Here is a 230,686-nt window from a genome sequence, read left to right as displayed (position 1 = left end):
CTCATTGATTAATGCTGGTGGCCTAAGCTCATTGCAGATCATCCGCAGTTCATAGATAACATCGAGTAAACCTTCTGTGATCTGTTCTAGCTGTTCCTTTAGTTCCCCCGTAACGGATTTATCACTTAAAAAATTATCAAGCTTACGATACCAGATGATCTGTTCTTGAAGTGCTGAATCATGTAAATCTTGAGCCAGCCGTTTGCGTTCATTCTCGGATAAATTAAACATAAAGCGCAGCAACCATGTCGGAGCTTGCTCGGAAGCCGCTAACTCAAGGTCCTTAGTTAGATCTTCTATGAGCAAAAAATTATCAAATAACACACTAACATAACGGGTAATCGTCTTCAGCCACACTCGAACAGAACTTATTTCTAATAAAATAGACTTCTCATTAATGGATAGAATATAGCTTTTTCTTCGGAACTCTCCGATCTTCAGTGAATAGCCCCGCTCGGTCTCAATAATCTCGCATATTTTATCATGGTTATCTTCAACTTCAACCATACAAATATTGGTAACCCGCAAGACCTCTCTAACTTCTTTCAGTAATCGTTGTTCCATGTGACTGATCTTCATCGCACCAAACAAATCTTGCGAGAATTGATCAAGACTCATCTGTAAGTTGAAATACCTTTCCTCGCTGTTCCGAATGATCTGCTCTGTAAGCTGTCTTTCCACCTCAATTTTTTTCCGATCACTGATATCCCTAAAGATAGAGATACATGCAACCTTACCCTTGTATAGAATTGAGCTAGCTGTTACTTCTACATCGATAATAGATCCATCTGACCGCACGACCTTTTGTTCAACAGGAGCTAATATCCGATTGGGTCCATAATAGATTTCACGCATCCGATCTCTAGCCAGCGTTATATAGTCCGGGTGGGCCCAATTAAAAATAGAGGTGCCAATCAATTGATCCTCACTACAAACTCCAAACAATCCTAAACAGGAAAAATTCACATAAAGGAATTTATATTCACTATGGAGTACTACCGCTTCAGGTGACATATCAATAAGCAGCCGATTGAGTTCCTCGCTTTCTCTAAGTTCACTCTCCATCTGGACCCTTTTTGTAATGTCTCTCGCTACGATCACAATACTAACTACTTCTCCATCCTCACCAAGAACAGGTGTACCCAAGCATTCCAGGTCTATAATGTGACCTTTGATGTGAATAAACCGATTGTAAAACATCTTACATACTTTTGTCCGAAAAATATCCAAGATCTGTTCCCGCAACACTTCTTGTTCATCAGGATGAATATACTCCAAAATAGTTGTGTTCTTTATTGAACCTACAGGAAGACCAATAATTTTCTCACAAGAGGACGAAGCAATAATGAAGTTCCCTTGCTGATCCAGAACCCCAATCATATCCTCCATATTCTCTGTAATAAGCCTGTACTCCGCCTCCCGCTGAGCCAGCCGCTTTTCTACCTCCACAGATGCAGTGGTATCTCTTGCGATAACAAAGGTACCCACAATTTGATTGTTTTCATGTACAGGGATGTTTTTCATCGACCAATGGTTAACTAATCCATTCTCGCGGACAGAAGTAACCGTATAATGCTGCAGAACTCCGCCAACCGTTTTATCAAAATAATCAGACATCATATGCGAATTCTCTGCGCCAAATAAATTCACAATGGATAAGTTCTCTCCGAATCTATTAAAAGCTTCTCCAGTAATTTGCTCTGCCGCTGGATTGATAGCCACAATGCTGCCCTGCAGATCCAATTCACACACGATATCTGGATTATGGTCAAACAGGGATTTGTAGCGCTGCTCACTTTTTAATAGAACCTCTTGCATCTGCTTTTTTTCCGTATGATCGATTAAGATCCCATTGAGCCGTACCACTGCCCCTGTCTCATCCATACTGGGAATGATCCTGACTTGGACCCATCGGAATTCACCGCTGGCATGGATGATCCGATATTCACTGAGATTGCTTATTCCTTGCCCCACTGTAGTTATAATCTCTTGAATTAAAGGCCGCTCTTCTTTAGGAGCAATTCTTAGCCAAAAGTCATCTTCCTTCGCCTGTTCTGGTGAATATCCCGTGATATTGAAAATGGCATCCGATATGAATAACATTTTCCGTGATACGTAATCGTAAGACCAAATCGCCACATCGATCGCAGCAAACATCTGCTGATACAGAGAAAAGCTACTCTCTAACTGCGCTTGAGCATTTTTTTGTTCCGTGATATCTATGATGACGCCATCTATTCGACAAACCTTATGCTCTTGATTAAAAACGGGCGTGCCTATACTTTGAACCCACTTCAGCGCTTTTGCAGGTAACTGCATACGATACTCAAGATTACATAGGTGACCAGAGTATAATTTATCTATATACGCATCAAAGCGTTCAAGATCCTCACCGTACACATATTCACGTAAAAAATTGGGGTTATGCGTTAAAGCATGATCTGAACAGTCCACCCATTTCTCCAAAACATTCGACATTGTCAGCAAATTCGCTTCCATGTCAATAGACCATGAGGTCATATCCTTGTCGCCAAGTGAATGCATATTGAGATTCCCTCCACATAAAAAGCCCCCCCTTTTCGGGGCGGCTTTTTCTTCCTATTCGCTATTTCGCAAGCGTCTTTACATTTTAGCCATTATCTACTGAGCAATCTGCTCGCGGATATTCTGCAATATTTTCTTCTCCAGCCGGGATACCTGCACTTGAGAAATCCCAAGGCGACTGGCAACCTCTGACTGCGTTTGGTCACGGTAATACCGAAGATAAACAATCAGCCGTTCACGCTCGCTGAGACCTCCGATAGCCTCATTCAGTGCCAGCTTATCAAACCAGCGTTCCTGTGATTCGTCAGCGATTTGATCAATCAGTGTGATCGGATCGCCATCATTCTCGAACACCGTCTCATGAATCGAGGTCGGTGGCTTGTTAGCTTCCTGAGCAAATACCACTTCTTCAGGGGTAACCCCCAGTGCCTCAGCAACTTCACCGATGGTAGGCAGACGGTCCAGCGTCTTAGACATTTCATCCTTCATCTTGCGGACCTTATTAGCCATCTCCTTAAGAGAACGGCTAACTTTCAAGGTTCCATCGTCGCGAAGGAAACGCTGAATCTCGCCAATGATCATCGGCACGGCATAAGTGGAGAATTTGACCTCATAGCTGAGGTCGAACTTATCAACGGACTTCAAGAGCCCGATGCAACCGATCTGGAACAAATCGTCAGGTTCATACCCGCGGTTCATAAACCGCTGCACTACCGACCAGACCAACCGGATATTGCAGCTAACTAGTGTGTCTCGGGCAAGATTATCTCCGGCCTGACTGAGCGCGATAAGACGTTTGACCTCCGCATCGTCCAAATAGGTCGGCGGAGCTTTTTTTGACTCTGCATCCATGGCTCCAACCCCTAATTGTATAAAGCTTTTTTCGAAACGATGGTTTTCTTCATTGAGATCGAAGTGCCGTGTCCCGGTTCACTAGTGACTTCAAATTCATCCATGAAATTCTCCATAATGGTAAAGCCCATGCCCGACCGCTCCAGCTCTGGCTTTGAGGTATATAGCGGCTGTTGTGCCAGCTCCAAATCCTCAATGCCCCGTCCCTGATCCTCAATGGTTAAATGTACCGTTTCGTTGTCCAGCGAAGCTGAAATAGTCACAATACCTTCCGGATCACTATCATACCCATGAATAATACAATTGGTGACCGCCTCCGACACGACTGTCTTCAGATCATTCAGCTCTTCCATTGTAGGATCAAGCCTAGAAACGAACGCCGCTACAACTACACGCGCGAATGATTCGTTCTCCGAGAGTGCAGCGAACTGCACGTTCATGAAGTTACCAGCCTTACCATTTGTCATAACGCAACCTCCAAATCCGAGAGTGCAGTGCTCTCGTCGTCATATAGGGGCATGATCTTGAACAGGCCTGACATTTCCAGAAGTCGCTTCACAGGTGCCGTTGCATCACACACCACCATTTTGCCGCCTTTACTATGGATCAGTTTATACCTTCCCAGAATTACGCCGAGACCCGAACTGTCCATAAACTGCAGATGCTTAAGACTAAGGATCAAATGCGATACCTGACCCCGCATAATCGCTTCATCCATATCCATTCTTACAAAATCGGCGGCATGATGATCGAGTTCCCCAGATAAACGGACAATCAGCACACCCCTGTGATGCTCCATTTCCACATTAGAATTCATGCTTGCCACTCTCCTCTTCGTTGCTTTGAAAACTTGGCCTTAAGAGACAGTACCCATTCTCTTCAAGGACAAGGTTTCTACGTGGCAAATCAGGAATCCTGCCTCACGACAAAACTAGAAGAAAACCCCTATGAATCTACAAAGCACATGGGCGCAATCTACAAAAAAGCTCTTTTTAATCCATGCCGAACATCGAGCCTGTTGTACGTTTAAAGAGCTTCCACCAGCCTGCTTTTGCCACAGCTTCCCCTGCTTTAAGTTCATACTCTTTAATCACTTGGGTTCCTTGGTAGACAACCAGCTTGCCTATGGACTGGCCTTCAGCCACTGGTGCCTTCACGCTTTCTGGAAGTACTAGTTCGTGACGAATGCCTTCTTGCGTCACACCTTTTTTCAAAAGAACACTATACGTCTCTTTCGCCGTAATCGGAAGCTCGGACTTCACACCCTTCTCAATCTTAAGGGTACCGATAGCGTCCCCTTCTTTGTGAATAGTGTGGATCTTATATTGCGAAAAGAGATAGTCAAACATGCCCGACACTTCACTGTTCCGTGTCTTCGTGTTCGGCTCACCCAGCACAACAGCAACAGCACGCAGACCGTCTCTTGCAGCCGTAGCGGATAAGCAGAATTTTGCTTCAGCGGTATATCCTGTTTTCAGTCCATCAGCGCCTGTATAGAAACGTACAAGCTTGTTCGTGTTTACCAACCAGAATGGTTTGGTGGAATCCTTACGCAGATAATCCTGATAGGAACCGGTATATTTGATAATTCTATCATGCTTTAAAAGCTCCCGGCTAATTACCGCAATATCGTAGGCTGAGGAATAGTGATTAGCAGCTGGAAGACCGTTGCAATTGGCAAAGTGGGTATCTTTCAGACCCAGCTCTTCCGCTCTTTTATTCATCAGATCGACAAAAGCGCTCTCCGAACCCGCTATTTTCTCTGCCATTGCCACAGATGCATCATTACCGGAGGCCATAGCGATGCCTTTGAGCATCTCATCCACCGACATTTCTTCACCAGGCTCCAGGAAAATTTGCGATCCGCCCATCGATGCGGCATATTCACTCGTGCGCACCTTATCCGTCAGTTGCAGTCTTCCTTCATCCAGTGCTTCCACCGTAAGCAGCATCGTCATAATCTTCGTAATACTTGCGGGAGGCAGCTTATCATGGCTGTTCTTTTCATAAATAATAGTGCCGGTGCCTGCATCCATCAAAATCGCTGAACGCGCACCAGGCGCAAGATCTACAGCGGCAGCATTACTGCCAGAATCCTTGCTTTTTTCCTCAGCATAAGCACCTGACATCGGTCCTAGAACCGACACAACGATACAGAGCACAAGCACAGCAAAACGCATTTTTCTCACAATGGTTCCCCTCCTGAACGTTAACCTTCATATCACAGGTACTGTGTTCCAGTTTCGTCAGAAAGGGTGGAAATTATTCCATTTCCAAGTAAATAACTATAATAATTTATCGCAAGAAGTAATGATGTTGTCAATAAAAAAAGCCCAGCAGCAGTTGCAGAGCATTTTTATTATAGGGGAGATCAAAAGTTAATTCAAATTTTAAGTATTTCCAATTTTTCCGTACTCATTTAACCCCCCTTTAAAGGAAAATGTAATATTTTAACGAATGGTATTTAAGAACTTAACTGCTTATAGAGGAGTGAATATACAGATGAACCACCTTGCAGATTGTATTGAAGCAGAAGCTAAACAGAACAATTTCTCTGGTGTAGTGCGGGTACAACAACCTGATAAAAAAGTCATCAGCAGTTGTTACGGTTATGCCAATAAGTCGGATAAGCGCGAAAACAATATTCATACTCGGTTCGGCATTGCTTCCGGGTGTAAAATATTTACCGCGATCGCTGTCTGCCAGCTGGTTGATCAGGGATTGATTTCTTTTGAAAGTAGACTAATAGATTATCTTAAAAAAGTAGATTTTCCTCTCTTTAGTCCCGACATCACCATACATCAGCTGCTAACGCATAGCTCTGGTATTCCGGATTATTTTGATGAAACAATTATGGATGATTTCGAGGATCTGTGGAAGGCACGGCCTATGTACACCTTGCGACAGCTTGAGAATTTTGTGCCGATGTTCCGAACCCTTCCCATGATGTGGACTCCTGGCGAACGTTTTCACTACAACAATGCCGGCTATATCGTGCTAGGCCTTCTGGTGGAGGAATTGAGTGGAATGACTTTTTCCGAGTATGTAGAGCAGCACATCTTTAAGCCTTGCGGAATGGAGCAATCCGGTTACTTTACGTTAGATGCCTTACCTGCCAACTGTGCACTAGGATACATAGAGGAAGAGAACGGAAACTGGAGAACCAACATCTACTCAATCCCGGTAAAAGGAGGCGCTGACGGTGGAGCTTTCGTCACTGCCCCCGACATGCAGCTATTCTGGAGCGGGTTAATCAACCATACATTATTGAGTCCAGTACTCACTTCATTATTGCTTACTCCCCATGTACATGTGGATGGCGAAGGCTATTATGGTTATGGTGTATGGATTACCCTCCGCGAAGAAAAAGTGTTCAAATTTCACATTATGGGCTATGATCCCGGTGTTTCCTTCCGGTCGGCTATCTATCCAGCTAGTGGCGAGACTGTGGTCGTATTATGTAATACAAGCAGCGGGGCTTCGCTGATATTCAATAAGATTAATAATCAGTTATAAATATTGCACCATTGAGCAAAACGCAAAGAAGCGACCTTCCCGTTATGGGAGGATCGCTGCTTTGTTGTTTGTTTAAGGCCATAGCCATGACAATATTTATATTGCCTAGGCTAGTACCGTGTTACCCCATCTTTAGTAACAAGTGCAAATACCAAAGGTTGGGCAGGAACAGGTTCAGAAGTGATACGGTAGGCTTCTAACACCTTACCTTCAGCTTCCTCTACTTTCTTCTCACTGGCATCATTGATATGCAAGACTGCAAGCGTCTCGCCGATCTCTACAGCATCTCCAACCTTTTTAGAAAGTTGAATCCCCACAGCCAGATCGATTACGGATTCCTTAGTTTCACGTCCAGCTCCAAGCAGCATAGCCGCAACGCCAATTTCCTCGGCCTGAATCCCTTCTATGAACCCTTTGGTTTTTGCTTTCACTTCAATGAATCGCTTAGCCGTAGGGAGCTTCTCCGGAGAATCAATTTGCGATACATCTCCACCTTGTGCCTTCACGATTTGTTTGAACTTCTCTAGCGCACTGCCATCTTCAATATGCGTCATAAGAATCGAACGTGCCTCCGCTTCATCCTTGGCTTTGCCGCCAAGAACAAGCATCTGGCTGCCCAGAATAAGACAGACCTCCTGCAGATCCTTCGGACCGTGACCCTTCAAGGTCTCGATTCCTTCCTTAATTTCCAACGCATTTCCGATCCCGTAACCAAGCGGCTGGTCCATATCACTGATAATCGCAACGGTATTGCGACCCAGATGCGTTCCAATGTCAACCATCGCCTGAGCGAGTGCTATAGAATCATCCAGCGTCTTCATAAAAGCACCGCTGCCTGTTTTGACATCCAACACGATCGCATCCGCACCTGCTGCAATCTTTTTGCTCATCACAGAGCTTGCAATAAGGGGGATGGATTCAACTGTTGCAGTTACATCCCGAAGGGCGTACAGCTTTTTGTCTGCGGGTGTAATGTTACCCGACTGGCCGATCACGGCAGCCCCGATCTCCCCTACTTGGTCAAAGAAACGCTCACGAGCCATCTCGATAGAGAAACCACTGATGGACTCCAGCTTATCGAGCGTGCCTCCAGTGTGCCCAAGTCCGCGGCCGGACATCTTCGCTACCGGTACTCCAGCAGAAGCTACCAAGGGTGCCAGTACTACAGTTGTTTTATCGCCCACTCCGCCTGTGGAGTGTTTATCAACCTTAATGCCTGCAATTGGGCTAAGATCTACTTGATCGCCGGACATCGCCATTTCCATCGTTAGATCGCCGGTTTCCCGCGCGTTCATGCCTTGGAAATAAACAGCCATTGCCCATGCAGAGAGCTGATAATCAGGCACTTGACCTTTACTGTAGCCCTGAATTAAAAAGGAAATTTCCTCACGACTCAGCTCTCCACCATCTCTTTTTTTCTGAATAATATCTACAGCTCTCATATTACACCTGCACTTCACGGACAATTGCGCGAGCAAGTCCGATAAATTTTGGTCTAGTCAAATTAGTTACCTTCATTATCTGTTCAAACGTCAATGGCTCAAGCTCATTCACTTGTGTCATAGATTGGACCTCCCAAAAATTCAAAATGCAGTATCCGAAATTACATTTTCGGAATAAAGCCCAACACCAGCTTCAGGAAACGCTCACGCACACGATCTGCAGTTTCCATAACCTCTTCATGGTTGAGCGGTTGATCCAGGATTCCCGCAGCCATGTTAGTAATACAGGAGATACCCAATACCTCGATACCTGCATGCCGGGCAACAATGGTTTCCGACACAGTAGACATGCCCACAGCGTCAGCCCCCAGATGACGAAGCATTACGATTTCAGCAGGTGTTTCGTAGCAAGGTCCCAGCAGACCTGCATATACACCTTCTTTGAATTCGAAATTCTGCTGCGCTGCCGTTTCCTTCGCTACCTTGATCAGGCGGCGGCTATAAGCGGTTGACATATCCGGGAAGCGCACGCCCAGTGCAGGATCATTAGGTCCTATTAACGGGTTCCGTCCCGTCATATTCAGATGATCCGTAAGGAGCATAAGATCGCCCGGCGTGAAATCTGTGTTCACTCCACCAGCAGCATTAGTTACTAATAGGCTGGCTATACCAAGTTCTTTCATAACCCGAACAGGGAATGCCGTAACCTCCGGTCCATAACCCTCATACATATGAAAGCGGCCCTTCATCATCACGACACGGCGTCCTTCAATCATACCGATCAGCAGTTCTCCCTCATGCCCTTCTACAGTGGACACAGGGAAGTGAGGAATCTCATCATATGGAATGCTGATTCCATCGGTGATCAGGTCTGCCAGCACACCGAGTCCTGAACCAAGGATCAATCCAATTTCCGGAGCCACCGGACATTTGTCTTTTATATAAATGGCTGCTTCTTGAATTTCTTTTTGAGTTAACATGCTATGGATGATCCTCCTTAATGAATGTTGTGGCGCAACCCACATTCTTTTATTGCAGTTTCGCTAAAAAGCTTGTCCCATACTGCGGCGCCTTCGCACCGAAATTATCAGCAATGGTTGCAGCAACATCCGAGAAGGTCTCACGAATACCCAAGCTATCTGGATGCTTAAGGCGTGGGCTGTAAATAAGCAGCGGCACATATTCACGAGTATGATCTGTTCCACTATGGATTGGATCATTCCCATGATCTGCTGAAATAATCAACAGGTCATCTTCACCAAGCGTGGATAGAATTTCAGGCAACGCCTGATCGAATACTTCCAGTGCATGACCGTATCCTTCCGGATCGCGACGGTGTCCATATAAAGAGTCAAAATCCACCAGATTCGTGAACAGCAACCCGTTGAACGGTTGGCGAAGCTGCTCAATGGTAACTTCGATACCATGTTCATTGCTCTTCGTAGGGTAAGAAGCTGTAACCCCTTCACCTGTGAAAATATCGTTGATCTTTCCTACCGCGATAACATCTTTTCCGATATCAGCCAGCGAATTCATTACCGTTGGTTCCGGTGGTTTCACGGCATAATCATGGCGATTCGAGGTCCGTACGAACTTTCCTGGTTCGCCAACATATGGACGAGCAATAACGCGCCCTACGGAGAATTCAGGAGCCATAGTTAGCTCACGGGCGATTTTACACGCGCTGTATAGCTCTTCCAGTGGAATGATATCTTCATGTGCCGCAAGCTGGAATACACTGTCCGCAGAGGTGTACACAATCCAAGCTCCGGTCTTCATCTGCTCTTCGCCATATTCAACTAAAATTTCCGTACCGGAAGCCGGTTTATTACCGATCACTTTCCGGCCAGTTGCTGCTTCGAATTTCTCAATCAATTCTGCCGGAAATCCATCCGGATACGTATTAAATGGAACCTCAATTTTCAGCCCCATCAGCTCCCAGTGCCCGGTCATCGTATCCTTACCTACAGATACTTCCTGCATCTTGCCATAATATCCAGTTGGTGAAGCTACAGGTTCAAGCGGCGGCAGCGGAGCAATATTAGCTAATCCTAACTGCTGAAGGTTAGGCAGTTTTAATCCGGGAACACGGTTCAAAATATGGCCAAGCGTATGTGACCCTGCATCACCAAAATTCGCAGCATCTGGAGCTTCTCCGATACCTACACTATCCAAAACAATAAAACCAATTCGTTTAAATGAGGACATATTGTCTTCACTCCTTTTTTAATATAGATCGTTCGTTCATTCGTTTGCACCAACAAGAAGAAACGGCTGTACCTTCTCCCGGAAGTCAGACGCTTCCGTAGCTAGCGATACAATGTATCGCCTGTCAGGTATCCGTTTCTGCCAAAGGATAACCTGTGGAAAATTACCCATTCCCCAGTCTATCCTATAAGTATGATTCCATCATAACTATCTTACTCACAAAAAGCATCTTTGAAGCATGATCAGCGAGCTCTGGGATGATGGCTCTCATATACTTCCTTCATATTCTTACGCGCGATACCGTTATAAATCTGAGTCGTCGAAATATCAGCATGACCCAGCATTTGTTGTACGGAACGCAAATCCGCTCCACCTTCCAGTAAATGGGCGGCAAAGGAATGCCTAAGCGTATGCGGTGTAATATCCTGCTCAATGTTTGCTTCCCGAGCGTATTTTTTTATGATTTTCCAGAACCCCTGGCGGGTTAAACGCCCACCTAGGCTATTCAGGAATATAGCCGGCTCCTCCTGATGATCACGAAGCAGCTTGTCCCGCATAAGAGAAGTGTAAGCTGCTACACTCTCTGCAGCAATGGTTCCAATGGGAACCACTCGTTCCTTGCCCGAAGTCCCTGTACAACGCGCAAACTTCATGTCTGTATGCACATCGTCTACGTTAAGAGAAATTAATTCAGAAACCTTTATCCCCGTTGCGTAGAGCAATTCCAGCATAGCCTTATCGCGCATCCCTTGTGCTGTACTCACATCTGGAGCAGCTAGCAGCCGCTCAACCTCCGAAACCGCAAGCACCATAGGTGGCTTCTTATCGGGCTTCATGGTTTCCATGTCCAGTGTTGGATCCTGCTCAATTAAACGTTCCTTCAGCAAATAATGAAAAAAGGCCCGCAGGGACACCGCGTTTCTGTTGAGCGTTGCAGTGGCTCTTCCCGCTCCGCGTAAGGAGCCAAGATATAACATCACATGAGATCTTCGGATTTCTTCAGGCTGCTCAACCCCCCGCTCTTCAGCAAACTCTAGAAACTGCGATACATCCCTACCGTAAGATTCCAGTGTATTCGGGGACAAGCCTTTATCTCCGGACAAATAATGTAAAAAAGGCTGCAAGTGTGACTTCATTATTTCACGCTCCTGTCCTGGCGCAGCTACTCTTAGTGTCTTCCTGCAGCACATTCAGCATGAGGCTTTAGCAGATGTGTACACAACGCTTACTCTGCATAAATCCACCCTAGCTTTCTTCGACATTCTTCTCGCTTGTTCCTGCTTCCTGCGGAGCTTTCATTCTCCGAACCAGTAATAGAAACGCAAGCGCTGCCGAGCATCCAGACCATCATCACCAACCTCGGCGTGATCAAATGCCCGAACAGCGGTGCCTTCAGGAATTCCATAGTTCTCTATCGGACTGAGCCATTCCCCTAGCCAGCTCATAGCATAGTAGAGTAAATAGCTTAGAGCCACAAACATGATCATAAAATACAGCTTACGCACTGTTTTGGGCACAGAAACAATCATAAGGACGCCTCCTATTACATATAAATGAATTCTGCTCGTCCTTCATTTTATGCTCCAAAAAAGGCTGATATGTATGGCTCTAATAGACTAATCATTTAAAAAGCCCCCTCCGGTATAGGAACCGGGGAGGACTTGTGAAGTTAATTCTTAATATAAGATAACTTTAGGATGGATTTCCGTCTGTATTGTTCTTATCAGTACAGCGGTAGCAAATCCCATGGAAATCAAGTCTATGATCAAGCACTGTGAAATTAAACTCTTTCTCCAGTCGCTCTTCCAGCGGACCGAGCCAATCCTCGCGAATCTCATCCATACTGCCGCATTGCACACAAATTAAGTGATGATGATGATGCTTCGCAGTATCTGTTCGCAAATCATACCGGGCTACACCGTCGCCGAAATTGATCTTTTCTACGACATGAAGCTCACTGAGAAGTTCGAGGGTACGATACACAGTCGCAAGACCGATCTCGGGAGCTTTCTCCTTCACGAGCATAAATACGTCTTCCGCGCTAAGATGATCTTCCTCATTCTCCAGCAGCACTCTTAAGGTCGCTTCCCGTTGGGGTGTAAGCTTGTATCCTTGGGATTGTAACTGTTGCTTAATCTTGTCTATCCGTGCTTCCACCTGTCTCCCTCCCCCTTGGATAATTACCGCACCGGTCTTCAAACCACTTCTTCCATTATAGGGGGTGTCGCTTTCAGAAGTCAAACGCTTTTACTGCACAGTCAAGGTCGTCACCGCTTGTACAAGTGAAGGCGTGACCCAACGCATCATGGTTGGTGTAACCCAGGTCTCAAAACATGAAATACCCAGGATCAAAAGCGCCATCACAAATGACAATATAGTGTACATGGTAAAAGGACGAGTCACTGGCGTCCGGCGCTGTCCCATCACCCGGCTGCGGATCATCTGCAAGGAAAAAGCTATCGCAGCTGCACTGCTAACCAGCAGCACAGGGATCAGCACCAGATTATGTGGAGCCACAGAGACTAACGCGAACAACATCCCATGCCAAGAATATTGACTGACCAGACAGCCAACCGTAAAACCAATCAGTACCCCTTTTAAAAAATCAAGAATCAAAATTCCCGGCAGCCCAATGACCGACAACCCAAGAATCCAGATCAGTCCGATCCATTTCAGATTCAAGGCCGCTATACTCCAGTACGAATCAGGTGCGGCTGGCAGACCTTGCTGATCAACCGTAACAAAGAAATTCCCCAGATAATCCCCCAGCTCCTGCTGCTGATCCATCGTAAGCGCACTAACGATAAGAGCTCCAAATACAACACCTACCAGAAATAATACGCCGACAAAAATATACAGAGGCGTCTGTTCCTTCATCATCAGCCGTAAATTACGCATATGGGACGTTCCCCTTTCCGGTTACATGTTACACCATATGAGAAAACGTCCCGCGATATGACTTGTCCTTCAGGTAATGCCTCTACTTTCTGGGCTGAACCACTTTACCGTACGTCCCGCCACCGCCTGCTGATAGCTCCAAAATTCCAGAGCGGGCCTGGACGATCATCGACGCCAGATCCGCACCTACAACGCTGGCAATTTCCGCTTCACCACAACCATGTAAAATGTTCATCTCAGTTCCAAACGCTTGCAGTAACGCGTTCATCTTCGCCTTCCCTAACCCCGGGATAAATTCAAGCGGAACCTGATAATGATAGGGTGGACGGTCAGCAGGCACTAACGGGGTCTTGCGGTCTGTAATATCTAGGATCCGGTCGAAGACACCTCTAACCAGCTTAAGACTGCCGCAATATTGGCAACGGTCCGAGTTGACATAAGCCTCATCAATAATACTGCCACAGCCCCCGCAATAGCTCCGGTGGTATTTGCCAAGCCGCGGATTAAGTCCGAAATTAGCACTTACCTTCCGCCCATCTTTACGTTCCAGTGCAAGCCGCAATTCAGCGAACGAAGGCCGTGCCAGCTCCATCACATTATACTCACGCCCTAACTTACCCAGTGAATGCGCATCTGAGTTGGTTAGAAACGTGAAATTATCCAGCTCAGAGAGATATCCAGCCATTTCGGAATCTGCACTCAGCCCAAGTTCAACCGCAGCTATGCGGTCCAGATCAAAGATGTCCGCCATACGCTCGGCAGCACAGCCGTACAAGCCCTTGTGAGGCGTGAAAATATGTGCAGGGATAAGAATGCCTCCCCGGCCGTAAATCTCATCCTGAAGCTCCCTAGCCGGAGCATACAGGCGTTGGGAACTTAGATTCACGTTCCGCATATAGCGGCTCATCCACGTACTAAAGTCGGTCATGCGTTCCACGTCCGGCATGTAAGCGAGCACATGGCACTCTTTTCGCCCTGGCTCGCGGATTTCAATCTCTGTTCCCAGAATGATCGTAGTCCCTCGGTAAGCAATGCCTCCACCTTCAGCTAATGTCATCTCTCCAGATTCCAAAGAGCGCTGAATATCCCGCAGTACGCCAGGTGAATGACTATCTATAATACCGATCATTTCTAGTCCCTTGCGCTCTGCAGCTTCTTTGGCAATGCCCGCAAAGGTAAGCTCGCGGCTGCCGCTAATTTTGACAGCCTGACCTTCCGACGTTCGCCCAATATGAACATGCAAATCGCAATAGAAACTCTTCAGTTCAGTTGTTAATTCCATTGGCCTGTCAGCGTGTATAGATGCCAAGCGTACACTGCCATCATCGTTTTTGCATCCGCGATGCGCCCGTCAGCCATATATTGATACGCTTCCTCCAGGGTAAGCTCCGAAACCTCTAGAAATTCATCCTCGTCCAGTGACATGTCCCCTGGTTGAGCGTTAGTAGTCACATACAAATGAATAATCTCATCGGCGAAGCCGGGAGAAGTATAGAAGGATTTAAGCAATTTCAGATCTCCACTGTGAAATCCAGTCTCTTCCTGAAGTTCACGACCAGCCGCAACTAATGGATCTTCACCTTTATCCAGCTTCCCAGCAGGAATTTCCACCTCAGTGCGTTGCATGGGCTGACGGTATTGCTCTACAACAAGCATTTTATTGTTATTTAAAGCAAGCACCGCTACAGCGCCGGGATGCTTCACAACTTCACGTGTCGCAGTATTTCCATCAGGCAGTCTCACTGTGTCCACCTGCAAAGATATAATCTTCCCATCAAAAACAGGCTGTGTAGACAATGTCACTTCATCAAGCTCGGGTTTGCTGTGCAAATGTTGTTCTCCCATAAAGTTTCTGGTCTCCTTTTTCTCTATTGTGCATACGGTGTATTATAGCAAACTTAAAGGGAAAGAAGGAATTTCAGATGAATGAAATCTTCAGCCGTACAAGCTCATCCGCAGTTATGATGGTAGGTAAGCCGGAGGAAATAAAGGCCATCTTGGCTGGATGGATCCAGCAGTATGGGCGCGATATGCCCTTGGCATACATTCTTTCCCTGCACGATCAATCCGCAATCCTTCCGTCCAAGGCAGGATGAATTCATCCTCTCCTTTGGGACTTAGCCATACATGTTCACACAACTATAGGGGGTGTCTCAAAAGCCATGAAATGGCTGCTGGGGCACCCCAGTCTTTTTGCGTCGCCCCGATTAGGGGGAATTGCCCTTAGGCCGCTGGTATTGGACACAGGTTGATTGATTAAGCAACTAATGGGCTTACGATGCTGGCATGTGACACAACTTGTTGATCGCGCACCATGCTGGCGTCAGACACAACTTGTTGATCGCTCACGATGCTGATATCTAGCACAAGTTGTTTGATTAGGTTGCTATTGCGCCTACCTTTGTACGCTATCGGACTCAGTTGACCTTAAACACACCTTTTCCGCACTTTTGCTATGCTATCGGACCCCAGTGACGCTATCGGCACGAAAAACACACTATATGCTCTTCTTTATAAGGAATAGCTGCACGGGTGTCCGAAACTCTGCTCAAATGGCGATAATTTTGCTTATAGCGTCATCTGGGTCCTTTAGCCTCAAGAGAGGGGGCGGACTTAGCATTATCGCTCTCTGACATCGGAAGTGACTCGCGCTTTCGGACTCAGTTGACCTTAAACACACCTTTCCCGCACTTTTGCTATGCTATCGGACCCCAGTGACGCTATCGGTACAAAAAACACACTATATGCTCCTCTTCTTATGGAATAGCTGCGCTGGTGTCCGAAACTCTCCTCAAATGGCGATAATTTTGCTTATAGCGTCATCTGGGTCCTTTAGCCTCAAGAGAGGGGCGGACTTAGCATTATCGCTCTCTGACATCGGAAGTGACTCGCGCTATCGGACACAGTTGCACTTAAACACACCTTTTCCCCACTTTTACGATGCTATCGGACCCCAGTGACGCTATCGGCACGAAAAACACACTATATGCTCCTCTTATTAAGGAATAGCTGCGCTCGTGTCCGAAACTCTGCTCAATTGGCGATAATTTTGCTTTTAGCGTCATCTGGGTCCTTTAGCCTCAAGAGAGGGGGCGGACTTGGCGCTATCGGACACAGCTTCCCTTAAACACACCTTTTCCCTACTTTTGCGATTCTATCGGACCCCATTGCAGCTATCGGCACGAAAAACACACTATATGCTCCTCTTCTTATGGAATAGCTGCGCTGGTGTCCGAAACTCTTCTCAAATGGCGATAATTTTGCTTTTAGCGTCATCTGGGTCTTTTAGCCTCAAGAGAGGGGTGGCATCCGGGCATTCCGGAAATTTCTACTTCGAGACTCGCCAAAAGCGGCATTAGAGGTCGCATGACTTTTTTGGGATTACCCTAAATATAGCTGCACTAAACTCCCCATAAAAAAAATACAGAGCAGCAATCCTCCGTTACGGTAGAATCGCTGCTCTGCTGTTTTATAAGGTGGTTAGCCCTTTACGCTCTCTTTTACAATATTCACAACGAGTTCAGCCACTTTAACGATATCTTCGGCTTTAATCCGTTCCTTGGTAGTATGGATATGTTCATAACCCACTGCAAGGTTAACAGTCGAAACATCTAGACCGTTGAACACGTTAGCGTCACTACCTCCGCCAGAGTGGAACAGACGTGGAGTAAGCCCCATAGAAGTAATGGCCCGCTGTGCAAGCTGCACTACCGGATCATGTTCATTAAAGCTAAAAGCAGGGTAGATGATTTCACTGCGGAATTCGCATTCTGCGCCGTATTCCCGCACAGTTGTCTCGAGCGCTTCGCGCATCGAAGCGATTTGATCGCCAACCTTCTCCTGCACAATACTGCGTGCTTCTGCATCCAGCTGGACGTGATCGCACACTACATTCGTTGGGCCGCCGCCAGCGAACTTTCCAATATTCGCTGTGGTTTCGTTATCAATACGACCCAGCTTCATGGCTGCAATCGCTTTGCTAGCGACTTGAATTGCGCTGATGCCGTCCTCTGGGTTCACGCCAGCATGAGCCGATTTTCCAAAGATTTGCATCGTGATTTTAGCCTGTGTCGGTGCTGCGACCGCAATCGCACCAACTTCACCATTGGAATCAAGTGCAAAGCCGAAGTCTGCATCCAAGTTGCTTGGATCCATCGAACGTGCGCCCAGCAATCCAGATTCTTCACCCGCTGTGATCACGAATTGAATCTGACCATGCGGAAGCTTTTGCTCTTGGATCACACGAATGGCTTCGAACAATGCAGCAAGTCCTGCTTTATCATCAGCTCCAAGAATCGTAGTGCCATCACTTGTAATCCATCCATCTGAACCAAGTGTAGGCTTGATATTTTGTCCGGGAACAACCGTATCCATATGGCAAGTGAACAGAAGCTTTGGAGCAGCTCCTCCATTCTCAGCTGGCCAGGTAATGAATAGATTACCTGCTCCATGTCCGGTTCTTTCCTGGGAATCGTCTTCGAGCACTTCTAAACCCAGTTCGTTAAACTTACTCTTAAGGACATCGGCAATCTGCCGTTCATTTCTTGTTTCGCTATCAACTTGGACAAGTTCCATAAACTCCTGAATCAATCGGTCTTGTGAAATCACTGGACTTCCCTCTCTTTCGTGAATACGGTACAATGGTTGTACGGATTACCATCTTCATGTTAATAACTTAAACTAAATCTAAAGGAGTTACCCATGCAACGTAATAAATGGTTCAAGATCTTCATCTACGTCATGTTGTTTGCCATGATTGCCTCTACGCTATTTATGGTTATCGAGCCGTTCCTTGCAGGTTAAACATTGCTCAGGGAGCATTAATAATAGCGGCTAGGAACACCTTGCCGCTATTTGGCCTGCACGTTTGTTCTTAATCAACCTTTGCCATATCACAGAAAGTATCCATCAGCTCTTCATATGGGAAATGTTTCAAGAAGTATGGAACCAGCTCTCTAGCCACCTCTTGAAGCTCAAATCGACGACCTGCACATTCCTCTAGAGAAGTTATCCCAAAATCGGTGATCCCGCATGGAATAATCCCTTGAAACCCGCGCGCCGCAATCCCCTCAGAAATGTTAAAAGCAAAACCATGACTGGTAATAAAACCTCTTCTAAATTTACTCTTATTAAACTTCACACCAATAGCACAGATCTTCTCATCGCCAACCCATACTCCGGTGTACTCCGGTTTACGATCTCCGGCAATACCATAGGATGCCAAATAATCAATAATAACAGCCTCCAGACTGCGCAAGTACCCATGCAAATCCACTTTGCCATCTTCTCCGAGCTTAAGGATCGGATAACCTACAAGCTGACCGGGTCCGTGATATGTAATATCTCCTCCGCGATCGATTTCAAACAGCGCGATTCCTTTTTCTTCGAGCTGCTTTTGATCCAAGAGAAGATGTTCAGGATGATTTTGTGAACCAATAGTATAGGTAGGCGGATGCTGCAAAAGAATAAGTCTCTCCGGCTGCTCGCCAGAATCAATGGCATGCACACTTTCTTTTTGCAGCTCCCAGGCCGTCCCATACTCCATAATAGGGTCATATGAAATCTGCAGCTTACGAATATCCGAATTATTCATACCGTCAGGTCCCCTTTTTCAGTCTCATGCCTGCACAGTTTGGCTCGTTATTATTTTAGTAAAGTTTCGTATCCGGGGTATATCCTTCAATATTATCCTTGACGCGTTGCAAGAAACGACCACAAATGACTCCGTCCAGAATCCGATGATCGAGCGACAGACAAATATTAGCCATTGATCGCACACCTATCATATCGTTAATGACCACAGGTCTTTTTACAATCGATTCAAATGTTAAAATCGCTGCCTGTGGATAGTTAATGATTGGATAAGAAAGAATGGAGCCAAACGAGCCTGTATTATTTACAGTGAAAGTCCCTCCCTGCAAATCTTCCAGGCTCAGTTTGCCTTCGCGTGTTTTTTGTGCCAATTCATCAATCTCACGAGCCAACCCAGCGACATTTTTCTGATCAGCCTTCTTAATCACAGGAGTGATAACCGAATCTTCTGTACCTACCGCTAACGAGATATTGATATCACGTTTGACAATAATTTTGTCTACAGCCCAGACAGAGTTCATAATCGGGTAATCCTTAATCGCACTCACAACAGCCTTCATCATGAAAGCCAGATAGGTTAGATTGATACCTTCTTTACGCTTGAACTCATCCTTATGTTTATTGCGCAGTGCGACCAGATTAGTCACGTCTACCTCAATCATTGTCCAAGCATGCGGAATCTCAGAGACACTTTGACGCATTCTTGTAGCAATTGTATTCCGGATTGGCGTTACATCAATCAGGTATTCAGAACTGCTGCCTCTGCCACCCTCAACTTCAATTGTTGGAATACGAGGAGATTCGCTCAAGTGTAGACCCGAATGGCGAAGTGGCTCTTCTGCCTTCTTCTCTTGGGCTTGAACGAACTGTGGAGCAGGCGGTTGTGACGCCATTGGGGCAGGCTGGCTAGCAGAAATCGAAGCAGCAGATCTAGCTCCGCCGCTTTCGAGGAAGGTCAGCACATCCTTACGGGTAATCCGACCACCCATACCAGTACCAGCAACTAAAGTCAGATCGATGTTATGTTCAGCAGCCAAAGTCTGTACCGCAGGAGAATAGCGTGCACGCATCATATCGCCAGCAGTTGAAGTCGCACTTTGTCCTGCAGCATTATTAGAGGAATTAGCTGCAACTGTGTTAGTGTTAGTCACGTTTGCAGCAGCAGATGCAGTCACAGGCACGGCTATACGACAAATGACTTCGCCGACATTGACAACCTGGCCTTCTTCCGCCAATAGTTCACCCATAACTCCATCTATCGTTGAAGGTAATTCAGCATTTACTTTATCTGTAATAAGCTCACATATTGGTTCGTATTGCTCTACCGGATCGCCCGGTTTCTTCAGCCATTTGCCGATCGTCGCCGATACTAGCGATTCCGCCAGCTGCGGCATGATCACGTCAGTCAACTTTTGGTTGTCAGACATCTTTTCACTCCTTAAAAGTTTTACGAAGCATTGACTCTTAGAAAGACTACATAGTAAAACTTGCTTCGTAAGCATATTCTTAAAGTTTTACGAAGCTTCGTCAGCATCACCTGAGTTTTAGGAAGCTTCGCATCTACTCAACAAATTAATATTGTGCCAGCCGGAGCATTTCCGCCTTCACTTTTTCTTTACTTAGCATGAAAAACTTCTCCATTGGCGGGCTGATTGGCATCGCCGGAACATCGGGACCACAAAGACGAAAGATTGGTGCATCCAGCTCGAACAGACAATGCTCAGCGATAATGGCCGCCACTTCGCCGCCAATTCCGCCTGTTTTATTATCTTCATGCACAATCAATACCTTACCGGTCTGACGGGCAGCAGCAATAATCGCATCACGATCCAGCGGTTGCAAGGTACGCAGATCAAGAATATGTGCTGTAATTCCTTCCTCGCGTTCCAATTCTTCCGCAGCCTGCATAGCAAAATGCAGCGGGAGACTGTAGCCAATCACCGTAATATCCGTTCCCTCACGCAGCAGATTAGCTTCGCCAATTGGAACAGTGTAATCCCCTTCCGGTACTTCTTCCTTGATCAGCTTGTAACACTTTTTGTTCTCAAAGAAAAGCACCGGATCAGGATCACGTACAGCTGCCTTCAGCAATCCTTTAGCATCATAAGCGGAGTAAGGCGCTACAATCTTCAATCCAGGTGTACCAAAGAAAATCGATTCTGGACACTGTGAATGATACAAACCGCCGAACACCCCGCCGCCAATAGGAGCACGAATGACAACCGGGCAACTCCAATCGTTATTTGAACGATAGCGGATTTTAGCCGCTTCACTGATAATTTGATTCGTCGCCGGAAGCATAAAGTCGGAGTATTGCATTTCAGCTATTGGTTTCATTCCGTACATAGCTGCTCCGATGGCTACACCAGCAATCGCTGATTCAGCGAGGGGTGTATCCATAACCCGCTCTTCGCCAAACTGTTCCTGTAGACCTTTAGTTGTGGTAAATACGCCGCCTTTGAGACCAACGTCCTCACCAAGCACGAACACGGAATCATCGCGCTCCATTTCTTCCTTCATCGCGAGCCTGATGGCATCGATATATTCCATTATAGCCATGGTTTATGCCCCTCCTTTGAGGTCGGAATCACTGTATACATGCAGCAGTGTGTCTTCCGGTTTCGGGAACGGAGCATTATCGGCATACTCGATAGCCGCTTTAAGCTCAAGATTGCATTCAGCAGCAAGATCTTGTTCTTGCTCGTCACTCCACAATCCCAGACCGATCAAGTAATTACGGAATCCTGCTACGCCGTCCTTCTTCCAGTTCTCATCAACCTCTTCTTTGGTCCGGTAAGCCAGATCATTATCTGAGGTGGAGTGTGGAGACAAACGGTACATCATCGCTTCAATCAGCGTAGGACCTTCACCCGCGAGGGCTCTTTCCCGCGCTTCCTTAACGACACGATAAACCTCAAGCGGATCGTTTCCGTCTACACGCACACCAGGAAATCCATAACCCAGTGCACGGTCGCTAACCTTGCCGCCTAACTGTTTATGAACAGGAACAGAGATTGCGTACTGATTGTTCTGGCACATGATAATAACCGGCAGCTTATTCACTCCGGCAAAGTTACAAGCTTCATGAAAATCCCCCTGATTGCTGGAACCTTCACCGAAGGTTACAAAGGAGACGAATTTCTTCTTCTGCATTTTGGCCGCCAGAGCAAAGCCAACCGCATGAGGGACCTGAGTGGTTACAGGGCTTGACCCTGTCACAATACGCAGACGTTTGCTGCCAAAGTGACCCGGCATTTGCCGCCCACCACTGTTTGGATCTTCTGCCTTAGCGAATACGGACAACATAAGTTCGCGTGTAGTCATACCCACTGAGAGCACGAAAGCATAATCGCGGTAATAAGGTAAAAAATAATCATTTTGCCGGTCCAGCGCGAACGCCGCCGCCACCTGACCCGCCTCCTGGCCTATACCGGAGACATGAAAGTTGATCTTGCCAGCGCGCTGAAGCAGCAGACTGCGCTCATCGTATTTACGAGCGAGCGACATATATCTGTACATATCGATGACCTGGCCGTCACTAAGTCCAAGCTGCTTATGTCTGTTAATCGTTTCTACAGTACCTTGGGATTCCATAAAGAGATACCTCCTTATTCATAAAGCCTGAAGTCTTACAGGAATTAAGACCAATTGTGCCCTGATCTTAAAACCTGGTACTAAGACTTGACTTGAGTATATTATAATCCCTTTCTACCCAAAAAGAAAAGCTAAGAAAAACTAAAATCCAATAGATCTTCCATCCACAGCTAACATTGCTTCTCCGATAATCTCCGAAAGGGTAGGGTGAGCATGTATAGCTTCACCAATCTCCCAAGGTGTTGCATCCAGTAGCTGTGCCAAGGCCGCTTCTCCAATTAGATCCGTCACATGAGGACCAATCATCTGCACACCAAGAATATCTCCACTGCTACGATCCGCTACAACTTTGACAAATCCATCCTTCTGGCCATATACAATCGCCTTACCAATGGCCGAGAATGGGAACTTGCCAATCACTACATCATGTCCAAGCTCTTTAGCTTCCTTCTCGGTGTAGCCCACACTTGCTACCTCAGGCCGAGTATAGACACAACGTGGTACTAAATGTGTATGATAAGGATGTAGCTTCTCACCAGATAGATGGTTAACCGCCATTATCCCTTCATGACTGGCTGCATGAGCCAATTGAAGCCCACCGATGCAGTCGCCAATGGCATAAATATGCGGCTCTGCCGTCTGCATACTAGCGTTTACAGCAATAATCCCTTTGTCAAAGCGAATGTCTGTGTTTTCCAGACCAATATTCTCGATGTTGGCCACTCTGCCTACGGATACAAGCAATTTTTCTGCCATTAGGCTTTGACTTTGCTCTCCCTTACGGGCTTCGATCGAAATTCCATCCTCCGTTACCTGGCAGGTTGCAGCATCCACTGTAGTTTCAGTCAGTACCTTAACCCCACGCTTTTTCAACAACCGTTGCAGTTCCTTAGCTATCTCTTCATCCTCTTGAGGCAATAACTGACCTGCAGCTTCAACCACAGTTACCTGCACTCCAAAATCAGCCAGCATTGAAGCCCATTCGACCCCAATTACACCGCCGCCCACAATAATGATAGAGGATGGGAGCTCTTCGAGTGTGAGAGCTTCATCACTGCTAAGAATCACTTTCCCGTCTGGTTCGAGACCAGGCAATACTCGGGGGCGTGAGCCCGTAGCGATAATAAGATGGCTGGAAACTACTGTTTCCATCTCCCCATCTTCCAGTTCCACAGCTACAGCACCGCTGCGCGGAGAAAAAATAGAAGGACCCGTTACGCGCCCTTTACCTTTGACAACTTGTATTTTATTTTTGCGCATCAAATATTGTACGCCTTGATGAAGTTGCTCAACTACAGCTTCTTTGCGTTTCTGTACCTTTGGGAATACCAGCTGTACACCGCTTGTCTCAATGCCATAGCTCTCGCTCTCATTGATTTCAGCATATACCTCTGCACTACGGAGCAGCGATTTACTAGGAATGCAGCCCCGATGCAGACAGGTTCCTCCCAGTTTGTCCATTTCGATGACGACAACGGACTTTCCAAGCTGTGCAGCGCGAATAGCCGCCACATACCCTCCAGTACCTCCGCCAAGTATGGCCACGTCACATGAAATTGTCATGATATGTATCCTCCAGTCATTACACGTAAGTTCATTTTACTTAGTATATTGTACTCTCTTTTTGCTCTATTACAAAACTTATAAACGTCATATGCAAATGGACTTTTTCTTGCTAAAGCGTTATCATATGGGTGAATCTAAAGGGCTAAGAGGGGTAGGAGACACTTATGAAACTGTTAATTTCACGCTTCATTGCCATCCTTATTCTTGTGTTTCCGGGCTTAATAGCAATGAAGGGCTTCCTCATGATGAAGGATGATATTTTTGATTACATATCCATGCATGGTGATGATTCTGTAGTGCCCCACTTTGCTTGGCTGCATTTCGGTGGTGGATTGCTGCTCTTCGCAGCTGGCATGACTTTCCTTGGTGGCTGGATTCTGGCTAGGGACCGTAAGAAGAATTACGTAGGTCCAAGGTTCAAGGAGAAGCAAAAGGCGAAACAAGCCGGAACGCAGGAAACGATCTCTTAAGAGGCTATGCTAAACTTAGGATCAGCTTTTTCATCTCATCATTTATTCACCTGATCATCTGAATCTCGAATCGCACACAATCAAGCCTTAATACCCTGCTGATTGTAATTTGTACAATAGATTCCCCCATATTTCAAACCCTCCCAGTTCACCCGATCTGGTGCTCGTTATCTATCACAAATAACATAAAGGCGAGAACTTCATGGACGCAATCTGCGCTCCCTGAAAATTCCCGCCTTTTTCTTAAATACCCGCCTTATCAAGCGCCTCTTTCCGCCGCCCCTGTACCAACTCGCTGTACAGTCCGCCTTGCTTCAGCAGCTCTTCATGAGAGCCTTGCTGCAATAATCTGCCGCCCTGAAGCACAAGAATTCGATCAGCTGCACGTATCGTGCCAAGTCTATGAGCAATGACGAAGCTCGTTCGCCCTTTCATCAGCGCCTGCAGCCCTTCCTGAATCTTGATCTCGGTCACTGTATCAATACTGCTGGTTGCTTCATCAAGCACAAGCATAGAGGGGTTAGCAAGAATCGCTCTCGCAATGGAGAGCAGCTGCTTCTGCCCTTGGCTTATACCGCTGCCATCCGCCGAGAGCATCCGTTCATAACCTTCGGGCATTCGCATAATAAAAGAATGGGCATTGGCCAGCTTAGCCGCCTCTTCAACCTCTTCATCGGACGCATCCAGCCTCCCGTATCGGATGTTATCGCGGATACTCCCTTTGAACAAAAAGGAATCCTGCAATACAAAGGCCATATGACTTCTCAAGCTTTCCCGCCGAATCGAAGTGATATCTAAGCCATCCAGCGTGATTTTCCCCTGATTAGGATCATAGAAACGGGATAACAGCCCAATTAGCGTTGTTTTGCCAGCACCGGTAGGTCCAACTAAAGCGATCATCTCGCCAGGCTTCGCTACAAAGCTGATATCCTGCAGCGTGTTAGAACCTCCATCATAAGAAAAGGCTACATTTTCAAACTTCACCGCACCCTGTACAGTTTCAAGTGATTTGGCTGCACCTTCATCTTTAGCCTCGGTCTCTTCGTCCAGCACTTCAAACACCCGCTCGGCCCCTGCCACCGCTGAGAGCAAGGTATTCCACTGATTCGCTAAATCATTAAGCGGACGAGTAAACTGGCGGGTATATTCCACGAATACGATGATCACACCCACTGTAATCGACCCACGGATCGCAAGCAGACCACCAATTCCTGCAACTATGGCGAAGCTGAGATTATTAAGACCATTCATAAGCTTGGGGATGAAACCAGAAATGGACTGCGCCCAGTAGCCTGACAGCATAATTCGCTTGTTGCGTTCATGAAAACCAGAGATGACGCGTTCCTCTTGTGAAAAAGCCTTGATAATCCGTTGTCCGGATAAGGTCTCCTCAATATAACCGTTAAGCTCCCCTACATTGCGCTGACGTTCTTTAAATAGTGGGCCTGTACGGCGTGTAATCCAGCGCATGCCTAACAACATCAAAGGCACTACGAGGAATGTGAGCAGCGTCAACAAGGGACTAAGCCACAGCATAACCCCTACGGTTCCTAGCAAGGTTAAGACACTTGAAAATATCTGAATAGCCGAGCTATTCAACGTAGAGCTGACGTTCTCGATATCATTGGTAAGACGGCTCATAATTTCTCCCTGCTGTCTCCGATTAAAAAAGGAAATAGGCAGACGGTGTAAATGGGAGAATAGCTCCGTACGCATCCGTAATACAGTTTCTTGAGCAATTTCGATCATCCATATGTTTTGCAGCCAAGAAGTCAGAGAATAAAAAATGTACACACAAGCAAGGCTTGTCAGAAAAACAACCCATGATCGCCCGCCGGTACCTTCCAGATAATTATCCACCGCTCTGCCAATCATGTATGGCCCCAGCAGCGCTAGCGCTGAGCTGAAGACAACCATGATCAGTACAAGAATAAGCTTGGCTTTACGCTCAGCTAGATAACTCCAGATCCGGATCAGCGTCCCTGACCAATCCTTCGCCTTTGCTTTGGGTTTGCCGCCAGATGCTGTCCCTAGACTTCGTCCCACGCCAAGTTCAAAATTCGGTTTAGGATGACGAAAAGGTTCAATTAATGCTTTGAACATGCTGCTTCGCCTCCTCTACCTGTGATTCATAAATCTTGCGGTACAGCTCGGAGCTTGCCATAAGCTCCTTATGCGAGCCTTTGCCAATTAATCGTCCCTCATCCAGCAACAGGATCAAATCGGCTGATGCCGTTGAACTGATTTTCTGAGTAATCAAAAAGGTTGTACAGGAGATATCCTTTAGCGCCTCCAGCAAAAGCCCTTCCGTAACCGCATCAAGGGCACTGGTGCTGTCATCAAGGATCAACATAGCCGGTTTTCTAACAAGTGCACGGGCAATCGTTAACCGCTGCTTTTGTCCGCCGGAGAGATTAACCCCTCGTTGACCAAGCATCGTGTCATAACCATCTGGCAACCCTTTTACCGTCTCGTGAATTTGTGCAGCTCCCGCTGCTTGTTGGATTTGTTCCAGTGTGGCGTGTTCATTGCCCCATGCAATATTATCGCGAATTGATCCGCTGAAAAGCTGCAATTCCTGAGGCACATAACCTATCGATTTCCGCAGTCTGGAAATATCGATATCAGCACTTTTTTCACCGTCAATCCAAATGGTGCCGTCTGTCTCTTCATACAAGCGCGGAATCAAACTCACGAGTGAGGATTTTCCTGATCCGGTCGCCCCCATAATCGCTACTCGCTCACCAGCAGCTACTTCAAAATGAATGTCCTCCAGGACAGAGATATCACTATTAGGATACTTAAAGCAAACGCCTTCAAATTTAACGTGGCCCTGAATCGGCTCACCTTGCAAAGTCCCGCCTTCACGAACTCCAGCTCCCGCTTCCATAACTTCTGAAACACGTTGAGAGGAGGCACGAGCGCGGGAAAACGTTACAACAAGACCAGAGATAGCTGTTAACGCTCCAATTGTTCGCAAGGAGTAATTAATAACAGCAACAGTCTGACCCAAAGTAGCATCCCCGCTGGAAATGGCTATCCGTCCAAACCATAAAATCGCCAAAATCGCCGCATTCACAATAAGCATAACAAAAGGCATCGTCGTCTCAGTCAAACGCAAGGCAGACACTGTTGATCTCATCAAATTCCCGCTAAATACCGTGAAACGTTCAATCTCATACCCCATACGCACAAATACGCGGATCAAGCGAATACCCGTAAGGTTCTCCTGAATCACGCCATTAACTCCGTCTAAACGCTGCTGGACCGTACGAAATAACAAGGAAGCTTTTCTCATAATCCAATAGAGGAAAAAAATCAACAAAGGTAACGCCACCGTCAGCAGTAATCCCAGCTTCACATGAACAACTAACGCCATAATCACACTGCCTACCACAACAAGTGGCACCCGTGTCATAAAGCGCAAGCTCATAAAAATAGTATCCTGCAGCTGTGATACATCGCCAGTCAGACGGGTAATCAGTGACGAAGTAGCAAAACGATTAAATACTTCATACGTAAAAGACTGTACCTTTTCGTACAATTTGTCCCTAAGATCGAACGCAAAGCTCTGACTTGCATGGGCAGCAAAAAAAGAACTGAGTACCCCGGCTGTAAACGCAACTACCGCGCTGCCGATCAATACACTGCCCCACAGCCATACTACAGAGGTATCTTTTTCTCGGATCCCCAAGTCAATGATTTTGGAAATGATCAAAGGCTGTGATAATTCTACCGTCAATTCAATGAGCATCATTACAAGGGCAGCTATTGCAGCTACCTTATATTTTTTGAGAAAAGAGAAAATCAAAGCCATTCGCATACCCTCTTTTTCTATTCGTACAGTGCATCCCTTAACCGAGTTGACATCGTGGAAGCCTGTCCAGTTTTCAGTATTGCTCGACGCAGTGCTTTATTACTCCGATTCAATTCCACCAAATCCGCCATCATTTCTTCCAGCAAGCTTTCAGTGTCACTGGATAAATCTCCATTCTGCTGCAAAAGAGCTAACCGTTCCTTATATTCGTCTAATCTTTCAGTCACACTTATTACTTCCTTTCCCATCTCTTATTACCTCTTATCATACCACATCCAATCAATCGCAATGTTTTCACTGGATACATCTGATCCGAATATGATACTCTAATATGGTCGCATTTTTAAGATATAATCAATGTTTTTTACGAAAGGATAGATGGAAGTGGCACAATTGTTTTTCAAATACGGAGCAATGAACAGTGGTAAATCTATTGAGATACTCAAGGTTGCACATAATTATGAAGAGCAGGGGAAATCGGTGCTCATTTTCACTCCATCCATAGACGACCGGGACGAGGTTGGTTTTATTTCTTCTCGTATTGGGCTTCGGAAACAAGCAATCCCCATCGATGAGAACACAGATATTTATAATATCGTCAGCAGTAACCAACCTAAACCACACTGTGTACTTATTGATGAATGTCAATTTCTAAGCAAGGAATGTATTCTCCAGCTAGTGCGTATCGTTGATGAGCTGGGCATTCCGGTAATGGCCTTCGGACTTAAAAATGATTTTCAGAATCAGTTATTTGAAGGCAGCAAATATATGCTGATCTACGCTGATAAAATTGAGGAAATGAAGACGATCTGCTGGTTCTGCGAGCGCAAAGCTACTATGGCTCTACGAGTAGAAAACGGCAAGCCCGTATATAGCGGCAAGCAAATCCAGATTGGTGGCAATGAAGCTTACTATCCGGTATGCCGCAAATGTCACAAGAATCCACCGCTATAGCCGTGTATAAAAAGCATCCCAAAGCCATAAAGGCTATTGGAATGCTTTTTTGATTAAGAAGATATTACCCTAAATATCTTTCTTTAAGAATATTCAAATGATGATGGTCATGTCCAATCATAATGCAGGCCTGAGCTCTCGCAGAAAGAGTAGCCTCGTTAACTATTCCCTTCCGGATCCATGCTTCCTCCGGCAGAGTTTCCATTAGGAGTAATGTCGATTCTCGAACAAGCTTGTAGTGGGCCAGCAATGCTTTTAAAGTGTGCGCTTCGAAATTGGCGGTAAGTACATAGTCTTTCTCTTCAAAACCCGGTAGTGGAGTCGTATCCCCTCTGGCGATGCACAATAAACGGTAGGACATGATTCTTCCGGTATCAGCCAGATGTCCGACCATTTCCTTGATACTCCATTTCTCCGGAGCGTAACGATAGTCCCCTTGTTCTTCCGTAAGATTCGAAATAAAAGTGCAAATCTCATCCGTCTGCTCTCTAAAAATAGTAATCATGTCTCCTTCAGCTGGCACTAAATCGACATATTTTGATAATTCTTTGAGATACTCACTGCTTTCTGGACGTCGACCCATGTCTAAACCCCTCTCATTTTGAATTTTTTTGAAAAAATAGGAGGAAAATTATACTGTAGTTGTTGTATTTTAGCTCATTTTATACGATACTTGCAATAATAGGGTTGGTTAAACTAGAAGTCATCGGGAGTGTCGGCATGCTAGATTTTATTCTTTTTATGATATTTTCAATACTAGAGACTTATGCAATGTTTTTTCTGGCTTTCAAAATCTTCAAAATTGATCTATATCATAAAGAGATGGTGTTTGCTAGTTTTATTATGGGCTTTTGTTCTTATACAATTAGGATCAACTATGGGATTTTTCCATTAGATATTTTCTCACAATTTGCACTAATGTTTTGTTTTATGTGGATGTTATTCCGGATTCATCCCTTCTACGCTTCAATATTAACCGGGATGGCCTATCAAGCTTACTCGGTGATTCAAGCCAGTATTGTGTATCTATTAAACTCTGTAATCTCCATGCCTCTAAATACTTCGGACCCGATTACAAAAAACATAATGACAATGCAGATTTTATCAGCATTAGCCGCGATTCTCATTGGTATGTATGTGGGCTATAAACGTATTGGATTTGACTTTGTACCTGATAAACCCGATGTAAAAGTCAAACCAACAACTAGTGAAAAAATATTATTCGCTCTTAATCTTCCTACAGTAATTGTCGTTACTTTATTCACCTACTTTATTGAATCTAATTTCTTTTTCTTGATCCCAATTTTCTATGGGGTAATATTATGGGGATATCTATATTTCTCATACAAAAAGGACAGAAATAACTATGAGTCATTTAGCACTTAAAATTGTTGAGGTCATTAAGAAAAGTAATCCAGAGCAATCGCATTCAATTGAAATGATGCATTATGCCCTTAGCATTATTCTGAATACTTTATTCATTATTATGACTTCTTTATGCATTGGCGGGCTCACTGGACAGCTAAAGGAAACATTCTTAGCCTTATTCAGCTTCATGCTCCTAAGAATGTCATCTGGTGGTGTGCATTTAAAATCCGCAAGAGCCTGCAATATTGTATCTATCTTTATCTGTTCACTGATCCCTCATATAACTTATCTAATACATAACCATTTGATTTGGATTAATCTTTTTTCTTTACTTGTAATGATCTTATGTGCTCCGAATCCTGATGCTAATGCCCAAATCCCCAAAGAATGGTATTTGGGTTTAAAGCTACTTTCCATAATTCTGGTTTTTTTAAATTTTCGGCTCCATTCGCCTGTCATTGGATTGGCATTTTTAGTTCAATCCTTTACAGTCATAATCCCATTACAAAGGAGGACAATCAGATGAAAAAAAACTTAGCTCGTTATGCTTCTAACATTTTAGGTACTTCTGCTACTGTTTTTGCAACAATTCTGAAACCATTTGCTCACAGCCCTGAGATTCCAAAAGAACTGCGCAAGTAATTAAACAAGGATGGGGAAACGATGCGTGTCTTACAGAAAGACGGTTCCTCTAGTGATATTCTAGAGGAAGATATATTGTATTTCTCGAATTATAAGAATACAATATTCGTCCATACGAAAGAAGGCGAATTTATTCTCCCCACCACGCTTTCCGATCTTTCCGTAGCGTATGAGGGTAAGGGATTCGAACGCCTTGACCGCAGCAATGTCGTCAATATCAACAACATAGAAGGCTATGATCCCGGGCGGAAGATTGTATGCTTTAATCAAGGTACGCAGTTCACTACTGTTTCGGAATCCAATGAACCTCGCCTTAAGAAGTATCTTGCTTCACAAAAGAAAAAACCGTCAGAATAAAATTCAGTTTTTTAATAATCCCGGCATGTTCACGCATGCCGGGATTATTTTATTAAAAATTGAAACTTTTTAGCAATTTCCTCAAAATCGCACATTATGCCATAATAATCCTCAAATGTAAAGATAAATTCGTAGGATGAATGACAGGAGACGGATCCTATTCCAAATGATACCATATAGATAAACCTATAATAAAAACAATTAATGATGGAGGATCATAATGAATTACTATTTTCATCCCTCTCCACGGCCCTCATCTCTGGAATCTATATCTGACGAGGATTTACTAAGAATCTATGAGCTAGCGGTTGATGCCCATGCGTTACCGGATTTCATTGAAATTATTAAAGAGATCATGAGAAGTAGAAATCTCATAGATTCTGAAAGTATATAACATCCCCTTCCCCATTAAATTCACACTGACGCATGGTACACATTTTTCTTCAGCTTCAACCAACAATAAACTCCTTAGGTCGCCTTAAGTCAACTACATTAACATAAAAAAGGTAGAGCCTCCGCGGCCCTACCTTTTTTATATGCACATATGATGGTTAATCTGAGATAAAAATAATGCTCTATTCTGTAATTTCTGTTTTGAAAACATTTTCCAATTTGCCGCCGAGTCTTTTCTTCAAGGGAACTTTAATATCTCTGCCCAATTCTTTAAAGAAAGTTTCAACATCACATTTCACATTTTTTGCAGTTGCGATTACCGCACCATCACCAACGATGTTTTGATTCGCTTCAAGAGGAACATCAACTTCGATGTCATACTTTTTGGATAATGTCTTGATGTAACGTGCGAAGATCTCCAGCAATTCCTCGTTATTAAAATTCTCTATAGCGACTTTGCCCTTGCTGGTAAACTTCATGTTAATTTTCATTATTAATATCCCCTTTTCTGTCAAACCATTTTTAGTTGTTAGTTTATGGATCAAGATGAATAGATGGCTGCAAGAAAGGGCAACATTCATTCATTTTTGAGATCATTAGCAAAAGGCATACATTATTTATAAGCACCCTTTATTTGTTGTACTTTAAACTGAGTAAATTCTTTAAGTGCTTGTATGACCTGATCCTGTTCCTCTTCCTTCAGTTCATAAACGCACTCCCGTAGCCACTCGCCAAATAGAAAGGCTTGACGCCCTTTACGGGGGCTCTTTCTTAAGGAGTCGAGGTTACCCTCAAACTTATCGTTCAGGACATCGGTCAGATTGTATTTCTCAATCTTCTCTATTACCATTCCTGCCCCATATTCCGTTTCGTAAACTATAACTTCATTCGAATCAAAGGAAACGTACGATGTTTCTTTCCCTTCCTTCGCTCTGAATTCCTTAAGCTTGTTAAAGGCTGTCTCGTAGATGTAATCTTGAGACTGTTTGAGCTGTGGCAGCTCATATCCTTGCTTCAAGGTCTTGATATATTCAATATCTGGCATATAATCTGCCAAATGGTACATCCGATTCTTCAGATCCGTTCCAAGCGCTTCAATGATCTTGTCCAGATTGTCTTTAAGCGGAATGCTCTCTCCACGTTCGATTTTGCTAAGCTGTGAGTAACTTATACCGCTCTTTTCTTCCAGTCCTCTTAAGGTTAACCCTCTCGTCTTTCTGATGTGCCGAATGAAATTACCCAGCTCATCGGGATAGTTCTCAAAATCATTCATGGGAGTCACCTCCCTACTATCATAACACAACATAACAATTTGTGTTGGCTAATAACAATTATTCCTTGTTTTTACTTGCCTCTGAAGAGTAATTCCCAGTATTCCACGCCCAATATAACCCTATCTTTACAAAATACCGGAAAAAGACTCGGCGCCCGTCTGTAAGGATTTGGAATATGCTCGTTACTCGCCTCAGTTTTACTTTCTGCTTAAGCCCCATCCATCTTTTTGGTCTTACCTTCCGCTTTCTGCTCGCTTTACTCACCTGGCTCACTTGGCTCAACTAGCTCACCTTACTCACCTTACTCACCTTACTCACCTTACTCACCTAGCTCCACTTGGCTCACCTGACTCAACTAACTCACCTTGCTCACTCAATTCTACCTCATCGGACCGAGGAGACCTTATTAAGCTGATTTCAGCCATTCTGCTCATCTATCGGACTCAGATGCAGCTATTCATTAAAATATATTACGATTCCGGGCAAAAGTATGACAATAAGAGCTATGGAGTCCGAAAAGTTGGAAAAATGGACCAAAAACTTAAAATAGCGGCAATACAGTCCGTTACGATCCCAAACCATCGAGGCTATCTGTTAAAACAAACTTTCTTGATAAAAGTAGCTCGTCCGAGCCGAACTTACCAAGTGTGCATCGCTGTTGGCGTACTTTAGCTTTAGCGTTCCTCAGCGAGCGTGTCTTAGGTTTAGCCGTACCTCAGCGAGCGTACTTTAGCTTTAGCGTACCTCAGCAAGCGTACTTTAGCCTGCCTCAGCGAGCGTGCCTTAACTTTCCGTTCTCCATTTTCCCTTCTCCAATCCTTTGTGTCTCACTACCTGTTTTTACTTTTAATTCGCTTTCCCCCTCTGTGTACATGCGTGCGTACCCTGCACATATCCAACTAATCGAATTATCAAAAAAAACAGCCAGTCCCCATCAACCTGAGACTGGCCACAATCATTACTCCATAACACTCAGCAGGTTGAGGATCGTCTGTGCACTTTCAGCACGTGTTCCGTTTTGGTTCGGTGCAAATTGTCCCTCAGCCCGTCCTTGCATCAAACCAAGTCTGTACACTTCGCTGATTGCCTCTTGAGCCCACTGTGGAGCATAACCAATATCGTTGAATGCCGAAATGTTACGGCTAGCTACAGATACATTACTCTTCGCGTAAGCATATGCACGAGCCAGCATTGCAGCCATCTCCTGGCGGGAGATCTTCGCCTCCGGTTCAAACTGTGAAGCAGTCTGGCCGTTAATCACTCCAGCTTGTTTGGCTAACCCTACTGCTTCTGCATACCATTTATCTGCAGGTACATCAGCGAAAGCAGGTTCCGCTCGACCTTTCAAGCCAAGCGCACGAACTAACATCGCTGTGAACTCCGCCCGTGTAACCGCACGGTTCGGATCAAATTGGTCCGCAGCAACACCTTGTACAAGTTGTTTTGCCGCAAGCTGCTTCACAGCAAGGTAAGCCCAGTGATCGGACTTCAAATCTTTGAATGTTTTATCAACTTCTAAAACAATGTATTTACTAAAATGACTGACGGCAGCAGATAGATAACCATTCGTCCATGTACTGCTCATATATTCTAATTTACCCACGTCTTCGATAAAATAAATTCCTAATAAGCTTCGATCTACATCTGCACCGACCTTATAAGAAATCATAATCGGCTCTGCAAACTGTCTTAACGAGAAGGACTGATCATTTTGTGTGAATATGCTAAGCGACCATTCCCGCAGATCACTTTTCGCCCGCAATTGTGCACCCGCAAGTGTACTTGCACGAGTCAACAGGCCCACTGCTGTATTATCAGCTACAGGTTTCAGCCGTAGCGAAATCGTACTCTTGGCAAGAGCCTCAGCTGAGATTAGCTTACTTAGTTCTGCCAGTACTGTAGCAGGAATCGTAACGGATAAATCCTGCATAACCACTCTAAGCGGTGCGTGTCCAAGCAGCTCTGCTGCATTGCCTGGCAAAAGTAATTCCGTAACCGCCCCATTAACAGAAACCACAACTTCACCTTGAGCATTCTTGCTCTCTGACAGTTGAGAAGCCGTTATGGTGACTACGCCCGTTTGTGCTGATGCCGACGGAGTTGGTGTAGCGGTTGGCGTTGGTGTCACCGCAGGTCCCGGCACCCAAGCACCCGGCGTTGATGTTGGCTCTGGACGTGGTGTTGGTGTCGGTGTCGGCGTTGGTGTCGGCTCTGGGCTTGGTGTCGTACCCGGCGAGCCCTCAGTCACTATCAGAATATATTCAGTGCTCAAACCGTTATAAACAGCGCTGACTTTTGTTGTACCAGCACTCAGAGCATGAAGTTCTCCAGCCTCACTAATCATTGCAATGGAATGATCAGATGTATCAAAGATTACTCCCTCGAACAATTCTTTCTTGCTGCCGTCACTGTATACCGCCTGAACAACAACGGAGCCAATACTTCCTTGTTCCAGCGAATCCGGCCCATCCATCGTTATTTCTGTAAGAATAGGTGCTTCATCATTTGTTACTACAAGGTTATACTCCGAGGCGAACTCCCTATAGGTTACTGAAATCACAGTGGAGCCTTCCTGATGAGCCTGAACTAAACCCTGATCATTGATCGTAGCAATATGTTCATTCAAGCTGGAATAATGAAGTCCATCTAATATTGCGGTACGTTTCCCAGATGCGTAGACAGCTTCTGTTACAGATTGGTCGACTTCTTCCGGTTTAAGCTGTCTCTTTCCCTGAAGCTTAATTGCTTGCAGCGCATCTACAGTTATCGTACTTTCGGCAAAAATATTCGGGTAACCTGCCACTGTGACTCTTATCTTAGCTGTCCCTGGCTTCAATGCTGTAACCAAGCCATATTCATTTACAGTAACAACTGATTCTGCCGTATCAGGAACGATGGACCAAAGCTTTGTCAGATGATTAGCCTCTTCCGGCCCCACCTTAGCTTGCAATTGCAGGCTAGCCCCAGGCTCAAGCTCTACAGCAGTTTGATCCAGCGTAATGGATTCCGGAACCAATTTGCCGATTACTAAACGGTCAATCTCAACTCCGTCTACTGTTCTTGCGGTAACCGTAATCTCGTTCTTCTCAATCTCAACAGCCGTATAGATTTGCTCATCTTCGTCATATATTTTTTCCTGCCAAAAACGTGGTGTCAGCGCATAGAACTTAGGACCCGAGGAACCGCCGATAACATACCGAGTGCCTTCGCCTTCTGCAACCTGTTTACCCTCCTTCATTGGAAAAGTTCGCAAATAGATATGATCATGACCGTTCATCACCAAATCTACGTTGTGCTTATCAAAGACCGGAACCCACTTCGCTTGTACCTGCTCATTCGAATAGATGCTGCCGTACGGTCCTTGATGGAAAAAAATCACCTTCCACTTTTTATCTGTAGCGGAAAGATCCTGATCCAACCACTCGGCCTGTTCAGTGAACGGACTACCTGAATGCTCTGTATTCATAACCACAAAGTGCGTATCCTTAATATCAAAAGAATAATTCGTACCTTTTACGCTCGCCGCACCGTTTTGCGGGTTATTGAATTGCGCCAGATAATCCCCATCTCCATTGGTTCCCATCACTTCATGGTTCCCGATAATCGGAACAAGTGTGGTATTCATCAGCTGCTTTTGAGCTGCATCAAACCACCAGTTCCACTGCTCTTGTTCAAAGCCCTTATCCACCATATCTCCAGCATGAACCAGCATTTCCGCATCCGGCATATACGCGTAAGCCGCTTCAATCGTATCTCCCCAAAGACCAAAACCAGCCTTAGAATCTGCTTGGGAATCTCCGATAAACAGGAATTTTGTAGAAGTGTCCTCACCACCACTTGTAACAAAAGCTCCTTGCTCACTTACATTTGACTCGCCATCACCCACACGATATACATATTCCGTTCCGGGGGTAAGCGCAGTGGCCTCCGCTTTATGAACTCGCATCGTTCCGTCATTGTTGGTGTTGTAAATTGAACTGCTGCCGGTAATTTTTATTACATTCGCAGCTTGAAAGCTTGTAAACTCCGCTTTTTTCACAAGTTCTACTACAGTATCCATAGTCAACGGTTCTGTCTGCCAAGTGAACTGGCGAGAAGTTGCTGCATCTTGGCCCATCGTAACATTAACATTACGCGGAGCTGCAGTAGCGTCATATGGAGCAACCTTGAACGTCATTACAGGACTATAGGTATTTCCTTTTACCGCCTGCAATTTAAAAATTCCTTCTGCTGAAGTGACAAAGTCAGTAGTTAGTGTTCCACTTGCCCCTGAAGCAACACCTTGTACCTCCACTCCATCGAACAGCAGCTTTGCTCCTTCAACGACACTTCCATTCAGATCTTTTACCGCAAAAGATGCATCAAAGCCCTTCGCAAGATCATAATGGTTCCAAGTGAGCATCAACTGTGTCTTCACAACAGATTCAACAGCTGCTCCAATAAAAGAAATAGGAACCCCAGTACCCTCTGTAGAAGTTACCGATCCGGATGTATTTTCAATTACAAAAGCTTTGCTAATATCTCCAGCCAACTGCTCCTGAGTGTAGAGACCCACAAAATCATTTCGAACTGTATATTGAATTTGCCCGATGAGATCCGTATCTCCCAGATTGGAAGAATTGATATTCGTTAAGTTAAGACGCACAGTGCCCAATACCGGATCAATGATGGACTCCACTTGTGTTTCTGATAACTTATTCCCCCGAATTACCTGCAAATCTTTAACTGCAGCCGGATTAAAAGCAAACGTAAGATTTCCTTCCTGCAGCTTGCTCGCTTTCTCTGCCGTTACGTCCAAAGTGTAAGTGTTGCCGGCATATACTACTTCTGGTGTTTGGTACACATAGAACGGAGAGCCCAAATTTACTGTAAAATACCATTCTTTTATCGTCTGGTTACCGCTTAAATCGCGAATGGCAACTTTTACTTTATGACGGCCTTCTGTCAGTGGAACCTTTGGTTTATAAGTGATCTGACCTTTTGGAGGATAAAAGCCATGCTCCACTAATTGATCGTCCACATATACTCGTGTTTTGTCAGGATCGATTAAGGTCGTTCCCGGATGCACCACTGGATCATAACCATCATCCTCACCATTGACGGAAAGGGTCGGTGTAGCTGTTTTGACAATTTCGTTCACGCCGGGATATGCATCTTTAAGAATAGGAGGTGTTCTGTCCTCCTCTAGCGGGCCATAAATGGCACGAATATCATCAACGTAAATAGCTCCCGCACTCTTATTAAGATTGCTTGTCTCCATATAGCGGACAGGCATATCCATCGTTAACGGGGTGGTTTTCCCCTTAGGAACGGATACTTCGACGTATTTCCACCCCGTCCAGTTCACACCATTTACCTGATCAGTAAAATCCACAGGCACTGCCGCATTATTGCCATCCCGAATCTGTCCCCGCAGCCAGTGCTTTTTGCCATCTCCGTAGATCCACATACTGATCTTTTCAGGATACCCCGGAATCTGAATCCGATTGGCGGTTGAGCTTGCGGCTAAATAAGCACCAGATGTGCCTGTTTTATTAACAAAATCATATTCCAGCTTCAAGGCTTTGTCCCCGTTGCGGACAAAATCCAGATCCGACACTTCCTGAATCGCCACGCTGTTAGCTGCTGCACTAGAGGCTATATATTTATCAATGCCATTCTCAAAATCCTCCAGCATTACAGGCGGTAACCCCACATTTACTTCAAAAGAGGTCTCAACGTCCCTGTATTTAGCATAAATCTTTCCGTTTTTCCCGTTCTCACTCGTCGCCTGAAACAGACCCTTCTCGTCCACGGTTCCGATCTCGCCCTCAACCCGCCATTCGAAGCTAGGGTTGTCAGCTTGAATCACTTGTCCATTACGTAGCGCCTTCACAGTTAATTGTGCAGCAGCACCTGAAGAATAAGTTTTGATCTCATCAGGAAACCTAAGCTCTGTAAGCTTATCTACAACCTCAATTTCAGCACTGCCTTTGACTGCCCCAGCCTCTACAATTACAGTTCCTGTGCCGGCAGTGATTCCTCCGGTGAAGACTCCGTTCGCATCGACAGTACCAAGGTTAGCGTCCACCTGCCAATTCAGCGTACCCGAATAAGGCGCCGGATGGCCGTTCTCGTCCACTCCTGCCGCTTTGAATATAAAGCTGGAGCCTTGCAAAATACGTTCCGTATTCGGCTGCACAACCAGCTTAGAAGCCGAAGGTTGCTCAGGGGCTGTATTGACAAGCAATAAACCGTTACCGGTTTTACGCTCGTAACCATCTGAGCCCTGATTCATCATTCGGACACCAGAAGTACCCGGCATTCTGGCCACAAAAGTAGAAGAACCGCCACCATCCAGATTCATGGCGTTCACTACGCCCATATCCTTCAGAATGTTGCCAAGCTCATCGGTATCTACGCCCTCACTAAAACCTGGCGATCTTCCATCCACTTCGAATAAAACGAGACTTCCATCCGCTTTTGTCCCAATGGCTGTCCGCGGATGAATTCCTAAAGGCCCTACACCTTGTTGAACTACTCCGTCTTTTACCAGCGGCCCCTCGCCGCCAATAGCTACCTTCACATCATTCCATTCTCCGCTGAGCGCAAAGCTGGCAGTAACGTTATCGCCAACAGATAACCCTTGCAGAACAGCACGGGACGTACCCTGGGCAGATAAAACCACTTTTCCTTGGGAAAGCGGCGTATTGCCTTGATTGTTGCGGATTTCAGATACCTTCAGCTTCAAGGTCTGGCCGCTTTTCACTTCTCCCTCGACAATATCTAGAACAACCTCGTCACCCTCATTGGTTGACTTTGTAGTTGTATTATAATCTTCCGTATAAAGAACCAGCTCATTCGTATTTCGATAACGGTTGATGCTGGTCAGATTGGTTGTTTTTCCATTAATCGTTACGTTTTTGGTCAGCTTCGGCACCCCATAAATCGAGCTGCCATCTTCTTTTAAACCGAAAGTAAAAGCTGAAATCGAGCTGTTCAGGATTACACCCTCATCCATAAATAACCCATTAGGAACACCCGTAGCAAAACCGGAGATTTCATAGAAATCACCATTGATTCCTGCGATCACTCGGTTTTCAGGTGAATCCGCATACGTGGCCATTTCTGTAACGCCTTTCATACCGTATACCTTTCCATCCTTCGTACCTGCCCGCAGCTCCAAATTTCCTTGTTGCGGGTTGAACTCCACTGCATGTATCTTTTGTAAACCACGATCATTCTGGAGATCCATCCAGGTATACATCGCCCCAGGTGCAAGCTCCGTTTGGCGAACATCAATAACGGTTCCGTAGTCTGTTGCTGGTAAATCAGAGATGGAAGCGCGAACAATTGCCCCCGGTTGTAACAACGAAATCAACAAAACAAAGATAACAACAACATTAATTTGCCTTAGATACCTTCTCACTGTGTTGACATCCTCCCCACTTGGCTGTCCTAATATCGATCTGAGCTTGGACAACATCATAGGGTTAATATTAACTAGGAAGCGTAAAGGTTAGATAAAATTTACCAAGGCATACTGTTAACTTCGTCTAATCATTTCATCAAATTCATGCTTTAGCCTGTTGATAAATCTTCGGGCGGTCTGGGAGGTCTGTTTGGAAGCAGAGACAATAGCTCCTGAATATTTCGCACGGGTATCTGGTGATCGTAACTCGATGGTTTTCATGAAGGCAGAAGTCATCTCTGATATTTTAAGAAACGAATAATCCAGACCAATTGTGATGGCCAGTCCTTCTGCAACTGCATTCTCAATCGCCCGTGTGTTGTTACTTACAAAAAGCAAATTGATCGGCCCATAGCCAGATAAATATCGCTCTACATAGTCCTTAATGTAAGGATCATCGTATAAAACCAACGTCTGCCCCACTAACTGATCCGGTGTAAGGATTGAATTCAGGGCTAGCGGTGAGTGTGGATGTACACCCACTACAATCTTTCCTTCCATTAACCTTTCAAACTTAACCCCCTTATATGTGTCAGGCATTCCCTCCGGTGAGACCATAAGTCCAATGTCCATTTCATCCTGAAGTACATTATCCAGAATTTCTTTGGGTCCTTTTTCAAAAATCTCTATTTTCACATTTGGAAAATCTGCCTTAAAACTAGAGATTACCTTCACCATCAGATGCATGGGTCCAGGTATCGTAGCAATTTTCAAATGACCACTTAACGTATCGCTGTAAATCTGTGCTTCTTCTTTTAATTCATTTACTTTCATCAGGACTTCATTTGCTTTGCTAATAATGGCATTTCCTTCTGCTGTGGGAACCGCCTTTTGCCCGCGCGAACGGATGAACAAAGTAACTCCCAGCTCAGCCTCCAGCATGGTAATGGACTGACTCATTGCGGATAGAGTGATATGACGATTCTGAGCTGCTTTGGTTAAAGAACCAATCTTTGCGACTTCTACAATATTCTCGCATTGCTCCAAATTCATTTGAATCACCCCTTAAGTTAATCTTTACTTAATAACTATTAAATTTACTTAAATTTTAATTAATTTAGACAAGTGTTACAATGTAAATAAGTTAGTAAGTAACCATTTTTACTATATCAACTTTCATTTCTAGTATAACTATATTTCTTGAGGAGGAAACTCAAATGACAGACAAAAGAGTAGCCGTAATAACAGGTGGAGCCAGTGGAATCGGGAAACAAACCGCCATTAAATTTGCAAGTAAAGGTGATCAAGTTGTCGTTGCCGATTTCAATCAACAATTAGGTGAAGAAACGGTAGCACAAATTATTAAAGATGGTGGCGAAGCAATTTTCGTCAAAACAGATGTTTCCAAATATGAAGATGTCGAAGCGCTGGTTCAAAAAACTGTAGATACTTATGGAAGAATTGACGTTATGTTCAACAATGCCGGGATCGGCCGCGTCACTCCTGTACTAGACCAAGACCTTAAGGATTATCACAGTGTCATTAATGTCAATCAGCATGGTGTAGCCCATGGGATTATCGCTGCTGGTAAAAAAATGCGTGAGCTCGGCATCAAAGGTGTGATCATCAATACAGCTTCTGTATTTGGATTCCTAGCTTCCCCAGGTACATTCGCATATCACGCTTCCAAAGGTGCGGTCATTATGATGACTAAATCCGCAGCACTTGAACTTTCGGTTCATGGCATCCGCGTGCTTGCCGTTGCTCCAGGCGCTGTAGATACGCCAATTATCCAAGGATATAAAGATCAAGGAATGGTTGACCAAATGAAGAGCAAAGTAATGGGTAACAAACTAACATTACCTGAACAAGTTGCAGACACTGTATACTTGCTCTCCTTACCAGAAGCTAGTGCAATTAACGGTAGTGTTGTAATGGCTGATGAAGGTTATGCTTCATTTAAATAAAGTTTAGGGTGAAAAAAATCCAAGGCTTCCCTCGAGGGAGGTCCTTGGATTTTTTTAAAAGTATTCAATAGATACACCCTACTCCCAAGTCCTCTGTTCATTAATCTCCAGCTTACGTTTAAACGCCTGCTCCAGATCAATACCAAGTTTATTGGCCAGATCAAAAATATTCCACACCACATCGTACATCTCGTATCCCAAGTTTTCTTTCCGCTCCGCATCTGGATGAAAAGATACCGACAAAACCTCTTTGGACAACTCCCCAACCTCAGTCATTAAGTACAGCATTCTCTGCTCAATGGTGCTGGTATCAAACCCTTTGATTTCACTGAACTCCTTAACATACTGTTGAAACTCTGCTGCATTCATTTCCTTACGCCTCGCTTTTTGGTATAAAGTTATGTAAAGTAATTATTCCTGCGTATTTACCAATTATCATCCTTTTGATCTAAGAATACAAACTCTCCAAGACTTTGCTGTTTATTAGACAAGAACGCTCTCACAATGCGATAAAAAAGAAGCGATTCCTCATTTATCGAAGAATCGCTTCTTTGCATTTTGCTCACTATAGTGATACCCCAATAGCCAACTCGTTACAATCTGAATAAAGCCACTCCGATGATCACCTTATTTACCAGCCCCTACTTCAGCCACTCTACGATTCTGGAAATGACGAATATCCGGACGCTCCAATCCTAGATGTTCACGAAGGGTACTCCCCGTATACTCAGTGCGGAACAAGCCGCGTGCTTGCAAGATGGGCACAACATGATCCACGAATTCATCCAAGTTGCCCGGCAGTACTGGTGGCATAATATTAAATCCATCGCAGCCGTACTCTTCGAACCACAATTGCATTAAATCTGCTAATTGTTCATAGGTTCCAACAAACTGCATATGTCCTCGTGCACCAAGCAAACGGCGGCCTAATTCTAATATCGATAATTTGTCCTTACGAGCCATATCCATAATCAGCTGAACCCGGCTTTTCATTCCATTTGATGCTTCTACTGGATCAGGAATCTCAGGCAGCTGTCCATCTACTGGGTATTCGGACAGGTCAAACCTCAACATGCCAGACAACATACCAACAACAGCGGCAGGAGGAATCAACTCCTGCAGTTCTTTATATTTACTTTGGGCTTCCTCTTCGGTCGCTCCAATGATCGGAGACAAGCCCGGCATAATTTTTAAGCTACCACGTTCACGGCCATAATCTGCTAATTTGGAATTGACGCTTTCATAGAAGGCCTTAGCCGCTTCAAGCGACTGCTGTGCCGTAAAGATCACCTCTCCAAAACTAGCTGCAAAATCTTGTCCTGGACCAGAAGATCCGGCTTGAATAAGTACAGGATACCCTTGAGGTGAGCGAGGAACATTGAGGGTTCCTTTTGTAGAATACCACTCCCCTTTGTATTCCACTTCTTTGATCTTCTTCGCGTCAGCAAATTGTCCCTCTTCGCGGTTGACGATTAAAGAGTCATCCTCCCAGCTGTCCCAGAGAAGCGTTGCCACCTCAACAAATTCACGTGCCATTTTATACCGAAGTCCGTGCTCTGGATGCTCCGGCTTCCCATAGTTATAAGCTTCCACATCAAGCTGGGAGGTGACAATATTCCAACCCGCTCGGCCTTCACTAATATGATCTAAAGAAGCAAATTTGCGAGCCACATTATAAGGTTCGTTATACGTGGTCGATACGGTAGCCGTTAATCCGAGTTTTTCTGTTTCTGTCGAAAGGGCTGACAACAGCGTCAATGGGTCCAGCATACCCGAAGCTGCTTGATCCGCACCCATCACATACAACAAATCCGCCAAAAACATCATATCGAACTTCCCACGCTCGGCGGTTTTTGCCAATTCGCGATAAAATTTATAATTGAAGATCTTATCCGCTCCCGATTCCGGATGACGCCAGCCATAATGATGATGTCCTGAATAATAAATAAATGCACCTAAATGTAGCTGATCTTTTCTGGTTTCCATAATGACCCTGCCTTTCGAATTCTAGAGTTCGTTAACCTTTGAATGTATCACGCCAATGCAGCCATCTTCTCTCCAGCAATCGAATTGCGGAATCCGAAAGTTTTCCTATCACTGCAAAGATTGAAATTCCAACGAATACTATATCTGTTTGCGAATAAGCTCTGGCATCCTGAATCATATAGCCTATCCCCGCACTTGTTCCCATCATCTCCGCTACGACGAGTACAAGCCACGATGCACCAAGTGATAGGCGAATACCAAGTAGAATATTAGGCATTGCAGCCGGAATAATCATTTTGCTAAGCAGCTGCCATCTTGTATATTGGAAAATACGGGATACTTCAACAAGCTTGATATCAACATTACGAATTCCTAGGAAAGTGTTCAGATAAACTGGAAAAAAAGCACCTAATGAAATCATTAGTATTTTAGAAAATTCACCTACACCAAACCACAAAATGAATAACGGAATAAGGGCAAGTAATGGAATCGTTCGAAGCATCTGTAAAGATGGATCCAGTGTACGCTCTACCAACTTCCCAAGTCCTGTAGATAAGCCAAGCAGCAGTCCAGTAGCAGATCCCAATAAAAAGCCAAGCCCTGCCCGATAGGCGCTAATCCCCAGATGTCGAAACAGCTCACCGCTAGCTATTAAAGAAAAGAACTGCGCAATAATGGTAGATGGAGCAGGCAATGTCGTCGCAGAGACTAGATGGAGCGCAGCTGCCACTTCCCAAATCACCACTAGAGCTAGAGGTACAATCCAACCATGCAGTTTTTTTGGAATCCAGCTTAAACCATCGTCGTGACGCTCTATTTTATTACTGGATAGGTGATTGCTCATGATCCTTTATCTCCTCTATAACTGTCCTGCCATCTTAGCAATCTCGATTCCAACAGCTTCACTAATGAATCTGACAGTTTACCTACTACAGCAAACACGATGATCCCAACAAATACCACTGTGGTCAAAGAAAACGATCGCGCGTCATTGATTAGATAGCCAACACCTGAGCTAGAGCCCATCATCTCCGCTACGACAAGTCCAAGCCAAGCTATGCCCACAGACAAACGGATACCTAAAAAGATGTTGGGCAGTGAGGCTGGAATAATTAACTTACTCACCATCTGCCATTTACTGAATTGCAGTACTCTCCCAACATCAAACAACTTGTTGTCCACCGAACGGATCCCTAGAAATGTGTTCACGTATAATGGGAAAAATGAACCTTTGGCAATCAACAATATTTTTGAGGTTTCACCGAATCCGAACCACAAAATAAATAGTGGAGCGATTGCTAAATGGGGTAGCGTGCGCAGCATTTGCAGCGACGGATCCAGCAAACGTTCTGTTTTGTATGAAAAGCCTACCCACAAACCAGCCGCTAAGCCAAGCCCTCCCCCAATTAAGAAACCTAGCAGTGCCCGCCAAGCGGATATGCCTAAATGTTTCGCCAGCTCACCGGACGCGGTCAAGCTAACCAGTTCCCGCCATATTTCACTTGGCCTTGGCAGCAATATAGGATTTAACTTTCCCATCGCTCCGGCTATCTCCCAAATCAGGAGTAAAGCAATTGGTAAGATAAGTCCAAGCAATATATTCGTCGTTTGGATGGAAAGTCCGCGCTTCTTTACTGGATTCTTCTTATGAATTAGTGGCGAGATCACAGCTTTTTCAGCACTGAATTGCATGTAAACAACCTCTTTTCTACATCTGTGGTTTCATCCGTTACTTCAAAGGTTCCTTCAGTGCTGCTTCAATATATTGATTGTCTGTTATTTTAGAAACTTCAATCTCTTTACGAATGTTCTTAATATCAAATTGAAAATCGGCTGTCTTCTGCAATTCTTCAACAACAGCATCACTAATTGGAATGTTGATCATCTGGGAACGTTCAAACGTACCCTCGATTACCGCTGCCGGAATGTTCCGCTCAGCTGCATATCTTTCAGTCGCTTCAGCGCGGTTATCTGTCTCCCAAGCTATAGCTTTGTTGGTTACTTTTAAATAAAGCGTAACTAGTTCTGGATATTTCTCTGCGAACGCTGAACGGGAGATCACAAAAGAAGGAGATAAGACACCCAATTGCTCACCATCCGTCAAAACCTTCCCTTTACCGGTCAATGCGTTTAGAGTAATATACGGATCCCATGTAGCCCATGCATCAACGCCACCGGTTTCAAATGCAGGTTGTGCTTCATCAGGCTGTAGCTGGATAATCTCAAAATCTGCTTCTTTAAGACCTGATTCCTCAATACCGCGATAAAGGAAGTTGTAAGCATTGCTGCCTTTTGTAACAGCTATCTTCTTGCCTTTCAGATCCTCCAGTTTCTGAGCAGTACTACTACCAGGTACAAGAAGAGCAACGTTATTCGTACCTTCTAATACTTGTGAGATAATCTTAATAGGAATACCCGCAGCTTGGGCTGCGATCACCGGCATGTTACCAAGAGTCGCTATGTCCAACTTATTAGAAGCGATCGCCTCTGTCATTGGGGGTCCACTTTGAAATTCCGTCCATTCTACTTTTACGCCCAGCTTATCAAATTCTTGCTCATACCATTTTTCCTCACGGGCTTTACCAAACATCCCCCCGCTGCCCTGCACGCCAATCTTAATGGTCACACCTTCATATTTGTTGGCGTCGTTCTTTCCCGCACTCTTTTCATTCGAAGCGCAGCCTGTTGCAAATACAGTCAAAACAAACATAAGAAGTAGTGAATTACGAAATAATTTCATGGATCATTTCTCCCCTTTTTATAAAAAATGGACTCTCTTTATCTAGATACCAGCACCAACATCGATTGCCGGTTCTTCAACCTTCTCAAACTCACTCAGCACCAGTCGACGTAGCTCTTGGAATGAAGTACTGGATCTTTTTCGCGGAAACGGTAAATCGATGGGAAGAATATTGCGAATATGCCCAGGTCGGGGATTCATAATGACTACCCGCTCACCCAGGAATACAGCTTCATCCAGATCATGAGTCACAAATAACATAGTCGTCTTATTGCTCTGCCAAATATCAAGAAGTACCTCTTGCAGATGTGATCTAGTAAAAGCGTCTAGTGCGCCAAAAGGTTCATCGAGCAATAATACATCCGGATTACGGAGCAACGCCCTAGCAATAGATACTCGTTGGGCCATCCCGCCTGACAGCTCACGTGGATAGGATTTCTCAAAACCCTTTAATCGTACAAGTTCAATCAATTCATCTACTTTTTTGCGAACCTCTGGATTTTTAAGCGATAAATTTGCTGCAATATTATGCTCCACCGTCAACCACGGAAAAAGTCTTGGTTCTTGAAAAATAAATCCCTTCTCAATACTCGGACCGTCGATCTGTTTGCCATTCAGTAGAACCGTGCCGCTATAGCTCGTATCCAATCCTGCCACAATTTTTAGCAAGGTACTTTTTCCGCAGCCGCTGGGACCTATAATCGTAATCAACTCGCCTTTTTTCACCTTCAGCTGAATATTGCTTAATGCGATAACATCACCGGCAGGCGCGGCGAATACTTTATTCAAATGTTCGATAACCAGTGTTTCCTCCGTCACTCCATTCACCCTTTCCGATAAATTTAAACTAAACTATACTTATGTATTTAATTGGTATTAAGAGCAAAAAAATAATGAGAGCTTCTAAAGAACCTTATCCGATTATTCAACTAGGTTTAATTTACATCATCTTATCAGTGACATTCCTCACATGTCAAACATTATTTGCCAAATGGTTGTATGTCTTGTGAAGTGGGTAGGTTTTGCGAATGGCAAGGACATAGTATTAGTTATAGTCGATAGGGATTTATCTAATTGGAGTTCAAAACTGCACAAAAAAATACCGCATATTTATTGGTTTTGGACCAATGAATAAGCAGTATTTTGGGGGCTGTTCACAAACCCCATTGCTTAGGGAACCTCATGCTAAATTCTGAAAGTATCAGCATTGATAATAATTCCAGCTATTACTTTCTAAACGTTCTTTCATAATCTTCAAACCGTATTTTTCTAACTTGTTTACGATCCGTTGTTCTAGCAATGATTCCTTCTGATTTGCCTGATGCGTCGATGCCTACTTGCGTGTTTTCGAATCTTTTTAAATAAGAATATGTACTCTCAAGAGAAGTTGGAAACTCGGAACCCTTTGTGGTTTCAAGAAGTGGTGCAGACTGCAAATCAATACTTTCAATAAATCTCTTCTTCTCAATTTCATCATAAAATGGTTGATTTCCGTGATCACGCCACATCGCAATTTTCTCCTGCGATAACTCAAGAAGTCTATATAATTCATCCTTATTCAAGGAGAACACATCAAATACACGATACCCTTGAGTTTTTCTGTCAGAATAGTTCTTGGATGCTTTTGTTTTCCCTCCATAAGATTCCTGATAAATTACGGTTAATGCCCAGTCACCCTCAAGAAGGATATCTGCAATTACTTTTTCTGCTAACGGCTTAAGAAATTCCGCAATGTTCCCATAAGGATTACCGATTCTATCTCCTTTTGCATATAACAATTCTTCTCTGGAACCAATTAGATAATCAACTTCGTTATTATCATTTTTTAATAAAATGATCCTTGAATTTTCACCATCTACTTTTTCGTAAACAAAAACATCGTCTAATTCTGCGAAGCCTCTTGACTCCGTTAAAACATCATTTAACCGACCTCGTTCACCTAATTGATGATATGTAAGAATGCTTGGGTACTTTGTTAAAGAATTAATTTTCTTTAAATCCATAAACTATTCTCCCACTTTCAAATTCACTTTATATGACTCTTGTTCTTATAAATGATTACGTGTTCACGTGTTATTCCTGATGGGATTGTCATAAAGAGTTCTCCTTATTTGTTTACCAATTTAACTTTGAAGATAAGTATCATCATAATCTACGTAATTACTTTGTTGATTACGCATGAAGGTTATACGCAAAGAAGGTTCTTATATGTATTTTCAAGTGATACTCATGTAATAGAAAATCAGCAAAATAAGAATATCTAAATAGTAGTAAACACCAATAAATCTTCTTTAATAATCTGATTCAAATATTGTTTCGTTTTTATCATTTGAGAAAATAATTTTTAATTGAGCAGTCGGATTCCAAATCCTACTATCTTTTATAATTAGATATTTTCCACCTGTATATTCATACTCACGAGTCTTACTGTCAATCACCACTGAAAATGTTTTAGCATCTTTTAAAACTTGCGTATTATTAATTACAAGGCCAATTGAACCTTTCTCTAAACCACCAATAGCTATCTCATCTCGTATCATAGCCGTAGATTTAGTATAGTCAGAAGCACTACGATAAATATAAATATAGGGCAAGCCTTAATAAATTCAAGCATGTACGTATCTAAAATAACAAAGGATTTACCCTACTAACTCCACTATAACATTAAATGGAATATTTTCCGCAGCTTATCTTCTACCAAGGCAATCAATTCCGAGTTGTAGCCATTAGGTATTTATAGGTTTTATGACCATGATTTATCAGTCTGTAAGATTGTATTATCAGATGATTTTGATACCTTTAATGCGAAATGATTGAAGTTGCTTGTAAACAATGTTACTCTATCAACGGTAAACTCAAAATCTGTACTCTTCAATACATCTTATAATAGTCACTATTTTTAGTTAAGAAAGGTAACACTATGATAAAAGTTGATAACTTATCCTTCGCATTCCCGCAAAAAGAACTATATAAAAACATTTCATTTACGCTTGAAGAAGCACAACATTGCGCTTTTATAGGAACAAGCGGCAGTGGTAAAAGTACACTGATCGATATACTGATGGATCCAGAAAAATATTTGTTCGAAGGCAAGCTAGAGATGGACCCCACCTGCAAAATTGGATATGTAAGTCAGTTTTCGCAACTAGACAAATCTAAAGAAACAACCGTTTTTGAATATATAGGAGAAGAATTTATTAAGATACAAAATGAAATAACAGCGATTCTCACTGAAATGGAAACATCATCAGATATTGATTCATTACTCGAAAAGTATCAATTAGCTCTAGATGCCTTTGATTTAATGGATGGAAATGATTTTGAAAGCAATATTAATAAGAAACTAAATTTAGCCAACCTCTTGAAGCTAAAAGATGTTAGGGTATCCGACCTAAGTGGTGGGGAATTCAAGCTTATTCAAGTGATGAAGGAAATGCTGACTAGCCCAGACTTAATGATTATGGATGAGCCCGATGTATTTTTAGATTTTGAAAACCTAAATGCACTTAAAAATCTGATTAATGCTCACAAAGGAATATTGCTAGTTGTTACGCATAACCGTTATCTATTGAATCATTGTTTTAACAAAATTATACACCTTGAAAACATGGAGATCCAAGAGTTCGATGGGCGATATATTGAGTATAACTTCTCATTACTTCAGACGAAAATTGAGTTACAAGAAATCGCAGTCGCTGAACAAGAAGAAATAGAGAGATACGATAACATTATTGATAATCTTAGAGCGATCGCAACCTATAATTCAGAAGCATCTAGAGGGAGAGCGTTAAAAGCTAGGGTTAAGTTTCAAGAAAGATTGGAAGCGCGAAAAATTAAAGCGCCATTCGTTGATATTAAGCAACCAAAAATCAGTTTTGGTGTGGACAATGAATTTGAAGAAGACATCACTGTTTTAAATGTGAATAATTATAGTGTTTCCTTTGATGAGTTGATTTTAGAAAATGTTAACTTTGAGATGAAACCTACAGATAAAGTAGCCCTTATCGGTCCAAACGGTACCGGGAAAACGACTTTACTCCGAGATATCTTTAAAAATAATCATGATTCAATTGAAATAAATGCTGATATTAAAGTGGCTTATCTTTCTCAGCTTCAAGACGAAGTGCTAAAGGATTCTAATACCATACTAGAAGACTTCATCGATGCTGGGTTTGCAACTTATGACGAGATTAGAGCACATCTTTCAAACTATGGCTTTGAAGGAGAAATTCTTACTCAAAAGATAGAATCTTTATCTGGTGGCGAAAAAAATATACTGCAATTGGCGAAAGTTTCTGCTAGCAAAGCAAACTTATTGCTTCTTGATGAACCGACAAGCCATTTAGACACCTATACACAAATCGCACTGGAGAAAGCCATTGAAGATTATAAAGGTGCAATTCTCATGATTTCTCATGATTTCTATTCTGTAGTAAATGGTATGGATTATGTACTAATCATTGACGAGAAGACGATTAGAAAAATGAGTATGCGAAAATTCAGAAAGATGATTTATGCCAGTCATTTTGATAAAGATTATTTAGAAAATGAACAAAATAAAAAAGCAGTTGAAATGAAAATAGAATTAGCTTTAAAAGACAATAATTTTGAACTTGCAAAAGGTATGGTTGACGAGCTAGAAGAGCTGATTAAGTTACTTTAAATTCCAACCTTCTGAATGAAATGATTACAAGAACGATGAAATAAAATGTTGGTGGAAAAGTATCCACATTAAAGACACTGATGAATAGATCTCAGTGTCTTTTTACTGCATTGATTTTATTGATAGCTCATGCCGGGACAGTGGTTCACTTATCATTAAAAATCTTTCCCAACACATTTTTTGCCAAACTCCTCTTCACCTCTCTGGTTGATATAACTATAATGAAGTATCATGAGAAATTTTTATCAAAACAGTCTTTGGTCTCGCATTTAATTTTATACCATTGATAACCATAATCCGATAAGTTTGGTAGGATCAATAATTTGTTACCACAGCGGATACAATTATTTTCTGATAAATTTCCGTTCTTATAGTCCGCTAAGTAACCTTCTGCTAGTTCTACTTCCTTAATTATATTTTCTAGAGCAACATCGCTTATATCAAAAGGGGTCATATCTCCTCTATTTGCATAAATAGAGCGTGAAAAAGCTCCAAATCCACCAACCAGTTCGTGGTGATGGGTATTAATCCGTCCCCCACCTCTCTCAAATAATTTGATCATCGGTTCATATATATCTGGAAACTGTAATGCGATATTGTCGCGCGCATCAAGCAAAGAGCACCAGCGTAAATAATGTATACTTATTAATTTCATAAGCATAATATCAATTTTATTAAAATTCGGACACGTTTCTAAGAAAATGTCCCACTCATTTTCCTCCATTTTAAAACCTAATAACATATCCATACCTATGTATATACTTGCTGCTTCCTTAGAGATAAACTGCAAAAACACGCCGACTCTACGGTAATACTCTGCAATCAAATTAGCATCTGCTTCATATTCACCTCTAGATCTTACTTCTTCGTATCTTTTTTTTGAAATTCCAATGTATAAATTCGCATTAATATTCTTAATTCTTTCAACACCTGATTCGTAATAATTCATGAAGATTCCTCCGACTTAACTCACAAATGTAGTTCCCTATATCTGATAGAAGATTGGTTTATTTAACCAGCTCGCCCGATTGTATCAGATTCAATTTTCTCGTTATTTATCGGTTTGGAATTAAAAAGTTAGTTGGTAAAAATTATTTCATTCAAACTGTATTATTTTGATTGATTATTGTCAATGCTGTTCGAAATAGTTTATTACAGAAAACAACAATTATGTAATCCTAAATGAGCACTAAACTTATTGCACTCAATTCATATTACTATAAAAAACAGTATATTAGTGGTTTAATCTATTATGCACTACAGCTTCAGTTGTAAGAACATAGCTGCAACGGATGGTGCGTTTTGAAGAGCTGAACGGCGCATCTATTGATAGTATCTATCATAAAAAAAAGACTACTTCTTGTATTGATGTTAATTTTTTAAGTGTAAAATGGTGATTAGTTAATGTAAAGTATTCATAAGTAAATAGTTCTTAATCCTATTGCGCTTCTAGTAAGGCTGCGGCTTGGATACGAGGAAACGTCTATAGTAGCAGGTGCGATAGTAATAAGATTAGGCATTTTTGAAACCTCCTATATATTTTTGCGTACAAAATGTTTAACTTTTTGTACATATAGTATGCTATTAAAAAACACAATTTCAACACTTAACAAACAAAATGTTTGCGTTATTGTACTTTTGTTCAAGAAATATAAAATTGAGGTATAGATATTTAGGAGGAATACATATGAAACTTCGTCCAAGCTACAAGCCGATAGAGATCACACTAATACGACGAGACAAGACGAAAACGTATCTTCGGAATACATTAGGTAGGTTTGTCTCCTGCAACTATTGCTAAGATGTCCAACGGAGAGTTTGTTGCGCTCAGTGTAATCGCGCGTATTTGTGAGGATTTGGATTGTAAGATCGAGGAGTTGTTGAGTTTGTAGATGACACGAACATGGTCAATGTCGAATAGCGTTAAGATCACCGTCAAATTAGCCGCTCTGTACCATGTCCTAACGCTAATACTCCCGAAGGGCTAGGCGCGCTAATTCAAGGGCTTACGCAGGCAGATAGGACGATACGAACAAATAAAGGTGCAGCCCTAACGGATACTCTCCGCTAAGACTGCGCTTTAACTACGTTAACAACTTAGCACATCAAAGGTGCTAAAGCTCCGAAAAATCCCTTTGTTTATGCGGCTTCCCAGCGCAAGTCCTTAAAGGAGAACGCCAAGATTAACGTCATAATCAATCGCCTGCAGCACTCCGCTTACACCGTAACGCATTCCCCTCCGCGAGCCCCTCCGTATATGCATCGTAAAACAGACCCACCGGAGAATATACGCTCTCCTTCGGCAATCCTGTCCGCATGTTTACCGCCTTCGCGAAATACCTATCCACAGCCAGTACGATTTTGTCCGGCTCTAGTCGGGAAATAAAACTTCTCATCAATGTTTCGCGTTAATACTATACGAAATTACAATGCCCTCACCTGAGTGGCGTACACATCCACACACAACTCAATCAGCGACAGATGCATTAAAATTACAACATATCCCCGAAAGGAAGTAGCGCTAATTTGTCGAATATTACTTTTATTGCGGAAGAAATTTGGAAACATTCGAAACTATGCGGATATTACAGATGGACGACGAATTATTCATGGCAGCGTTAGCACAAGTACACGTTACGGTACGAGAAAAAGAAGACGTCAGAATTAAAGAGCACAGTGGACCAATCCAAAAGTATACGCCGGTTAGCGTGAAGAACTCCGGTGCTTATTATATGCGGATTAATTATAACTTTCCGGTTACGAAGGAGGGCGAGCGATAAAATGGGAGATAATAATTTAAGTCTCAGCCTCTCTGTCCTGAGCTATCCGGCCGAGATGTTTAACGACGCGTTATTCAATAAAGATGAAGGAAATAAAGCAATTGACGAATTTCAAAAACGACGATATTATCGGCAGGCTATCCTGAATTTTTGCGCATCAGTTGAAGCAGCACTGACTCAGCTTGTTCATAAAAAGCTAAAATTAATGGCTGAAGATTTATCTCCGAATAATACTATTCTTCTTAAATTACTGCAAAATGGAAGCAAGGTACCCTCCGAATTCGAGAATATCTCAGCAAAAATAAAGAAGTTTGAAGAACTGTTTAGCTGCAATATCGACCAACTCACTCTTAGTAACTATATGAGATTAACGTCTCAGAGGAATAAAATCACCCACTTCAACGAGTCTAACAAATCTTTACTTTACGCGACGAGCACTTTAAGGAATATTGCAGTAAGCGCCCCGTCAAAAGTAGAGGCTTTGTTGTCTGAGTTGTATAACCATTCAGGGTTCACTAGGAGTGCAAGCCCTTTCTATAAACAGCGTAAAGCAAGGTATTAAACGATAAAATCCATAAATATCGGACTCTGTAAAAAAACGTGATAGTGCAATTTTTTTATGTTCTCACGCGTTCTAACCCTCGGCTCCACATATATAAAATAAACGTCCTCGCCGATAATCAACGGTTTCACGACTGCATAGAAGTTTTCTCCTACGTAGGCGACGGATCAGACACTACTACAAGTAACGGGTTGGAGTAGAGAAACGAGAAAATAAAACAAGTATCGAGCAAATCATGAGCAAGCACTTATAGCTATAAGGGAGATGGAATTTATGTCAAAAAAACTGCAGGTTTTTATTTCCTCAACATTCACTGACCTTCAGGATGAAAGACAGGCAGCCGTTGAGTCGGTTCTTAAGTCCGGTCATATTCCTGCAGGAATGGAATTGTTTCGCTCTGGCGATCAATCTCAAAAAGACACAATAACAAAATGGATAGAAGAGTCCGATGTGTACCTGCTGATATTAGGCGGCAGATATGGTTCTATAGAAGAAACGACTGGCAAGAGTTATACACATTGGGAATACGACCTAGCAGGAGAATTAAAAAAACCCAGATTCGCAGTTGTAATCTCTTCAGATGCTCTTCAAAAAAAAATTAAGAAATTGGGGAAAGCTGTTATTGAACTTGATAATGCACAAAAATATGAAGACTTCAAATCAAATGTACTATCTAAAGTATCGCGATTCTTTGAGGATACTAAGGACATACAGATAACAGTGATGCAGACTTTAAATGAACTTGTTAAAGACAAAAACCTATACGGTTGGATCTCAGGTAGGGCTGTTCAAAATAGCGAAGAATACGCAACATCGGTGCTGCACTATAAAAAGGAGATGGATCAGCTTGGTCGGGAAAACGAAAAGCTAAAGCAGGCACTCCAACAAGCAACGGTTAAAGAGCGACAGATACAAAACAGCCCTCCAGAAATAACTGACAGACTAGAAAAAGTTTTAAAACTATTGAGCGCTTCATACATCAGTTCGTATCCCGGAATTAGTTGGGAGATAATATTAGAAAAAAATGAGGAAGACGGTGAGTCATCTACAATTATTCTCCAGTACCCAGAATCAGATTACTCGCCATACTATATTTTCAGTCCCGATCAACAATATTATCAAAAACTACTCATTGTGAAAGAAATTACTCTCGAAGAGTTCAATGAAACTTTAGCTGAAATACGAGTTTTTGTACACAACTACAAGCATGCAGAAGGAGTTCCTATACACTTCATCATCGCTATTCCCGGAGATCACGGTAATCTGCAAGATATTTCGGAAAAGTTCCTAAAGAAAGCAGTAAAGCTTGAAAAAGTTACCTCCGAAGTTGAATTTAAAATTGAAGTATGGGATGAAAATGTAATATCGCATTTCGAGGATGAATTAGGATTATCAATTAACCCATTAGTTAAAAAGCGATAACGGGCAGCCGTGTCAAGAAATACCTGGATGTACATGGTCTGCAGCACCGATCGCAGCTTTGACACGGAACATACACGACCAAACTGAGGGTTACATAAGCCTGCGAAAAGGCACGCACAACAAGCAAAAACCGGTCGACCCTATGTGGGCTTTCCGGCTTGACTTCATTATTTATAGATTGTATTAACCGTCGAAAACATATCATGTTGCTTCGATATGTCCAGCTCTCACCATGTTAGCATTGTGTCCTAGTAACAATCTACGAAACTACAATGCCTCACCTGAGAAATGAACACACCCTCATAAGATCCCCTTTTCGTAAATAAAAACGCCTCCTCCTCGGAAGAAACTGGCGCTGTTTTGTCGAATGTTATTCATCAACACCCCCAGAAAGGCGCTGATTGTTACGGAGGTATACACGGACATCGAATTATTTACCGCGGCACTGGCGTAAGGTCGTGTAACCGCACGTGAAAAGGACGGGCGAATAGCGGAATACGGAGGCCAGGTCGAAAAATACACGCAAAATACCGTCAAGATTGGTGGAGTGTACTAAGTTAGATCCGCACATGAATTTCACGTAAAGGAGGCGACAAAATGACGGACCCACAAGCGCAAGCACTGCGCGATGCTATCGAAAAAATGTCCGAGACACAGGCAAAAAACACGCTCTATCGCATCTTTGCGAAACTAGAGCGTGTTGGTCGTAACAACTATACAAAAGAGGACGCCCAGCGCGACATAGAAGAAATACATGCAGCAGAAATAGGACGCCCTCAAATATTTAACAGTAAGAAATAAAGATCAACCTTATACAATAAACTCCGTAAATACCGGACTCCGCAACATACCTGCGCGAGTCCAATTTCGTATTTTCACACGTATTCAGCATCTGTAAGGATTGTTAAAAGAGCGCCATCTCTCCGTTTTCCTGGCGCTCCCTGTTGTGTCCGACGAGAAATAAGCGTACAATGGCGTTAAGTATTAAATAGCGGAGGGGTAACCGGATTCTTTGGTCGGATGATCGGTTATTTTAACTCCGCTTTTTTCTGTCAATAACTAATACCAATGAAGCAAATGATATCATTAACGTTAATGCCTCGTTTATAGTCAACATCTTCCTCACCTCCTTCAACTGACGCGAATCCTCGTTGTTTATTGAAACGAGGCATCAATTCTACTCTTGTTTCATCGAACATAATTCAACCAAACCGCAGTAGTCAATGTTAGGATCTTACAGAAGTTGGGAGGTCGAGGGCGTAATGGAGATTGCGCCAAGGGTAGCGTTCGACGGCCGCGAAAAAGATTTCGTGATTAATAGAGTTCATATATCTCCAAGTACTCACTCGATCGTTAAATTTTTTCTTGTGACAGGACGCCGTGGTGAAGTCTTAGCCGCAGGTTTATCTCTCGAGCCATCATCCTCGTATGCCTCATCTCCAATCACTCTACCATTGATATACTCCCCATATTTTGTCAGCACTCCTGTCGGCTCACCTTGTGAGTCTTCAAGCTCAACATACTCACTCAATCCAAAAACTTCTTCAGCACTGAGTAGGGCGTTAATTATCATATTCTTTGCTATAGTACTTCTTTTAAGACTTGATAGTTTTGCAATATAAGCAAGACGATTATAATCATACTCACTTAACACCACCGTAATTCGTTTCTCCTCACCTCTATCTCGCTTCTCTCTCATGCGCTGATCTTGGGCAAGCCTCTTAAAATATTCTGTATTTGCATCCATTTCATTACCTCCCTTGGTATATTCTGATTATACACACACCAATGGTTGGAGTAAATACTTAAAATAAACTTTTTACATATAAAAATAAACTTTTATAAACCCACTAAAATCAAGGCCACAAACTGCGCAGCCTCATCCGCTAAATCCGTCTCCTGCACGATGCCCCAATTCGGTAGATATACGATCTCAACGCGCGTATCCTCGCCGCTATTACGCCCTTTGCCGAGTTCGATTACGCCGTGCCCTTCGTGTGCCAGCGTATCAGTTCCGAACAGGTACGTTGAATCTGCGAGTATCGTCTTCGTTCTCATGACGAATTACCGTAATCCGTACGTTAAATGCCGAGTCGCATTATCGCCTGGACATCGCCCGTCTCACCTCAGATTATATGAAACAAGCAGTATTGTTGCAAAGTTGAATTTAAGCTATCTTACTAAAACCTCTCTTATTATACTTTGTATACAAAACAACCACTTTTGTATACATAATAGTTACTTTTGTATACAAAAGTATCCATTTAGGGTACATTTTTCTGTCTACATGAGATATGTTAAGTTAAACGATCTCTCATTTTCTCTTAAATACTCATGCTGACGCCGTTTTTCGAAAATGTCTTTATTCTCGCTATGAAATCCACTTCACCATGCATATCACGTATACGATCCGCTAAACTCGCGTCGAATACCTCCGCTAAATCTTCGATCGCTATATTCGATGGCATATAGCCGGCATGGTGTTCGTCACACGATAACTAATTCCGCTATGTGGAATCTGTCCGAAGCTACGCGTACTCCGATCTCATCAAGAACCGCGATGGTACGGTTTTGGTAGGATAACTCTGTATATAACTCCAGGAGCGCATTCACATCGAAAAAGTAAGCCGAACGTTCCAACGGTTGCCCCTTTTCATTGGTGAGATCCGATATATGCGGATAATATACGAGTTAATTACTGCGGCGGTATCCGCAACGTACACTGTACGGATAATATGCAGTTTTTAGCGTGCGTCAATTGCGTTCCTCCTTCTATATTTACTTTATCTCAGATATAAACAACTGTCATTCAACAAATATGGTTTGAAATTGTAGCTTGACAAGCCCATATTTAAGCTATGTTTAGCGCTTTTGGACCAAAATCGAATAAAACCAGCTCTATCACAACCATATTTACCAAATAATGTGTCAGAGGATCAACTTCCTATTACGTTTTTTCTTACAAAAACTCCGCCGACTCCTGCGCTGCCTTTACCCGTTCCTTACGTTGCCCGTTCGCAAGGACTTGCGGCATTATACGCGGCAAGAGATACGTTATCAAAAAAACCGCCGTTAACTGCGTATATTTCGTTGTTACGCGATGTTCTGCGAAGGCACGTTCGATCGTTTCGCGTAAAGGACCCGCACCGTACAGCTTGAGCGCACGTTTGATTACGCCTTGTTCGAAGCGATAACCGCCCGCAGCCGGAATGTACGTTTCGACTCCGTAACGGTCGCAATTTAGCTCCGTAATCATCACCTAGACGGTCAGCGTATTCCAATCCGCGAGAGGTAGATTGCGCCAGTCTTTACGTTGGTCGGCGGTGATCTGAGCTATGGCACAAGTATACCTCCTCATATATAAAAGTTTCCAATTAGAGATTCTGCGATATATCGAGTATTTAAGAGAAAAACCCCATGGTAGTCTAGACCATCTGTGTGAATTTTGGACCGAAATCGGATTTTCTTGTATTATTTTATACTGGCCTTACTGACTCTACACCACCGATTATAGAATGATAGATAGCAAATCGTAAAACTCCAAATCCGGTGATTGAGTAAACTATCGTAGTGTCAGTCGATTCTTCGGAAAAATCAGTTAATGTTAACAATCGTTAATAACCTGTTGAAATACTGTTAACAATTTTTCAGTTAATGTTAACGATAATTCGGTAAATGTTAACATATATCCGCCTGGCTCTTCCCCTCTTTCCTTACATCTATCTCGATCATCTCCCGTTTACTCCCGAATACTACGCCGCACGCACGTTTTCTTTTTTCTACCGTTCTTGAAATACTGCGACCGCATCTCGCCAGCTTAACGCTACATTACTCGGTTTATCATGTAAATACAGATTAAACCCACGGATATATCGTTAGTTAACTGCGCCATTAACTACACTCTCGCTTCGTATAATGCTCGATAATATCGGCAAAAACGCTGACCTCCAAAGAGACCAGCGCTCATCCTACTCGGGACTCGCCTTTGCGTGCTCTATCACAAATCATCGTCTACTAATGCTACATATCGTTTAGTCATTGTAATATCAACATGCCCGAGCGTTCTTTGTAGCGAAAAGGCTAACGCACCATTACGAATGAACTCTAGTGAAAATGCATGTCTTAAGTCATAAGGGCGGGATATGAACACCAAGACTCTTACTATGATGTTCAAGATGATCACCCCACACGTGACGGTTAAGCTTGTTTCCTGACTCGGTGCAAAATATGGGTACTTTATTTGCCCAAAACCTCGGACGTAATTGAACGAGTCTTATTAGTGCATTTTTTGTTACTTCGGAAATGCTTAATGTGCGCGCTACCCTCATTTAGCTTTTGCTGCAGGTATATAAATACTCCCCGTCATTAAATTAAGGTTGTCTGGTAACAATCCGAGTGCTTCAGAAGGCCTTATTCCCGTATCCAAAGTTAACAATATAAGAGTGTAGTCTCTCATACCTACAAAAGTAGATTGATCAGGCACACTCAGAAGTTCCTGAACACCTCTAAATCGATAGCTACAATTCGAGAGCATTCTTTACGCTTTTTTTAAAGTACCTAAAGGGTTTTCTTTAAGGTACCCTTCACTAACACACTACTTAAAGAATGTCCTTAAATAGACAAGTCGGTTATTAAATGTTGAGGGGGCAATTCCTTCTTGAGAAAGGTGTTCTATTAAAGACGCCTTAAGAGCGATGTGAGAACTCCATGCGCTGGGGTATCGTTTAATAAACAAATTAACATTACGTACGTAGTCGTCGTATGTATGTGGACTAATTCCTTGTAACTTCTTTGTCTCCATAAACTCATCGAGAAGCTCAAACAACGGACGATTACTTTTTGGATTTGAACGTTTTATAGGTGACATTATTAGTATCCCCACCTCCGCCTCCTGATATTTATAAATGTCGTTAAATTTGACGACAACCCCTAACATAAATACAGCGCCAATCTCCGGAGAGATTGACGCATGTTTGTATATACCGTGAACTTACGTTAAGATTTACTTTAGCTAAACGTCCGATAAATTAGCGCTACTACATTAGGCGAATACGGAAAGTTTAACGGAGTCGCACACCGATAGTTTATCGGAATCTCCGTTCAACGAACGTACAAGTTGACGTGAACAAATGTTCTATCAAACGTCCTTATTCCGCGTAACACCAGCGTTTCAACTAACCTTATGCTCAATCCGCAGCTTGTCGGCTACCATGGCAATAAATTCCGAGTTAGTAGGCTTAGATTTGGAGATATTAATGGTGTAGCCGAATAAATGGCTAATGGAGTCAATGTTGCCACGTGTCCAAGCCACTTCAATCGCATGGCGGATCGCGCGTTCTACGCGTGAAGGCGTGGTTTTGAACTTCTCAGCGATTGCTGGGTAGAGTGTCTTCGTAATCGCACCAAGGATCTCGATATTGTTATATACCATGGTGATCGCTTCACGCAGGTACTGATAGCCCTTGATATGCGCTGGGACACCGATTTCATGGATGATCGAGGTAATGTTAGCGTCGAGGTTCTTGCCCTTAGAGAGCGGCACTACATTCGATCTGGACGTCGACGAATAATTGTACATGTTGGAGGAGGAGCTCATGCTGCCTTGAGAGCCGACAAGCTGACGTACACGATTTGCCAGGACCTCCATATCGAACGGTTTCAAAATATAATAGGATGCACCAAGCTGTACAGCTCTTTGAGTGATGTTCTCCTGACCAAAAGCAGTCAGCATGATGATCTTCGGTTGAGGATTCAGATCCATATCACGTAGACGTTCCAATACACCTAGGCCGTCTAAATGCGGCATAATGATATCAAGAATAAGAACATCGGGAATTTTACGCGCTTCGCTAAGCATTTGAAGCACTTCTTCACCATTGTAGGCGATACCCGTTACGGTCATATCTTCTTGCTCAGAAATGTACTCGGAAAGCAAATTCGTAAATTCCCTGTTATCATCGGCCAACAACACTTCAATATTCTGCACTGGCTGCTTCCTCCTTAATTATATCTGCTATTCGAAAATAACATTTTTTTCTTGTCTCTTACGTTTTCGACATGGAGATCGAATTCCCTTCTGTCGAAAATTATTTTTCTTTATTTTTTTTCTGCGTTGGATTATAATTAAATATTTTATCTCAATGTTCGAGGTTCTTCGTAATCGTTCGACAAAAAATCTTAAGGCTAAACCGCCTTAAGATTTAATGAATACCTATTCTCCTGTTTGGTCACACCTGAATCTTGAAGCATCCATTCGATGAAGCATCCATAACCGGACTTAGGATCATTTACAAATACATGAGTTACGGCTCCGATGAGACGGCCATCCTGTACGATAGGACTTCCGCTCATGCCTTGAACGATACCGCCTGTCTTATCGATAAGACGTGGATCGGTGATCCGCAGCACCATTCCTTTAGTGGCTGGCGTTTGCTGATGTGCTACATGAATGATCTCAACCTTAAACCGCTCCACCTGCTGTCCGTCAACTACAGTTAGGATCTCAGCAGGACCTTCCTTGACTTGATCGCTCATCGCCACGGGGATAGGTTCTTTGTAAAGACTGTGCTCGGGATTGGAGCTCATTTTACCGAAGATGCCGAAGTCAGTATTGCTCTCCACATTTCCAAGCACTTGGCTTTCTTTCAAAAAATGCGCTCGTTTCTCGCCCGGATCGCCATCCTGGCTTTTGGATATGGAGGTGACACTGGACTGAACGATATGACCACTGCCTACAACAATTGGAGTACCGGTATTCATGTCTGTAATCACATGTCCCAAAGCTCCATATACACCTTGCTCTGGAGCATAAAAAGTTAATGTGCCAACACCCGCTGCTGAATCACGAATGTACAGGCCTAACCGCCACACTTTGTCATGAATGTCATACGCGGGCTTTAACTTAGCTGTATGCTCTTTACCTCCGCGTTTGAAGACAATGGTCAAGGGGTTATTCGCTTTACCAGCACGATCCACCAGCTTGGCCACCTTGGACAACTCGTCCAATTTCTCACCATTCATGGAGATCATCAGATCACCCGGCACTAAACCGCTGACCTCTCCTGGGGAAAGCTTAGTTTTCTCGGATACTTCAATCAGATGATGACCAACAACCAAAACACCTGCTGATTTCACTTTCACACCGATCGTTTGACCTCCCGGGATCACCTTAAGCTCGGAATGAATTCCTTGTGCAGTCACCTTGGCTGGTTCACCTTGCAGTGGTGCAGCAGAACTTAGGTTTGTTCCCGTTATGCCCGATAAACTAAGAAAGAAGGCAAATAAAAGGCCTGGCATTAACTTCCTGAGGTTAGGCTTCAATGGCTGTCACGCTCCCTTTTGCTTCTTTCGCTTGACGAAAAAGGTGGTCGCCAATTGCGTACCTATAAGATAACCTTGCCCCCAGGCTTTTATTACTGTCAATCATTGCTCCGCTTAGCTTGTTGCAGCCTTACTTGCCTCGGCCAGATTAAGCATTTCCTGCGAGTGGTGCAATGTTTTTTCGGTAATTTCTACGCCACCCAGCATCCTGGCCAGCTCCATTACACGTCCATCGTTCGTTAGGGATTCCACTTCAGTCATGGTTCTTCCATCCTCAACCTTTTTGCGGATTAAGTACTGATGGTCAGCCATACAAGCCACCTGCGGCAAGTGAGTAATGGAGAACACCTGACAGGTAGAGGACAGCTTAAACAGCTTATCTGCGATGGACTGAGCAGCTCTGCCGCTGACACCAGTATCCACTTCGTCAAAAATTAGAACTGGAATTGCATCATGGCGCGCAAAAATACTTTTCATTGCCAGCATAATACGCGACAGCTCACCACCAGAGGCAATTTTGCCAAGAGGTCTCAGGGGTTCGCCCGGGTTAGGGGATATCATAAATTCTGCGCTGTCTATCCCTTGTCTTGTGAGGCGAATACGCCGACCATTGTATTCGACTCCACGCGGGTCCTCCAGCCTGTCCAATTTGACCTGCAACGAGGTTCTTTCCATTTGAAGGTCTTTGAGCTCACCCTCCACTTGGGTGGCCAGATCAGCAGCACAAAGCTTTCGTGCTTCACTTAATTCCGTAGCTGCTTCCATTAATACAGACAGCAACGAATCGCGCTTCGCCGTCAGTTTCTCCAGATATTCATCTTTATTCTCAAGCAAATCAGTTTCCCGGTGAATTTGTTCATAATAAGCCAAAATCTGTTCTACACTTTCTCCATATTTACGTCGGAGTCCAGTGATCAAATCCAAACGATTCTCTATTTCTTCAAGTCGCATCGGATTGAACTCGATATTTTCCCGGTAATCACGAAGCTGAAAAGCAGCATCCTCTAGCTGGTAATATGAGGACTGCAGCTGTTCGAGCACTGTTCGCAGACCCTTCTCATCGTAACGAACTGCATCCTCAAGTCTGGAAATAACATTACCGATCGATTCCAAGCCTTGTCTGTCGTAAAGTAGCTCATATGCACCCGATACGGAATCCATCATTTTCTCACTGTGGGATAGTTTGACCCGTTCTTCGGTAAGTAATTCATCTTCTCCCGGTTTTAATCCGGCGGATGAAATTTCTTCAAGCTGAAAACGATATAAGTCAAGCATTTGGTATGCCTTCTGGCTGGATTCCTGCAGCTCTCGCAGCTCTTTCTCCACCTTCGCGAAGGCAGAATACCTTTCCTGAAAAACTGCCTTTAGCGGACCAATAATCGGTTCTCCGTATGTATCCAGCAGTCCCAGATGCCGTTCCGCCTTCAGCAAGTTCTGGTGCTCATGCTGGCCGTGTATATTAACCAGCTGCTCGCCGATCTCGCGAAGCATGGTAAGATTGACCATCTGCCCATTTACACGTGATGTACTTTTACCTTGAGAGGTAAGCTCGCGTCGTATAATAAGATGCTCCTCGCGCTGGGCCTCAATGCCAAGACGCTCCAAAGTCTCCCAAACGGGATGACCGCTGGGAAGACTGAAGAGCGCCTCCATCTCCGCTTTTTCACAACCATAACGAATGGAATCCGCAGAACCGCGGCCTCCAACAATCAATCCAAGCGCATCAATAATAATGGATTTACCTGCCCCGGTCTCCCCCGTAAGCACGTGGAAGCCAGGATAAAAATGCACATCTACCGCCTCAACGACGGCAAGATTGCGTATAGACAAGGTTTCTAACACTAATAGAGCACCTCCGAGAAGATGACAGGCATCTGATTAATTATAATTAAGAAATATAACCCATGATTTGTGAAATTACGGTCTTGCTGTCCTCAGGTAAACGGCAAATGATAAGGATTGTATCATCACCAGAAAGGGTTCCCATAATTTGCGGCCAGTCAATATTATCAATTAAAGCAGCGACAGAGTTAGCCGTACCTGGTAAACATTTCATCACCACAAGATTAGCCGAGGAATCGATCTGCACAAAATTATCCACAAGAACGCGCTTAAGCTTCTGAATGGGATTGTACCGTTGATCCGTTGGAAGTGAATATTTATATCTTCCATCATCCATGGGTACCTTGATGAGCAACAGCTCTTTTATATCTCGAGATACTGTGGCTTGAGTAACTTGAAAACCTGATTCCCGCAAGGCTTCCACAAGCTCGTCCTGTGTCTCGATATCCTTTTGTGTAATAATTTCACGAATCTTAATATGTCGTTGTCCCTTCATTGTTGCCTCCTGGTATATAAAAAATATGGACTCAGTTTGATTCTCCGTCGTCTTTGCCAAGCTTAATGACATGGATCGATGCTGTTGCTACATTAACATATAGAACGCCGCTGCATTCCGGATAGATCAGCAGGTAGGGAAGCAAGGTATCACGTAAGCCACTGCCAGTGAAATCCAAAGGCTTGCGTGGTCTGGAAAGGATAACTAAATATAAAGATCCTTCCTCTTTTGTCGCCACATAATCTATAAATAACCGGCTATACATCTGCGCCCCATTTACGTTGAAAGACAAGGGGATTTTTAATTTCCCTCCAACGACCTCATATCCTTCATCCTCAAGTATATCAATAGAGGGATGTGGAATAATCACTTTATTGAACGGAATTTGATCCTTCATAAAAGAACGCGGAGAACTCTGCAGCCATACATATATCCGATATATTATAAAAATCGATAATGCTACCCCAATAAACGCCATAACGACCTTGTCAGAGCTACCCGCCACTATCAATCACCTCGGTGATTTATTCGCGTGAAGCCCTGGTAAATCCTGCTTCTAAGCTGTCTTTTTATAAGCTTTCCGCATAATTGATATTATTCGCTAATTCAGCAATTTACAATTACAACGAGCACAGTAAATCCAAAAAAGATTCAAAATATAAAGACCCGGATTTTATACCGGGTCTTTATTTTAATAAATTCAATCCCTTTGAGCAAATCTGCTCCCTCAATCTTAACAGATGAAGAGGAATTTTCAAGGTTGAACTCTTCAGACTTCCCACTCAAAAAAAACACCCCGCTGACCATTTGAGGTTGACGGGGTGTTCATAAAGCTCTAACGGCGCGCGGAGTTTCCATGAGTAGAACTCACATTAAAAGTACCCGTAGCCTGCTTAATCACTTCATCAGCAAGGGATGGAAAGTCCTCCACTGGAATGACTGCTGCAACAGCAGCTGCCGGCTGTACGGATGATTCTTCGCCTTCCGCCACTTCTGGCGTCAGTCTCCAATGAGCAAGAAACTCAATATTGCCTTCCCCGCCTGTAATTGGCGAAAAAGTCAATCCATGGAGACCGAATCCTAACTCAGCAGCCATAGTCAGTACATTAATCAAAACCTCTTTATGGACAGCGGAATCACGAATCACACCTGATTTTCCAACCTTCTCACGTCCAGCCTCAAATTGCGGCTTGATGAGTGCAGCGATATCTGCTGGACGTTGCAGCAAGGCTTTGAGGGGTGGGAGAATTATTTTTAAGGATATAAAAGATACATCAATACTGGCAAAGTCCGGAACAGGACCCTGCAAATCTGTAGGTGTCATATACCGGAAGTTCGTACGCTCCATAACGCTCACTCGCTCATCATTCCGCAGTGACCAATCCAGCTGGTTATAGCCAACATCAATGGCGTACACATGGCTTACACCATTCTGAAGCGCACAATCTGTGAAGCCGCCAGTGGAAGCACCAATGTCCAGCATGTTCCGACCGGTAAGATCAATATTAAATTGGCGAAGAGCCTTCTCCAGCTTTAGGCCTCCACGACTGACATACGGATGCACAGAGCCTTTAACCTTAAGGGTAGACTCCCGCGAGACCTTCATGCCAGCTTTTTCAATACGTTCCTCATCCGCGAGCACCAACCCTGCCATAATAGCAGCTTTAGCTTTCTCCCGACTTTCATAAAAACCTTGCTCCACAAGCAGTACATCAATCCGTTCTTTACGGTGTTCCATGGTCATCTCCCGATCGTTCAAGGGTTACTAATTTCCGGCTTCCACTTAGGAAGACGAAGTCGTTTTGTAATTATAAGCACTTAGAGCCATCATGGACTTGATACGTGCACATAACGCTTCTACGGTAAGACCTGTTTGCTGACGTTGTTCTTTAATGGAGCCATGCTCCACGAAGATGTCGGGCACACCCATCAGATGTACACGAGCGTCATAAATTTCATGCTCCGCGTAGAACTCCAATACCGCACTGCCGAGACTTCCCGCTTGGCAAGCCTCTTCAATAACAACCATATTGGTTCCAGCATGAGCCAAATCCAGAAGCATGGAATTATCAAGCGGCTTCAGGAAACGCGCATTCACAACGCCCACCTGAATCCCTTCCCGCTTCAGCAAATCAGCGGCTTCTTCAGCCACTTGAACCATAGGACCACATGCCACTACAGCATATCCTTCTCCTGTACGCAGTCGTTCCCATGATCCTATAGGAAGGGTATGCAGTTCAGCGTCCAATGCCACACCTGTTCCGTTAATACGCGGATAGCGGTAAGCAATTGGACCGTCATTATATTCAAGTGCCGTCTTCATCATATGACGCAGCTCATTTTCGTCTTTTGGCATCATCATAACCATATTAGGGATATGGCGCATAAAAGCAACATCGTACACACCCTGATGAGTCTCACCATCCGCACCCACAAATCCAGCACGGTCAATGGCGAACATAACATTGGCATTATGGCGGCAAATATCATGGACGATCTGATCATAGGCACGCTGCATGAAGGTAGAATACACGGCGTATACCGGCTTCATCCCTTCCATAGCCAAAGCTGCACACAAGGTTGCTGCATGCTGCTCTGCAATCCCCACGTCAATCATACGATCCGGGAATTCCTTCGCAAAAGGAAACAAACCTGAACCGCCTGGCATCGCAGGGGTAACTGCAATCAGACGCGAATCTTCACGTCCTAGCTCAATCAGTGTACTACCAAATACTTCGGTGTACATTGGAGGACCTACAGCTTTAAGTGCCTGACCTGACTCAATTTTGTAAGGGGAAATAGCATGCGATTTATAAAAATCAGTCTCAGCCGGTTTATAGCCCTTGCCTTTGGTCGTCAGCACATGCACAAGCACAGGACCCGCCACGTTATCTGCTTGATGGAAGGTGTCGATCATTTTCTCCAGATCATGTCCATCCACTGGCCCAAGATACGTAAAGCCAAGCTCTTCAAACAATACTCCAGGAACCATCATATATTTAAGACTGTTTTTTAATTGTTCAGCGGTTTTCGCTAATCGTCCACCGATGGCCGGAATCTTCTTAAGCAGCCCTTCAACCTCGTCTTTGGCACGCAAATAATGACGGTCCGAACGAATTTTGCTTAAATAATTGTGCATCGCCCCTACATTCGGAGCAATCGACATTTCATTATCGTTCAAAATGACCATCAGCTTGCGCTTCTCATGACCAATGTGGTTAAGCGCTTCAAAAGCCATCCCGCCGGTAAGCGCACCGTCACCAATCACGGCAATCACCTTGTTGTCTTCGCCTTTTAGATCACGAGCCATAGCCATCCCCATAGCTGCCGACAAAGAGGTGCTGCTATGTCCAGCCTCCCACACATCATGTTCGCTTTCAGAGCGCTTAACAAAGCCGCACAATCCCTGATATTTGCGTAGGGTATCAAAGCGATCTTGACGGCCGGTCAGTATTTTGTGGACATAGGCTTGGTGGCCAACGTCGTAGATCATTTTGTCACGAGGACTGTTGTAGCAATAATGTAAGGCCAGCGTGAGCTCCACCACCCCCAGATTAGAACCGAGGTGCCCGCCGGTTGCTGTAAGCTTCTCAATCAGAAATCGTCGAATTTCCTCTGCAAGAGTAGTTAATTCTTCGACTGACAGTGATTTCAGTTGTTGTGGATCATTTATTTGTGGAAGCAGCACGAATAGTTCCCCGCTTTCCTAGATGTTGTAAAATATATAAAAACCATTATAACACAAACGAAACGGCTGTCGAAATACAGCCGCTTCGAAAGTTCATACTTAGTGATCACGTGCCATTAAATAATCTGCAATTTCCAGCAGGCGCTGGTTGTCGTAAAAACCGCCATTCAGCACAGCATTTTGCGCTGCTTCTGTAAGCCGCTTCACCTCAGCACGTGATTCCTCCAACCCAATAAAATAAGGGTAGGTTACCTTCTGCTGCTTGATATCGCTGCCTGTTTTTTTACCAAGCTTGCCTTCATCACCAACCAAATCAAGAATATCATCCTGAATTTGAAAAGCGAGTCCGATGCTAGTGCCAAAATCACGCAGAGCTTCAAGCTGCTTCTCTGTTGCCCCTGCAATACGTCCGCCGGCTAACAGCGAAAAAATAATTAAATCTCCGGTTTTATGCAGATGAATATATTTCAGCTGCGCTAGATCTGTTAGTCCTTGCTCGCCTTCCATATCTGCAATCTGACCGCCGACCATGCCGCGTGGACCTGCCATTTCCGCCAGATCCTCTACTATGGATAAAACATTTTCAGCAGGAATGCCAAATTTACGCGAGGCTTGTACCACACTGTAAAAAGCATGGGTCAAAAGCGCATCACCCGCAAGAATAGCCGATGCTTCACCAAAGACTTTATGATTCGTCAGCTTGCCGCGCCGATAATCATCATTATCCATGGCAGGCAGATCATCATGAATCAACGAGTAGGTATGTACCATCTCAATCGCAGCAGCAACAGGCAAGGCTGCTTCACGGCTGCCTCCCAGTGATTCACAAGCAGCGATCACAAGCAGCGGCCGGAGGCGTTTGCCTCCTGCCATTAGCGAATACTTCATCGCTTGCTGTAAATTTTCTGGTACCGTCCACGCTGCGGGAAGAATAGTCTCAAGCTCATGTGAGAGCAAATCACTTATCGATGCGATGTAATCCTCCAGCGGCTGCCGCATGCTTTCACTTGCAGAGCTTCCCTCCAGATCATTCTCAAAGCGATTCATCAGCGTCCCCTTCCAGACGTGCACCAAACGGCTTTTTGCGCAGTTCTCCGTCCTCTTGGGTAATCATTTCGATCTTACGCTCTACTTGTTCCAGCTTGCTGCCGCAAAGCTGCGACAGCTTCATGCCCTGCTGAAATAAATCGATGGCCTTCTCCAGAGGAACGTCGCCGTGTTCAAGCTCACGAACGATTTCCTCCAGTCGGTCCATAGCGCCTTCAAAATCAAGTTCCGCTTCCTTCGTCATCGTCTTTGCCATCCTCCTTCATCCCCCATACTTGGCAGTTCAGCTGTCCGTCATTCATCTTTATCACCACAAGATCGCCAAGCTGCACTTCAGTCAGCGATTTGATTAAATGTTCTTCCGCCTCGTCATACACTAAGCTGTAGCCTCGTGACATTACTTTAAGCGGGCTAAGCGCATCTAGGTGACGAATCTCTGCCACATAGCGAGATCGCTTCTCCTGCAAACGAGCCTGCATAGCGCCCATTAACTCACGGCGCAGACTGTCTGTGAGCTGACGTGCTGCGGCAACACTGTCGCGCGGATGGAACCGCTGCAGACTGTGATGCAGCACCGCCTTGCGCTCGCGGGAACGGCTGAGCCGTGCATCCGCCGAGCGCTGGAGCCGCACACGCAGCATGTCCAGCCGCTGCGTGTGCTGAATCAGCGTGCGGCGCGGGCCTGCCAGCGCCAGCGAGCGCTGCAGCACCGAGTGGCGCTCGCGTCCACGCTGGGCGCGTTGTTGCAGCGCCTGACGCAGCCGCTGCTGCAGTTGGCGAAGCTGCGCAGCTAGCTCGCCGGCATGAGGCACGGCCAGCTCAGCGGCCGCTGTGGGCGTAGCCGCGCGGAGGTCGGCGGCGAAATCGGCAATCGTGAAATCGGTCTCGTGGCCGACGGCCGAGATGACCGGAATCCTTGATGCCGATATCGCTCTCGCGACTTCCTCCTCGTTGAACGCCCACAGCTCCTCCAGCGAACCGCCGCCGCGGCCGACGATAAGCACGTCGGCTTCACCCATGGCGTTCAGCGCACCAATCGCCTTCACTATCGAAGGCGCAGCGCCTTTGCCTTGCACCAGTACGGGATAGATTACAATAGCTACCTGCGGAAACCGCCGCTGAAGCGTAATCACAATATCTCGTACAGCTGCTCCTGTTGGGGAAGTAATCACACCAATACACTTCGGAAACCGCGGCAACGAACGCTTGCGAGCTTCTGCAAAAAGGCCTTCTTTTTCAAGCTTGCTCTTCAGCTGCTCATAGGCTAGATATAAACTGCCAATCCCATCAGGCTGCATATGTGTGGCGTAGAATTGATATTGCCCATCCCGTTCATAAACGGTCACATTACCTCTGGCAATTACCCGAGCGCCTTCTTTCGGAATAAAGGGCAGCCGCTGGTTATGAGAAGCGAACATAATCGCTTTAATGCGGCTGCTCTCGTCCTTAAGTGTGAAATACATATGCCCGCTGCCATGATGTGTAAAGTTGGAAATCTCTCCGCGAATCCACACATCCGAAAGTAAATTATCCGAGTCTAGCTTCATGCGGATATAACGGTTGAGTTCTTTGATCGAATAAACCTGCCGCTCTGCCGCCATGAATCTTACCCCTATTCCAGGCCGTGACGGCGTTTAGCCGCAATCAGCGTGTTGCTCATCAGCATTGTAATAGTCATCGGACCAACCCCGCCTGGAACAGGCGTGATGTATCCGGCAACTTCTTTTGCACTTTCATAATCAACATCACCTGCGAGTTTACCGTTATCCAGACGGTTCATGCCCACATCGATGACAACAGCACCCGGCTTCACATAGGAAGCATCAATGAAATTAGCTCGTCCGATCGCTACAACCAAAATATCCGCTTGACGGCTAATCTCTTGCATATTAGCTGTACGGGAATGGCACATAGTTACGGTAGCATTTTCGCGTTGCAACAAGAGGGAAACTGGCTTTCCTACAATATTGCTACGACCAATTACAACGGCATGTTTACCTGCCATACCTGTTCCTGTACGTTTGATCAGTTCGATTACTCCTGCAGGAGTACATGGAAGAAGACTGTCGGCACCGATGACCAGGTTGCCTACATTGACAGGGTGAAAGCCGTCTACATCCTTTTCCACAGAGATTGCATCAATAACAGCCTTCTCCTCGATATGCTTAGGCAATGGGAGTTGAACCAGAATTCCGTCGATATCATCGCGTCCGTTTAGCTCTGCTACCAGTGCCAGAAGTTCTTCTTGAGAAGTGGATTCATCCAATTTATGCACTTCCGAATGGAATCCTAAGCTGATACAAGATTTCTCCTTATTGCGAACATAAACCTGAGATCCCGGGTCTTCACCTACTAGAATAACAGCCAAACCGGGCTTTACGCCGCGTTTCGCCAGTTCAGCAACCTCTTGGGCAATGCTAATACGAATTTCCTCGGATACTTGTTTACCACTGATGATTGCTGCTGTCATGTTAGTCTCTCCCCTTTTATATACTTTACTATGGTTTATAAATTAAGAATGGTCAGCTTTAATACTATCTATCTCTTGGATCATCTTGCCGAGTACTCCGTTAACAAACTTCCCGGAATCATCCGTTCCAAAATGCTTGGCCAAATCGATCGCTTCATTCACCGCAACCTTCGCAGGCACATCATTGGCGAACACCATTTCATACGCTGCTAAACGTAGAATCTGACGATCCACACGTGACAGACGGCTCATTTGCCAGCCCTTCAGGTAATGTTCAAGTATATCGTCGATCGCTACCTTGTGCTCCCATACCCCATTCACATGCTCTACCACATAGTGTTTAAGCTGAATCTCGTCCGTGATTACACGTTCGGTTTCATTCTCTTCTGAAGCTTCCTCGAGCAGCATTTCTACAGCTTCCGCGCTTTCCACATCGTTCATTTCCATCTGATACAGGCTTTGGACAATAATCTCTCTAGCTATACGTCTTTTCATGTGTTCCTCCTAAAATCTTATATCGCATTAAAATATTCACTTGTACTGCATCAACGTCTACGACCCAAATATCGCTTTCACACTTATTCATTCTTTCCCTATTCCTGTGAGGATTATTGCACAAAGCGAAGATACCTTCAGAGGAAGCTCGCAAATATACCGATCCCTTGTCGCAAAAAAACCGCAAAGCCTTTCTTCCGGGGGCAACGGACAACACAAACTTACGGTTTCCTGCTCCGGGAAAAAGACTATCGCGGTTCACTTAAAGGGACGCCAGCGTCCGGATAATCGCGAAACCAACTCCTGCCATTGAAACAGGGGCGCTTGCGCGGTATCCTTTCTTTTGCCGAGCGTATATCCGATGAACACTACCAGTGCAAAGAACAGCATATCCCAAAAACCGCAAATTAAATAAATCAAACCCAGACCAATGCCGAAAGTCACTCCGGCGATTCTACCCCCGTGACTTTCCCATACTTCTTTCCAAGACATAAGGGAAACTCACCTCTATTCCACTCGACTTTTGAAGCTTGGAGACTGCGTGAGGTTAGCAATATATACAGACACATCAGCAACCGGAATGCCGGTTGTCTCCTGCACAAAATCATGCACCTGACGTTGTACTTCTGTCGTAAGCAACGGTAATGAATGCTCACCGTCCACTACTGCACGAATTGTAATTTCAAGGCCAGCCTGCGAGACACGAATACGTGACTTGAGATCTCTGATTCCCTTCACTTTACCGGCAGCCTTAAGACTCAGATTCTCAATAGTTTCCATTGAAATCTGGATATCCCCATACTCTGTACGCTGATCGACCGAAGGCAATGAAGCGCGATCACGGCGCAGAGAGATGTAGAAAAATCGGATGCTCAGAAGGAACAAGACAACTGCTACTATTATTGCTGTAATATAAGCTGCTGGTCCATTCTCAATCTCCAAAGTTCTAGGAATCGCACCGCTTAAGAGGAGGATGGCAATAACAGATAGTATTCCGATACTTAAGCTGTAGACAAACAGCAAAAGTCTGTCCAAAATTTTTGCCACGAGTCTCATAACCTCCTTAAATTAGAGTAAACCCTCGACTTTGCTGTCGGGGGTTTATGGAAGAACGATGACTGCTATTTCACACGAAGAATCGTTTCAGTTTCTTCGTTCTTGTCTACAGTGTTGTTGTTCTTGAATTGCACATCATGAATATGCACATTCACTTCCACAACAGTCAGACCAGTCATAGTCTCGATGGAGCGCTTAACATTACGTTGAATTTCAGCAGCCACTTCAGGAAGGCGATTGCCATATTCAATAATTACAGAAACATCCACCGCAGCTTCACGTTGTCCAACCTCTACTTTAACTCCTTTGGACAGATTCTTACGTCCAAGAAGTTCAACAATACCACCGGCGAATCCGCCGCTCATACCTGCTACACCTTTAACCTCAACGGTCGCCAGACCTGCAATAACCTCGATTACTTCAGGAGCAATCTGGATTTCACCGATTTCCGTCCGTTCGTATTCTGTCGGCAATGTACTCATTTTAGACTTCACACCTTTCAAGAAAGATTGTTCATGATTTCAAGCGTAAAGCACGTCTCTTATTAAACATACTATATCATTTGACGAACTTTATGACAAACAAACCGAAGTCGTCCTAAATTTCATACTCTTCAAGAAACTTAATGTCAAAGTTACCATCCAAAAATACAGGATGCTCCAACAGTTTCTGATGGAAAGGGATGGTGGTATGAATGCCTTCCACGGCGAATTCAGCCAAGGCGCGCTTCATCTTCGCAACCGCTTCCTGACGTGTAGGAGCCCAGACAATCAGTTTTGCAATCATAGAATCATAGAAAGGGGAAATCGTATATCCTGGGTACGCCGCACTATCTACACGAACGCCAAGGCCTCCTGGTGGCAAATAAAAGCCGATTTTTCCTGGTGAAGGCATGAAATTACGCTCAGGATCTTCAGCATTTATACGGCATTCAATGGACCAGCCATTAATCACGATATCTTCCTGAGTGAATGACAACGGATTGCCTTCTGCTACAGAGATCATTTCCTTAATCAAATCCACACCTGTAACCATTTCTGTTACTGGATGTTCAACCTGAATACGGGTATTCATCTCCATGAAGTAGAACTGTCCATCCGGTCCAAGCAGGAATTCAAGTGTTCCGGCTCCCGAATAATTCACGGCAAGTGCTGCTCGAACTGCTGCATTACCCATCGCTTCCCGAATTTCCGGTGTGAGCACTGAACAAGGTGCCTCTTCAATCAGCTTTTGGCGACGACGCTGCACGGAGCAGTCCCGTTCACCTAAATGCACTACATTGCCATGTTTATCTGCAATAATCTGAATCTCCACATGCTTCATGCCTGTTAGGAATTTCTCCAGATATACACCAGCGTTACCAAACGCCTTTTGTGCTTCCTGTTGTGCAGCAGTAATCTGCTTCACTAAAGATTCCTCGTCCTCAGCAATCCGTATTCCCTTACCTCCGCCACCTGCAGTCGCCTTAACGATGATTGGGTACCCAATATCGCGGCCCAGCATGACAGCTTCCTCTACATCGCCTACAAGACCATCTGAGCCCGGGATAATCGGAACTCCAGCCAGTTTCATGGTTTCCTTCGCCACAGCCTTATCACCCATACGGTTTATGGCATCTGGAGAAGGTCCTATGAAGATAATATTGCAAGATTCACAAATCTCTGCAAAATCCGCATTTTCAGCTAAAAATCCATAGCCAGGATGGATGGCATCACATTCCGTTAAGGTGGCTACACTCATAATATTTGTAAAGTTCAGATAGCTGTCCTTGGCCGGCATCGGACCGATGCAGTAAGCTTCATCAGCCAACCGGACATGCAGTGAATCCCGGTCGGGTTCCGAATAGACCGCGACGGTGGAAATGCCCAGCTCACGGCAGGCCCTAATAATGCGGACCGCGATTTCGCCGCGGTTGGCAATCAACACTTTTTGAATGTTCATGCGTTTCCTCCCAAAGTTTTGCGAAGCTTCCGCTCCTTAAGTAGTCTGCGGTATTTATTCCGGTTTAACCAAGAATAGTGGTTGACCGTATTCTACAAGCTGACCGTTCTCAGCAAGCACAGACACGATTTCACCTTTGATCTCCGCTTCCAGCTCATTCATCAGTTTCATCGCCTCAATAATGCAAACCGTTGATTTTTCACTTACACGGTCTCCAACATTAACAAACGAAGGCGTTTCCGGAGAAGCGGCACTATAAAAGGTCCCCACCATTGGAGACACAATTTTATGTAGTTTGCCTTCTGCAGCTGCTTGTGGCTGCTGCGCTGGAGGAACTTCACCTACTACCGGATAGGATACTTGCGGTACGCTCTGCGGCTGCGGGGCAGGCGTAAAGGGATAGGCAGCATAAGGAGTCGCCTGTACTGCTGTTCCATCAGCTTCAGGGCGATCCGGTTTGCGAATTGCAAGCTTCATTCCTTCGCTTTCGATCTCCAACTCATGTACAGAGGAGGTCTGGTCCAGCAATTTAATCAATTCCTTAATTTCGCTCAACTTGAACATATATCAGTTCACTCCTTCAGCTTTCTCTCGAAGCCACTTCTTAAGCGGACAAGATAACTTTATGTATTATATCACAATCGGTAAAAATGGAAAGAGCCCGGGGCAACCCGAGCTCTTTCGTCATTTTTCTTTTAATTATACAGCTTATTATTGCTCAGAAACGTATTGTACACTAATTTTATCTTGAGATACACTCAGTTCCTTCATTACGAGATCCACGATGCTGACCGCTTGCTTTACATCCAGTTTGTCGCTGAGAACGACTACTTTATAGCTGTCTCCAGCTTCTTCCTTTACAATCGCTTCGCCATATTTTTGTTGAAGCTGTTCTTCGATACCGGTAATTTTGGATTCTTTTTCTTCAAGATTAAGAAGTTGTTCTTGAGCGACTGCGTTATCAGCAGGTGTTTTGTCCATGTCATTAATCAAAGCAAGCAAGTCTTGTTGGTTCTTAAGATTCTTTTGCTCACGTTCATAAAGGTAGTTAGTGAACATACTGCTCGCCGATACACTTTGAGAAGCTACTTCATCGAGAATTTCTTTGTCATTTTTGGCTGGAGTCTTGGTTGTTGTATTTGCGGCTGTATCTTTAGCAGATGTATCTGTTTTGGCGGCATCTTTAGCAGCAGTGTCGGTTGTTGCCTTCTCTGAGTCACTGCTATTTGCGGCAGCTTTACTGCTATCGTCCTTAGCAGCTGTAGTTGTACTGTCGTCCGTTTTAGCAGTAGTAGTGCTATCATCCGTTTTAGCGGTAGCAGCACTGTCATCCGTTTTGGCGGCAGTAGCGCTGTCGTCCGTAGTAGCGGCGCCAGTAGTGCTATCTACAACGCCTTCATCGGCAACAACATCGCCTTGACTAACAACTTCGTTCACAACAACACCTTTGTCACCAACCGTTGGCAACGCTGCACCTGCTGTGTCTTTCAGGGAATCAACCTGCATTGTGCCAGCCGTGTCTTTTGGAATCGAAGCACCTGAGTCTTCAGTGAATAAATAATATGCAGAGAGGACCACCATCAAGCTGAGCATAGAAACCAACCATATCGTTTGTCTTTTGCCGTTCATTCCTAATTCCTCCTAAAATTTAATCTAGTGGCTGCTTCGGAAGCACTCACTTATTGACTTTCTCCTGCTACTCTTGTTTGCGTGGTACTACTGAAATGCGCTGGATCGGGACATTCAAGCCTTTTTCTATAGCCTGCTCGACGAGTCCACGAACCACCTTGTTCTCTGCCCCTTTGGCAACTACCAGTACGCCGCGTACCTGAGGTTTGATCCGCTTCGTCACAATGGGTGTCTCGTCCCCTGATTGCGAGTAGGTTACGATTTCGCCATCCCTCGTATATTGTGTCGTATGACGTTTCCCCCCACTGGCATCCGTCTCTTCACTAAGCTGTTGGGAGTCATTCATATTACGCACCACGACAATTTCTTCTGTAGACTCCACTGTAACCATGATATCGACTGTACCGACGCCAACGATTTTCTCCAAAATTTCCTTCATCCGGTTCTCCATCGCTAGTTCGATGCTGTCGAACGAATTGGTCGTTGTGGTTGGATCACTCTGCACCAGCGCCGTTTGAGAGGACTGATTCACCGGCGGCTCACGCCCTGTATTCTCGTTATCAATCCTCTTCACATTGACGAAGGAATTGAATAGCATGATCGCTGCGCCCAGCAGACCCAGAATGATCAGCCAGCGAAAGGTATGGCTTCTCTTCGGACTGCCGGCCCCACCCCCAGCCCACTGCTCAAGCTTTTTCAGCCAATTGCTCACTCCCATCCCTCCTAAAAATTATAGTTTCTTAGAAACATCAAGCTCATGATTTGACGTTACTAGCCACGCTGCCATCCACCTGAATGACTTTGGGATCCAAATCCCACTTCAGTTCCAGCAGCTTTACAATGGACTCCATTTCACTCGAGGACGCGCTGTCTTCAGCTACAGTTCCGTTCACTGCTTTATTAGGTTCAGCTGATGATGTTGCTTCACTCCCTACGTTATCTGCCGGATTAGCGCCAATTTTAACTTCTACAGGTGCTACAGGAGAGATTGTAATGGGTGCTGTAGTCGCTGTGCTGGAAGCTCCGGAAGTACCCGGGGAGTTAGCCGTTGTCTGAGGCATAGAGACCCTTACATTGGAAATGACAGGAACGTCTTCGTTACCAGTGCCGCCAGACTTCCCCATGCCCAGCGTTACGGTGACATTAACCCCGCGTTTGCCGGTCTCACTGATAATCTGCTCTTTCATCTGACCCGCCACCTCTTCGGCAGCGAGCTGCAGACTCTGTTCCTGACGGCCTTGTGCAAGCTTTTGCCCATCTGCCAGAATCTGTTCCAAGGATGGGTCTCCCTTCCCTCCGCCAGTGAACAAACCGCCCTCTTTCTCTTGCTGTCCCATAGCGACACTCAGTTCGGAGATTGCATCACCTTTCAGGAGAGAGACGATAGGGCTGAGCATCGTGAGCAGGATTAGGAGACTTAGCACCAATCTTGCATAACGCTCCATGGATTTGCTTGGGAGCAGCAATTCAACAAATGACGCCAACAGCACAACCAGGATGATCTCCCGCAGCCAACCGCCTAACCAGCTCATGGTTTCCCTCCTAAAGGTTTTGTTGCTTCACCTCATCATTACGGTCAAATTGCCCGCAGTCAGCATGATCGTAACCGCCATAAAAAACATTAAGGAAACAGCAGCCAAAGCAGCGAATACGTACACCATGCTTTTTCCAATCGTCTGGAGACAGACTACAATCGGTGTCTCTCCCAGCGGCTGCATCACAGCGGCGGCTATGTTGTAGATAAGGGCAAGCACCAGGATTTTGATTGCCGGAAAAGCACACAGGAACAATATGATAATGACACCCGATAACCCGATCGCATTCTTCACCAGCAGTGAAGCTGAGATTACTGTGTCTGTGGCATCCGCGAACATTTTGCCGATGACCGGAACAAAATTCCCTGTAATATATTTAGCGGCCCTAATGGTGACCCCATCCGTTACTGAGCTTGTTATCCCTCGAACGGAAATTACACCTAGAAACACAGTTAGCAGTACACCTAACAGTCCAGCACCGATGTTTCGTAGCAGGTTAGCCAGCTGGGTTAGTTTATATTTCTCTGACAATGCGCTGACCAGATGCAGCACTGCCGAGAAGAAAAGAAGCGGAAAAACAAGGGTGTGGATCATGGTGCCAACCGTATGAATCATAAAAACAATTAACGGATGGGTGACGGAGACCGTAACGATATTCCCCATCGAAGCCAGCAGCGCGAACAGCAGTGGAATCATCGCCATCATGAAATCGATCATCCGATCGATAGCATCCTTTGCATAACCAATAGCGATATTGAAGCTGTTCACGGCAATTACCAGCACCACCATATAACAGAGCGTATAAGCGACCTTACTGACCGTTTTTCGCTCAAAAGCGGTTTGCAGCGTCTCCAGAATCATGCTGAGCACACTGATCATCACAATCGTCACGAGCAGCTTTCCGTTGTACAGCACCTCATGCCACATAAAGCCTAGAAGCCCAGATAACACACCCTTCAAGCTGAGCCCCTTATCTCCTGGAAGCAGCATGTCCATTAGCGTGGGTGTGGCCCCGTCCGGGAAAAAACCACCATAATCCTTCATCAGCTGATCCCAGTACGACTCGACTTTATCTTTTGGCAAATTATTCACCTGGCTCTTGACCCACTGGTCTACCGGGGAGGAACTGCCGGATTCTGGTGTTGAGGAAGCTTGCACACTCTGAGCTGTACCTGCAAACCATAGAATGAAAAAGAATGGAAGCAGCAGCAGTATTATTTTTAGTTTTGGAGGACGGAAAACACTGCGCTCTTGCATAATTTCTCCTCCCGATTCGTTGCTCAGCTCTCTTTACGATTGCTTTAAGCAGGCAGTAGTTTCATGACGGTTTCGATAATGATGCTGATGATGGGTACGGCTAGTACCATAATTAGCACTTTGCCGGCGAGTTCTATTTTGGAAGCAATCGATTCCTGACCGGCATCTCGTACAATCTGTGCACCGAACTCCGCGATATAGGAAATGCCGATGATTTTGAAAACAGTCTTCAAATAAATCATTTCCATCCCCGATGACTCAGCCACCCGCTCCAGTGTAGAGAGGATCATTCCGATCTTGCCGATGAGAAACATAAAAATTAGAATTCCTGTTGTAGTAGCAAGAAGGAAGGCGAACATCGGTTTTTGTTCCTTCAGTACGAGAATCAATATGGTCGATATCAGCCCAATCCCAACAACTTGAATAATCTCCATGGCACGCCTATTGAAAAAGAAAGATCGTTTTTATTTCCTGCAGCAACCCGTCCAGCATACGAATCACCATGAACAGCACGACTACGAACCCGATCACGGTGACCCAATGTGCGAAATCCTCTTTTCCCATCTGTTTGAGCACCGTGTGTATCATGGCGATAATTATGCCAATGCCGGCAATTTGAAAAATCGCATTGACTTCAATATTCATTCCTGGCACCTCGCTAAAAGATCAAAATGACGATCAGTACTCCAAGCAGCAGACCCAGGCTTTTACTTAACTTTTCATATTTGCCTTGATCCTCTCTGGCCACCGACTCCTCCTGCTTCAATTGCTGCAATGCTAACGCGATATGAGTGCTCTGATTCGACCTATCGCTTGTGCCGAGAGTACAGCTGAGCTGGCGAAGAATCTCTCTTTCTGTCCCCTTCATAGCGGTAGACTTCCAATATGCTTCCATCGCCCGCTGGATGGCATCCTGGGCGCTTCTGTCATAGGGAGGGCTCATCTCCTCCGCTGTTTTGACAAACAACGATTTCAGCGGGTCCTTCGACTGATTCCCAATCCGCCGCATGGCTTCCGGCAGTGGGGTGAAGCCGTACATGATCTCTGTTTCCAACCGCTGTAGTGCTGCTATTAAACCTCTGATATGTCTGGGCCTGTCTGCATATTGACGAGCAAACTGGAGACCTGCAAGCGTACCAGCCACCACAATGAGCACAGCACCGAACAGCTTAAGCATGCAAATCACCACCTAGTCGATCCCCGGGAGAGATAAGCAGCATTCCTCTTTTCTGGCCATCCAGAATACGAAACGTGAGGCCTGCTTCTGAACGATGGAGTATGACATATCTCTCGAACATCTTTTGTTCCAGCAGTCCTCCAAGACCCGGCCTACGAGCCAACTCTGTTACATCTTTTCCGTGAGCGGAAGCAATGACAGATATTCCGGCATGCAGGGCCTCGGTAACTGCTTCGGCATCTTCAGGACGCCCAATCTCATCCGCGATTAATACATCTGGCGATAGCGACCGGATCATCATCATCATGCCTTCTGCCTTGGGACAGCCATCAAGAACATCAGTCCGCGGACCCACGTCAAAAGCGGGAACACCACGCCGGCTGCCAGCAATTTCAGACCGTTCGTCAACAATTCCCACCTTCAGCCCCGGTCTAATCCCTTCGCGCTTGCCCAATTCCCCTAAGGAGATTTGTCTTGCAAGATCGCGGAGCAGGGTAGTCTTGCCATGTTGTGGAGGGGAGAGAATCAAGGTGTGCATCATTCGCTGCCGCCCCTTGTCCAGTAAATAAGGCAGCACTCCATCTGCGATTCCAGGTACTTCTCGAGCAATACGGACATTAAAGCCAGTGATATCACGAAGATGCTCTACACCTCCGCCACTCAGTACTGTCCGGCCAGCAAGTCCTATCCGATGACCGCCGGGAATCGTAATAAATCCTTTTCTCAGCTCTTCTTCCATCGTATATAGCGAATGGTTGCTGATCAGGTCTAGCAGTCGATGAGTGTCTTCCCGATCCGGCTTGTAAGCTTCTTCAGGCCTCTGCGTCAAACTGCCATTCACTCTTAGAAAGTGATATTTACCAGAGTAGTTAATTTCCAGCGGACGACCTTCACGGACACGAATCTCCTCCACCATTCCTAGCAGCGGAAGGGGAAGGCACTTTAACAGCGCTCTTACTTTTTCAGGAAACAATTGCAGCCAATCATCTGCCATACAAAGTACCCCCAAGCTGTCCTCTACTTAATTGCTTTATTCCATATTTATGCTTGTACGCGCCCAATATGCCTATCATCTATCATTTTTTCAAAATCCCGATTAAGAGAAAGGCTACACCGCAGCCCACCCAGCCTAATTTGCTCCATGACAGCTGCTGTGCCATCCCAGTCAGACCAATAGCTGTCGTCAATATCAATATGGTCGGGCCTACCAAAGCCAGTCCAGAATTGACAGCCAGCGCCTTATCGACCTGATTTAATCTGAGCATTATCAGCGCAGCTATAATCTCTGCACTGCCCGAGAACAACCGCAGAGTCGCCATCCAGCTTACATACTTGTCCAATCTACTCCACTCCTTTTACTAATTCATTCATACCAAAAGAGATCTGAGGCTTGTTTAGCTTTCTATTATTCATGGATATGCGTGGCTTTTTCACTTTAGACAATGAGAAATGACAGATTTGCAGATCAGACTGTGAAAGAATTCATAGTGAGTGGGTTCATAAATAAATATAATCAGTACGATAAAATAATTTTTACGAACGCCTTCATCTGTGGTATCCTTTTTAATTGGAAATATAGTGAGTTTATATTTTCAAAAAAAGGCAAACTAAAAAGACATAAGAAAAAGAGGGGATTTGTGTCATGCACGTACGAAATTACGGGCTACCGCTCAGCATGCGGTCCGTAGTCAGACCAGTAAGAGAAGCGGCAATCATTATTTTTTCAGCTTTTTTAGTCGCCGCAGGGATGAGATTATTTCTAATTCCTCATCAACTGCTAAGCGGCGGGGTAGCAGGGGTGGCTTCAGTCATCGGGTATGTAACTAATCCGAAGTACATCTCAATCATTTATTTTGCGATAAACCTTCCTGTTCTGATCTGGGGATTTATTGCAGTGGGGAAAAAGTACATCTTACTAAGCATGCTTTCCGTTTTAGCTACCACCTGGTTCATGACAATTATTCCTGCGGTGAAAGTGACCAAAGACCCGATTTTGGCTAGTATTTTTGGCGGCGTAATTATTGCTGGCGGGGTTGGATTTTCTCTCCGTGCCGGGGGTTCATCTGGAGGATTTGATATATTAGGCTCGATTATTACACGTAAGCGGGATATTCCTATTGGGAATGTACTCTTCGTAATGGATGGGATCGTTATTCTGAGTTTAGGCTTCTTTAAAAGCTGGGACTCAGCCTTATACGCTATGCTCTGTATTTTTGTGAAAAGCAGAGTGGTTGATATGATTCATATTCGTCATGTTAAGCTAACCTGCTTCATTGTTACCAAGGAACGGGATAAAATGCTGAATCGTCTTAGAGAGCTGCCTCATGGCATCACAGTAGTCAACGCAGAGGGCGGTTACAGTCACGAGGGCAATACAATGCTGATGACCGTAACGACCCGCTATGAGCTGTCAGAGCTGCGTAAGACTATCCTTGAGACGGATCCAAGCTCTTTCGTCAATGTACTTGAGACTGTTGAAATTCTAGGCCGGTTTAGACGTTTAGGATAAATACCCATATAGATGTAAAAAGGAACGCTGCATTCAAACCTGCAGCGTTCCTTTTCATTTATTGCTGATGCCCAAAAAGGAGACCCCGTAGCTAAATAGCTGTAGGATCTCCCTTTTTATTGATTGAACGGCTCTTAACGACGATCCTTAGGACCACCAACAAAGGCCTGCTCAGTTGTATCCAGATTATAAGCGGTGTGAAGCGCCTGAATGATCGATGGCAAATTGCCGGATTCGATTACACAAGAAACCTTAATCTCAGACGTGCTGACCATCTTAATGCTTACGCCCTCTTGGGAGAGCACATCAAACATTTGAGCCGCAACACCAGGATGGCTAACCATACCCGCGCCAACAATAGAAACCTTAACGAGGTTATCCTCGGACGTTACTTCACGGTAAGGTAAAGTTTTATGGATTTCTTTAATGACTTCCTTCGCACGGTCCAGTTCATCAAGTGAAACTGTAAATGAGAAGTCAGCCTGCTCATTCTGCACACCACTTTGTACAATGATATCTACGTTTACGCCTTCTTCAGCCAGCTTGCCGAAGACTTGAGCGAGTACACCCGGTACATCAGGTACTCCTAGAATACTGACACGTGCTACATTCTTATCATAAGCAATCCCACTAACTACGACTCCTTGCTCCATGCTTGCTTCCTCCTTCACAACAGTACCTTCATTATGATTAAAGCTCGATCTAACGACCAGCTTAACTTGATGACGCTTAGCATACTCCACTGCACGCGGATGTAGTACCGCCGCTCCCAGATTGGCAAGCTCTAGCATCTCATCGTATGAGATTTCGTTCAGCTTGCGGGCTGTTTTCACAATGCGTGGATCTGTAGAATAGATACCATCAACGTCGGTATAAATCTCACATACATCTGCTTGAATAGCAGCCGCAAGGGCTACAGCTGTCGTGTCCGATCCTCCGCGGCCCAGGGTAGTGATCTCACCATCCAAAGTCATCCCTTGGAAACCGGCAACGATAACGATCTGTTCGCGTTCCAAAGACGCTACTACACGGTGTGGATCAATATCATTGATACGAGCTCTACCGTGGGTTTCGTCTGTACGGAACCCGGCCTGCCATCCTGTATAAGATACTGCATTCCGCCCGATCCCATGAAGAGCTATGGACAAAAGAGCAACGGAAATCTGCTCTCCTGTTGTCATCAGCATATCCATTTCACGTGCAGGCGGCTGCCCGTTTAATTGCTTCGCCGTATCGATCAAATCATCTGTTGTATCCCCCATAGCAGATACAACTACAACGCAGCGATGTCCCTCATCCTGCTTGTCTGCGATGCGCTTGGCAACACGTTGCATGCGTTCTGTGTCGCCGACGGAGCTGCCTCCGAATTTCATAACATAAAGTGACAAAGTCCCACTCACTCCCCATATCGGTCTATGTAGTTGCTTCTAATCGGTTTCCCGCTTTAAACCAGTATAATACGAAAATAGCGTAATGCGTTAATGATTTCATTAAAAAATTATTGATTTTCCAGAAGCTAACAAAAAGATAAGGTCAGCTTCAAGACACTAGCTGACCTCATTTCACTCGTCTTCCAGTTTTTTATTGAGAAGCTGGTCGATAAGTCAGGGCCATCACTCCAGAACTGAATCTTTTGGAGTCCACTAGCTCCAACGTCTTCTCTTCACCAACGTTATCGAACAGGCGCTGACCGCTACCCAGCAGAATCGGGAAGACCAGAAGCTGATATTCATCGACAAGGCCAAGCTGCATCAGGCTCTGCGCAAGCGTACGACTGCCAAAAACGAGAATATCTCTCCCCGGCTGCTCCTTCAGCTTGGACACCTCCTGAGCAAGATCGCCCTTGATCAAGCTTGAATTGCTCCATGTTGTTTCTTCGAGAGTTGTGGAGACTACGTACTTAGCGTATCCATTCATCATTTCACCGTACTCACCTGTCTGCTCAACCATATTTGGCCAAGCCTCTGCAAAACCTTCGTAGGTTGTCCGTCCTAACATTAGAGCGTCAGCAGCTTTCAGTTCAGCAAACTTGAAATGCTCCTGTTCTTCACTTCCGAATGAGAAGGTCCATTGTGGATTTTCCATAACACCATCAAGGGATATGAACTCAGATATAATTAATTTTCTCATATGCGCCTCCTTCTGATCCTTTAATTCGTAAGTATAACATTCTCACCCATACTGTTCCTCATGCATCCTCGTTTATATACCAAAAACCCCCCACCGTAATAACGGGGGAGGCTGATTGGTTATAAGTTCGGCAAGTATGATGCTTCCTACGCGCGGGAGATATATTTACCTTCGCGAGTATCAATAAGCAGCACATCTCCTTCATTGATGAACAGAGGAACTTGTACAGAATGACCTGTTTCAAGCTTGGCCGATTTAGTAGCGCCTTGAGCAGTATTACCCTTCACACCTGGCTCAGTTTCAACAACCTTCAGCTCTACGCTGGTAGGCAGGTTAATCCCAAGGATTTCACCTTGGTAACTGATGATGTTTACAGTCATGTTCTCTTTAAGGAAGTTCAATTCCCATTCAAGCTGCTTGCTGGACAATTCGAATTGGTCATAAGTTTCGTTGTCCATGAAAGCATGCTCCGATCCGCTTGCATACAAATATTGCACGCCACGGTTCTCAATAATAGCACGGCCAATAGTTTCACCAGCACGGAAAGTACGCTCAACAGTGTTACCATTGCGCAGGTTTTTCAGCTTAGAGCGAACGAACGCTGCACCTTTACCTGGTTTAACGTGCTGGAAATCAAGAACGGTAAAAATATCACCGTCCACCTCTACGGTCAAGCCTGTCTTAAAATCGTTTACTGAAATCACTAAAAATCCCTCCTGAATTCGATAATTAAACTACTACTTTTCTTACTTACAGTACTGTATATTCTTTGGACGAATGGGTCAGCAGCGATATTCCGCTCTCGGTGATCACAATATCGTCTTCAATACGTACTCCGCCAATCCCCGGCAAATAGATACCTGGTTCTACAGTAACGACCATTCCCGGCTGCATGATATCGTCACTCAGCTTGGACAAACGCGGCCATTCATGAACTTCCATTCCAAGTCCATGACCCGTGCTATGTCCAAATTGATCACCATATCCGTAGCTAGCGATGATATCACGTGCCAGTGCATCACATTCCCGTCCAGTCATACCCGGTTTGATATGTGCCAACGTATGTAGCTGAGCTTCCAGCACAATATCATAGATTTCTTTCAGCTTCGGATCTGGAGCTCCGAGTGCAATGGTACGAGTCACATCTGAGCAGTATCCATCGAGTAATGCACCGAAATCAAGCGTAATAAATTCATTACCTTGAATTACACGGCTGCTTGCTACGCCATGCGGCATGGACGAACGTTCACCTGAAGCAACAATCGTATCAAACGATGACGCAGTTGCCCCGTGGGTACGCATATAGAATTCCATTTCCAAATCGACGTCTCTTTCAGTCATGCCTGGTTTGATCACATTCAGAATATGATTGAATGTAGCATCAGCCAGATCAGCTGCACGTTGCATAACAGCAAGCTCTTCAGCATCCTTGAACATACGGAGGTCTTCCACGGCTTTGGAAACTGGAACTAACACTGCCGGCTTAAGGGCTTCCGCATATGAGGTATAAGCGCTGAATGAGACATCATCCTGTTCGAAACCAACACGTACCTCACTGCCTGTTGGCAGCAACTCGCGTACTGTATCAATAAATTTAGGACCATGCTCTACAACCTTAACTCCTACCGCTTGATCCGCAGCCTGTGTCATGTACCTGAAGTCAGTTAGCAGATAACAATCATCGCTTGTCACCAATACATAACCGGACGATCCGGTAAATCCACTTAAATAGCGGCGGTTATAACCGCTGGTTATCAACATTGCTTCCAATCCTTTATCCTGCAAAACCTTACGCAGCTTGGAGACGCGCTCGTTACCCATTTTCATTCTCCTCTCGAAATAGCCACATTGTATTTTAACATAGGGATATCCCCTTGAGAAGTTTTTTCGAGCCGTTAGGCAAGTGCAGTCGCTTGCTCACGCTTTCGTTCGTCGGTATACTCAATCGCCGCTGTGTATCCAATGAACATCCCCCAAAGTAAAAAAAGGCAGAACTCACTAATCACAGTGTTCCACGGCAGCTTAAAAGGCGGCTGCATAAGAAACATTTGCGAGCCGGGAATAAATATAACTACCCACCACAAAACACCATAAACCAATCCTGGCCAAGGTCCCTTCAGCTTGCGCAGAATAAGCACATATAGCAGTGAGGCTATCACTGAAAATAAGATGAAAAACAAATAACCCACGAGATGTCCATACATTGTTGTCAGAAAAGTATGTTTAAAAAACGGCTCTGCTAAATAACCAGGACTAACCTTGGTAAAGCTGAACCAGTAGATTAACCAGTGCAGCCCTCCCCAAATCAAACCTGCGAAAAAACCTAATTCGAGCGCAAAAAACCAAATATTAGTATGATCTGATTGTTGTTGATGTGATTTGCTCATAGAATTGCCTCTCTTTCCGTATTTTTAATAACGATTTGTCTCTCCTTGTCCATATAAGGTAGTATGTGCAGCAAAAGGCGATCCAACTAGTAATGTCTTCAAAAATTAGTTACAATGTATTATATAAATCATATTAATTACGGGAAGGTGAATTGGTTGTCCCAGGAAACTCCCAGCTATGGCGGCCAAGCCGTCATTGAAGGCGTCATGTTCGGCGGCAAGCATATTAATGTAACAGCCGTGCGACGAAAGAATCAGGAGATTACATTTTTGGAGGTGCCAAGAAGCGATAAGAGCTGGGTCACTAAACTGCGCAAGATTCCGCTGCTTCGCGGCCTTGTCAGTATTATAGATGCCAGCGCCAAAGGCTCTAAGCACTTGAACTATTCGGCTGAATCCTATGCCGAAGATGAATTGGAACCCGAAGAACTGGCGAAAGAGAAAGCTAAGCCGAAGAAAAAGGACGAAGGCTGGAGCCTCGGAATGATTTTTGGCGTTGCTGTAATGGGTATTCTCTCCTTCTTATTCGGAAAGCTCATTTTTACGCTTGTACCAGTATTTGTCGAAGATTTTTTATTCAAGAATGCATTTGATAACTATGTACTGCACAACCTCATAGAAGGCGGCATTAAAATGGTTCTCTTGCTGGTCTATTTATGGGCGATTTCGCAAACACCTGTGATCAAGCGGCTATTCCAGTATCACGGTGCGGAACACAAAGTCATCAGCGCCTTTGAAGCAGGCGAAGAGCTGACTGTCCAGAACGTTCAGAAATACAGCCGACTGCATTACCGCTGCGGAAGCAGTTTTATGATGCTGACGATTATCCTCGGCGTTATTATTTACTCCGTAGTCCCCTGGGATAATCTTTGGGAACGTGTGATCCAACGGATTATTCTGCTGCCTGTCGTAATCGGTGTTTCGTTTGAGGTTCTGAAGGGTACCAACGCAGTAAGAGAAATTCCAGGTCTCAAATACTTGGGATACCCTGGACTATGGCTGCAGCTGCTCACTACCAAAGAACCAAAGGATGATCAGGTAGAAGTATCCATCGCCTCTTTCAATCGTATGCGTGAGCTTGATGCAGAGATTGAAGCCAGAGGATATACGGAGGCAAGTGTGTCAGGCGGCATATTGGATCCTGCGAAAGGATGAGTGTCCTATGATCAGGCATGCTTTAATTTTTTGGATTTCAGTAATTCTTGCAACATTCGGTTTTGTGATTGGAGTCTTGACTGAGCCTTTCTATACGCTGTCGAAGCTGATTCTCCCCTTAGTACTGTTAGCGATTATCTATTATGCTTACAAAATGGGACCAGGGAAATACGCTCGCAGCAGTAATGGATCTAGAATCAAAGTCAAACCTTCGCAGAAAACCATGACCAAGGTTGCTGGGATTCGCAAGACTCAAGCAGTACCAGGCAAACGTAAAAGTTATCCCTTCCAAGTCATCGAAGGAAATAAAGGGAAAAACGATGATCAGCTTCCGAAGTACCATTAACTAAATAAAAACAAACACCAAAAAGCATCTCCACGTTTCAAAATAACGTGCGGGATGCTTTTTTTCTGATATTATAAAGCTTGCTTGTTATCTGGGGCGCCACTCCTTAAAGAAGTCTTCCCCTGCCTTCAGTCCGGCGGCATACAATTCGTCGCTTTGCATCTTCGTAATATTAAATTGGGTCGTGCCGATACCAAGCGTTGGGATGGTTACCGTGCGGACATATTTATCATCTTCAATATATTTCTCATCATGAGCAGACAGCATGGTGCTTACCATAGCTTGCAGCATACTGAACGGCCCCCTAATCCTGTGGGGCTGCGGGTCGGTTTTACCTACTGTTTGATACCCTACCGTAGGGATTCTTTTCCCCGTCACTTTACTATTCTCATTCATCCCGTCAAATAGCCATAAAGGAAAATTGCTTAATAACCCTCCGTCCACAACGTATACAAATTGCTCAATAAAAGACTTCCCTCTCGCGGACTGTCCATTTAACCTGAGCATCACTGGATCAAAAAAATAAGGAATACTGCAGCTCATTCGCACAGCCTTAGCCACCTCAAAATGTTCAGGAGAGATTCCATACTGTTCCAACCCATCTGGTAAGACCAATATCCGGCCATTGGTAATGTCAGAAGCAATTATAGATAGTTTGCCTGGAGGCAGATCACGAAAAGTGATAATTCCCTTTTTTAGCAAAAGCGATCTCATCCACGATTCCAAGGCTTCACCCGAATACAATCCCTTCTTCAATAACACTCGCAGTGCAGGACCTACCCAAGCCGTATTATAGATGGGAGCTCGCTTCATAAACGATGAAAAAGAAGTTCCTTGGATCATCCGACTCATTTCCTCACCTTCATAACCCGCAGCCAGTAAAGTCGCTACAATTGCGCCTGAGGAGGTTCCAGCGACCTTTTTAAAGGTTCGCCCCGCCCTTTCCGTGGCTTCAACTGCTCCAGCGAGAGAAATCCCTTTTACTCCCCCTCCTTCAAACACAGCGTTAATCTCCATACACAAAAATCCCCCGTTTCCCATAGATTCTATTGCTTATCTATGAGCACGGGGGAGCATTCATGACTCCTTATCTAGAACAGTTATCTTATTTAGACTGAAAATAAAAGGTCAGCAAATTTGATAATCCAAACGGATTGCGGACAACAATGTCATTTGCTCTGAACATAATACTGCCTGCAACCTCTTTATATTTCTCATTATACTTAAGCTGGTTGATGATTTGGTCGCCACTTTGCCATTCTGCTTTCTGGTCACTTGCTCCAACCTTATAAGCAGCTTGTCCAATATAGAGCTTAACATTCGTATTCTCTACCTCTTTAACCCACCAATCTACTAGCTTATCGTAACGGGCAGTGCTAAAGGACAGACTCCAATAAATTTGCGGTGCTACATAGTCAATCCAGCCTTGCTTGATCCATGTCCGAACATCGGCATACATATCGTCATAAGCGGTAACTCCAGCTGTGGTATCCGAACCTGTGCTGTCTTTTTTGATATTACGCCATACACCAAACGGACTAATTCCATAAGAAACCTTCGGTTTCACCTTATGAATCTGTTCTCCCAATTGACGGACGAATTCATTAATATTATCGCGGCGCCAATCCGCCTTAGAGGACAGGTTCTTCGTGTTATAAGTCTTATAAGCAGTATCATCGGCAAAAGATACACCTGAAGGATAGAAATAATCATCCAAATGGACACCATCTACATCATAGCCTTTGACGACCTCCAACACTGTATCGATAATGTGCTGGCGGGCTGCTGGGATCCCTGGATTGATGTATTTTTTACCTCCGGCGTCTACAATCCATTCCGGATTTGACTTAGCCACATGATTACTTGCTAATGCGGATGTAGAAGCATCTGTTGTCGCGCGGAATGGGTTGAACCATGCATGGAACTGCATACCGCGTGAATGTGCAGCGCTGACCATATAGCTCAACGGGTCATAACCCGGATTTTTTCCTTGGGTGCCGGTCAGCACCTTAGACCAAGGAACTAGAACAGAAGGGTACAGACTGTCTGCTGAGGTTCTAACCTGTACAAAAACAGCATTAAAACCAACAGCTTTTAGCTTGTCCAGCAGATTATCAAATTCTTGTTTTTGTTTCGCTTCGTTACCTGCAGAAGCTACTGAAGGCCAGTCCAGATTAAATACTGTAGAGATCCAGGCTCCCTTCATCTCCTTGTTAGCCGACGCACCAGGAATACTTGGAACTGTTGGCGAGGTCGGTTTTGGAGTCGCTGTAGGGGTTGGGGTCGGTGTAACGACTGGAGTCGCTGTAGGTACCGCTGGTGTTTCCGGATCAGCAGCCTGCGGCGGCTCTGTATTAGAGTACAAAGAAATATGTTTGGTAGCCTGATCCCAGATAACCTGTAACCCCAATTGCTCACTTACAAAACGAAGCGGCACCATAACCCGTCCCTGCTTAATCTGTACTGAGGTGTCGAGGGCTACAGAAGCATTATTAACTAATGCACTTTTCTGGCCACTGGTCAGCTTGATCTCTGTATCTCCTTGCGTGATTGTTACTGTCTTACTGCTTTGATTCCAAACTACTCCAGCATTCAACCCTTTACTAATGACGCTAATTGGCACCATCGTTACATTCGAAGCTGTGATATACGGCGGCACATCGCTTGCCAGCGCCTCGCCATCCAGTTCAATGGTAATCTGCACAGCTGCCGCACGTGCCCCAGGAGACCATAAAGGCAGAAACAATACTAATACTAGCAATCCCAACATCCATTTACGATAATTCATAATTCCTCCCCAAATCTAAATAATATGTATCCTATAAAAAAAGAAAAAACGGATCAATCCTCCAAGTTGATGTACCGATTCCACCCTTCAAAAGAGCGGTATCAGTCTCAGCCAGAAAAAGGACTTATCCGTTTTGACGCTAAAAACTGGGAAAGGTTGCACTAAACAAAATAGAAACGGCTATACCATCAAGTAGTTTATGCTCACCAAAGCCTTGCTGGGCATAACTTTAAGGACGGTATCCGTTTCGGGAAAAAACATTTCAAGAATCGCTTGCCAGTTCATTGTGAATAGCATATAAAGTCTGCAGACGTTCTTCATCGCGGCGGAAATATTCCACCAACGTTTCGATACGTGTAATCGAATCCCAACTCAGGTGGTGCTCGATCCCTTCAACATCATTATAGATAAATTCCTGCTGTACTCCGATCAAACCGAGGAATTCTTCCAATAGTTGATGACGATCAACAAGACGTTTCCCTACTTTTTTCCCTTTGTTGGTTAGGACAAGCCCACGATATTTCTCATAGATGAGATATTCGTCCTTATCCAGTTTTTGGATCATCTTGGTCACAGAGGAGGGGTGTACTTCCAGTCCCTCGGCAATATCCGAGACCCGCGCATAACCTTTCTCATCAATGAGCTTATATATGCGCTCCAAATAATCCTCCATGCTGGGTGTTGGCATTAAAATTTACCTCTTTTCTATAATGAACCTGGCGCCGAGCCAAACCTTGCTCTAACAATGATACATGTTTCTAACGCCCCTTGGCAAGTCCTTCAAGAGAACATGGGGAGGAGTTACCCATGATTGCCATGCTTCTAATGAGACTCAGTTAGGCATAATAAACGTACTCATCTTTCAGAAGGAGCGTGAATTCATGACTATAGTGACACCTGAGACCCCTCCCGTAAAGAGAACCAGAAAAGCTACAGCCCTTTTTGTCCCCGAGCTTGTTTTCTTCGAGCCGGATGCTTTAAATTACCCGAAAGGTGAACGAATCATGGAATGGGTGAAGGCTAACAATATTCCCTATCGCATGACTACATCGCATAACCGTATAATGAATTTCCCGGGTGACACAGAGGTCGAGCAATATAAAATTGCCAAAAGAACACTTGTAGTCGGCCTGCGCAAAACCTTAAAGTTTGACCAATCCAAACCCTCCGCAGATTATGCAATTCCGATCGCAACTGGCTGCATGGGCCACTGCCATTATTGTTATTTGCAGACTACTTTAGGGGCAAAGCCTTACATTCGTGTATATGTAAACACCGATGACATCATTGACGCCGCAAAAAAATATATCGAGGAGCGCAGCCCTGAAATCACGACATTTGAAGCAGCCTGTACCTCAGATCCGTTAGGACTGGAGCATATTACCGGGTCTCTTTCAGAACTCATCACATTCATGGCAGCGGAGCCCCTTGGCCGCCTGCGCTTTGTGACCAAATACCAACATGTTGAACCCCTACTCGATTTGCAGCATAACGGACATACCAGAATTCGTTTTAGCGTGAATGCTGACTATGTGATCAAAAATTTCGAGCCTGCTACCTCGCGGTTTGAAGAGCGAATTGAAGCGGCTGGAAAGGTTGCCCGCGCCGGCTATCCACTGGGCTTCATCATTGCCCCAATTATTTGGTATGACGGCTGGCAGGAAGGCTATACGGAGCTACTGGCCAAATTAGCCAAGACCCTTCCGCCAGAAATCGGAAAAGGTCTAACCTTTGAAATGATTCAGCACCGATTCACCAAAACAGCCAAGACTGTAATTGAGAAACGTTACCCGAAATCCAAACTAGAAATGGACATGGAGAAACGCAAAAAGAAATGGGGCCGCTGGGGACAGAACAAATATGTCTATCCGGATGAACAGCAAACCGCCCTGCGAGAATTTATCACAGAGCGGATTTTCGAGCATTTTCCGGAAGCAGGTATTGATTACTTCACCTAAAAAATCAGCCAATCCGGCGTTATTCCTTGTAGCCACACTGTGATCCGGAACATTTGATCCGTGAACAGCAAAATACCCATAAATACCATAAGGACGCCGCCAATCTTCATCAGCAGATTCGAGTACTTGAGGATACGCTTCACTCCGCCTAGGAAAAAGGCTAAAAGAAAAAATGGCAAAGCAAATCCGATGCTATACGCGGTAATCAATGTAAACCAAGTGCCCGGGTCGCTTGCCGAAAGAGCAATAATTGCCGTCAAAATCGGCCCGATACAGGGTGACCAACCCGCAGAAAAACCAATTCCGAAAATAAAGGAGCCCACATAACCCGCCGGTTTCCATTTTAAATCAAGCTTACGTTCACGAAGTAAAAACTGCGGCTGAAAAATCCCAAGCAAAAACAAACCCATTACAATAATTAGAATCGCCGACAATTGCCGGATCAGATCACGCTGGCCATTAAAGAATTGCCCGAATAACCCAGCCCCAAAACCAAGTGTGTAAAAAACTGCAGAAAAACCTAATATAAATGCCAATGTATGAGTCAGGGTGCGTACACGAACCTCTTTAGAGTTGCTGCCTGATTTTAATTGTTGAACGGATAACCCGGTAATGTACGATAAATAAGAGGGGTACAGCGGTAAACAGCATGGCGATATAAACGATGCCACCCCTGCGGCTAAAGCAATTCCTGCATTGATATTAGACAAAATAGCGGCTCTCCTTCCGGCATTCGAGTCACTTCATGGAGCTGCTTATGGCTCCTTTTTTTCGCTTATCGTCCTTACAAGGACACCGAAGGCGTTTATGCTTGCCTAATGCGATACCGATTACTTAATTCGCTGTTTATGCTGGCAAACCCTTTTTACCGATCAAGGTTAATACCAATAATGATATGAGCAAAAGCACAATAGTTGCACCGGGAGCCAAATTCCAGACTCCAGCTACCACTAGTCCGCCTACAACGGCAATCTCCGAAATAATAACCGCCAGGATGACCGAGGATTTAAAGCTACGGGATAGCAATAAGCTGATTGCAACCGGAATAGTCAACAAAGCAGATACCAACAGCGAGCCTACGATCTTGATGGCTGTGCTAATCACAAGTGCTGTCAGAATGGTGATCAGCATGTTAAGCAGTTTCACCGGAAGCCCGCTTACACTTGCTGCATCCTCTTCAAAGCTAAGCAAAAAGAACTCTTTAAAGAACATAGAAACTACCACTACAACAGCTATAGTCACTATGCCTACAACGATCAAATCGGTATTATCGAGCGTATAAATGCTGCCGAACAAATAACTCATTACGTCCGCATTATACCCTTTTCCTAAGGTGAAAAAGAGTGAAGCCAACGCCACTCCGCCCGACATTATAATGGCAATCGACAGCTCCGCATAACTCTTATAAGCCTTGCGAAGCTTTTCAATCGCGAAGGACGCTACCACTGCAAAGATAAGGCCTGCGCCCAGCGGATAAAATCCTGTTAGAAAACCGAGTGCCACCCCCGCTATAGTAACATGAGCCAGCGTATCACCAATCATGGATAATCGTCTAAGCACAAGAAAAACGCCTATAAGCGGCGCTGTTATACCAATCAGCAGTCCGCCCGCAAGCGCCCGCTGAAAAAAATCGCTAAATAGTATTTCCAACTTAAACTCTCCTTCATACAAAACTCAAACCATTTTAAAGCCTTTTTCAAACCTTTTTCGATCCCTCCCAAACCCTCCCTTCCAAGGGAGGGCCCCAAGGGCTCTGCCCTCTGGACACCCGTTAAGTGCAACTAGCGTAGGAGTTAGTGTTACTGAACATAGTTAGGTTGGGGAAAGATCGCTTTCGTCCCTAAAGGGACACGCTTGCAGACTGGCGGTGCTTAGATAAGAGAAAACAAGAAATAGGAACAAGGTCGAAATACTCCTAGTAAAAACCCTGTCTACTGACTAACTTCCACACGCAAGTTATGTATGCACTGAGAACAGAGGCAAACCTCTGCTCAGAGTTTAATTATGACTTAAGAGAGCGTGTGCTGCAGATTCTCTTCTGTGCAATTCTGGAGATCATGTGAGTGGCGGGAGTAAAAGTTGATTTTACCATTTGTCTGCACGGGCTCATGACCTAAATAATTTTTGATCATGTCGATATCATGCGACACCATCAGGAAGGTCATATGATGATGAGCATGCATATGGGTAATTAATTCAAAGAATCCCGCTTGCGATTCGGCATCAATACCCACAGTAGGTTCGTCCAAAATCAGCAGGTCAGGATGGTTAATCAGCGCCCGAGCCAGAAAAACACGCTGCTGCTGACCGCCTGACAGCTGGCCTACTCTTTTCTCCGCGATATCTTGTATCCGCATGACTTCAAGTGCATCCTCACATTGACGATGCTGAGCCTTAGATACTCTGCGGATCAGATTCTTGTTATTATATAGACCTGACAGAACTACTTCACGCACCGTTGCTGGAAACAATGGGTTGAAGGCATTCTTTTGCGGAACATACCCGATCCGTTCCCAGTCTTTAAACTTGCGGACAGGCGTTCCGAATAATTTAATTTCACCACTGCTCGCTGGAAGCAAGCCGACGATCATTTTCATCAATGTTGTTTTACCAGCACCATTAGAACCAATGATACCAAGGAAATCTCGTTCTCTTACACTATAGTTAAGATTCGATATCACCTTCTGTTCCCCATATGAAAAAGAAAGATCCTGTATATCGATGATATGCTGATGGCAGTCCAAGGATACCGATTGCATGCTTAAGTACCGCCTTTCCCTTATACTTTCCTTATTATTGTAAGGCCATAATCAGATTTTGCAAATTTTTCTCCATCAGAGTGAAGTAATTATCGCCGTTCTTCTCTTGCTCCGCAGTAAGTCCCTCTACCGGATTAAGCACCATAGTGGAAACGCCCGCTTCGGCGGCCAGAGTCTTAGCCAGTTTATCGGAGACAAGCTCTTCAAAAAAGATATACTTAATCCCTTCATCTTTTACCATTTTCGCAAGCTTCACTAAATCCTGTCCGCGCGGCTCAGCGTCTGGCGAAAGTCCCATAATCGCATGCTGATCCAATCCATAGTCACGGGCAAGGTAAGAAAAAGCCTGATGCGATACTACGATCTTATGGTTGGGCAGCTTAGCAAGCTCCTCTTTGAATTTACTGTCTAACGCCTGCAAACGTTCCGCAAGCTTATTGTAACGCTCTTCATAACCTTCTTTATGCTCAGGATCCACGGACTGAAGGCTTTCTTTAATATTCTGAGCCATGACAATGGCTGATTTTGGACTTACCCAAGTATGCGGGTCTGTATGCAGGCTGTCTCCTGAGGCATTACTGTTATGATCCGTGTCCTCATTTTGATGAGACTCTTCCTCACTTGCCCCATGATCATGCCCGTCATCTTCATCGGTCATGATATAATCAATACCTTGACTTACTTCAACCGCCTTAACTTTACTGCTGCTATCAAGGCCTTTTAAAAAGTTAGGAACCCAGCCTTCTAAGCCTGCACCGTTATATAGAAATAGCTGTGCCTTAGAAGTGTTGATAATGTCTTGACTGCGCGGTGTCCAATCATGTGGCTCCACACCCACTGGAAGCAGGTTAATAGCATTGATATCTTCCCCGCCAATCTCCTTAGCAAACTCGTAAATAGGATAAAAGGTTGTAACTACATTTACTTTCCCTTCAACTATACTTCCACTGCTCTTAGGTCCGCATGCACTTAGTGTAAATACAAGTACCAGTGCAAGGACGAGCAAACTTATACGCGATTTCATTGCCGCCATTATATTGATCTACCCCTCAAATCGTAAATTTTACTATTAGTAGTATAATAGTAATCGTTACGATAAGTCAACAAAGAAACCTCACTCAGAAGAAAGACGGTATCGTCTTTATAAAAAAGGAATGCTCCCACAACCAACCCGGCTGAAGGAGCATTCCCTTGTTCAAGCAACCTCATTAAAAAATTTCTACAACAGTATTGTCTTATTTCACTACTGCTCCGTTTGGCATGCTGTCCGGCACGGTAGCGATCGTTAGCTGGTCACCTTTAGAAGCCGCCAAAATCATCCCTTGGGACAACTCCCCACGCAGCTTCACCGGTTTAAGGTTTACGATACAAATCACTTTACGTCCCACCAGCTCTTCCGGTGTATAGAATTTCGCGATACCAGAAACCACTTGACGTTGTTCATAACCCAGATCCAGTTGCAGCTTCAGCAGCTTGTCAGCTTTTTTCACTGGCTCTGCAGCAATAACCTGAGCTACCCGCAGCTCTGCTTTAGCGAAATCGTCAATGCCGATTTCCCCTTTATGCTCTTCCACTGGCTCGGAGTCCGCAGCAGCAGGAGCAGCCGCTTCCGCCACTTCAGCCGCAGCTTTGCCAGCGCCCATAGCCTCGGCAATATAAGCTACCTCTTGCTCCACATCTAGACGTGGGAAGATTGGATTGCCTTTCACCAGCTTTGTTCCTGCCGGAATCAGGCCAAAGGTCTTACCGCTATCCCAAGTCGTTAACTCACCAGGCTCAATACCCAGCTGTTCCCAGATCTTCGCTGGTGTTTGTGTCAGGAACGGCTGCAGCAGGATTGAAGCGGTACGCAGACCTTCCACCAGATGTCTCATCACAGAAGCCAACTCGGCAGTTCTATTCTCATCTTTGGCAAGTACCCAAGGTTGTGTCTCATCGATATATTTGTTGGTGCGGCTAATGAATATTCCGATAGCTGTCAGCGCCACGGAAAACTCCATTTTTTCCATAGCTTCTTCTACTTTGGCATAAGTATTCTCAGCCGCAGCTTGAAGCTCACCATCAAATGCTGTTACATTCCCGTCATATGCCGGAATCTCGCCTGCAAAATACTTTTCAACCATAGCCCCTGTACGGTTCAACAGGTTACCAAGGTCGTTGGCAAGGTCATAGTTAACCCGGTCTACAAAGCTTTCCGGTGTGAATGTGCCATCAGAACCAAACGGTACTTCGCGCAGCAGGTAATAACGTAATGCATCCAAGCCATAACGATCAATCAGTGTCACAGGATCAACTACGTTACCTTTAGATTTCGACATTTTTCCATCTTTCATGAGCAACCAGCCATGGGCAAATACCTTTTTCGGAAGGGGTTCCCCAAGCGCCATCAGAATGATCGGCCAGTAAATCGTATGGAAACGAACGATTTCTTTACCAACGATGTGTACATCCGCAGGCCAGAACTTGTCATACAAGCTGCGATCCTCGGAACCGTACCCCAGAGCTGTAATATAGTTAGTCAACGCATCAATCCACACGTACACGACATGCTTCTCGTCGCCCTTAACTTTTACGCCCCAATCAAAGGTTGTGCGGGAAACTGCAAGGTCTTCCAGTCCGGGTTTGATGAAATTGTTAATCATTTCGTTCTTACGGGATTCCGGCAAAATAAACTCTGGATTCTCCTCGTAAAATTGCAGCAAACGATCCGCATATTTACTCATCCGGAAGAAATAACTTGCTTCCTTCACCAGCTCAACCGGGTGGCCGCTATCTGGGCTTTTTGCACCAGTAATCACACCGTTGTCATCACGCACTATATCAACTAATTGCGTTTCTGTGTAAAAGGTTTCATCTGGGATACTATACCAGCCTTCATATTCACCTTTATAGATGTCTCCTTGCTGCAGCAACCGATCAAAAATATCCTGTACCACTTTTTTATGACGCTCTTCCGTAGTACGGATGAAGTCATCGTTCGAAATGTCCAGCTTACGCCATAGCTCCTTAATACCAACAACAATGTCGTCTACGAACTGCTGAGGGGTCTTTCCTGCTTCCTCTGCCTTCCGCTCGATCTTTTGTCCATGTTCGTCTGTACCGGTTAGATAACGCACTTCGTAGCCGCGCAGACGTTTGTAACGGGCCATTGCGTCTCCTGCCACGGTTGAATAAGCATGTCCGATATGTAGCTTGTCACTTGGATAATAAATTGGTGTCGTTAGGTAAAACGTTTTTTTCTCACTCATTCAGTAATCATCCTTTCTTATTAAAAAACAAAAAACTCCCGCCCCCATAATGGGGCGAGAGTATAACTCACGCGATACCACCCAAATTTCCTGTCTCTTCACAGAGCGCAGGCTTCGCCAGTTCCCTCGCGGGAACTGTCCATTAACGCTGGATCACGCTGATATCTTACGTGAACCACAATTGCAGTTCCCGCTCGAACACAGTTCCTCCCGGACCATATTCAATCTAACGCTCCATACCGGATTTCAGCATATTCCGGCTCTCTGTAATGGACGTAACGATTTACTTATCCGTTCTTCGGAATTCATACTATTACTTGTGAATATACCCAATGGTAAGGCCCCATGTCAAGTCGCAGGGGCAGAATCCTTCTCAGCAGATTCATCTTGAAGAGGCGGCACAGGATCAAGTCCTCCAGGATGAAAGGGATGACATCTGGCAATCCGCTTAGCTGCAAGCCATGAGCCTTTCAATGGACCATGGACTTCAATGGCTTCCAGGGCATAGGCAGAGCAGGTTGGATAGAAGCGGCAGGTTGCAGGTTTAATAGGGGAAATGTACCTGCGGTACACCCGAATAGGCGCCTGAATCGTTCTGCGTAGGGTCACCATTTCTAAAGTCCCTTTTGTTTATCTGATGCTGCAACTAATTCTTCTTCCCGGTTCTCTTCACATTCTTTGCAATAACCGAACACCTCAAATTTATGCTTGACTACCCGGAATTGATCGGGTGTATCCGTTAAATTCATCGGGCAGAAATTAATCGGGTAGGTCTTTTGGCATTGAAGGCAGATCATATGATGGTGATGATCCTGATGATTGCAGCTTCCCTTGAACTTCACTCCGTCTTCAAAGACAATCTGTTCAAGCACACCAAGCTCTTCCATTACACGAAGATTGCGGTACACCGTATCAAAGCTAAGTCCGCTATACTTACGGCCCATATGCTCATATACATCCTTCGCTGACAAATATCCCTTATTCTCGCCGAATAACTGGGCAAGCGTTTTGCGTTGGTCGGTGATTCGCAGTCCTTGCCCCGACATGACTTCTAATATTTGTTCTGTCGACAGCATACGCTCATCTCCCATAAGATCAGTTCATTTATATTTCACTCTCTTAATAATGCCCCAAAATAAATGCCCCGTCAATGAAGCACCATGAAGCGCCCCTACGCAACCTCTGAATTATTATATTTAAACAAAAGCCCGGCTGCGTATTCCCTTACGGAATATTCAGCCGGGCCTTTATTGTAGATAATTCCCCAATAGAGCTTATAGGGATATTCCTATTTGTTATTTCTTTGCTGGAAGTGGAGTGATGAGGAAATTGACCGGCAAGTTACTGCCTGAAGCTGCTGTGAACAAAATCTCCACAGAACCTCCATACTCACCACTACGATAAACCACACTGTTCATGTCAGCGTTCGAGAGACTTCCCACGCTTGGCATATGCACGATTTGGTTATTAACCATAACCGGCCCCATATAGTTACCGCCACGTGGATTAAACGTAATCAATGAGTTTGGTGCAACATTTTCGAATCTGATCTTGTATAATACCCCGAAATTACCGGCATTGGATGCTTCCGTACCTGCCATGGGGTCTACGCCAGCCAGGTTCTTATCACTGGAATTATCGCCTAGCAGAAGTTTTGCAGGAGTTTTCCCTACCTCATCGGTAACCGTGATAATACGAGTAGAATCTTCGTAAGTTCCCCGATTATGCACTCCGTCTCGATCCAGAACTGGAAGTGTTGGAAGTGTAGTCAGTGGATCTTTATTCGCATCAATCAACATGACATTATAATCGATTGGATAATCACTAAATAAGTCCGCTTGAAGTGAAACAATTTCACTTGGTTTCATAGCAATTTGGTTTAGATCGGTCAGAATTGAGACACTTTCCCCTGGTTGCAGAACAATCGTTTTATAATGCTCATTTGTAAGCATAGATTTCCAATAACGTTCTACAGACATTTTACCAGTACCTTCAGGATATGTGCTTGGGCCTGCAAAGCCCACATATTCGGTTGTAAGCGTCGTTGGGTACAAATTGTTATTCGTAGCAATCACATACACTTTAGCTTTAATATTCAGGTTATTCTTGTGGTGAATCAAGAAGCGGGTTTTACCCAAAGAAGTCTCACGGTAAGTAACACCTTCTGTATACACCGTTTCTGGGCTGTTGCTGCGAATTAGTTTATAAGGCTCGGAAGAAAGATTATAAGCTACTTGCTGCCAAGTAGGAACCATCGATCCATCGATGCTAAACACACTGCCCGGAGATGCAAATAATCTGTTGAAATCTTCTTTACTGTACAAGATTTCATCCGAAATATTAACGGTTTTCTCAAACGTGCTGATCGCGCCATGTGAATCTTTTACTTGGACAGCAATTGTCGCTGGACCCGGAGTAAAGAAAGCCTCGGCCTTGTTCGTCCAAGTTACGGTAATTTCATCACCATCAGGATCGCTACTTAGATCGGTATAAGTAATCATTTCACCCATCTTGTATGAATCCTTGTCTGTAGTGAAATTAGCAACTGGAGGTGTATTAGGTTTAAGCACTGTGATGGTCATGGTGTAAGGATCACTCCACTGTTGATTCGCATCCATTACGGAATAGGTTACTACATAATATCCTGGTTGATCATAGATATCCTGCTTGTTACCTCCCCAGCTTTCATCCACAATAGCTACACCATTTGGTGACGAGCTGGAGGTTACGAAGGTCACTGGTTCACCGGCGTAAATTTCAGTTGGCACTGTGAAGGAAGCTTTAGGCTTGTTGTTTAATGTAAGGATTACTCGTTTTTGCACATTATCAACGGTATATGGAATGCCCAGTGCCCCAGTTATGGATGTCAATGGAACCATGAAAGTCCCCTTGTATTGGTAAGCTGGACCTTTCATCGTCTTCTTCTCACCATTAACTGTATAGACCTTGCTGTCGGTCTTAAAGCGCATAACGTCGCTTCCCTTGGTAACAATGGTTTCTTTCGTTTTATAATCATAAACGTATTTCACGCCTACACGTTCTACCATAGCCCGGATCGAAACGTAGGATACGCCGTTTTTCACTGCCATAGGCTGATTAGCTAAATATTCCTGGCCGTTCTGATACATTTTGTTGCTGTTCATCATAAGAATAAGCTGATTGCTAGCCGCAGCACGAGCACCATCTGTTGTTGTAGGTTCTGTAGTAACTCCAGGAGTTGCAGTCGGAAGCGGTGTTGCAGTAGGTGCAATTGTTGCTGTAGGTTCAACAGTAGCCGTAGGATCAACTGTCTCTGCAGGAATTGGAGTTGGTGTTGGTGTCGGTGACACTACTCCTCCTGGCGTCTCCGTCGGCAACGGCGGCAATGGATCAGTAGATTCTGGCATTACCTCCGGCGCAGCTGAAACAACTGTCCCAACTACAGTAGTATTACTTGGGGTATTATTGACAGCTTCAGCAAAAGCCGGCACTGCCGCGGCGGCCTGAGATACGGCCAAAACAGCAACTAACGTTAACTTTTTCAAATCCATGATATAACTCCTCTGCTCCTATTTGTAAATATAAGTAGGTCTCTGTCTTTTTCATACTCCTCTTATATTCCCCGCAAAATGCTGCCACCCACGGTAGGGCGGCAAAAAGCTTTTGCCACGATCGTCATAACAAACATATTATTAGACGCATGCCACCATAAAAAGTTTCATTATTAAGTAAAGAAAGATTAACGCTGTATTAAATATTGTTGGACAACCACGCTGTTTCCCCTGAAAAAAATGAGATTTTTTCTATAAATATGTTTATTTTTCGTCTGACTATATTCGCTTTCATTTGCTTTTGTTACAATGTATGGAAGAATATCTTTTACATGCGAGGGATAACATGTCCAAAAAAATCTCCATCCTCGTTCAATTAATCATGGGCTTCTCTCTAATCATCTTCACCATCGTAGGATTCACCATTTTTTTGTCCTACCGCTCTTCCTCTCAAGCTGTTCTAAACCGCTCCAACCAATATATCCTGGAATCCGTCAAGCAACTTCAAGGTAAAATGGACGCAATTCTTCAGGATAACGATAAGCTTTCTTCTACGATCATGTTCAGTCCCTTGATTCAAGAAACCTTGGGAGACTTAGCGTTGTCACGTTCACCTCGTACAGACGCCATGGAAATTACTCGTTACATAGATCAACAGACACGTTCCATAAACTCTGACATCCAGTTCAAGCTGCTCGGGCTGTCCGATGATCAGGTGTATACCAACAGCAGTTCCTTAAAGGTCATATGGGACAGCGAAAAGGAAATCCGCGATGCTTATTGGTTTCCGGCTATAGCACAGAATAAAGGCCGAATGGTCTGGTTCGGTGTAGATGTATGGCAGAACGGTAATATCCCTGTGGTGATGGGAGCCAGACAAATTAATGATTGGAATGATCTAAACCGGTTAGGAACCCTGTTTCTTGTCCTCCCTGTCGAGGTTATCCATAACGCTGTCAGCCAATTTCACCTCGGCAAAAATGAGAAAATCCAAGTCGTTGATTCATTTAATACCATTGTCTATTCCACAGATCCAAAAGAAATTGGACTCTATATGAACGACGGGCTTCTAAAACAATTCAGCAATCATAAAGCCAGAATCATTCCACAAAAAATAAACTCACGCAATCTGTTCGTATCCTATGCCTATTCCGACTATAGCGAGTGGAGCGTTTTTGCTTACATTGATTCTAAAGACGCTGTTAAAGATTTAAATACGATCCGCCGGAATATAATTTTAATTGGCCTGCTGGGGATGGGTGCTGCCCTACTATTCACTTTCTTTTTCTCTTGGACCCTATCCAAGCCCCTTCGTAATCTGGCAACCAAGCTGAGCAATGTCGAACGGGGAACTACTTTACCTTTTGTAAAAACAACCATGAACAAAGAAATGGCTATCCTTTATTCAAGCTATAATTCGATGCTCCAAAACCTGGATCATACTATCGCTGACCTATCCAGCAAACAAATCAGTGAAAAGCAAGCTCAGATCGTAGCACTCAAAGCGCAATTCCGCCCGCATTTTCTTTATAACACTTTGAATACAATCTATTGGTCGCTCGCCAACAAACGCATGCAGGAAGAGTCCCAAATGGTACTCGCTCTAAGTGACCTGCTCCGCTATAGTATTGACCGCGGATCCGAATTCGTTACTGTTGAGGAGGATTTAAAGCAATTAGAACGGTTCATTTTTCTCCAGAAGCTACGCTACGAGGACAAATTGCAGATTGATCTTTTTGTAAATCCTGAGGTTATGAATGGCCAGCTAATGAAATTAACCCTTCAGCCACTTGTCGAAAATGCCATTACTCATGGACTTGAACCCACACTTCGGGAAGTATGGCTAATTCGCATACGCGCCTATAGTGAAGGAACATCTCTGGTGTTAACTGTAGAAGACAACGGGGACGGCATGAGCGAGGAAAGTATGGCAGACGCATTAGTCGGCGGTGAGGTTAATCCGGAGAAGCTGCTTCATACCGGAATTGGACTATCCAATCTAAATCATCGCATAGAGCTAATCTACGGACAGGAATTTGGTCTACAGCTATCAACAAGCGAGCTTGGTGGCTTATTTGTGAAGGTCACTGTTCCATTACAGTATGATCAAAGTTAAGGGGGCACAACGATGAATGTGTTAATCGTGGACGACGAAAGTTTTGTTCGCCGTTCTCTGTCAGAAATGCTGGGAAGTGCGAATCACAACTTTAGCATTATTGGCTCGGCAGAGAACGGTTTGGAGGCTGTGCAATTGTTAAAAGAGCATATGGTTGATCTGGTGATATCCGATATCCGAATGCCCGGCATGGATGGGCTGGAACTCGCAAAGCATATCCATGAATGTTATCCAGACACTGAAACCGTGCTGCTCACAGGTTATCAGGACTTCACCTATGCCAGTCAAGCCATCCGTTATGGTGTAAAGGAATATTTGGTTAAACCAAATTCAGTAGAACATATTCTTGAAGTCGCAACAGGCGTATATGAACGTCTTCAATTGAAGAAACAGCAGAGGCAATTAACGCAGCTAAGAGAAAAAAACCTTCGGGAGAAACGCTTATCTGATCTTCTTTACGGCATCCCGTTACCCTATTTTGAAGAACAACTTATTCCTCCTTTTCATTCCTTTGTAGTCGTAACCGTAAACCATCTTGGAGTGGGCATGCCACAGAACTGGTCGGAACAAGCCATGTATGCAGCGGTTATAAATATATTAGAAGAATGTTTTGCGCTGTATGCCAACGTTGTTGGCATTCAAGAGGAGCAGGAAGCCATCATGCTATTATTCTATCCTCTTGAGCAGCCTAACCGCGTTGATGAGGTATTGACACAAGAGCTGCTGCATAAGCTATCTGGCATTCTGAAATCGCCATTCTGTGCAGGGGTCTCTAACCCTCACTATCAATTGGGGGCACTCGCAACCGCCTATCATGAGAGTCTGGAAGCTTGTCAGCAGGTCAAAAAAGAGAGTACGCCATCCGTTATCTTTTTCAGAGACCTCTCCATGCATTCGGCTTCTCCACAGCTCACTGAACAACTACAAGTAAAGGCAACGCGCAGGGTAATCTCTATGATGATTGAGGTTATGAATTCCCGGCTCCAAGAAAATCTCTCCCTCAAGATGATCGCAGACGAACTGTATATGAATCCTACCTATCTCGGCCGATTGTTTAAAGATGATGTAGGGGAACCATTCTCTAGCTTTCTTACCAAACTTCGTATTCAAAAAGCTACTGAATTATTAGAGAATGTTACTCTCAAGGTATATGAGGTTAGCGAATTAGTAGGCTTTAAGGGTCCTGCGTATTTCAGCCTCATTTTTAAGAAATACATGGGGATGACTCCTCAGGAATTTCAGAAGCACAACAAATAAAGCAGAGGTGTGTTTCTCTTGAATGTAAATGGTAAGTTGATTACTGTCCTATTAACATTTGGCTTGTTACTTAATACAAGTGGTTGTCAGCTCTCCCCTTCCAAGGAAGATACCGCTTTACAAGACCCGATACAGCTGAACATCTGGCTCACTGCTGGATCAGGTCTTGAGTCGCTCATTGACCAGTATCAATCCCAGCATCCCGAGCTAGAGATTCATATTCAGACCTCCACCTCCACGCAGCTTCCAGCCAAGCTACAGACCTCATTCGCAGCTGGATACAGTTCGCCGGATGTGGCTGCCATTGATATTAGCTATTTGGATCGCTTCAAACAGTTTCCTGATTATTTTTATAATCTAAACACTTTTGATGCTGACAATCTGAAGGACCAATTTCTGAATTGGAAGTGGCAGGAGGTGCTGGGTAATGATTTTATTTTTGGATTACCAACGGAAATTGGTCCCTATGCCATGTTATATCGAACGGATATATTCGCATTATCAGGCCTCCCTACTAAACCAGAAGAAGTGGCTAAAGAAATCCAAACTTGGGATCAATTCCTTGAAGCGGGCACCAAAGTACAGGAGAGAACAGGAAAAGCTTTTGTAAATGACTTGGAGAACCTCTATCTCACCCTTCTACGTCAGTCCAAGCTTCAATATTACAGTCCCACAACACAAGAATTGATCCTCGACAATAATCCAGCGGTCAAACGAGCCTGGGACTTCTCAATTCAAGCCCTTAAGCTAAATCTGTCCGCCAGTATTGCAGTGGATACCCAACGCTGGGGTGCAGGCCTGCTCAACGGAGATTTTGCAGTCATGCTCTGTCCGGCTTGGATGATTGGTCATATCAAGAGCAGTGCTCCAACTGCCAGCGGTTTATGGAATGTAACACAAATCCCAGAAAACAGCGCTAATCGCGGAGGCTCCGTTCTGACCTTACCAAAGACAGGTAATCATCCTGATGAATCCTTTGCTCTTATTAAATGGCTAACCGAACCAACGCAGCAATTGGTTTCTTTCAAGGTACAAGGGGCTTTCCCTTCCACCCCCGAAATCTATGATGACCCAGAGATCCACGATCTGCACGATCCCTATTTTCCTAATTCAGAGCTTGGTCTGACCCTTTCGTCAGCAGCAAAAGCAGTAATTCCGACCTACTACGGCCCTCATCACGCTGACGTGGAGACAAGCATGCTCGAATACTTGACCAAAGCTGAAAAAGGCGAGCTAACTCCTGAACTGGCTTGGACCCTTGCTGTTCAAGCCGCAAAGCGAATAGACAGCTCCTTCCGCTAAGTACTATCATAAAAAGGCTCTCCCCGGCTAAATCAGCCTGCCGGGGAGAGCCTTTTTTGAATTCATTTTCGCTTTATTTTTGCGCAGCCAGGAAAGCATCCAGCTGTTTTTGTTTCTCTGCAATAATCTTATCGAGCCCTGCCTTTTTCAGCTTATCAGCATACTTAGTCAGTACGGTATCAGGATCAACAGAACCCGTATCCAAGCTGATGTCGTATTCATCCATTACAGCTTTACAAGCAGCCATTTCAGTCTTCATTGAGGAGGCATCGAAGTTGAAACCAAGCGCTACAGAGGCTTTACCTTTAGAGTTAAAGGCTTTGAATTGTTCCCATTTGTCTGGAGCTTCACTTTCCCACACGGGGTTCAGGAATTGACTTCCAAGCATCCAAGCTGCAGCCGTATTATAATCAGCTGTTTTATCTGTAGCTTTGATCGTATCACCACTTACGACTTCATAGTGCACACCTTTTATACCGAAAACAAGCAGATTGTTGATATCTTTATCTGTGTGCAGAATATCTAGCACCATCATGGCCCGGGCCGGATCACCAGAGGAAGCGGAGATCGCAAGCATAGATCCAGCAGCATCACTTGTAGAAATCGTTGGATCATTGAATGCAATTTGTTTCAGCTTGCCAATCAAGCCGGTAGCATTCGCCAGCTCACTATCTTTACCTGGTTTAAGCGATTGCACTGTCATAAAGACATTGCCAGCCTTCATTGCATCCTGAGTCGAATTTGTAGCAACAGCTGCGTCTTTGTTAATGTAACCTTTTTTCATATACTCACGAGTAAGTTTAATGATTTCTTTATAACGATCCATCTCAATCATCGATTGAATCTTAGTATCTGAGGAATCTTTAAGCAGAACACCAGGAATGGCAGCATCACCAAGTGTATCGTATTGTGCCATGTACTGTGAGTTAAAGGTCTCACCTTGTTTGAAATACAATGGAGTCAGGTCAGGTCTTTTCTCCTTCACTACTTTGAGAACTGCATCCAGATCTTGGATGGATTTCACATTTGACATATCGATGCCCAGTTCATCCGCAATATCGGAGCGATAGACAACCCCACCTTGTGCAGCCAGCTCCTTGTTTGTAGGAACAGCATAATTCACACCATTGATCGCTGAACCTTTTAAGAATTGTGGATCCAGATTTTTTAGAATTCCTTGGCCGTATTCATTTAGGAGATTACCATATTTGCCGCTATCGTCATTAATCGGGAGATAAGCGCCTTTAGCTGCATTCGTTACGTAGTTCTTCCATTGAGCTGTAAAGATGATATCGAATTTTTCCTGACTCGCAATTTTCAGATTGACATCATTGTCCCATGGACCCCAATCGATCGGTGCGATATCCAATTTGGCGTTGATTTTAGGTTCCAATAACTTATTGATTTCATCTTCTACAGCTTTTTCATCCTTTTGCACGGCACCGACATAAATTAACTTGACGGTATAAGGCTCCAATTCTTTTGCCGGTTCGGCAGTAGGATCCGCGGCTGGCTCATCCGTAGCAGCAGCATTGGTAGCGGTTGCATTTTCGCTTGGAGCAGGTGAAGCTGCTTCATTATTCCCGTTATTCCCACCGCAGCCTGCTAAACTAAGACTCAGTACCATCGTTAGCAATAGTGTCATTAGTGCGCTTTTTCTAACAGCTTTCATATACACCATAACCTCCCTCAAAATATTTATATATGCTGAATCGGCCGTTCACACCTTAGCATAAAGCGGCCGAATTAAGCCATTACAATCGTCCTTAACCTTTGACAGCACCCACGGTAAGCCCTTTAATAAAATACTTCTGGAAGAAGGAATATACAAACACGATAGGTCCGATACCAATAACAGCCATCGCCATTCTTACCGTTTCTGTTGGAATATTGATTTCTACACCCTGTGCAGCCAAGGCAGCCATCGCCTGAGGACTTGCTGTCAGGAATTGAACATTCAGCATCGTCTTATACATTAGGTATTGTAAATTGACATGACCTTCGGGTGAGATAAAGATCAAACTAAGGTACCAATCATTCCAATAGGCCAGGGTCTGAAACAAACCTACTGTAGCTAACACTGGCATAGACAAAGGCAAAATAATTTGAACGAAGATCCGGAATTCTGGTGCCCCATCGATCTTAGCAGATTCGATTAAAGCTGGCGGTATGGTATTGGCAAAAAAGGTCCGTAAGATGATAACAAAGAAAGCAGAAACCAGCAGCGGCATAATTAGAATCCATAACGTATCCTTCATATGCATCATGCGCGTGTAGACCAGATACCAAGGCACAAGGCCCCCATTAAACAACATTGTAAAAAACATAAAAAATGAGAAGAAATTACGATGTGGAAAATCTCCACGTGAGATAGGGTAAGCGTACATAGCCATAATGATAAGACTCAGAATCGTGCCCACCACAGTCACAAATAACGAAACGGAAGCTGCATCGATAATTTGCCAATAATCTTTTAACAGAAATTCATAAGAAGAAATATCCCACTTGTTAGGAAAAAAGCTGTAGCCGTTCTGGATAACGGAATTCTCGTCCGAAAACGATACAATAACTACGAGGATCAGCGGCACCACACAAATCGCTGTGTATATCCAAAAGAATATATTAATTAGCAAATTAGATATATTAGATATTTCATTGGGTTGTCTTTGCCGTTTTGTGCGCTTTCCTGTACGCCGTGACGACCCTAATGCTGTTTCTGTCTGGCTCAACACTCCCACCTCCCTTTAAAATAAAGCATCATCTTTACTGATTCGCCGCACTGCAAGATTCGCTAAGAAAATCAATAGAAATCCTACAACAGATTGAACGAGACCCGCGGCTGAAGACATTCCTATATCACCGATTGCGAGGAAGGTTTGATATACATATGTGTCGATAACCTGCGTCGTCGAGTATAACGCTCCTGCATTTCTCGTAACCTGAAAGAATAATCCGAAGTCTGCGTTAAAAATCCTACCTATCTGCAGCAGCGTCATTACTATAATAACTGGGCTGATTAGCGGCAGTGTGATTTTTCGAATCTGCTTCCATTTAGAAGCTCCATCAATTAGTGCAGCCTCATAATATTCATTATCTATTCCAATAATAGCGGCCATATAAATAACCGTTGTATACCCAATCTCTTTCCATATCTTCACAATTACTAGAATCCCAGGCCAATATTTGGACTGTGAATACCATTCGATAGGATCTACCCCAAAGAACGGGAGTAATGTCTTGTTCATGAACCCATGCTCTGCACTCAGAAAGCCGTATACTAAGTAACTTACGACGACCCAAGAGAGAAAATAAGGGAGAAACATAGCGCTTTGATGGAATTTCGATAGCCATCTGCTGCGCATTTCGTTAAACATAATTGCGAAAGCCAGCGAAAAAAATAGCGTCAGTATAATAAACGCTGTATTATACAATAACGTATTCCTCGTAATGATCCAGGCCGTCTCCGTCGAGATTAAATATTTAAAGTTCGCTAACCCGACCCAATCACTACCCAGAATCCCTTTTTGGTAATTGATATCCTTAAATGCAATTACCGTCCCTAACATCGGTATGTAATTATTGATGATTAGAATCACTATCGCAGGTAACATCATCAAATAGAACACCCAATATTTCTTCATTACTCTAAGAAAATTCGGCGTTCTTCCCCTGCCTGGTTTCTTTACTTCTGACAAGCTGACGGAAGGATTCGTCACACTCATTTTTGGTTCCCCCATTCTCCATCATCCCATTCTTAAGCCCCAATTACTCTTGCTTGCCTAACGTTTTGTGTATCCTCCTTACACTCTAATTAAAACATATGATAATTTATGGGAGTATAGGGAACATATTATATTTCTATAAAAAAAGAGACGATTATCCTCGAAAATCGAGGAAAACCATCTCTTCAGCCTCTAATAGAGGCAAAAAATTTAATTAATCATAGCTTATGTACCTTAATCGCATTTATCACAGCCAAAGGCTGGTTGATAATCTTTGCTCTTTATCACAGCCAAAGGCTGGGCGATAATCTTTTCTCTTCATCACAGCCAAGGGCTGATTGATAATCTTTTCTCTTCATCACAGCTAAGGCTGGTTGATAATCTTTTCTCTTCATCACAGCTAAGGGCTGGTTGATAATCTTCGTACTTTATCACAGCCAAGGGCTGGTTGATAATCTTTTCTCTTCATCACAGCTAAGGACTGATCGATAATTCCTGCCTTAAATTAACTAGGCAATCGGTCCTTGTGTTCCCAGAGAGGCCCACATCCGTAGGTGTGGGACGGCCCCTATACTACGAAGAGGGGTGAGGGAGAAGGAACGGAGAGGAAGTTTGGAACTGTAGGAGCGTAGCGTTCGCCTTTATCCTCGGATTTCAACCGCTAATAGCGGTTTCTAATCAAGAAATCTGAGGATAACAGCGACCGGAAGTCCAAACATTCCTTGGAGCGACGCTAACCTCACCACTCAGCAGCTAACCTCACTGCACTTCGGTCCGGCATCGGTCGCGATACTCCTTAGGCGACATCCCTGTCTGCTTCTGAAATACCTTGGTAAAATAACGCCGCTCCTGATAGCCAACTCCCGAGCCAATCATCGTAATACTCTTATCGCTGTTAGTTAGCATAAACTTAGCAGCTTCAATTCGTTGTAGGGTCACGTATTCCACGAAAGTCATAGCAAAACGATTCTTAAACAAGAGACAGAAATAACTGCCACTAATCCCGATCTTATTCGCCACTTCCTCAATCCCAATATCAGAATGGAGATGTTCTGTGATGTACTTAGCTGCTTGGTTCATCAGCTGATCCGGTGTTTTTTTGCCAGAATCATCTTCACCTTCAGGGATTTCCTGAAAAATTGGAATGCTATTATACAGTTTATTCTTAAACTGCTTACTACGGATCTTAGCCCCAATCTCCCGTACCTTATTGCCAAGCTCTTCATAATGTATCGGCTTACAAATATACTCTTTAACACCTAGCCGAATCGCTTCCCGTGCATAATCAAACTCCTGATATCCGGTAAGAAGCAGCACCTCGCTATCCAATCCCATCTCCCGCAACTTACCGATAAAAGTTAACCCGTCCATCACTGGCATACGGATGTCACATAACACAAGATCAGGCTGTTTCTCCTCGGCAATACGCAAAGCATCCATTCCGCTTCGCGCCATACCGACAACCTCCATCCCCATCTCCTGCCAAGGCAACACCCTGTTCAGATTATTCAGAATTGGGGCTTCGTCATCAACCAATAATACTTTTAGCATAATGATCTTCCCCCTGCTCGTATTTAGGTATGACACATTGGATAATAGTACCATGACCTGGACTAGAACAGATAAATATTCCGTACCTGTCACCGTATTCAATGCGGATGCGATCTGCTACACTGCGAATACCAAGACCTCTGCGTTCAAGATTCATCCGGTTATCCCGTTCAGCCTTAACTTCTTGCTCCACAGGATCATTCACAATATATTGAAAAATAGCCAACTGAGAAGGTGTAATACCAATACCATTATCTTCAATACGTAAAATCAAATCCCCCTGCTTCTCCCAAACTTTCACAGAAACATGACCTTTGTAATCAATGCCCTCAAATCCATGTTGAATGCTGTTCTCTACAAGCGGTTGTAACGTGAGTTTAAGGATACCGCAACTCATCAATTCATTCGGAATATCGATCTCGTATTCGAACAAATCTTCAAAGCGGAATTTTTGTATATCCAAATAATTGCGTAAATGTTTAACTTCTTCATCCAGCGTAATCTCTTCCCGATCCTGAATGCTGATTCGCAAAATACTAGCCAGCCTGTAGACCATCTCACTAACTTTTTTGCCTTCATTCTGAATAGCGAGAACATTGATTGATTCTAATGTATTGAATAAAAAATGTGGTTTAATCTGTGCCTGCAGAACACGCATCTCAGCTTGATTCTTGCGACGCTGCTCCACATGAATTCTGTTAAACAATCCATTGATTTTATCCATAAGATCATTAAAACCCTTAGCAAGCAGCGTTAGCTCATCATTCCCTTTAACTTCTACCCTAGTGGTCAGATCTCCGTCTTCAACCCGGCGCATAAAACGAACAATGACAGCGATGCCGCCGGTAATCCGGTTCATAAAAAATAAATTGAAGATCACAGCTGCCAATAAGCAAAGGAAAATCACAGCGACGAACCAGCGAGCAAATACTGTAACTTCATGAGACAACGTATCCCAAGAAGTCACAGATACCAGACTCCATGGATAGTCCTTCAAATGATACATGGAAAGAATGCTTTTCTCCCCGTTGTACTCTGTTTTGAAACTCTGAAACCCTTTTTTAAAGGTAATCTCTTTATCCGCGAAAGACTGGAAGTCCTGTCCATCCAGCTTTTGATCTGGGTCAAAAAGAATCATTCCATCATCATTTACAAGCATAAAGGAAACATCCTGATTGCTATCCCCAATTTTTAAATTGCGAAATATGGATTCGAACTCCCAATTCTTGATCTGCACAACTAGGATACCTATGTTCTGAAAGAAGCTCAATTCCTTCACTAGCCGAATTTGTGTAAACACAGGTTCAGTACCCGTAAGCTCGGGATACTCGTGAGGAGCCAGCCATTTCGGCACACCATTTAAGTCCATAACTTCCTGGTACAGATCACTTTTTTTGAATGTATCATAGGGTAGCGTTCGGAAATTTTCCTTGTTAAAAAGCGACACGATTTCAGAGTTACCTCTACCGTTAAAATTGTACAAAAATGCATAACTGATCGATGGATGATTAAACAACAGACTACGGAAATTGCGCTGGCTCGCATTCAGATTCAGTTGCTCAGCATCAGTCAAATCCTGGTTGTTAGGATCATCTGCACTAAGAGCCATATGAAACACCGAGGTAGCAATTCCGTTGTCTGTAACGTTATCCATATCTTTTAATACATTAGAAATACTGTAACTAATCGCTTTAAGTGAGTATTCCGACTGCTGGCTGTACTTTTTCTCAATAGAATTATAAGTCACAAAAAACATAAGCATGCCTAGAATAAATAAAGGAATGATAATCAGGCCCAAAAATGCCGTAAATAATTTATAGCGCAAATTCATCGGCTAGTGCTCCTGACTGAGAATAAAGTTATCCTTTTACGCCGCCCGCTGTTACACCTTCAATAATCTTCTCCTGAAGAATTGCATAAATGATAATTACCGGCAGTACGCTGAAGACGATACCGGCTGACATTTGTGCATAGTTCATCTGGTATTGATCCCGGAATTGGACCATACCTACTGGAAGCGTTCGCAGCTCGTCATTCGACAGGAAGTAGTTAGCTAGCAAGAACTCGTTCCAATTTCCCAGGAAATTAACAATGAATACAGTAACCATAGCCGGAACCGTTAGAGGTACAATAATTCTAGCAAAGATACCCGGTGCCTTCAAGCCATCCATGACCGCAGCTTCTTCTATTTCTCTAGGTAAATTTCGCATAAATGCTGCTAAAATAATGATGGTAAATGGAATCGCATTGGCGATATAAGGAATGATCAACGCCCAGTGGGTGTTCAGTATTCCTAACTTACGTACAATCGTATAAATCGGCAGCATTAAAGCATTATTCGGGATGAGCATTCCTACTAAAACCAGTGAGAACAAAATAGTATTCCATTTCCCCTGACGCATCCGCGTAACCGCAAAAGCAAACATAGACGCAAGCAGAATGGACACTACAGAGGCAAGGATCGAAATGTACAAACTGTTGAAAAAGTAAGTACTAATCTTGGCATTTACCCAAGCCTCCACGTAGTTATTGAAGACGAATTCCTTGGGGATGCCAAAAGGATTAAGCGCAATCTCATTATTATCCTTTTTCACAGATGAGAATAATACGAATAGGAAAGGAAACAGGATCACTAACAAATAGAATAAAAGGGCAATATGTGGCAGACTCTTTTTCAGGGCGCGTGGCATCAGTATTCAATCCTTTCTGTACGACGTGCAATCAGCAGCTGATAAAGGACTGTAACCACCAGTGTAAATGCAAAGATCAGGACAGCGATGGCATTTCCGTATCCATACTTAAAGTTCGTGATCGCATATTTAATCATGTATGTTGCCATTACATCGGTTGAACCTGCAGGTCCCCCCTTAGTCATAACGATGACGATATCCGCAGCTTTCATTGCTCCAGCAATGGATAGCATAATTACAACCGAGATGATCGGTACGATTAGTGGGAGCGTGATACGAGTAGCGCGTTGAAATCCAGTTGCGCCGTCAATGGCTGCAGCTTCATCCAATTCACCAGGAATAGCTAGAATCGCCGCTAGGACCATAACGATATAAAATCCAGTCCACTGCCAAGCATTCGTCAACAAAATAGAAAGCATTGCAAATCTTTCATCTGACAGCCAGTAAATAGGATTAATTCCTACTAGACTAAGGAGCTTATTAAAAAGTCCAATGTTGGGCTCATAGATAAACCCCCAGAGAATACCGATAACCGCTGTAGACATAATGGAAGGCATAAAGACTGCTGTCTTATATAAGCCCTTTAACTTCTTCACATTAGAAATTAATAATGAGAAGAATACGATCAACGGTACCTGTATACATACGGAGAAAAGAATAAACCAACCGTTGTTTTTAACGGATATCCAGAATCGTTCATCTCCTAGTGCTTTCTCATAATTACTTAATCCGGCTGATTTAACCGTCTCCGATACACCGTTCCAACTAGTAAAGCTGTAATAAATAGAACTAAAAATGGGGTAAATGAAAAACATCGTGAACAATATCAATGCTGGAAGAACGAAAAGGAAAAATACCACTGGATTTCTTAATGCTTTATTCATGACTACCTCCGGTTGCTTTGACATCTGGCGAATAGTGAATGCTTCAGATCAAGTGCAAACACATATTTTCTTTGATTTTAAAAATGTACCCTGGATTTAGCACCAGGGTACATTCAGTTTGCAGCTATTTATTCAACTGCTGCGTTTGCTTCTTCTTGTACCTTTTGCAAAGCTTCGCCCATTTTCTCAGGAGTCGTCTGATCGCCAATCAGTTTTTGAATTTGAATGTTACTGATTTCTGTAGTTACATCAGCTTGAACAAGAGAGTCAAATGCTGGGAACGAAGATTGTGAGTTGTTAAGTACACCTACGATTTCGCTCATCAGATCATCAGTAATATTCTCATTCAATACGTTTTGGTCAATCTTCATTGCTGGCAATACACCATCTTCAACAAGTCCGCGCAATTGCATTTCTTCATTAAATAAGTTTTTAATAAAAGATTTCACAGCAGCCAATTGACGTGGATCTTTCTCAGCAGATGCAGAGAAACCATAACCATTGTTCACATCGCGCATCAATGCAGTTTGGTCACCCGCTCCGCCTTCAACTGCTGGGATGTTGAAGAATCCAACTTTACCGATCAAACCTTCGCCAGATTGGCCCGTTTTAAATACGGAAGATTTCCAAGTACCATCATACAGCAGGATCGCTTCACCACTAGTGAATTGTGTTGTGTATTCAGCATATTCAAAGCCAAGTTCGCCTTTTTTGAAGTAGCCTTTATCAACCCATTCTTTGTATTTCGCAAATCCTTTTACTACATTTGGATCAGACCATTTAGCTTCGCCTGTTGCAAATTTAGCAGTTACATCCGGACCTGCATAACGTGACCACAGGTGGTTAGCTAACATAAGTGGTACCCAACCAGCTTTGGATGCACCAGCCAAAGGTACTTTTCCATCAGCCTTGATATCAGCCAATTGTTGTTCCAATTCAGCAAATGTTGTTGGAGCCTTCCAGCCCTTGCTTGTATAGTATTCTTTGTTATAGAAGAAACCTTCACCAGAACCACCGATTGGCAATCCATAGATTTTTCCTTCATAAGTGAAAGGATCAAGATTTGAGAATTTATCCTTAATTCCAAGTTCCTCAAGGATTGGAGTCAGGTCAAGTAATTTACCTTCTTTAGCATAGATCTTGGAGTCAGGGCTGCCGAACAGATCGAAGATTTCCGGTGGATTACCCGCAGCCATTTCACCACGCAATTTTTCTTTACGGTTTACATCTGAATCTACCCCATCGAGTTTAAAGGTCAGACCCGGTACATCCTCTTGTACTTTGTTAACTACTTCTTCGAGAATAGCCAGACGTTTCTGCTTGTCTGCACCGATTTGAGTGTGACGAATCGTCATTTCAAATGGCTCGTTATTTACCGGTTCTTCTGTTGCTGGAGCATTTGTAGCGGCTGAGTTAGTCGCGGTAGCGTTTCCATCTCCTTTGTTAGAAGACGCATTGTTGTTGCCTCCGCAACCAGTCAGTAAAGCTGATGATACGAAAATCAGGGACAATAGCAAAGTCATACTTTTTTTCATTTCTTGTGACCCTCCCTATATATTGATGTGCTTTACACTTCTTATTATAGAAAACAGACTTCATTATCGTAAGGTTAAGATTCATCCACTATAGGGATAAAAATCTCTAATGTAAGCGGAATCAACTACACGATAAGTTATATTTTATAACATTAAAATGTTAAAACGCTTTATTCATTTGTTTTTCTCATCACAAAAGTTTGTTTCTCTTTAAAAACATTTAATTAAAATATAAAATTAGTCATATTACCTGACATATTCATTTATTATCTACCCCATAAACCACGTGTAACTATAGCATGTCTTTATTAGGAATAATATAAAATTCCCCCTCAGAGGAGCTTTAACCCCTCCCTTTTTACTTCCTCATAACAAAAAACCGCACCTTCAGTGATGATCAACCACTGAGGGTACGGTCTCTCTTAAAAATAGATTTCTATTATACCAATGCCGTTTGCTTACGACCTTCTTCGACCAAGCGGTATGCCCGTTGCACTTCTTCTTCTGTTGGAGAAGGTACTCCATCCAGTTCATAAGCTTTGCCGAGCATTTCCCATTTATAGATACCCATCTGATGATAAGGTAAGATTTCGAATTTCTCGACGCCATTTAAGGTTCCAATATAACGACCTAAGTTAATGAGATCCTCTTCACGATCATGAATACCAGGAACATATACATGTCGGATCCACATCTTACGATTATGGTCTGAGAGCCAGCGTGCAAGCTTCAAAGTTCGATCATTGGATTTACCGGTTAATTTGATATGCGCTTCTTCATCAATATGCTTCAGATCAAGCATAACCAAATCTGTTACATCCAATAAGTCATTAATCTTGTCACCTTCGTTGTAACCATTACTGTCTAATGTGGTGTGCAAATTCCAACGCTTCTTCACTTCCGTAAATAACTGCTTTACAAATTGCGCCTGCAAGGTTGGTTCTCCACCGGATACAGTTAACCCGCCACCGGATGAACGATAGTAGTTTATATATGGCTCGATTTCCGAAAGCACTTCTTCTAGAGTCATTTCTTTACCTTCATCTAAAGCCCAGGTATCAGGGTTATGGCAATACTGACATTTCAGCAAGCAGCCTTGCATAAATAAGACAAATCGAATACCAGGTCCATCAACGGTTCCAAAGGTTTCCAAAGAATGTATGCGACCTTTAATCATAGGATGTCATCCTTTCGCCACGCCAGACTAACAGTCCCTTTTTCAACGATGAAGATCCCTGTCCTTGAGACTGTCATATCCCTATATCGCGGCAATAAAATTTAAAATTTTAACAATTCTCAAACAAGATATTACCGCCCTTGAGACAAGGGCGGTATCTTCCTTGCAATTATTTCAATAGTAGTACTAATTCAAAGATCTTCATGACAGGAACAAATTACATCGAACCGTGGAATGTACGGTTGATTACATCCATTTGTTGTTCACGAGTCAGCTTGATGAAGTTAACTGCATAACCGGATACACGGATAGTCAATTGTGGATAGTTCTCTGGGTGCTCCATAGCGTCCATCAGCTGTTCACGGTTAAATACGTTAACATTCAAATGCTGAGCGTTGTTATGGAAGTATCCATCCATCATGTGTACCAGGTTAGACTTACGGGAATCCTCGTCTTTACCAAGTGCCTTAGGTACGATGGAGAACGTATTAGAGATACCATCTTGTGCATCGGAGTAAGGCAGTTTAGCTACAGAGTTCAGGGAAGCCAAGGCGCCTTTCTTGTCACGTCCGTGCATTGGGTTAGCACCTGGTGCGAAAGGTTCACCTTTCTTACGTCCGTCAGGTGTAGTACCTGTCTTCTTACCGTACACTACATTCGAAGTAATGGTCAGTACCGATTGAGTCGGCACAGAATCACGATATGTTTTGTTTTTACGGATCATAGTCATGAAGGTTTCAACCAATTCTACTGCGATGCTGTCAACAGCATCGTCATTGTTACCGTAGCAAGGGAATTCGCCTTCGGTTTCGAAATCGATCGCAATACCTTGTTCGTTACGAATAGGTTTTACTTTGGCGTATTTAATTGCGCTTAGTGAGTCAGCTGCAACGGACAGCCCAGCAATACCACAAGCCATCGTACGCAGAATGTCACGGTCATGCAGCGCCATTTCGATACGTTCGTAAGAATATTTGTCATGCATATAGTGAATGATGTTCAAAGTGTTAACATAAGTCTTAGCCAACCACTCCATCATCGGTTTGAAACGTTTCATTACTTCGTCATAATCCAGATATTCAGAAGTGATCGCTGGGAATTCCGGTCCAACTTGTGCTCCGGATTTTTCATCTACACCACCATTGATAGCATACAGTAATGCTTTTGCCAGGTTGGCACGAGCACCGAAGAACTGCATTTGTTTACCGATACGCATTGGAGATACGCAGCAAGCAATCGCATAATCTTCACCCCAGTATGGACGCATTACATCGTCATTTTCATACTGAATTGCACTAGTTTCGATGGAAACCTTAGCACAATATTTTTTGAAGGCTTCAGGCAATTTTTCGGACCACAGTACAGTTAAGTTTGGTTCCGGAGCTGGACCCAAGTTGTACAGGGTGTTCAAGAAACGGAAGCTGTTCTTAGTAACACGAGTTGTTCCGTCTTCAGCCATACCACCGATGGATTCAGTTACCCATGTTGGGTCGCCGGAGAACAGATCATTATAGTCAGGTGTACGCAAGAATTTCACGATACGCAGTTTCATTACGAAATGATCGACGATTTCTTGTACTTGTTCTTCAGTCAAAGTACCTTCAGCAATATCGCGTTCTGCATAGATGTCCAGGAAAGAGGACACACGGCCCAGGGACATCGCCGCACCATTTTGCTCTTTAACTGCTGCCAGATATCCGAAGTATACCCATTGAGTAGCTTCTTTGAAGTTGGTCGCCGGTCTGGAAATATCCATACCATGAGCAGCTGCCATTTCTTTTAATTCGCCAAGTGCACGAATTTGCTCGGACAGCTCTTCACGCAAACGAATGATATCTTCAGTCATGGAATCTACTTCAAGCTCAGTTTGTTGTTGTTTTTTGTCTTTAATGAGGAAATCAATACCGTACAGAGCAATGCGGCGGTAGTCGCCGATGATGCGTCCGCGGCCGTAAGCATCAGGAAGACCTGTAATTACGCCGGATTTACGCACAGCTCTCATGTCTGGTGTATATGCATCAAATACGCCTTGGTTATGCGTTTTGCGAATGTTCGTAAACATGTCAACGATGTTTTGTGGAAGCTCGAAGCCATAAGCCTTCGTAGCATCAACCATCATCTTGATCCCGCCGAATGGCTGGATGGAACGTTTAAAAGGAGCATCAGTCTGTACGCCTACAATTTGTTCCTTGTCCTTGTCAATGTAGCCTGGAGCATGTGAAGTGATTGTGGAGACAGTATCTAGGGAAACATCCCATACGCCGCCTCTTTCTCTTTCTTCCTTGCTCAATTGGGAAATAATCTTCCACAGTTCAGTTGTGTTACTAGTAGGTCCTACGAGGAATTCTTCGCTTCCTTCATAAGGCTTAATGTTGCTTGCGATAAAGTTGTTAACGTCAACTTTTCTGGACCATTTACCTTTTGCAAAACTTCTCCAACCGGATTTCACTTCTTGTACATCTTTTTCAATCACCGACATGCTAAATCCCTCCATCTATATTTATATTATATTTGTAGAGATCGCGGGCTTGAAGGTTGATCCCGTGTCTCGTGATCCCAAGAAAAATATGGTTGTTCGAAAATTCACAATCATTGTTCCATATATGGGACCGTTGTTTATATAAACATTTTAGTTTATTTTCTATAAATAGACTGTGACAAATATCACCTTTCCGGTGATATTTGTCACTTATATCTAATCCACAACCATCCTATTATCTACTTAACCAAATATTAATTATCAAATCTTCCGTAGAAAGCATTACGATATACATCTGCGAGTTCAGATACCAGCGGCAGCTTAGGATTGGCAGTTGTACATTGATCTTCAAATGCACGGTCAGCCAAGTAATCTACATGGGATTCAAAATCCTTAGGATCAAAGCCCAATTGTTGGAAGGATTCTTCGATACCCAGTTTTTTGTTCATGTCGCGAATAGCATTGATCAGGCTAGTTACACCTTCTTCAGTTGTGCGAGCTGGCAATCCCAGAATACGGGCGATTTCTGCATAACGCTCGTCAGCTACGAAGTGTGAATATTTAGGGAACGAAGCGAACTTCGTAGGTTTCTTAGCATTGTAACGAATAACGTGTGGCATAAGGATCGCATTAGTACGACCGTGAGCAGTGTGATATTGACCGCCCCATTTATGCGCCAAGCTGTGGTTAATACCCAGGAAAGCATTAGCAAAGGCCATACCAGCAAGTGTTGATGCGTTATGCATTTTTTCACGGGCAACTCTGTCGCCTTCAAGAGCCGATTTTTCAAGGTATTGGAATACCAATTGGATTGCTTTAATTGCCAGACCATCCGTGTAGTCACTCGCCATAACAGATACATAAGCTTCGATGGCATGTGTCAATACGTCCATACCTGTATCAGCTACAGCAGTTTTTGGCAAGCTATATACGAACTCTGGATCAATGATAGCTACGTCTGGAGTTAGCTCGTAGTCAGCCAAAGGATATTTAGTGTGTTGTTCAGTTGTTTTATCGGTAATAACTGCGAAAGATGTTACTTCCGAACCTGTACCCGAAGTAGTTGGAATCGCTACAAACTTAGCTTTGTTTCCAAGTTTAGGGAATTTGTAAACCCGTTTACGGATATCCATGAATTTTTGTTTCAGACCATTAAAGTCTGCGTCTGGATGTTCATAGAATAACCACATTCCTTTTGCAGCATCCATTGGGGAACCACCACCAAGTGCGATGATGCAGTCCGGTTGGAATCTGTTCATCATTGCTGTACCTTTTTCAACTGTAGTTGTCGATGGATCTGGTTCAACTTCCGAGAACACTTCGATCGCTACAGGAGTTTGGCGTTGACGCAGGTAATGTTCAACTCTCTCAACATATCCAAGCTTAACCATCATTGGGTCAGTGATAATTGCGACACGTGTGATATCAGGCATTTTGGTCAGGTACTGAGTAGCGCCTTTTTCGAAATAGATCTTGTCAGGTACTTTAAACCATTGCATATTCACGGTACGACGATTCACCCTTTTCACGTTGATCAAATTGATTGCTGTAACGTTTTGCGACACGGAGTTACGACCATAAGATCCGCAGCCCAGCGTCAACGAAGGGATGTTAGTGTTATAGATATCGCCGATCGCACCATGAGTGGAAGGCGAGTTAACGAGAATACGTCCTGTTTGCAGACGGTTAGAGAACTTCATGATTACTTCTTCGTTGTTGGAGTGAATAGCCGAACTATGGCCCATACCACCAAATTCAACAACTTGTGCTGCGCGTTCAATACCTTGATCTGCGTTTTTAACTTTGTAGCAAGCAAGCACAGGACTCAATTTTTCAGCGGACAATGGATATTTAGTGCCTACACCTTCAAGTTCTGCTACCAGAATCTTAGTGCCGGCAGGAACTTGAATGCCGCACATTTCAGCAATTTTCACTGCGGATTGTCCAACGATTGCTGGATTAACCGCACATTTATCAACGTTCATAGCGCCGCTAGTAAGTTTGGCAGCTTCTTCTTTGTTAACAAAGTAGCAGCCATTAGCGATCATTTTCTTTTTCACTTGATCGAAGATTGGTTCTTCGATAATAACAGCTTGCTCGGAAGCACAGATCATACCATTATCAAATGTTTTGGAAAGAATGATGTCCGTTACGGCTTGATCGATATCCGCGCTCTTTTCGATGAATGCAGGTACGTTACCAGGACCTACGCCAAGAGCTGGTTTACCACAGCTATAAGCTGCTTTTACCATTGCAGAACCGCCTGTTGCGAGAATAAGTGCAACGTCAGGGTTGTTCATCAAAGCATTTGTTTTGTCCATCGTTGGCATTTCAATCCATTGGATACAGTTCTCAGGTGCGCCAGCTTTTACAGCCGCATCATGAAGAATTCTAGCAGCTGCTGCACTACACTCTTGCGCAGATGGGTGGAAACCGAATATAATAGGGTTCCGTGTCTTAATCGAAATCAACGCTTTAAACATCGTGGTGGATGTAGGGTTGGTTACCGGTGTGATACCCATTACAATTCCGACGGGCTCAGCAATTTTTTGGAAGCTTTCATAAGCATTGTCTTCAATAACGCCTACTGTTTTATCGTATTTAATTCCGTGCCAGATATATTCTGTCGAGAAGATGTTTTTAGTAATTTTGTCTTCGTAAACCCCGCGGCCAGTTTCTTCTACAGCCAATTTAGCGAGGTACATATGTTTGTCGAGTCCAGCCAACGCCATTGCATGAACGATTGTGTCAACTTGCTCTTGATCCAGCGCCATGAATGCCTCATGTGCTTTTTTCGCTTTATCCACCAAAGTCTGAATATACTCTTCAGCGGTAGTTTGTTTAACTTGGGCGGCGACTTCGTTCTTAACTGCCATCTCCCTCGTCCTCCTGTCAATTTTTAGGTTGTTTTTCTCTACACATTTATCTTATCACATCATTTCCACCTTGTATAGTGAAATCTTTCACAAAGTATAAAGTTTTTTTGATTTGTTTTCAAAGCGCTTTCATTCGATCATTTTATAGGTTTTTTACCATTATTTATGCTGTAATATCCCTTAAATCTAAAGTTTATGTTTAAAAAGACAAGAACCAATACCCATTTTCTACCTTTCCGCTCGCAAAAATATTTTAAAAATGCAAATCTATTTTTGTTGACACTCTATTTTTCCCATGACCCTCTAAAAAATAGTCGGAAACCATCCGTCGTGTTGATTTATAAAAATATCAATAATATAAACATAAAAAAACCGACTCCTAAAGGAGCCGGTTCTGTCCTTCCTTGCCTATTCTACTTTAATTGTATCGAAGAATTTCTCTTGCACTGTTTTTGCAGCAGCTTCAAGCTGTGTCTTGGAATCTGTTCCCTTTTTGGAGAACAGCTCTTGAATTACATTGGACATGGTTGCGTAGTAGTCCTGTGTATTGTATTGCGCTTCCGGTTTACCGTCCAGCAAGCCTAAAATATCAGGGCTGTATTGATATACATTTGTATATTTATCATACACAGCTTTTGTTTTCTTGCCGAAGTCAGAATCTGCAGAATAGTAATCTAAGAGCGGCGGAATAAAGTATTTGCCATCCGTTGTACGTTGTTGCAGAACCGCATCCAGTGCTTCTAGACCTTTATCGGAGAAGTAATCAAATGTAATATAACGGAATGCCATTTCTTGCTCGTCTGGTGTTGCATTTGGATTGATTACAAGGTAGTCACCACCAAGTACCCCAGTGTGTTTTCCGCCTTTTTCCATCGCAGGCATTGGATACGTAAGTACATCTTCTGGTTTCAGACCGCCTTGATTCAACGCTTGCTCAATAACACCGTCAGATCCAGCCATTACCATTGCTGTACGACTTTGTTGGAATGCGCCTACAGCATCACCCCAGCCCAGTGCCCAATCCTGAGGAATCGCGTTTGCTTCCCATCTAAGTTTCTTGTAGAAATCCAGCGCTTTAATCCCAGCCTCAGAATTAAAAGTAGCTACAACCTTACCGCCTTCAATCTTCTGAATTTCACCGCCAGCTTCGAACAGGAAGTTGGTCCAGTTCCAGCCTGCTTCATTCCCTTTACCCATTGGAGCAATACCGGAAATCCCTTTTTTGGTATCAGCTACGCCTTTCGCGGTATTCAGCATATCATCCCAAGTCCAATCCATAGATGGAACAGCAACGCCTTTTTCATCCAGCATTTTTTTGTTGATCATTGTGGTTGTTACATAACCCTTTTGAGTTACGCCGAATACTTTTCCGTCAATGATAAATTGGTTTTGGAGAACCGGGTTAATTTGATCCTTAAATTCGTATTTATTCCACAGATCCGTAATGTCAGCTACCCAGCCTTTTTCAACTAGGAATTTTGCTTCTGTAGCGTAAGTGTTAAAGAAGGTTGGAGCTTCATTCGCTGCCATTTTGATGCCGATTTCACTTACATTGTACTGCCAATCGTCTTTGACGATTTCAACATTCGGATACTCCTCTTGGAAACGTTTGATCTTGTCATCTTCCTGTGCTCTAACTTCGGTTAGGTCAGGGGTTGGATAGTGAATTTTGATGGTCACTTTTCTTTGTGTGATATCATCAGTTGGCGCTGCTGTAGCACTGCCAGCATTATCTGTTGCAGCATTCGTTGGCGCAGTAGTCGCTTCCCCTTCCTTGTTTCCTGTTGTGTTTCCGTTATTGTTGTTACCGCCGCATGCGGTTAACAATGATCCGGCCACAAGGAGGCTTAGTAGCACGCTAGAGTACTTACGCATTGAAACTCCCCTTTTCAATTCATAGTTATCTTACATATCGATCATAAAAGAGAAATCGTTTACAAACGAGGTGCATTTATATTCCTTTCATGTGCATGTTTACGATCCGTGACTAAATTCGTCGATCCGCGCTTATCCCTTAACTGCTGATAATGCAACGCCACGCATAATGAACTTTTGGAAGATCAGGAAGACAAGGATCGGCGGCAACGATACGATAAATAGGATAGCGAATTTAATATTCGTATTAAGTGCCTTTACATTAATAACGTATTTATAGATTGCTGTCGCGAGCGTATATTTCTCTTCACTGTGCATAACCAGAGATGGCCAGAACCAGTCATTCCATGCAGTAGAAAAGATAAAGATCGCCAGCGTAGCAAATATCGGAACCGACAATGGCACTGCAATGGAGAAAAAGCTTCTCGGCTCAGAGGAACCGTCGATCCGCGCGGCTTCAAAAATTTCAGGATGTATCCCATCAAAAAAGTTCTTTAGAAGTAGAAAATAGAATGTATTCGCACCAGCCGGCAGCCAAAAGGCAGCGTACTGATTCAGTAATCCGAGCTCTTTTAGATTGACAAAGTTGGGAATCATGTAGCTGGTCGCCGGAATAAACAATGTCATCAGGAAAAAGAAATAAATTGCCTTTCTGTAAGGAACATTCATACGAGAAATGCTGAAAGCAGACATTCCCAATACGACTAGTGTCACGACCATATTCCCCACAAAAATATAAATAGTGTTCTTAAGGAACATCAGCAGATCAATGTAGTTCATCGCTTCTTTAAGGTTGCTGAAGTGCCATTCCTGCGGGAAAAAATGCGGTGGGAATGAGTTCACCTCTTGATTCGATTTCAGTCCGTTAAATAACGTCATACAGATCGGATACAGCATGCTAAACACCATAATCAAAATAACCACGCACATCAAGCCATAAACGATCTTATTGCTTGTTTTTTTCAAATCATGTTCTGAGAGAATCCCTCTATCTGCGCTCTTCATCTTAGTTGTCCTCCTTGTTAAGCTTGAACTGTAAAATGCCCAAACCACCTAGGACTATGAACATTAGCATGCCAAGCGCAGTCGCTGTTCCATAATCGAGTCGCGTAAAAGCATATTTTACGATCAGCAGCGCATAGGTAAGCGTAGTATTATTCGGTCCACCATCAAGCAGCGCCATTTGTGACTGATACCCTTGTGAAGTCCCGATAATCTGTAATATAAACATCAAAATGATCAAATTACGTAGCGAAGGCAATGTGATGTACTTTATACGTGCCCACACACCCGCCCCATCAATCTCAGCTGCTTCATACCAATCCCGCGGAATGCTGAGTACAGCAGCCAAGTATATTAACATCCCTGATCCAAACTGCTGCCACGTCTCCATAAAAACAAGGGAAATCATCGACCACCTTGTATCTGTCAGGAAGGCAACCTGGTCCACACCAAGCGAGCTTAATACTGCATTGATTGGGCCCACAGGATCATAAAGCCATCTCCAGAGTCCATATAGCACCACACCAGGCATTACAAAAGGTAGGTAAGCCGCTACCCGTACAAAGCCCCCGAACCTTCTCAGCTCCGAGATCATAATAGCAAAAGCAATCGGAACCCAGAACCCGATAATAAGACATAGAAGCATGTAATACCCTGTATTTTTTAACGCGGTCAAAACATCCGGATCACTAAGGGCTCTAGCATAGTTCTCAAAACCAACAAAGCTATTCCCTTTTACAAAATCAACATGGTAGAAGCTGTACAACAAGCCTTTAAAAATTGGCACCCACAAGAACATTACAAAAATAATCACAGCAGGTACGAGGAACATATATCCCCAAAAGTTTTTCTTCCAGCGGTTTTGCTTGTAAGGTGTACCCTTCAGCGCCGGCGGATTTTCGGATACAACTGCGGTTTGATTCATCAGGCTCCCTCATTCCATTTTTCTTTCAGCATTTTTCGCAAAATGCTTCCTACCTTAAATTGTAGAAAATGAGGGTTGTACTGAACATGTCTAAATCTACCGAAGTAGTATGTGTTTTTACTTCTTCAATTCACTGGGGCTAATCCCATAATATTTTTTGAAAATTTTACTAAAATGCTCCGGTGATTCATAACCTACACGCTCGGCGATTTCGTATCTGCGAAGATCTGTGTTCAAAATCATCTCCCGGCTTTCTTCCATCCGCAGCTTAATTACATATTCCCACAGGTTGTAACCTGTATTTTTCTTAAACAGATAGCTCAAATAATTGGGGCTGACATGGTTTTTCTTAGCCACTTCATGGATGGTTAATCCTTTTTGCGCATAGTTCTCGTCAATATACTCTCTCGCTTTCTCTACAATCAGATTGCTGCGTGTATGAAGCTCTTCTACTGAAGGATCGGTTGTGTAGCTGTTCCAATTAAAATCCCCGTAGTAAAACACATAATGGTCATTGTGTTCATTATTCCAGAGAATGGCTTTGGAGGCTTGACGGTTCAATACAGCCATAAAAGAAAGACCCTTGAGAATCTGGCTGATGCCGATAACTGCATTTAAGTGCAGATATTTTTGAATATTAAAATGAAGACTACGGCCAAGGATATCTAGCCTATTAATTTGGCTGGCAGACGAATCTTCATAGCTTTTTTCATCCCACTGAATAATGATCGTAATCTCTTCATCCTCTGCGTAAAAGGCTGTCGAGTTCCACTCCTGATCCATCAGCTCTTTGGCGATATTCAGCGCGGCATAACAAAGAAGCCGTCTGTCCCGCAGGGTGTAGTGCTTCTCCTGATTCATTCCAGCCAGAGGCACCTTAATTTTTAAGACGGAAAAATACGGCCCTTGCAGCTTCAGGTTATCCAGCTTTTGCAAGCGTTCTGCATCACACAGTACACCTTCAGGCTCAATGAGCAGCTCATTCAATAACTTGCTGTATTCCGGAAGCGGCTCTTCCAGCCGAAAGCTTTCGTTAATTCCTGACATGAAAATATCCAATTCTGGTGATGGTTTCCCCATCTTAAGCAGCACATTTCGCACCGAATCCAGAAATTGCTCACTGTTCAAAGGTTTGATCAAATAATCCTTCGCTCCAAGCCTAACGGCCATTTGCGCATATTGAAACGTCTCGTGTGCAGAAATCACGATGGTCTGTACCCAGGGTTTGGCCAATTTTGCATGCTGCATTAGATCAATCCCGCTCATTGCGCCCATCTGAATATCAGTAACGAGCAGGTCTATTTCCTCCATCCGAATACAGTCCAGCGCTTCAAAACCACTGTTTGCTGTATAAATATGGTCTATGTTTAACCCCGAAGAAGCTAATAAATTGCTCAGCCCTTTACAAATCAAGGGTTCGTCATCCACAACTAATATATTGAACATATCTGTATGCTCCCCTTCCTTAGTCCTGATTCTCTGATTTCGGAAGCTTAACCGTCACCAATGTACCGCCCTCTTTACGAGGGGTATAGCTGATGCCATAATCAGAGCCGAAGTGTAAATGAATACGCTGGTTAATGTTGCGAATCCCGTAACCGCTGGCCGGATTTGGACTGTCGTCATTCAGCACAGCTTCAATGGCCTGATAATCAACAGACTTATAGCCGTTATCTTCAATAGTGATCTCGACGGTATCGTCCACACAAACTGCGCTAATGATGATTTCCCCATCCTCGCCCATATTTTTGACACCATGAATAATAGCATTCTCAATTAACGGCTGCAGGGTAATTTTAGGAATTAGATTTCTTTTCGTATCTGGATGAATCTTCATTACTACACGAAATATATAATCATACCGGTGCTGCTGCAGCTTGATGTAGGCCGTTGCATGCTCCAGCTCTTCTTCAAGGCTAATCAGCTCCCTTCCCCGACTGAGGCTAATCTTCATAAGCTTGGATAATTCCTTGATCATCTCGGCGGATTCAACGTTACCTTCCAGCGAGCTTTTCCAGTAAATACTCTCCAAAGTGTTGTAGAGCAAATGCGGATTGATCTGCTGATAGAGCAGTTGAAGCTGTGATTCCTTCTGTTTTAGCTCCATCTGGTATTTATAAGTAATTAGTCCATTTAGCCTGCGGGCCATGTCATAGGTAGATCCAATCAGCACACTGACCTCATCGTTACTCCCTCTTTTTGGCGTCTCAGGGACACGATTGCCTGGCTCAAACTTCCGGACGAAAAAAGCTAACTTTTGCAAAGGCGTCATTAATGAACGCCAGAAATAAGTAATCATGATTAATCCAAAAACAGCATAGGCCACAGTTATGTATTGAATCACACTTTTCATTTCGTTTTGTTGCTGCAGCAGCGCTTTTACGGCGATTTTGTAGACTAGCTTCTGTCCTAAGGCATGGTTATTATTGACCACATAAATAAAATCCGAGGTAATAACATCCACGGTTCCTTCCAAATCCTCAGCAACGACCGTCTCCGGCAGCGTAATGATCTCACCAGTATTATTCGTAGTAGAAGCGAGTACACGATTATCCAGATCTGTTAAGTAAATATCACCATCAGGCAACGATATGGATTTAAGGGATTCTCCGATTTTTGCGTCCATTTTGGTAATGACTAAAACCCCAATGGTCTCAGCTTTTCTGGAGATGTTATTGACAGCTCTCATATAGGTAAGAGTCTTCAAGTTTTCTGCTTGTGCACTTAGCTTCCCTGTAAATTTTAGAGATCCGCGACCCTTTTTCTGGACAACCTCCTCGAACCAATAGGGCTCTTCCGCTTTAGAAAAGAAATATACCCCCGCCTTCTTAACCTGCGGGAAATTGGGTGCAAAAAAATAATAATCCTCGGGATCGTATATATAAAGGGAATAATAGATGCCGTCCCCACGCTCAGCTCCCTGCGAGTAACTGACCAACAGCTTCTCTATCGTCTCATATCGTTTAACCCGCTCCAGGATGGTATCCGAACCCGTCATATTAATCTGCTGAATCAGAGGGTTTTGAATTACAGTGGTAGTAATTTTATTTACGGTATCGATATCTCGGTTAATGATGGTGAAGTTTTGCTTGTTCAGCTCTACATAAGCATTCGTCACATGGCGCTTCAGAATTTGCTCAGCCTTCATATTCCCGTAAATGTTCAAAAACAGAATGGGCGAGATCATAATCAGAAACAGCAGGATAAGCTGTTGTTTGACGTTTAGCTTCAAAATCGGCCTAATCAGCCTAGACAACATCGAGATACACCTCCGGGTTCAATAACTATATCAAAGTGATAAACGCTTACATATGTTTATTTTAAAGTTTTTTATGTTCATTTGTATGTAGTTTTTTCTGTTGGGCGGATAAAAAGAGCACGATGATATGTTCGCCACTACGTAGAGCGTTTGGGCTTACGATCGCTGTTATCCTCAGATTTCCTGATTTTATACCGCTGAGCGGTAGAAATCCGAGGATAAAGGCGACCACTGGCGTTTCTCCAGCTCCAAACCTCCACTTCGCAACTCCATCAACGGAACTCTTAAAAACCGCAAACAGAAAAAGTGGGAGGCCGACGTAAAGGACACTGCGTGGGGCTAGGAGGAATGCTCCCACAATGAAGAAGCGCCATGTATCTCCTTGAACACTTGAACACTTGAACACTTGAACACTCAAGTACTTCAATACTTGAATGTGCTTTGTCTGTTGGGCGTCTGGATTACTTGATGTGCGATGGTGGTATTGTAGGGCGTTGGATTGCTTAATGTGCGATGGTTGCGTTGTAGGGCGTTGTGGGCGTTGGGTTTCTTGATGTGCGACTTACTACTTATTCGGCATTTTGCATTCCCACACACACTCTTTTCACGATGAGCGATCGGACTCAGATGCAGCTATTTGAACAAATTCCTGCTTTTACGGGGAGGTTCGGACTCCAGAGGCGTTATTCGTTCCAAACATGCGCGATACGCGGGCTTTTCGAGCCAATAGCGGCTATGGAGTCCGATAGGTTCACAAATGAGCCGTATTATTACTTATAGAGACTATGAGGTCCGATACACTGTCCGAGCTTTTGACTAACGTTCTGAATGACTTAATATACGGCTAATAGCGACTATGGGGTCCGATCACCGTCTGAGCTTAAGACTAACTATCTGAATTACTTAATGTGCAGCTCAGCTACTTATTCGGCGTTTTGCATTCCCACACACACTCTTTTCACGATGAGCGATCGGACTCAGATGCAGCTATTTGAACAAATTCCTGCTTTTACGGGGAGTTTCGGACTCCAGAGGCGTTATTCGTTCCAAACATGCGTGATACGAGGGCTTTTCGCGCCAATAGCGACTATGGGGTCCGATAGGATCGCAAATGAGCCGGATTATTACTTATAGAGACTATGAGGTCCGATACACTGTCCGAGCTTTTGACTAACGTTCTCAATTACTTAATGTGCAGCTCAGCTACTTATTCGACGTTTTGCATTCCAACACACACTATTTTCATGATAAGCTATCGGACTCAGATGCAGCTATTTGAACAAATTCCTGCTTTTACGGGGAGGTTCGGACTCCAGAGGCGTTATTCGTTCCAAACATGCGCGATACGGGCTTTTCGAGCCAATAGCGACTATGGGGTCCGATAGGATCGCAAATGAGCCGGATTATGGCTAATAGTGACTATGAGGTCCGATAGCAGTCTGAGCTAGCTAAATACAGAGACTTTGCACAAAAAAAGACCGCCCCCAAAGTCATCCGCTACTTTGGAGTCGGTCCCTTGTTCATTTAGAGCTTTAGTCTGTCAGCAGCTCATACAACCCTTTAACGACCAGATCAGCTTCCTTCAGCACCTCAGGTTTGCCGATACCTACAACCTTCATCCCAGCAGCTTTACCTGCTTGAACGCCTGCCTCAGCATCTTCAAACACAACACATTCATCCGGCTGCAAGCCTATCTCCTGAGCCGCGATCAGGAACACCTCTGGGTCAGGTTTGGCTAGTGACACTTTGTTGCCGTCAACAACTGCATCAAATAAGTCTGTAATGTTCAGCTTATTCAAAATAAACTCAGCGTTCTTACTGGCTGAACCTAACGCAATACCAATCCCACGTGATCTCAATCCTGTTAGGTATTCTTTCACTCCAGGCAGCAGCTCCGATTCCTCGAGTCGAGAAATGTATTCTACGTACAGGCGGTTTTTCTTTTCCGCCATTGCCTGCTTCTCTGCTTCCTCAAATTCCAGGCCACCCACTTCCAGTAGGATATCAAGTGATCTCATCCGGCTCACACCTTTAAGCCGTTCGTTATCCTCCTCCGTGAATTTAAAGCCAAGCTCATCTGCAAGACTCGCCCACGCCAAATAATGATATTTGGCTGTATCTACGATCACGCCATCCAGATCAAAGATGGCGCCTTTCATATTTTCCAACATTGATTTGCTTCCTCTCCGTTGTGTATTAATATTTATAATCCCGTTTCGTCAAAGGCCAGTCGAAGGATCTCACCTGCAGAGCAGGACTTGCCTTCTCCGCCTTGCACCGAGAATACCAAGTCTCCACTGTAATCAGCAGCTGTGATCACAGTGACTTCATCCTTACTGATCCGCAGTTGGATGGTGTCGCCGCGCAGGGTAACCGGAAGCTGAACGGACTGCCAATGTTGCGGCAGAGATGGATTGATGTGCACAACCCCTCCATCGTAGTCCAACCCAGCGAAGCCAAGAACCGCAGCCATCCAAGCACCACCATTCGCAGCCGGATGAGTCCCTCCGATGTAGAGATCCCCTACATATTGCTTAGATTCGCCGGTGAGATCGACGGTAGCCGTACGCATAAAATACGGATAGCCCCAATCCGGTGAACCAATATCAGCAGCTACCAAAGCATAGATACAAGGGCTTAAGCTTGATCCGTGTTCCGTACGCGGTTCGTAAAATTCCCAGTTCGCTTGTTTCACTTCCTTGCTAAAGGAGTGCTTGAACAAATTCAGCATCAACACAACGTCTGCTTGTTTAAGTATGGTTGTGGTGGTAGCTAAGCCATTGCCGCCGCCAAAATACTCATTTTTATTAAGCACACGTGATTTCAGCTCTGTTAGCTCTACGTCCTCCAAGGTGAGGTACCGGTCGAATTGTTCAATAACAAGACTGGCAGGATCAGGCTGTGGAACGTAAAAGCTATCCAGCATCGTTTTGAACTCCTTCAGGAATGGCCCTGAGCTAAACTGAGCGGACAATTGACTGTAGTCCTCAGGATACTTCTCTTGCAGCAAGGCTGCCGTATGCAAGGCAATCTCAAGCGTCTCTTTAACCAGTGCATTCGTAAAAGCATTATTGTTCACACGCTCATGATATTCATCCGGACCTGTAACATCCAGAATCTCAAACCGCTGTTTAACCGAATTATAGTAAGCGTAAGAGTAGAAAAAGCGAGCGCATTCCCAGATCACCTCTGCTCCTCCACTAGTAAGCAGACTTTCATCCCCTGTGAATTGAACATATTTCCAGATCCCATGCACAACGTCACCACTGATATGAACCTGCTTATCGCGGAAATAGGTGCGCATCGGCCGGCCTGTAAATACATCATTCACATTAAACAAAGTACAGGCATCGTCTCCCGTATCCTGACTTTCCCAAGCATAAAATGCGCCCAAAAATCCATATTCCGCGGCCTTACGGCGAGCACCATCCAATGTATGAATCCGGTACATCATCAAGTTCCGCGCTACCTTAGGATCACTGTGCAGGAAAAACGGCAACATAAACATTTCCGTATCCCAGAATACAGCTCCCTTATATACCTGACCCGATAATCCCCGGGCTGGAATAGACACCTTCTCCGAAACTGTAGGCGCAATGATTAACAGCTGATAGATACTATATCTCAAGGCAAATTGGGCAGCTTCATCACCTTCGATGATTACATCACTGTGTGACCATCTCTCATCCCATATCAGACGGTGAGACTTAAATAACGCCTCGTAACCCAGCGCCTCAGCAGCATGGACAGATTTAACAGCTTCCGTCTCCGGCTGATCAGCATCAAGTCCAGTATAGACTGCTACATACTTAAACCATTCATACGTCTCACCCGCACGGGCATCAAAAGAAATCCGGCGAACAGCAGCACCATCTTCCAGTAGCTCCTCACCAAAACTGAATACCGCCCTCTCCGCCACAACCACCGGGATCTTCAATTCTCCGCTAACCGATGAAGAGATCAGTACCTCGTCCTTCAATTGCACCGTTTGTCCGTAGAGATGAGGCCCATTGATATCCCACACATCTACGTCAATTCCCGTCTCAATGGCTACACGGCAGTCATGTGTGCTGCGAATAGAGTATTTACTAACGAGCAAGTGAAGATTATCCAGGCTTACGAAACGATCTGCGGTAAACGTCAACGTCCCGCCGTCAGATACAGCAAATTCAGTGCTCCGATGATGAATGGCATTTCGGATATTTAGCTCCTGAGTATGAGCGACCGGTTCACGGTCAAGCACACTTAAGAGCTGATCATTACAGAAAATTTTGGTCAACAATCCATTAGGGGCATTAACGGGTTCTCTCCATTTGTCTCCTGCTCTGTCATATAGACCTGCGAGGGTGACAGCTACTAGCTCGGTTTTGCTGAATTCCTCCAGTGTGCCACGATATCCCATGTAGCCATTGCCTAGCATATATTTGTTACCGTTTGTCGTCACCAGCTGTTTATCAAAACAACTATCCTTTACGGTCCAATTCATCCTGCCAGCATCCCTTCGCCTAGCGGAAGCGTCTTCCCGGAAGCATCCACTGTAATCGACTGTCCGTACACTATAATTTCGGTACTTCCACCATTAACCGCAGTGATTGTTACTGAATTTTTGTCGACCACAATTCTCAGAAGCACTCCTTCATACAACACTTGGAAGCTATATTCATCCCAGCGTTCTGGCAGGGTTGGCTGAAAGGACAGACGCGCTCCATCCGAACGCATTCCGCCAAAGCCGTAAACAATATTCATCCAAGCAGCAGCAATTGAGGTAGTATGCAGCCCTTCACGGGTATTGCGGTTATAGTTGTCTAAATCCAGTCGAGTAGCAAATTCAAAAAACGAATATGCTTCCTCGGGTTTGCCAATTTCACTTGCCAAAATGGAGTGGATCGAAGGTGACAGCGAAGACTCATGAATACATCTAGGCTCGTAGTATTCATAGTTCGCCAGCTTCGCTTCTTTAGAGAATTGTCCGCTGTACAAGAACATAAACATAAGTACATCCGGCTGCTTAATCATGTCATAGCGATACAAACGATCATATGACCAGTTCGAATATAATGGGAATTCTGTTACCGGAATCGAATGAATATCAATATGTGGCATATCGAAGAACCCATCATGCTCTTCATAAACTCCTGTCACTTCGTCAACCGGAATCCGCATATGCTGCGCCTTATTTTCCCAATCGGTGAGTTCCTCGTCATGAAGTTCTGTTTTCTCTACCACAGCTGCAAAAGCAGCAGGAGCTTGTTCTTTCATCTCCCGAAGAGTCTCTAGTGTGTATTCAAAAGATTGTTGAGCCATCAGATTAATGTAACAGTTGTTATTGACCATCAATTGGAACTCATCAGGACCCATTACGCCAAAATAACCATATTCCCCGCTGCGTTGCCCCCATTGACCACGTGTAGCATAGAATCTGCTGATCTGAATCAGCATCTCAGCCCCTTTACTAAGCAGGAAGCTTTTATCACCGGTATTTTTGACATAATGCCAAATGCCATAAGAAACAGCAGTCCCTACATGAAGCTGAAGATTAGAGTGCTGCCAGAGATCACAGCTTTCTGTTCCATCTATAGTAGCAATAGGATAGCAGGCTCCCTCACAATCCACTTCTTTAGCGCGCTGCATAGCCTGTGGCAATGTTTTATATCTGAATTCCAATAAGCTCCGGGCAGCTTTTGGATTATTGAACATATAGAACGGTAAGCAATAGGATTCTGTATCCCAAAAAGCCAACCCACGATATACTTCCCCCGTCAGCCCTTTGGCGCCAATATTAAAACCGGGATGGTCGCCATGATAGGTCTGATAAAGCTGAAAGATACAGAAACGAATACCCTGTTGATTCTCAGGATCGCCCTCAATTCGGATATCACTTGTCTCCCAGATGCCCTTCCAATAAGCTGTCTGATCAGCGATTATTTGAGTATCCGTCAATTGGCTTGCGGTTTCAGCAAGAGACAGACCTTTGCTCCACAGCTCTTCAGCTGTATGGGCAGAATCACTATCCGAATAGTTCATAACCAGTTTGGTAAAATAGGAGACTTCTCCTTTCGTAAGGTTGAGGGTGAAATTTTGTCCAATAAACTTATCACTCTCAGTAGCAGTGAGCTGTAACGGCTGCGAGGATTGTAAGGTAAAGCTTGAGAACAGCTTATTCCCAGTATTCACTGTACTCGCCATAATAGCAGAGGACGCTCCACTTACTCCGCTGCGGAGATTGTTCCACATACATTCGCCGCGTTCTTCATGAATAATGCCGAAATCAAGACCTGCACAAATGTCCACGCTCCCCGAGAAATTAAGGGGTTCAAATTCCACCCGCTGCAACCCCAAATGAGACATAGTCATACTGACCAGACGTGTAAAGACTACTTTTAGCGACTTGCCATCGTTTAGATGCCAGACTAGCTCTCTCCGATACGTACCCTTACGAAGATCCAACCTACGCACATAATCCGTTACGTTGCTTTTTGCTAAATCAAGCTGTTCACCATCTACAGATAGACGTGTATACAGCCAGTCCACTGCATTCACCATATATCTCAGCGAGCGAATAATCCCTTTGTAGTGATTGCCAATATCCAATTGTTCATTTAATCCATTAAAATAACTTCCTTGCAGGGTGTCACCTGAATACCCTTCCTCTGCATATCCCCGTACACCCATATATTCATTACCCAATGAAAAAATAGATTCCGAAGTCCGATTTCGCTCTGGATCAAAGCCCTCTTCAATAATTGCCCACGGATCAACCTTAAGATATTTGTCTGCTACTTTTGCCATATATGATTTCTCCTTCTCCTGATTTTTGCTCCAATTTCAGGATATCGCTGCATAGCAGTAGAGCCAATGTCCGACCGTAATGAAGATGTGTGCATTTATACGGAGTTGAGATAGAACTAATTTCTTGAACATGAATTTCAACTGTGTTATATGTTACAATCTAACGGGGACGCAAAAAAACAGCGATTAACCCAGTATTTGAGAATAATGGATAGCCGCTGTTCATATATCATAAACGTGAGATCACTTACTCTTTTTTAGTTAAAAAGAATATTACATCGAACACTTTAGAAGTGAAATTTATCACAATGTTGAAAATTCGACACTTTTAAACGATTTTTTATAACCAATTCGAGGGATTTTCAAGGTATAATTAATTTAAAATTTACTGAAAAACTGAGGGAATAAAGGGGATGTCGATTATGCTAAAAGAACATTACAATGTTATCGAAGCCCACGGAAATACAAACTGTTTCTCCGAACAGAATTTCAACAGACTTCTAGTTACAATGAAAGAGCGCATAGTTCCAGAGGGTTCACATCTATTCTGGGAAGGCGACTACTCGGATAAATTGTTTTATATCAAACGTGGACGTGTGAAATTAACTAAATCTACTGATGAAGGTAAAGAACTCATTCTTTATATGTATCAAGCTGGTGATATGGTAGGTCAAGCAGATCCATTCTTCAGCACTAAGCATAGCTTTACAGCCGAAGTGATTGAAGAAAGTGAAGTTGGCGTCATCGAACAAAAGGATCTAGAAATTCTCATCTGCCAACATTGTGACTTTGCTATCGACTTTATGAAATGGATGGGTATTCATCACCGTCTCACCCAAACTAAATTCCGTGATCTAATGATGTACGGCAAACCAGGTGCACTCTGCTCCACGCTCATTCGTCTTGGCAACACCTACGGTGAGAAGAGCAGCGATGGTGAGAATATCCTTATCAACAAAAAAATTACGCATACAGATTTGTCCAACATGATCGGTGCCACTCGTGAAAGTGTTAACCGGATGCTGAGCGATCTGCGTAAAAAAGATGCTGTTGAGTATGAGAACGGTATGATTGTCATCAAGGACCTTGGCATGCTGCAAGAAATTTGCCACTGCGAATTGTGTCCGAACGAAATCTGCCGGATCTAATTCCGTTATAATATACCCTCTATTCACCTCAATGAAACATACATGACCCAATTATTCTGCATAATATAAAATAGAGTGGTCCAAGGCGCCTAATGCAGGTGTCTTTTTTTTATATTCAACAAAAAAAGAGCTAAACCCAAGATCGGTTCAGCTCTAATATAGTTAATTAAAAATGGATCTTAACGGTTGTTGCGAGCACCACGCACTGGTGAGATCACCCAATAGGCCATACCGACGAATACGCCTCCACCAATGATATTCCCCAAAGTTACAGGGATCATATTATGCAGCCATCCAGCTATCGTAATGGTTTCCGGATGATTTGGAAGCAACACAGCAACACTAAGCAGAGTCATATTAGCCACACTATGCTCATATCCACTTGCGATAAAGGCAAACAGACACCACCAGATTAAGATTAGCTTAGCAGATTCACTTTTAGCGCGTGAGGACATCCATAGCGCTAAACAGACCAGCCAGTTACATAGGATCCCACGAAAAAACAGCTCAGAGAACGGGAGACTCATTTTTTTAGCAGCGGCTGTAAAAATCAAATGCTCCGGCGGCGCAGCACTGAACAACCCAGTCCCACGAATTAAAAGTGCTAAAATCACTGCACCTACCACATTCCCGATGAATACAAGAATCCAGTTCTTAACGGTATCCCAGATACTGGTTCTGCCTGCCAGTGTACTTATAGTAAAAAACATATTATTCCCGGTAAACAGCTCTGAGCCTGCAAATACTACAAGCGTCAGGGCGATGCCGAAGGATGTGCCCATAATAAGCGGTTGGAAAGGAGATTTGGCAGCCGCTAGCGGTGCTCCTAGGGAGAAAATAAGGATAATCCCAATGCCTACATAAGCACCTGCCAATAGGGCTGCTAGAAAATATCTTGGCATGCTTTCATTCATTTTGTCCCGCTTACTGACTGCCGTCTCTACGATGCTCTCCACACTTTGCGTAAACATAATACTCCACCCCACCGTTTTCTATTAAATCTATTACTACACTCTTCGGTGTCTACACGCTCACTGTAACTTTCTCTCCGTCCAGTGTGACTGGATAAGTCACCACACTACCTTGGTCTGGTGCCTGCACCTCACCCGTGCGCAGATCGATTTTCCAATCGTACAGTGGATCGTACAGATAGTGACCTGACACGATCCCTTCAGCAAGCGGTCCCCCCTTAGGATGAGGACTGCGATTCTCTACTGCATAGATGGCTCCGTCAGAGGCACGGAACACAGCCAGTTCAATATTTCCAGCAATCACTACGCGGCCAATTTGCAGCAGGAAATCCTGTACTGATCCTATTGCATACGTTTGTGTGGTCTTATTCATTGGTCTCTCCCCTTCTGTGTGTGTTATATCCGCTAGACTCTTGTTTCTTCAAAAAGCGCAGTACGAGTGCTGCTGTCATTGAGCATTTTTTTCCAAGGATCCGTAACCTGAGTCAGAGCAAAGTCAATCCGTGCGGCCAGCTCTTTGCGGTTATCTTCATTATTCAAAATGACCATTTGAATCTGCTCAAGTCCCATACGCTCAACCCACTCGGAGGTTCTCTCCAAATAATTGCCGGTCTCACGGTAATATTGCATCACAGCGGAGCACACTTCGATCAACTCTTCATCGGTCTTTATTTTGCAGAAGGAGTCAGCGATCCGTGGCTTGATCCCACCGTTACCACCGATAAACACTTCCCAACCGCCATCATTACCGACGATGCCAATATCCTTCGTACAGGATTCCGCACAGTTACGCGGGCAGCCGTTGACAGCTATTTTAAACTTGGCAGGAAAATCAAGACGTTCATACTTACGTTCTATGAGCGCGCCCATTCCCAGCGAATCCTGTGTGCCGAAACGGCAGAACTGTGAACCCACACAAGTCTTAACGGTACGTAGCGACTTGGCATAACCATAACCTGATGGCATATCGAGCTCTTCCCATACTTTCGGCAGATCCTCTTTTTTCACCCCGATTAGATCCAGGCGTTGCCCACCCGTCACCTTCACAACTTTCACATCATATTTAAGGGAGACATCAGCGATTTTCTTCAAATCCTCCGGTGTCGTTACCCCGCCGTACATGCGTGGAATAACGGTATAGGTTCCGTCTTTCTGAATATTGGCTCCCATACGTTCATTAACAAAGCGTGATTCCTTCTCGTCTTGATGTGTATCCGGATTTATCATCCCCAGATAATAGTTAATCGCCGGACGGCATTTAGAGCAGCCTTCCTCTTGTTTCCAACCCAGTACATGCATAACCTCTTTAGTAGTACTAAGACCTTTAGCTGTAATCTCAGCAACAATCTCATCCCGGCTAAGCGTTGTGCAGCTACAAATTCCTTGCTTGGCAGACTGCTCAAAACTATCACCCAGGACAAATTGTAAAATTTGTTCTACAACCGGTTTACAACCTCCGCAAGAGCGCGTCGCTCCTGTACATGCTTTTATTTCGTCCACAGTAGTAAAACCATTTTCTAAGACCGCATCCACAATCGCTTTTTTCGTAACCCCGTTACAGCCACAAACGATTTCTTCGTCCGCCATCGCTTCTACGGACGTGCTCTTTTTGGCTCCACTTCCGCAGCAGCCCGTACCCATAACCTCTGTATAAATTTCATCGGTCATTACAGCGCCTTGTTTTACTAACTTTTGCAGGTTAGCCGACTCTGTCACATCCCCGAATAGGACTGCACCAACAATGACATTGTCTTTGAGCAGAATTTTCTTATAGGTTCGCTTCCATTCATCTTTGCTTGAGATTACAGTATGTTCAGGAGAATCCATAAACTCACCTGCAGAAAATACATCCACACCGGAAATTTTTAATTTGGTGGAGACAACAGAACCTTCATATGGATTTGTATCACTTCCGCAGAGATGTTTAGCTAGAACCATCCCCTGCTCAAAGAGCGGCGCTACTAATCCGTAACAAACTCCGCGATGTTCGGCACATTCGCCAATGGAATATACATTTTGCATAGAGGTCTGCAAATAATCGTCCACTACAATCCCACGATTAACGGCAATTCCGCTTTCTTTTGCCACAGTTATATTCGGTTTGATGCCTACAGCCATAACTACAAAATCAGCCGCAAGTGAAGTGCCATCACTAAATTGTAATCCACTTACTCTCTGTTCCCCGGTCAATTCTACTGTTTGTTTGCCCATGGCAAATTTCACGCCTTGACGCTCTAGCTCAGCTTGCAACATAGAAGAGGCATTACGATCCAGCTGGCGCTCCATTAGATCTTCCATCAGATGTACTACAGTAACGTCCATGCCAAGGTTCACAAGACCCTTTGCCGCTTCCAATCCAAGTAAACCCCCGCCGATTACCGCCGCTTTGTTGTATTGTTTAGCCGCAGCCAGCATCGCATCACAATCTGCAATATCCCGGAAACCCACTACGCCTTCCTTATCACAACCAGGTACAGGTAAAATAAATGAATTCGAACCCGTTGCAATAATCACTTTATCGTAAGAAACAGCCATACCGTTATCCGCAATTACTTGCTTGGAATGCTCGTCAATTCGTGTAACTGTTGTTGCTGTATGCAAGGTAATGTTGTTATCTTCATACCAATTCCAGTCGTTTAGGATGATATCGTTGATGGTTTTGCTGCCTTCGAGAACATAGGACAACATGATCCGATTATAATTGGGATGAGGTTCGCTTCCAAAGACCGTAATGTCATAAGCTCCACCTAGCTTCAATATTTGCTCTAGCGTACCTATGCCTGCCATACCGTTGCCGACTAATACTAATTTTTCTCTCTTCGCTGCCATGGTTAGGTGCCTCCTCATTCTTATCCGTTCTTGTTGAACTTTGCTTCAACTTCTCTTCTACATAATGGAATTATACATTTCAAAATTTAAGAGAGATTGTGATTACAGTCACATTAAATGTGAATGTTTTCACATAAAAATAAGACAACTTTATTAGGTTATAACTTCCAATTAAAAAAGCCAGATCACGGATTCTGAGCAACCGTAGATCTGGCATTTATGTACTTTTTTTTTAACGTATAGCCAATAAAATCTCCAATTCATCCTGCACTCTAAGCTTCATGTCCATTCCATTCTCAAGCAGCTGCTTCCCATTCACCTTCATCTTCCAAACTTCATTGCTAAGAGGAGTATAATCACCAATGGATAACACCTTTTTGTTGTCTTCGGTCAACTGCACCACACTGCTGTTCTTCAACAAACCTCTCACTGTTAAATCTTCAGTAAATCCCATAACATATGAATGATTCAAATTCACTTGCTCACTTCCACCATTCACGGTCAACAACACAATTTGAAGGGGTTCCTCTTGTTCCTTAGACATCGCCGTAATTACTAATTTTGATTCATGCCCGACTGTTCGACCCCAATCCTCAGGTCCAATGGTCTCCCCATCCATTTGCAGCTCCCAATTCATTCCTGGACCGAGTGAAATATTATTCACCGTTAGAATGCTTGTGTTATCCTCAGAAAAGGTGGCCTTCCCACTACCTTTCAGTAGGTCAAAGATCGTTATCCCTTTTCTGTAGCTCTCGCTAAGCTGCTTGTCCAAAGGGTTGGTAAGCAAGTCATTTCCCGCAACGATAAGCGAAAGCGTAGGCCCGTCTGATCCTGCTAAGCCATTATTCCCTTCATTATTAACGTCAGCAAGAGTGGAACATCCACCTATTATGAATACGATGACTAATCCTAGTAACAACCTCCACATATATTTCGTGGGCATAGTGACACCACCTTGTCCCGCCTAATGACCACACAGCGTCTCAGGCTTGTAGTAAGTTATGCATACTGTCTATTTAAGAATAACGTAAATAAGCTTTGTTCTCAAATATAAAAAAAGTCCCCTAAGGGACTCTATGAAAACTCATTTTTTCTACTGGAATCTAGGGAACAATATATTATTCTCCAGATGAACATGTTCAAAAGTCATGCTCTCCAGCTCCTCTAGCCGGGCATAAGTCAAACGATAGGTTGTACAAGCATGAGCCGGTGGGGTGAAATCAGCTGTTATTTTGCGTATTTGTCTCAATAGTTCGCCTGCTGTGTCATGTTCACTCTCAAGTTCAATTAATGCCTCGCGAAGTATGGTCAGCCCTTCTTCACTTGGATTGGCATCATATGCTAATAATTTTGGAAACTCATCTTCCTCTTCTTTAGCTGTATGCTGAAGCAGATCTTCCTTAAGTGCATTAAACAAACTATATAACTCTTCTAAATGGGGGGAATCTCCGCCATGAACCCGGTATACCTTAGTTACATTTTGGCTAATCAGGGGCAGCTCTTCACGCAGGTAATGGTGATGTTTACTCACGATATGCTCGATTAACTCTGCAGAAGGTGCTGTGTTCCATGCGAGTTCTTCTTGAGGTACCGGATATTCCTCGAACAGCTTGTTGAGATCACTAATGATCATCTCTTGATCTAGTCCACGCTCTACAGCTGCTTCAGCAAGAGGTTTGGCGCCTCCACAGCAGAAATCAATCCGTTTGGACTTGAAATAATCCGCAGCTTTTGGGAATTGTAGCACAATATCTTTTACCAGGGCATCTGGAGTAAATCCAGGTTGCACCGATTGCTTATGCTGTAAATCCGAAATTCTATCATTAGGTTGTTTAGTTTCCATAATAGTTCCTCCTCGGGATATGTGATCAGGTTCTGAAAAAATCTTTTCTACCTGTTCACCTTAACCCTGAAAGGAGTTTTGACTTGTGATTGTACTCACGAAAATTGTATCTCTTTGTTGAACGAAAAAGGTCAATTATGGAGATAAATCCCCACAATTGACCTGTCCTTTGTTTACCACACGGGCATCAATAATGTTATTTGTCTTACATTTATCTATTTGGTCACACCAAATCTGTATCTTCTATTGAACATAAGCCTGCATATACGTTCGCTTCCCCTTTGCGTCCTTCAAATAAGGTCCTAAGCCAGCAAAGCGGGAGTGATCCATATAAACACCAGTCATCCATCTGCCTTCTGTTAGGCCTCCGTTCCATTTGAGGACAAGGTCAGGGGCGGATATCCATTCCTGATATATCTTTATATTCTGATCTTTGTACTCTTTACAAGGCTTAGACTGCTCCAGAAGACGTAGATCATTAAGGTAAGTTGGCACGAAATAAGAGGATATCGTATGCAAATCATCTTCATCAAAAAAGGGCTCATCCCCTAAAAAGGGTTTGAATAATACGGTATTCTCGTACATGGACCAAATTAGGGCTTGTAGCACCATGCTTTGGCGAATGCCATTATGGAACTTATATTGTCGTTGATTACTCGCCACATTCACTTCTTGAAGAGGTTCCGTCGACTCCAGGCAATGCCGTTCACAGCCGATACATTTCCAGCCAGAAGGACTTTGAATCCATTTTTGAAAAATAGTCCCGCTATCATTGTTGCCTTTGTAGAGTGAAGAGATAATGCTGTAAGGCACGCCAATCCACGCATCCCATAAGGAATCTGGAAGATGGCTATGCAGCATGAACAACGTCTTGTCATAGATGAGCTGTACTTTGATAGAAGCGTTCTCCAGCTCAGCAACATCCTTTTTTCCATACGTTATTTCCCGGGAAAACAGGGTGGTCTTCATCTCCCTCGCCTCCTAATAGTTTTGCTATGCCTGTACTCCAGCTGAGTAGATTTGAGCAAAAACCAATATTGCAAGCGTTTCCATGCAAGGAACATACAACGTTTTTTCTATTATATTACAGATTTTTTCGATCTGTGCAAGGTTTTTATTTAAAAATTGAAAAGCCCTCCTCCGTTCTTCAGGAAAAAGGGCCACAACACGACTTTGATTTCTACTCTACCCAGCTCTCAGCCCAAGACTGAATCTGCTGCATAACAGGCTCCAGCGCACGGCCTTTGTCTGTTAGTTCATATTCAATACGCACAGGTGTTTCCGGGTATACATGTCTAACCAGAATACCCTCACCTTCCAAATCCTTCATCCGCTCGGACAGCATCTTATCGCTCATTGAAGGAATGAGGCCGGAAATATCTTTAAACCGCTTCGGTCCACTCATCAATGTCTGAATAATAAGTCCATTCCAACGTTTGCCTAAGAAAGAGAAGGCTGTCTCAAATCTGGGACACATCGAAATTTGATGTTCTTCCATTGTTCTCACCTCTCACTAGCGAAACTTACTATTAGTTAGTATATATAATATTAACACATTTCATCCCTGATGAACATCGTTTACTAAAAAAAGTTCATCTGACATTATCATTATATCCTCGTTGTCAATCCCCTGTATGTGCTTTAGATTCCCTTTTAGCGATCGCTTCTGTCACGATTTGCGCCAAGTCATCATTTCCGAATAAGGAGAGTACGCCCAGAACTGTGTCATCGGAAATATCCCCTGCTTCCTCCGCAGAAACCGTTAGGGCAAGCGCTTTTCGCAAGGCTTCATTCCCTTCTTGCTGTGGATAAGCCTGTAAATATAAACTGTGCGGGTCGAGTCCTTGATTCACGCACCACTGGGCGAATACAAGGATCATCATCTCTTCCTCACGCTTATAGCTTTCGATGATTTGTTCCTCCACTAATTTACGGTTGTCTTCCATATTTTACTCCTTTCTTAGACCTCATTCAGCAAGCTGAGCTGCCAATCTATGACTAGGCAGAACTGCTGAAGCAGCAATACTGCATAACTCTGGTGTATTTATATTGTTCAGGAAATGATCTACCACTCCACCAAAACCTCTTCTATCCAGCACCGTATCCCAGCTTCCAAAGCTCTGGGTCCGTGGCAAAGCATTTTTTTCATATAGGATGGCTTGGTCCAGATCTGCCACTTCCACCGAACGTCCATTACCGTGCAGCTCCAGCTTCTCCAAATCAACACCCGCCTCACGAAGCATGCTATACATCCCCACTGAGCCTTGCTCCCAACCCAGCATTCCAGATGCCTGCACAAGTCGCCCCTCTCCATTGGATTGAAGATTACTGCGAAGCAGCTCATACTGATCTCCACATAACCATAACAGCAGATCAAGCATATGAATCAAGTCGTCATGCACAGTCTCACGGCTGCTGCCTAACTGCAGCTTCGTGCGATGTTTAATCGCGTGGCAATGGCTAATGCCTCCGGCTTCCTCGAGCCAACTCTTGGCAGTGACATACATTGGGGCAAAACGCCGATTAAAGCCCACGCCTAGCAGCAGCCCTTTATTTTCTGCCAGCTCTGCCATCCTTCTGGATTCTTCCAGATCATAGGACAGCGGCTTATCTACATACACCGAAATCCCATGTTCGAGACATTTTGTTACTATATCATAATGGGTCGTCGTTGGGCTATGCACAAATACTGCATCCAGATCCCAAGACAACAGCTCGTCCAAATTTGTCGTACCTTTAGGAAAACGGTAGGCTTTAACAGCTTGCTCTACTGTTGTGGATGAGTGACTGAGAACCCCCACTACCTCAACTTGTCCATGCTGAGAGAGCAGTGGCAAATATACTTTGCGGGCGATATTGCCAATCCCGATGATGGCGACTCTTTTGCGTGCAGAAACGATCACTGATCTAACTCCCCTCTTTATAATTCAAGAATTTATCTCTCTCTTTGTTCTCTATAAATGCTATTATACCTGCTTGGCGTTCGCCGACAATGATCTTCACTTCAATATTTACTTTTTATCCCGTATGATGAGATGAATGAGTGGAAGAAAGGGTATATTAGCTATGAGAAAATGGTTCTCGATTATTCTTTATGTTTCGGGCACAATCCTTGCGTTTATCTACAGATATGACATCCTTAGCTGGATGAAAGAGGATCATAATCTTTTCAGCTCTATAGGGATCGCAACTTTACTGGCTCTCTTTCCAGTTGTACCGTACAAAGCGGTCATCGGATTTTTTGGTTATGCATACGGAAGTTTGGCAGGTGCTTTAATTTGCTGGGTAGCTACAACCCTTGCTGCCGCATTCCTTTTCGGCGTAGTGAAGTTCTTATTTCAAGATCAAGCGAGAGCTTATCTGACTTCTATTCCCCTACTCGAAAAATTCACAAAAGGCATAGAACGGCGGCCCTTTGCTTCTATTGTCTTAGCACGTCTCTTGCCGATTATCCCGCAGACAGCAGTTAACATCTATGCCGGAGCAGCCGGACTGCCCTTCTGGAGTTATCTTGCTGCCTCAGCTATTGGAAAAATCCCAGGCATCGCCTTGTATGCCTTCCTTGGGGATCAACTGTTCCAGAACCCTGGAAATGCGATTATAGCCATCATTGTTTATGCCATTGTGCTTATTATAGCCGGACTAAGCTTTCGTTACAGTTCACAGGAAGTAAAAAACACTAGGTAACAGAGAGCTTATTTGGCGTAAGCTGGCAGGCTGTGGTTATTTGCTTTATAATTAGATTGTGATCTATTTAATTGCATTACATGAATGGAGGGATATTAATGAGTGAACATCAGACTAACCATATAAATTCCAAGGCGGAAAAAGCAACCTTTGCAGGTGGATGCTTCTGGTGCATGGTCTCGCCGTTCGAGGAATTGCCAGGCATTATTAGTGTCGTCTCCGGCTATACTGGCGGGCATACAGTGAATCCTACCTATGAAGAGGTATGCTCCGAAACTACAGGACATGTTGAAGCCGTACAAATTACGTTCAATCCAGAAATTTTCCCTTATAACAAGCTGCTTGAGTTATTCTGGCAGCAAATTGACCCAACCGACGCGGGTGGACAATTCCATGATCGCGGCACCTCTTACGGAACGGCTATCTTCACCCATTCTGAAGAGCAGAAGCAACAAGCAGAGGCTTCCAAGGCAGCTTTGCAAGAAAGCGGCCGATTCGCTAGCCCGATTGTTACCCCGATCCTCCCGGCAGCAACCTTCTATCCTGCCGAAGAATATCATCAGGGCTACCATCGTAAGAACCCGGGCCACTACAAACGTTACCGTAAGGGTTCCGGACGAGAGGATTTTATCGAAACCCACTGGACACATAAAGAAGACAAACTAAGCTTGAAAGAACGTCTGACGCCACTTCAATATGAAGTCACTCAGAATAGCGCTACAGAGTCACCTTTCCGAAATGATTTTTGGGATCACCACGGAGAAGGCATTTATGTAGATATCGTATCTGGTGAAGCATTATTCAGTTCGCAGGATAAATACGATTCCGGTTGTGGCTGGCCCAGCTTTACACGTCCGATTCGCGATTACGCCGTGAAGGAAAAGACGGACCTCAGCCATTTGATGGTTCGCACAGAAGTGCGCAGCAAAGTAGCAGATTCCCATCTAGGTCATGTCTTCGACGATGGTCCAGGGGAAAACGGCCTGCGCTACTGCATTAATTCAGCGGCACTGCGCTTTATACCAAAAGAGGATCTGGAGAAAGAGGGCTATGGCGAGTATCGTGTACTCTTCCAGCCTGCCTAATCTTCGATAAAAGCGAAATACTGTACTGTCTTACAGAAAAGAAAAGCCTCCAATTCACGGTATACCATGAATTGGAGGCTTTTTAATTCATAGGAGCTTATTCTTTATTCTCGTCCTCGTTAGCTTTCTTATCCTTTATTGAGGTTGTCACCTTTGGCTCTGCTGGTCCAGGGAGTACCGCCTTGTTCAGTTCCCGATTTTCCTGCCGTATCCGCTGGGTCTGCTGCTCCCGTCGTGCACGGATATTTTTGCGGGCAAACCAAACGATGACTAAAATAATGCCCGCACCGATTAGAATCGGCAATGCACCTGCAAGAATTACAAAAATCCACTGAAACATAACAGATAGTGCGTTCAGGCTTCCTTTTAAAGCATCCGATGCCCGTTCTAGCAATGGACCTTGCTCTGCCTTTTCCTTCACGGCTAAGCTCTCATCCGTCTGGTACACTCTAAGCTCTACCGTTGAAAAAGATACGTTCTGATCTATATATCGCATTCTGCCTTTGATCTGCTCAATCGTTTCTTGAATCGAACCAAGCTCGTTTGCAAAGGCGACCAGATCACTTGATTTCGTTGCTTTTTTCATAAACTCTGTGTATTGAGCTTCCATTAACTGCTTTGCCTTTAGACGCGACTCCAGATCAACATACTCCTCCGAGACATCCTGACCTTGAATACTGCGCTGTAGCGATTCGTGTTTTACTTTTTCCAAATTATTCAGAAAAGGAGAGAACCCGGAGGCAGGCACCTTAAGGATAAACGTCCCTCCTTGCTCATATTGCGACATGTTTTCGTTAAACTCTATAATATATCCTTTAGCCATCGTTACCATGTCGCGGATTTCAGTCTGAGCTTTACCGTAATCTTCTACTTCCATAGTCAGATTGGCATGATAGATTAGCTTCTTGTTCAATCCTTCCACGACATCACTGCCTGTGAATCCCGCGTTCCCTTGATCCGTGTTCTCTGATGTCAAACCTTTTTCAACTGGGGCTTCGTTGCCTCCCGCTGCTGTCTCAGCTTCTGCTGAGGTGCTCTTATCCGCTAATGTAGCTTTCGAAGATTGCTCAGTGGTTGCTGCAGCAGAATTACTCGTATTTCCGCCGTCACCAGCTAATTTGTCTGCCGCCGAATTGTTATCACCCGAGCCACAACCTGCCAATACCACCGCAAGAATTAATAAACATAAGTAATGCAGACCCCATTTGCGCATTCTCATTCCTCCAAAAGTGTAGTGGTTATCCCTAGCATTGTAACGTTACGGAATGTCATGTTCTGTACAGATCTCTTCCGTCTCTCATTTCTATAACGCCCCAAAACTTGGAAGGTTGCACTGGAATATGGAATTTCGGTAAATTTCTTTTGGTCTTTCATGTTGAATACACAAAAAGCCGCATTTCTGCGGCTCTTATTGGACATATTTTTGATGTGGGAAGGTGACCCGAAAGTTAAAGAACTCATTTGCTTACAAACTCATTATTTGGTACAATTACCACGTCTAACCTAGTAAAAAAAGCCAAATACCCTCTATTCATAATGAATGAGGGCGTGACACGGCTTTGTTGAGACAAGCTCCACCTTGCTAAACAGAGCCGTTCATTGAATGATACTATCAATTACTATAAGGGGAGGTGAACCCTCATGGCAAAAGACGTAGTTTGTGAAGTTAACTCCTGCACCCACTGGGCAGAAGAGAACAAATGCAGCGCTGAATCGATCTTCGTAGCTTTCCACAGCTCCCAAGAACCAAAACGCGCAGAAGAAACAGATTGCAAAACTTTCGAAAGTAAATAAGTAAATGCCTGAAGGGACCCTCCACGGTTCCTTCTTTTTCTTTTTCATTCTAACAAGATTGAGAATTATTATCAAGTAGCTGATTATAAAAAAATAAGTGAACTAAAAAGCCAGGGTAAATTATCCTGGCTCTAATTTATTTATATCTATTTTGATGCAATAACCCCTGACTTTTCCCTCGCAATAGCAGCAGCGCTTACCATGTTACGTAGTGCATCCTCTGTCTCCTGCCAGCCACGTGTTTTCAGACCGCAATCCGGATTAATCCAGAACTGTTCAGGGTCCAGCACCCGCAGCGCACGATCGATATTCGCCGTCATTTCTTCTACAGCCGGAACCCGCGGGCTATGGATGTCATACACTCCAAGACCGATTCCTTTATCATAGGCCTGCTCCTCAAAGCTGATAATCAGCTCCCCATGGCTACGTGAAGTCTCAATGGAGATTACATCAGCATCCATAGCCGATATGGAATCGATCATGTCATTGAATTCGCTATAGCACATATGCGTATGAATTTGTGTCGTAGCCTTCACATGGTTCGTAGCAACGCGGAACGACTTCACTGCCCAGTTCAGGTAATGCTCACGGTCTTCTGCCTTAAGCGGAAGTCCTTCACGTATAGCCGGCTCATCCACTTGAATCATTTCGATGCCTGCATCTTCTAGCGCTTTTACTTCATGGCGAAGGGCAAGAGCAATTTGATTGGCTACCTCTTCCCGGCTGAGATCATCACGTACAAATGACCAATTGAGGATAGTTACAGGACCCGTCAACATTCCTTTAACCGGAAGCTTCGTCAACGATTGTGCATAGACACTTTCTTTAACAGTCATAGGCTGTATAAATGCAACATCCGCGTAGATCACCGGTGGCTTAACGCAACGGGAGCCGTAGGATTGAACCCAGCCATTACTAGTAAACAAGTATCCGTCCAGCTTTTCTCCGAAAAACTCCACCATATCTGTACGCTCGAACTCACCGTGGACCAGAACATCCAGACCTAGCTTTTCTTGGAAGGTAATTGCATCCGCGATCTGCTCACGAACAAATCCATCATAACGCTCCTGATTCCAGACCCCTTTACGCCATTTCAATCTCGCCTGACGCACTTCTACTGTCTGCGGGAAGCTACCAATTGTAGTGGTTGGCAGAAGTGGAAGCTGCCATTTCTCTTGCTGCACCTTTAAGCGTTCAGCAAAAGGCAAACTGCGTTGGTCCGGCAAAGCTGCAAGTGCAAGCACTTGCTCCGCCACATCCTTACGGCCACGCTCAGGTAGTGCGCGGAATGCTGCAATAGCTTCACGACTAGCGGCCAGCGCTGCTTTAGAAGCTTCTCCTTTATCTGCGAGGGCTGCTCCGAGCAGACTAAGCTCTGCAAGCTTCTCATCGGCAAAAGCTAACGCATTCTTAACTGTCGCCTTCAGCTTCACCTCACCTTGAACGGTGACTGGGACATGCAGCAGACTGCAAGAAGGCTGAAGAATAAGACGATCAAGCGGCACATGAACACTGAGCTTTTCTACCAGTTGCAGCTTAGCGTCTAAATCGGAACGCCAGATGTTCCGTCCATCAATAATTCCGGCACCCAGCCATTTGTCCTTCGGCCAACCAAGACGTTCGATAGAAGCCAGATTCGCTCCACCATCGTGCACAAAGTCAAGACCCAAGCCTTGAACAGGCAACTCTAGCAGTGCCTCCAACGGTTCAGCAGCTTCAAAATACGTCTGTAAAATAATATTCAAGCCCGGCACGGAGCCGGCAATTTCTGTGTATATCGAGTTAAGCAGTGTTAATTCTTCTTTACTTATGCCTGTAACAATCGCTGGCTCATCGATTTGTACCCAGCTTACCCCTTCTTGCTTCAGTTCCTGTAGCAGTTGAACATAGACTGGAACAAAACGTGCAGCAATCTTGGCGATATCTGCCGCTGCGTAACCTTTGGACAGCTTAAGGAAGGTATACAGACCTAAAAGTACCGGTTTACCTTCAATCCCTGCCTGCAATTTAGCAAAACGATAAGCCGCTAGAGGTTTATTTTCAGTCAGGCGTGGTGTTTGTGTGCCGATCTCTGGAACGATATAGTGATAGTTCGTATTGAACCATTTGGTCATCTCACAGGCAGTAGCCTCAGTATTACCACGGGCCATTGCAAAATAAAGATCAAGCCCGATGTCGCCGCCATCATACGTGTACCGTGGAGGTACAATTCCAAACATAACAGCCGTATCCAACACATGGTCATAAAAAGTAAAATCATTCACCGGAATAAGCTCAATTCCTGCCTCTTGCTGGGTCTTCAAATGCTGCAGCTGAATTGCTGCCATTTCGGAGCGGAATTGCTCTTCATTTATTTTCCCCTGCCAGTAGGCTTCCAGTGTCTTTTTCCACTCGCGGTTCTTTCCGATTCTCGGATATCCAAGATTACTTACTTTTACTTTATTCGTCATCTCGATACACTCCCTCTTCCATCTCTTATTTCAAACTCCAAAGCTACTTGCTTTCCTATAAAAAAGAGCGCCCTTCCCTAAAAAAGTCAAAGGGAAAGACGCCCATGATATACCCATGGTTAACGTCTAACACCTCCCTATCTTCCGTAGGTGAAGCAGTGCTGTTGAAACAGGCAGGTCTCCTGGCTAGCGGCGTCAACATCTTGAGCAGTCTTCCCAGCAGAAGTAAATTGCCAGTGACCTCTGTTGCTCGAGATTCTTCCGTTACAGTGGCGGGACCGCATCGGCTTCGAACCGAATTTCCCTATTAAGCCTACCGAATTACTATTTTCCGGTCAGCACCTGTCTCCGATATCATTCATCATTTGAGTGTCTTAATCTGATGTCATCATACGTGAAAGCCCCAGCAATCTGCAATAGATTACTGGGGCTTCTGTTATATCGATTCCTTATAACGGACTTAGAAAAATACGAAATATACTACAGCAGCAAGAATTATACGGTATATAGCAAACGGTAAGAGCTTGATACGATTGATCAGTTTTAAGAAGAATCGCATCGATAACAGCGCAAATAGGAAGGCACTAATAAAGCCTGCGATAAAAAACGGCAATGCATCCATGGTGAAATATTGCCAGTTTTTCATCAGTGACAACAGACTGGCACCTGCCATGATGGGTACTGCCATAATAAACGTAAAATCAGCAGCGGCACGATGGCTCATCCCGAGGAGTACGCCACCAGAAATCGTCGAGCCCGAGCGTGAAAATCCAGGCCATAACGAAAAACACTGTACAAGACCTACACCAAGTGCCTGTTTGTATGTAATCTGATCTACACTCTCAGTTCTGACCTTCTTCGGCCCAAACAGATCGGCAATAATCATTAATACAGCCCCTATCACTAGACCAATTAACACCGTTGAGGTAGAGAATAAATGCTCATCAATATAATCATTAAACAGAACACCTAACACACCTGCAGGCACTAACCCTACCAGAACCTGAGTCAGCTTGAGGTGCCCGCTCTGCTCCAACTGCGGTAGCTCCTCTGTTACAGGATCCAACTGCTTACGGCTGAAACGCTTTAAGCCTAACAAATCAATGAACCGATTTCTAAAAATCACAACAACCGCTAATATTGAACCCAGTTGAATAACTACTTTGAAGGTATTTGCCGTATATTGTCCAAATAACTCCTGTGATTTCAGCCACATATCATCAACAATAATCATATGACCCGTGGAGGATACTGGAGCAAATTCGGTTAAACCTTCAACAAGCCCCAAAATAATGGCTTTAATAATCGTTAATAGCTCCATGTGTTTCCCTCCTTTTTAATAGTCATTTCTATTATCAGTCCTCTACCCGCTTAGCCCTCAGTGTTCATTCTCCGGCTGCGTTTGCGGAAGTACAGAAACCCAAGGATAACTAATCCGCCAGCAATTAGTACATAGACTACATTGGAGTACACATCCATGTACATGGCAATGTCTTCCCAGGATTCGCCCAATGCCGCGCCAATAAGCACAAGCAGCAAATTCCATCCCAATGTGCCAATCGTTGTGAAGATCATAAATACTCCAAATTTCATGCCCGACATTCCCGCCGGAATCGAAATCAGACTGCGGACCAGCGGAACCATCCGACAAAACAATACAGTCCAATAGCCATATTTATCAAACCAGGCGTCAGCCTTGTGGATATCTTTTTTAGTGACGCGAATTAGGACCCCCCAGCGTTCAACCAGCTTCTCTAACCGGCTCACATCCAATAATCGGCCAATATAATAGAGAATTACTGCACCCAGTAGTGATCCAGCCGTGGCAGCAATGATTACACCAGGGATCGTTAAGCTCGTCGTAGTGGTCATAAATCCTCCAAAGGGCAGGATCACTTCTGAAGGAATTGGTGGAAATATATTTTCAAAGGCCAGCATCAGAAAAATACCGAAGTAACCAAACTGCTCCATAAAATCTGTAATCCATGCTTGCATCTTGTTACCCCCATTTCTCATATCAAGTTCTTCTTCAGGTTGCGTAAATAGCGGCTGCGAATAAAAAAGAAGTATAGTCCTTGAGCAGCCAAATATCCGAGTAACACCGCGCCTGTCTCCGTTGCGATAGATAAGTAGAACAACCGTTGAAGCGCAATAAAGGCAAACACACTGTGTAAAATAGCTATTCCGACCGGCACAAAAAACAACAAAGACAGCTGAATCGTAACTATTCGATTGAGTTCTTTATCCGTAAGCCCCATCTTGGACAAAGTGGAATATTGATTGCGATCATGATCAAGATCGGTATATAACCGGAAGTAAAGAAAGCTGCCTGCCGCAATAAAAAAGACAGTACCCACCAGCAAGGAAGCAAAAAGCATTGTGTTATACAATGTTTTCTGAAGCTCAAACAGCGTGCCGCTGATCACAATCGCATACGGAGAATCACTTTCATAGGACTGTTTGCCTTTATGGGCAAGATCAGCAGCGATACCTACCGTCTGCGGAAAATCCTCTACATAAAAACCTGTATAAAGATCCGTCTGCACGGGATCAATAGCGCTGTAGAGCTCATCACTGATCACGACACCACTAAAATCCCCGCCATCTCTACCATCCAGCTCCGGCAATAAATATTCGGCAATGGGGACTTGCTCGGTATAACCTATTTCTTTAATGGCAAGTCCTTGCTGCAAGGAATAGACCGCTTTTACTCTGCCTTCTGTTAAACTGCGATCCCGCTGCGAACCAATCATCACCAGACCTTCGTTGCCCACCAGAGCACGCTCAGCCGTTGTGAAACCTGCACGTTGCAGGGCGAGATTATAATCACTGAAAGCAATCAAGGGAAGGCGTAAAGTGCGATCGGGTCCAGTCTGAGCTTCGACCTCAGCATATTTAATCGGGATACTAAGCGCTTCATAAGGGAGTCCGTGCGTCTTGAGCTCTTCCTTAATTTCGTTCAGATGCTGATCAAAGGGTACACCCGTCTGATTTCCTTTGGCTACATAACCCACTGCTGCGGGATAATCCAATTTCAGCTCTCTGGAAAGTGTATGTATCGATGCAAATACCCCTACGGAAGTGAAGGAGACTGCGGATACAATCGTCACCATAAAAAACATCCGGCCATTCTCTTTCCAGCGGTAGGACAAACCGGATAAAGTGATGATATTCGTACGATGCCAATACAAGCGCCGAATGTCCTTAAGCAGCTTAACCAAACAAATACTTAGCTGGGTATAAAAGAGATACGTCCCGATAACCGTAATCGCAACGACCGGAAACATGACTTTCTCTACGGAAGCAGCTTTTGCAGTAGCCGCCATATAATAACCACTGATCAGCAGTACAGCAGAAATAATAGATAATACAAAGGATACTTTGGGTTCTTCTTCTGCCTTACGCTCTCCCTGAAACAGACGCATCAGTGACTCATTGCCGATAAAAACAAAGGTGCAAAGCGATATCAGAAAAAACAATAACACGAAGCTGCAGATCGTAAGCACAAGTGCCTGCCATGGGAGATGAAAGGTTAACAGGGGAATTCCCAAAAAAGTAGATCCGATCATCAAAAATAATTTGCCCAGAAGTAACCCGAGAAGGGTACCTGTCAGGATGGCAGAGGTGCCGATCATCATATTTTCCAGAAAAACCATGGTGTTCAGCTGTCTCTTCGTCATTCCATGCATCAATAAAATTCCGAACTCCATCTTGCGCGACTGCAGGAAGGATCCAACGGATACGAGTACGAACAAAGAACAAAAGACATAAATAATTGCCTCTGCCACCATCATCGTATGAGCCGCCGTACTATAAATTAAGCTCTTTGAAATATCCGGATGGTAAATAAACAAAGCGCACACGAAAAAGATCATCACCGAAAAAGCACTGACGACAAAATAAGCGGCATATTTGCGTTTATTACGTGTTACATTCCTATAAGCGAATTGCCGAAAGGTCATGGCTGGTTCCCCCAAGCAGAGACAGCATATCAATAATACTTTGGAAGAAAGCGCCTCTATTACTGCCCTTGTACATTTCACTATAGAAACGTCCGTCTTTAATAAAGATGACCCGGTTGCAAAAGCTCGCAGCCACTGCGTCATGCGTAACCATCAGCACCGTAGCTCCTTCTCCCTTATTCACCTCTGTCAACATATTCATGACTTCCCCTGAGGCTTTGGAATCCAGATTGCCTGTGGGCTCATCCGCCAAAATTAACGCTGGACGATGAATCATCGCCCGGGCGATAGCCGCCCGCTGCATTTGTCCGCCTGAGACCTCATACGTGCGCTTCTTCAACAAATGTTCGATGCCAAGCAAGGTAGTGACCTCTTTCAGCCTGCTCTCCATCTCTGGGACACGAGCACCTGCAAGCGTCAAAGGTAATACGATGTTTTCCTCTACAGTGAGCGTATCCAGTAGATTAAAATGCTGAAAGACGAAGCCTAGCTCATGACGGCGAAAAAGCGCCTTTTCTTTTCTGCTAAGCAGATTAGGATCTCGGCCGTTGATCAGAATCTGACCGGAGGTCGGTTGGTCGATGGTGGCAAGCGTGTTGAGCAGCGTTGTTTTCCCGCTCCCGGATGGACCCATTATGCCAACAAACTCCCCCTTTTCTACAGAAAAGCGGATATGATTCAGCGCCTGAGTGGACACTTTACCCTCATATATTTTTGATAAATTATGAACATCTAGAATGGGCAAGTGTTACCTCTCCTTCTTTCGACTGGATTGCCTTCATTATACAAAGTGTACACATGGGCTGCTATTTCTGAAACTTACAATGCCCTTACACATTTGTAAGGTTTGTTATATCCTGCTCCCTAAATACAATCCGCACGGTGGTCCCGCTTCCTTCTTCGGAACGGATACTCACCTCATGTCCAAGCTTGCCGCAGATCTGCTTCACGAGATATAATCCCATCCCCGTAGATTCCTGGAAGGTTCGTCCATTCACCCCGGTAAAATATGCATCGAACACGCGCGGCAGATCTCCTGCTGGTATGCCTACTCCTTCATCCCGGATCTCAAGCACAGTCTGCTTATCTTCCGTGACCATCCCTTGGAAAAAAACATGTTTGCCCTCTTCAGTCGTATAACGAACAGCGTTCGTAATCAGCTGCGTAAGGACAAAAGTGAGCCATTTTTCATCCGTGGTTACGGTAATCTGCTCATCTATTTGTATAGCTGGAAATACTCTTTTTCGAATAAAAAGCCGCTTCTGCTCAGAGGTCACACCACGTACGATGGTCTCCAAATTCAGCCGTTCCACATAGAAATCGTGCTCAAAAGTATCCAGACGGGCCGTATAAAGCACGGTATCCAGTCCTTTTTTCAGACGATCCAGTTCATCACCAATTGCCGTAAAAGGCGGACCATCCTTATCCTGAATGATCAGATGAATGACAGACAACGGCGTCTTCATGCCATGTACCCATTGATTAATAAAGTGAATATGCTCTTCTAATTTGTGGCGGTAGCTGTGCAAATCATTTTTGTAGAGGCGGAATTGCGACCCCAGTAAACCTCGCAAGCTTACGGCTAGCGGAGAATCCTGTGTAGGGCCACCTGCCTCATTGAGAGAGGAGGGCGTAGTCTCCAAACGTTCATAGAACGTGCGATTGGTGACGTAACGGTAAGCGAGGTAGCCAATCAGTAGACAAGTGCTGAGCAGCGCGGCATATAAACTTACATTCAGACCGCTGCCTCCATCCAGCCGATACACTAATGTGATCAGGACTAGCTGGGCTAGATAGACCACGATCAGGGGGAACTGTTCCCGTAATAACAACTTCATTCCTCATCCCCCCAATTCGGAATCAAACGATAGCCTTGACCGCGCACGGTTTGTAGTCCATCTGTGATAGCGAGAGCGGCAAGTTTTTTGCGTACACGTGTAACATATACATTTAAGGTATTTTCATCCACGAAGGCTTGATCATCCCAGATTTTTTCGAGCAGCCTGTCCCGGGTAACGATGACGCCTGATTTTTGCATTAGCTCATCTAGTATCTTGGCTTCCGTGTGGCTTAAGTCCACTTTAGCTTCGCCTCGGGTAAGGATTAGCCGCTCTACATCCAGCGTCATTCCGGCAACGTTTAGTGTGCGTTCATTATTCCCACCGGCATAGGTGCCGTAGGCGCGCCGCAGCTGACTTTTGATTTTGGCCATCGCGATTTCGTAATCAAAAGGCTTAGTGATATAATCGTCGGCTCCATTTTCCAGCGCCATTACTTGGTCCATTTTGCCATCGCGGGCAGATATAAAAAGAATAGGGCAGGTTGAAATTCCGCGAATCTGGCGGCACCAGTAATAACCATCATATTTGGGCAAATTAACATCAAGGAGTACCAGATGTGGCGTGAACGCCTCAAACTGAGTGCGGACCCGCTCAAAATCACTCACCGCCTGCGTTTCATATCCAAACTTATGTAAATAATCCTGTAGCAAAGCCACAAGTCCACGGTCATCTTCTATAATAAATATTTTGAACATATCATGCCTCCGGTCCAGCCTTAACAATATAAGGGGGTCTGCCAAATAATATATACACCGTGCATAGGGTTAGTCAAATCGGAAGGAAGAAAAAAGAACCCATGAAGCCCCTGTTTACGGCACCTTCTAGGTTCTTGGATAAGTTAGGTTTAAGGATATCAACTAGTCCCATTGTTTCTTCTGAATCCCGGCAAGAACTCTCTCTACAGGTGCCCAGCCGATAAGTTCTGGTTGGCTCCAGCCCGGAGCAGCTTGCAGATGGCAAATTTCCATGTAGTGATCTATCCTAACTATATCCCAGGCATGAATGGCCTCGCCATTCCCAAGGGCCAAAGCTACATGCCCCCAATCCTTAAGCTCACCGTCCACCAAACCTGAGCAAGCATAAAAAACAAACGCGCCAGCTGGCGGAGCCCCGGTATTCTTGTGCGCATCGTACAGCTCTGCGGATTCGCGTGCATCGCTGCCTCCCCACATTTCGATCCCATTGCTTCTTTCATATGCATCTTCAACAAAAGCAAGACAACGCAGCGGATACTCCTGCGACCCCAGCCGCTCCTTAGCCCAACTAATGGCACTCTCAATTTCCTTGCCAAATTCCACGTCCATTACCAATATACATTCCTCCAAAGTACGATATAGTGTTGAACACATCATACCTGAACCTGCTACTCATGAGCTGGTATTATATAGTTATCAATTAAACTATCCCAATTGTACCTGAGTGGTCATCTACTTCGGCCAACCATTACTTAAAAAACATAAAAAACCGTAAATGAGCATAGCACATTACGGCTCTAACAAACTATAAATTGGTTTAAAGATACAGGAGTGGTGGTGGTAGCAGTAACAGTAGTAGTGGTAGCGGTAGTGGAGGACAATTTAAAGTTGATATTGCAGACGCCGAACGGTGATATCCCATCGAACATAAGTAACTTATTGCTTGTTGGAGTAGCTCATCTGCGGGATTTATACCGCTCATTTGACTGTAGGAGTGCTCCATCGGCTCCATTCTGCGGGATTTATACCGTACATTTGGCTATATGTGCTCCATCGGCTCTATTCTAAGGGATTTATACCGTACATTTGGCTATATGTGCTCCATCGGCTCTATCTGCGGGATTTATACCGTACATTTGGCTATATATGCTCCATCGGCTCCATTCTACGGGATTTATACCGTACATCTGACCGTATACGCTCTATCGGCTCCATTCTACGGGATTTATACCGTACATCTGACCGTATACGCTCTATCGGCTCCATTCTACGGGATTTATACCGTACATTTGGCTATATGTGCCCCATCGGCTCTATCTGCGGGATTTATACCGTACATTTGACAGTGTCGAGTAAATCAAAGGCAATTTCACTCTTCTTTCGCGCCACACTAGCTCATTCGAGTAAATCAAAGGCACTTTTGCCCTTCTTTCGCGCCAAACTAGCTCATTCGAGCAAATCAAAGGCAATTCTGCCCTTCTTTCGCACCACACTAGCTCATTCGTGCAAATCAAAGGCACTTCTGCCCTACTTTCGCACCAAACTAGCTCATTCGAGTAAATTAAAGGCAGTTTTGCCCTTCTTTCGCGCGATACTAAACCTTTACAGCAAAACAAGGGCATTTCTGCCCTTGTTTCACCACACCCTATAGCGCCACCGCTGAAACGACGCGTCCTCTTGTAATGTTGTATACCTCGTATGTTCCTCATTTCGCACGCTCTTTGCTTCATATGCTCAGCATTTCCACGCTCACTCCACATTTCGCACGCTCTTTGCTTCATATGCTCAGCATTTCCACGCTCACTCCACATCTCGCACGCTCTTTGCCTCATATGCTCAGCATTTCCACGCTCACTCCACATTTCGCACGCTCTCTGCCTCACCTACTCAGCACTTCACACACTCACTCCACATTCTATATATCCTCTACTTCCACGCTATGCAATGCGCTCACGCAGACTTATCTACCATCCAGCAGATTGCCGAGCCCGCCAAGCACGCTTCCTTCTTCTTTCCGACCGCTGTTGCCGGCAGCGGACAGGATGCGATCGGCCATTCGGCTGAATGGCAGCGACTGTACCCACACCTTGCCGGGTCCGCGCAACGTTGCGAAGAACAGGCCTTCGCCGCCGAACAGCGCGGTTTTGACCCCTTTTACAAACTCAATATTATAATCCACCGAAGACGTCATAGCGACTAGACAGCCAGTGTCCAGCTTAAGCGTCTCTCCCGGTTGAAGTGTGCGTTCCATAACATAACCGCCAGAGTGTACAAATGAAAGTCCGTCACCCTCCAGCTTTTGCATAATAAAACCTTCACCACCAAAAAAGCCGGTACCCAGCTTACGCTGAAATTCAATACCGATTGAAACGCCCTTTGCCGCGCAAAGGAATGAATCCTTTTGACAGATGATTTTTCCACCGTATTGCTGCAGGTCGAGCGGGATGATTTTGCCTGGGTACGGAGCAGCAAAGGTGACACTTTTACGTCCATAAGAACCACTGTGTGTAAAGACAGTCATAAACAAGCTTTCACCTGTCAACAGACGTTTGCCCGCGCCCATCAGCTTCCCCATTAAGCCACTTCCTCGCGAGCCTCCGCTGCCGTCGCCAAATATCGTCTCCATTGTTATTTCCTGATCCATCATCATGAAGCTCCCGGCTTCGGCAATTACACTCTCTCCTGGGTCAAGCTGCACCTCTACACACTGTATTTCCTCACCCATAATGGCATAATCAATCTCATGAGCACTCATCCCGCAGTTCCTCCTTATAATTAAAGTCAACATGTGACTTATGAATGAAAATATATACGTGCGTTGCGATTCACGGTTTCGCAAATCCTAACTATCCATGAAAACCGCATATATTCAGCAAAAAAATCAACCAGAGGTTCTGGCTGACCTTAATCCGGTATCCCTGAAAAATGTTATTTATTCCAGCTTTCTTCAGGTTACTGTACCACATCTCTTGTCAATACTTGATAATATGTTACAATACTTTTTATACTTAAATGTTTATTTAGTAGTCTAATTCTAATGATAAAGGTGAAATGAATGAATCCACAATCGGAATATGCAATTCTGCTATACTATAAATTTGTAAAAGTGCCGGATGCAGAACAATTCGCCCAGGAGCATTTGGCTTACTGCAAAGAGCTTGATGTAAAGGGACGAATTCTCATCTCAGATGAAGGCATTAACGGAACACTATCAGGTACGGTTGCCCAAACCGAGCAATATATGAAGGATTTGCGCGCAAACCCTCTGTTTAGCGATATCGTCTTCAAGATCGATGAGGCTGAGGGTCATGCCTTCAAAAAGATCTTCGTTCGTTATAAAAAAGAACTCGTGACGTTCCGGGTCGAGGATGAACTGGACCCTAACGTGATTACCGGAAAGCATCTGGCGCCTAAAGATTTCTATGAAATGATGCAGCGCGACGATGTGGTGATTCTGGATGGTCGTACCGGTTACGAATTCGATCTTGGTCATTTCCGCGGCTCCATCCGCCCCGAAGTAGACAGCTTCAAAGAATTCCCGGACTGGATTCGCGAGAATATGAGCGACCTTAAGGATAAACCAATCCTGACCTACTGTACAGGCGGGATCCGCTGCGAGAAATTAAGCGGGTTTATGATGAAGGAAGGTTTTGGACAGGTGTACCAGCTGGATGGCGGCATTGTGACTTACGGTAAAGACCCTGAGGTACAGGGCCAACTGTTTGATGGAAAATGTTATGTCTTCGATGAGCGGATTTCCGTACAGATTAATCATACCGACGAGGATATCGTTGTCGGACGTTGCCATCACTGCGGTCAGCCAGCTGACCAATTTATCAATTGTGCTAACGATGCTTGTCATCTTCAGCATATTTGCTGTGAGGACTGTGAAACACAGCACAGTGGTCATTGCTCGGACGAATGCGAAGCAATCACGAATGCCGTGGGCTAAATAAAAGGACAAGCTGGCCGCAAATGTTTCTACACGATTCAAAGACGAGCACTAGTGAGTCTTAAGTTAACTAAAAGGTGGCGTACAGGATTTTCACTGTACGTCACCTTTTGTTATGAGCGAAACGTCCGAGCAACGCTCCTAAGGACTGCACCTTTTAAATTACGTCATATCCAGCAAAAAAAAGTCAACCAGAAACTCTGGCTGACCTTAAATGTAGTATATCCCCGAATAAGCTGTTTATACCAGCCTTCTTCACATTACCGTACCATCATGCGGTTTACGTAGTGTAGATTGAATCTTTGGCGCCTTCACTAGCTTTGGTTTGCCTAAAGAGGTTGTAAAGGTGATCACATAGCCGGCTACGACTACTGCCATCACTGTATACATCGTTTCTTTAACAGGCATATAAAAGAGTGATAGTGCCAGAACGATTACATCCATCATGATGAATACCGTACCTACTTTGATTCCCTTCCATTCACTAACCAGCAGCGACAAAATATCGTCTCCACCGCTAGCCCCGCCACTCCGCAGGATAATTCCCGCTCCTAAACCTGTCAGTACGCCGGACAAAAGAGCTGCTAATGCCAAATTGTCCTGCAAGTTGATGACCAAACCGGAATAACGTTCCATGAGACCATAGAAGATTGTAAAAGCTCCTACAGAAACAAAAGTGTTGCACACGAACGCTTTCCCTTTGAACATCCATGCTATCAAGAGTACTGGAACGTCTAGAAGCAGAGTTGAAATCGAAGGTGAAATTCCTAATACGTATTTGCCAAGCAGCGATAATCCTACGAATCCGCCCTCTGACAAATGATTCTGAAAATTGATGTGATAATAAGTAAATGCAAGCAAAAATGTTCCAAACAAAATGACTGTCAATCGGAGCAGTACATTCACTCCGTAATTGTGGTTCCTCATACAGGTCTCCCCTTATCGTATATGGCGGCTAGACGTCCCACCAACCTCTACGACGGGTAAAACCGGAGGTATTGCTCCTTCGCATATATATACTCCTTCCCCTCGCAGAGGCGGTTCGTCAAGTAACAACGGTTTACGCACCTTCTACAGGGAAGCTAAGTATAAGACAGATCATAACGTTTCCAAATCGTCCTTTGGGGAATCGTCCTTCGGGGACACATGGTATCCTGATCCTTTCTCTAATTTGATAAGTTCTGTTTACATTATACCACGGAGCCACCCTACTCTAAACAGTTTGCCAGAAAAAAGCAGGAATCACTCTGTACTCCGCAGCAAACGGTTGATTGTTTCACGTCTTACACCGATCAATTGTCCTATTTCTTCCTGGGTCAATAACTCTGTTAGCGCTGCGCCATGAGAGTAGTCATTAAACCAGCGGGTTAGCAATTCCATACGTTCTGCAGGTGTACCTACAGTAAGATGATCCAGCCGTGTCTGCATAAACCGTACCTTCTCCTGAAGCAGTCTGGCGATTTCCATCGCTTGACCAGAATCATCCCGCAGTTGTTGATACCATTCTGCTGATGGAACTGCCTCCACCTCGCTCTTCATCATCGCAACTGCCGTTCCATGCGCCTCCTTTGGCGAAATGAGTGAATGATGGGGAACCATCTCACCGGGATACAGGATGTTGAATAACACCATGTTCCCATTCTCATGAAGTCTTGTGACCTTGAACAGCCCGCTTTTTACCTTAAATAAAAAATCACAGCTGTCTCCTTGGCGGAACAAGACTTCCCCCTTATGTAATATCATCTCGCTCGCTCCTTTTCCTTCTGATTATATATATTTTCAATTATATAAAATTAAACCTCATTTATGGAGATAAATCTACCTATGGGCGAGGAGGTGGGTGATTAATGTCCATACAAAAACTGCTGGGTGCCAGAATGAAATTTCTGGCACCCAGCAGTTCAATTTATTTATAAAGTTACTTTGCTTCAAGCGGTTTCTTCCATAATCCGAGCATCAATCCGGAGATGACCGAACCGATCAGAACAGCTAAGAGGAACAACAGCGCGTGGCTTGAAAGGGCAGCTACAAAGATCCCGCCATGCGGAGCCGGCACGTTGATATTCCAAAGCTGTGTAAGACCTCCAGCAACGGCCGAACCAAGAATACAAGAGGTTAGGACACGAAGCGGATCGGCTGCGGCGAATGGAATGGCCCCTTCCGTAATGAACGATAAGCCCAGCACATAGTTCGTTAAGCCTGATTTACGTTCTTCTTCTGTGAATTTATTCTTAAAGAAAGTAGAAGCCAGTGCTATTGCAAGTGGAGGCACCATCCCCCCCGCCATTACAGCAGCCATCATGAAGCCGTTGGTATTGCCACTGGTAGTGAATACACCGATGGCAAAAGTATAAGCAGCTTTATTGAAAGGTCCACCCATATCTATGGCCATCATGCCACCGAGAACCAGACCCAAAATAACAGCATTAACAGTTCCAAGATCATTAAGCCAATCAATCAGCCCTACATTGATCCAGCTAAAGACCGGATCGAACAGGTAATACATCAATCCACCGGTAATTAGAAGCCCGAATACCGGATATAACAGGATCGGCTTCAGTCCGTCAAGTGTTTTAGGCAGTCCTGCAAATACTTTACGTAATCCGATAATTACATACCCCGCCAAGAAACCAGCAGCCAGCCCGCCGAGGAACCCAGCGTTGGAATTCAAGGCCATGTAACCCCCAACCATACCTGGCATCAGAGCCGGACGATCACCAATGCTAAGCGCTATAAATCCAGCAAGGACTGGAATTAGGAAATGGAAGGCACCATCTCCGCCACCAATTGTCTGCAGTAACTGGAACAGCGGATGATCTGCTCCACCTACTTGTTCAATCAGGAAGGAGATTGCTAGCAGAATACCGCCACCGACTACAAACGGGAGCATGTGGGAGATCCCATTCATTAAGTCCTTATATATTTTACTGCCGATACTGCCAGATTTCTCTTTAGACCCTTCGTCATTGCCACCGCGACCTTCATTGTGATAAATCGGCGCTTCCCCATTCATAGCTTTACGAATAAGCTCTTCCGACTTACGGATGCCATCACTTACAGGTCTTTGCAGTACAGGTTTACCGTCAAAACGGGCCATTTCCACCTTTTTATCAGCTGCAACAATTACACCGCTTGCACGCCGAATCTCATCAGGGGTAAGTACGTTTTTGGCCCCTTCTGAACCATTCGTCTCTACACGGATATTAACTCCCATTTCCAGAGCTTTTTTCTTAAGGGCATCTTCAGCCATAAAAGTGTGTGCAATGCCTGTAGGACAAGCAGTTACAGCTACGACAAAAGCTTGGGAATCCGGGTTGCCCACGATTACACGTTCAGGCTCTGACTTCGCGGCAGTTTCAGCAGCTTCGTTCTCTTTCTCCTTAGCTTCACCTTCCGCCTGCTTGGCATCAAACAAAGCTGATACCTCGTCAGGAGTCTGAGTATTCATAAGCTGTTCAATGAACTCGCTATCGATCAACAGTCTGGACAATGAGGCCAGTGTACGAAGATGCATATTGCCTGCTCCTTCTGGAGCGGCAATCATAAAGAAGATACGTGCTGGCTCATCATCAAGGGATTCAAACTCCACTCCCCTTGCGCTCTTAGCAAATACAACCGTCGCTTCATTTACCGCTTTAGTCTTAGCGTGCGGCATTGCAATGCCGCCGCCAATCCCAGTGCTGGACTGCTCTTCGCGCTTCAGAATCATCTCTTTAAAAAGGATCGGATCATTAATTCGGCCACTTGCAGCAAGACTCGCAATCAATTCATCAATTGCAGCTTCCTTAGTTGTAGCTTTTAGATCCATGATCATCGTTTCTTTTATCATTAAATCCGTTATTCTCATCATGCTCAACTCCCTTAAGTACTTTGAATGCTGTCGGCTTACACTTCTGAGATTTGGATCAGCGGTCTCAGCTGTTCAATGAATTCTCTGTCCGCTAAGTCATCAGAGAATGCGGTTGCACTGCCCGAGGCAACGCCTGCACGGAACGCCTCCAACAAGTCTCCTGTCAAAGACAGTGTCCCTACAAAACCAGCGATCATGGAATCTCCTGCACCTACAGAATTTTTCACTTTACCTGATGGTGCGTTGGCGTGGTATACCCCTTGCTCCGTAATGAACAAAGCCCCTTCACCCGCCATAGAAACCAGTACATTTTTCGCTCCTGCATCCAGCAGCTTGCGTCCATAAGTAATAATCTCTTCCCTCGTATCTATGGTTACGCCGAATAGCTCTGCGAGCTCATGATGGTTCGGTTTAATCAGCAATGGCTGATACGCCAGTGCTTTTTGAAGTGCAGCACCAGTAGTGTCAATGACGAATTCCGCTCCGCTCTGTTTGCACACAGCTATAAGCTTGTCATAGAAATCTGCACCCAGTGATGGGGGAACGCTTCCCGACAAAATCACTACATCCTCCGCGTTCAGGGCAGCCAACTTTTGCAATAGTGCATTGGCTTCAGGATCATGAATGACGGGTCCAACACCGTTGATCTCCGTTTCCTCTCCATGCTTGAGCTTGATGTTAATCCGCGTATCATCAGAAACAAACACGAAATCGCTTGAAATTGACTCTTCGTGTAACCAATCCTCAATATATCGGCCGGTGAAGCCTCCAAGAAATCCCATAGCCTTATTCTGAACCCCAAGCTGATTAAGCACTCGGGATACGTTAATTCCCTTCCCTCCCGGAAGCTTCAAATCACGTTTCATCCGGTTCAAGTCACCCAGTCTCAAATCTTCCACTTCCACGATATAATCAATGGAAGGATTAAGCGTTACAGTATAGATCATGATTATCCCTCAATTATGTTGGTTTTCTAAGCTATAGATTACCGATCACAAGTACGGCATCTGTAATTTCTCCAAACGATCACACGGTAATTCATAATTGCTTATCCTATATAAAATTTATACCAGCGTGAAATCCACACCCAATTGCGTGATCTCACGGATGAATTTGTCAGACGCTCCTGAATCTATAATGCAATGATCCATTTCCGTCACATCTGCAACCTTGCTAAAGGATACCTGCCCCAGTTTACTGTGATCTGCCAGTAGAATAACTTGCTTGGCGACTGCGATCATTTTGCGTTTTGTAGCTGCCTCTAACATGTTCGGAGTTGTGATGCCTTCCCGCAAATCCAGTCCATTAGTGGCAAGAAAAGTTTTATCCACTCTCACCATATCTAAGGAACGCTCTGTCATCGGTCCAACAAAAGCCATCGTATCCGGGCGAAGCATACCGCCTGTAATTGAGACTTCGATATTGCGGCAATCCCGCAGTTCATTCAGCGCCATAATCGAGTTCGTAATGACTTTGATATTCGAAAAGTTCTTCAGCTCTCTGGCAATCTGCAGTGTTGTTGTTCCTGCATCAAGCAGTATTGCGTCACCCTCCTGAATCATCTCCACGGCCTTACGGGCAATCCTTTGCTTCTCATCCAACAAATGGTCTTCCTTATCAGGATAAGCTGCCTCAAAATTAACACTCTGCAGGGAAACCGCTCCGCCATGAGTACGCTTTAATAGCTTGGCTTCTTCCAGCTCCTTCAGATCACGGCGCACAGTAGACTCAGATACGCCCATTTCCTGACTTAGCTCCTGTACAGAAGCTCTTGAGTTTTTTTCCACAAAAAGCACGATTTTTTGTTTTCTCTCTTCCTCAAACATCATCGTGGCTCGCTCCTTTATGTGACAGCGCGACCTGTGCAATTCCTTGCGCTCATCTATGAATTTTCTTGACCGTTAATTGATTATATGTGACCGTTATTGATCGTTTGTGCTCGTTTATGATTTTAACAGCGTTTTCATCCTGTGTAAAGTGCTAAAAAGAGACAGTGCAAAATTACATCCGAATTGCCTATCTCATATGCGGCATTTATAACATATTAATAATACATACCGGGAAAAGCGGGTGATCAGAAATGGCCAATGGAAGAAACAGCGGGAGAAATAAAGGCAACAGCAATGCTAATAAGAATGGGACCACCAATAACAATAACCCAGTGGAATCCGCAGAACTTAGCGCTGAGGATTATGAGATCATCGCAGCTGGACTTGTAGCGTTAGGTGAGATTTTTTCCTTTTTATCTCTTGTTAAAGCAAGACAAGTTACCAAAGAAACCGGAGGCGAAGATGTAGTTCCTGAAATCTTTACTTTATCCACTAGAAAATCTCATAGACGAAAGTCAAGATAATCTGTGAAAAAGCAGATAAATAGTTATATCTCCTTGTTAAATTGCGAACTTTTTACTTGGCGTAACCTTTGTAACTAGAACCTCTATATGGGTATGCCAAGAACTACCTAAAAGGAATTGCCCGCTTTTGAATCAATACTTGTAAATTAGGGTTATTAAACTACATAGACATAAATTTGAATTTTGGGGGATGTTTTTATTGCCACAACAGAAGTATTTTCGGACAAGCCTTGCTATTATCGCCTTTTTACTGATTTTGTACTTAGGCTCCAAAGTAATGTTTCTCTTCGCCCCACTGGGTGCCATTTTCAAATTATTACTTGTTCCTATGATGTTATCAGGGTTCATGTACTACCTGCTGCGTCCGTTAGTAAGAATCCTTGAGAAAAGAAAATTAAACCGGGCGTTCTCCATCCTGCTCATTTATTTTCTGATTGCCGGCTTGTTCGTTCTCTTCTGGATTCTAGTCTGGCCGACACTGCAAGAACAAATTCAGAACTTTATTGATAACACTCCTTACCTCGTGCAAGGTTTGCAGGATCAGTTCAATGCATTGAGGGAGAATCCGACACTGTCACGTTTTTTCAAAGGGGACTCTGACGTCGCGGCCCGTTTATCAGAATTTCTTAGCGATACTATTACCTGGGTTACCAATTCCATGTCCAATTTGATTGGCGTTGTTTCCAGCATTGTAGTGTTAATCGCAACTTTGCCCATCATTCTGTACTACATGCTAAAAGATGACTATAAGCTATCGCCTAAGCTTCAAGGCTTAATTCCGAGAAAATATCGTAAGGAAGGGCAAGAGATGTTTGGAGATATCGACAGCGCCTTAAGCAGCTTCATCGTCACACGTGTGGTGCTAAATGTCGTACTCGGTATTATGTTATATATAGGGTTCCTTATCATCGGACTGCCTTACTCCCTGTTGCTCGCCGTAATTTCAGTGCCCCTTAACTTCATTCCATATGTGGGATCATTCTTAGCAGCGATTCCGGTAATTATAGTGGGTTTCATTGAATCACCAACGATGGCCATATGGTCCCTGGTTGTAATCTTCATTGCCCAGCAGATCCAGGATAATGTACTCTCACCGATTATTTACGGAAAATCATTGGATGTTCATCCACTGACTACGGTCATCCTTGTCCTTATAGGTGGAGACTTCTACGGTATTATCGGAGTTCTTATTGCGCTCCCTGTTTATATGATTATAAAAATTGTTTTCCTGCGCGTGTATGAGATTATTATTGCAGACCGGATAGATGAAACTGAGCCTATCAAAAAAGAGGAGCTATAACGGTTGTAATCTACTTCGTGAACGGGCGGAGCTTATCTATAAAATAAAAAAGGGTACGTCTCCAATCACTCGGAGTCGTACCCTTTTTTATTCTTTACAGGTGCCTGAAATCATCCTCGTAAAGAACGAACTACAAAGATGTGATTGCCCTTCATCAGGTTTTGGCCGTTCTGAAGAGTAACTGAACCTTTCGTATGTGAGGTAATAATCGTATTAAAGGCAATAAGCTGATCTTCTTTCCAGACGCTAACCGCCGATTTAAAATACACTGCATTGTCAAATTGCTGCCGATCCCTCATCACATAACCTACGGAATGGAGAACTGGAGGCAGCGCTCTTTCTTTTGGAGCCAGAGCCTTAATAACAACAATATCCCGAAACGGCACAGCAATTTCCTGATGGCCAATCACCGCCACCGATGCGGAAAGGTCCCATTTGCGGAGGATTCCCTTCATAATGGTATAAGGTTTCTCCCCGCAGTACATTATAACGGGTTTACCTACCCAATGCTTCATAGCTACCTCCCCTTCGCATCACTCCATAAATTATAAGTCCGGAATGAACCAATCTATTCCTGCCAACCCCTGCGACTCTAAAAATTGGTTGGCCTTTGAGAACGGACGACTGCCAAAAAATCCACGATGCGATGAAAGTGGGCTTGGATGAGGCGATTGCAGCACCTTATGCCGGCTTTTATCGATGAAGGCGCCTTTTTTCTGCGCATGACTTCCCCATAATATAAACACCATAGGCGTAGATCTTTCATTTAGCTTTTGCATAATAGTGTCTGTGAATGTCTCCCAGCCCAGACCTTTATGCGAACCAGCCTCACCTTCACGTACCGTCAGCACGGTGTTCAGCAACAACACTCCCTGCTCTGCTAAGTGCAGCAAAGAGCCGTGGTTCGGAACAGGCACACCGACGTCCTCCTTCAGCTCTGCATAAATATTGCGCAGTGACGGAGGGATACGTACCCCCGGATTGACAGAGAAGCTTAGTCCGTGCGCTTGTCCGGGACCATGATAAGGATCTTGACCTAAAATAACTACACGGGTCTCCTTATAAGGCGTTAATTTCAATGCTGTGAACAATAATTCTTTTGGCGGATAAACGGTATGTTCCTTATATTCTTGTGTTAGTGCGTCCATTAATTTTAGAAAATAGGGCTTTTGCATTTCATCCTGCAATACCTCATCCCAATCGTTGCCAAACATCCCCAAACTCCTCCTTTAACCGAAACCATAGCGATATAGCTTTTTTATTTCCGACCATAATCCGCTTTGATCTCGCCCCACTCTTTGGTCTGCCACTTGAGCACCTTATTGTCATATGTATTGGTTTGCAACCAACGCTCTGCCCGATCAATAAGCACCCAAATTTCCTCTGTTGAAGAATCGCGCGGCAAGGTTGTTGCCACCTTCTTCTGCTTCACCCACTTCATTGCATTTACTGAATCACTGTAGACCGTTTTATCGCTTCCCTCTTTCTTCAACAACGCCAAGGCATGAACAATCGCTAAAAATTCACCTAAATTATTAGTGCCCTTTTTGATCGGACCACAGGAGAAAATGATATCTCCCGTTTGTGTATCTACACCCTTATATTCAACAGGCCCCGGATTACCACGAGTCCCCACATCTACTGAAATACTGTTGTAATCAATCTCCTCAGAGGTCTCTACTGTAGCACTGCGTTTAAAAGAACTAGTCCCCTTAGACTTTGCTGCACCAGCTGCCCCTGTTCCCCAATTCCCCTTCCAGCCCGCTTTATATGCCGCATCAGCTGCTGCTTTGGATTCATAGGATTTATATTTTGCACCGGTATAATGATCTGTCTGTGCCTGGCATTCTGCCCAAGTGCTATAGACTCCCGGTTGTTTACCTTCCCAGACTACATAATATTTCTGTTTGGCCATGGATAATGCTCCTTTTCTACTGCCTGTACTTATTGTAATCCATATTGCTCGTGAATTCATCGGATAAATCACATTTTTCAGGTCATACTATACGCCAGAGATGTCCAGGCCTATATTACCATTTGTAGATTGATTGGTAAATTACTAACTAATCACTCTATAGTAAGCTCGAAGGATATCAGTACAATTACTTAGGGAGGTTATACAGATGAGAAAGATAGCAAGTGTTGCTGCGGTATTTGCTTTTGTGTTAATGGTCGGATGTGGAAATGCAACAAACAATGCCAATAATGCTACTGCAACAAGCACTCCTGAGAACACGAACAATGCGGGAACCACTAATAATACAGGCACGGCTAATAATCAAAATAACACCACAGATGCTGTAACCTCAGCTTCCGTAGTAGATAATGAAGAAGCCTTCAAACGCGCCATCAGTCCAGAAGGAACCTGGATTGCTGCCACACTTAAAGACTTAACCTTCACCGAAGATCTCGTGGTGGATGGAGAATTCATGAATAAAGAGGAACCCGCCAGAAAAATTGCTCTATACACACAAGATGCGGATCACAACATCACCAACTCCTTTAAACTGACTGCTCCAAAATTGACCATCAAGAGTAAAAACGCCCGCATCCAAGGCGGCACTTTTATTGGAGATGTATACGTAGAAGCGGATGGATTTACCCTGGTGAACGCAACCGTTGAAGGCAATGTCTACTTCGCAAACGATCAATATAAATCCACCTTTAATTCATCCGATCAAGGAAAAGTAACTGGTGTTACAGAAGTGAAAAAATAAGATTCAACCCCAAAAAGGTGATCTCAAGTCGTTAAGACTTGAGACCACCTTTTTTATATACACCCTTATTCTTGATAAAAACCATCTTTGAAAAAGTTGTACCATCCCTCGACGGTTTCGATTGGGAAACCCTCTAACTTCTTCATAACTTCCCTTGCAAATTCTAAAGAAGCTGTGCCATTAGCTGTAATAATATATTCACTCGAAACTGCCTGTTTTTCTATATAATTTGCTTCTCCTTTATAATTAGGAGCATTTTGTTTTAAATAATCCAATGAATTTCCGGTATGCGGTATGTTGTCTAAATAGCCATGTTCAGCCAAAAAAGTTGTAGCATCACATATAGCGGCTATAGGTACACTCTCCTGCAGACATTTTTCAATCACTGGAGTAATAGCTGAATTATCTTTCCAGCCTGTGCCCCCGATTAAAATCAACATTTCATACTGAGCAGGTAAACTGTCTAAAGTATAGTCAGGTACAACAGTAAATCCACCCATAGATTTAACATTGTCGCTAGTTAGAGCAACTGTTCTTACTTTATATTCACTTTCCTGCTTATTTAGTTCGGCACTAATATATCCGCTTTCCCAATCAGCGTAGCCATTGGATAGAAACATCAAAACTTCTTTTTTCATATATTAGCACTCCCTTTAAGTTCTAACGCCACTTCCGCCACTTCTCGCCCATTTACCAGCAGCACAATCCGGTGCTCTCCTGGATAATGACGCCGAGTTGTTAAATCAGCCCAACGATGTGTCCGTTTACCTGACAGAATTGTACCTCCAGGTACGGTCTTATCCGATAACAAAAAAGATTTACGGGAGGTTCGACCTGCCGCTTTCACGAAATAGATTCCGTATTCAATCCGAATCCGTGCCGGAGCTCCCTCACGAACTTGAAGCTTATACTGTAATTCAGAGCTTTCGCCAATGGTCAGGATTGAAGGTTCCAATAGAATGAAGGCACTCGTTATAAGTGGAGCAGCTTCGTCTGTCTGCTCTGCGTATCCGAATAAAGCCATAATCTCTGGCTCAGCTTTACGAATCAAAGAACGGCAGCCGTGCCGCACAATCCAGTCTGTATCGGGATGTGTTCCCTTCCAGCGCCGAGCGGTATCGAGCACCACTTCCGGATGATCCTTCGCAATATCATTCAAATGATTAGCGACACTTTTACGCACATACAGGGATGTATCCGCCTTAAGCTGCTCAAGTACAGGTAATACCGGAGCTGGGTCAAGCTTGAACATGGGAAGCGCCTGTCCCCAAGGCAGACGAGGCCGACAGCCCTCACTAGCCAGCCTACGTACATGCTCATCAGGGTGCTTCGCCCATACCAGCATTTGAGCCATCATCCGCTCTGGTTCCCGTAAGAGAAACGGCCTAACTGCAAATTCAGCCGATGATTTCGCTGTGAATCTTTCCAGCGCCTGCATAGACAATTCCCAATGATCGTCTCCCTGACCATATACCTCAACAAAATCCGGAAAAATCAAATAAGGAAATCCTACACAATCGTCAGCAATGGCGAATAGGCTAGCCAGCGCTTCCTCATAAGGAAGCTTTAAGTGGCTGCCCAACGTCTCGGTGATCCGCCGCATTCTTGCCTTCAGCTCAAGCGTTTCCCACGGTTCAGTCATGGCTGAGCTTACAAATGCCTCAGTCTCGAAGACATTATGTACGCCACGAATCTTTTCGCCGAACTCACGCAGAAATTGTTCATTGTACATTGCTTTTAAAGGTTCAGCCATTCGATAATCCCTCATTTTCTTCTTTAGATCAGCAGACTTGATTCTGTCAGGAAATCGTAGCACACCCAAGTTGACAACAGTATGTCAACTTTGGCAGTTAAGAATTAATAAGTACCTTTACCTCTTCAATCCCTTGTTGGGCTCGACTGTTTAACGCGCGCTTATCTTTAAGATTATGTTCTTTAAGTTCGTGTCCAGGATCAATGACCAGCGGCTGTGAGATTACATCCTCGAGAATTTGCACAGCAACCTTACAGCCTTGAAATAACAGTTCTTTTGTGATCACTTGGTTATGAGAACGAATGATTTCAAGCATTTTTTCCGCATAAATCAGTCTAACCAAACTATCGGCGCTCATAATATTCCGCGAAGCAAAAGAAGCCACTTTTTCCACAATCCAGCTATCCTGATAATTCCGCGAGATGGATTCCAGTATCGTAATCGCATCCCAGTCCCGTATCGACAACTGCTTGACGTGCTCCATAGCCCATTCCTGCAGCCATTCCAGCTCCACTTCTCTTGGAATTTCAAAACTTTTGTACTCCTTAAGTACTCCTGCTTTATGCATATTTAAAAAATGACCCAAAAACTGAATGTACAGCTCCTTGGCTCTTTGTGTCGGTTCTGTCATCTGGCAATCATCCTTTCATTATCCAAATCATATCCATTCCCCGGTTTCTTTTCAAATTAAAATAAAAAAGGACAGGTAGCGAAATCATCGCAATACCTGCCCTTTAATAACTTCGGGTTATGGTAAATAGTTTGCTTCAACCGGAGGGGTTTTCTCCACTATTTTCAGTTCTAGTCCTCCGAATCTCTTCGCCAGCTTGTTATATACCAGCGCTACCAGCATACCCACCAATCCATAAATGAGTATCAAAATAACCGGCATAATCAAATAAGGGATACCCATAACAACAATAAACGTCTCTTTAATGATAAGCCCGACCACCACCATCCCTAGACCTACTATAAACAATAGCAATGTAGGAATGATCATAAAATAGATAGTTGTTTTAAAAAAACTCTTTTTGTTAATTTCCAGCACTTCATAGTCTTTCATTATGTAATCCCCTTAATTTATTTAGAGTGGTAAAATTACCCTCTTCGTTTCATTAAAGACGATCTTAAATACAATTTCAACCAAATTTCTCATATTTTCGACTTTTACCAAAGAATTCTTCCTAAAACTCAACGATAAATCATGGTAAAATAACTCCTATGGTTAAAATATCATCATGTACAAGATGTCACCGGAGGGAATAACATGCCACAAACACTAGTGAAAAATATTGATTTTTTTATAGCTGCCTTATCCCAAACCTATATTTCTGCGCTACAGCTTGATCCTGATGGAATGTATTCAGAGGTTGCTTCAGGAATTGTTGAACTGTTCTCTGACGAACAAGTACGGCTGAGAAGATATGACGGATCAGTATCCCATTATGCAAGAGACAACACCAAATTTCAGCGATGACAAAAGGACGTGAACTGGAAAAAGGTCATTGTGAATGATCCTCTTCCAGCTCACGTCCTTATTCACTCTACACACAACTAATCTAGCACAATCCATTCGCCTTCAGCATCCGCTGACTTCATTTCTGCTTCCACGATTCTTAAAGACTCCGCTGTACTCTCTGGCGTACAAATAATGATAGGCTTATCCTGGATAATAACATCCAGAAAATATACAAGCTCTCTATAGTAGCCAACATCCGGTGAAAGTTCCGCTAAATAGCCTGCCCCGTCATTCGGATTGACCTTGACCTCGCTGCCATCAAACACTATATTTCCACGTTCAAAATTAACCCGGTACCCCATGTAAAAACCAAAATCACCTTCCAGCGTCCAATCCACCTGAGCATTAATTACTTTTGCATCCTTATAAAAATAGTGAGTCGATGCGATATCATATCCGCTACCCGGAAGGACATTACGTCCTAAGGATGATACTTTATCCGGTCTGCCGAACAGATAGTTAATCATATCCGTATCGTGAATATGCATATCCATAATGCCTCCACCGCTTAGTGTCTCATCAAGAAACCAATCCTTAGGAGCACCAGAACCCCTGTAAAAATACCCTTCCGTGACCTGACCGAACTGCCCGCTCTCTATCACTTCTTTTAAATATTCATACCCCGGCCAAAAACGGAGGCAATGTCCGATCATCAGTTTTTTCCCACAGCGGGCTGCCGTTTCCACCATCTCCAGCGCTTGTACGGAAGTTCTGGCCATCGGTTTCTCACAAAAAACATGATATCCACGTTCCAGCAGCGAACAAGTCATTTCCGCATGCAGATAAGTAGGAACCGCAATGTCGATCATATCCAGTTCCTCACTGGCTATCATTTTCTCCAGATCATCGTATAGATTGTAAGCTGACAAATCATAGACTTCCTGGGCAGTGCTCATATTCCCGCCTGCTTTTCCATCCTTTAATTCCTCAATTCGCAAATCACAGATGGCTTTAAGGGCAATGGGCTGCCCCTCTTCCGTTAAGCGCACATAATTATCAAAATGCATCCGGCCCATAAATCCAAAGCCGATCAAGCCTATTTTCAACATCGTGAAGTCTCCTTTACTAAAAGTATGTTACTTAACGTATCCGTATCCAGGCCCCTTCCTGATCAGCCGATTGGATTTCAGCCTCAATGATTTCTATGGACTGGGCAGCACTTTCGGGCATACATAGGGTCACTGGCTCATCGTTCTGGATGATTTTCAAGAAATATACCAACTCTCTGTAATATCCGGTATGCGAAGAAAGCTTCGCAATGAACCCCGGTTGACGATTAGGATTTACCTTAACTTCCGCGCCATCAAAGACTACATTTCCCCGTTCAAAATTAATCCGATAGCCCATGTAAAAACCAAAGTCGCCTTCCAGTGTCCAGTCCGCTTGGGCATTGACCACTTTTCCATCCTGATAAAAATAATGAGTGGAGACGATATCATAGCCACTTCCCGGTAAAACCTTCCGCCCAAGCGTTGATACTTTATCTGGTTTCCCAAACAAGTGATGGATGATGTCCGTATCGTGTACATGCATATCCAGCATACAGCCGCCACTTAGCTCATCATTGACCAACCACCCTTTAGGAGCACCGGAACCCCGGTAAAAATAAGCCTCTGTCACTTCACCGAACTCACCGCTAGCTATAACCCCCTTCAAATATTCATATCCCGGCCAGAAGCGAAGACAATGACCAATCAGTAATTTTTTTCCGCTGCTTTGCGCCGCCGCTACCATCTTCCAAGCTTCTGCGGAATGTCTCGCCATCGGCTTTTCACAGAACACATGATACCCTCGTTCCAGCAGCGAACAAGTCATTTCAGCATGCAAGTACGTAGGTACTGCAAGGCTAATAGCATCTAGTTCTTCTTTTTCGAGCATATGCTCCAAATTCTCATAAAGGCTGTAAGGGGATAAATCATATACCTCGTGGGCTGTGTTCATATTCCCCGCGGATTTAGTATGTTTAAGGACTTTAATCTGCGGGTCACAAATGGCAACCAGAGAAATCGGATGGCCGTCTTCCTGCAATTGAACATACTGATCAAAGTTCATTCGGCCCATAAATCCAAAACCCACCAGCCCCACTCTGAGCACAGCCTTCACCTCTCTTAAACTTAGTAACTAGTGCGTCCTAAAATAGCATCCATCGCTGCAGAAGTATTAAAAATGATTTGCTCCGAATAATGCGTATATGGCGGTATCATTTCTCCAGTAACATAATTGCTGTAGCCGATCTCTTGCAGTGCTTCCATAACAGCAGGATAATCCACATCCCCAGCAAGTAGATCAACAAATCCATGAAGTCCTCCGGCTGCCCGGCGGTAATCTTTGAAATGCACCTTCTTGATTCTATGGCCTAGAATCCGTATCCACTGCTCTGGATAACCAGAATGAACGATATTCCCTACATCCAGATAGGAACCTACATAATTGGAGCCTACAGCATCTATAAAAGAACGTAATTCGAGCGGAGACAGCAGGAATTTATTCCACACATTTTCAATCCCAATAGAAACACCCGCCATTTTTGCATCCTGAGCTAGATCACTGATCGCCTTCAAGGCTCGATCATAAGCTTTTTCATAATCGACTATTTCACAGCCCTCAATAAAATCCACACCAACCGCACCAGGAATGACAAGAATCGTATCTACGCCAAGTGTTGCTGCCAGCTCCAATTGTTTTTTACATACATCGATAGCCTTCGTCCGGTTCGCCGCGGATTCACTTGTCATGGCATATGACCAATATAGTCCTGTCGCCAGTCCTGCAATTTCTAATCCCATCTCCTGAATGGAATTTTTGATCTTAATAGCTTCTTTCTCAGTGGTTTGCAGGCCAAGTTCACCCGATTCATTCAAAGATAACTCAATTCCGTCGAAACCTGCCGCTTTAGCCAGACGTGCACATTCTTCGATCTCAGTACCTTCGCGAAACGACCAAATGTTTATTCCCTTTTTCATCTGAATCCTCCTCAAATTTGTTATTTTCCGTTTTTTAAGATTCTGCCCTAAATGCGCTTATATCCTTGATTTATTTATATTATAATAGATTGTAAGTTAGATTTATTTAGGTGAACAAGAGATTTGTTGCACGATTCCGGTCTATTTAATAAATCATTTTATACTGTATGGGAGGTTTATTCGTGGCTGAAAAAGAACCCCGTTATCCCCTGAGAAAACAGGTCCCTTCCCGGGAGTGGTCACCTGGCATTCACTACGCACAATTCCAAACTCTCTCACCTTGCCTCTTTCCAAGAAGAAGATTGTATGATTTCGAGCTGCTATACGTTCGCCAGGGGAAATTATCAACAAAGATGGATACGGAGGAATATATCCTGAATTCAGGACAACTGATATTTCTTTCTTCCGGGGTATATCATCAGAATGCGATTGTCTCAGATTCGGAAACCAAACTCATTGGGATCCATTTTGATTTTTTTGGGGAATCGATTATTACAAGCGATGAAGACATGCTGGTCAATGAGGAGGAGGTTATGGACGAGAAGTTTGCCTTGGAAGCTGTGACCGCTCCTTTTATGCCATTGTCACAGGAGCCCATTTATACCCCGCCACCCGAATGTATCCATGCGATGGAACAGCTCGTGTATGAATTTACGATGCGGCCTGCCGGTTATGAATGGGTCTGTCGGGGGTTACTGCTCGGCGTTCTAACCTCGCTGCTCCGAACACAAAGCTCCCGGAATGCAGCCAAATCTTCCGTGCATACCGGGCGGATCAGAGCTTTAATCGATGAGATGGATTCAAAGCTAGCAGACCGCTGGAGCAATAAATCCATGGCTGGTGCCATGAATATGCATGAAGACCATTTCTCCAAGTTATTTCGTGAGGTAGCTGGCATGCCTCCTGGTGAATATCTCCGTTCCATCCGGCATCGAGAAGCACGCAAGCTGCTGCGCGAAACGGATTGGCCGATTGAACAGGTCGGGGATAAGGTTGGTTATCCTGATATCCATTATTTCAGCAGGGTATTTACTGCGAATGAGGGAATTTCTCCGCGGGCTTATCGCAAAATGTCCCGGATACTCTAGATACGGAAAACTCAAGATATCTCAGTCCAAGTAAGAAAAACTCCCAAAAACATTGAGGGTGATGGGTCATCTGCTTTGTGTGATACCTGTGGGGGCCGATAAACAATATACATTGTACGGTGAGATGTGCAATATGCGGGGCGGCGAACGTTCGTGTTTTCTGCGTTAATGCAGTATGCGGGGAATGCTCTAAAACTAATTAGGGAAAAACTCCCTGAAAACAGCCAATATTCGCTCTAAATGAACGAAATCAGGGAATTCCTCCCTAATAATAAGAGGAATAACTATAATTGCTAACGAATCAGCTAAACTTTGGGGAGGTTTTCCCTGATTATTAGTCTGATGACCAAATATCCCGGAATTTCAGGGAGAAATTCCCCAATCACTCTATCGAAGCAGGACAATTCAGGAAAGTTGGAGATAACAGCAGCCGGAAGTCTAATTATTCGCCGTAGTTACGGCTGACTCTTAATGTATGATCTCAAATTGAAACCACACACTTTCCATCCCACGCAACTCTATTTCTTGGATCACAGCGTTGTCCATCAGGATCAGTGTCTTTTGGATCTCGGCAGTGTTATTTACGGCACAATATCGACCCGTCTCAGGATACGCGTGACATTCAACATTCGGATTCACTGAGAACCATGAATACAATTGCTTCTCTTGATGTGCAGCCCAAAAGATCGCTCGGCTGAGTAGTCTGGTATTTTGAATACTATAGGGAAGCCCCGCGATATAAACGCCCCGCCCCCGACCAAATGAATTCACGGCAAGATTGCAGCTGCCTTGGTGCACGTCCAATATTTCTGCTCCGGCCTCCGCTTGATAAATCATGGTCATCCCTTCACCATAATTAATCTCACCTTCCAGATCTTCCGTTATGAAATGACCCTGCACAGGCGTTACCTTGGGCTTATTGATGCTTGCTGTAAATCCAATTTCCTTCTGAACACCTAGAATATCCGCTAGTTGAAAAAGAACCCCTTGATGTTCATAAGCTGATGGATCACCAATCCCAATAAAACCGCCCCCTTGCTCCACCCACTCACGAAGTGTTGCCACAACTTGCGGATCGCTCCATTGATCTCCACCGCTCCAAGAGGTGTGTACATCACCCGCGTTAATAATCACACCGATACTAGGATCAATCCCACTTAACCTGATGTCATCAAAGCTTATAAACTCAATGTCGAACGGCAAGCCCGCCAATGACTCTAATGCTCCTATGTAGGAATAACATCTTTGATTCCATAATGAATGAGCCACTTGATGTGTCTGCCAGCTTCGAAGGGAGCCCCAAGTATTCAGAACCGCCACTTTAAAAGGAGCTTTAAAAGGCTGTGTCCCTTCTGCATTGGCATGAATCCCTTTGAACTGCGTCGCAATTTCTGTCACATGATCTATAAAATCCGGAAATTGATGCGCTAGACTTAAATATCCGCCATACCCCATCCTGCCAACTGGTTTACGCATGAGCGCACGCCGGCATTTGATCCAGATCGGCATGGACTCTCCGACAGGGTCTCCCCCTTCAAAAAAGACATCAGGAAAGAAATAAGGATAGAAACGTGCCTCGGTATCCTTAATAGGTATATCCGCAATCATACGGGTTGTAACGCCATCTCCTGCTGCCCCTACCACTGCGTCGAGCCCTATCTCCGGAAAATATTTGCCATAAGGCTCTGTACCAGCCCAGTGATCCCCAAAAAACATAATCGCTTTCTTCCCGAAATCATGCACCATTTCTACACATTGTTTCGCATAACCTGCGATGAATTTCTGATTGAAGTCCATCCAGTCCAGATATCTTTGGGTCGGGTTCTTAAATGGTGTGTTATATCGCCCCTGATCCACAAAATCTTCTGCAGTCAATCGGTACCCATAAGCTTGCTCGAATTGCTCTAACGCAAGTGGACTCACACAACTCAGATAGCCAAACCAATTCACCTGTTTCTCCTTACCTTCCTTGTTAAAAATCAAATCAAAATTATAAAAGAAGGTCGTAAAACGTACGATATCAGTCTTGGGATGTTTCTTTAGCCAATCCTCCAGCACCTTCAAAACATGCCCTTGAGCCTCGGGGTAACGAACATCCAACGGTAAACGATGCTCCTCATCCCAATCATTCGTGATGTGATTGTACATGGAGACCGGCTCCCATTTCTGGTAGGCCAAGAAACTGACCGTATACTTGTGAAATTGTACCGCCTGTTCAAGTGTGACAATTCCCTCTGCGTAACTCCAACATTCAGAAGGTAATACTTCTCCTGTAGTCCGGTTTACAACCTGCCAATATTTTTTTATATCCACATCTGTGTTAGGAATAAATTGCTCGGCAAAATAATCAGCCATAATATCGATGGCCTTCACCTTTGAAGTTACTATTACTGGAGCAGACATCAGATAAATCTGCTGTCTATATTGCGGATGCTGCTTCGCCCACTCGTTGTCCTCACGGACAAGACAAAGCGTTGAATAAATTTGCAGACCCATATCGAGAATGTCCTGCGATAGATTCGTGCCATCACTGTCACGTACGGCATCTACACCCCATCTTTCGACGAGATCGGCTATGACCTCTTCCATCCCTGTTTCACCAGGCAGTGTAAATCTTCCTTTGTCCACGTAACTTCCCTCCATATCTTTGTTGTTCAGCCCTTAATTCCGCCTGCGCTTATTCCTTGGAGCAATTGCTTTTGTCCTATCACATATAAAAGAATCGTTGGAATCAGCACTAGGATCAGCGCGGCAAAAAGTGCACTCCAATCAGTAGCATAACGTTGAACCTCAAAAAGATTGGCTAAACCTACTGGCAATGTTTTTTTGCTATCACTTTGAATTAAGACCAATGCCAGCGGATACTCATTCCAAAAGCCCATCGCTGCCAGCATACAGACCGTCACAATGCCCGGTTTAGCAAGCGGCGCAACAATTCTGACGAGCACTCCTGTGTTGCCACAACCGTCAATCTTAGCGGCCTCTTCATAATCTCTAGGGACGGACCTCAGAAATCCACTTAATACAAAGATGGCAAAGGGAAACTGCAGAACAGCATAGATTAAACTGAGCATCCCGCGATTGTCTAACATCCCGAACGAATTCACCTGCAGAAATAAAGGAACCATAATGTAGGAGGCTTGCAGAAAAATACAGGCCATATAAAGGTTAAGGATTAGTTTAGAGCCCCAAAACTTAAATCTCGTTAAGACATAAGCCATAGGAACCACAAAAATAACTAAAATCGCCGTGGATAACACCACAAGAAAGATAGAGTTCAGGAAATAACTCCCCATCTTGGATTTCTGAAAAGCACGTACATAGTTATCGAAGTGTAGGGCTTGTGGAAAGGAGAAGGGGTCGGTCAGAAATTCCGTATTGCTTTTAAATGAGGCTAAGAGATTCCATACAAACGGATATAACAAAACAATGGTGGCTACAATCAGAAACAGCCGCGTAATCCAGTTAGCAATATTCATTTTTAGAAGACTCTGTTGATTGCTCGTCATCCTTCTCCCCTACCCTTCTGCTCGATTTGTAAGTAGTCTGGACAGAAAAGAAAGCACAAAGGCGAACACCAGCGTAAATATAGCTATAGCCATGGCATAACCAAAGTTCGCATTCTGGAAGGCCTGCGTGTACATGTAGTGGAGTAAAACAGTAGTTCCACCTGCCGGACCACCACCAGTCATTACAGTTACAACTATAAAACTTAAATTGATCGTACCTGCCAGAGACAACACAAACGTAATGCCAATAATATCTTTTAGCAGAGGGATCGTAATACTGGTAAGCTTCCGGAAATATCCCGCACCATCAATAGTCGCCGATTCAAACACATCCGCAGAAATCCCATCAATCGCAGCGATGTACATGACCATATAATAACCAACCGCTTGCCAGATCAGTGTAACGGCTACACACCACAATGCTGTTCGGCTATCTCCAAGCCAGGGTCTGCTCAGTTGATCTAATCCGATGCTCCCCAGAATATTATTCAAAATGCCCATATTGGGATGAAACACAAAGGACCAGATAATTCCGACTACCGTCAAAGAGATGATACTAGGAAAGAAAAATACGGTTCGGTAAAATCCTCTTTCCTTCAGCTTCGTCTGCGTTAATAGAAAAGCAAGCACCAGCCCAAAAATCAACGTAATCACTGGCACAACCAGCATCAGTTTAAATGTATTGCTCAGAGCTTTGAGGAACATCTCATCTTGAAACATATATTTATAGTTATCCAAAAAGATAAACTTGTTCTCATCACTCATCCCGGTAGCATCCGTAAAAGACATAAAAAATGCCCGAAAGGTTGGAATAATCATAAATACGAGGGTCAACAGGAGCGTTGGAATCGTGCATACCGCTATGAATAGCTTAGGATTTCTGGTTTTCGCTGTCCTAATCTTTGATTTCCTCTGTCTAGGAGCTACTTCTGCCAGCTGCATTTCAGACATCTTTCTCACTCCCCTTCATACAAAATGCATCCCGTTCATAGATAACCTTATCCATTCCTAACAGGATGCATTTGCATGAGATACTATAGATTATTTACTAGCCGCTTTCTCTTTACGAATCTGTGCAAAAGCTTTTTCCACATTATCCATCCATTGATCTGTGGTCATTTGGCCTGTCATCACTGGTGTGACCGTATTCTTGAACATTTCAGTGACTACACTAACCTTGGAACCCTTCGGTAATGATTGCCAGCCCTGTAGAATAGAAATGGAACCATTATAAGCCTCAAACATGTCATAGACACCTTTAGTCAAAAATGGCTTAGACAGCTCCTTCGCATCGTTAAGCGCATACGCCCCATTCGCTTTTTCCGCGAATAGTTTCACAGACTCATCGGTATACAGGAACTTCAAGAATTCCTTAGCGAGCTCAGGATTTTTGGCCTTAGCAGGGATGGAGAATTGCTCGTAGCTGGAAAGCACATACTTCTGATCGCCTTTATTGAACACAGGTACAGTTGTCATCCCAAATTCAAACCCATTTTCTCTAGGTGAATCCTTCATTTCATTTTCCATCCAGTTCCCGTTTACGATAAACAAAGCTTTACCCATCATCATATCGGTCTGCGACTGTGTATGGTTCAAGGCAACCGTGCCGTCCATCAGATAACCGTCTTTAGAGATTTTATAGAAAATATCCAGTACTTTTTTGATCGTGTCGTTCTTAAATGAACCTTCCTCATAAGCAAAGACTTTATCCAGCGTTTCTTTTCCCCCCGCACTCGCAATGGCCGGGTAGAGAATTTCCTCCAAATAATCCGGATAGATGCCTTGGTAAGTGAATAAAGCCCGCTTCGTTTTGGTTCCATCTGCATTAACCAGATAGTTCTCCTCTTTGTTCAGCTCATCCCCTAAAGCAAAGAACTCCTCCCAAGTCTCAGGAACACTCCAGCCTTTTTCTGTGAACAGTGTTTTATTGTAAATCAAGCCCATCGGTCCAGCATTAAAAGGTGCGAGGTACGTCTTTCCATCTTGATAGGGCTGAAATCTTGTACTGTCCAGCATCCCCGGTAGAATCATATCCTTAAGCGTCTCCTCTTTATCAAGCGCTTTGCTTTCAAATACATCGCTGATATCTAGCAGTCCTTTTTCTTTAATCAATGAAAGCACGATGCCACTTTGCTCTGTATCTGTAACGGATAGGAAGTCGGGAGGATTACCCGCAACAATCTGCGGCCGGATTACTTCACCAACTTTAGGATTAATCGTCATGTTCACTTTCACACCTGGATAAGCACTTTCGAATTTGCTGACAATTTCATTCCAATAATCCGCACCATATCCCCCTTGGAATACAGCAATGCTAAGTTCCTTGTTATCAAAATCTTTAGCAGGTTCTTCTTTAGTCTTCCCGGCGTTCGTTGTACTTGTAGCTTGCGCGGTGCCCGCAGCTTTCGTTGAATCAGATTCATTCGAGGCAGCAGGTTTATTATTGCTGTTCCCACAGCCGAGCAACCCCACACCTAGCAGCATTACTGCTAATAATGTACTCATAGTCTTTTTCATAAACGCCCTCCTTAAGATATTCTTGTAAACGCTTTTTTAATAATCTAAGTATAGAAGGATTTACGCTATATTTACATTTACAATACAAACCTACCTATGTATTATCTTATCCATCTTCCAATGCGAGCTCGTACAAGCTTATTCATCAGGGTCACATAACCTGTAAACTTAGCCGTTAACGGAATGGATAATATTATCCATTCCATAGATTATTCTCACTTTTCGCCGCTGCATATATATTCCATAGTTCTTTTTATGTTAACTTGTAAGTAAAAGATAGTGAATGGGAGGTCATCCACCTGAGTCGACGCAAAGGGAAGCTGCATTTTCCTAATCCTCCGCAAATCATGCGCAAGGTTAAAATTCAAAATCGCTTAACCGTCATTTTCTTAATCGTATCCGTGATCCCAATCATCTTTATAGGTTTCTACTCCTACACCATTTACTCCAAATCTATTAACAATAAATTAAGTAAATCCACATTTCAGGCTTTAACGCTGCTTAATCGAACGATGTTAAGTGAACTTAACAACTATCAATATCTTGCAGGCTCTGTTTCTACCAATAGTATTATTCAGGAGCGTTTATCGGCAGCACCAAATGAACCCGCTCCTAGCAATGCTGCCATTAATCATGCCATGGACAATTTATATAGAACCATCTACCCCGGATATGTCCAGAACGTTCGGGTCATCGACGCCAAGAACCAACCTATTTATGAATTAGGCTACGATGGCATCCCCAATCCTAAGTATGAAGAAATTATGAAACAAGTAGAGCTCAATGCCCCTTATGACAGTCTTAACTACGCAAAAAGCTATCGCGCTTACAATACCATTGTCCTGGGCCGGAAAATTTTTGATCAAGATGACATTGGCGTTCCCTTAGGTCATGTGTTTGTTTTTATTGGTGGGGAGTTATTTTCAAAAGTCATTCTTTCCAGTGTGGATTTAGGTACAGGTTCCAGTCTCCTTATTATGAATAGGGAGGGAAAAGTAATGTCCTCGAATCAAAAGGATACTCCGCTAGGAGAACCCTATTATAAAGATGAGCTTTTTAAGCAAATCAAGACACAAGAGGCAAAGAAAAACCATTCCTTCCAAGGCATGGTCAATGGAAAAATGCAGCAAATCTCCTATATTAACAATAATCAATTAGGCTGGTACATGATTTCTACCGTGCCCTTCTCTTATATCAATTCAGAGACAAGTAAAATCACCACTGGACTACTTATTGTTGTCAGCATCATTGTAGTCGTGTGTATTCTAATTATTATCGTATTGTATAAAAGCATCCTAAAACCAATCAAACAAATCATCGTCTTCTGCAATCAAATTTTTTATGGTGATCTATCGAGCCGGATCGAAGATCACAGCAACGATGAAATGGGCGTGTTGGCCAATAGAATTAACAGCATGGTCAGTAGAATGGAACAGCTGATGAAGGATCAAAAGAAAGATCTGAAAAGAAGACGTTCGCTCGAATTGCAAATGCTGCAATCGCAGATTAATCCTCACTTTCTTTTTAATACACTTAACTCCTTACGATGGCTGGCGATGATTAACCAGGTTCCCGTCCTTAGCGACGGCATCTCCTCACTAGCTGAATTGCTGCGTAGTACCATTATCGATCAAGATGAGCAAATCACCATCAAGCAGGAGCTGAACAATCTGGATCATTATTTTGCCATTCAAAAAATACGTTATGCCGACAGGTTCGACATTGAATATGACTTGGATGAGTCTTTATTACAGAGCATGATCCCCAAGCTCATCCTGCAGCCGATCGCAGAGAACGCGATTCTTCATGGAGTTACAGATATAGGAGGAAAAGTTCTAATCCAAATTAAGGTATACGCAAAAAATGAATACACCCTTATTATTGAGATCATCGATAACGGAAAAGGGTTTGACACCACCAAATCTGAAAAAGCTGACAATCTGTCGGGTATCGGAATTTCAAATGTGGCCGATCGCATTAAACTTCAATACGGTGAGAGTTACGGGCTGTTCATCACAAGCTCAATGGGTCATGGAACCTGCTGCCGCCTAATTATCCCTAAACAAACATACGAACTTAAGGGGTGATACTATGTATCCTATGTATAATGTAATGCTAGTGGATGACGAACCTATTGTTAAAGTCGCGCTCAGAACCATGATTCCATGGGAAGAGCTTGGATACATGATCTGTGCTACTGCCTCTGACGGAGTGGAAGCCTTAACACTTGTAGACAAGTTTAATCCCCATATCATCATTACAGATCTCAAAATGCCTAATATGGATGGTCTGCAGCTGATAAAAGAACTGAATAACAGAGGGTTTGCAGGAAAAATTCTGGTGGCGAGCAACCACGGGGAGTATGAGTTAGTTCGTGAAGCCTTAGTGCTTGGGGCTATAGATTATATGCTGAAGATTAGTATGAAAACGGGGGATTTGATCCATTTGCTGGAGAAATCTACGAAGCTAATTCAAGAGCAGCTTCAATCTAGGCAGCAGCAGGAGACCCAAACACAGTTATTACAACACAATTTAAAAAGCGTGAAAAATGCGCTTCTAAAAGATTATTTCACCGATCCTTATTACGATGTGCAGCAGCTTGATCAGCATGATGCTATAAGTTTCGCTTTCAGCGAAAGCAGCTGTTATTTATTCTACATTACTTTTGAGCAGAATAACGCCACCCAAAACGAAAGACAAAATCACATCTCCGTATCCTTTATTGAAAACATCATCTTGGATATCTTGGAGACCGTAGATCAGTTAGAAATTATTCAGCTAGAATCTAATGGGCTGCTACTTCTAATCTCCTGTGATACCTTAGACGATCATCAAATTATCCGCACAGACTTTATCCAGAGGGTCATTCGGTTAATCAAAATGTATATTTCTATCACCCCTACTATTGTTTTTTCTGATCCTGTACGGGGATATGCTGAAGCAAAACGAACCCTAGAGCAATGTAAAGAATCCTTGCAAATCCAATTTTACAACGAAATAACGATTATAGATCCAACGGATGTCCATTTAAAGGATACGCTGGACTTCGAGGATGTACATGATTTCTCGACGCAATTAATTCAGAACTGGAAGCTTTCAGGGGTTGAAGCCGTTAATCAAGCAACTCAGCAATTTCTCGACACCTGTAAATCCAAGCAAATTAATCCTGCTGAAACCAAAAAGTTCATCGTAAATTGTCTGCATTATCTTCCCTTATGCGATGCTCATCTCATTGTCGAGGATCCGAAGCTTTTGAAGACCTATATAGAAAATATCGCCAGCAGTAAACGTACCACTGACGTTCTATCTATAATGGAGCTTGTGTTCCAACTATTCTCCCATCAAAAGCAACAGATCGTAACTACACACAATAGAGATGTTAAACAAGCGATTGACTATATCAACACACATTATCAGAAGAAGCTGACCTTATCTCTGATTGCCAAGCATGTCAACTTAAGTGAGAACTATCTGTCCAGAATCTTCAAAGAAGAAGTGGGGCAAAGCATCATTCACTACATTAATACTGTGAAAATGGAAAAAGCCGCAGAATTAATACTTAAAGGGAATCCATACATTAAAGAAATTTCCACGCAAATCGGTATACACGATCAATTTTATTTCACCCGGTTATTCAAAAAACACTTTGGTGTTAATCCTAGTGAGTATAAGAATCACGTTCAGGCCACGCTTGGTTCAGAAAATTAAGACCATTCAAACTCTTTTTATGATCCTTTCACAACCTGAATGTTATTGATGAACCCTTCTTTAGGTGCAAATATGGAATTAAACAACAACTCTTTGTTTAACCGCTCCAGCTGCAGTAGATGATGACGATAGTGCATTTCAATAAGTAGGAACCATTCCTCCGCGCATAGTCCACCGAATCGCGGGTGAGATACGGTATTTTGTTTGGACGCTTTTTCAAGAGAGGGTTCGATCTCTCTCATTCTTTGAATGACTGTACGTAACCCTTGAATTAATTGTTCTTTGCTCTCCGGCTGCTCCGGCGTATATTGGGCGGAAGGCGGAACCTGAATACGAATGGGCGGAAAGCTTCCTTGCGCAAATATAGCCGCACCATCCTCAGTTTTCCCCACATGAGCTACTAAGGGATCCTGGTCTAGCACAAGGCATTGATCAATATTACGAAGCTGCATATACAGCGCCGAGTTAATGAGATGCTGAAACATCTGTCCGATGGACCAGGCGTTTTCACTCGGCTTTTGCTTCAACTGCTCCAGATTGAATCGCTCCAATTCTTGAATATAGTATGTCGCAGTTTCTTCAAATCGTTGTAAGACTTCTTTTGTTGTAATCATCATATATCAGCTCCTGTAGTCATTGATGGTCCAAGTATACAAAAACGCTACTGACAGCGTTATGTCAGTAGCGTTTTAACATTATTTCTATTTCATTTCTAACCTGATCACGGAAAGATTCGGGCTCCAGCACAACCATACCGCCTCCCCAGCCAAGCACCCATTGCAGCAATTCCCCTGGCTCGCGAACGCGAAAAGTAACAAGTACCCCCTCCGCATGCTCCTCAATAGTTTCCATATAGAAATTATTTGATTCCCTTACCTTATCGGCTATGTCAGATTGGACTAAGATAAGCACATGAACGTTGCGATCATCAGGAGGTTGGTATACCTCCAGATGAAAATCTGCTGGCAGTATAAATTCATCTTCCAGATTAATAAGCTCCCTCATTCGGGATAACCGGAAATGACGGATGTCTTGACGCAATTCACACCAGGCGATGAGTACCCATGACCCGTGATGAAGCACAAGTCCATAAGGAGCAACCGTACGAATACTTTGACGGTTCCCATCGGCTTCGGCGATTCTTTTGGAATAACGAAATCTTATTTTCCTTCCCTCCAATATTGCTCCACGAATGGCTTCCAAACATGCCTTCTCTTGTATGGGTGCTATATCTTCTGCGGATGCAAATAAACGAAAACTTTTGCGAATCTGTGATGCTTCACTGCGGATAGCTTCCGGCAGGATGGCTTCTATCTTTGCTTTAGAACTTCTAGCCTTATTACCATAGTGTGCATCAAACCGCTGCTCGATAAAATCAGTTCCGATAAGCAATGTCACTGCTTCGTCCAGCGTGAAACTAACGGGTGGCAGGAAATACCCCTCGATTAAGGAGTAACCCTGCCCTGGCGCTCCTATAATGGAAACGCCCGCTTCACTCAGTGCCTGAATATCCCGATAGATCGTTCTTACGCTCGTTTCAAACGTAGCAGCCAAATCCTCCGCCCGCAACATTTTGTTACGCTGCAGTTCAAGCACTATAGCTAACAACCGGTCCATTTTGTTCATACGACTCCCCCTCCCCGAACAATCTCATCAACAGCTCGTCGATACCCACCCGAGTTCCGAAACGATTCACTGATATTGGAGACAGCTTTTTTATAAGATAAATCGCTTAATATATGATCTACTGCTTCTCGTAGTTGAGTTGCAGTTAAACTTTGCATTTGTAACTTAATGCCTGCTCCGACATGGACGACTTGATCCGCAATTATTGGCTGATCAGCACTTTGTGGAATTACAATTAGCGGAACCCCGTAATAAAGCCCTTCATTGATACTGTTCATTCCACCATGTGTAATAAATAACTTTGTGTATTGCAGTATATCCGTTTGTGGAACATAATTTTTCACGAAAAAGTTTTGCGGAATTCCCCCTAAATCAGTGATTTGGACTTTATCTCCAATTGACATCACAATAGTGTGCTCCGTGTTCCCCAATGCTTCAATACAAAGTTTATAGAATTCAATGGCTTGGTTAAAAACTGTGCCGAGTGAAATGTAAATTGGACTTTTCCCCTTAATTGCCATGAGGTCGAAGTTTTCTGGAGCTAATCGTGAAGAGATGGAGGGTCCTACAAAGATATAAGACGGGTCAAAAGCTTCTCCCTCAGGTTGAAACTCCCTAGTTGTATAAACGATAGTAAGTGGGGCAGGATTACAAAACACTTCATAAGGGGATTGGATGTCCACATCATATTTGCCCTTCACCATTTGCGTCAAGCTTTGGAATTTATCCTTTATAGGATTAGTTACTTCTGCAGGAACTGTAGTATAAAATTGTTCTAACATTTCATCGAATGCTGCTTTTGTCTGCGCAAAAGAAGTACAGGAGCTAATGGCCGGAAGCCTAAGAATTTGAGCTAACAAACGTCCACAACCAAACATAGAATCATGGATGATGTAATCAAAATGCTCCCCTTTGATCTGTTCAAGAACGCTTGGAATAACTATATCTGTCGTAAGTAAAAGACCGTTGATTCTTTCGAGTACATAATTTCTTCCACCTGAGATAAAAGCTTGGATAAATTTCTGATCGTCAAATGTTCGTACTGTAGCCCCCGTCATCTCCATACGTTCTCTATAAGCTTCTATACAAAAGTACACTACCTCTTCGCCACGAGAAATAAGCTCTTCCACAACGCCAACCGTGGGATTAATATGTCCCTCTGATCCACCATTAATAAATAACACACGCGCCAATTGTAATCCTCCTTAACTATAAATCATTTTTATATTAGATATTATAAACATTAATTTTACTTATATCGCTCTAAAAGGGTATAGTAATATAGGCTTTAAAACCATTTTAATAATATAGAGTATACCCTTATTAGAGGAGAGATCATATTGGAAAGAGTAGTTGGAACAGTTGTACGTGGACTTCGCGGACCTATCATTAACAATGGGGATAACATTGAAGAAATCGTAGTTCAGACGGTATTGAATGCAGCAACAGTCGAGGGTTTTTCGATCGAAGATCGTGACATTGTGACCGTAACTGAATCCATTGTTGCTCGGGCACAAGGAAACTATGCAACGATTGACAATATTGCTGCTGATATAAAGGGGAAATTCGGCGAAGAAACTGTAGGGGTCATTTTTCCAATCCTTAGCCGTAACCGGTTTGCTAACTGCTTACGCGGTATTGCCAAAGGGGCACAAAAAGTAGTCCTAATGTTAAGCTATCCAGCTGATGAAGTAGGCAACCACCTTGTAGACATCGACGAACTAGATGCTAAAGGTATCAATCCATGGACAGATGTATTAACAGAAGCTCAGTTCCGTGAGTTTTTCGGCTATATTAAGCACCCATTCACAGGGGTTGACTATATTGAATATTATAAAGGTTTAATTGAAGCTGAAGGTGTGGCTTGTGAAGTCATCTTCTCCAACAACCCAAAAACCATTTTAAACTATACAAAAAATGTATTAACTTGCGATATTCACACTCGCTTCAGAACCAAACGCATTCTCACAAACAACGGTGCTGAAAAAGTATTTGGCTTGGATGATATTCTTACACAATCAATCGATGGCAGCGGCTTTAACGAAGCTTATGGTCTGCTAGGATCAAATAAAGCAACAGAAGAAAGTGTTAAGCTATTTCCCAATAACTGCCAGCCTATCGTGGATGGTATCCAAGCAAAAATCAAAGAAATTACAGGTAAAACTGTAGAAGTTATGGTTTATGGCGATGGAGCATTCAAAGATCCAGTCGGAAAAATCTGGGAGCTCGCAGATCCAGTTGTCTCCCCTGCTTACACTGCCGGACTTGATGGAACACCAAATGAAGTAAAATTGAAATACTTGGCCGATAACAACTTCTCTCATCTTCGTGGTGAAGAGTTAAAACAAGCCATTTCTAAATACATCCAGAATAAAAATGATGATCTAGTTGGTGCGATGGAAGCCCAAGGGACTACACCTCGTAGATTAACTGACCTGATTGGATCATTATCTGATTTGACTTCTGGTAGTGGCGATAAAGGAACACCAATGATTTATATCCAAGGTTATTTCGATAACTATACAAAATAAGAGTAGTACAACAAAGGGAGTCTCTAAACGAGGCTCTCTTTTTTACTTTCTGGGTTATAATAAAAGCAAACAGCGGCAGGCGGAGGATACTATGAACATAAGAAGGATTAAATATTTTATCGATCTCGTGGAATGCAGAAATTTTACGGAAACAGCTAAAAAGAACTATGTTTCGCAGACCACCATTAGTCAACAAATCGCCGCGCTTGAAGAGGAATTCAACATTCAATTAATTGACAGAAAGCAGATCCCTATCGAGCCAAGCAAAGCCGGATGGCTTTTCTATGGCGAAGCTCTCATCCTCTGGAAGCAATATAACCATATGAAGCTGAGCATGGAAAACTTTCAAAAGTATAATACGCAATCCCTGAGTATCGAATATGCGGCGATGACGGATATCCAAAGTTTGTTGAAATTGATTCCCTCGTTTCAGGATCATCATCCGAATATTAAGCTGGAACTGAATAAAGTATTGCTAAAAGATATTGCAGAATACTTGCTAAAAGGGATTTACGACGTGGCTATTGCCTTTGATTCCGAGTTTCAGGGAAAAGAGGACATTGTAACCTATCCCTTATATAAGGGACGTTATTGTGCGGCTGTGAGTCATCACCATCCTCTCTTTCATCATGAATCGATCGCCAAAGAGGAGTTATATGAACATCCCCTAGTCATGCTGAATCCAACAGCTATTGGAAACTCTTATCATCTAATGATCCAGCATGCAATTGAAGACGGCTATCAGCCGAATATTCTTCGAACCGCAGACGATGTGGAGACAGAATTGTTTTATATCATCACGGAGAATTTGATTGGCTTTTTCCCGGATAACTATCAGCTCGCTTATCTTCAAGATGAAGTCCGGCTAATTCCTTTAGATGATTCACACCATACCTTTGCAATCGAAGCAGGTTATCTCAAAAATAATACAAACCCGGCCTTGCCCTCCTTCCTGCAACAAATCCAAATTGGATTTAGCAATCGACCATAAGTTTTATGTGTTAGACTATGTTCTTTTTTTCACATACTATAAGGGTATAAATCATATCCACAAGGAGTGACAACGATCATGGGTAAATTATTGTTGACTGGTGTCGATGGAAATCTAGGGAAGCAAGCTGCGGAATACTTGTTGGAGCTGGTAGATAAAGACCAAATCATTTTTTGCGCTTACGATCCGGCATGTTTGAAAGAATATGCGGAACAAGGGATTGAAACACATGTGACCAACTTTAATAACAAGGACGGCCTTGCCGAAGCTTTTGCACATGCCGATAAACTCGCACTAATCTCCATGCCTTTTGTTGGAGAGAAACGTCAAAATGCACAAAAAAATGTGGTCGATGCTGCCAAAGAAGCTGGAGTCAAACAGATCATTTATACTTCTTTGGTCAACGCAGCCGATGAAAGCAATCCAAGCGTAGAAAAAATTGACCATGTGTATACCGAACGTTATATTCAAAGCGTTGGGCTAGATTATATCTTCCTTCGCAATTCCCAATATGCGGAAGCCATGATAACCAATTACTTTACGTATGTGAAGGGTGACGGGGTATTAACAAACAATCAAGGTGACGGTAAAATGGCTTATATCTCGCGGAAGGATTGCGCAAAAGCCGTTGCGTATGCCCTAGCCTCCAATAACTATCAGGAAGCGATTCTAAATATCAACGGGCTTGAATTGATGACAATTACCGACTTCATTAAGATTGGTAACGAAGTAACGGGCAATCATATCACCTACAAAGAAAATACGGATGAAGAAAATTATGCCGTATTCGAAGCAATGGGCGTGCCTAGAACCACCGATGGTGCATTTAAAGAAGGCTCCGAAGCACCCTTTTCTTCAGAAGGTATGGTTACTTTCGGACAAGCTATTCGTGAAGGAAAAATGGATGTTTATACGGACGACTTTAAACAACTTACTGGTCAAGACCCTCTGACCGTGAAATATATGTTTGAACATGCCGATGAATTCCAGGTTGGCGAAAGACACTCTAAAGACAATTAAAAGCTGCCACTCTTACTTCTTAGGCTAAATCACCCCCATTTATTTAACGGGGGTGATTTCTTTTATACTGAGCGTGGCACAAAAACTCCGTAAAGCTCAATCATATGCTCGCCCTGGAGATAATCAGGGAAAACCTCCCTAATATTCTGAGGATTCTGGTCACCAGACTAATAATCAGGGAATTCCTCCCTGAAATTTAGCTGATTTGGCGGTAAATCTTGATATTGCTCTGTTTTTAGGGAGTTATTCCCTAATTCCATTCATTTAGAGCAATTGTCGGCTTTTATTAGGGAAGTTTTCCCTAATCCTCCATCACAGTATAGATAGAACTGGCCAAGTATATCGGTAAACTCGCTGTAGAACAAAATGCACCTTTAACCGTACGGATGAACATCCGAATGGCTAAAGGTGCATTATCTTTATCTCTGTCTACTTTTTAATTAGAGTTAGTTCCAGATCTCTTCAGCAATTTCTTTAATATAAGCAAGCTTACGCCATTGCTGCTCTTCAGTCAGGTGGTTGCCTTCTTCCGTGGAAGCAAAGCCACATTGCGGGCTAAGGCAAATCCGGTTTAGATCAACATATTGCTTCGCTTCCTCAATACGCTTCAGAATATCCTCCTTGCTTTCAAGCTCACCAAATTTGGATGAGAACAGACCTAACACAACCTGCTGATTGTCTTTCAAGAAGCGCAATGGTTTGAAATCGCCTGCACGTTCGGTATCAAACTCCAGATAATAACCCGAGTAGTTATTGATATTAAGAAGCGTTTGTGCGATAGGCTCGTAGCCTCCACCTACTCCAGCATAAGTCGAAACATAATTGCCCCGGCATACATGGGTCGTTACAACAAGATCTTCCGGCAGACCCGTTACAACTTCCTCGTTCAATTTTGCCAGTTCGCTTGCATATTCAGCTACGTTCACGCCAATCTGATTCATAAACGCTATAAACTGTTCGTCGCAAAGTGCTCCCCACGTACAATCGTCGATTTGAATGCTGCGGCAGCCCGCTGCATAGAAGGCAAGAATCGATGCTTTGTATGCTTTGGCAATATCCGAGATAAGCTCTTCACGATTCGGGTATAATTCATTTGTGCTTTCTTTGTTTTCCGCCCGATCTAGCTCGAACAGGAATTGTGCAGCCGCAGGAATCGATTGACGCGCAACAACGTCCTCACCAGCAGCATCTTTTAAAAATTCATAATGCGAAACAAAAGGATGGCTGCTGTAGCTTATTTTCCCGGTCAGTCGGGCTGTTTCTGGTCTGGACTCTGCACCGTTAAATTGGTAACCTTGATCAATAATTGTCCGATCTACACCGTCAAGTCCCCAGAAGAAGTCGAGGTGCCACCAAGAGCGGCGGAATTCACCATCAGTCACCGCTTGAAGACCCACCTCTTTTTGTTTCTGCACGAGCTTAACGATTTCGTCGTTCTCTACTTCCTTCAACTGCTCGGCAGTAATTTCACCATTCTTGAATTTTAATCTAGCCTCTTTCAACGCTTGGGGGCGCAGGAAGCTGCCCACGATATCATATCGAAATGGAGTAACGGTTCGTTTTTGGGGTTTGGTCTGAATGCTCATATATTAATCTCCTCGTAAACAAATTATTAGAATTAATATAGCATAACCGACTGACTATACCGATCTACCAATGCGCTATGGCAGGTTATAAGTATTAACTATAGCTAGATTCAGCGTGATAATTAGAAGGGCATGCCAAAAAAGAAAGAGGCGCATGAGTAGCGCCTCTTCTTTAACAAATCATATCGACGGATATTACATAGTAATTAAACTCCGCAGTAACCTCGAACCCAACCGACTGATAGAGGGATAATGCATTTCTATTTTGAGTGACCACGCTAAGACGAATCTGGGAATTCTTCTGATCTCGCAAGATTTTAACTACCTCTGAAAGAATTTCACGACCGTATCCTCTACCTTGACACGAAGGAAGCACACAAAAATCATGTATAACCGCAGTATTTGTATCTAAATCATTGACTCTAATCATCCCAACCGGAATCATGTTGTCCACAGCAATGTAAGTAATCCGTGCCGGTTCTCTTGTACGAGTTAAATAATTCCTAGTCCAGGACTCTGAATCACCAAAGGCTTGTGATGAACATTTAACCATGAACTCTAAATCCTGATCTTCTTCCAATCGCACAACTAAACCGGAGTGGCTTGATCCAGCGATTTGTGCCCGATTAAAAACCTTGAGGAATTCAGACGGTGCAGCACTTGCCCCTAAATACCGTATATAATCCATCCCTGATTCAGAATTAGAAGGTATCCTAGAACGGCAAGTTTGTATGCCTTGCATTTGCATATCTGCTGCGGCACAAGAATGCCTCATCTCCGTCTATCTCCTTAAGGCTTTCTACACCCACCCTCAAACTTGACTTGTCGGACGTCTTGCAAAGGTGTTCTAATATTCGGATTTGGTCAATGTAATGCTTTGAAAAGTCTTTCATTGTACTAATGTTATATTCTTGCATCTAGTACCCTCATTAAGAAGGAAATACGCAGTTTATGGACGAGTAGGCGTTATTCTTCTAAATTCTGTCCACTTAATGATAGTTACCAATGGAACCGCCTCCTAAAAGTCAATATCTTCACTCTAAACCAGGGTAATCATAAAACAAACCTTATAACTAAAAAAATGACGGCAATTATAGCCACAACGATCAACAGATTGGTTACCTCGCTCCAAAATCCAGGAACGCCTTCAGTATGATATTTTTGCGCATTTACATCATGGTTTGCTTTATGGCCTCCAGGGTCCGTCATATTGGGATTAGGTCCTGAATTAAAAAAGTCAGACATAAAAACAACTCCTTTCCATGATTATAAACCATATTATACCAGTCCATTACCATTTAAACGACAAATTAATGCCACATTCAGTATATCGTTTGTCGGAGGACTTTAGGGAGATTTTTGACAACTCTATCGTAAGAGTGATCAATCATTAAATAGATATCCGACTCTGGTAAGGAGCCATCCAAAACAATCGTATTCCAGTGTTTTTTGTTCATGTGGTATCCTGGCCGAACGCTCTCATGCTGCTCTCGCAAGTTCCCTGCAATCACCGGATCACATTTTAGATTTATGTAAGCATAATTCCCCTTATTCTCAAAAATAAGCGCGAACATTTTACCGGCAATCTTAATCACCAATGGATCGAATCCGAAAGGATAGTCCTTTGTTGCTCCGTTCTTTTTTAAACAGTATTCAATAATATTATGGGTCAAAATCAGTCCCTCGCCTTCTCAGCCTAACCAATTTGTGAATAAAAATAAGATAAGTGTTCCTTTGACAAGGCTTTTTCGATTAGTTCTTTATCATAGCTATTTTTTTGTAATGCAGCGATAATCGCTTGTGTCCTATCTGATCTTTTTCGTCTTAAATTAGATTCCAACTGTATTTCTAGCGGAACCGTAGGAATAGTATACGGTCCGATCTCCACGTTTTTGAAATGGCTCCAAATGAATTGTCCACCTTCCCATATCCCATCACCATCCATAGAATCAGGAATTCCAGCTGAATTGGAAATATGAACAACCTCCACCTTAAATCCATCGATTATCCAACTCCCTTTTGTCCAAGAAAATCCCGAAGAAAAGGTTTGAGTGAATGTAGGTTCTTCTAAAGAAGATAACCAGTTATCCCCATGAGGAAATTCACATTTATCCAAAAGGGAAAATCCTTTAAGAAGTTCTGCAAATTGGTCAATCCCTTCCTTATTCCTTGTATAAATATCAACGTCTCCTGGGGTCATTTCACAGCCCTGAAGAACCGAACCGACCGAGCCAACCAAGATCCATTCTAAATTCGAATTCATTTTGGATGAAAAATAAAGTTCACATACCTTTGACAAAGCTTTTTTCCAGCTATACATAACTTCACCCCAAATTAACTAGTAAGTTCAAGTGCACGAAACCTGAATAACCTCAAATACGTTAAAGTATTATACAAATCCACAGGAGGTTTTTAAAATGAGATACAGTGCTGCAGGCGCACCAATAATCTGTCCTTGCTGTCAAAACGATACTTTTGATCTGGATTATAAACTGCTTAACACAAGCGGCGCATCATTTTTAGGCTTTGACTGGGCGAACAAAAACGCTGCCATCCTTATTTGTAAGCGATGCACCCATATTTCCTGGTTTATGAAAGAACCAACATCTGATTAGTGTTTGGTAGAAATAAAGTATTAGACTGGATCCATTAAAAGAAGCAGCGGCGGACCAAGACTTGATAAATAAAGTCTTAGACTGCCGCTGTTGTCGTTCCATTAACGTTCCACGTGAGCGTAATCACCTTAAGTGAAAAGTCATCTTACCGTCTGGTAAACGAGACCTATGGCTCCAGAATCAAAGGTCTTGTTTTCAATTAGCTTAAGATTTCTCTTCTCCTTGAGACCTTGGAATAATGGCAATCCCTTACCGATCAGGACGGGAGAAACCGTAATTTTATACTCATCAATTAAATCAAGCTGCATAAGGTGGTGTGCGAATCTAGGACTGCCGAGGATGACCATATCCTTGCCGGGCTGCTGTTTGAGGTTATTGATCTCTTCCTCGACAGCTTCCTTCACAAGTCTGGAATTATTCCATTCGACTTTCTCCAGCGTCGTGGAAAAAACGATTTTGGCTGTCTTTTCGATCCACTCGGCATGATTCCGCTCATACTGCGAAGCTGATGGGTTCGAAGGGACTGATGGCCAGTAACTGTGCATCATCTGATAAGTCCCGCGTCCCCAAATGACAGTGTCGGCAGTACTCAGAATTTCTTTCGCATGGTTCTCCAAATCAGCATCGTAGGAAACCCAGCCAATGTCCATCTCACCATTCGGCCCTTCTACAAAACCGTCAAGCGATGCGTGAAGAAATAGAACGAGTTTTCTCATTTTCAGTTCTCCTTTATTCATGAGGGGTATCTACATTAGACATTAACTACATCTTAGCAGATTTCTACTTGGGTTGTTTCTTATGGATTGCTAATCTCAAACGCTTATTTCTTCACTTTGGTATTTTTATCCACATTAACATATTAGCAAACGTACGTTCGTTTGTAAATGCACCTTTTTCTAATTTTCAATTCATCTTTCATTTCTTTAGAGCCGGCATTTTCCTGTGTTTCGTTTGTTGTTCGAATGCAAATGCAATCCGAATGAGTGTCGGTTCACTAAATGCCGTTCCTGCAAATGTGATCCCAAAGGCTCTTCCATTCTCTTGAAAGCCTGCGGGCACTGCTATAGTTGGATAACCTGCTCTAGCACTTAAATCAGCTCCGACATAAGCAGGAAACAGGATTGCATCCAATCCATACTTTTCTAAAGCATGATCGATCCCCATATTTTGCGAATAATATAAGTCAGAGATAGACTCTACTATATATTCCGAATGATTCAACGGTTTATCTAGCTGTGATCGATAGTTCAGCATATCTTGTCCATATTTCAAAGCCTTTTCCGAATTCCGCTCGTTCCATTCCATCAATTCATTTAGGTTATGGACAGGAAGTTGAGCCGGAAGGTTATATAAGTAATTTTCAACGGAATGCTTAAATTCAAGATTCATTTTGTTATATTTCCACTCTCTATGGAACGATGGAATATCTATATCTTCTATTATGTTGGCTCCAGAACCTTTTAATTTAGCCACAGCATCATTAAATAAATGTTCATCATATTCACCCATGTCACAATAATTCTTAGGTAGAGCATTTCTAAAAACGCCTATGGTCGCTTTATTTAATCCGTCTTTATCCAAAAATGCTGTGTAGTCCATAGTAGAATATTCATTTTTCCAAGTAGCAGGATCACTTTCATCTTTTCCCGTAAGCGCATTTAATAAGATCGCAACATCTGTCACATTCCTTGCCATAGGTCCAGCTGTATCCTGAGAATATGACCATGGAATTATGCCTGATCTACTTATTAGACCTACAGTTGGCTTTAAACCAACAATTGCGTTTTGCACAGCTGGACTTAAAATAGAGCCAGACGTCTCTGTCCCCACGGCTACTGTTGAAAAGTTGGCTGCAACGGAAGCGGCAGAACCCGTACTGGAACCTCCCGGAAAATGATCACCGTATGGATTTTTGGTTTGTCCACCTATTGAGCTATACCCAGCCCACATGGATGATGACATCCCATTTGCCCATTCCGTCATATTTGTTTTTGCAAGTATAATGGCCCCAGCATCCCTTAGTTTTTGGACAAGAAAAGCATCGTTCGAGCTAACATGGTTTTCCAAAGCTAATGCGCCCGCAGTTGTATGCATTTTATCATTCGTTTCAATATTTCCTTTCAATAATACAGGCACACCATGTAGAAGACTTCGTGCTCCGCTTAATTTCCTTTCCTGATCTAATGCCTCGGCAATATAAATCGCATCTGGATTCATTTCCATAATAGAGTTTATCATGGGACCACTCTGGTCAAACGTTGCTATCCGATACATGTAATACATAACAAGTTCCCTAGAACTAACATCCCCTCTATCCATTGCATCCTGCAGTTCGAGTATCGTTATTTCTTCACTCTTTATTTTTGCTAATTCGAAGATATGTTCCATGATAACTCCTGCTTTCCATTTGGGTCATTTATGTAATAGTGTCATGTTCATATATTTTAGTGGGCCGTCCCCACTCGAAGTTATCCAGACCTATCTCCTTAAATCCATATTTCTCATAATAAAGAATATGATCCGTCGCCAAGTAGACTTTTGCATAACCTAGTTGCCCAGCTATTTTTCTGGCATGCTCCAACAAAACGGCTCCTAGTGCTTTGCCCCTCTCACTTTCGTCAATAAACAATGGCGCAATCCAAGGTGATAAATCTTTTCGAGTTATAAATTCCTGCTCAATTAATTGATAAAACCCGATGATTACATCATGTTTCAACAGCAAAAATGTAAAAGGGAACTCCTCATCTTTTGAGATTAAACTTTCTTGTATATTGGGGAGCACAGCTTGTTGTACTTTTGGCCACCGTTTTTTGACATACTCAATAAGCTCATTTTGACGAAGAGGACATTCTTGTAAGGATTTAATATCTAGCATCTAACCATCCCTTCTTGTAAAAAGAAATTCCTATACCCATGCCTGCTCTCACAATAGTCATCCACCAGCTCTCAAAATGCAGAGCAGCAAGCCCCGAGTGGGGCTTGCTGTAGGTTGTAAATACTAAAGTAGTTTATAACGCTGGTTCACTTCATTACTTGGAAACCGGTGTATAGATCAGGCAGCGCAGAGTCTTCTCCGGATAGCGCAGCTCTACCGTGTAGGAGCTACCGTCTTTCAGTTTGACCAAGACCGCTACTACTCCGCTTTTGTCATATGCACTGTCTTTAATGATAGATGAGCTGGTTATCGCACGGGTCTCGCCCTGCTTGTCCACCACAATGGATTTAGCGGCTTGAAGCCAGCTGGAATCCTGGCTAATCTGTTTATTCATAGCTGCTGTAATCGGCGTTCTCTTATAGGACAGGTCCACTATCGTGGTATCAAGTACGGTCCCGCTCTTTGCATCCACGAACGTATTATACATGAAATAAGACTTATCCTGAGCCCGCAGTGTCTCTGCACGGTAAGGTAGAAAATTAACGAACCATTGCCCTTTCGAATCAGGAAAAGGTTTATAATATGAGGTCTGAGCCTGCAACTTTGAGAGATCGACACCGAATAGACGGCTTACGCTCTCTTCTGCTCTGCGTAGGGCTTCATCCTGACTGATGTCCTTCTTATCTGGCTGTGCCACGACAAGATTGAGGCTTACCACATAATTAAAGCGATAATTCCAGTCGATCAATTGCAGCATTTCTTCATCAGTCAGTTCGCGCTTAGGAATTACATAGGTAAATTTGCTTTGATCCAGATAAAATTCGGAACTCCCTGATTTCAAAGGTAGCTTCTGCTGGGGCCGTAAGCCATCGTACTTGTATTGATCATCCAATAACATCCGCCGCTTATTCTCCTGGTCCGTAAATTGCCGCGTAAGCTGTTCATCCTTGCCAGTGAGCCTGGCCTTCTCTGCATACTCATTAATCTGCTTAATTTCTTCAGCAGTGACTGTGCGCTCAAAATACGACTTGATCGTCGAGACCGGTGTTTTGGTTGCAACCTTAAGTACCGGGATCTGGCTGCTCGCCAGTTGAACAGCTGGCTTCTGGTTGAGTTCTTGCGTGTAGGAAACGTTCGCTTGAGACACATTCTGGTTCACTGTAGTATAAGCGACGATTTTGGGCACTGCCAAAGCAGTGAGGGCTAGCAGACCACCGGAAATCGCGATCACCCCGAGGGCTGATTTCACATTTTTACTCTTCATTTCTCATAACCTCCATAGTGTAAGTGGGCTTGACTTACATGTACTTTAAGATACGAATGTTATAAAGTACGAAGCCCCTTGTTATGAAGTTGTAAAATCATTTACAGACTCGTTTTAAATATTGGAGCCAAGCAACAGATCAAGAATTGGGAAGCATACGCTGCCCATGTTGACATAGTCACAATTACTCATAACAGAAATAGCGATTTTTTTATCGGGAAGCAGGAACAAATTACTCAAGAATCCAGTATCCCAGCCGGAATGTGAGAGAATACGAGAACCCTTATATTCTCCTAGAAACCAGCCTAACCCTATCTGTGCATTTTCCGGATCATAGCCCGTTTGTGCATGAGGTTTCCACATTTCATTATAGCTACCTGGCTGGAGGACTTCATTGCCGTTCCCGGCTGTTCCACCGTTTAGATGCATTAGCAGATATTGGCACATATCTTCGGCATGGGTATATAAAGTGGAGCTAGGTGCATGGGCCCTGTTATATGGAAAAACACTACTAACGCAGCCACCACATTCATGGGTAGCTCCAAGCACATGAGGTGCAGCAATATAAGCTTCAACCTCCTGTTTAAGAAAAGAACTGGACTGCATTCCTGTCGGTTTCAGAATATTTTTTTCCATATACTGCTCGAAGCTCATATCGCTGACTTTTGCTATCATATCTCCCAAGATCTCATATCCTATATTACTATAGGCAAATTTCTCTCCCGGTTGGCTTAACAGCTTGTGGTGACCTATCCCTTTTACATATCGTTCAAGACTTTGCTCGTCGTATTCAGGGCGGTCCCACGCGTAATCTTCCTCATCAGGCATACCGGAGGTATGATTCATAAGCTGTCTTATTGTTATATTTTGATACCGCTCATCCTCTAACTTAAAATATGACAGGTATTTAGTGATGGGAGCATCCAATTCTACCTTACCACGCTCAACTAATTGCATAATGGCGGTTGCTACGAAGGTTTTGGAGACAGAGGCTTGGTGAAACAAAGTGCCACGAACAACAGGATCACCCGTCGATAAATTTGCCGTCCCATATTCACCAGTAAACAGAACTTGGTTGTCCTTTACGATTCCGGCCGCTAATCCCGGAAACTTTTCATTTTCCACAGACTTGATTAGCATTTCATGCAAAATATCCTCTATCTTCTGATTCGTGTACATTTTGACCTCCCCAATGACAATAAAGCACCATTTCCAATAAATTCACCCATACAAATAATAACATCTTATCGACCCTTTATCTGGTAATAAATAATTATAATCAAATAAACAGGTGCTTACTTGAAAAGGCAGCAATTCATTCCCCGAGCTTCCGAGCCAGCCTCCAATTAGAGGACCCACAATGCGTGGTCTTTCTACCTTGCTAATAATATCCATGAATCGTCTTCGCCTGCCCTTCAACAACCATAGATTTTACGGCTGAAACAGACGGCTGCCGCAGCTTGATAACCTCTAAAGCCTCAGTAACAATAGCATCCGCGGCTGATTTCCGGGAAAAACTCTTCATACCCTGAACCTTTTCATCCTTGTACCCAAGATGTTCCAATCTCTGAAGCTGCTCTACTAACTGCTCCTCGTCTCGGGCAATCTCTATTAAATTGTGCTCAGACAACCATTCTGCATTGCCTGCCTCCTGACCGGGGAGCGGACGATAGACAATTACAGGAAGTGCTAGAGCCATCGCCTCAGTCAAGGTAATCCCCCCCTGCTTTGGTCAACAGACAGGAGGATATGCACATTAGCTCCTGCATTTCTTCTGTATAACCCCGTATGTGAACCCGAGGATTCTCTTGAAAAAGCTCTTCCGTAGCCATCTGGAGCTTATGATTATTCCCGCACAATACCATTACATCAAAGTTTGATTGCTGCAGCGCCCTTATTATTAAATGGTTAATATCACTCAACACACCGTAAGCCCCTGCCGCAAGTAATAGATAATGCCGATTTCCATCTAGTCCGTGCTTACGTAAAAGGGCTTCACGTTCCTGAGTCTGTTCAAAAGCTTCACGAATCGGAATCCCGCTAACCACAAGCTTTTCTTCAGCAATACCTAATGACATCAGTTCTTCTTTCATGCTTTCCGTAGCGATAAAATACTTTGTGGTTTGTGGATGAAGCCATCTGCCATGAACCACATAATCCGTCATGACAGTGAAAAGGGGGATCCGTCTCCCCTTTGTTGATGCAAGCTCTGCAGCGGCCAAATAAGGAAAGGTATGAATGATAATATCCGGTCCGATCTCGTCGATGATCCTTTGCACTTTCCGCTTGCCCATAGAATGAATCCATCTGCCCATGAACTGGTCTGGGTTCATCTTGCTCGTCAACTTGTACACTAATCCATAAAATTCTTGAGTATAACCTGTGCTGTTCAGGTAGAATCTGCGGGACAGCTCATTCAGAGTAGGGTAGACTGCAGCGAAAAGATCCAAGGTGACAATCCGGCTGATCCCTCTACGTCTAAAAGAATGATCAATCGCTTCTGCTACTTTGAGATGCCCGTCTCCAAATGCCGAAGTTACAATAAGCACTTTAGGATCTGTGTTCATGAGAAAGCTCCTTTTTCGCTTGGCCTTCTCTAACTCTAACTCTGAATCGTAAACAGATAGTGATGAGATCCTCAACAGAATATTAACTTCAACATTTTCTATAGCGCGAAGCAAACGAAGAAATCCGCAGAAAAAAACACAGTGTATCAACCTCCAGTAACGAGAGGATTAATGTACTGTGTTTAGTTAAAGGCCAACTGAACCTTCTGGTGGGTTATGAGGAGCTACTTATGAAAAGACCATAATTGCTTTTGCGAAAATTTGTGAATGGAGTTTTTGTTTTTCATCCATGTATTTCCTTTCACTATTAAAATATAAACAGCTATGGCAAAATAAATTGCGCTCCAAATCCAGTCTGAGAGGGTTATTAAATGATGCTCATATAAGTAGTTGATGTACCAGATCCCCACCGGCAAATGTACAAAAATTGCGGAGACTAATCCTGGACTATACATGCTTTTTGCTCTTATATTAATGACGACTCCATGGAAAATGATTTGGAAAAAGCCCATTAAAACAGGTGCCATCCCCAGCCATACTACTGACGGGAAGAATACAGGGAGCAAGTAGAACACATAGGCGATGACCACATTAATAATCATTGCCGACTGTTTATTTAATGGATAGTTGTCAGGGGATTCACTTTTAAAAAGGGCTATATTGAATATGCCTGGAAAGTACCCTGGCCAGCGGTATTCCTCAAATTGATGAAGAAGGATCGCCACAAAGCTTAACCATAATATGCTGTTTATCCGCGGTATTGTTTGCCAATTCATTAGAAGATACATGCATATAACAATGCCAATGAATAGTCCTATATCCTGCCAATATTTTCTTAAAAAATTCATTTAATCACCTCAATCTGAGTTTATTAATGAAAGTATCTTGCAAAGAGCAGGTCAATCTGTTCCTCTATAGGTGCAATCTTCACGGAAGCTCCTGTTTCTAGAATAGGACTCATAAGTGCCGGTAGAAAAAGCGCTCCAAAAATCTGCATCGTCATGGTCATCAGGTGCTCTGGTTGCTGTTCATCGGTTAACTCTCTTAAAGTATTTTGTATCTTAGGAAACCCCAATAGATTCAAAAATGATCCATATTCATGCTGGGAGGAGAAAACGGTCTTGCCCATCAGGATGATTCTGGAGAGCAATTCGGGATATTGAAGGATCACTTGCAAATAATCCAGTAAAAATTGCCTCAATCTATCTCGTGAGGATATAGAGAAATCGTCAAGTATGGCAAAGGTATGCTGAAAGCTGTTCAATATCAATTTGATGGACTCGCTAAACAAATTTTCTTTGGACCCAAAGTAATAGTTAACTAGAGCGACATTCGTGCTTGAGGCTTCTGCAATTTTTTTTATAGTAATCCTTTCAAAGCCTTCTTGTTTAGTCAACTCCAGTGTGGCACGCATAATCTTCTCTTTTGTTTCCAACTTTTTGTCTGTCTCCATACGCAACCTCCAAGTATATCCCCTTTAATTTAAATGACATTTAAAATAACGTTTAAATTTAGTATAGCAATCTTTTTCCTTTTTGCAACTTTTATTTATCCGAAATCAAACCAAGTTTAAATGAAAAAGCAGCCGGTTGTTTGAGCGGCTGCTTACATGTTTTTATTAAATTAATGTTTCCTGTTAGCTTAATTGATTACCTTTGAAAAGTGTGTCTGTATTTGATATATATCCATAAATGAAAAATGTATTATTTTCTTCTCTATACGGAATTCTTAATTCATGTAAAATCGAAAGAAATTCTTTACTTATGTCAATTAATTCAGGAGGAAGCAGATTCCCCTTGTGCTTCTGATACCTTTGTCTAACCCGTATCCATTCTACAGAAAAAAAAGGTGAAAGTCCTTCTATCCAATCCCCTAAATACCAGACGTCGTTTTCGAAGTTCTCTGGATAAGGTATATCGTCTAAGACATACTTAGCTTGATATGGAGGGGTAAAAGGTAGTTTATTTAGTACATCACTTTGTAAGTTTCCCCACTTAGTGTCATTCATAACTGAACATAATTGTTTCTGTTTAATAACTTCATGTACCCTTTTTTTAAAATCCTGTTCATAACCCACAATCAAAAATCCTCCTGAATAAACAACATAAATCCCACGCTGACCTGCCTGTGTGTCATTATTGAGTTAACGTTTCCCGGTAAATTAATTCAAAATTAGTCAAGTTTAATAATCTTATCAAAGCAGTATGAATCTTTGTCATAGCCATTATGCACATAGAAAGCATGGGCGTCGGTTCGCTTAAATCCGCTACATAAAATAATACTTGATATTCCCATTTCTTTAGCATAATTCTCAGTGTGTCTTAGTAGTTCTGTACCTATCCCACTATGCTGTAATTCCTTTTTAACGGCAAGCCCTTGAATATGTAAATAACCATTCGAAGACCCTACGGATAACGCCTGAACTATAGTGACAAAACCAACCACTTCATTTTCAAATAATGCAACGAATGTTTTATAATTTCCAGCCTTATTCATGTTTTCCATAGTAACTCGAAAATTTTCAATATTAACATTGCGAACACCAAGTACATCATTCCATAAAAAAACAACTTCAGCATAATCATTTGCTACAACTTCTCGTATCTTAATTTCCATCCCCTCCTTTATAGAAATATTCAAGCAAAGGATTCGACAGTGGATGAAGCAATCCTGCCCGTTACTTCAACAAATAAAAAAGGAGCATTGCCATGGCAATGCTCCTCAGCTATCGTTTCCCGTAAGCTTTATAGATTGCCTCTTTTTCAGCCTGCAATCCCTAGAATCCAATCTCTCATTAGTTTGTTGATTTATAATATTCTGATAAAATGCCCTCTAAAACTTGCTTATAATCGTTTTTATTATAAGAAGAGTTATCAACTTTTATCTTGGTAATGTTTAATCTGGTAAAAATCTCTTCTTCTAGTTCCCTTCTTGCTTTAAGAACCTGCAGTGTTCCATCTAACCCTTTATAATTTTGTGTTTTTCCATACCCCTGGTTCGTGTAATATTCAATAAATCCCTCTGACCATTCCTGAGGTCTTTCCTTTACAGCCTTTCTGAAAGAATGATCAAGATCATTCTGCTGTACGTATATCAACAATGGATTCAGCCGCTCTACAATTGTTGCCAGTTCAATAACATAACTTATAACGTCTTCCTTCTTCGCACCATGTTTAATCATGCCTATAGTTACAGGGTTTTGTATAAAACAACAATCAAAAACAAAGGTGTCTGCGCCATACAAAACACGATCCGCAAACTTCGTCCATCGTTCTGTTATCAGTTTCCTATTTTGATCTAGCGGCAATTCATAAATATCATGTTTAAAAACTGCGCGATGCAATTCATCTGGAAAACTTGACCAGACTTCACTTTTTATTTTCCGATATTCTAGGAAGTAATCGTTATCTTGTTGAATCATTAGATTACTCAACAAATCTTTAAACTTTTTATGGGTATTCAATAATTCATCCCATTCAGTTTTCTTAAAGAAAGCGACTCCATCATAATCAGCAGGATGTTCCAAATTACCTTCTAAAAATAGCTGGGATGTAATGTTCACTTCCGTAAGAATTTCATGAACGAGCTGAGCAGTTGTTGTTTTACCAGATCCTGGCATTCCCTCAATCAAGACTAATTTCGATCGCATAATAAAGTTCCTCCACTCGCTAGTAGAAGGATAAACAGGTAGGAATCAATAGAGATGCGGTTTCCCACAAATAAAAGCGGATACCATCAGGTATCCGCAGGATGGGTATATGATACACCTTTCCCTGCATACCCTGTAAGATTAAAGAAAAGCACACCTAATAAAATAGTGTAATCACTATTTCAGGCATCCTTTCAAATTGTTAATCTTTACAGAGTATTCCACATGATAAGGTTTATGCTCCTTTGTTAGCATCTCTATTGTTTAGATTAACAGTAAGCATAGGTAAATACAATCAGGGACTTTCTAAACAATCCTGCCCTCCAGTTGAACATAGGCAGCCGATCCATTGACCGACTGCCTGTGTGTCGTTATTGAGTTATCGTTTCACGTTAGCGTAAAGTTAAGGTAATGAATCGACATGTGATTCGACTTCAAAAATAAATTCTTCGAGGTTATCGCAGTCAAACCAAAAATCAGCGAAAAGGTTCTCTTTGTCGTTTTCCAATCCATTTCTTATTTAATAACCATAGTAGTTTTAGTCCTACTGCTCATTTTTTTAAATAGTAAGAGGGCAAGAAGTAAAGCTATGCATACGGCGGCAAAACCCAGCCAATTCAAATATAGGACAGATGTACGACTGATGACTAACCCGCCTAATCCAGATCCCAGTGCAAAGCCAAATTGGATGAACGAAGTATTTACACTAAGAGCAATGTCCGGATTTCGAGGCGCCAGAGTAACCAGATATAGTTGCTGGGCCGGGGAAATACTCCACGTTGCTAACATAAAAATCATTAAAACCAAGATTAAAACCAACAGATTGACTCCGGCTAGAGCAAATAAAAGCAGTGTCGTCCCTTGTAACAGGAGCCCGAGACAAATGGTGAATTTCGATCCCTTTGCATCTGCCAGTTGTCCGCCCAGCTTTGATCCGACAAAGCTGCAAATGCCCGCCAGGAACAGAACACCGCTAATTTCGGTCATGGAAAGAGAGGACGTGGCTTGCAAGAAAGGCGTAATATAAGTAAACAGTGTAGAATAGCCGCCGACATAAAATAACGTAATAACCAAGGCCATCAGAATGGTTGGATTTTTTAAAATAGAGAGCTGCATTCTGAGGGTAACCTTTTCCTCTTCTTTGATTGCCGGAACCTTTTTATAGATGATAAGTAATGGAAAAATACTTAATAATCCGATTAAAACAAATAGCACTCTCCATCCAAACAGCTCACTAAAAAATGTTCCCACAGGAACACCAAGCACTAGCGAACTGCTAAGCCCCATCAAAATGATACCGATGGCATTGCCCCTTTTTTCTTTTTCAACGAGTCGGGTCGCTATTGCCATGGCTACAACGGTAGCGATTCCTCCGCTAGCCCCTTGGATAATACGTATCCATAGTACTGTTTCATAAGCAAGATCTACAAACATAAGTCCGTTGCTGGCAATAAACACACCTAGGGTGGTCATTAGTAGTTTCTTGCGGTCTGCATTGATCGTTAATGCAATCAAAACCGGAGCGACAATGGCTGCAGAGAGGGCAAACACTGTCACCAATAATCCAACTTCAGAAGTAGATACTCCCAAGTCCACAGCGATCATCTCAATAACTCCTGTAATAATATATTCAATGGTTCCAATCAGAAAAACAGCCAGTGCCAGAATATAAATGATCTGTTTATTTTTCAATTTCACCCACTCCACTTCTTCAGTTATCTATTTATAATGGGAATTTGTATTTCTATGAATTGTGCATCTCGTTCTGGAGATAACGGTAAATACAACTCCCTGCCCGGTTCGTTCTCCTTGATCTGATAGTTGTTTTTCTCAATCCATTTAGCTAAATGAACACAGGCCGCACAATCAAAATTAGTATTTGAATGAAAAGCCATTGTGGCCATCATCGGTTCAGGAGGAAGAGTCCGTAGCTGAAACGGTTCTGGAAATGATCGCAGCTCACAGGTTAAAAAATACCCGACTTCAAACTCAAACTCATCCTCTTTTCCTTCGACTTCTTTCCACAAAACAACTTGAGGACCTTGAATGAATTGACGATTTTCCGTCGTTATAAACTGATCAAATTGACTAAGCAAATCCGGAATGTCCTCTTCTTTCCCGCATGCTTTCTGATAAAGAAACAATTGAGCACCCTCTGCTTTGACTCTGATTTCTTGACCCGTTTCGAATTGCCCCTCTTTTTCTATAAGCTGCATACGTTCCTCAATCCTGACGAGTTTAGCTTGTTCCGTATCGATGATATGCTGGATTTCGCTTCTTTTCAGCTTAAACATGCCTTGAATATTTTCTAATGAAATATTTTCCTGAAGCAGCTGTTTAATTTGAGGCAATGTAAAACCCAATTCCTTATAGATTAAAATTCGGTTGAGCTCAAGGAGCTGATCTGCGGAATAGTAACGGTAGCACGTATCCTGATCCACTTTTTTCGGCCTTAGTATGCCAATCTGGTCGTAATAACGCAGTGTTTTTAAGGATACCTTGCTTAGCCTAGAAAATGCACTGATTTTGAACAAAATATCATCTCCAATCTATAACATAAGGTGAGTATACAGTTTCCCGTGTAGGGGAAAGTCAAGGGATGCTTTTATTTATTTGAGAAATGACTCTTAGATGAACAAAAGCAGCTGATCGTGTTGATCGGCTGCCTTCTTATTTATATTAAGCTTCTTTCCAAGGTTTAATTGGTGCGTTATAAGCCAATAAACGTTTTCACCTTTGCCCATCCTTCAATTATCGCACGGAGTAGCTAGGTTGGGCTATAGGTAGCTAATTCCGCGCACGGTGTAGATAGCTTGAGCTGTAGTTAGCTAATTCTGCGCACGGTGCAGCTAGGTTGAGCTATAGGTAGCTAATTCCGCGCACGGTGTAGATAGCTTGAGCTATAGACGGCTAGTTTAAGCACTGGGTAGCACGTTTAGGAGCAAATTTGGCAGGCGGCGTTCTTTTCACCAACTGTTCGGACTCAGTTGCTCTTATTTCCACAATTCAGCTCGTTTTGCCACACTATCGGACTCAGTTGCAGCTATTCCCTCAAATGTACTTCTTTTCTGCGCAAATCAAGGGCAATAAGAGCTATACAGTCCGAAACCTTCGCAATATGTACCCATATGCTGAAATAGCTGCAATACGGTCCGATACGATCAAGATCGAGCAAAAGGCAGCTAGTTTCGAGACATAGGCGGCTAGTTTGAGCAACAGGTAACAAATTCTGCGCACGGTGTAGCTAGGTTGGGCTATAGGTAGCTAATTCCGCGCACGGTGTAGCTAGGTTGGGCTATAGGTAGCTAATTCCGCGCACGGTGCAGCTAGGTTGAGCTATAGGTAGCTAATTCCGCGCACGGTGCAGCTAGGTTGAGCTATAGGTAGCTAATTCCGCGCACGGTGTATAGGCGGCTAGTTTAAACACTGGGTAGCACATTTAGGAGCAATTTGGCAGGCGGCGTTCTTTTCACCAACTGTTCGGACTCAGTTGCTCTTATTTCCACAATTCAGCTCGTTTTGCCAAACTATCGGACTCAGTTGCAGCTATCCCCTCAAATGTACTTCTTTTCTACGCAAATCAAGGGCAATAAGAGCTATACAGTCCGAAATCTTCGCAATATGAACCCATATGCTGAAATAGCTGCACTACGGTCCGATACGATCAAGATCGCGCAAAGGGCAGCTGATCACGCAGCTGGCTGATCGTAATTCTTGAGCTAACGTTTCCCGTTAGTGGAACAAACTACTCCCAGTAAGGAGTCCCACTAAAAAGAAATTTTTCTTTATTTACATATAACTTAAATTCCCGACTTGCTAATTTACTAATATGACTGGGTAACCACTCATTAGATTCAGGCAACCCAAGCCAAAAATTCATTGTTTCGAGTTGGGCAGCTACAAAGAAGCCTTCTAACTGTTGAACATAGTTATGAGGCAGGTCGAATTGTTTGGCGTATGATTCTAGCAACTGGCTTCTGAACGCTGGGTGGATATAAGAAAGTGCCCAACCTAAATCGAATAAATAATATCCGAACCCGCAAGCTCCAAAATCAATGGCTCTAGCTTCTTGTTTATGAAACACATAATTACTTGGAATTAAGTCTGCGTGAATTATCCCCCAGTTGCCAGGTGTTCTTTCTATATCGTTCATCATTAAAATTGCACGCTCACCGGCCAATTGCAGAATTTCCACATCATTTTTATTGAGCTCACCACCGTCAGCAAGCTGTTTGAGCTTTTCTAATGATTGTGAAATTCTAGTATTATCAAAGGATGGTCTAGTAAATGATTGCGGAACCTTCCAAATAGATGATTGTTTATGAAGCTTTCCGATCAATTCGCCTACGTACTCGGCATCATTGACTGTTGGAACAAATTGTTTTTGCTCACCCTCTACCCATTTTACCAATGTACAGTTCATGTCAGCTATCTTAGTAACATATTCACCAATGTTATTTTTTATAGGTGACGGTAACACCAGATCAGTATCATTTATTAATGATTCCAGCCAAATCATTTCTGAATGAATGACTTTTTCCTCAGACCAAATACTTTCCATCGAATCATTTTTTGATAGATGTAAGCGCAAACTATAGCAGTTACTTTCTTTATCTGTCACTTTATAGATAGTGTTTGCATTTTGACCAATATGAGCTATTGATTGATAAGTAATTGAATAACAAGTTAATGCTTCTATTGCAACATCATGAGTATTTAACATGTTCTCCTCACTCCCCCTGAAACAACCGAATAAGGACATCGTACCATGACTTTTTCTAATAGTTCGGGAGAGAACTCTTATATTTATATTTTATCCACCACTTAGTTTATTAAGGTAACTTGCCCGTTAGTTGAATAAAGGCAGCCGATCACATTTACTGAAGGGCTGCCTTTATCGTGTTTATTGAACTAGCGTTTCCAGTTAGCTTAACGCCATTGCCTATGCATCACCAATCTCCGATATACGAGTCTACTTTACTTTATTTAATAAGTTTGTCACCATTCTACTCAATGTCCCTTGATCGACGAAAGGAGCAAGGCTTGCCAGCAGATCTGGGCTAAGATGTTCAGCTTCGACTCCACTAATTAACTTCTCGAGATTTTCACTGTCCAGAAAAGGTGCGAGGCTTATGATCCGGTTCGCATCAATAGTGCCATCTGCAACCCGGTCTACCAAGCGGCTTAACGTTTCTCTGCTAATAAAGGGTGCCAGCCCTTGAACGAAATGCCAGCTCAAGCTACCCTCTTCTGCTTGTTGAACCAACCGATCTACATGTTCTCTTTCAAGAAACGGGGCAATTCCAACAAGATTGTGCACTTCTAAGGAACCGTCAATCGATTTATCTACCAGTCGGCTTAATGTGTCGCTGCTGACGAACGGAGCGAGTCCAGTAATGGCATTCCACACAATTTCGCCCTCTTCTGCCTGACGAACCAGTTCATCCAATGTAGCTGTTCCAAGGAACGGAGCCAGCCGCATGATCACGTCTAACTTAAGGACGCTGCTGTCTAATCGTTCTGTAACCTTATGCAGAGCGCTTGCTTTTACAAACGGTGCTACTTCTACAAGCTCTTCCACCTTCATCTCACCGGTATTGACCATCTCTGCAACTTGGTCCGGCCTGTTCTCTGCGATCTCCTCAACGATCGTTCCTAGGTGCTGGTGCTCCCGATTTTCTGAGTTGTCTCCTGCATTTAAAATGTCGTCTACCGTTTTGCCGAATAACCTCGCAAACTGCGGAAGCGTTCCGATATCCGGTAGCGAGTCGCCCCGTTCCCATTTCGATACCGCTTGATGACTTACATTCAGTTGATCGGCAAGTTCCAATTGGGTCAAATCCTGGTCTTTGCGAAGCTTCGAAATATAAGCTCCAATTTTACGCAAGTCGAGCATTGTATACCTCCAATAAAACAAAATGTACAGTGCGCACTGTCGAAAACAGCATAGCATTTCCTCAAACGCAATCCTATCAAGCGGTGGTTGAATTTTCATAGGCGCTTTATTCAACTGTCGGTAGAATTCTCCACTTTTGTCACTTTCATTTATAGGTTTTTTCTACAGTTCATTTCCATTATCCTGCCCGCTAGTTGAATTACACCACGTACGTTCATAGGTCCATGCAAGCACAACTTCACTAATTGATCAACATGAAGCTATCACACGGAATCTTTAATGGACACGAGAAATGGATGGAGAACTTTTTTTATTTCCTATAGCCATTTGAACGATAATCTGAAGCACGATGATTACAGCCAAACCATAGAATGCTTGAACGAAGCTGCCTGTTGCATCGTGGAGCCAGCCAATCGCTAGCGGCCCGAGCGCTCCGAGAATGTAGCCACCAGATTGGGTCATTGCGGACCAGCTACTAGCTTCTTGAGCATTACTTGTTTCATCAATGGGCAACATCAGTGCAATCGGGAACAGCCCACCCGCTCCAATACCGAGTGGAATCGCCGCGAGCCAGGGGCTAACGGATAGGTTCAGCATCAGGACACCCATCAACTCCAATAAAGCACACCCGACAAGCCAGAATACACGTCTTTGGTAACGATGTACAAGCATCGGAATAAACAAAGTAGAGGGCAGCGATATCAATGTAAATAAAGTTTGGATTTTGCCGGCAGTCTCTTGGCTATACCCCTGGCTTTGGATTGCTGGCGCAAGCCAAGCGGTCAACGAATAGAAGATCGCTGCCATCAGCCCGAAGAATAATGTCAGCACCCAGGCACGTCTATTGTTCACCGGAAGTGGTGCATTAAGTACACTCGAGATTTTACCGGATTGGCGATCTGTGCGAGCAGCCCTGGCTAGTCTCAACCAGATCGGCAATGCAATAGCTGCCAGTAATGCCCATACAGCCAACGAGCCTCTCCACGAAGCACCCAGCGTATGCTGTAGCGGGACCGATAGTCCCACACTAATGCTGGCCCCCATCACCATCGCTGTAGAGTAAATACCCACCATGGATGCCACTCGATCAGGGAAGTACTGCTTAATGAAGCTGGACAACAGCGGCCCTGCCAATGCAATCCCCACACCGGAAAGAAAAGAAGTGAACATCATTAAAGGAGTTGTACCAACAAACCATCGTAATCCCGTACCTAACCCAATGAGGATTAAAGCCAGAACAATTGCGCCTTCATTTCCCCACCTTCTGCTTAATCGTACGGAGAACGGAGCAAATATGCCCATGCATAATACCGGAAGTGTGGTTAACAAACTGGCGGTAATCCCGCTTATACCCAGATCATTCTGAATGATGCTCATTAGAGGAGAAATGGATGTAATGGGTGGCCGTAAATTCAGTGAAGCCAGGATAAGCGCCAAGACGATATAAAAAAGTTTCATTATGAATCACCTCATGGTAGTAGTATCGATGCATTCTCCCATGATCCTATTTGTTAATAACAGATCTTTGGGAGGTGCACGATTAAGTATAGAATCATTACAATGATTGAACAATACTATAGTTTCTATTAAAATGATTACTAAAACCAATGATTAGAGGTCATTCATATGGAGATTCGTCAGATGGAAAACTTCATTGCTGTGTGTGAGGAGCTTCATTTTACACGAGCAGCTGAGAAGCTTGGCATATCTCAGCCTACGTTGAGTCAACAAATACGCGCACTTGAGGATGAACTCGGAGTTCCCTTATTTGACCGAGTCGGCAAAAAGATTGTGATGACTCAAGCAGGAAATCTGTTTTTGGAGCACTGTGTACAGATGATTCGGCATTTACAGAATACCCAGGATGCGTTAGCTGAATTACGCAATGATCAACGAGGTCGGTTGGTAATTGGTGTTCTCCCTTCCGATCTGGACTACCGGCTCACCCCATTGCTCGTGAATTTTCATACGCGATTCCCCAAGGTGCAGCTGAAGCTTATCTCATCGATCTACGTCTTGAATCAAGTACTGGATAATGAAGTAGACATCGGGATCGAGATCACCTCTGCTCCAGATGATCGGCTTGTACGCATTCCCTTGTGCAGTGAAGAATATGTACTTGTCGTTTCTGAGAATCATGATTGGGCTGAACGAAGCACGATTGTAATCCAGGAACTGTGTAATATCCAAACTGTGATGTTCCCCGAAGGATTTACAGGCAGAGAATTGGTTGATGGCTATTGCCGTAAATATGGATTCAGCTTAAATACGATCATGGAGACCAGTTCGGCAACTTCCATTATTAGCTTGGTGAAAGCCAACGTCGGAGGAACATTGCTGCCTTACCGTTTGATCCAGGCAATGAATGAACCAACATTACGCTGCATCCGAATTACAGACGATCCGCCATATCGTCACTTTGAGATCATTCATCGGTCCGACCGTTTTCTGACAAAATCGGCAAAGTCATTTATTGAGAAAACTATCGAGTATTTCAATTAAAGGTGAGTTGCGAAAGAGATCGCTTCTGCTGCCAGAAGTAGAGTATAGTAGGAATGAAAATATATTAGGAGGCTACAGCCATGTCACAGGAGATTTGGATTAACCTGCCAGTCAAAGATGTTGAGAGGTCAACTGCCTTTTTCAATGAGCTTGGATTCCAAGCGGTGAGTGTTGGGAACGAGAGAGCTAAGCTTGTAATAGGTCAAACAACAATTCTGCTGTTCCCGGATGCGGCGTTTGAGAAATTTACTGGTTCAAAAACCGCAGATACTTCCCATAGCGCTGAAGTAATCTTCTCCATTGGTGCTGAAAGCAGAGAAGAAGTAGATGCTTTTATCCAAAAAGCAGAGTCTGCCGGAGGAAACATCTTTGGCAAGCCAAGTGAAACTGACGGCTGGATGTACGGCGCAGGATTTGCCGACCTGGACGGTCACCGCTGGAATCTGCTGTACATGGATGAGAGCAAAATGCCAAAACGCGAAATTTGAAGCGAAAAGCCAACACCAACAAATCCAAGATATGGTGTAATGATTCGGGCTTATACGTGGATGAAAAGAGCTGGGGAACGGAATGAATAAAGAAAATAGGGACTTCGCTGAACGAGTTCGATGATTTAGCTGGTCAACTGTACCTGAACATTGAATCAAAGTGGACTATATTTGATTCAGTTCCCTCTCAATACCCTAGTAATGAAAGCCAAATTTCAGATTTTTCTGAGGAAGAAAAATACAGTCAGATCATAAAGGTGAGACGTGAAAAGATTATAGATATACAATTGGGAGACAGCACTCCACATTTAATTATAAGCTTTGAATCAGGTAGCATACTATTTGTTATTGGTTTTCATGAGAAGTATGAATGTTGGCAGGTGGGAGTAGAATCTGATAACTGGCTAGTTGTTGCATGTCCAATGAATGGAATTGCTACATGGACTTCAAATAAATTTGAATAATAATAAAACACTCCATTGTCAGGAGTGTTTTTTCTTTTATATACAGATATACATTTAATGGTCAAACTGTACTTTGTGTTTGGAAGCATTGAGGTGAAGCGTATTATATATAATCAATGAATTCATTAGTTTTGTTATATCCATAAATTATGATGGAGTCGGTAGTTACTTCACCTGGAACATGTATTTTTTTCAAGATTTGAATTAAATCAGCATTTATCGAGTCATCTTCAGCATGAATTTCTAACCACTCAATAAATTTGTAACCACCATCTGAAAAATGGTAATACCAATCTCCATCCCAAAGGCTGATATAGCCAGTATCAATGTCTTTAATCCTCCATTTGGTTGGAAAGGCATAGTTGAGCATTGCTTGTCTTATTTCTTCCCATTTTGTGTTGTTCATTAAAGGTTTTAGTTCATTTGAATCCATATATTCACCTTTTTCATCCATCAGTACTGCACGTGTTTATTCCAGTTCATCATTTTTTCTTGTACAAAACTGCCCGTTAGTTGAATGAAGGCAGCTGATCGCATTGACTGACGGGCTGCCTTATCATGTTTATTGAACTAACGTGTCCCGTTAGCGTAATGCAATCAGTAAAAAACTTACCCATACCTACGGTTCACCACTTTGGTTGAAGCGGTGAATTTTGGAGCCACTCTTATATCAACCGAGCACTCATTTTCGGCACGTGACAATTTTCCCAATTAGCTTTTATGAACGCCCGATGCACGAGCGAGCGTGTTGTACTTGAGATAATCATCATATTACTGATCGTCACTCTGCTGTGAATTGTTGTGTTGAGTTCACACCCTCCACAACTTGGCCGCTAGACAGATAGTAATCTCTTTGCACTGAACCGTCTGTTTTGGTGCTGTTGACCACAAATACCTGGCCTACTTCTATCGGCATCAGATAGTTATCGTAAGGAAGATAATTGTCCACCAGTGGAAGGTCTTTGATATCTTCATAGGCGTCCTCCAATCGCCAAAATTCTCGATAGGCGTAATCCTTGAACCCGTTCAAATCCTGCTTACCAAAATAAGATGCTGCATATTCCTTGCCCTGTAAGGAGATGTAATCTACTCTGGATGGCTCAATATCTTTAGCAATCCAACTTAGGTTCTCAGAATAAATGTTATCGCCATAATGCTCCTGTAATTGATTGCCCATACAAGGGATGGATTGGGTCTTATAGTCCATTTCATCAAGCCCGGTATGCGCTGAGCCGTAAATGCCCATAACGCTCTCATTGCCCAACTTCTCAAATTCGCGAATAAAGTTTTCCGTCATCGTGTCTTCCCGATATACGCCGTCTTCTTTGCTGTAAAAAACACGGCCTTGCCGGATCGCTTCCATTGTTAAAGTATACTTCTGCGATTCTCCCAGATCGTTTGCCACAAGATAAGATAAATAGCGGCTCCCGGTAGTTTCATATTGATGCCCGATGTCTGTGCCGTGGAAAATCGTCTCCGGACACTCGCTCTTTATTTTTTTGTAGAACTCTTTGACATCAGGGTTGTGACTACGTGTCCGTTCCCAATCATCATAAATCTCCTCTAAAATATCATCATTGTCCGACTGCATCCATAGATTCAAGTATTCGGCGGTAAAATAAGGCAGCTCGACGAATAAGTGCCTCATGCCCTCGTTATGGTAGTATTGAGACCACAATTTATATTCCTTGTCCAATATCTTGGCTACGCCGTGTGCTTCACCGTACAGATAAATGCTGCCCGATGCTTGCGCTACCACAGGTGTCACTATAGTCGGCTGCGCAGATTTACTTGCTGTCTTGCCTGCGGTAGAATTATCGCAGGCAGTAAGGCTACTGACCACAAGTATAACGATCAGGGCAAGCAGCAAAGGGTATACAAGCATCATTTTCGCTTTTGCTACGAAGATGAGATTATGGTCATTCATAAACTAGGATCAACCTTTCATGTACATTTATAAATCCATAATTTGGTATTCCCTAGCTGATGCAAGATTTCCTGCTATCTCATCTTCAATTCTACATAGATTAAGGGAAAATGTGTCCTTTAGCGCAACAAAGGTAGCCGTTCATATAGGCCAGCTACCTTCGTTTTAGATTAAGCTATTGTTTCCTATTAGAATGAATCAAGGCACTTTTTATGTATCTTTTTAGTTTATCCAACTTTTCTTAGGGAATCTACTTTCATATAGGCAGGACTATATCTTGACTCGTTATGAAATGCCTACTGCGAAGTTACTGAGTGGTAATCTCGAACTTCGTACCAGCATCTCCGGCGAAAACAATAGATCCTCCCGCGGGCAGTTCGACCTGATCCTTGCCACCGATGACACTGAAGTAGATGCATTTTCCCCTGGCATTATAAACAGCGAAGGAAGTGTTCGGGGACATGCTCACCTTAACGATCTTCCCCCTGTCCTTTTCGCTTATCGCATACCATTGGGCGTATCCGTCAGGCAGAATTGTAACGGTTGACATCTTAGTGAAGTTAAAAGGCTTCACGGCATCCTCGTTCACTAAGAGGATTTCACCCATCTTTAGGTACTCAACGCCGTCTTGTGTAAAGAACGTAAGACCTAAAAGATCTCGCCCGCTCATTCCCGGTATTTGCAATTCGGAGATGGCCGTATTCGGGCCGGTTATTCGCTTATCAAACACGTATCCAGGCAACTGTTTCGACACATTCAAGTTGATGGTTACCGATGTCAAATAAGAAATCGACGTATACTTCCCATTCAGCAGATAATACTTCTTGCCGTCGCGCTGCATCCATGCTTTTTTTGTCTTTGTCGAAAGATCTTGAGGCTGGAGCTTTTCCGCGTTGTACTCTGACAGAGCCGTCTGCCCAAGAGCTGGCACCGAAACGTATTGACGAATCCATAAGTAAGTGCGGCCATTCTTATTCGTCACAAAGCTGATCATCACTTTCCCATCCGCACTCTTAAACGTGCCGTCTGCGGAATACTCGTAGATCTGTACCGGGTTATCAGATGGCTGCTCCGAAGTAATGGACATGACGCCGCCTTCGTTAATATCGATGTTAAACGTTCCTATATACGTACCATAGATTCCCGAATACTGCAGCATGGATTCTGGCATATCAGCCTTTACCGGCACGCCGTAAGACTTCTCAGGCTTGATTTCAGCAATTATACCTTTCTCCTTCAGCGCCTGAAGTAGGATTTCGTTCGCCAAAAGCTGGTCGTACGTGCCGCTCCCACCGGAAGAGACAACAGCTACCGCCATCTCCTGCTCTGGAAGCACAACGAGTGACGCGTGATAGAGAGTGACGTCCCCGCCTTTGGTCAATGCCTTTATTCCGTATTCGCTGAACGGATACAGATTGACGCTGTCCCAGCCTAGACCGTATTCGATTGAGTTGTCCGCATCGTCAGGCCACAAAGGCATCTTGTACTCGTTTTGCGCCATGGCCGCAACCGATCTACCTGATAAGACTTCTTCCGCTTCCCCCGTGAAAATCGTTGAAAATCGAGCCAAATCCTCTGCCGTGGAATAGATACCTCCAGTCCCTATCATGTTAATCGTCTGGTTGGGAAGTTGTCCTATATAGTTATGATAATAGAGTCCCGCCATCTTCGCCGTGTCCGGAGAATCGAGCGGCGTCACCGTATTAGCCATACCCAGAGGTTCTGTAATATATCGATGGATATAAGAGGTAAAGTCCATTCCGCTGACCTGCTCGACCAAAATCTCGGCCAGCGTAAATCCGTCATTGCAGTAAACCGAATAAGCGCCCGGGTCTGCTTTCAAGGTCTGCTCGGACAGTTGCTTCAGCAGTGTGTCGTGGGCATAGGTGTCGTTATCTTCGAATAAATCGGCGTTCATCACCGATGATCCGTTCAGACCGGAAGAATGATTCAGCAGCATGCGCGCTGTAATCTGCTTATAGCGTGCATCCTTCATCGTAAACTCGGGGATATAATGGACAACCGGCGTATCAAGATCGATTTTCCCTTGATCGACCAACTGCATAACGGCAACCGTGGTAAACATTTTACTCGTCGAGGCGATCCCATACATCGTGTCTTTCGTGAGCGTCTTCTGTCCCTGCTCATCATTTCTGCCGGATTGGCCAGATACAACAATGTTGCCATGATCGATAAGGGCGTACTGTACACTGTTAGTATCGTAACCTTTCGTAAGGAGATCGGCTTTCTCATTTGCAGCTTTCATGGTTAATTCGTAGGTGAGCCCAGCTTCGTAAGAAGGCGAGTCCACTTCAATCGTTGACACGGTTATCGGAGCAGCACTTGACTCGATCACCTCAGTCGTATTCAGTCCTATTGCTATGTTCTGCGTCTCTGTCGCTTTGTTGTCGTCGCAGGAGGTTAACAGCAGAAGCAGACATAGCACAGCTAGCATTATCCATCGACTTTCCATCATTTGAACTCCCCTTCCGGAGTTTTGGTAGATATAACACTAAATTGGTATATTTATATATTAATGAAAAATTAGTATTTACGCAAAACTGCCCGTTAGTTGAATAAAGGCAGCTGATCCACTGACCGGCTGCCTTATGTCATCATTTAGCTATCGCTATTCGATAGTTTAACAATCAAGATTTCTGCACGCCGTGACCACTCTTCTAATGTCTATGCTCAAGGATGTTGATAAGTTTGCCAAACGGATCGCGGACATAGAATCGCCGAACACCCCAAGGCTCATCAACAAGACCATATTCTATCGGAAATCCAGCTTTCTTCATGCTTTCAAATGTAGCATCGACATCATCTACTTCAATTGATAGATCAGGCGTAGGCGTTTCTGAGCCACCCTGTGAGGCAAAACTAATCTGAATGCTCATCTCCTCGTCTAAACCATAAGTTCTAATCCAACCATGATCCATCATTAAATCAAGACCGAGCACATCCTCGTAGAAGCATTTAGCTGCCGTGAGATCCTTCGTGTTTATATTGGCGACGATTCGTTTGACCTTCATTTCAAACCTCCCAGACAGAAGTAGATTATCCTTGAATATAGAATGCATTCAACATATAACAGTTAATTCTAGCCTCGACGTTCCTGACCTTTATTTATCCATATTTAGCTGCGGAGGCTCACCGAGCAGAAAACACCAGAAAACACCCGAAGAACTGGCATTAAGTCTGGTTACGAAATCTCCGTACTAACCACCTCAACACAAGAAGCACCACGATTCCGCAAATGGTATAACTGATTGGGCGAATAAATTGCTCCACGATACCCCAGTTGTCACCTAAGCGGTATCCCAGATAGATCAAAGCTAAGTTCCACGGGATACAGCCGAGTGCTGTAAATGTTATGAATCTCCAAGCTTTCATTCCAGCAACCCCTGCGGGCAGTGAGATAAAAGTACGAATAAAGGGCAACATACGAGTAAAAAATACGGTACTCTCTCCATAACGCTCGAACCAACGCTCCGATTGCTCCAAATGATGCTCATTTAGGAGAATATATTTTCCGTATTTTTCTAATAACCGGCGTCCACCAGCCTTACCAATATAGTAGGCAATGATGGAACCCAGTAGGTTTCCGAATATCCCAGCAACAGCAACTTCCATAAAAGTAAGCGAGCCTTGCGCAATCAGCCACCCACCGCTGAGCATAATCACTTCACTGGGAATGGGGATACAGGCACTCTCTAGAATCATCCCTAACCATATGCCCCAAATACCCATAGAATTAACAAGGTGAAGCGCGGATTCAGATATCCACGTAAATAGTTGATGCATGAGTGTTCACTCCGCTTCATAAATTTTACTATTCCTTAAGAAAGTCTCGTTATAATTGAACAAAAAACGGGGGGAAAACAAAATAATGATGAAATTCAATATACACAAATTTTTGTATGGCATATTCGTTATAGCCGCTATCTTGCTG

The 230,686-nt window shown here is 43.7% G+C and carries 218 protein-coding genes and 1 riboswitch (2 of these 219 running past the window's edge); of the genes, 45 read left to right on the top strand and 173 right to left on the bottom strand.

The window, feature by feature from the left end:
- The 5 genes from MHH63_RS06435 to MHH63_RS06415 form a co-directional block, all read right to left on the bottom strand.
- Positions 1-2,544: the 5' portion of a sensor histidine kinase gene (locus tag MHH63_RS06435; protein ID WP_280753009.1), read on the bottom strand. It extends 387 nt beyond the left edge of the window; the window shows 2,544 of its 2,931 coding nt (coding positions 1-2,544); it begins with the start codon at positions 2,542-2,544; the stop codon falls past the left edge of the window.
- Positions 2,545-2,640: 96 nt separating this feature from the next.
- A complete protein-coding gene (gene sigF, locus MHH63_RS06430; protein ID WP_036676059.1) occupies positions 2,641-3,396 on the bottom strand; it encodes an RNA polymerase sporulation sigma factor SigF in 756 nt (251 codons plus the stop codon).
- Between the two features lie 11 nt (positions 3,397-3,407).
- Positions 3,408-3,863 (bottom strand): anti-sigma F factor, encoded by a 456-nt coding sequence (spoIIAB, locus tag MHH63_RS06425; protein WP_339244274.1) that lies wholly within the window; start codon positions 3,861-3,863, stop codon positions 3,408-3,410.
- Positions 3,860-4,213: an anti-sigma F factor antagonist gene (spoIIAA, locus tag MHH63_RS06420; protein ID WP_036676057.1), complete on the bottom strand. Its 354-nt coding sequence runs from the start codon at positions 4,211-4,213 to the stop codon at positions 3,860-3,862. Before spoIIAA ends, spoIIAB begins: the two co-directional genes overlap by 4 nt.
- 175 nt (positions 4,214-4,388) lie before the next feature.
- A complete protein-coding gene (locus MHH63_RS06415; RefSeq protein WP_235219379.1) occupies positions 4,389-5,525 on the bottom strand; it encodes a D-alanyl-D-alanine carboxypeptidase family protein in 1,137 nt (378 codons plus the stop codon).
- Between the two features lie 373 nt (positions 5,526-5,898).
- Here MHH63_RS06415 and MHH63_RS06410 point away from each other — a divergent pair, with 373 nt between their 5' ends.
- A complete protein-coding gene (locus tag MHH63_RS06410) occupies positions 5,899-6,912 on the top strand; it encodes a serine hydrolase domain-containing protein (RefSeq protein ID WP_339244276.1) in 1,014 nt (337 codons plus the stop codon).
- Between the two features lie 110 nt (positions 6,913-7,022).
- On the opposite strand, the gene MHH63_RS06405 is transcribed toward MHH63_RS06410, so the two are convergent.
- The 9 genes from MHH63_RS06405 to MHH63_RS06365 form a co-directional block, all read right to left on the bottom strand.
- Positions 7,023-8,354 carry a pyrimidine-nucleoside phosphorylase gene (locus MHH63_RS06405; RefSeq protein WP_341171323.1) on the bottom strand — a complete coding sequence of 444 codons (1,332 nt, stop codon included), beginning with the start codon at positions 8,352-8,354 and terminating at the stop codon, positions 7,023-7,025.
- 161 nt (positions 8,355-8,515) lie between these two features.
- Complete coding sequence (locus tag MHH63_RS06400; RefSeq protein ID WP_036676055.1) at positions 8,516-9,334, bottom strand: purine-nucleoside phosphorylase; 819 nt, start codon at positions 9,332-9,334, stop codon at positions 8,516-8,518.
- A 49-nt stretch (positions 9,335-9,383) separates the two neighbouring features.
- Positions 9,384-10,562, bottom strand: a complete 1,179-nt coding sequence (gene deoB, locus MHH63_RS06395; RefSeq protein WP_076129494.1) for a phosphopentomutase — start codon at positions 10,560-10,562, stop codon at positions 9,384-9,386.
- A gap of 242 nt (positions 10,563-10,804) precedes the next feature.
- Complete coding sequence (gene xerD / locus MHH63_RS06390) at positions 10,805-11,698, bottom strand: site-specific tyrosine recombinase XerD (RefSeq protein ID WP_076192308.1); 894 nt, start codon at positions 11,696-11,698, stop codon at positions 10,805-10,807.
- Between the two features lie 159 nt (positions 11,699-11,857).
- Positions 11,858-12,091 carry a DUF4227 family protein gene (locus MHH63_RS06385; protein WP_036676052.1) on the bottom strand — a complete coding sequence of 78 codons (234 nt, stop codon included), beginning with the start codon at positions 12,089-12,091 and terminating at the stop codon, positions 11,858-11,860.
- 163 nt (positions 12,092-12,254) lie between these two features.
- A complete protein-coding gene (gene fur / locus MHH63_RS06380; RefSeq protein ID WP_036676051.1) occupies positions 12,255-12,719 on the bottom strand; it encodes a ferric iron uptake transcriptional regulator in 465 nt (154 codons plus the stop codon).
- Positions 12,720-12,809: 90 nt separating this feature from the next.
- Positions 12,810-13,460, bottom strand: coding sequence for a stage II sporulation protein M (spoIIM, locus tag MHH63_RS06375; protein ID WP_036676050.1), 651 nt, complete (start codon positions 13,458-13,460; stop codon positions 12,810-12,812).
- A gap of 82 nt (positions 13,461-13,542) precedes the next feature.
- Complete coding sequence (locus MHH63_RS06370; RefSeq protein WP_339281219.1) at positions 13,543-14,742, bottom strand: endonuclease Q family protein; 1,200 nt, start codon at positions 14,740-14,742, stop codon at positions 13,543-13,545.
- Complete coding sequence (locus MHH63_RS06365; RefSeq protein ID WP_036676048.1) at positions 14,733-15,305, bottom strand: NUDIX hydrolase; 573 nt, start codon at positions 15,303-15,305, stop codon at positions 14,733-14,735. The genes MHH63_RS06370 and MHH63_RS06365 overlap by 10 nt, the downstream gene beginning before the upstream one ends.
- 77 nt (positions 15,306-15,382) lie before the next feature.
- On the opposite strand from MHH63_RS06365, the gene MHH63_RS06360 reads away from it, so the two are divergent.
- Positions 15,383-15,556 carry a hypothetical protein gene (locus MHH63_RS06360; RefSeq protein WP_162636775.1) on the top strand — a complete coding sequence of 58 codons (174 nt, stop codon included), beginning with the start codon at positions 15,383-15,385 and terminating at the stop codon, positions 15,554-15,556.
- 1,384 nt (positions 15,557-16,940) lie between these two features.
- Here the strand turns inward: MHH63_RS06360 and MHH63_RS06355 are convergent.
- Positions 16,941-18,068 carry a tripeptidase T gene (locus MHH63_RS06355; protein WP_341171322.1) on the bottom strand — a complete coding sequence of 376 codons (1,128 nt, stop codon included), beginning with the start codon at positions 18,066-18,068 and terminating at the stop codon, positions 16,941-16,943.
- Between the two features lie 93 nt (positions 18,069-18,161).
- Between MHH63_RS06355 and prli42 the strand changes: the two genes are divergently transcribed.
- Positions 18,162-18,263, top strand: coding sequence for a stressosome-associated protein Prli42 (gene prli42, locus MHH63_RS06350; RefSeq protein ID WP_094872112.1), 102 nt, complete (start codon positions 18,162-18,164; stop codon positions 18,261-18,263).
- Between the two features lie 70 nt (positions 18,264-18,333).
- Here prli42 and lipB read toward each other — a convergent pair whose 3' ends face one another.
- The 5 genes from lipB to lpdA form a co-directional block, all read right to left on the bottom strand.
- Positions 18,334-19,053 (bottom strand): lipoyl(octanoyl) transferase LipB, encoded by a 720-nt coding sequence (gene lipB / locus MHH63_RS06345; RefSeq protein ID WP_341171321.1) that lies wholly within the window; start codon positions 19,051-19,053, stop codon positions 18,334-18,336.
- A gap of 55 nt (positions 19,054-19,108) precedes the next feature.
- The gene (locus MHH63_RS06340) at positions 19,109-20,479 is read right to left on the bottom strand and encodes a dihydrolipoamide acetyltransferase family protein (RefSeq protein WP_076184130.1); all 1,371 of its coding nucleotides are present in this window, start codon (positions 20,477-20,479) and stop codon (positions 19,109-19,111) included.
- Positions 20,480-20,624: 145 nt separating this feature from the next.
- Positions 20,625-21,611 carry an alpha-ketoacid dehydrogenase subunit beta gene (locus tag MHH63_RS06335; protein ID WP_036676034.1) on the bottom strand — a complete coding sequence of 329 codons (987 nt, stop codon included), beginning with the start codon at positions 21,609-21,611 and terminating at the stop codon, positions 20,625-20,627.
- A gap of 3 nt (positions 21,612-21,614) precedes the next feature.
- A complete protein-coding gene (locus MHH63_RS06330) occupies positions 21,615-22,646 on the bottom strand; it encodes a thiamine pyrophosphate-dependent dehydrogenase E1 component subunit alpha (RefSeq protein WP_036676031.1) in 1,032 nt (343 codons plus the stop codon).
- A 141-nt stretch (positions 22,647-22,787) separates the two neighbouring features.
- The gene (gene lpdA, locus MHH63_RS06325; RefSeq protein WP_076184136.1) at positions 22,788-24,209 is read right to left on the bottom strand and encodes a dihydrolipoyl dehydrogenase; all 1,422 of its coding nucleotides are present in this window, start codon (positions 24,207-24,209) and stop codon (positions 22,788-22,790) included.
- A gap of 167 nt (positions 24,210-24,376) precedes the next feature.
- Between lpdA and MHH63_RS06320 the strand changes: the two genes are divergently transcribed.
- Complete coding sequence (locus tag MHH63_RS06320; protein WP_076129486.1) at positions 24,377-24,682, top strand: DUF2627 domain-containing protein; 306 nt, start codon at positions 24,377-24,379, stop codon at positions 24,680-24,682.
- Positions 24,683-24,925: 243 nt separating this feature from the next.
- Here MHH63_RS06320 and MHH63_RS06315 read toward each other — a convergent pair whose 3' ends face one another.
- From MHH63_RS06315 to MHH63_RS06305, 3 genes are read right to left on the bottom strand one after another with little or no spacing between them, the layout of a single operon-like run.
- The gene (locus tag MHH63_RS06315) at positions 24,926-26,785 is read right to left on the bottom strand and encodes an ABC transporter ATP-binding protein (RefSeq protein WP_076184140.1); all 1,860 of its coding nucleotides are present in this window, start codon (positions 26,783-26,785) and stop codon (positions 24,926-24,928) included.
- A complete protein-coding gene (locus MHH63_RS06310) occupies positions 26,766-28,499 on the bottom strand; it encodes an ABC transporter ATP-binding protein (protein WP_076129484.1) in 1,734 nt (577 codons plus the stop codon). The genes MHH63_RS06315 and MHH63_RS06310 overlap by 20 nt, the downstream gene beginning before the upstream one ends.
- A gap of 17 nt (positions 28,500-28,516) precedes the next feature.
- Entirely contained in the window at positions 28,517-28,747 is a 231-nt protein-coding gene (locus MHH63_RS06305) for a hypothetical protein (protein WP_036676022.1), read from the bottom strand.
- Positions 28,748-28,883: 136 nt separating this feature from the next.
- On the opposite strand from MHH63_RS06305, the gene MHH63_RS06300 reads away from it, so the two are divergent.
- Complete coding sequence (locus MHH63_RS06300) at positions 28,884-29,453, top strand: thymidine kinase (protein ID WP_036676019.1); 570 nt, start codon at positions 28,884-28,886, stop codon at positions 29,451-29,453.
- Between the two features lie 64 nt (positions 29,454-29,517).
- Here MHH63_RS06300 and MHH63_RS06295 read toward each other — a convergent pair whose 3' ends face one another.
- Positions 29,518-30,036, bottom strand: coding sequence for a DinB family protein (locus MHH63_RS06295; RefSeq protein WP_341171320.1), 519 nt, complete (start codon positions 30,034-30,036; stop codon positions 29,518-29,520).
- A gap of 137 nt (positions 30,037-30,173) precedes the next feature.
- Between MHH63_RS06295 and MHH63_RS06290 the strand changes: the two genes are divergently transcribed.
- The 5 genes from MHH63_RS06290 to sda all read left to right on the top strand — a co-directional run bounded on the left by MHH63_RS06290 (position 30,174) and on the right by sda (position 32,214).
- Positions 30,174-30,839 (top strand): hypothetical protein, encoded by a 666-nt coding sequence (locus MHH63_RS06290; protein WP_248548450.1) that lies wholly within the window; start codon positions 30,174-30,176, stop codon positions 30,837-30,839.
- Positions 30,820-31,347 carry an accessory gene regulator ArgB-like protein gene (locus tag MHH63_RS28560; protein ID WP_405168565.1) on the top strand — a complete coding sequence of 176 codons (528 nt, stop codon included), beginning with the start codon at positions 30,820-30,822 and terminating at the stop codon, positions 31,345-31,347. Before MHH63_RS06290 ends, MHH63_RS28560 begins: the two co-directional genes overlap by 20 nt.
- The gene (locus tag MHH63_RS06285) at positions 31,344-31,463 is read left to right on the top strand and encodes a cyclic lactone autoinducer peptide (protein ID WP_139330034.1); all 120 of its coding nucleotides are present in this window, start codon (positions 31,344-31,346) and stop codon (positions 31,461-31,463) included. The genes MHH63_RS28560 and MHH63_RS06285 overlap by 4 nt, the downstream gene beginning before the upstream one ends.
- A gap of 21 nt (positions 31,464-31,484) precedes the next feature.
- On the top strand, positions 31,485-31,820 hold the full coding sequence (locus MHH63_RS06280; RefSeq protein WP_036676016.1) for a LytTR family DNA-binding domain-containing protein: 336 nt from the start codon (positions 31,485-31,487) through the stop codon (positions 31,818-31,820).
- A gap of 220 nt (positions 31,821-32,040) precedes the next feature.
- Positions 32,041-32,214 (top strand): sporulation histidine kinase inhibitor Sda, encoded by a 174-nt coding sequence (sda, locus tag MHH63_RS28555; protein WP_081393959.1) that lies wholly within the window; start codon positions 32,041-32,043, stop codon positions 32,212-32,214.
- Positions 32,215-32,395: 181 nt separating this feature from the next.
- Here the strand turns inward: sda and MHH63_RS06275 are convergent, their stop codons facing one another.
- The 4 genes from MHH63_RS06275 to MHH63_RS06260 all read right to left on the bottom strand — a co-directional run bounded on the left by MHH63_RS06275 (position 32,396) and on the right by MHH63_RS06260 (position 41,930).
- Positions 32,396-32,704, bottom strand: a complete 309-nt coding sequence (locus MHH63_RS06275) for a hypothetical protein (protein WP_036676014.1) — start codon at positions 32,702-32,704, stop codon at positions 32,396-32,398.
- Positions 32,705-32,826: 122 nt separating this feature from the next.
- Positions 32,827-33,486, bottom strand: coding sequence for a helix-turn-helix domain-containing protein (locus tag MHH63_RS06270; RefSeq protein WP_036676012.1), 660 nt, complete (start codon positions 33,484-33,486; stop codon positions 32,827-32,829).
- Between the two features lie 959 nt (positions 33,487-34,445).
- The gene (locus MHH63_RS06265; RefSeq protein WP_341171319.1) at positions 34,446-40,895 is read right to left on the bottom strand and encodes a phosphodiester glycosidase family protein; all 6,450 of its coding nucleotides are present in this window, start codon (positions 40,893-40,895) and stop codon (positions 34,446-34,448) included.
- A gap of 117 nt (positions 40,896-41,012) precedes the next feature.
- Positions 41,013-41,930, bottom strand: a complete 918-nt coding sequence (locus MHH63_RS06260) for a LysR family transcriptional regulator (protein WP_076134485.1) — start codon at positions 41,928-41,930, stop codon at positions 41,013-41,015.
- Positions 41,931-42,094: 164 nt separating this feature from the next.
- On the opposite strand from MHH63_RS06260, the gene MHH63_RS06255 reads away from it, so the two are divergent.
- Positions 42,095-42,844 (top strand): SDR family NAD(P)-dependent oxidoreductase, encoded by a 750-nt coding sequence (locus tag MHH63_RS06255; RefSeq protein WP_340392453.1) that lies wholly within the window; start codon positions 42,095-42,097, stop codon positions 42,842-42,844.
- 78 nt (positions 42,845-42,922) lie between these two features.
- Here MHH63_RS06255 and MHH63_RS06250 read toward each other — a convergent pair whose 3' ends face one another.
- From MHH63_RS06250 to MHH63_RS06215, 8 genes are all read right to left on the bottom strand, one after another.
- Positions 42,923-43,213, bottom strand: coding sequence for a MazG nucleotide pyrophosphohydrolase domain-containing protein (locus tag MHH63_RS06250; protein ID WP_036676004.1), 291 nt, complete (start codon positions 43,211-43,213; stop codon positions 42,923-42,925).
- Positions 43,214-43,471: 258 nt separating this feature from the next.
- The gene (locus MHH63_RS06245) at positions 43,472-44,830 is read right to left on the bottom strand and encodes an LLM class flavin-dependent oxidoreductase (RefSeq protein WP_341171318.1); all 1,359 of its coding nucleotides are present in this window, start codon (positions 44,828-44,830) and stop codon (positions 43,472-43,474) included.
- Between the two features lie 31 nt (positions 44,831-44,861).
- A complete protein-coding gene (locus MHH63_RS06240) occupies positions 44,862-45,674 on the bottom strand; it encodes an ABC transporter permease (RefSeq protein WP_076129474.1) in 813 nt (270 codons plus the stop codon).
- Complete coding sequence (locus MHH63_RS06235; RefSeq protein WP_038572516.1) at positions 45,671-46,522, bottom strand: ABC transporter permease; 852 nt, start codon at positions 46,520-46,522, stop codon at positions 45,671-45,673. Before MHH63_RS06235 ends, MHH63_RS06240 begins: the two co-directional genes overlap by 4 nt.
- Positions 46,523-46,559: 37 nt before the next feature.
- Entirely contained in the window at positions 46,560-47,570 is a 1,011-nt protein-coding gene (locus MHH63_RS06230) for an aliphatic sulfonate ABC transporter substrate-binding protein (protein ID WP_076310274.1), read from the bottom strand.
- A 42-nt stretch (positions 47,571-47,612) separates the two neighbouring features.
- The gene (locus MHH63_RS06225; RefSeq protein ID WP_076193168.1) at positions 47,613-48,389 is read right to left on the bottom strand and encodes an ABC transporter ATP-binding protein; all 777 of its coding nucleotides are present in this window, start codon (positions 48,387-48,389) and stop codon (positions 47,613-47,615) included.
- 407 nt (positions 48,390-48,796) lie between these two features.
- Positions 48,797-49,573 (bottom strand): RNA ligase family protein, encoded by a 777-nt coding sequence (locus MHH63_RS06220; RefSeq protein WP_341171317.1) that lies wholly within the window; start codon positions 49,571-49,573, stop codon positions 48,797-48,799.
- 288 nt (positions 49,574-49,861) lie between these two features.
- Complete coding sequence (locus MHH63_RS06215; protein WP_143765051.1) at positions 49,862-50,110, bottom strand: hypothetical protein; 249 nt, start codon at positions 50,108-50,110, stop codon at positions 49,862-49,864.
- Positions 50,111-50,490: 380 nt separating this feature from the next.
- Between MHH63_RS06215 and MHH63_RS06210 the strand changes: the two genes are divergently transcribed.
- Positions 50,491-52,233: an ABC-F family ATP-binding cassette domain-containing protein gene (locus MHH63_RS06210; RefSeq protein ID WP_076129468.1), complete on the top strand. Its 1,743-nt coding sequence runs from the start codon at positions 50,491-50,493 to the stop codon at positions 52,231-52,233.
- 229 nt (positions 52,234-52,462) lie between these two features.
- Here the strand turns inward: MHH63_RS06210 and MHH63_RS06205 are convergent, their stop codons facing one another.
- Positions 52,463-53,182 carry a hypothetical protein gene (locus MHH63_RS06205; RefSeq protein ID WP_076129467.1) on the bottom strand — a complete coding sequence of 240 codons (720 nt, stop codon included), beginning with the start codon at positions 53,180-53,182 and terminating at the stop codon, positions 52,463-52,465.
- 853 nt (positions 53,183-54,035) lie between these two features.
- Here MHH63_RS06205 and MHH63_RS06200 point away from each other — a divergent pair.
- The 5 genes from MHH63_RS06200 to MHH63_RS06180 all read left to right on the top strand — a co-directional run bounded on the left by MHH63_RS06200 (position 54,036) and on the right by MHH63_RS06180 (position 57,798).
- Positions 54,036-54,125 (top strand): helix-turn-helix domain-containing protein, encoded by a 90-nt coding sequence (locus MHH63_RS06200; protein ID WP_305953561.1) that lies wholly within the window; start codon positions 54,036-54,038, stop codon positions 54,123-54,125.
- 684 nt (positions 54,126-54,809) lie between these two features.
- A complete protein-coding gene (locus tag MHH63_RS06195) occupies positions 54,810-55,013 on the top strand; it encodes a hypothetical protein (protein ID WP_076129466.1) in 204 nt (67 codons plus the stop codon).
- A gap of 1 nt (position 55,014) precedes the next feature.
- The gene (locus MHH63_RS06190) at positions 55,015-55,575 is read left to right on the top strand and encodes a hypothetical protein (protein ID WP_340394296.1); all 561 of its coding nucleotides are present in this window, start codon (positions 55,015-55,017) and stop codon (positions 55,573-55,575) included.
- 273 nt (positions 55,576-55,848) lie between these two features.
- Complete coding sequence (locus MHH63_RS06185) at positions 55,849-56,997, top strand: DUF4062 domain-containing protein (RefSeq protein WP_076129465.1); 1,149 nt, start codon at positions 55,849-55,851, stop codon at positions 56,995-56,997.
- Between the two features lie 597 nt (positions 56,998-57,594).
- The gene (locus MHH63_RS06180; protein ID WP_076129464.1) at positions 57,595-57,798 is read left to right on the top strand and encodes a hypothetical protein; all 204 of its coding nucleotides are present in this window, start codon (positions 57,595-57,597) and stop codon (positions 57,796-57,798) included.
- Between the two features lie 232 nt (positions 57,799-58,030).
- Here the strand turns inward: MHH63_RS06180 and MHH63_RS28550 are convergent, their stop codons facing one another.
- From MHH63_RS28550 to MHH63_RS06025, 32 genes are all read right to left on the bottom strand, one after another.
- Positions 58,031-58,114, bottom strand: a complete 84-nt coding sequence (locus MHH63_RS28550; protein WP_405132629.1) for a putative holin-like toxin — start codon at positions 58,112-58,114, stop codon at positions 58,031-58,033.
- Positions 58,115-58,339: 225 nt separating this feature from the next.
- Positions 58,340-58,744, bottom strand: coding sequence for a hypothetical protein (locus MHH63_RS06175; protein ID WP_340394298.1), 405 nt, complete (start codon positions 58,742-58,744; stop codon positions 58,340-58,342).
- A gap of 92 nt (positions 58,745-58,836) precedes the next feature.
- The gene (locus MHH63_RS06170; protein ID WP_076129462.1) at positions 58,837-59,055 is read right to left on the bottom strand and encodes a hypothetical protein; all 219 of its coding nucleotides are present in this window, start codon (positions 59,053-59,055) and stop codon (positions 58,837-58,839) included.
- 429 nt (positions 59,056-59,484) lie between these two features.
- Positions 59,485-59,637 (bottom strand): hypothetical protein, encoded by a 153-nt coding sequence (locus MHH63_RS06165; RefSeq protein WP_179086314.1) that lies wholly within the window; start codon positions 59,635-59,637, stop codon positions 59,485-59,487.
- A 319-nt stretch (positions 59,638-59,956) separates the two neighbouring features.
- The gene (locus MHH63_RS06160) at positions 59,957-60,253 is read right to left on the bottom strand and encodes a hypothetical protein (protein ID WP_076129461.1); all 297 of its coding nucleotides are present in this window, start codon (positions 60,251-60,253) and stop codon (positions 59,957-59,959) included.
- 741 nt (positions 60,254-60,994) lie between these two features.
- The gene (locus MHH63_RS06155; protein WP_179086313.1) at positions 60,995-61,171 is read right to left on the bottom strand and encodes a tyrosine-type recombinase/integrase; all 177 of its coding nucleotides are present in this window, start codon (positions 61,169-61,171) and stop codon (positions 60,995-60,997) included.
- Between the two features lie 996 nt (positions 61,172-62,167).
- Complete coding sequence (gene spo0A / locus MHH63_RS06150) at positions 62,168-62,983, bottom strand: sporulation transcription factor Spo0A (RefSeq protein WP_036682806.1); 816 nt, start codon at positions 62,981-62,983, stop codon at positions 62,168-62,170.
- 197 nt (positions 62,984-63,180) lie between these two features.
- A complete protein-coding gene (gene spoIVB, locus MHH63_RS06145; protein WP_081383394.1) occupies positions 63,181-64,293 on the bottom strand; it encodes a SpoIVB peptidase in 1,113 nt (370 codons plus the stop codon).
- Between the two features lie 138 nt (positions 64,294-64,431).
- Positions 64,432-66,159: a DNA repair protein RecN gene (gene recN / locus MHH63_RS06140; protein ID WP_076129654.1), complete on the bottom strand. Its 1,728-nt coding sequence runs from the start codon at positions 66,157-66,159 to the stop codon at positions 64,432-64,434.
- 46 nt (positions 66,160-66,205) lie between these two features.
- Positions 66,206-66,655 (bottom strand): transcriptional regulator AhrC/ArgR, encoded by a 450-nt coding sequence (gene ahrC, locus MHH63_RS06135; RefSeq protein WP_036682813.1) that lies wholly within the window; start codon positions 66,653-66,655, stop codon positions 66,206-66,208.
- A gap of 31 nt (positions 66,656-66,686) precedes the next feature.
- Positions 66,687-67,160 carry a hypothetical protein gene (locus MHH63_RS06130; protein ID WP_232061423.1) on the bottom strand — a complete coding sequence of 158 codons (474 nt, stop codon included), beginning with the start codon at positions 67,158-67,160 and terminating at the stop codon, positions 66,687-66,689.
- 330 nt (positions 67,161-67,490) lie between these two features.
- Positions 67,491-68,393 carry a TlyA family RNA methyltransferase gene (locus MHH63_RS06125; RefSeq protein WP_076129653.1) on the bottom strand — a complete coding sequence of 301 codons (903 nt, stop codon included), beginning with the start codon at positions 68,391-68,393 and terminating at the stop codon, positions 67,491-67,493.
- 45 nt (positions 68,394-68,438) lie between these two features.
- A complete protein-coding gene (dxs, locus tag MHH63_RS06120; RefSeq protein WP_076129652.1) occupies positions 68,439-70,343 on the bottom strand; it encodes a 1-deoxy-D-xylulose-5-phosphate synthase in 1,905 nt (634 codons plus the stop codon).
- A 99-nt stretch (positions 70,344-70,442) separates the two neighbouring features.
- Positions 70,443-71,390, bottom strand: coding sequence for a polyprenyl synthetase family protein (locus tag MHH63_RS06115; protein ID WP_340394320.1), 948 nt, complete (start codon positions 71,388-71,390; stop codon positions 70,443-70,445).
- Positions 71,377-71,634, bottom strand: coding sequence for an exodeoxyribonuclease VII small subunit (gene xseB, locus MHH63_RS06110; RefSeq protein ID WP_036682818.1), 258 nt, complete (start codon positions 71,632-71,634; stop codon positions 71,377-71,379). Before xseB ends, MHH63_RS06115 begins: the two co-directional genes overlap by 14 nt.
- Positions 71,612-72,991: an exodeoxyribonuclease VII large subunit gene (xseA, locus tag MHH63_RS06105; protein WP_036682820.1), complete on the bottom strand. Its 1,380-nt coding sequence runs from the start codon at positions 72,989-72,991 to the stop codon at positions 71,612-71,614. Before xseA ends, xseB begins: the two co-directional genes overlap by 23 nt.
- A gap of 11 nt (positions 72,992-73,002) precedes the next feature.
- Complete coding sequence (gene folD, locus MHH63_RS06100) at positions 73,003-73,860, bottom strand: bifunctional methylenetetrahydrofolate dehydrogenase/methenyltetrahydrofolate cyclohydrolase FolD (RefSeq protein ID WP_036682821.1); 858 nt, start codon at positions 73,858-73,860, stop codon at positions 73,003-73,005.
- 42 nt (positions 73,861-73,902) lie between these two features.
- Complete coding sequence (nusB, locus tag MHH63_RS06095; RefSeq protein ID WP_340394323.1) at positions 73,903-74,355, bottom strand: transcription antitermination factor NusB; 453 nt, start codon at positions 74,353-74,355, stop codon at positions 73,903-73,905.
- 258 nt (positions 74,356-74,613) lie between these two features.
- Positions 74,614-74,847 carry a DUF2273 domain-containing protein gene (locus MHH63_RS06090; protein ID WP_036682825.1) on the bottom strand — a complete coding sequence of 78 codons (234 nt, stop codon included), beginning with the start codon at positions 74,845-74,847 and terminating at the stop codon, positions 74,614-74,616.
- Positions 74,848-74,862: 15 nt separating this feature from the next.
- Positions 74,863-75,402 carry an alkaline shock response membrane anchor protein AmaP gene (gene amaP / locus MHH63_RS06085; RefSeq protein ID WP_036682827.1) on the bottom strand — a complete coding sequence of 180 codons (540 nt, stop codon included), beginning with the start codon at positions 75,400-75,402 and terminating at the stop codon, positions 74,863-74,865.
- Positions 75,403-75,476: 74 nt separating this feature from the next.
- Positions 75,477-75,893 carry an Asp23/Gls24 family envelope stress response protein gene (locus MHH63_RS06080; protein ID WP_076129649.1) on the bottom strand — a complete coding sequence of 139 codons (417 nt, stop codon included), beginning with the start codon at positions 75,891-75,893 and terminating at the stop codon, positions 75,477-75,479.
- Positions 75,894-76,008: 115 nt separating this feature from the next.
- Positions 76,009-77,352 carry an acetyl-CoA carboxylase biotin carboxylase subunit gene (gene accC, locus MHH63_RS06075; protein ID WP_076129648.1) on the bottom strand — a complete coding sequence of 448 codons (1,344 nt, stop codon included), beginning with the start codon at positions 77,350-77,352 and terminating at the stop codon, positions 76,009-76,011.
- Between the two features lie 54 nt (positions 77,353-77,406).
- On the bottom strand, positions 77,407-77,916 hold the full coding sequence (gene accB, locus MHH63_RS06070; RefSeq protein WP_076098642.1) for an acetyl-CoA carboxylase biotin carboxyl carrier protein: 510 nt from the start codon (positions 77,914-77,916) through the stop codon (positions 77,407-77,409).
- Positions 77,917-78,063: 147 nt separating this feature from the next.
- On the bottom strand, positions 78,064-78,981 hold the full coding sequence (locus MHH63_RS06065; RefSeq protein ID WP_036682837.1) for a SpoIIIAH-like family protein: 918 nt from the start codon (positions 78,979-78,981) through the stop codon (positions 78,064-78,066).
- Positions 78,982-79,048: 67 nt separating this feature from the next.
- Entirely contained in the window at positions 79,049-79,693 is a 645-nt protein-coding gene (gene spoIIIAG / locus MHH63_RS06060) for a stage III sporulation protein AG (RefSeq protein ID WP_175617305.1), read from the bottom strand.
- Positions 79,694-79,736: 43 nt separating this feature from the next.
- Entirely contained in the window at positions 79,737-80,513 is a 777-nt protein-coding gene (gene spoIIIAF / locus MHH63_RS06055; RefSeq protein WP_340394328.1) for a stage III sporulation protein AF, read from the bottom strand.
- 27 nt (positions 80,514-80,540) lie between these two features.
- On the bottom strand, positions 80,541-81,773 hold the full coding sequence (spoIIIAE, locus tag MHH63_RS06050) for a stage III sporulation protein AE (protein WP_036682845.1): 1,233 nt from the start codon (positions 81,771-81,773) through the stop codon (positions 80,541-80,543).
- A gap of 44 nt (positions 81,774-81,817) precedes the next feature.
- Positions 81,818-82,207 (bottom strand): stage III sporulation protein AD, encoded by a 390-nt coding sequence (gene spoIIIAD / locus MHH63_RS06045; protein WP_036682847.1) that lies wholly within the window; start codon positions 82,205-82,207, stop codon positions 81,818-81,820.
- Between the two features lie 7 nt (positions 82,208-82,214).
- Positions 82,215-82,418: a stage III sporulation protein AC gene (spoIIIAC, locus tag MHH63_RS06040; RefSeq protein WP_036682849.1), complete on the bottom strand. Its 204-nt coding sequence runs from the start codon at positions 82,416-82,418 to the stop codon at positions 82,215-82,217.
- Positions 82,419-82,431: 13 nt separating this feature from the next.
- Positions 82,432-82,950 (bottom strand): stage III sporulation protein SpoIIIAB, encoded by a 519-nt coding sequence (gene spoIIIAB / locus MHH63_RS06035; protein WP_076104383.1) that lies wholly within the window; start codon positions 82,948-82,950, stop codon positions 82,432-82,434.
- Entirely contained in the window at positions 82,943-83,944 is a 1,002-nt protein-coding gene (gene spoIIIAA, locus MHH63_RS06030) for a stage III sporulation protein AA (protein WP_076129644.1), read from the bottom strand. Before spoIIIAA ends, spoIIIAB begins: the two co-directional genes overlap by 8 nt.
- An 82-nt stretch (positions 83,945-84,026) precedes the next feature.
- Entirely contained in the window at positions 84,027-84,290 is a 264-nt protein-coding gene (locus MHH63_RS06025) for a YqhV family protein (protein ID WP_371915730.1), read from the bottom strand.
- 302 nt (positions 84,291-84,592) lie between these two features.
- On the opposite strand from MHH63_RS06025, the gene MHH63_RS06020 reads away from it, so the two are divergent.
- A complete protein-coding gene (locus MHH63_RS06020; RefSeq protein WP_081382367.1) occupies positions 84,593-85,459 on the top strand; it encodes a YitT family protein in 867 nt (288 codons plus the stop codon).
- Positions 85,460-85,593: 134 nt separating this feature from the next.
- Here MHH63_RS06020 and MHH63_RS06015 read toward each other — a convergent pair whose 3' ends face one another.
- The 5 genes from MHH63_RS06015 to MHH63_RS05995 form a co-directional block, all read right to left on the bottom strand.
- Positions 85,594-86,847: an aspartate kinase gene (locus MHH63_RS06015; protein WP_036682855.1), complete on the bottom strand. Its 1,254-nt coding sequence runs from the start codon at positions 86,845-86,847 to the stop codon at positions 85,594-85,596.
- A 193-nt stretch (positions 86,848-87,040) separates the two neighbouring features.
- Positions 87,041-87,589: a dihydrofolate reductase family protein gene (locus tag MHH63_RS06010; protein WP_076193103.1), complete on the bottom strand. Its 549-nt coding sequence runs from the start codon at positions 87,587-87,589 to the stop codon at positions 87,041-87,043.
- 146 nt (positions 87,590-87,735) lie between these two features.
- Positions 87,736-88,293 carry an elongation factor P gene (gene efp, locus MHH63_RS06005; RefSeq protein WP_038572538.1) on the bottom strand — a complete coding sequence of 186 codons (558 nt, stop codon included), beginning with the start codon at positions 88,291-88,293 and terminating at the stop codon, positions 87,736-87,738.
- A gap of 46 nt (positions 88,294-88,339) precedes the next feature.
- On the bottom strand, positions 88,340-89,410 hold the full coding sequence (locus MHH63_RS06000; protein WP_036682862.1) for a M24 family metallopeptidase: 1,071 nt from the start codon (positions 89,408-89,410) through the stop codon (positions 88,340-88,342).
- 74 nt (positions 89,411-89,484) lie between these two features.
- On the bottom strand, positions 89,485-89,976 hold the full coding sequence (locus MHH63_RS05995; RefSeq protein WP_036682865.1) for a YqhR family membrane protein: 492 nt from the start codon (positions 89,974-89,976) through the stop codon (positions 89,485-89,487).
- 207 nt (positions 89,977-90,183) lie between these two features.
- On the opposite strand from MHH63_RS05995, the gene MHH63_RS05990 reads away from it, so the two are divergent.
- On the top strand, positions 90,184-91,131 hold the full coding sequence (locus tag MHH63_RS05990) for a DUF1385 domain-containing protein (RefSeq protein WP_094901946.1): 948 nt from the start codon (positions 90,184-90,186) through the stop codon (positions 91,129-91,131).
- Positions 91,132-91,138: 7 nt separating this feature from the next.
- Positions 91,139-91,477: a hypothetical protein gene (locus MHH63_RS05985; protein WP_341171316.1), complete on the top strand. Its 339-nt coding sequence runs from the start codon at positions 91,139-91,141 to the stop codon at positions 91,475-91,477.
- A gap of 87 nt (positions 91,478-91,564) precedes the next feature.
- Here MHH63_RS05985 and MHH63_RS05980 read toward each other — a convergent pair whose 3' ends face one another.
- The 3 genes from MHH63_RS05980 to mntR all read right to left on the bottom strand — a co-directional run bounded on the left by MHH63_RS05980 (position 91,565) and on the right by mntR (position 94,953).
- Entirely contained in the window at positions 91,565-92,494 is a 930-nt protein-coding gene (locus tag MHH63_RS05980) for a patatin-like phospholipase family protein (protein ID WP_076129640.1), read from the bottom strand.
- A gap of 88 nt (positions 92,495-92,582) precedes the next feature.
- The gene (locus MHH63_RS05975) at positions 92,583-94,265 is read right to left on the bottom strand and encodes a family 10 glycosylhydrolase (RefSeq protein WP_076193095.1); all 1,683 of its coding nucleotides are present in this window, start codon (positions 94,263-94,265) and stop codon (positions 92,583-92,585) included.
- A gap of 262 nt (positions 94,266-94,527) precedes the next feature.
- On the bottom strand, positions 94,528-94,953 hold the full coding sequence (gene mntR, locus MHH63_RS05970) for a transcriptional regulator MntR (RefSeq protein ID WP_036682880.1): 426 nt from the start codon (positions 94,951-94,953) through the stop codon (positions 94,528-94,530).
- 193 nt (positions 94,954-95,146) lie between these two features.
- On the opposite strand from mntR, the gene splB reads away from it, so the two are divergent.
- On the top strand, positions 95,147-96,223 hold the full coding sequence (gene splB, locus MHH63_RS05965) for a spore photoproduct lyase (RefSeq protein ID WP_341171315.1): 1,077 nt from the start codon (positions 95,147-95,149) through the stop codon (positions 96,221-96,223).
- On the opposite strand, the gene MHH63_RS05960 is transcribed toward splB, so the two are convergent.
- The 8 genes from MHH63_RS05960 to MHH63_RS05925 form a co-directional block, all read right to left on the bottom strand.
- Entirely contained in the window at positions 96,220-96,933 is a 714-nt protein-coding gene (locus MHH63_RS05960; RefSeq protein ID WP_076129637.1) for a cytochrome c biogenesis CcdA family protein, read from the bottom strand. The two genes, splB and MHH63_RS05960, sit on opposite strands and share 4 nt — an antisense overlap.
- Positions 96,934-97,069: 136 nt before the next feature.
- Positions 97,070-97,873: a metal ABC transporter permease gene (locus MHH63_RS05955; RefSeq protein WP_036682884.1), complete on the bottom strand. Its 804-nt coding sequence runs from the start codon at positions 97,871-97,873 to the stop codon at positions 97,070-97,072.
- Between the two features lie 359 nt (positions 97,874-98,232).
- Positions 98,233-98,982 carry a metal ABC transporter ATP-binding protein gene (locus MHH63_RS05950; protein WP_036682888.1) on the bottom strand — a complete coding sequence of 250 codons (750 nt, stop codon included), beginning with the start codon at positions 98,980-98,982 and terminating at the stop codon, positions 98,233-98,235.
- Positions 98,983-99,016: 34 nt separating this feature from the next.
- The gene (locus tag MHH63_RS05945) at positions 99,017-100,006 is read right to left on the bottom strand and encodes a metal ABC transporter solute-binding protein, Zn/Mn family (protein ID WP_280775955.1); all 990 of its coding nucleotides are present in this window, start codon (positions 100,004-100,006) and stop codon (positions 99,017-99,019) included.
- A 211-nt stretch (positions 100,007-100,217) separates the two neighbouring features.
- Positions 100,218-102,230: a methionine--tRNA ligase gene (gene metG / locus MHH63_RS05940; protein ID WP_076303981.1), complete on the bottom strand. Its 2,013-nt coding sequence runs from the start codon at positions 102,228-102,230 to the stop codon at positions 100,218-100,220.
- 348 nt (positions 102,231-102,578) lie between these two features.
- The gene (gene yidD, locus MHH63_RS05935; protein ID WP_036682893.1) at positions 102,579-102,842 is read right to left on the bottom strand and encodes a membrane protein insertion efficiency factor YidD; all 264 of its coding nucleotides are present in this window, start codon (positions 102,840-102,842) and stop codon (positions 102,579-102,581) included.
- A gap of 2 nt (positions 102,843-102,844) precedes the next feature.
- Positions 102,845-103,306, bottom strand: coding sequence for a Fur family transcriptional regulator (locus MHH63_RS05930; RefSeq protein ID WP_036682896.1), 462 nt, complete (start codon positions 103,304-103,306; stop codon positions 102,845-102,847).
- Between the two features lie 219 nt (positions 103,307-103,525).
- Positions 103,526-105,760, bottom strand: coding sequence for a copper amine oxidase N-terminal domain-containing protein (locus tag MHH63_RS05925; protein WP_076129633.1), 2,235 nt, complete (start codon positions 105,758-105,760; stop codon positions 103,526-103,528).
- A 346-nt stretch (positions 105,761-106,106) separates the two neighbouring features.
- On the opposite strand from MHH63_RS05925, the gene MHH63_RS05920 reads away from it, so the two are divergent.
- The 3 genes from MHH63_RS05920 to MHH63_RS05910 are packed head-to-tail and all read left to right on the top strand — an operon-like array spanning position 106,107 to position 110,435.
- Entirely contained in the window at positions 106,107-107,876 is a 1,770-nt protein-coding gene (locus MHH63_RS05920; RefSeq protein ID WP_036682901.1) for a sensor histidine kinase, read from the top strand.
- A 12-nt stretch (positions 107,877-107,888) separates the two neighbouring features.
- Positions 107,889-109,133 carry a response regulator gene (locus tag MHH63_RS05915; RefSeq protein ID WP_341171314.1) on the top strand — a complete coding sequence of 415 codons (1,245 nt, stop codon included), beginning with the start codon at positions 107,889-107,891 and terminating at the stop codon, positions 109,131-109,133.
- An 18-nt stretch (positions 109,134-109,151) separates the two neighbouring features.
- The gene (locus MHH63_RS05910) at positions 109,152-110,435 is read left to right on the top strand and encodes an ABC transporter substrate-binding protein (RefSeq protein ID WP_076193082.1); all 1,284 of its coding nucleotides are present in this window, start codon (positions 109,152-109,154) and stop codon (positions 110,433-110,435) included.
- Positions 110,436-110,508: 73 nt separating this feature from the next.
- Here MHH63_RS05910 and MHH63_RS05905 read toward each other — a convergent pair whose 3' ends face one another.
- The 20 genes from MHH63_RS05905 to MHH63_RS05810 all read right to left on the bottom strand — a co-directional run bounded on the left by MHH63_RS05905 (position 110,509) and on the right by MHH63_RS05810 (position 141,199).
- Complete coding sequence (locus MHH63_RS05905; protein ID WP_076184178.1) at positions 110,509-112,107, bottom strand: ABC transporter substrate-binding protein; 1,599 nt, start codon at positions 112,105-112,107, stop codon at positions 110,509-110,511.
- A 94-nt stretch (positions 112,108-112,201) separates the two neighbouring features.
- A complete protein-coding gene (locus MHH63_RS05900) occupies positions 112,202-113,164 on the bottom strand; it encodes a carbohydrate ABC transporter permease (protein ID WP_081387086.1) in 963 nt (320 codons plus the stop codon).
- Between the two features lie 15 nt (positions 113,165-113,179).
- The gene (locus MHH63_RS05895) at positions 113,180-114,172 is read right to left on the bottom strand and encodes an ABC transporter permease (RefSeq protein ID WP_305953563.1); all 993 of its coding nucleotides are present in this window, start codon (positions 114,170-114,172) and stop codon (positions 113,180-113,182) included.
- A 744-nt stretch (positions 114,173-114,916) separates the two neighbouring features.
- On the bottom strand, positions 114,917-115,708 hold the full coding sequence (locus MHH63_RS05890) for a response regulator transcription factor (protein ID WP_036682908.1): 792 nt from the start codon (positions 115,706-115,708) through the stop codon (positions 114,917-114,919).
- Positions 115,686-117,539, bottom strand: coding sequence for a cache domain-containing sensor histidine kinase (locus tag MHH63_RS05885; RefSeq protein ID WP_076129629.1), 1,854 nt, complete (start codon positions 117,537-117,539; stop codon positions 115,686-115,688). Before MHH63_RS05885 ends, MHH63_RS05890 begins: the two co-directional genes overlap by 23 nt.
- Positions 117,540-117,567: 28 nt before the next feature.
- Positions 117,568-118,398, bottom strand: a complete 831-nt coding sequence (locus MHH63_RS05880; RefSeq protein WP_036682912.1) for a carbohydrate ABC transporter permease — start codon at positions 118,396-118,398, stop codon at positions 117,568-117,570.
- Entirely contained in the window at positions 118,398-119,282 is an 885-nt protein-coding gene (locus tag MHH63_RS05875; protein WP_036682917.1) for a carbohydrate ABC transporter permease, read from the bottom strand. The genes MHH63_RS05880 and MHH63_RS05875 overlap by 1 nt, the downstream gene beginning before the upstream one ends.
- A gap of 128 nt (positions 119,283-119,410) precedes the next feature.
- Complete coding sequence (locus MHH63_RS05870; protein WP_076129628.1) at positions 119,411-120,817, bottom strand: extracellular solute-binding protein; 1,407 nt, start codon at positions 120,815-120,817, stop codon at positions 119,411-119,413.
- Positions 120,818-121,256: 439 nt separating this feature from the next.
- A complete protein-coding gene (gene pflA, locus MHH63_RS05865) occupies positions 121,257-121,994 on the bottom strand; it encodes a pyruvate formate-lyase-activating protein (protein WP_036682920.1) in 738 nt (245 codons plus the stop codon).
- A 217-nt stretch (positions 121,995-122,211) separates the two neighbouring features.
- A complete protein-coding gene (gene pflB, locus MHH63_RS05860) occupies positions 122,212-124,473 on the bottom strand; it encodes a formate C-acetyltransferase (protein ID WP_076129627.1) in 2,262 nt (753 codons plus the stop codon).
- A 254-nt stretch (positions 124,474-124,727) separates the two neighbouring features.
- Positions 124,728-127,349, bottom strand: a complete 2,622-nt coding sequence (adhE, locus tag MHH63_RS05855; RefSeq protein WP_036682925.1) for a bifunctional acetaldehyde-CoA/alcohol dehydrogenase — start codon at positions 127,347-127,349, stop codon at positions 124,728-124,730.
- A gap of 408 nt (positions 127,350-127,757) precedes the next feature.
- Positions 127,758-129,224: an ABC transporter substrate-binding protein gene (locus MHH63_RS05850; protein ID WP_076129626.1), complete on the bottom strand. Its 1,467-nt coding sequence runs from the start codon at positions 129,222-129,224 to the stop codon at positions 127,758-127,760.
- A gap of 132 nt (positions 129,225-129,356) precedes the next feature.
- On the bottom strand, positions 129,357-130,229 hold the full coding sequence (locus tag MHH63_RS05845) for a carbohydrate ABC transporter permease (protein WP_036682930.1): 873 nt from the start codon (positions 130,227-130,229) through the stop codon (positions 129,357-129,359).
- A 1-nt stretch (position 130,230) separates the two neighbouring features.
- Entirely contained in the window at positions 130,231-131,058 is an 828-nt protein-coding gene (locus MHH63_RS05840) for a carbohydrate ABC transporter permease (RefSeq protein WP_370510708.1), read from the bottom strand.
- A gap of 210 nt (positions 131,059-131,268) precedes the next feature.
- Positions 131,269-132,597: a response regulator gene (locus MHH63_RS05835; RefSeq protein WP_076134518.1), complete on the bottom strand. Its 1,329-nt coding sequence runs from the start codon at positions 132,595-132,597 to the stop codon at positions 131,269-131,271.
- Between the two features lie 19 nt (positions 132,598-132,616).
- Positions 132,617-134,410: a cache domain-containing sensor histidine kinase gene (locus MHH63_RS05830; RefSeq protein ID WP_076129623.1), complete on the bottom strand. Its 1,794-nt coding sequence runs from the start codon at positions 134,408-134,410 to the stop codon at positions 132,617-132,619.
- A gap of 61 nt (positions 134,411-134,471) precedes the next feature.
- Positions 134,472-134,828 (bottom strand): hypothetical protein, encoded by a 357-nt coding sequence (locus tag MHH63_RS05825; RefSeq protein ID WP_341171313.1) that lies wholly within the window; start codon positions 134,826-134,828, stop codon positions 134,472-134,474.
- 1,114 nt (positions 134,829-135,942) lie between these two features.
- Positions 135,943-136,581 carry a beta-phosphoglucomutase gene (pgmB, locus tag MHH63_RS05820; protein ID WP_076280499.1) on the bottom strand — a complete coding sequence of 213 codons (639 nt, stop codon included), beginning with the start codon at positions 136,579-136,581 and terminating at the stop codon, positions 135,943-135,945.
- Between the two features lie 32 nt (positions 136,582-136,613).
- Positions 136,614-138,896 (bottom strand): glycosyl hydrolase family 65 protein, encoded by a 2,283-nt coding sequence (locus tag MHH63_RS05815; RefSeq protein WP_248548407.1) that lies wholly within the window; start codon positions 138,894-138,896, stop codon positions 136,614-136,616.
- Positions 138,893-141,199 carry a glycoside hydrolase family 65 protein gene (locus MHH63_RS05810; protein WP_248548406.1) on the bottom strand — a complete coding sequence of 769 codons (2,307 nt, stop codon included), beginning with the start codon at positions 141,197-141,199 and terminating at the stop codon, positions 138,893-138,895. Before MHH63_RS05810 ends, MHH63_RS05815 begins: the two co-directional genes overlap by 4 nt.
- A 422-nt stretch (positions 141,200-141,621) precedes the next feature.
- Here MHH63_RS05810 and MHH63_RS05805 point away from each other — a divergent pair, with 422 nt between their 5' ends.
- On the top strand, positions 141,622-142,347 hold the full coding sequence (locus tag MHH63_RS05805) for a Crp/Fnr family transcriptional regulator (RefSeq protein WP_036682945.1): 726 nt from the start codon (positions 141,622-141,624) through the stop codon (positions 142,345-142,347).
- A gap of 179 nt (positions 142,348-142,526) precedes the next feature.
- On the opposite strand, the gene MHH63_RS05800 is transcribed toward MHH63_RS05805, so the two are convergent.
- The 9 genes from MHH63_RS05800 to MHH63_RS05760 form a co-directional block, all read right to left on the bottom strand.
- Complete coding sequence (locus MHH63_RS05800; protein WP_341171312.1) at positions 142,527-143,318, bottom strand: formate/nitrite transporter family protein; 792 nt, start codon at positions 143,316-143,318, stop codon at positions 142,527-142,529.
- A gap of 52 nt (positions 143,319-143,370) precedes the next feature.
- Positions 143,371-143,691, bottom strand: coding sequence for a nitrite reductase small subunit NirD (gene nirD / locus MHH63_RS05795; protein ID WP_076193069.1), 321 nt, complete (start codon positions 143,689-143,691; stop codon positions 143,371-143,373).
- A 32-nt stretch (positions 143,692-143,723) separates the two neighbouring features.
- Positions 143,724-146,147 carry a nitrite reductase large subunit NirB gene (nirB, locus tag MHH63_RS05790; protein ID WP_076308945.1) on the bottom strand — a complete coding sequence of 808 codons (2,424 nt, stop codon included), beginning with the start codon at positions 146,145-146,147 and terminating at the stop codon, positions 143,724-143,726.
- A 232-nt stretch (positions 146,148-146,379) separates the two neighbouring features.
- Complete coding sequence (locus MHH63_RS05785; protein WP_248548405.1) at positions 146,380-147,090, bottom strand: hypothetical protein; 711 nt, start codon at positions 147,088-147,090, stop codon at positions 146,380-146,382.
- A gap of 150 nt (positions 147,091-147,240) precedes the next feature.
- Complete coding sequence (gene ric / locus MHH63_RS05780; RefSeq protein ID WP_248548611.1) at positions 147,241-147,936, bottom strand: iron-sulfur cluster repair di-iron protein; 696 nt, start codon at positions 147,934-147,936, stop codon at positions 147,241-147,243.
- 297 nt (positions 147,937-148,233) lie between these two features.
- Positions 148,234-148,959 (bottom strand): hypothetical protein, encoded by a 726-nt coding sequence (locus tag MHH63_RS05775; RefSeq protein ID WP_076302708.1) that lies wholly within the window; start codon positions 148,957-148,959, stop codon positions 148,234-148,236.
- A 211-nt stretch (positions 148,960-149,170) separates the two neighbouring features.
- Entirely contained in the window at positions 149,171-149,488 is a 318-nt protein-coding gene (locus MHH63_RS05770) for a winged helix-turn-helix transcriptional regulator (RefSeq protein ID WP_036682958.1), read from the bottom strand.
- A gap of 124 nt (positions 149,489-149,612) precedes the next feature.
- Positions 149,613-149,936, bottom strand: a complete 324-nt coding sequence (locus MHH63_RS05765; RefSeq protein WP_339169060.1) for a hypothetical protein — start codon at positions 149,934-149,936, stop codon at positions 149,613-149,615.
- A 21-nt stretch (positions 149,937-149,957) separates the two neighbouring features.
- Positions 149,958-150,890, bottom strand: coding sequence for a Gfo/Idh/MocA family protein (locus MHH63_RS05760; RefSeq protein WP_370510707.1), 933 nt, complete (start codon positions 150,888-150,890; stop codon positions 149,958-149,960).
- Positions 150,891-151,056: 166 nt separating this feature from the next.
- On the opposite strand from MHH63_RS05760, the gene MHH63_RS05755 reads away from it, so the two are divergent.
- Entirely contained in the window at positions 151,057-151,677 is a 621-nt protein-coding gene (locus MHH63_RS05755; protein ID WP_076184190.1) for a TVP38/TMEM64 family protein, read from the top strand.
- A 98-nt stretch (positions 151,678-151,775) separates the two neighbouring features.
- Positions 151,776-152,762 carry a peptide-methionine (S)-S-oxide reductase MsrA gene (gene msrA / locus MHH63_RS05750; RefSeq protein ID WP_339281236.1) on the top strand — a complete coding sequence of 329 codons (987 nt, stop codon included), beginning with the start codon at positions 151,776-151,778 and terminating at the stop codon, positions 152,760-152,762.
- A 97-nt stretch (positions 152,763-152,859) separates the two neighbouring features.
- On the opposite strand, the gene MHH63_RS05745 is transcribed toward msrA, so the two are convergent.
- Entirely contained in the window at positions 152,860-153,975 is a 1,116-nt protein-coding gene (locus MHH63_RS05745) for a DUF4349 domain-containing protein (protein ID WP_341171311.1), read from the bottom strand.
- A 428-nt stretch (positions 153,976-154,403) separates the two neighbouring features.
- On the opposite strand from MHH63_RS05745, the gene MHH63_RS05740 reads away from it, so the two are divergent.
- Positions 154,404-154,556 (top strand): DUF1540 domain-containing protein, encoded by a 153-nt coding sequence (locus MHH63_RS05740; protein WP_076098619.1) that lies wholly within the window; start codon positions 154,404-154,406, stop codon positions 154,554-154,556.
- A 146-nt stretch (positions 154,557-154,702) separates the two neighbouring features.
- Here MHH63_RS05740 and metE read toward each other — a convergent pair whose 3' ends face one another.
- From metE to MHH63_RS05700, 8 genes are all read right to left on the bottom strand, one after another.
- Entirely contained in the window at positions 154,703-157,006 is a 2,304-nt protein-coding gene (gene metE, locus MHH63_RS05735) for a 5-methyltetrahydropteroyltriglutamate--homocysteine S-methyltransferase (protein WP_339281237.1), read from the bottom strand.
- 155 nt (positions 157,007-157,161) lie between these two features.
- Positions 157,162-157,367: riboswitch (cobalamin riboswitch) on the bottom strand.
- A 99-nt stretch (positions 157,368-157,466) separates the two neighbouring features.
- Complete coding sequence (locus MHH63_RS05730) at positions 157,467-158,327, bottom strand: undecaprenyl-diphosphate phosphatase (RefSeq protein WP_339281238.1); 861 nt, start codon at positions 158,325-158,327, stop codon at positions 157,467-157,469.
- A 50-nt stretch (positions 158,328-158,377) separates the two neighbouring features.
- Positions 158,378-159,001, bottom strand: a complete 624-nt coding sequence (locus MHH63_RS05725) for a DedA family protein (RefSeq protein WP_341171310.1) — start codon at positions 158,999-159,001, stop codon at positions 158,378-158,380.
- 17 nt (positions 159,002-159,018) lie between these two features.
- Positions 159,019-160,968, bottom strand: a complete 1,950-nt coding sequence (locus MHH63_RS05720; protein ID WP_339281239.1) for an FtsX-like permease family protein — start codon at positions 160,966-160,968, stop codon at positions 159,019-159,021.
- A complete protein-coding gene (locus MHH63_RS05715) occupies positions 160,943-161,713 on the bottom strand; it encodes an ABC transporter ATP-binding protein (RefSeq protein ID WP_280753404.1) in 771 nt (256 codons plus the stop codon). The genes MHH63_RS05720 and MHH63_RS05715 overlap by 26 nt, the downstream gene beginning before the upstream one ends.
- A gap of 85 nt (positions 161,714-161,798) precedes the next feature.
- Positions 161,799-162,806: a sensor histidine kinase gene (locus MHH63_RS05710; RefSeq protein WP_280753405.1), complete on the bottom strand. Its 1,008-nt coding sequence runs from the start codon at positions 162,804-162,806 to the stop codon at positions 161,799-161,801.
- Positions 162,803-163,504, bottom strand: a complete 702-nt coding sequence (locus MHH63_RS05705; protein ID WP_038572574.1) for a response regulator transcription factor — start codon at positions 163,502-163,504, stop codon at positions 162,803-162,805. The genes MHH63_RS05710 and MHH63_RS05705 overlap by 4 nt, the downstream gene beginning before the upstream one ends.
- A 162-nt stretch (positions 163,505-163,666) precedes the next feature.
- Complete coding sequence (locus MHH63_RS05700) at positions 163,667-164,119, bottom strand: NlpC/P60 family protein (RefSeq protein ID WP_340010862.1); 453 nt, start codon at positions 164,117-164,119, stop codon at positions 163,667-163,669.
- 428 nt (positions 164,120-164,547) lie between these two features.
- On the opposite strand from MHH63_RS05700, the gene MHH63_RS05695 reads away from it, so the two are divergent.
- Positions 164,548-164,847, top strand: coding sequence for a hypothetical protein (locus MHH63_RS05695; RefSeq protein ID WP_341171309.1), 300 nt, complete (start codon positions 164,548-164,550; stop codon positions 164,845-164,847).
- 617 nt (positions 164,848-165,464) lie between these two features.
- Here the strand turns inward: MHH63_RS05695 and MHH63_RS05690 are convergent.
- Positions 165,465-166,259 (bottom strand): TIGR00266 family protein, encoded by a 795-nt coding sequence (locus MHH63_RS05690; protein WP_038572584.1) that lies wholly within the window; start codon positions 166,257-166,259, stop codon positions 165,465-165,467.
- A gap of 300 nt (positions 166,260-166,559) precedes the next feature.
- On the opposite strand from MHH63_RS05690, the gene trhO reads away from it, so the two are divergent.
- On the top strand, positions 166,560-167,456 hold the full coding sequence (trhO, locus tag MHH63_RS05685; RefSeq protein WP_076302702.1) for an oxygen-dependent tRNA uridine(34) hydroxylase TrhO: 897 nt from the start codon (positions 166,560-166,562) through the stop codon (positions 167,454-167,456).
- A 255-nt stretch (positions 167,457-167,711) separates the two neighbouring features.
- Here the strand turns inward: trhO and MHH63_RS05680 are convergent, their stop codons facing one another.
- The 5 genes from MHH63_RS05680 to MHH63_RS05660 all read right to left on the bottom strand — a co-directional run bounded on the left by MHH63_RS05680 (position 167,712) and on the right by MHH63_RS05660 (position 173,135).
- Positions 167,712-168,383, bottom strand: coding sequence for a YitT family protein (locus MHH63_RS05680; RefSeq protein WP_076130250.1), 672 nt, complete (start codon positions 168,381-168,383; stop codon positions 167,712-167,714).
- A 315-nt stretch (positions 168,384-168,698) separates the two neighbouring features.
- Entirely contained in the window at positions 168,699-169,199 is a 501-nt protein-coding gene (locus tag MHH63_RS05675) for a Crp/Fnr family transcriptional regulator (RefSeq protein WP_076134543.1), read from the bottom strand.
- A 175-nt stretch (positions 169,200-169,374) separates the two neighbouring features.
- Positions 169,375-171,303 (bottom strand): PTS fructose transporter subunit IIABC, encoded by a 1,929-nt coding sequence (locus tag MHH63_RS05670; protein WP_076184202.1) that lies wholly within the window; start codon positions 171,301-171,303, stop codon positions 169,375-169,377.
- A gap of 38 nt (positions 171,304-171,341) precedes the next feature.
- On the bottom strand, positions 171,342-172,253 hold the full coding sequence (gene pfkB / locus MHH63_RS05665) for a 1-phosphofructokinase (protein WP_341171308.1): 912 nt from the start codon (positions 172,251-172,253) through the stop codon (positions 171,342-171,344).
- Between the two features lie 117 nt (positions 172,254-172,370).
- The gene (locus tag MHH63_RS05660; RefSeq protein WP_305953507.1) at positions 172,371-173,135 is read right to left on the bottom strand and encodes a DeoR/GlpR family DNA-binding transcription regulator; all 765 of its coding nucleotides are present in this window, start codon (positions 173,133-173,135) and stop codon (positions 172,371-172,373) included.
- Between the two features lie 251 nt (positions 173,136-173,386).
- Between MHH63_RS05660 and MHH63_RS05655 the strand changes: the two genes are divergently transcribed.
- Together MHH63_RS05655 and MHH63_RS05650 are read left to right on the top strand one after the other, a co-directional pair.
- The gene (locus tag MHH63_RS05655) at positions 173,387-173,659 is read left to right on the top strand and encodes a hypothetical protein (RefSeq protein WP_076130246.1); all 273 of its coding nucleotides are present in this window, start codon (positions 173,387-173,389) and stop codon (positions 173,657-173,659) included.
- A 190-nt stretch (positions 173,660-173,849) separates the two neighbouring features.
- Positions 173,850-174,959 (top strand): AI-2E family transporter, encoded by a 1,110-nt coding sequence (locus MHH63_RS05650; RefSeq protein WP_076130245.1) that lies wholly within the window; start codon positions 173,850-173,852, stop codon positions 174,957-174,959.
- Positions 174,960-175,069: 110 nt separating this feature from the next.
- Here MHH63_RS05650 and MHH63_RS05645 read toward each other — a convergent pair whose 3' ends face one another.
- The 3 genes from MHH63_RS05645 to rnhA are packed head-to-tail and all read right to left on the bottom strand — an operon-like array spanning position 175,070 to position 176,874.
- Positions 175,070-175,474, bottom strand: coding sequence for a hypothetical protein (locus MHH63_RS05645; RefSeq protein ID WP_036683006.1), 405 nt, complete (start codon positions 175,472-175,474; stop codon positions 175,070-175,072).
- Positions 175,475-175,504: 30 nt separating this feature from the next.
- Positions 175,505-176,173 carry a uracil-DNA glycosylase gene (ung, locus tag MHH63_RS05640; RefSeq protein ID WP_339187992.1) on the bottom strand — a complete coding sequence of 223 codons (669 nt, stop codon included), beginning with the start codon at positions 176,171-176,173 and terminating at the stop codon, positions 175,505-175,507.
- Between the two features lie 44 nt (positions 176,174-176,217).
- Positions 176,218-176,874, bottom strand: coding sequence for a ribonuclease H (gene rnhA / locus MHH63_RS05635; RefSeq protein ID WP_076184205.1), 657 nt, complete (start codon positions 176,872-176,874; stop codon positions 176,218-176,220).
- 208 nt (positions 176,875-177,082) lie between these two features.
- Between rnhA and MHH63_RS05630 the strand changes: the two genes are divergently transcribed.
- The gene (locus tag MHH63_RS05630; protein ID WP_076130242.1) at positions 177,083-177,676 is read left to right on the top strand and encodes a hypothetical protein; all 594 of its coding nucleotides are present in this window, start codon (positions 177,083-177,085) and stop codon (positions 177,674-177,676) included.
- 65 nt (positions 177,677-177,741) lie between these two features.
- On the opposite strand, the gene MHH63_RS05625 is transcribed toward MHH63_RS05630, so the two are convergent.
- The 4 genes from MHH63_RS05625 to MHH63_RS05610 all read right to left on the bottom strand — a co-directional run bounded on the left by MHH63_RS05625 (position 177,742) and on the right by MHH63_RS05610 (position 180,492).
- Positions 177,742-178,314 carry a type 1 glutamine amidotransferase family protein gene (locus MHH63_RS05625; protein ID WP_076184206.1) on the bottom strand — a complete coding sequence of 191 codons (573 nt, stop codon included), beginning with the start codon at positions 178,312-178,314 and terminating at the stop codon, positions 177,742-177,744.
- Positions 178,311-179,429, bottom strand: a complete 1,119-nt coding sequence (locus MHH63_RS05620; RefSeq protein ID WP_341171307.1) for a DNA alkylation repair protein — start codon at positions 179,427-179,429, stop codon at positions 178,311-178,313. Before MHH63_RS05620 ends, MHH63_RS05625 begins: the two co-directional genes overlap by 4 nt.
- A gap of 97 nt (positions 179,430-179,526) precedes the next feature.
- On the bottom strand, positions 179,527-180,060 hold the full coding sequence (locus tag MHH63_RS05615) for a hypothetical protein (protein ID WP_076134553.1): 534 nt from the start codon (positions 180,058-180,060) through the stop codon (positions 179,527-179,529).
- Between the two features lie 117 nt (positions 180,061-180,177).
- On the bottom strand, positions 180,178-180,492 hold the full coding sequence (locus MHH63_RS05610) for a hypothetical protein (protein ID WP_076130239.1): 315 nt from the start codon (positions 180,490-180,492) through the stop codon (positions 180,178-180,180).
- Positions 180,493-180,696: 204 nt separating this feature from the next.
- On the opposite strand from MHH63_RS05610, the gene MHH63_RS05605 reads away from it, so the two are divergent.
- The gene (locus MHH63_RS05605) at positions 180,697-180,906 is read left to right on the top strand and encodes a hypothetical protein (RefSeq protein ID WP_036683023.1); all 210 of its coding nucleotides are present in this window, start codon (positions 180,697-180,699) and stop codon (positions 180,904-180,906) included.
- A gap of 77 nt (positions 180,907-180,983) precedes the next feature.
- Here the strand turns inward: MHH63_RS05605 and MHH63_RS05600 are convergent, their stop codons facing one another.
- From MHH63_RS05600 to MHH63_RS05590, 3 genes are read right to left on the bottom strand one after another with little or no spacing between them, the layout of a single operon-like run.
- The gene (locus MHH63_RS05600; protein ID WP_076217948.1) at positions 180,984-181,997 is read right to left on the bottom strand and encodes a Gfo/Idh/MocA family protein; all 1,014 of its coding nucleotides are present in this window, start codon (positions 181,995-181,997) and stop codon (positions 180,984-180,986) included.
- A 31-nt stretch (positions 181,998-182,028) separates the two neighbouring features.
- Positions 182,029-183,042 (bottom strand): Gfo/Idh/MocA family protein, encoded by a 1,014-nt coding sequence (locus MHH63_RS05595; protein WP_076308955.1) that lies wholly within the window; start codon positions 183,040-183,042, stop codon positions 182,029-182,031.
- 20 nt (positions 183,043-183,062) lie between these two features.
- Positions 183,063-183,911, bottom strand: a complete 849-nt coding sequence (locus MHH63_RS05590) for a sugar phosphate isomerase/epimerase family protein (protein ID WP_076130236.1) — start codon at positions 183,909-183,911, stop codon at positions 183,063-183,065.
- Positions 183,912-184,093: 182 nt separating this feature from the next.
- Between MHH63_RS05590 and MHH63_RS05585 the strand changes: the two genes are divergently transcribed.
- A complete protein-coding gene (locus tag MHH63_RS05585; RefSeq protein WP_076279195.1) occupies positions 184,094-184,999 on the top strand; it encodes an AraC family transcriptional regulator in 906 nt (301 codons plus the stop codon).
- 468 nt (positions 185,000-185,467) lie between these two features.
- Here MHH63_RS05585 and gnpA read toward each other — a convergent pair whose 3' ends face one another.
- The 4 genes from gnpA to MHH63_RS05565 form a co-directional block, all read right to left on the bottom strand.
- A complete protein-coding gene (gene gnpA, locus MHH63_RS05580) occupies positions 185,468-187,627 on the bottom strand; it encodes a 1,3-beta-galactosyl-N-acetylhexosamine phosphorylase (RefSeq protein WP_340394368.1) in 2,160 nt (719 codons plus the stop codon).
- A gap of 26 nt (positions 187,628-187,653) precedes the next feature.
- Positions 187,654-188,478, bottom strand: coding sequence for a carbohydrate ABC transporter permease (locus MHH63_RS05575; protein WP_197740369.1), 825 nt, complete (start codon positions 188,476-188,478; stop codon positions 187,654-187,656).
- Between the two features lie 39 nt (positions 188,479-188,517).
- Positions 188,518-189,459, bottom strand: coding sequence for a carbohydrate ABC transporter permease (locus tag MHH63_RS05570; RefSeq protein WP_244886367.1), 942 nt, complete (start codon positions 189,457-189,459; stop codon positions 188,518-188,520).
- A gap of 90 nt (positions 189,460-189,549) precedes the next feature.
- Complete coding sequence (locus MHH63_RS05565) at positions 189,550-191,025, bottom strand: carbohydrate ABC transporter substrate-binding protein (RefSeq protein WP_076302696.1); 1,476 nt, start codon at positions 191,023-191,025, stop codon at positions 189,550-189,552.
- A gap of 347 nt (positions 191,026-191,372) precedes the next feature.
- On the opposite strand from MHH63_RS05565, the gene MHH63_RS05560 reads away from it, so the two are divergent.
- Positions 191,373-193,112, top strand: coding sequence for a cache domain-containing sensor histidine kinase (locus MHH63_RS05560; RefSeq protein WP_076130231.1), 1,740 nt, complete (start codon positions 191,373-191,375; stop codon positions 193,110-193,112).
- Positions 193,113-193,116: 4 nt separating this feature from the next.
- Positions 193,117-194,733: a response regulator transcription factor gene (locus MHH63_RS05555; protein WP_076130230.1), complete on the top strand. Its 1,617-nt coding sequence runs from the start codon at positions 193,117-193,119 to the stop codon at positions 194,731-194,733.
- A gap of 17 nt (positions 194,734-194,750) precedes the next feature.
- On the opposite strand, the gene MHH63_RS05550 is transcribed toward MHH63_RS05555, so the two are convergent.
- The 3 genes from MHH63_RS05550 to MHH63_RS05540 form a co-directional block, all read right to left on the bottom strand.
- Positions 194,751-195,344, bottom strand: coding sequence for a DinB family protein (locus MHH63_RS05550; protein ID WP_076130254.1), 594 nt, complete (start codon positions 195,342-195,344; stop codon positions 194,751-194,753).
- Between the two features lie 67 nt (positions 195,345-195,411).
- Complete coding sequence (locus MHH63_RS05545) at positions 195,412-196,359, bottom strand: helix-turn-helix transcriptional regulator (protein WP_341171306.1); 948 nt, start codon at positions 196,357-196,359, stop codon at positions 195,412-195,414.
- Entirely contained in the window at positions 196,356-197,552 is a 1,197-nt protein-coding gene (locus tag MHH63_RS05540; RefSeq protein WP_341171305.1) for a macrolide family glycosyltransferase, read from the bottom strand. Before MHH63_RS05540 ends, MHH63_RS05545 begins: the two co-directional genes overlap by 4 nt.
- Before the next feature lie 147 nt (positions 197,553-197,699).
- Between MHH63_RS05540 and MHH63_RS05535 the strand changes: the two genes are divergently transcribed.
- The 3 genes from MHH63_RS05535 (at position 197,700) to MHH63_RS05525 (ending at position 200,901) form a co-directional block, all read left to right on the top strand.
- Positions 197,700-198,890 carry a coenzyme F420-0:L-glutamate ligase gene (locus MHH63_RS05535; protein WP_076130227.1) on the top strand — a complete coding sequence of 397 codons (1,191 nt, stop codon included), beginning with the start codon at positions 197,700-197,702 and terminating at the stop codon, positions 198,888-198,890.
- Positions 198,891-198,981: 91 nt separating this feature from the next.
- Entirely contained in the window at positions 198,982-199,881 is a 900-nt protein-coding gene (locus tag MHH63_RS05530) for a LysR family transcriptional regulator (RefSeq protein ID WP_076130226.1), read from the top strand.
- A gap of 78 nt (positions 199,882-199,959) precedes the next feature.
- Positions 199,960-200,901: an NAD(P)H-binding protein gene (locus tag MHH63_RS05525; RefSeq protein ID WP_076130225.1), complete on the top strand. Its 942-nt coding sequence runs from the start codon at positions 199,960-199,962 to the stop codon at positions 200,899-200,901.
- Positions 200,902-201,347: 446 nt separating this feature from the next.
- On the opposite strand, the gene MHH63_RS05520 is transcribed toward MHH63_RS05525, so the two are convergent.
- The 5 genes from MHH63_RS05520 to MHH63_RS05500 form a co-directional block, all read right to left on the bottom strand.
- Complete coding sequence (locus MHH63_RS05520; protein WP_076302690.1) at positions 201,348-202,487, bottom strand: 5-methyltetrahydropteroyltriglutamate--homocysteine S-methyltransferase; 1,140 nt, start codon at positions 202,485-202,487, stop codon at positions 201,348-201,350.
- A gap of 172 nt (positions 202,488-202,659) precedes the next feature.
- A complete protein-coding gene (locus tag MHH63_RS05515) occupies positions 202,660-203,262 on the bottom strand; it encodes a GNAT family N-acetyltransferase (protein WP_340919992.1) in 603 nt (200 codons plus the stop codon).
- Positions 203,263-203,540: 278 nt separating this feature from the next.
- The gene (locus tag MHH63_RS05510; RefSeq protein ID WP_076130223.1) at positions 203,541-203,732 is read right to left on the bottom strand and encodes a hypothetical protein; all 192 of its coding nucleotides are present in this window, start codon (positions 203,730-203,732) and stop codon (positions 203,541-203,543) included.
- Between the two features lie 77 nt (positions 203,733-203,809).
- Positions 203,810-204,160, bottom strand: coding sequence for an MmcQ/YjbR family DNA-binding protein (locus MHH63_RS05505; RefSeq protein WP_340392516.1), 351 nt, complete (start codon positions 204,158-204,160; stop codon positions 203,810-203,812).
- A gap of 23 nt (positions 204,161-204,183) precedes the next feature.
- A complete protein-coding gene (locus tag MHH63_RS05500) occupies positions 204,184-204,807 on the bottom strand; it encodes a hypothetical protein (RefSeq protein WP_076184219.1) in 624 nt (207 codons plus the stop codon).
- A gap of 97 nt (positions 204,808-204,904) precedes the next feature.
- On the opposite strand from MHH63_RS05500, the gene MHH63_RS05495 reads away from it, so the two are divergent.
- Positions 204,905-205,102 carry a hypothetical protein gene (locus tag MHH63_RS05495; protein WP_076130220.1) on the top strand — a complete coding sequence of 66 codons (198 nt, stop codon included), beginning with the start codon at positions 204,905-204,907 and terminating at the stop codon, positions 205,100-205,102.
- Positions 205,103-205,242: 140 nt separating this feature from the next.
- On the opposite strand, the gene MHH63_RS05490 is transcribed toward MHH63_RS05495, so the two are convergent.
- From MHH63_RS05490 to MHH63_RS05410, 17 genes are all read right to left on the bottom strand, one after another.
- The gene (locus tag MHH63_RS05490; protein ID WP_076184220.1) at positions 205,243-205,818 is read right to left on the bottom strand and encodes a dihydrofolate reductase family protein; all 576 of its coding nucleotides are present in this window, start codon (positions 205,816-205,818) and stop codon (positions 205,243-205,245) included.
- A 199-nt stretch (positions 205,819-206,017) separates the two neighbouring features.
- Positions 206,018-207,490, bottom strand: a complete 1,473-nt coding sequence (locus MHH63_RS05485; RefSeq protein WP_076184221.1) for an amidase family protein — start codon at positions 207,488-207,490, stop codon at positions 206,018-206,020.
- Positions 207,491-207,518: 28 nt separating this feature from the next.
- Positions 207,519-207,977, bottom strand: coding sequence for a GNAT family N-acetyltransferase (locus MHH63_RS05480; RefSeq protein ID WP_076184222.1), 459 nt, complete (start codon positions 207,975-207,977; stop codon positions 207,519-207,521).
- 154 nt (positions 207,978-208,131) lie between these two features.
- Positions 208,132-209,241, bottom strand: a complete 1,110-nt coding sequence (locus MHH63_RS05475) for a hypothetical protein (protein ID WP_341171304.1) — start codon at positions 209,239-209,241, stop codon at positions 208,132-208,134.
- A 114-nt stretch (positions 209,242-209,355) separates the two neighbouring features.
- A complete protein-coding gene (locus tag MHH63_RS05470; protein WP_076184224.1) occupies positions 209,356-210,420 on the bottom strand; it encodes a serine hydrolase domain-containing protein in 1,065 nt (354 codons plus the stop codon).
- Between the two features lie 202 nt (positions 210,421-210,622).
- Positions 210,623-210,952, bottom strand: coding sequence for a hypothetical protein (locus MHH63_RS05465; RefSeq protein WP_341171303.1), 330 nt, complete (start codon positions 210,950-210,952; stop codon positions 210,623-210,625).
- A complete protein-coding gene (locus tag MHH63_RS05460; RefSeq protein ID WP_341171302.1) occupies positions 210,945-211,808 on the bottom strand; it encodes an MGDG synthase family glycosyltransferase in 864 nt (287 codons plus the stop codon). The genes MHH63_RS05465 and MHH63_RS05460 overlap by 8 nt, the downstream gene beginning before the upstream one ends.
- Positions 211,809-212,032: 224 nt before the next feature.
- Positions 212,033-212,656 (bottom strand): HXXEE domain-containing protein, encoded by a 624-nt coding sequence (locus MHH63_RS05455; RefSeq protein WP_076304651.1) that lies wholly within the window; start codon positions 212,654-212,656, stop codon positions 212,033-212,035.
- Positions 212,657-212,679: 23 nt separating this feature from the next.
- A complete protein-coding gene (locus tag MHH63_RS05450) occupies positions 212,680-213,261 on the bottom strand; it encodes a TetR/AcrR family transcriptional regulator (RefSeq protein ID WP_076184227.1) in 582 nt (193 codons plus the stop codon).
- 183 nt (positions 213,262-213,444) lie between these two features.
- Positions 213,445-213,885 carry a DUF6678 family protein gene (locus MHH63_RS05445; RefSeq protein ID WP_341171301.1) on the bottom strand — a complete coding sequence of 147 codons (441 nt, stop codon included), beginning with the start codon at positions 213,883-213,885 and terminating at the stop codon, positions 213,445-213,447.
- A 95-nt stretch (positions 213,886-213,980) separates the two neighbouring features.
- Entirely contained in the window at positions 213,981-214,424 is a 444-nt protein-coding gene (locus MHH63_RS05440) for a GNAT family N-acetyltransferase (protein ID WP_076279211.1), read from the bottom strand.
- 178 nt (positions 214,425-214,602) lie between these two features.
- Positions 214,603-215,457: a hypothetical protein gene (locus MHH63_RS05435; RefSeq protein ID WP_339169122.1), complete on the bottom strand. Its 855-nt coding sequence runs from the start codon at positions 215,455-215,457 to the stop codon at positions 214,603-214,605.
- A gap of 516 nt (positions 215,458-215,973) precedes the next feature.
- A complete protein-coding gene (locus tag MHH63_RS05430; protein WP_341171300.1) occupies positions 215,974-217,149 on the bottom strand; it encodes an MFS transporter in 1,176 nt (391 codons plus the stop codon).
- Between the two features lie 23 nt (positions 217,150-217,172).
- The gene (locus MHH63_RS05425; protein WP_341171299.1) at positions 217,173-217,991 is read right to left on the bottom strand and encodes a MerR family transcriptional regulator; all 819 of its coding nucleotides are present in this window, start codon (positions 217,989-217,991) and stop codon (positions 217,173-217,175) included.
- 1,211 nt (positions 217,992-219,202) lie between these two features.
- Positions 219,203-220,180, bottom strand: coding sequence for a phosphotransferase enzyme family protein (locus MHH63_RS05420; RefSeq protein ID WP_341171298.1), 978 nt, complete (start codon positions 220,178-220,180; stop codon positions 219,203-219,205).
- 249 nt (positions 220,181-220,429) lie between these two features.
- Positions 220,430-221,353: a helix-turn-helix transcriptional regulator gene (locus MHH63_RS05415; RefSeq protein ID WP_341171297.1), complete on the bottom strand. Its 924-nt coding sequence runs from the start codon at positions 221,351-221,353 to the stop codon at positions 220,430-220,432.
- Positions 221,354-221,629: 276 nt separating this feature from the next.
- Positions 221,630-222,811, bottom strand: coding sequence for an MFS transporter (locus tag MHH63_RS05410; RefSeq protein WP_339169129.1), 1,182 nt, complete (start codon positions 222,809-222,811; stop codon positions 221,630-221,632).
- A gap of 183 nt (positions 222,812-222,994) precedes the next feature.
- Between MHH63_RS05410 and MHH63_RS05405 the strand changes: the two genes are divergently transcribed.
- From MHH63_RS05405 to MHH63_RS05395, 3 genes are all read left to right on the top strand, one after another.
- Entirely contained in the window at positions 222,995-223,855 is an 861-nt protein-coding gene (locus MHH63_RS05405; RefSeq protein ID WP_339281268.1) for a LysR family transcriptional regulator, read from the top strand.
- 80 nt (positions 223,856-223,935) lie between these two features.
- A complete protein-coding gene (locus tag MHH63_RS05400) occupies positions 223,936-224,343 on the top strand; it encodes a VOC family protein (RefSeq protein ID WP_076279218.1) in 408 nt (135 codons plus the stop codon).
- Positions 224,344-224,600: 257 nt separating this feature from the next.
- On the top strand, positions 224,601-224,807 hold the full coding sequence (locus MHH63_RS05395; RefSeq protein ID WP_340397052.1) for a hypothetical protein: 207 nt from the start codon (positions 224,601-224,603) through the stop codon (positions 224,805-224,807).
- Between the two features lie 103 nt (positions 224,808-224,910).
- On the opposite strand, the gene MHH63_RS05390 is transcribed toward MHH63_RS05395, so the two are convergent.
- From MHH63_RS05390 to MHH63_RS05370, 5 genes are all read right to left on the bottom strand, one after another.
- Positions 224,911-225,261 (bottom strand): DUF6678 family protein, encoded by a 351-nt coding sequence (locus tag MHH63_RS05390; RefSeq protein ID WP_217696514.1) that lies wholly within the window; start codon positions 225,259-225,261, stop codon positions 224,911-224,913.
- 327 nt (positions 225,262-225,588) lie between these two features.
- Positions 225,589-226,734: a hypothetical protein gene (locus MHH63_RS05385; RefSeq protein ID WP_341171296.1), complete on the bottom strand. Its 1,146-nt coding sequence runs from the start codon at positions 226,732-226,734 to the stop codon at positions 225,589-225,591.
- A gap of 307 nt (positions 226,735-227,041) precedes the next feature.
- Positions 227,042-229,210 carry a serine hydrolase domain-containing protein gene (locus tag MHH63_RS05380; protein ID WP_081387971.1) on the bottom strand — a complete coding sequence of 723 codons (2,169 nt, stop codon included), beginning with the start codon at positions 229,208-229,210 and terminating at the stop codon, positions 227,042-227,044.
- Positions 229,211-229,412: 202 nt separating this feature from the next.
- Positions 229,413-229,766, bottom strand: coding sequence for a VOC family protein (locus MHH63_RS05375; protein WP_076186911.1), 354 nt, complete (start codon positions 229,764-229,766; stop codon positions 229,413-229,415).
- Positions 229,767-229,926: 160 nt separating this feature from the next.
- The gene (locus MHH63_RS05370; protein WP_076130264.1) at positions 229,927-230,538 is read right to left on the bottom strand and encodes a DedA family protein; all 612 of its coding nucleotides are present in this window, start codon (positions 230,536-230,538) and stop codon (positions 229,927-229,929) included.
- Positions 230,539-230,623: 85 nt separating this feature from the next.
- Between MHH63_RS05370 and MHH63_RS05365 the strand changes: the two genes are divergently transcribed.
- Positions 230,624-230,686, top strand: partial view of a hypothetical protein gene (locus MHH63_RS05365; protein ID WP_076218438.1) — the 5' portion only. The gene runs 1,383 nt beyond the window's last position; 63 of the gene's 1,446 nt are visible here — the first part of the coding sequence; it begins with the start codon at positions 230,624-230,626; its stop codon lies off the right edge, out of view.

It is taken from the genome of Paenibacillus sp. FSL H3-0310 (assembly GCF_038002785.1).
Classification (GTDB): domain Bacteria; phylum Bacillota; class Bacilli; order Paenibacillales; family Paenibacillaceae; genus Paenibacillus_AQ; species Paenibacillus_AQ odorifer.
This window is presented reverse-complemented; position numbering and strand designations above follow the sequence as displayed.

Bases quoted from the DNA above. Each gene is read 5' to 3' on its own strand.
- sigF (WP_036676059.1), bottom strand. From the start codon at position 3,396: ATGGATGCAGAGTCAAAAAAAGCTCCGCCGACCTATTTGGACGATGCG.
- spoIIAB (WP_339244274.1), bottom strand. From the start codon at position 3,863: ATGACAAATGGTAAGGCTGGTAACTTCATGAACGTGCAGTTCGCTGCA.
- spoIIAA (WP_036676057.1), bottom strand. From the start codon at position 4,213: ATGAATTCTAATGTGGAAATGGAGCATCACAGGGGTGTGCTGATTGTC.
- MHH63_RS06415 (WP_235219379.1), bottom strand. From the start codon at position 5,525: ATGTCAGGTGCTTATGCTGAGGAAAAAAGCAAGGATTCTGGCAGTAAT.
- MHH63_RS06410 (WP_339244276.1), top strand. From the start codon at position 5,899: ATGAACCACCTTGCAGATTGTATTGAAGCAGAAGCTAAACAGAACAAT.
- MHH63_RS06405 (WP_341171323.1), bottom strand. From the start codon at position 8,354: ATGAGAGCTGTAGATATTATTCAGAAAAAAAGAGATGGTGGAGAGCTG.
- MHH63_RS06400 (WP_036676055.1), bottom strand. From the start codon at position 9,334: ATGTTAACTCAAAAAGAAATTCAAGAAGCAGCCATTTATATAAAAGAC.
- deoB (WP_076129494.1), bottom strand. From the start codon at position 10,562: ATGTCCTCATTTAAACGAATTGGTTTTATTGTTTTGGATAGTGTAGGT.
- xerD (WP_076192308.1), bottom strand. From the start codon at position 11,698: ATGAAGTCACACTTGCAGCCTTTTTTACATTATTTGTCCGGAGATAAA.
- MHH63_RS06385 (WP_036676052.1), bottom strand. From the start codon at position 12,091: ATGATTGTTTCTGTGCCCAAAACAGTGCGTAAGCTGTATTTTATGATC.
- spoIIM (WP_036676050.1), bottom strand. From the start codon at position 13,460: ATGCGTAATTTACGGCTGATGATGAAGGAACAGACGCCTCTGTATATT.
- MHH63_RS06370 (WP_339281219.1), bottom strand. From the start codon at position 14,742: ATGGAATTAACAACTGAACTGAAGAGTTTCTATTGCGATTTGCATGTT.
- MHH63_RS06365 (WP_036676048.1), bottom strand. From the start codon at position 15,305: ATGGGAGAACAACATTTGCACAGCAAACCCGAGCTTGATGAAGTGACA.
- MHH63_RS06360 (WP_162636775.1), top strand. From the start codon at position 15,383: ATGAATGAAATCTTCAGCCGTACAAGCTCATCCGCAGTTATGATGGTA.
- prli42 (WP_094872112.1), top strand. From the start codon at position 18,162: ATGCAACGTAATAAATGGTTCAAGATCTTCATCTACGTCATGTTGTTT.
- lipB (WP_341171321.1), bottom strand. From the start codon at position 19,053: ATGAATAATTCGGATATTCGTAAGCTGCAGATTTCATATGACCCTATT.
- MHH63_RS06340 (WP_076184130.1), bottom strand. From the start codon at position 20,479: ATGTCTGACAACCAAAAGTTGACTGACGTGATCATGCCGCAGCTGGCG.
- MHH63_RS06335 (WP_036676034.1), bottom strand. From the start codon at position 21,611: ATGGCTATAATGGAATATATCGATGCCATCAGGCTCGCGATGAAGGAA.
- MHH63_RS06330 (WP_036676031.1), bottom strand. From the start codon at position 22,646: ATGGAATCCCAAGGTACTGTAGAAACGATTAACAGACATAAGCAGCTT.
- lpdA (WP_076184136.1), bottom strand. From the start codon at position 24,209: ATGACAATTTCATGTGACGTGGCCATACTTGGCGGAGGTACTGGAGGG.
- MHH63_RS06320 (WP_076129486.1), top strand. From the start codon at position 24,377: ATGAAACTGTTAATTTCACGCTTCATTGCCATCCTTATTCTTGTGTTT.
- MHH63_RS06315 (WP_076184140.1), bottom strand. From the start codon at position 26,785: ATGTTCAAAGCATTAATTGAACCTTTTCGTCATCCTAAACCGAATTTT.
- MHH63_RS06310 (WP_076129484.1), bottom strand. From the start codon at position 28,499: ATGGCTTTGATTTTCTCTTTTCTCAAAAAATATAAGGTAGCTGCAATA.
- MHH63_RS06305 (WP_036676022.1), bottom strand. From the start codon at position 28,747: ATGGGAAAGGAAGTAATAAGTGTGACTGAAAGATTAGACGAATATAAG.
- MHH63_RS06295 (WP_341171320.1), bottom strand. From the start codon at position 30,036: ATGGGTCGACGTCCAGAAAGCAGTGAGTATCTCAAAGAATTATCAAAA.
- MHH63_RS06290 (WP_248548450.1), top strand. From the start codon at position 30,174: ATGCTAGATTTTATTCTTTTTATGATATTTTCAATACTAGAGACTTAT.
- MHH63_RS28560 (WP_405168565.1), top strand. From the start codon at position 30,820: ATGAGTCATTTAGCACTTAAAATTGTTGAGGTCATTAAGAAAAGTAAT.
- MHH63_RS06285 (WP_139330034.1), top strand. From the start codon at position 31,344: ATGAAAAAAAACTTAGCTCGTTATGCTTCTAACATTTTAGGTACTTCT.
- MHH63_RS06280 (WP_036676016.1), top strand. From the start codon at position 31,485: ATGCGTGTCTTACAGAAAGACGGTTCCTCTAGTGATATTCTAGAGGAA.
- sda (WP_081393959.1), top strand. From the start codon at position 32,041: ATGAATTACTATTTTCATCCCTCTCCACGGCCCTCATCTCTGGAATCT.
- MHH63_RS06275 (WP_036676014.1), bottom strand. From the start codon at position 32,704: ATGAAAATTAACATGAAGTTTACCAGCAAGGGCAAAGTCGCTATAGAG.
- MHH63_RS06270 (WP_036676012.1), bottom strand. From the start codon at position 33,486: ATGAATGATTTTGAGAACTATCCCGATGAGCTGGGTAATTTCATTCGG.
- MHH63_RS06260 (WP_076134485.1), bottom strand. From the start codon at position 41,930: ATGAATTTGGAGCAATGCGAGAATATTGTAGAAGTCGCAAAGATTGGT.
- MHH63_RS06255 (WP_340392453.1), top strand. From the start codon at position 42,095: ATGACAGACAAAAGAGTAGCCGTAATAACAGGTGGAGCCAGTGGAATC.
- MHH63_RS06250 (WP_036676004.1), bottom strand. From the start codon at position 43,213: ATGAATGCAGCAGAGTTTCAACAGTATGTTAAGGAGTTCAGTGAAATC.
- MHH63_RS06245 (WP_341171318.1), bottom strand. From the start codon at position 44,830: ATGGAAACCAGAAAAGATCAGCTACATTTAGGTGCATTTATTTATTAT.
- MHH63_RS06240 (WP_076129474.1), bottom strand. From the start codon at position 45,674: ATGAGCAATCACCTATCCAGTAATAAAATAGAGCGTCACGACGATGGT.
- MHH63_RS06235 (WP_038572516.1), bottom strand. From the start codon at position 46,522: ATGCAATTCAGTGCTGAAAAAGCTGTGATCTCGCCACTAATTCATAAG.
- MHH63_RS06230 (WP_076310274.1), bottom strand. From the start codon at position 47,570: ATGAAATTATTTCGTAATTCACTACTTCTTATGTTTGTTTTGACTGTA.
- MHH63_RS06220 (WP_341171317.1), bottom strand. From the start codon at position 49,573: ATGGATTTAAAGAAAATTAATTCTTTAACAAAGTACCCAAGCATTCTT.
- MHH63_RS06215 (WP_143765051.1), bottom strand. From the start codon at position 50,110: ATGATACGAGATGAGATAGCTATTGGTGGTTTAGAGAAAGGTTCAATT.
- MHH63_RS06210 (WP_076129468.1), top strand. From the start codon at position 50,491: ATGATAAAAGTTGATAACTTATCCTTCGCATTCCCGCAAAAAGAACTA.
- MHH63_RS06205 (WP_076129467.1), bottom strand. From the start codon at position 53,182: ATGAATTATTACGAATCAGGTGTTGAAAGAATTAAGAATATTAATGCG.
- MHH63_RS06200 (WP_305953561.1), top strand. From the start codon at position 54,036: ATGTCCAACGGAGAGTTTGTTGCGCTCAGTGTAATCGCGCGTATTTGT.
- MHH63_RS06195 (WP_076129466.1), top strand. From the start codon at position 54,810: ATGCGGATATTACAGATGGACGACGAATTATTCATGGCAGCGTTAGCA.
- MHH63_RS06190 (WP_340394296.1), top strand. From the start codon at position 55,015: ATGGGAGATAATAATTTAAGTCTCAGCCTCTCTGTCCTGAGCTATCCG.
- MHH63_RS06185 (WP_076129465.1), top strand. From the start codon at position 55,849: ATGTCAAAAAAACTGCAGGTTTTTATTTCCTCAACATTCACTGACCTT.
- MHH63_RS06180 (WP_076129464.1), top strand. From the start codon at position 57,595: ATGACGGACCCACAAGCGCAAGCACTGCGCGATGCTATCGAAAAAATG.
- MHH63_RS28550 (WP_405132629.1), bottom strand. From the start codon at position 58,114: ATGTTGACTATAAACGAGGCATTAACGTTAATGATATCATTTGCTTCA.
- MHH63_RS06175 (WP_340394298.1), bottom strand. From the start codon at position 58,744: ATGGATGCAAATACAGAATATTTTAAGAGGCTTGCCCAAGATCAGCGC.
- MHH63_RS06170 (WP_076129462.1), bottom strand. From the start codon at position 59,055: ATGAGAACGAAGACGATACTCGCAGATTCAACGTACCTGTTCGGAACT.
- MHH63_RS06160 (WP_076129461.1), bottom strand. From the start codon at position 60,253: ATGATTACGGAGCTAAATTGCGACCGTTACGGAGTCGAAACGTACATT.
- spoIVB (WP_081383394.1), bottom strand. From the start codon at position 64,293: ATGCCAGGCCTTTTATTTGCCTTCTTTCTTAGTTTATCGGGCATAACG.
- ahrC (WP_036682813.1), bottom strand. From the start codon at position 66,655: ATGAAGGGACAACGACATATTAAGATTCGTGAAATTATTACACAAAAG.
- MHH63_RS06125 (WP_076129653.1), bottom strand. From the start codon at position 68,393: ATGGAACACCGTAAAGAACGGATTGATGTACTGCTTGTGGAGCAAGGT.
- MHH63_RS06115 (WP_340394320.1), bottom strand. From the start codon at position 71,390: ATGAATCGCTTTGAGAATGATCTGGAGGGAAGCTCTGCAAGTGAAAGC.
- xseB (WP_036682818.1), bottom strand. From the start codon at position 71,634: ATGACGAAGGAAGCGGAACTTGATTTTGAAGGCGCTATGGACCGACTG.
- xseA (WP_036682820.1), bottom strand. From the start codon at position 72,991: ATGGCGGCAGAGCGGCAGGTTTATTCGATCAAAGAACTCAACCGTTAT.
- folD (WP_036682821.1), bottom strand. From the start codon at position 73,860: ATGACAGCAGCAATCATCAGTGGTAAACAAGTATCCGAGGAAATTCGT.
- nusB (WP_340394323.1), bottom strand. From the start codon at position 74,355: ATGAAAAGACGTATAGCTAGAGAGATTATTGTCCAAAGCCTGTATCAG.
- MHH63_RS06090 (WP_036682825.1), bottom strand. From the start codon at position 74,847: ATGTCTTGGAAAGAAGTATGGGAAAGTCACGGGGGTAGAATCGCCGGA.
- MHH63_RS06080 (WP_076129649.1), bottom strand. From the start codon at position 75,893: ATGAGTACATTGCCGACAGAATACGAACGGACGGAAATCGGTGAAATC.
- accC (WP_076129648.1), bottom strand. From the start codon at position 77,352: ATGAACATTCAAAAAGTGTTGATTGCCAACCGCGGCGAAATCGCGGTC.
- accB (WP_076098642.1), bottom strand. From the start codon at position 77,916: ATGTTCAAGTTGAGCGAAATTAAGGAATTGATTAAATTGCTGGACCAG.
- MHH63_RS06065 (WP_036682837.1), bottom strand. From the start codon at position 78,981: ATGAACGGCAAAAGACAAACGATATGGTTGGTTTCTATGCTCAGCTTG.
- spoIIIAF (WP_340394328.1), bottom strand. From the start codon at position 80,513: ATGAGCTGGTTAGGCGGTTGGCTGCGGGAGATCATCCTGGTTGTGCTG.
- spoIIIAE (WP_036682845.1), bottom strand. From the start codon at position 81,773: ATGCAAGAGCGCAGTGTTTTCCGTCCTCCAAAACTAAAAATAATACTG.
- spoIIIAD (WP_036682847.1), bottom strand. From the start codon at position 82,207: ATGGAGATTATTCAAGTTGTTGGGATTGGGCTGATATCGACCATATTG.
- spoIIIAC (WP_036682849.1), bottom strand. From the start codon at position 82,418: ATGAATATTGAAGTCAATGCGATTTTTCAAATTGCCGGCATTGGCATA.
- spoIIIAB (WP_076104383.1), bottom strand. From the start codon at position 82,950: ATGCTTAAGCTGTTCGGTGCTGTGCTCATTGTGGTGGCTGGTACGCTT.
- spoIIIAA (WP_076129644.1), bottom strand. From the start codon at position 83,944: ATGGCAGATGATTGGCTGCAATTGTTTCCTGAAAAAGTAAGAGCGCTG.
- MHH63_RS06020 (WP_081382367.1), top strand. From the start codon at position 84,593: ATGCACGTACGAAATTACGGGCTACCGCTCAGCATGCGGTCCGTAGTC.
- MHH63_RS06010 (WP_076193103.1), bottom strand. From the start codon at position 87,589: ATGAGAAAATTAATTATATCTGAGTTCATATCCCTTGATGGTGTTATG.
- MHH63_RS06000 (WP_036682862.1), bottom strand. From the start codon at position 89,410: ATGGGTAACGAGCGCGTCTCCAAGCTGCGTAAGGTTTTGCAGGATAAA.
- MHH63_RS05995 (WP_036682865.1), bottom strand. From the start codon at position 89,976: ATGAGCAAATCACATCAACAACAATCAGATCATACTAATATTTGGTTT.
- MHH63_RS05990 (WP_094901946.1), top strand. From the start codon at position 90,184: ATGTTCGGCGGCAAGCATATTAATGTAACAGCCGTGCGACGAAAGAAT.
- MHH63_RS05985 (WP_341171316.1), top strand. From the start codon at position 91,139: ATGATCAGGCATGCTTTAATTTTTTGGATTTCAGTAATTCTTGCAACA.
- MHH63_RS05980 (WP_076129640.1), bottom strand. From the start codon at position 92,494: ATGGAGATTAACGCTGTGTTTGAAGGAGGGGGAGTAAAAGGGATTTCT.
- MHH63_RS05975 (WP_076193095.1), bottom strand. From the start codon at position 94,265: ATGAATTATCGTAAATGGATGTTGGGATTGCTAGTATTAGTATTGTTT.
- mntR (WP_036682880.1), bottom strand. From the start codon at position 94,953: ATGCCAACACCCAGCATGGAGGATTATTTGGAGCGCATATATAAGCTC.
- splB (WP_341171315.1), top strand. From the start codon at position 95,147: ATGACTATAGTGACACCTGAGACCCCTCCCGTAAAGAGAACCAGAAAA.
- MHH63_RS05950 (WP_036682888.1), bottom strand. From the start codon at position 98,982: ATGCAATCGGTATCCTTGGACTGCCATCAGCATATCATCGATATACAG.
- MHH63_RS05945 (WP_280775955.1), bottom strand. From the start codon at position 100,006: ATGAAATCGCGTATAAGTTTGCTCGTCCTTGCACTGGTACTTGTATTT.
- metG (WP_076303981.1), bottom strand. From the start codon at position 102,230: ATGAGTGAGAAAAAAACGTTTTACCTAACGACACCAATTTATTATCCA.
- yidD (WP_036682893.1), bottom strand. From the start codon at position 102,842: ATGGTGACCCTACGCAGAACGATTCAGGCGCCTATTCGGGTGTACCGC.
- MHH63_RS05930 (WP_036682896.1), bottom strand. From the start codon at position 103,306: ATGCTGTCGACAGAACAAATATTAGAAGTCATGTCGGGGCAAGGACTG.
- MHH63_RS05925 (WP_076129633.1), bottom strand. From the start codon at position 105,760: ATGGATTTGAAAAAGTTAACGTTAGTTGCTGTTTTGGCCGTATCTCAG.
- MHH63_RS05920 (WP_036682901.1), top strand. From the start codon at position 106,107: ATGTCCAAAAAAATCTCCATCCTCGTTCAATTAATCATGGGCTTCTCT.
- MHH63_RS05915 (WP_341171314.1), top strand. From the start codon at position 107,889: ATGAATGTGTTAATCGTGGACGACGAAAGTTTTGTTCGCCGTTCTCTG.
- MHH63_RS05905 (WP_076184178.1), bottom strand. From the start codon at position 112,107: ATGAAAGCTGTTAGAAAAAGCGCACTAATGACACTATTGCTAACGATG.
- MHH63_RS05895 (WP_305953563.1), bottom strand. From the start codon at position 114,172: ATGGGGGAACCAAAAATGAGTGTGACGAATCCTTCCGTCAGCTTGTCA.
- MHH63_RS05890 (WP_036682908.1), bottom strand. From the start codon at position 115,708: ATGCTAAAAGTATTATTGGTTGATGACGAAGCCCCAATTCTGAATAAT.
- MHH63_RS05885 (WP_076129629.1), bottom strand. From the start codon at position 117,539: ATGAATTTGCGCTATAAATTATTTACGGCATTTTTGGGCCTGATTATC.
- MHH63_RS05880 (WP_036682912.1), bottom strand. From the start codon at position 118,398: ATGCCACGCGCCCTGAAAAAGAGTCTGCCACATATTGCCCTTTTATTC.
- MHH63_RS05875 (WP_036682917.1), bottom strand. From the start codon at position 119,282: ATGAATAAAGCATTAAGAAATCCAGTGGTATTTTTCCTTTTCGTTCTT.
- MHH63_RS05870 (WP_076129628.1), bottom strand. From the start codon at position 120,817: ATGAAAAAAAGTATGACTTTGCTATTGTCCCTGATTTTCGTATCATCA.
- pflA (WP_036682920.1), bottom strand. From the start codon at position 121,994: ATGATTAAAGGTCGCATACATTCTTTGGAAACCTTTGGAACCGTTGAT.
- pflB (WP_076129627.1), bottom strand. From the start codon at position 124,473: ATGTCGGTGATTGAAAAAGATGTACAAGAAGTGAAATCCGGTTGGAGA.
- adhE (WP_036682925.1), bottom strand. From the start codon at position 127,349: ATGGCAGTTAAGAACGAAGTCGCCGCCCAAGTTAAACAAACTACCGCT.
- MHH63_RS05850 (WP_076129626.1), bottom strand. From the start codon at position 129,224: ATGCGTAAGTACTCTAGCGTGCTACTAAGCCTCCTTGTGGCCGGATCA.
- MHH63_RS05845 (WP_036682930.1), bottom strand. From the start codon at position 130,229: ATGAAGAGCGCAGATAGAGGGATTCTCTCAGAACATGATTTGAAAAAA.
- MHH63_RS05840 (WP_370510708.1), bottom strand. From the start codon at position 131,058: ATGTTCCTCGTACCTGCTGTGATTATTTTTGTAATGTTCTTGTGGGTG.
- MHH63_RS05835 (WP_076134518.1), bottom strand. From the start codon at position 132,597: ATGTTCAATATATTAGTTGTGGATGACGAACCCTTGATTTGTAAAGGG.
- MHH63_RS05830 (WP_076129623.1), bottom strand. From the start codon at position 134,410: ATGTTGTCTAGGCTGATTAGGCCGATTTTGAAGCTAAACGTCAAACAA.
- pgmB (WP_076280499.1), bottom strand. From the start codon at position 136,581: ATGTTGGAAAATATGAAAGGCGCCATCTTTGATCTGGATGGCGTGATC.
- MHH63_RS05815 (WP_248548407.1), bottom strand. From the start codon at position 138,896: ATGAATTGGACCGTAAAGGATAGTTGTTTTGATAAACAGCTGGTGACG.
- MHH63_RS05810 (WP_248548406.1), bottom strand. From the start codon at position 141,199: ATGGCAAAAGTAGCAGACAAATATCTTAAGGTTGATCCGTGGGCAATT.
- MHH63_RS05805 (WP_036682945.1), top strand. From the start codon at position 141,622: ATGCTAAAAGAACATTACAATGTTATCGAAGCCCACGGAAATACAAAC.
- MHH63_RS05800 (WP_341171312.1), bottom strand. From the start codon at position 143,318: ATGTTTACGCAAAGTGTGGAGAGCATCGTAGAGACGGCAGTCAGTAAG.
- nirD (WP_076193069.1), bottom strand. From the start codon at position 143,691: ATGAATAAGACCACACAAACGTATGCAATAGGATCAGTACAGGATTTC.
- nirB (WP_076308945.1), bottom strand. From the start codon at position 146,147: ATGGCAGCGAAGAGAGAAAAATTAGTATTAGTCGGCAACGGTATGGCA.
- MHH63_RS05785 (WP_248548405.1), bottom strand. From the start codon at position 147,090: ATGCCCACGAAATATATGTGGAGGTTGTTACTAGGATTAGTCATCGTA.
- MHH63_RS05775 (WP_076302708.1), bottom strand. From the start codon at position 148,959: ATGAAGACCACCCTGTTTTCCCGGGAAATAACGTATGGAAAAAAGGAT.
- MHH63_RS05770 (WP_036682958.1), bottom strand. From the start codon at position 149,488: ATGGAAGAACATCAAATTTCGATGTGTCCCAGATTTGAGACAGCCTTC.
- MHH63_RS05765 (WP_339169060.1), bottom strand. From the start codon at position 149,936: ATGGAAGACAACCGTAAATTAGTGGAGGAACAAATCATCGAAAGCTAT.
- MHH63_RS05755 (WP_076184190.1), top strand. From the start codon at position 151,057: ATGAGAAAATGGTTCTCGATTATTCTTTATGTTTCGGGCACAATCCTT.
- msrA (WP_339281236.1), top strand. From the start codon at position 151,776: ATGAGTGAACATCAGACTAACCATATAAATTCCAAGGCGGAAAAAGCA.
- MHH63_RS05745 (WP_341171311.1), bottom strand. From the start codon at position 153,975: ATGCGCAAATGGGGTCTGCATTACTTATGTTTATTAATTCTTGCGGTG.
- MHH63_RS05740 (WP_076098619.1), top strand. From the start codon at position 154,404: ATGGCAAAAGACGTAGTTTGTGAAGTTAACTCCTGCACCCACTGGGCA.
- metE (WP_339281237.1), bottom strand. From the start codon at position 157,006: ATGACGAATAAAGTAAAAGTAAGTAATCTTGGATATCCGAGAATCGGA.
- MHH63_RS05730 (WP_339281238.1), bottom strand. From the start codon at position 158,327: ATGGAGCTATTAACGATTATTAAAGCCATTATTTTGGGGCTTGTTGAA.
- MHH63_RS05725 (WP_341171310.1), bottom strand. From the start codon at position 159,001: ATGCAAGCATGGATTACAGATTTTATGGAGCAGTTTGGTTACTTCGGT.
- MHH63_RS05720 (WP_339281239.1), bottom strand. From the start codon at position 160,968: ATGACCTTTCGGCAATTCGCTTATAGGAATGTAACACGTAATAAACGC.
- MHH63_RS05710 (WP_280753405.1), bottom strand. From the start codon at position 162,806: ATGAAGTTGTTATTACGGGAACAGTTCCCCCTGATCGTGGTCTATCTA.
- MHH63_RS05705 (WP_038572574.1), bottom strand. From the start codon at position 163,504: ATGTTCAAAATATTTATTATAGAAGATGACCGTGGACTTGTGGCTTTG.
- MHH63_RS05695 (WP_341171309.1), top strand. From the start codon at position 164,548: ATGTGCTCCATCGGCTCTATTCTAAGGGATTTATACCGTACATTTGGC.
- MHH63_RS05690 (WP_038572584.1), bottom strand. From the start codon at position 166,259: ATGAGTGCTCATGAGATTGATTATGCCATTATGGGTGAGGAAATACAG.
- trhO (WP_076302702.1), top strand. From the start codon at position 166,560: ATGAATCCACAATCGGAATATGCAATTCTGCTATACTATAAATTTGTA.
- MHH63_RS05680 (WP_076130250.1), bottom strand. From the start codon at position 168,383: ATGAGGAACCACAATTACGGAGTGAATGTACTGCTCCGATTGACAGTC.
- MHH63_RS05675 (WP_076134543.1), bottom strand. From the start codon at position 169,199: ATGATATTACATAAGGGGGAAGTCTTGTTCCGCCAAGGAGACAGCTGT.
- MHH63_RS05670 (WP_076184202.1), bottom strand. From the start codon at position 171,303: ATGAGAATAACGGATTTAATGATAAAAGAAACGATGATCATGGATCTA.
- pfkB (WP_341171308.1), bottom strand. From the start codon at position 172,253: ATGATCTATACTGTAACGCTTAATCCTTCCATTGATTATATCGTGGAA.
- MHH63_RS05660 (WP_305953507.1), bottom strand. From the start codon at position 173,135: ATGATGTTTGAGGAAGAGAGAAAACAAAAAATCGTGCTTTTTGTGGAA.
- MHH63_RS05655 (WP_076130246.1), top strand. From the start codon at position 173,387: ATGGCCAATGGAAGAAACAGCGGGAGAAATAAAGGCAACAGCAATGCT.
- MHH63_RS05650 (WP_076130245.1), top strand. From the start codon at position 173,850: ATGTTTTTATTGCCACAACAGAAGTATTTTCGGACAAGCCTTGCTATT.
- MHH63_RS05645 (WP_036683006.1), bottom strand. From the start codon at position 175,474: ATGAAGCATTGGGTAGGTAAACCCGTTATAATGTACTGCGGGGAGAAA.
- ung (WP_339187992.1), bottom strand. From the start codon at position 176,173: ATGTTTGGCAACGATTGGGATGAGGTATTGCAGGATGAAATGCAAAAG.
- rnhA (WP_076184205.1), bottom strand. From the start codon at position 176,874: ATGGCCAAACAGAAATATTATGTAGTCTGGGAAGGTAAACAACCGGGA.
- MHH63_RS05630 (WP_076130242.1), top strand. From the start codon at position 177,083: ATGAGAAAGATAGCAAGTGTTGCTGCGGTATTTGCTTTTGTGTTAATG.
- MHH63_RS05625 (WP_076184206.1), bottom strand. From the start codon at position 178,314: ATGAAAAAAGAAGTTTTGATGTTTCTATCCAATGGCTACGCTGATTGG.
- MHH63_RS05620 (WP_341171307.1), bottom strand. From the start codon at position 179,429: ATGGCTGAACCTTTAAAAGCAATGTACAATGAACAATTTCTGCGTGAG.
- MHH63_RS05615 (WP_076134553.1), bottom strand. From the start codon at position 180,060: ATGACAGAACCGACACAAAGAGCCAAGGAGCTGTACATTCAGTTTTTG.
- MHH63_RS05610 (WP_076130239.1), bottom strand. From the start codon at position 180,492: ATGAAAGACTATGAAGTGCTGGAAATTAACAAAAAGAGTTTTTTTAAA.
- MHH63_RS05605 (WP_036683023.1), top strand. From the start codon at position 180,697: ATGCCACAAACACTAGTGAAAAATATTGATTTTTTTATAGCTGCCTTA.
- MHH63_RS05600 (WP_076217948.1), bottom strand. From the start codon at position 181,997: ATGTTGAAAATAGGCTTGATCGGCTTTGGATTTATGGGCCGGATGCAT.
- MHH63_RS05590 (WP_076130236.1), bottom strand. From the start codon at position 183,911: ATGAAAAAGGGAATAAACATTTGGTCGTTTCGCGAAGGTACTGAGATC.
- MHH63_RS05575 (WP_197740369.1), bottom strand. From the start codon at position 188,478: ATGAATATTGCTAACTGGATTACGCGGCTGTTTCTGATTGTAGCCACC.
- MHH63_RS05570 (WP_244886367.1), bottom strand. From the start codon at position 189,459: ATGTCTGAAATGCAGCTGGCAGAAGTAGCTCCTAGACAGAGGAAATCA.
- MHH63_RS05565 (WP_076302696.1), bottom strand. From the start codon at position 191,025: ATGAAAAAGACTATGAGTACATTATTAGCAGTAATGCTGCTAGGTGTG.
- MHH63_RS05560 (WP_076130231.1), top strand. From the start codon at position 191,373: ATGCGCAAGGTTAAAATTCAAAATCGCTTAACCGTCATTTTCTTAATC.
- MHH63_RS05555 (WP_076130230.1), top strand. From the start codon at position 193,117: ATGTATCCTATGTATAATGTAATGCTAGTGGATGACGAACCTATTGTT.
- MHH63_RS05545 (WP_341171306.1), bottom strand. From the start codon at position 196,359: ATGAACAAAATGGACCGGTTGTTAGCTATAGTGCTTGAACTGCAGCGT.
- MHH63_RS05530 (WP_076130226.1), top strand. From the start codon at position 198,982: ATGAACATAAGAAGGATTAAATATTTTATCGATCTCGTGGAATGCAGA.
- MHH63_RS05525 (WP_076130225.1), top strand. From the start codon at position 199,960: ATGGGTAAATTATTGTTGACTGGTGTCGATGGAAATCTAGGGAAGCAA.
- MHH63_RS05520 (WP_076302690.1), bottom strand. From the start codon at position 202,487: ATGAGCATTCAGACCAAACCCCAAAAACGAACCGTTACTCCATTTCGA.
- MHH63_RS05515 (WP_340919992.1), bottom strand. From the start codon at position 203,262: ATGAGGCATTCTTGTGCCGCAGCAGATATGCAAATGCAAGGCATACAA.
- MHH63_RS05510 (WP_076130223.1), bottom strand. From the start codon at position 203,732: ATGTCTGACTTTTTTAATTCAGGACCTAATCCCAATATGACGGACCCT.
- MHH63_RS05500 (WP_076184219.1), bottom strand. From the start codon at position 204,807: ATGTATAGCTGGAAAAAAGCTTTGTCAAAGGTATGTGAACTTTATTTT.
- MHH63_RS05495 (WP_076130220.1), top strand. From the start codon at position 204,905: ATGAGATACAGTGCTGCAGGCGCACCAATAATCTGTCCTTGCTGTCAA.
- MHH63_RS05490 (WP_076184220.1), bottom strand. From the start codon at position 205,818: ATGAGAAAACTCGTTCTATTTCTTCACGCATCGCTTGACGGTTTTGTA.
- MHH63_RS05485 (WP_076184221.1), bottom strand. From the start codon at position 207,490: ATGGAACATATCTTCGAATTAGCAAAAATAAAGAGTGAAGAAATAACG.
- MHH63_RS05480 (WP_076184222.1), bottom strand. From the start codon at position 207,977: ATGCTAGATATTAAATCCTTACAAGAATGTCCTCTTCGTCAAAATGAG.
- MHH63_RS05475 (WP_341171304.1), bottom strand. From the start codon at position 209,241: ATGAAGAGTAAAAATGTGAAATCAGCCCTCGGGGTGATCGCGATTTCC.
- MHH63_RS05470 (WP_076184224.1), bottom strand. From the start codon at position 210,420: ATGTACACGAATCAGAAGATAGAGGATATTTTGCATGAAATGCTAATC.
- MHH63_RS05460 (WP_341171302.1), bottom strand. From the start codon at position 211,808: ATGAACACAGATCCTAAAGTGCTTATTGTAACTTCGGCATTTGGAGAC.
- MHH63_RS05455 (WP_076304651.1), bottom strand. From the start codon at position 212,656: ATGAATTTTTTAAGAAAATATTGGCAGGATATAGGACTATTCATTGGC.
- MHH63_RS05450 (WP_076184227.1), bottom strand. From the start codon at position 213,261: ATGGAGACAGACAAAAAGTTGGAAACAAAAGAGAAGATTATGCGTGCC.
- MHH63_RS05440 (WP_076279211.1), bottom strand. From the start codon at position 214,424: ATGGAAATTAAGATACGAGAAGTTGTAGCAAATGATTATGCTGAAGTT.
- MHH63_RS05435 (WP_339169122.1), bottom strand. From the start codon at position 215,457: ATGCGATCGAAATTAGTCTTGATTGAGGGAATGCCAGGATCTGGTAAA.
- MHH63_RS05420 (WP_341171298.1), bottom strand. From the start codon at position 220,180: ATGTTAAATACTCATGATGTTGCAATAGAAGCATTAACTTGTTATTCA.
- MHH63_RS05415 (WP_341171297.1), bottom strand. From the start codon at position 221,353: ATGCTCGACTTGCGTAAAATTGGAGCTTATATTTCGAAGCTTCGCAAA.
- MHH63_RS05410 (WP_339169129.1), bottom strand. From the start codon at position 222,811: ATGAAACTTTTTTATATCGTCTTGGCGCTTATCCTGGCTTCACTGAAT.
- MHH63_RS05405 (WP_339281268.1), top strand. From the start codon at position 222,995: ATGGAAAACTTCATTGCTGTGTGTGAGGAGCTTCATTTTACACGAGCA.
- MHH63_RS05400 (WP_076279218.1), top strand. From the start codon at position 223,936: ATGTCACAGGAGATTTGGATTAACCTGCCAGTCAAAGATGTTGAGAGG.
- MHH63_RS05390 (WP_217696514.1), bottom strand. From the start codon at position 225,261: ATGGATGAAAAAGGTGAATATATGGATTCAAATGAACTAAAACCTTTA.
- MHH63_RS05385 (WP_341171296.1), bottom strand. From the start codon at position 226,734: ATGAATGACCATAATCTCATCTTCGTAGCAAAAGCGAAAATGATGCTT.
- MHH63_RS05380 (WP_081387971.1), bottom strand. From the start codon at position 229,210: ATGATGGAAAGTCGATGGATAATGCTAGCTGTGCTATGTCTGCTTCTG.
- MHH63_RS05375 (WP_076186911.1), bottom strand. From the start codon at position 229,766: ATGAAGGTCAAACGAATCGTCGCCAATATAAACACGAAGGATCTCACG.
- MHH63_RS05370 (WP_076130264.1), bottom strand. From the start codon at position 230,538: ATGCATCAACTATTTACGTGGATATCTGAATCCGCGCTTCACCTTGTT.